The 162,654-nt window shown below is 63.3% G+C and carries 147 protein-coding genes, 1 tRNA gene and 1 riboswitch; of the genes, 80 read left to right on the forward strand and 68 right to left on the reverse strand.

From position 1 onward, the window contains the following. Positions 1 to 105: 105 nt before the first annotated feature. From NKI99_RS17880 to NKI99_RS17950, 15 genes are all read right to left on the reverse strand, one after another. Positions 106 to 591 (reverse strand): hypothetical protein, encoded by a 486-nt coding sequence (locus NKI99_RS17880; RefSeq protein ID WP_352611571.1) that lies wholly within the window; start codon positions 589 to 591, stop codon positions 106 to 108. Between the two features lie 116 nt (positions 592 to 707). Beyond that, on the reverse strand, positions 708 to 1,268 hold the full coding sequence (gene msuE, locus NKI99_RS17885) for an FMN reductase (protein ID WP_352611572.1): 561 nt from the start codon (positions 1,266 to 1,268) through the stop codon (positions 708 to 710). Positions 1,269 to 1,340: 72 nt separating this feature from the next. Then, a complete protein-coding gene (locus tag NKI99_RS17890; RefSeq protein WP_023811543.1) occupies positions 1,341 to 2,588 on the reverse strand; it encodes an SfnB family sulfur acquisition oxidoreductase in 1,248 nt (415 codons plus the stop codon). 24 nt (positions 2,589 to 2,612) lie between these two features. Then, positions 2,613 to 3,419 carry an ABC transporter ATP-binding protein gene (locus tag NKI99_RS17895; RefSeq protein WP_352611573.1) on the reverse strand — a complete coding sequence of 269 codons (807 nt, stop codon included), beginning with the start codon at positions 3,417 to 3,419 and terminating at the stop codon, positions 2,613 to 2,615. An 81-nt stretch (positions 3,420 to 3,500) separates the two neighbouring features. Continuing rightward, positions 3,501 to 4,838 (reverse strand): ABC transporter substrate-binding protein, encoded by a 1,338-nt coding sequence (locus NKI99_RS17900; RefSeq protein ID WP_352611574.1) that lies wholly within the window; start codon positions 4,836 to 4,838, stop codon positions 3,501 to 3,503. Between the two features lie 66 nt (positions 4,839 to 4,904). Beyond that, on the reverse strand, positions 4,905 to 5,945 hold the full coding sequence (locus tag NKI99_RS17905) for a branched-chain amino acid ABC transporter permease (RefSeq protein WP_352439782.1): 1,041 nt from the start codon (positions 5,943 to 5,945) through the stop codon (positions 4,905 to 4,907). 3 nt (positions 5,946 to 5,948) lie between these two features. Further along, positions 5,949 to 6,848, reverse strand: a complete 900-nt coding sequence (locus NKI99_RS17910; RefSeq protein ID WP_352439783.1) for a branched-chain amino acid ABC transporter permease — start codon at positions 6,846 to 6,848, stop codon at positions 5,949 to 5,951. Then, complete coding sequence (locus NKI99_RS17915; protein WP_352611575.1) at positions 6,845 to 7,777, reverse strand: ABC transporter ATP-binding protein; 933 nt, start codon at positions 7,775 to 7,777, stop codon at positions 6,845 to 6,847. The genes NKI99_RS17910 and NKI99_RS17915 overlap by 4 nt, the downstream gene beginning before the upstream one ends. Before the next feature lie 114 nt (positions 7,778 to 7,891). After that, positions 7,892 to 8,995: a dimethylsulfone monooxygenase SfnG gene (gene sfnG, locus NKI99_RS17920; RefSeq protein WP_352611576.1), complete on the reverse strand. Its 1,104-nt coding sequence runs from the start codon at positions 8,993 to 8,995 to the stop codon at positions 7,892 to 7,894. A 165-nt stretch (positions 8,996 to 9,160) separates the two neighbouring features. Beyond that, on the reverse strand, positions 9,161 to 10,621 hold the full coding sequence (locus NKI99_RS17925) for an FAD/NAD(P)-binding protein (RefSeq protein WP_352611577.1): 1,461 nt from the start codon (positions 10,619 to 10,621) through the stop codon (positions 9,161 to 9,163). Continuing rightward, complete coding sequence (gene ssuD / locus NKI99_RS17930) at positions 10,618 to 11,790, reverse strand: FMNH2-dependent alkanesulfonate monooxygenase (protein ID WP_352611578.1); 1,173 nt, start codon at positions 11,788 to 11,790, stop codon at positions 10,618 to 10,620. Before ssuD ends, NKI99_RS17925 begins: the two co-directional genes overlap by 4 nt. Before the next feature lie 241 nt (positions 11,791 to 12,031). Beyond that, positions 12,032 to 12,970 carry a sugar ABC transporter substrate-binding protein gene (locus NKI99_RS17935; RefSeq protein ID WP_128302819.1) on the reverse strand — a complete coding sequence of 313 codons (939 nt, stop codon included), beginning with the start codon at positions 12,968 to 12,970 and terminating at the stop codon, positions 12,032 to 12,034. A 14-nt stretch (positions 12,971 to 12,984) separates the two neighbouring features. Beyond that, positions 12,985 to 13,980, reverse strand: coding sequence for an ABC transporter permease (locus NKI99_RS17940; protein WP_127322263.1), 996 nt, complete (start codon positions 13,978 to 13,980; stop codon positions 12,985 to 12,987). Next, positions 13,980 to 14,978: an ABC transporter permease gene (locus tag NKI99_RS17945; protein ID WP_352439787.1), complete on the reverse strand. Its 999-nt coding sequence runs from the start codon at positions 14,976 to 14,978 to the stop codon at positions 13,980 to 13,982. The genes NKI99_RS17940 and NKI99_RS17945 overlap by 1 nt, the downstream gene beginning before the upstream one ends. Next, positions 14,975 to 16,477: a sugar ABC transporter ATP-binding protein gene (locus NKI99_RS17950; RefSeq protein WP_352439788.1), complete on the reverse strand. Its 1,503-nt coding sequence runs from the start codon at positions 16,475 to 16,477 to the stop codon at positions 14,975 to 14,977. The genes NKI99_RS17945 and NKI99_RS17950 overlap by 4 nt, the downstream gene beginning before the upstream one ends. 337 nt (positions 16,478 to 16,814) lie before the next feature. On the opposite strand from NKI99_RS17950, the gene NKI99_RS17955 reads away from it, so the two are divergent. The 4 genes from NKI99_RS17955 (at position 16,815) to NKI99_RS17970 (ending at position 20,401) form a co-directional block, all read left to right on the forward strand. Beyond that, positions 16,815 to 17,489, forward strand: coding sequence for a GntR family transcriptional regulator (locus NKI99_RS17955; RefSeq protein WP_128287601.1), 675 nt, complete (start codon positions 16,815 to 16,817; stop codon positions 17,487 to 17,489). Positions 17,490 to 17,508: 19 nt separating this feature from the next. Next, the gene (locus NKI99_RS17960; RefSeq protein WP_352461279.1) at positions 17,509 to 17,838 is read left to right on the forward strand and encodes an L-rhamnose mutarotase; all 330 of its coding nucleotides are present in this window, start codon (positions 17,509 to 17,511) and stop codon (positions 17,836 to 17,838) included. A 236-nt stretch (positions 17,839 to 18,074) separates the two neighbouring features. Next, entirely contained in the window at positions 18,075 to 19,586 is a 1,512-nt protein-coding gene (locus NKI99_RS17965; protein ID WP_352439790.1) for a UxaA family hydrolase, read from the forward strand. Positions 19,587 to 19,654: 68 nt separating this feature from the next. Further along, entirely contained in the window at positions 19,655 to 20,401 is a 747-nt protein-coding gene (locus NKI99_RS17970) for an SDR family NAD(P)-dependent oxidoreductase (protein ID WP_128302814.1), read from the forward strand. A 14-nt stretch (positions 20,402 to 20,415) separates the two neighbouring features. Here the strand turns inward: NKI99_RS17970 and NKI99_RS17975 are convergent, their stop codons facing one another. From NKI99_RS17975 to NKI99_RS18000, 6 genes are all read right to left on the reverse strand, one after another. After that, on the reverse strand, positions 20,416 to 21,321 hold the full coding sequence (locus tag NKI99_RS17975; RefSeq protein ID WP_128302813.1) for a dihydrodipicolinate synthase family protein: 906 nt from the start codon (positions 21,319 to 21,321) through the stop codon (positions 20,416 to 20,418). A 7-nt stretch (positions 21,322 to 21,328) separates the two neighbouring features. After that, positions 21,329 to 23,041 (reverse strand): L-arabinonate dehydratase, encoded by a 1,713-nt coding sequence (gene araD / locus NKI99_RS17980; RefSeq protein WP_128302812.1) that lies wholly within the window; start codon positions 23,039 to 23,041, stop codon positions 21,329 to 21,331. A 14-nt stretch (positions 23,042 to 23,055) separates the two neighbouring features. Beyond that, the gene (locus tag NKI99_RS17985; RefSeq protein WP_128302811.1) at positions 23,056 to 23,835 is read right to left on the reverse strand and encodes an SDR family oxidoreductase; all 780 of its coding nucleotides are present in this window, start codon (positions 23,833 to 23,835) and stop codon (positions 23,056 to 23,058) included. Between the two features lie 15 nt (positions 23,836 to 23,850). Further along, positions 23,851 to 24,801, reverse strand: coding sequence for an L-arabinose ABC transporter permease AraH (gene araH / locus NKI99_RS17990; RefSeq protein WP_023811524.1), 951 nt, complete (start codon positions 24,799 to 24,801; stop codon positions 23,851 to 23,853). A 10-nt stretch (positions 24,802 to 24,811) separates the two neighbouring features. Next, positions 24,812 to 26,323, reverse strand: a complete 1,512-nt coding sequence (araG, locus tag NKI99_RS17995) for an L-arabinose ABC transporter ATP-binding protein AraG (protein ID WP_352439793.1) — start codon at positions 26,321 to 26,323, stop codon at positions 24,812 to 24,814. A gap of 70 nt (positions 26,324 to 26,393) precedes the next feature. After that, on the reverse strand, positions 26,394 to 27,383 hold the full coding sequence (locus NKI99_RS18000) for an arabinose ABC transporter substrate-binding protein (protein WP_023811522.1): 990 nt from the start codon (positions 27,381 to 27,383) through the stop codon (positions 26,394 to 26,396). A gap of 200 nt (positions 27,384 to 27,583) precedes the next feature. Here NKI99_RS18000 and NKI99_RS18005 point away from each other — a divergent pair, with 200 nt between their 5' ends. Together NKI99_RS18005 and dgoD are read left to right on the forward strand one after the other, a co-directional pair. Continuing rightward, positions 27,584 to 28,330: a FadR/GntR family transcriptional regulator gene (locus NKI99_RS18005; protein WP_128302809.1), complete on the forward strand. Its 747-nt coding sequence runs from the start codon at positions 27,584 to 27,586 to the stop codon at positions 28,328 to 28,330. An 8-nt stretch (positions 28,331 to 28,338) separates the two neighbouring features. Then, positions 28,339 to 29,487: a galactonate dehydratase gene (gene dgoD / locus NKI99_RS18010; RefSeq protein WP_128302808.1), complete on the forward strand. Its 1,149-nt coding sequence runs from the start codon at positions 28,339 to 28,341 to the stop codon at positions 29,485 to 29,487. A 192-nt stretch (positions 29,488 to 29,679) separates the two neighbouring features. Here the strand turns inward: dgoD and NKI99_RS18015 are convergent. Both NKI99_RS18015 and NKI99_RS18020 read right to left on the reverse strand, forming a co-directional pair. After that, positions 29,680 to 29,755 (reverse strand) — tRNA-Ala (locus tag NKI99_RS18015). A gap of 172 nt (positions 29,756 to 29,927) precedes the next feature. After that, the gene (locus NKI99_RS18020) at positions 29,928 to 30,317 is read right to left on the reverse strand and encodes a TIGR02300 family protein (protein ID WP_023811519.1); all 390 of its coding nucleotides are present in this window, start codon (positions 30,315 to 30,317) and stop codon (positions 29,928 to 29,930) included. 206 nt (positions 30,318 to 30,523) lie between these two features. On the opposite strand from NKI99_RS18020, the gene aroA reads away from it, so the two are divergent. The 3 genes from aroA (at position 30,524) to rpsA (ending at position 34,692) form a co-directional block, all read left to right on the forward strand. Then, positions 30,524 to 31,882: a 3-phosphoshikimate 1-carboxyvinyltransferase gene (aroA, locus tag NKI99_RS18025; RefSeq protein ID WP_352439794.1), complete on the forward strand. Its 1,359-nt coding sequence runs from the start codon at positions 30,524 to 30,526 to the stop codon at positions 31,880 to 31,882. Positions 31,883 to 32,136: 254 nt separating this feature from the next. After that, positions 32,137 to 32,787: a (d)CMP kinase gene (gene cmk, locus NKI99_RS18030; protein ID WP_352439795.1), complete on the forward strand. Its 651-nt coding sequence runs from the start codon at positions 32,137 to 32,139 to the stop codon at positions 32,785 to 32,787. Positions 32,788 to 32,994: 207 nt separating this feature from the next. Further along, positions 32,995 to 34,692: a 30S ribosomal protein S1 gene (gene rpsA / locus NKI99_RS18035; RefSeq protein WP_023811516.1), complete on the forward strand. Its 1,698-nt coding sequence runs from the start codon at positions 32,995 to 32,997 to the stop codon at positions 34,690 to 34,692. 114 nt (positions 34,693 to 34,806) lie between these two features. Here the strand turns inward: rpsA and NKI99_RS18040 are convergent, their stop codons facing one another. From NKI99_RS18040 to NKI99_RS18050, 3 genes are all read right to left on the reverse strand, one after another. After that, complete coding sequence (locus NKI99_RS18040; RefSeq protein WP_352611579.1) at positions 34,807 to 35,514, reverse strand: SDR family NAD(P)-dependent oxidoreductase; 708 nt, start codon at positions 35,512 to 35,514, stop codon at positions 34,807 to 34,809. 186 nt (positions 35,515 to 35,700) lie between these two features. After that, positions 35,701 to 37,302 carry a 5-guanidino-2-oxopentanoate decarboxylase gene (locus tag NKI99_RS18045; RefSeq protein WP_352611580.1) on the reverse strand — a complete coding sequence of 534 codons (1,602 nt, stop codon included), beginning with the start codon at positions 37,300 to 37,302 and terminating at the stop codon, positions 35,701 to 35,703. Then, on the reverse strand, positions 37,299 to 38,147 hold the full coding sequence (locus tag NKI99_RS18050; protein WP_352611581.1) for a dimethylarginine dimethylaminohydrolase family protein: 849 nt from the start codon (positions 38,145 to 38,147) through the stop codon (positions 37,299 to 37,301). The genes NKI99_RS18045 and NKI99_RS18050 overlap by 4 nt, the downstream gene beginning before the upstream one ends. A gap of 244 nt (positions 38,148 to 38,391) precedes the next feature. Here NKI99_RS18050 and NKI99_RS18055 point away from each other — a divergent pair, with 244 nt between their 5' ends. The 8 genes from NKI99_RS18055 to NKI99_RS18090 all read left to right on the forward strand — a co-directional run bounded on the left by NKI99_RS18055 (position 38,392) and on the right by NKI99_RS18090 (position 45,123). Then, entirely contained in the window at positions 38,392 to 39,207 is an 816-nt protein-coding gene (locus tag NKI99_RS18055; protein ID WP_352611636.1) for an ABC transporter ATP-binding protein, read from the forward strand. A gap of 53 nt (positions 39,208 to 39,260) precedes the next feature. Further along, positions 39,261 to 40,061, forward strand: coding sequence for a transporter substrate-binding domain-containing protein (locus NKI99_RS18060; protein ID WP_023811511.1), 801 nt, complete (start codon positions 39,261 to 39,263; stop codon positions 40,059 to 40,061). A gap of 156 nt (positions 40,062 to 40,217) precedes the next feature. Further along, positions 40,218 to 40,931: an ABC transporter permease gene (locus NKI99_RS18065; protein WP_197031624.1), complete on the forward strand. Its 714-nt coding sequence runs from the start codon at positions 40,218 to 40,220 to the stop codon at positions 40,929 to 40,931. Continuing rightward, entirely contained in the window at positions 40,931 to 41,740 is an 810-nt protein-coding gene (locus tag NKI99_RS18070; protein WP_023811509.1) for an ABC transporter permease, read from the forward strand. Before NKI99_RS18065 ends, NKI99_RS18070 begins: the two co-directional genes overlap by 1 nt. Before the next feature lie 139 nt (positions 41,741 to 41,879). Next, complete coding sequence (locus NKI99_RS18075; protein WP_164892839.1) at positions 41,880 to 42,881, forward strand: Ldh family oxidoreductase; 1,002 nt, start codon at positions 41,880 to 41,882, stop codon at positions 42,879 to 42,881. A gap of 240 nt (positions 42,882 to 43,121) precedes the next feature. Beyond that, positions 43,122 to 43,403, forward strand: coding sequence for a hypothetical protein (locus tag NKI99_RS18080; protein ID WP_023811506.1), 282 nt, complete (start codon positions 43,122 to 43,124; stop codon positions 43,401 to 43,403). A gap of 196 nt (positions 43,404 to 43,599) precedes the next feature. After that, a complete protein-coding gene (locus tag NKI99_RS18085) occupies positions 43,600 to 44,052 on the forward strand; it encodes a DoxX family protein (protein WP_352611582.1) in 453 nt (150 codons plus the stop codon). Between the two features lie 93 nt (positions 44,053 to 44,145). Then, on the forward strand, positions 44,146 to 45,123 hold the full coding sequence (locus tag NKI99_RS18090) for a complex I NDUFA9 subunit family protein (protein WP_352611583.1): 978 nt from the start codon (positions 44,146 to 44,148) through the stop codon (positions 45,121 to 45,123). A 33-nt stretch (positions 45,124 to 45,156) separates the two neighbouring features. On the opposite strand, the gene NKI99_RS18095 is transcribed toward NKI99_RS18090, so the two are convergent. Further along, positions 45,157 to 46,524 (reverse strand): cytochrome P450, encoded by a 1,368-nt coding sequence (locus NKI99_RS18095; RefSeq protein ID WP_352611584.1) that lies wholly within the window; start codon positions 46,522 to 46,524, stop codon positions 45,157 to 45,159. Between the two features lie 177 nt (positions 46,525 to 46,701). Here NKI99_RS18095 and NKI99_RS18100 point away from each other — a divergent pair, with 177 nt between their 5' ends. From NKI99_RS18100 to NKI99_RS18115, 4 genes are all read left to right on the forward strand, one after another. Then, positions 46,702 to 47,271, forward strand: a complete 570-nt coding sequence (locus tag NKI99_RS18100) for an NADPH-dependent FMN reductase (protein ID WP_023811502.1) — start codon at positions 46,702 to 46,704, stop codon at positions 47,269 to 47,271. A 91-nt stretch (positions 47,272 to 47,362) separates the two neighbouring features. Beyond that, the gene (locus NKI99_RS18105) at positions 47,363 to 49,981 is read left to right on the forward strand and encodes a caspase family protein (protein ID WP_352611585.1); all 2,619 of its coding nucleotides are present in this window, start codon (positions 47,363 to 47,365) and stop codon (positions 49,979 to 49,981) included. Between the two features lie 161 nt (positions 49,982 to 50,142). Then, positions 50,143 to 52,614 carry a DNA topoisomerase (ATP-hydrolyzing) subunit B gene (gene gyrB, locus NKI99_RS18110; RefSeq protein ID WP_023811500.1) on the forward strand — a complete coding sequence of 824 codons (2,472 nt, stop codon included), beginning with the start codon at positions 50,143 to 50,145 and terminating at the stop codon, positions 52,612 to 52,614. A 232-nt stretch (positions 52,615 to 52,846) separates the two neighbouring features. After that, positions 52,847 to 53,764 carry a hypothetical protein gene (locus tag NKI99_RS18115; protein WP_352611586.1) on the forward strand — a complete coding sequence of 306 codons (918 nt, stop codon included), beginning with the start codon at positions 52,847 to 52,849 and terminating at the stop codon, positions 53,762 to 53,764. Between the two features lie 97 nt (positions 53,765 to 53,861). Here the strand turns inward: NKI99_RS18115 and NKI99_RS18120 are convergent, their stop codons facing one another. The 11 genes from NKI99_RS18120 to NKI99_RS18170 all read right to left on the reverse strand — a co-directional run bounded on the left by NKI99_RS18120 (position 53,862) and on the right by NKI99_RS18170 (position 67,742). Next, positions 53,862 to 55,337, reverse strand: coding sequence for a hypothetical protein (locus NKI99_RS18120; RefSeq protein WP_128302796.1), 1,476 nt, complete (start codon positions 55,335 to 55,337; stop codon positions 53,862 to 53,864). A gap of 131 nt (positions 55,338 to 55,468) precedes the next feature. Then, positions 55,469 to 56,866 carry an NAD(P)(+) transhydrogenase (Re/Si-specific) subunit beta gene (locus NKI99_RS18125; protein ID WP_352611587.1) on the reverse strand — a complete coding sequence of 466 codons (1,398 nt, stop codon included), beginning with the start codon at positions 56,864 to 56,866 and terminating at the stop codon, positions 55,469 to 55,471. Positions 56,867 to 56,872: 6 nt separating this feature from the next. Continuing rightward, positions 56,873 to 57,298 carry a proton-translocating transhydrogenase family protein gene (locus NKI99_RS18130; protein WP_006339983.1) on the reverse strand — a complete coding sequence of 142 codons (426 nt, stop codon included), beginning with the start codon at positions 57,296 to 57,298 and terminating at the stop codon, positions 56,873 to 56,875. Further along, on the reverse strand, positions 57,298 to 58,566 hold the full coding sequence (locus NKI99_RS18135) for a Re/Si-specific NAD(P)(+) transhydrogenase subunit alpha (protein WP_352611588.1): 1,269 nt from the start codon (positions 58,564 to 58,566) through the stop codon (positions 57,298 to 57,300). The genes NKI99_RS18130 and NKI99_RS18135 overlap by 1 nt, the downstream gene beginning before the upstream one ends. An 85-nt stretch (positions 58,567 to 58,651) precedes the next feature. Then, positions 58,652 to 58,876: an aa3-type cytochrome c oxidase subunit IV gene (locus NKI99_RS18140; protein WP_013528204.1), complete on the reverse strand. Its 225-nt coding sequence runs from the start codon at positions 58,874 to 58,876 to the stop codon at positions 58,652 to 58,654. Positions 58,877 to 59,080: 204 nt separating this feature from the next. Further along, positions 59,081 to 59,230 carry a DUF3096 domain-containing protein gene (locus tag NKI99_RS18145; RefSeq protein WP_013528205.1) on the reverse strand — a complete coding sequence of 50 codons (150 nt, stop codon included), beginning with the start codon at positions 59,228 to 59,230 and terminating at the stop codon, positions 59,081 to 59,083. Positions 59,231 to 59,350: 120 nt separating this feature from the next. After that, the gene (locus NKI99_RS18150; RefSeq protein WP_013528206.1) at positions 59,351 to 60,130 is read right to left on the reverse strand and encodes an N-acyl amino acid synthase FeeM domain-containing protein; all 780 of its coding nucleotides are present in this window, start codon (positions 60,128 to 60,130) and stop codon (positions 59,351 to 59,353) included. A 301-nt stretch (positions 60,131 to 60,431) separates the two neighbouring features. Beyond that, positions 60,432 to 62,744, reverse strand: coding sequence for a putative bifunctional diguanylate cyclase/phosphodiesterase (locus NKI99_RS18155; RefSeq protein WP_352611589.1), 2,313 nt, complete (start codon positions 62,742 to 62,744; stop codon positions 60,432 to 60,434). A 144-nt stretch (positions 62,745 to 62,888) separates the two neighbouring features. Continuing rightward, the gene (locus NKI99_RS18160; RefSeq protein WP_352611590.1) at positions 62,889 to 66,383 is read right to left on the reverse strand and encodes an indolepyruvate ferredoxin oxidoreductase family protein; all 3,495 of its coding nucleotides are present in this window, start codon (positions 66,381 to 66,383) and stop codon (positions 62,889 to 62,891) included. A gap of 218 nt (positions 66,384 to 66,601) precedes the next feature. Beyond that, positions 66,602 to 67,138: a hypothetical protein gene (locus NKI99_RS18165; RefSeq protein ID WP_352611591.1), complete on the reverse strand. Its 537-nt coding sequence runs from the start codon at positions 67,136 to 67,138 to the stop codon at positions 66,602 to 66,604. Continuing rightward, entirely contained in the window at positions 67,131 to 67,742 is a 612-nt protein-coding gene (locus NKI99_RS18170; RefSeq protein ID WP_352611592.1) for a CGNR zinc finger domain-containing protein, read from the reverse strand. Before NKI99_RS18170 ends, NKI99_RS18165 begins: the two co-directional genes overlap by 8 nt. Positions 67,743 to 67,890: 148 nt before the next feature. On the opposite strand from NKI99_RS18170, the gene NKI99_RS18175 reads away from it, so the two are divergent. From NKI99_RS18175 to NKI99_RS18190, 4 genes are all read left to right on the forward strand, one after another. Next, positions 67,891 to 68,796 carry a branched-chain amino acid ABC transporter permease gene (locus tag NKI99_RS18175; RefSeq protein WP_352611593.1) on the forward strand — a complete coding sequence of 302 codons (906 nt, stop codon included), beginning with the start codon at positions 67,891 to 67,893 and terminating at the stop codon, positions 68,794 to 68,796. Positions 68,797 to 68,986: 190 nt separating this feature from the next. Then, positions 68,987 to 69,571 carry a TRAP transporter small permease subunit gene (locus tag NKI99_RS18180; RefSeq protein ID WP_127412900.1) on the forward strand — a complete coding sequence of 195 codons (585 nt, stop codon included), beginning with the start codon at positions 68,987 to 68,989 and terminating at the stop codon, positions 69,569 to 69,571. Beyond that, entirely contained in the window at positions 69,571 to 71,352 is a 1,782-nt protein-coding gene (locus NKI99_RS18185) for a TRAP transporter large permease (RefSeq protein ID WP_027039851.1), read from the forward strand. Before NKI99_RS18180 ends, NKI99_RS18185 begins: the two co-directional genes overlap by 1 nt. An 18-nt stretch (positions 71,353 to 71,370) precedes the next feature. Then, on the forward strand, positions 71,371 to 72,399 hold the full coding sequence (locus NKI99_RS18190; RefSeq protein ID WP_352611637.1) for a zinc-dependent alcohol dehydrogenase family protein: 1,029 nt from the start codon (positions 71,371 to 71,373) through the stop codon (positions 72,397 to 72,399). A gap of 80 nt (positions 72,400 to 72,479) precedes the next feature. Here NKI99_RS18190 and NKI99_RS18195 read toward each other — a convergent pair whose 3' ends face one another. Next, positions 72,480 to 73,589 (reverse strand): TRAP transporter substrate-binding protein, encoded by a 1,110-nt coding sequence (locus NKI99_RS18195; RefSeq protein ID WP_013528215.1) that lies wholly within the window; start codon positions 73,587 to 73,589, stop codon positions 72,480 to 72,482. A gap of 263 nt (positions 73,590 to 73,852) precedes the next feature. Between NKI99_RS18195 and NKI99_RS18200 the strand changes: the two genes are divergently transcribed. Beyond that, positions 73,853 to 74,626, forward strand: a complete 774-nt coding sequence (locus NKI99_RS18200; protein ID WP_128302787.1) for a gamma-glutamyl-gamma-aminobutyrate hydrolase family protein — start codon at positions 73,853 to 73,855, stop codon at positions 74,624 to 74,626. Here the strand turns inward: NKI99_RS18200 and NKI99_RS18205 are convergent, their stop codons facing one another. From NKI99_RS18205 to NKI99_RS18225, 5 genes are all read right to left on the reverse strand, one after another. Continuing rightward, positions 74,627 to 75,031 (reverse strand): hypothetical protein, encoded by a 405-nt coding sequence (locus NKI99_RS18205; RefSeq protein ID WP_352611638.1) that lies wholly within the window; start codon positions 75,029 to 75,031, stop codon positions 74,627 to 74,629. It abuts the gene before it with no gap. A 77-nt stretch (positions 75,032 to 75,108) separates the two neighbouring features. Then, positions 75,109 to 76,092, reverse strand: a complete 984-nt coding sequence (locus NKI99_RS18210; RefSeq protein ID WP_023813607.1) for a 2-hydroxyacid dehydrogenase — start codon at positions 76,090 to 76,092, stop codon at positions 75,109 to 75,111. Then, a complete protein-coding gene (locus NKI99_RS18215; RefSeq protein ID WP_128302785.1) occupies positions 76,089 to 77,111 on the reverse strand; it encodes a LacI family DNA-binding transcriptional regulator in 1,023 nt (340 codons plus the stop codon). The genes NKI99_RS18210 and NKI99_RS18215 overlap by 4 nt, the downstream gene beginning before the upstream one ends. A 77-nt stretch (positions 77,112 to 77,188) precedes the next feature. Continuing rightward, the gene (locus NKI99_RS18220) at positions 77,189 to 78,073 is read right to left on the reverse strand and encodes a DMT family transporter (protein WP_032909476.1); all 885 of its coding nucleotides are present in this window, start codon (positions 78,071 to 78,073) and stop codon (positions 77,189 to 77,191) included. 200 nt (positions 78,074 to 78,273) lie between these two features. Continuing rightward, positions 78,274 to 78,681 (reverse strand): DUF2000 family protein, encoded by a 408-nt coding sequence (locus NKI99_RS18225; RefSeq protein WP_127289754.1) that lies wholly within the window; start codon positions 78,679 to 78,681, stop codon positions 78,274 to 78,276. Between the two features lie 48 nt (positions 78,682 to 78,729). On the opposite strand from NKI99_RS18225, the gene NKI99_RS18230 reads away from it, so the two are divergent. Further along, on the forward strand, positions 78,730 to 79,599 hold the full coding sequence (locus NKI99_RS18230) for an AraC family transcriptional regulator (protein WP_352611594.1): 870 nt from the start codon (positions 78,730 to 78,732) through the stop codon (positions 79,597 to 79,599). Positions 79,600 to 79,623: 24 nt separating this feature from the next. Here the strand turns inward: NKI99_RS18230 and NKI99_RS18235 are convergent, their stop codons facing one another. Continuing rightward, positions 79,624 to 80,094, reverse strand: coding sequence for a MarR family winged helix-turn-helix transcriptional regulator (locus tag NKI99_RS18235; protein WP_352442660.1), 471 nt, complete (start codon positions 80,092 to 80,094; stop codon positions 79,624 to 79,626). 148 nt (positions 80,095 to 80,242) lie between these two features. Then, complete coding sequence (locus NKI99_RS18240) at positions 80,243 to 81,040, reverse strand: intradiol ring-cleavage dioxygenase (protein ID WP_352611595.1); 798 nt, start codon at positions 81,038 to 81,040, stop codon at positions 80,243 to 80,245. 201 nt (positions 81,041 to 81,241) lie between these two features. On the opposite strand from NKI99_RS18240, the gene NKI99_RS18245 reads away from it, so the two are divergent. The 3 genes from NKI99_RS18245 (at position 81,242) to NKI99_RS18255 (ending at position 83,615) form a co-directional block, all read left to right on the forward strand. Continuing rightward, positions 81,242 to 82,294: a CobW family GTP-binding protein gene (locus tag NKI99_RS18245; RefSeq protein WP_352611596.1), complete on the forward strand. Its 1,053-nt coding sequence runs from the start codon at positions 81,242 to 81,244 to the stop codon at positions 82,292 to 82,294. Positions 82,295 to 82,338: 44 nt separating this feature from the next. After that, entirely contained in the window at positions 82,339 to 82,494 is a 156-nt protein-coding gene (locus tag NKI99_RS18250) for a type II toxin -antitoxin system TacA 1-like antitoxin (protein WP_502895800.1), read from the forward strand. A 146-nt stretch (positions 82,495 to 82,640) separates the two neighbouring features. Then, positions 82,641 to 83,615 carry a WD40 repeat domain-containing protein gene (locus tag NKI99_RS18255; protein ID WP_352611597.1) on the forward strand — a complete coding sequence of 325 codons (975 nt, stop codon included), beginning with the start codon at positions 82,641 to 82,643 and terminating at the stop codon, positions 83,613 to 83,615. A gap of 6 nt (positions 83,616 to 83,621) precedes the next feature. On the opposite strand, the gene NKI99_RS18260 is transcribed toward NKI99_RS18255, so the two are convergent. Further along, positions 83,622 to 84,074 carry a hypothetical protein gene (locus tag NKI99_RS18260; RefSeq protein ID WP_352611598.1) on the reverse strand — a complete coding sequence of 151 codons (453 nt, stop codon included), beginning with the start codon at positions 84,072 to 84,074 and terminating at the stop codon, positions 83,622 to 83,624. A gap of 156 nt (positions 84,075 to 84,230) precedes the next feature. Here NKI99_RS18260 and NKI99_RS18265 point away from each other — a divergent pair, with 156 nt between their 5' ends. From NKI99_RS18265 to NKI99_RS18280, 4 genes are all read left to right on the forward strand, one after another. After that, positions 84,231 to 85,610 (forward strand): aspartate aminotransferase family protein, encoded by a 1,380-nt coding sequence (locus NKI99_RS18265; RefSeq protein ID WP_352611599.1) that lies wholly within the window; start codon positions 84,231 to 84,233, stop codon positions 85,608 to 85,610. Then, positions 85,607 to 87,028 carry a glutamine synthetase family protein gene (locus NKI99_RS18270; RefSeq protein ID WP_502895369.1) on the forward strand — a complete coding sequence of 474 codons (1,422 nt, stop codon included), beginning with the start codon at positions 85,607 to 85,609 and terminating at the stop codon, positions 87,026 to 87,028. The genes NKI99_RS18265 and NKI99_RS18270 overlap by 4 nt, the downstream gene beginning before the upstream one ends. Before the next feature lie 86 nt (positions 87,029 to 87,114). Continuing rightward, on the forward strand, positions 87,115 to 88,350 hold the full coding sequence (locus NKI99_RS18275; protein ID WP_023813618.1) for a putative DNA modification/repair radical SAM protein: 1,236 nt from the start codon (positions 87,115 to 87,117) through the stop codon (positions 88,348 to 88,350). 2 nt (positions 88,351 to 88,352) lie between these two features. Further along, positions 88,353 to 89,816, forward strand: coding sequence for a UdgX family uracil-DNA binding protein (locus NKI99_RS18280; protein ID WP_352442655.1), 1,464 nt, complete (start codon positions 88,353 to 88,355; stop codon positions 89,814 to 89,816). A gap of 63 nt (positions 89,817 to 89,879) precedes the next feature. Here NKI99_RS18280 and NKI99_RS18285 read toward each other — a convergent pair whose 3' ends face one another. The 4 genes from NKI99_RS18285 to NKI99_RS18300 form a co-directional block, all read right to left on the reverse strand. Further along, a complete protein-coding gene (locus NKI99_RS18285; protein WP_352442654.1) occupies positions 89,880 to 91,145 on the reverse strand; it encodes a glycerate kinase type-2 family protein in 1,266 nt (421 codons plus the stop codon). Next, positions 91,142 to 91,645 carry a heme-degrading domain-containing protein gene (locus NKI99_RS18290; protein ID WP_352551286.1) on the reverse strand — a complete coding sequence of 168 codons (504 nt, stop codon included), beginning with the start codon at positions 91,643 to 91,645 and terminating at the stop codon, positions 91,142 to 91,144. The genes NKI99_RS18285 and NKI99_RS18290 overlap by 4 nt, the downstream gene beginning before the upstream one ends. A gap of 217 nt (positions 91,646 to 91,862) precedes the next feature. After that, complete coding sequence (gene guaD / locus NKI99_RS18295) at positions 91,863 to 93,179, reverse strand: guanine deaminase (RefSeq protein ID WP_352551288.1); 1,317 nt, start codon at positions 93,177 to 93,179, stop codon at positions 91,863 to 91,865. 1 nt (position 93,180) lies between these two features. Continuing rightward, complete coding sequence (locus tag NKI99_RS18300) at positions 93,181 to 94,398, reverse strand: urate hydroxylase PuuD (RefSeq protein ID WP_352551289.1); 1,218 nt, start codon at positions 94,396 to 94,398, stop codon at positions 93,181 to 93,183. 162 nt (positions 94,399 to 94,560) lie between these two features. On the opposite strand from NKI99_RS18300, the gene NKI99_RS18305 reads away from it, so the two are divergent. From NKI99_RS18305 to NKI99_RS18315, 3 genes are all read left to right on the forward strand, one after another. Further along, positions 94,561 to 95,481 (forward strand): LysR family transcriptional regulator, encoded by a 921-nt coding sequence (locus tag NKI99_RS18305; protein WP_128302775.1) that lies wholly within the window; start codon positions 94,561 to 94,563, stop codon positions 95,479 to 95,481. Between the two features lie 103 nt (positions 95,482 to 95,584). Next, entirely contained in the window at positions 95,585 to 96,598 is a 1,014-nt protein-coding gene (locus NKI99_RS18310) for an LLM class flavin-dependent oxidoreductase (RefSeq protein WP_352611600.1), read from the forward strand. Beyond that, the gene (locus NKI99_RS18315; RefSeq protein ID WP_352611601.1) at positions 96,595 to 97,851 is read left to right on the forward strand and encodes an LLM class flavin-dependent oxidoreductase; all 1,257 of its coding nucleotides are present in this window, start codon (positions 96,595 to 96,597) and stop codon (positions 97,849 to 97,851) included. The genes NKI99_RS18310 and NKI99_RS18315 overlap by 4 nt, the downstream gene beginning before the upstream one ends. Before the next feature lie 12 nt (positions 97,852 to 97,863). Here the strand turns inward: NKI99_RS18315 and xdhC are convergent, their stop codons facing one another. The 4 genes from xdhC to uraH form a co-directional block, all read right to left on the reverse strand. Next, entirely contained in the window at positions 97,864 to 98,802 is a 939-nt protein-coding gene (gene xdhC, locus NKI99_RS18320; protein ID WP_352611602.1) for a xanthine dehydrogenase accessory protein XdhC, read from the reverse strand. Positions 98,803 to 98,863: 61 nt separating this feature from the next. Further along, on the reverse strand, positions 98,864 to 101,215 hold the full coding sequence (gene xdhB, locus NKI99_RS18325; RefSeq protein WP_352611639.1) for a xanthine dehydrogenase molybdopterin binding subunit: 2,352 nt from the start codon (positions 101,213 to 101,215) through the stop codon (positions 98,864 to 98,866). Continuing rightward, positions 101,215 to 102,696 (reverse strand): xanthine dehydrogenase small subunit, encoded by a 1,482-nt coding sequence (xdhA, locus tag NKI99_RS18330; RefSeq protein WP_023813629.1) that lies wholly within the window; start codon positions 102,694 to 102,696, stop codon positions 101,215 to 101,217. The genes xdhB and xdhA overlap by 1 nt, the downstream gene beginning before the upstream one ends. Before the next feature lie 3 nt (positions 102,697 to 102,699). Next, positions 102,700 to 103,074 carry a hydroxyisourate hydrolase gene (gene uraH, locus NKI99_RS18335; RefSeq protein ID WP_023813630.1) on the reverse strand — a complete coding sequence of 125 codons (375 nt, stop codon included), beginning with the start codon at positions 103,072 to 103,074 and terminating at the stop codon, positions 102,700 to 102,702. A 203-nt stretch (positions 103,075 to 103,277) separates the two neighbouring features. Here uraH and puuE point away from each other — a divergent pair, with 203 nt between their 5' ends. The 16 genes from puuE (at position 103,278) to NKI99_RS18415 (ending at position 120,350) form a co-directional block, all read left to right on the forward strand. Next, positions 103,278 to 104,696: an allantoinase PuuE gene (puuE, locus tag NKI99_RS18340; protein WP_023813631.1), complete on the forward strand. Its 1,419-nt coding sequence runs from the start codon at positions 103,278 to 103,280 to the stop codon at positions 104,694 to 104,696. Positions 104,697 to 104,706: 10 nt separating this feature from the next. Then, complete coding sequence (locus tag NKI99_RS18345) at positions 104,707 to 105,570, forward strand: bifunctional allantoicase/(S)-ureidoglycine aminohydrolase (protein ID WP_128302771.1); 864 nt, start codon at positions 104,707 to 104,709, stop codon at positions 105,568 to 105,570. Beyond that, on the forward strand, positions 105,567 to 106,058 hold the full coding sequence (locus NKI99_RS18350; RefSeq protein ID WP_128302770.1) for an ureidoglycolate lyase: 492 nt from the start codon (positions 105,567 to 105,569) through the stop codon (positions 106,056 to 106,058). Before NKI99_RS18345 ends, NKI99_RS18350 begins: the two co-directional genes overlap by 4 nt. 67 nt (positions 106,059 to 106,125) lie before the next feature. After that, positions 106,126 to 106,719: a nucleoside deaminase gene (locus NKI99_RS18355; RefSeq protein WP_128302769.1), complete on the forward strand. Its 594-nt coding sequence runs from the start codon at positions 106,126 to 106,128 to the stop codon at positions 106,717 to 106,719. A 60-nt stretch (positions 106,720 to 106,779) separates the two neighbouring features. Next, on the forward strand, positions 106,780 to 107,085 hold the full coding sequence (locus NKI99_RS18360; protein WP_128302768.1) for a type II toxin-antitoxin system MqsR family toxin: 306 nt from the start codon (positions 106,780 to 106,782) through the stop codon (positions 107,083 to 107,085). Next, the gene (locus NKI99_RS18365) at positions 107,082 to 107,501 is read left to right on the forward strand and encodes a type II toxin-antitoxin system MqsA family antitoxin (protein ID WP_050592750.1); all 420 of its coding nucleotides are present in this window, start codon (positions 107,082 to 107,084) and stop codon (positions 107,499 to 107,501) included. The genes NKI99_RS18360 and NKI99_RS18365 overlap by 4 nt, the downstream gene beginning before the upstream one ends. Before the next feature lie 79 nt (positions 107,502 to 107,580). Beyond that, on the forward strand, positions 107,581 to 109,566 hold the full coding sequence (locus NKI99_RS18370) for a CocE/NonD family hydrolase (protein ID WP_352611603.1): 1,986 nt from the start codon (positions 107,581 to 107,583) through the stop codon (positions 109,564 to 109,566). 154 nt (positions 109,567 to 109,720) lie between these two features. Further along, positions 109,721 to 111,307, forward strand: a complete 1,587-nt coding sequence (locus NKI99_RS18375) for an ABC transporter substrate-binding protein (protein ID WP_352611604.1) — start codon at positions 109,721 to 109,723, stop codon at positions 111,305 to 111,307. A 16-nt stretch (positions 111,308 to 111,323) separates the two neighbouring features. Continuing rightward, positions 111,324 to 112,283 carry an ABC transporter permease gene (locus tag NKI99_RS18380; RefSeq protein ID WP_127289704.1) on the forward strand — a complete coding sequence of 320 codons (960 nt, stop codon included), beginning with the start codon at positions 111,324 to 111,326 and terminating at the stop codon, positions 112,281 to 112,283. Positions 112,284 to 112,292: 9 nt separating this feature from the next. Further along, positions 112,293 to 113,117, forward strand: coding sequence for an ABC transporter permease (locus NKI99_RS18385; RefSeq protein ID WP_352611605.1), 825 nt, complete (start codon positions 112,293 to 112,295; stop codon positions 113,115 to 113,117). Then, positions 113,117 to 114,772, forward strand: coding sequence for an ABC transporter ATP-binding protein (locus NKI99_RS18390; protein WP_352611606.1), 1,656 nt, complete (start codon positions 113,117 to 113,119; stop codon positions 114,770 to 114,772). The genes NKI99_RS18385 and NKI99_RS18390 overlap by 1 nt, the downstream gene beginning before the upstream one ends. Before the next feature lie 119 nt (positions 114,773 to 114,891). Continuing rightward, the gene (locus NKI99_RS18395) at positions 114,892 to 116,481 is read left to right on the forward strand and encodes an ABC transporter substrate-binding protein (RefSeq protein WP_352611607.1); all 1,590 of its coding nucleotides are present in this window, start codon (positions 114,892 to 114,894) and stop codon (positions 116,479 to 116,481) included. A gap of 98 nt (positions 116,482 to 116,579) precedes the next feature. Next, the gene (locus NKI99_RS18400) at positions 116,580 to 117,419 is read left to right on the forward strand and encodes an alkaline phosphatase family protein (protein WP_023813643.1); all 840 of its coding nucleotides are present in this window, start codon (positions 116,580 to 116,582) and stop codon (positions 117,417 to 117,419) included. Between the two features lie 270 nt (positions 117,420 to 117,689). Further along, complete coding sequence (locus NKI99_RS18405; RefSeq protein WP_127268161.1) at positions 117,690 to 118,256, forward strand: sigma-70 family RNA polymerase sigma factor; 567 nt, start codon at positions 117,690 to 117,692, stop codon at positions 118,254 to 118,256. Next, positions 118,253 to 118,921, forward strand: coding sequence for an anti-sigma factor (locus NKI99_RS18410; RefSeq protein WP_352611608.1), 669 nt, complete (start codon positions 118,253 to 118,255; stop codon positions 118,919 to 118,921). Before NKI99_RS18405 ends, NKI99_RS18410 begins: the two co-directional genes overlap by 4 nt. After that, on the forward strand, positions 118,911 to 120,350 hold the full coding sequence (locus NKI99_RS18415; RefSeq protein ID WP_352611609.1) for a S8 family serine peptidase: 1,440 nt from the start codon (positions 118,911 to 118,913) through the stop codon (positions 120,348 to 120,350). The genes NKI99_RS18410 and NKI99_RS18415 overlap by 11 nt, the downstream gene beginning before the upstream one ends. Before the next feature lie 32 nt (positions 120,351 to 120,382). Here NKI99_RS18415 and NKI99_RS18420 read toward each other — a convergent pair whose 3' ends face one another. Then, positions 120,383 to 121,405 (reverse strand): LacI family DNA-binding transcriptional regulator, encoded by a 1,023-nt coding sequence (locus NKI99_RS18420; RefSeq protein ID WP_352611610.1) that lies wholly within the window; start codon positions 121,403 to 121,405, stop codon positions 120,383 to 120,385. A 362-nt stretch (positions 121,406 to 121,767) separates the two neighbouring features. On the opposite strand from NKI99_RS18420, the gene NKI99_RS18425 reads away from it, so the two are divergent. The 5 genes from NKI99_RS18425 to NKI99_RS18445 all read left to right on the forward strand — a co-directional run bounded on the left by NKI99_RS18425 (position 121,768) and on the right by NKI99_RS18445 (position 128,327). After that, positions 121,768 to 123,123, forward strand: coding sequence for an ABC transporter substrate-binding protein (locus tag NKI99_RS18425; RefSeq protein ID WP_127267791.1), 1,356 nt, complete (start codon positions 121,768 to 121,770; stop codon positions 123,121 to 123,123). A 227-nt stretch (positions 123,124 to 123,350) separates the two neighbouring features. Beyond that, positions 123,351 to 124,364 carry a carbohydrate ABC transporter permease gene (locus NKI99_RS18430; protein ID WP_352611611.1) on the forward strand — a complete coding sequence of 338 codons (1,014 nt, stop codon included), beginning with the start codon at positions 123,351 to 123,353 and terminating at the stop codon, positions 124,362 to 124,364. Position 124,365: 1 nt separating this feature from the next. After that, the gene (locus NKI99_RS18435) at positions 124,366 to 125,520 is read left to right on the forward strand and encodes a carbohydrate ABC transporter permease (protein WP_352611612.1); all 1,155 of its coding nucleotides are present in this window, start codon (positions 124,366 to 124,368) and stop codon (positions 125,518 to 125,520) included. Positions 125,521 to 125,524: 4 nt separating this feature from the next. Further along, positions 125,525 to 127,189 (forward strand): beta-galactosidase BglA, encoded by a 1,665-nt coding sequence (gene bglA, locus NKI99_RS18440; RefSeq protein WP_352611613.1) that lies wholly within the window; start codon positions 125,525 to 125,527, stop codon positions 127,187 to 127,189. A 25-nt stretch (positions 127,190 to 127,214) separates the two neighbouring features. Next, entirely contained in the window at positions 127,215 to 128,327 is a 1,113-nt protein-coding gene (locus NKI99_RS18445; RefSeq protein ID WP_352611614.1) for an ABC transporter ATP-binding protein, read from the forward strand. A gap of 77 nt (positions 128,328 to 128,404) precedes the next feature. On the opposite strand, the gene NKI99_RS18450 is transcribed toward NKI99_RS18445, so the two are convergent. From NKI99_RS18450 to NKI99_RS18460, 3 genes are all read right to left on the reverse strand, one after another. After that, positions 128,405 to 128,641, reverse strand: a complete 237-nt coding sequence (locus NKI99_RS18450) for a DUF680 domain-containing protein (protein ID WP_023813652.1) — start codon at positions 128,639 to 128,641, stop codon at positions 128,405 to 128,407. A 69-nt stretch (positions 128,642 to 128,710) separates the two neighbouring features. Then, entirely contained in the window at positions 128,711 to 128,911 is a 201-nt protein-coding gene (locus NKI99_RS18455; protein WP_352611615.1) for a DUF680 domain-containing protein, read from the reverse strand. A 71-nt stretch (positions 128,912 to 128,982) separates the two neighbouring features. After that, positions 128,983 to 129,180, reverse strand: a complete 198-nt coding sequence (locus NKI99_RS18460) for a DUF680 domain-containing protein (protein WP_013528268.1) — start codon at positions 129,178 to 129,180, stop codon at positions 128,983 to 128,985. Between the two features lie 507 nt (positions 129,181 to 129,687). Continuing rightward, positions 129,688 to 129,889, forward strand: a riboswitch (cobalamin riboswitch). A 114-nt stretch (positions 129,890 to 130,003) separates the two neighbouring features. Between NKI99_RS18460 and NKI99_RS18465 the strand changes: the two genes are divergently transcribed. The 8 genes from NKI99_RS18465 (at position 130,004) to NKI99_RS18500 (ending at position 137,743) form a co-directional block, all read left to right on the forward strand. Continuing rightward, on the forward strand, positions 130,004 to 131,251 hold the full coding sequence (locus tag NKI99_RS18465) for an aromatic ring-hydroxylating oxygenase subunit alpha (RefSeq protein WP_352611616.1): 1,248 nt from the start codon (positions 130,004 to 130,006) through the stop codon (positions 131,249 to 131,251). A gap of 25 nt (positions 131,252 to 131,276) precedes the next feature. Continuing rightward, positions 131,277 to 132,377, forward strand: coding sequence for an FAD-binding oxidoreductase (locus NKI99_RS18470; protein WP_352611617.1), 1,101 nt, complete (start codon positions 131,277 to 131,279; stop codon positions 132,375 to 132,377). 129 nt (positions 132,378 to 132,506) lie between these two features. Next, positions 132,507 to 132,938, forward strand: a complete 432-nt coding sequence (locus NKI99_RS18475) for a PqqD family protein (RefSeq protein WP_128302761.1) — start codon at positions 132,507 to 132,509, stop codon at positions 132,936 to 132,938. A gap of 49 nt (positions 132,939 to 132,987) precedes the next feature. Then, positions 132,988 to 134,037, forward strand: a complete 1,050-nt coding sequence (locus NKI99_RS18480) for a serine kinase (protein WP_352611618.1) — start codon at positions 132,988 to 132,990, stop codon at positions 134,035 to 134,037. 14 nt (positions 134,038 to 134,051) lie between these two features. Continuing rightward, positions 134,052 to 134,786, forward strand: a complete 735-nt coding sequence (locus NKI99_RS18485; protein WP_352554606.1) for a glycosyltransferase family 2 protein — start codon at positions 134,052 to 134,054, stop codon at positions 134,784 to 134,786. 55 nt (positions 134,787 to 134,841) lie between these two features. Continuing rightward, the gene (locus NKI99_RS18490) at positions 134,842 to 135,594 is read left to right on the forward strand and encodes a glycosyltransferase family 2 protein (protein ID WP_352554607.1); all 753 of its coding nucleotides are present in this window, start codon (positions 134,842 to 134,844) and stop codon (positions 135,592 to 135,594) included. After that, positions 135,594 to 136,271, forward strand: a complete 678-nt coding sequence (locus NKI99_RS18495) for a glycosyltransferase family 2 protein (protein ID WP_352554608.1) — start codon at positions 135,594 to 135,596, stop codon at positions 136,269 to 136,271. The genes NKI99_RS18490 and NKI99_RS18495 overlap by 1 nt, the downstream gene beginning before the upstream one ends. After that, a complete protein-coding gene (locus NKI99_RS18500) occupies positions 136,268 to 137,743 on the forward strand; it encodes a nucleotidyltransferase family protein (protein WP_352611619.1) in 1,476 nt (491 codons plus the stop codon). Before NKI99_RS18495 ends, NKI99_RS18500 begins: the two co-directional genes overlap by 4 nt. A 40-nt stretch (positions 137,744 to 137,783) precedes the next feature. Here NKI99_RS18500 and NKI99_RS18505 read toward each other — a convergent pair whose 3' ends face one another. The 6 genes from NKI99_RS18505 to NKI99_RS18530 form a co-directional block, all read right to left on the reverse strand. Continuing rightward, positions 137,784 to 138,530 carry an FAD-binding oxidoreductase gene (locus tag NKI99_RS18505; RefSeq protein WP_352611620.1) on the reverse strand — a complete coding sequence of 249 codons (747 nt, stop codon included), beginning with the start codon at positions 138,528 to 138,530 and terminating at the stop codon, positions 137,784 to 137,786. Continuing rightward, positions 138,527 to 139,138 (reverse strand): sulfite oxidase-like oxidoreductase, encoded by a 612-nt coding sequence (locus NKI99_RS18510; RefSeq protein WP_023813663.1) that lies wholly within the window; start codon positions 139,136 to 139,138, stop codon positions 138,527 to 138,529. The genes NKI99_RS18505 and NKI99_RS18510 overlap by 4 nt, the downstream gene beginning before the upstream one ends. A gap of 149 nt (positions 139,139 to 139,287) precedes the next feature. Then, a complete protein-coding gene (locus tag NKI99_RS18515; RefSeq protein ID WP_023813664.1) occupies positions 139,288 to 140,808 on the reverse strand; it encodes a DegQ family serine endoprotease in 1,521 nt (506 codons plus the stop codon). 249 nt (positions 140,809 to 141,057) lie between these two features. Continuing rightward, positions 141,058 to 141,777 carry an MBL fold metallo-hydrolase gene (locus NKI99_RS18520; protein ID WP_352611640.1) on the reverse strand — a complete coding sequence of 240 codons (720 nt, stop codon included), beginning with the start codon at positions 141,775 to 141,777 and terminating at the stop codon, positions 141,058 to 141,060. A 53-nt stretch (positions 141,778 to 141,830) separates the two neighbouring features. After that, positions 141,831 to 142,997, reverse strand: a complete 1,167-nt coding sequence (locus NKI99_RS18525; RefSeq protein ID WP_352611621.1) for a diphosphate--fructose-6-phosphate 1-phosphotransferase — start codon at positions 142,995 to 142,997, stop codon at positions 141,831 to 141,833. A gap of 100 nt (positions 142,998 to 143,097) precedes the next feature. Next, complete coding sequence (locus NKI99_RS18530; protein WP_352611622.1) at positions 143,098 to 143,865, reverse strand: L,D-transpeptidase; 768 nt, start codon at positions 143,863 to 143,865, stop codon at positions 143,098 to 143,100. Positions 143,866 to 144,103: 238 nt separating this feature from the next. Here NKI99_RS18530 and NKI99_RS18535 point away from each other — a divergent pair, with 238 nt between their 5' ends. Further along, on the forward strand, positions 144,104 to 144,226 hold the full coding sequence (locus NKI99_RS18535; protein WP_013528283.1) for a hypothetical protein: 123 nt from the start codon (positions 144,104 to 144,106) through the stop codon (positions 144,224 to 144,226). Between the two features lie 96 nt (positions 144,227 to 144,322). Then, complete coding sequence (locus NKI99_RS18540; protein ID WP_352611623.1) at positions 144,323 to 144,946, forward strand: LysE family translocator; 624 nt, start codon at positions 144,323 to 144,325, stop codon at positions 144,944 to 144,946. Between the two features lie 52 nt (positions 144,947 to 144,998). Here the strand turns inward: NKI99_RS18540 and NKI99_RS18545 are convergent, their stop codons facing one another. After that, the gene (locus tag NKI99_RS18545) at positions 144,999 to 147,788 is read right to left on the reverse strand and encodes an autotransporter family protein (protein ID WP_352611624.1); all 2,790 of its coding nucleotides are present in this window, start codon (positions 147,786 to 147,788) and stop codon (positions 144,999 to 145,001) included. Positions 147,789 to 148,014: 226 nt separating this feature from the next. Between NKI99_RS18545 and NKI99_RS18550 the strand changes: the two genes are divergently transcribed. After that, positions 148,015 to 149,337 (forward strand): tetratricopeptide repeat protein, encoded by a 1,323-nt coding sequence (locus tag NKI99_RS18550; RefSeq protein ID WP_352611625.1) that lies wholly within the window; start codon positions 148,015 to 148,017, stop codon positions 149,335 to 149,337. Positions 149,338 to 149,419: 82 nt separating this feature from the next. Then, complete coding sequence (gene xylB, locus NKI99_RS18555) at positions 149,420 to 150,874, forward strand: xylulokinase (protein ID WP_352611626.1); 1,455 nt, start codon at positions 149,420 to 149,422, stop codon at positions 150,872 to 150,874. 197 nt (positions 150,875 to 151,071) lie between these two features. Here xylB and NKI99_RS18560 read toward each other — a convergent pair whose 3' ends face one another. Then, on the reverse strand, positions 151,072 to 151,434 hold the full coding sequence (locus NKI99_RS18560) for a nuclear transport factor 2 family protein (RefSeq protein WP_063169801.1): 363 nt from the start codon (positions 151,432 to 151,434) through the stop codon (positions 151,072 to 151,074). 112 nt (positions 151,435 to 151,546) lie between these two features. On the opposite strand from NKI99_RS18560, the gene xylA reads away from it, so the two are divergent. The 3 genes from xylA (at position 151,547) to NKI99_RS18575 (ending at position 153,982) form a co-directional block, all read left to right on the forward strand. Next, the gene (gene xylA / locus NKI99_RS18565; protein ID WP_352611627.1) at positions 151,547 to 152,872 is read left to right on the forward strand and encodes a xylose isomerase; all 1,326 of its coding nucleotides are present in this window, start codon (positions 151,547 to 151,549) and stop codon (positions 152,870 to 152,872) included. A 252-nt stretch (positions 152,873 to 153,124) separates the two neighbouring features. Further along, entirely contained in the window at positions 153,125 to 153,601 is a 477-nt protein-coding gene (locus NKI99_RS18570; protein WP_352611628.1) for a GNAT family N-acetyltransferase, read from the forward strand. 177 nt (positions 153,602 to 153,778) lie between these two features. After that, positions 153,779 to 153,982 carry a hypothetical protein gene (locus NKI99_RS18575; RefSeq protein WP_352611629.1) on the forward strand — a complete coding sequence of 68 codons (204 nt, stop codon included), beginning with the start codon at positions 153,779 to 153,781 and terminating at the stop codon, positions 153,980 to 153,982. A 13-nt stretch (positions 153,983 to 153,995) separates the two neighbouring features. Here NKI99_RS18575 and NKI99_RS18580 read toward each other — a convergent pair whose 3' ends face one another. After that, a complete protein-coding gene (locus NKI99_RS18580) occupies positions 153,996 to 154,976 on the reverse strand; it encodes a GlxA family transcriptional regulator (protein ID WP_352611630.1) in 981 nt (326 codons plus the stop codon). A gap of 77 nt (positions 154,977 to 155,053) precedes the next feature. On the opposite strand from NKI99_RS18580, the gene bcoG reads away from it, so the two are divergent. The 7 genes from bcoG to NKI99_RS18615 form a co-directional block, all read left to right on the forward strand. Beyond that, a complete protein-coding gene (bcoG, locus tag NKI99_RS18585) occupies positions 155,054 to 155,971 on the forward strand; it encodes a 3-dehydrocarnitine:acetyl-CoA trimethylamine transferase BcoG (protein ID WP_352554620.1) in 918 nt (305 codons plus the stop codon). 21 nt (positions 155,972 to 155,992) lie between these two features. Next, positions 155,993 to 156,622 (forward strand): HD domain-containing protein, encoded by a 630-nt coding sequence (locus NKI99_RS18590; protein ID WP_352611631.1) that lies wholly within the window; start codon positions 155,993 to 155,995, stop codon positions 156,620 to 156,622. Further along, complete coding sequence (locus NKI99_RS18595; RefSeq protein WP_127322329.1) at positions 156,619 to 157,722, forward strand: carnitine 3-dehydrogenase; 1,104 nt, start codon at positions 156,619 to 156,621, stop codon at positions 157,720 to 157,722. The genes NKI99_RS18590 and NKI99_RS18595 overlap by 4 nt, the downstream gene beginning before the upstream one ends. 3 nt (positions 157,723 to 157,725) lie before the next feature. Beyond that, complete coding sequence (locus tag NKI99_RS18600) at positions 157,726 to 158,889, forward strand: acyl-CoA dehydrogenase family protein (RefSeq protein WP_352611632.1); 1,164 nt, start codon at positions 157,726 to 157,728, stop codon at positions 158,887 to 158,889. 3 nt (positions 158,890 to 158,892) lie between these two features. Next, the gene (locus NKI99_RS18605) at positions 158,893 to 160,971 is read left to right on the forward strand and encodes an acetate--CoA ligase family protein (RefSeq protein WP_352611633.1); all 2,079 of its coding nucleotides are present in this window, start codon (positions 158,893 to 158,895) and stop codon (positions 160,969 to 160,971) included. Continuing rightward, a complete protein-coding gene (locus tag NKI99_RS18610) occupies positions 160,964 to 161,746 on the forward strand; it encodes a carnitinyl-CoA dehydratase (RefSeq protein ID WP_352611634.1) in 783 nt (260 codons plus the stop codon). The genes NKI99_RS18605 and NKI99_RS18610 overlap by 8 nt, the downstream gene beginning before the upstream one ends. 173 nt (positions 161,747 to 161,919) lie before the next feature. Further along, the coding region (locus tag NKI99_RS18615; protein ID WP_352611635.1) for a helix-turn-helix domain-containing protein at positions 161,920 to 162,654 on the forward strand (735 nt) is incomplete at its 3' end.

Consider the following 162,654-nt stretch of genomic DNA (forward strand, 5'->3'; position numbering starts at 1 on the left):
CTCGTCGAAACCATCGAGGCAGCCGAATGCAAGAACTACTTCGAAAACGCAGGCTACGCTTCCGTCAAAATATGAAACGCTCTAGCCGGCGGCAGTGCGATCCGGTCAGAGCGTGAACGACCAGAACAGGCAGGCCAGCGTCGCGGCGGCAAAGACCACGAAGAACAGGCTGCGCAGCAGCACGTTGCGGCGCAGCTCGTTCATGACGAAGTGACAACCGACGATCGCCGCCGCAAACAGGAACCGCCAGTTCAGCAATGCCCACACGGCGCTGCCCTGCCCGAACGCCCATCTGGCGACAAGACAGCCGACGATGGTCGCAAACAGGGCGATCACGGTCCAGAAGAGGGCGTCGGCGGCATGGGTCAGGACGATGCCGGCCGCCCTGATCGGCAGGATCATCATCAGCATTGCGCTGAAGAAATAGACAGCGGCAATCGGGATGAACACGCCGGCGTCGGCGATGCTGTCAAGGCGCCTGACGCCGATGGCACCATAGGGATAGCCGTGCCTGGCGACAGCCAGGCTCAACGCCATGAGCAAGGCGGTCAGCACGGCGACCAATGCGAAGGATGTGAGGGCTTTGCTCATGACGTTCCTGTCCCAGACGAATCAGACAGGAACGTTTTTAGCGGGCAGTCGTAAATTGCGTAAGCGAGATCAATCACTACGCGAATTTCGATTGCGGCGTAATCCGCCGACGGCGTCTATTCGGCGGCGATCCTGCCTGCCGAGCGGTTGGCCAGCACGAAGCCGACCTCGTCGACCGCCTGCGCGGCACGCTTAAGGATCGCCTCGGAGTGTAGCACGCCGTCGGTGAAATCCTTGTCGGTGGCGTAGACGGCGGTGGGCAGCGCAAAGGCCTCGAAGAAGCCGAACAGCGGCCGCAGCTGATGTTCGACAATCAAGGCGTGGCGCTCGCCACCGCCGGTCGCCGTCAACACGATGGGCTTCCCCCGCAGCGCTGCCGGATCGATCAGGTCGAAGAAGTGCTTGAACAGGCCGGTATAGCTGCCCTTGTAGGTCGGCGAGCCGACGACGAGCACGTCGGCGGCGAGGATTTCCTCCAGGATCACGCGCGCCTGGCCGTCGAGATCGCGGGCCCATTTCGCCGTTCCCAGCGACGGACCGAGGTCCTCGATATCATAGGTGCTCGCCGACAGGCTGTGGCTGGCGGCGATGTCCCTGGTGACCAGATCGACGAAGGCGCGCGTCTTTGACGGCCGGGTGATGTTGCCGGAAAAGCCGACGACTGTTGGATTTGACATGGCAGTGAACCTCTTGGGGTATAGTGGCCGAAAAATTTTGCTGTGGCGAGCCTCTCGCCCGCCGGTGAGAAATCAGCTCCAGGCGTGCAGCGGCGGGTTTTCGCCGTTGAGGAAATATTTGCCGAGGATCGAATATTTCCAGCGCACCGGATCGTGCAGCGTGTGCGTGCGCGCGTTGCGCCAATGCCGGTCGAGATTGTGTTCGGCCAGCGTTGAGCGGGTCCCCGCAAGTTCGAACAGCTTGTTGGTGGCGGCAATGGCGATCTCGGTCGACAGGATTTTTGCCTCGGCGGTGACGATCTGGGCGTGCGCCACCGTGTCGGCGGTCGGCTCGATCACCGCCCGGTCGATTGCCAGGCCGGCCTTTTCCAGCAGCGCCTGCGCCGCGTGCAGGCGCAGCGTCAGGTCGCCGATGGCCTGGATGGTGTAGGGATCGTCCCAGGCATTGTCGACGCCACTGTCGATCCAGGCTCGGCTCTTGGTCCTGACGAAATTGACCGTCTCGTCGATCGCTGCCTGGGCGATGCCGGTGTCGACCGCCACTTGGATGATCTGGAAGATGGCGCCGTCGGCGGTTGGCCTGTCAAAACCCTTGTAGCCTGGCACCAGATGCGTCTTCGGCACCTTGACGTTGTCGATGATGACGGTGCCGGACAGCGTCGTGCGCTGGCCGAAGCTCGACCAATCGTCGATGACGGTCAGGCCGGGCGCGCCGCGGTCGGCGATCGCATACCAGGCACGGCCTTGGTCATCGAGCGCGACGATCGGCACGAGATGAGCGAGCAGCGCGCCGGACGAATAGAATTTGCGGCCATTGACGACGACATGGTCGCCGGCATCGGTGAAGCGGGTTTCGAAATCGGCGGCGCGTTTGGAGCCGAACTCGGAAAAGGCGTTGCCGAACCGCGTGCCTTTCAACGCTTCGGCAAACAGCAGCTTCTGCTGGTCCGCGTCGGACACGGTGCGGATGGCGGCGACCACGCCGAGATGGTTCTGGGCAATCTGGCCGATCGAGGAATCGGCCGCCGAGATGATCTCGATCACCTTCGCCAGCGTCGCATAGGACAATTCCGGCCCGCCGAATGCCTTGGGCACGTTGATCGACCACAGGCCGCTTTGCGAAAAGGCATCGAGTTCGGCAACCGGCCAGATCCGCTCGCGGTCGCGCCTTGAGGAGTCCTTGACGAATTCGGCGGCGAGCGCGTGGGCGATAGCAATCGCCTCGGCGGCGTCCTTGATGATGTGCGCCGGCGCGGTCGGTCTTGCGACTGCCGGCACGGCGGCGGAAGCCTGGTCGGTCTTGACGGTCGAAACGGTCATTTCACTGCTCCTTGGGATTTCATTTCAGGCAACGGCATGGAGATGGGCTGGTTTGACGGCGGGCGAAGGCTGTTGCCCGGCGGTCGATTGACCGAGGTAGAAGGCCCTGATGTCCTCGCGCTGGCGAAGCTCGGCGGCCGCACCAGTGAGAACGGAGACGCCGTTTTCGAGCACAGTGGCGTGGTCGGCATAACGGAGCGCCACCGCCGAATTCTGCTCGGCGACCAGGATCGACAGGCCGGTCTCGCGGTTCAGCTTTCTGAGCGTCTGGAAGATGTCCTGGACGATGAGCGGGGCGAGACCCATCGACGGTTCGTCGAGGACCAGCAGGCGCGGCCGCGACATCAGCGCCCGGCCGATGGCGGTCATCTGCTGTTCGCCGCCAGAAGTCAGGCCGGACGATGTCCGGCGCTTTTCCCTGAGCCTCGGGAAATAGCCGTAGATCCGCTCGAGATCTTCGTTGATCTCGGCGCGGCGGCCACTGCGGCCAATGCCGCCGGCAACCAGATTTTCCTCGACGGTGAGGCTCTTGAAGCAATGCCGGCCTTCCAGCACCTGGACCAGGCCGGCGCGCACGAGATCGCCCGGCTTGCGGCGCGAGACATCCGAGCCTTCATAGCGGATGGTGCCTGCATTGACCTGGCCACGCTCGGCCGGCAGCAAATTGGAGACGGCCTTGAGCGTCGTGGTCTTGCCGGCGCCATTGGCGCCAAGCAATGCCAGGATCTGGCCGCGCCGAAGTTCGAAGCTGACGCCGTGCAGCGCCGTGATGGCGTGGTTGTAGGTGGCATGAACCGTATCCACGGCAAGAATGACGTCATCGTCCGGCATGGGGCTCTCATTTTGTGGTTCGATGAACCGAACAGGCCGGGCGCTGCGGAACCCTATCCGCTGCGCCCGGCTCTGCCCTGATCAGTTGGTGGTCACTGCGTTGGCATCATCCGCGGTGCGCAGCTTGATGCCCTTCTCGGCGGCGTAGGCCTCGGCGGACTTCTCGATGATTGGCCGCAGCAGCGCCCAGTCCGGCGCGATCCAGTCGGAGACGACGTTCCACTTCTTGCCGTCCCACTGCTGGAAGGTCACGTAGCCCTCGCCTTCGTGATTGTCCCAGCTGACATTGATCGAGTGGAACAGGTCCTTGGCGCCAAGCGCCTCGACTTTGGCCGGATCAAGCTTGAGGTGCTCGAAGCCCCAGCGGACCTCGTCGCCGGTCAGCGTGCGGTGGCCGAACTTCTCCTGCGCGACGCGGATCGCCTCGACATTGAGGATGCCGTTGACGATGCCGAGATTGTGGTAGACCGAGCCGATACGCGCCTTGTCTTCGAGGTTACCCTTGCCGGCGCCGTAGACCGTCTTCACGATCTCCTGAACCACCGGGTAGGAGTTGCCGGAAGCCTGGGTGGTGATGGCGGTGTAACCCTTGGCGGCGTCGCCGGCCGGGATGACATCCTCTTCCGAGTTCGACCAGACATTGCCGACGATGTGATCGACGGGAAAGCCGACCTTGACCGCCGTTTTCAACGCCACCGGGTTCATCACGCCCCACCCGCGCAGGACGACGAAGTCCGGCTTGGCGCGGCGGATCGTCAGCCACTGCGACTGCTGCTCGTTACCGGGATGCGGCACCTCGATCTGCTGCACGGTGAAGCCGTATTTCTGCGCCAGCAATTCATAGATCGGGATGGTTTCCTTGCCGTAAGGCGAGCCGTGATAGAGCACGACGATCTTCTTGCCCTTCAGTCTGTCGATGCTGCCTTCCTTGGAGGCGATGTAGTTCACGATGCCTGATGTCTCGCTGTAAGGATTGAGCAGCAGCGGGAAGACGTAGGGGAAAACGCGTCCATCTGTGGAATCGGTGCGGCCGTGGTTGACGGTGATCAGCGGCACCTTGTCGGCGGTGATGCGGTCGATCATGGCGTAGGCGATGCCGACCGAGAGCGGGTTCCAGGCGGCGGCACCGGCATGGCTCTTCTGCCGCTCGTAGCATTCGACGCCGCGCTCGACCTCGTACTGGGTCTCGCATTCGTCCCAGGTCAGCTTGACGCCGTTGACGCCGCCGTCGCGGATGTTGATGAGGTTGAGATAATCGATGAAGCCGCCGAAGAAGCCGGTGCCGCCGGCCGCATACGGCCCGACACGATAGCTCTGCAGCGGGAAATACTGTTCGTCGGCGTGCGCGGCGGGCAAGGCCACCGACACGATCATCGCCGCGGACAGCGCCGCCGCCTTGATTGTGTTCAGGAAATTCATGGTTGAGGTACTCCCGGTATGGGCCGTCTTGGGTTCGGCCTCTGGTTCATTTTCGGATGCGTCAGCTCAAGTCGACTGCCAGGCGGACAGGAGCCGTCTTCGGACCCTGTCCCACAGCGCCACCAGCCCGTCGGGTTCAAGGATCAGAAACAGGATGATGAGCGCGCCCAGCACGATGCGCTGGCTCATGTCGAGCACGCCCGAATCGAAAAGATCGCCAAGCAGGAAGCCGCCGAGGCGCGAAAGAGCGAGCGGGAAGACCACGATGAGGGCGGCGCCGAAAAATGCGCCGCGGATCGAAGCCAGGCCACCGATGATGATGATGAACAGTATCTGGAACGACCGGTCGAGGTCGAAGCCATCCGGCTCGACGGTCCGCAGATACGCGAAGGCCCAGATGACGCCGGCGACGCCGATGATGAAGGACGAGATGGCGAAGGCCAGCAGCTTGGTCTTCAGCACCGGGATGCCGATGATGCGGGCAGCGGTTTCATTGTCGCGGATGGCGATGAAGTTGCGCCCGGTCTGCGACGAGACCAGCCGATGGGCGAGGAAGGTCAGCACGGTGACGATGGTTAGCGCGAAGAGATAGCGGCCGATGGCGCCGTCGAGCGCGAAGCCTGAAATCGACAATCTCGGCGCGTCGATGACGCCGGAAGCCGAGTTGTTGGAGAACCAGCTGAACTTGGTCAGCGCCCATTGCACGAAGAACTGCGCGGCGAGCGTCGAAACCGCGAGGTAGAAGCCTTTGAGCCGCAGGCTAGGCAGGCCGAAGACGATGCCGATCGCGGCGGCGACGATGCCGGCCAGGAAAATGCTGCCGATCAGCGGCAGGCCTTCGACGCGCAGGTTGAAATTATAGGCGGCGAAGGCGCCCGCCGCCATGAAGGCAGCACTACCCAGCGAAACCTGGCCGGCATAGCCGGTCAGGATGTTCAAGCCCACGCCGGCGAGGCTGAGCGCCAGGAACGGCAGCAGGATGGCCTCGAACAGATAGCTCGAGCCGATCAGCGGCACGACGCCATAGGCGAAGGCGAGCAGCAACACGGGCACGACCCATTTCGGCAGCACCGGCGCGGACGAGAAATCGCTTGTTATGGCCGTCATGGCTCAGATCCTCTCGACGAGCTTCTGGCCGAACAGGCCGGAAGGACGGATCAGCAGGAAGACCAGCGCGACGACATAGGCGAACCAGCTCTCGATGCCGCCGCCGAAATAGTCGCCGATATAGACCTCGGCGAGCTTCTCGCTGGCGCCGATCAGCAACCCGCCGACGATGGCACCGAGGATGGAATCGAAGCCGCCGAGCACCAGCACCGGCAGCGCCTTGAGCACCACCAGCGACAGCGAGAACTGCACACCGAGGCGCGCACCCCAGAGCAATCCCGCCACCAGTGCGACAAGACCGGCAGCAGCCCAGACGGTGGCCCAGATCAGCGGCAGCCTGAGACCGACCGCGAGGGCCGCGAACTGATCGTCGGCGACGGCGCGAAAGGAGAGGCCGATGCGGGTGTAGCGGAAAAACAGCGACAGCAAGAGGACCATGCCGGCGGCAACCACTGCGGCAAAAATGTCGAACTGGCTGATCAGCACGCCGCCGATTTCCAGCGGCACGTCCTCGATGCCGAGATCGAGGCCGTGGACCTGCGTGCCCCAGATCAGCTGGGCGGCGCCCTCGATGATGTAGGACAGGCCGAGCGTCGCCATGAACAGTGTGATCGGCGGCTTGTTGGTCAGCGGCCGCAGCACCGTGCGCTCGATGGCGACACCCATGGCGACCATGATGGCGAAAGTGATCACCAGCGCCAGCGCGAACGGGATGCCGCGCTCGATAAGGCTGACGAAGGTGAGTGCCGCGAACAACAGCATCGCGCCTTGCGCGAAATTGAGCACGCCCGAGGTCTTGTAGATCAGCACGAAGCCGATCGCGACCAGCGAGTACATGACGCCGGAGAGCAGGCCGCCGACGAGCACTTCGATGAAGAACTGGTAGTCAAAATCGGCGATCATATGCCTGCCCCGTCCTCATTGTCCGAGGCGACGCCGAGGTAGGCATCGATGACGCGCTGGTCGTTCCTGACCTCGTCTGGCGTGGCGTCGGCGATCTTGCGGCCGTAGTCGAGAACGGCAATGCGGTCGGACAGGCCCATGACGACGCCGACATCGTGCTCGATCAACACCACGGTGGTGGCGAAACGATCGCGCGCGGCACGGACGAAAGCCGCCATCTCGCTCTTTTCGCTCGCGGTCATGCCGGCCATCGGCTCGTCGAGCAAAAGCAGGCGCGGCTGGGCGACCAGTGCGCGGGCCAGTTCGACACGCTTCTGCAGTCCGTAAGGCAAGGTGCCGACAAGACGGTCGCGAATGGCGGTGAGGTCGAGAAATTCGAGGATCTGTTCCGCGCGGCTGCGTGTTTCGCGCTGCTCGCCGCGCGAGCGGCCGATGCCGAGCACCTGGCCGGCAAAGTTGGAGCGAACCTTGTAGGCGAGGCCGGAAGCGACATTGTCGAGGACGCTGAGACCCTTGAACAGTGCAAGGTTCTGGAAGGTTCTGGCGACACCGAGGTGAGCCAACTGCTGCGTCGGCACCTGGGCATAGAAGGTGCCGTCGAGCCGGACGTGGCCGCGATCCGGCCGATAGACGCCGCTGATGACGTTGATCAGCGAGCTTTTGCCGGCGCCGTTCGGGCCGATGATGGCGCGAATTTCGCCTGGGTGAACCGACAGGTCGATATCGGCCAGTGCGACGACGCCGCCGAACGACAGGCCGATGCCCTGGAGCGAAAGCAGCGGAGCGGCGACACCAGTAACGGAGCCGATCGCCTCGCTGCCGGCTTCGGACTGCTGCTCCCGCGGGCTTGACGGCAGGCCGCGCGCAAAGACTTCCGGCGCATAGACCGAAGCGTCCATCACTCCGAGAGTATAACTGGGCAACGGCATTCCAATCGTCCTTGATTAGGCGCGCAAAACCTCATTGCCGCTCGACGGATCGAGCGCGCCGGCAACCTTCATGCGTGTGCTGGCCGGACCGTGGCGGGCCAGGCTGCGGGATGGCTACTCCGCCGCCAGCGACGCCGCCGCCTCGGCGTTTTCCAGTTCGCGGACCAGCGGGATGACATGCTTGCCGAAATACTCGACCTCTTCCTGGAAGTGCAGGAAGCCGAGCAGGATGAGATCGGCGCCGGCGCGCTTCAGGTCGGCGATGCGCTCGGCGACTTGCCTTGGCGTGCCGATCAGGTTCGAGCGGAAGCCGTCATTGTACTGGACCAGATCGTCGAAGGAGGATTTCGCCCAATTGCCCTCGCCTTCCGGCGAAGCCTTGCCGGCATTTTTCACCTCATGGCCAAAGGCGTTGACCGCCTCGGGGTTGGCCTTGGCAATGATTTCGGCGAGCACCGCCCTGGCCTCATCCTCTGTCTCGCGGACGACCGCGAAGGCGTTGACGCCAACCTTGACGGAATGGTTATTGGCCTTCGCCTTGGTCCTGAGGTCGTCGACCTGCTTGGCGATCTCGGCCGGCGTGTTGCCATTGGTGAAGTACCAGTCCGAGACCCGCGATGCCATGTCGCGCGCGGCGCGCGACGAGCCGCCCTGGAAGATTTCGGGCAGCGGCTGCGGCGGTTTCGGCTTCAGCGAATATTCGTTGAAGCGGTAGAAATCGCCACGGAAGGTGAAGCTGTCCTCGGTCCATATTCCGCGCAGCGCACGAATGAATTCCTCCGAGCGGCGATAGCGCTCGTCATGGTCGAGCCAATGCTCGCCGATGGCATGGAACTCGCCACGGAACCAGCCGGAGACGAGGTTGATCGCGACGCGGCCATTGGTGAGATAGCTGATGGTGGCGATCTGCTTGGCCGCCAGCGCCGGGTTCCACGGTCCGGGCAGGATCGCCGCGATGACCTTGAGCGTTGTGGTCGCCGCCAGCAGATCATGGCTGAACGCCACCGATTCATGCTGCTCGTCGGCGCCGTAGCCGGCGGTGAAGCGGATCTGGCTGAGTGCGTAATCAAAGCCGGACTTCTCGGCGATCTGCGCCAGCTTGCGATTGTACTCGGCCGAATGGTTGGTGCGCTGCTCGATGTTGGAGATCACAAGGCCGCCCGAAACATTCGGCACCCAGTAAGCAAACTTGATCGAGTCGGTCTCTGCGTGTGCCATGAACTGTCTCCCATTCAGGCCATCTCGTTGATCGATCCGACCGCAGCCGGTTTCGTCGGTATTTATTATGTTTATAGAATCTATATACAAAGAAGGATTTTCCGTTTTTGAGCCCCTCTTGGGACGGAAATACCAATTTTGCTCGGCCAACCCGGTTTGCCGGTGTCAGCTCATGACCGGACCCTGCGCGGCATTGGCGCCGATGGCCTGCGCTGACGGCAGCGTTACCAGCAGCTTGGCAATTTCAACCGCGACCGCCTGGGCATGGCGAGCGACTTCCGGCAGACCCATGAGCTCGCCGAAAGTCCCTCGTGCCAGCGGGCCGGCGACCAGGAGTGTCGCGACCGCCTCACCGTCCCGGCCGATCGCGCGGCTGTCGAGACCTGTCTCGATGCCAAGCCCATATTGGTCCGTCCTGATCAAGCCGGTTTCCGCCAGCGAGCTCAGCGCCGGGTTCAGCTGCAGCGCCTGCCCATGAGCCGGACCGGTGGTGTTGATGACGGCAGCGAAGCGCGCCGCCTCGATCCGGGTCTGCCCGCGCCGTTGAAAGCTGACAGCCAGGCTGCCGTCCTCATCGTTCGACGCGACAAGCCTGGCGGCAATGGTGTCGACTGTACCGGCGGCATGGCGCCGGTCGAGCACGGCGGCGACCTGCGGGGCGATCCTGAAACGATGCACGTCCCAGAACACGCGCAGCTGGCGGACCAGCCTTGCCCGCTCCGGCGGGGCAAGTGCGGCCCACAGCACCGGCCCCTGCAGGCGCAACTGGTCGAAGACCGACTGCCAGTTGACATTGGCCGCTCTTGCCGCTGCCAGCGTCGCGCGAATGGTCCTGAGCAGGCCGAGCGCCGTCGTCGCCGGCGCGGATGCAAAATCGCCAAAAGGCTCGCCCCTGACATCGGGGTGTCCGCGCGAGCGTAAGCCGCGGCGCGACAGCGTGAGGATGCGGCCACGATGGCCACGACGGTCAAGTTCGGCGACCATGTCGGCCGAGGTCAGCCCGGAGCCGACGATCAGCACCGAGGCGTCCGGCCCGATCCCGGCAAGCGCCGCGGCTGCGTATGGGTCGGCGATGAAACCCGGCGCTTCCGTCAGGTGGATCAACGCGGCTGGAATTGCAGGCTGCGGATGCGTTGCTGCTAGAACGACGATGTCGGAGGCGACCGGTCCGGCAGAGGTGTGCACGGTCCAGCCCGCGCCACTGGCATCGCGTGTCACGCGTGTGGCGGAACCTTCAACATGATGGACAAGGCCGGAATTGAGATGCTGCGCCAGATGCTCGGCAACATAGCGACCGAACACGCGCCGGCGCGGAAAAGCGTCGCCGTTCATCCAGATCGCATCCGGGTCGTGTTCGAGTTCTCCGCTGCCAGTCAACCAGCGTGCAAAATGCTGCGGGTCGTCGGGAGCCATGCTCATCCTGACCGCGGGAACATTGACCCGATGAGAGGGTTCCTCGCTGGAATAGGCAAGGCCACCGCCAATCCAGGGTCGCGGCTCGATCACGGAAATGGAAATGCGCTCCGGTCGAGGCATTTGCGCCAGGTGCCACGCCACCGCCGCACCGGAAAAGCCGCCGCCAATAATGGCGACGCGCAACCGCGAGGACGCAGGAAGCAAGTTCACGAGGCGCTGGCGAGCGACTTCGGCCGGTGGTCGCCGGCGATGGTTTCGCCGAACGGACCGGTGTTTACGGACGAGCCGGCTGCCTTGACCGGATGGTCGGTCGGCAGTTTCGGCAGCACCAGCTCGCCGAAGCGATAGGCTTCTTCGAGATGTGGATAGCCGGAAAGGATGAAGGTATCGATGCCGAGGCGCCGGTACTCGTCGATGCGCTCGGCGATCGTGTCGGGATCGCCGACAAGTGCGGTACCTGCGCCGCCGCGCACCAGGCCGACGCCGGCCCAGAGGTTGGGGGCGATCTCGAGCTTGGCGCGATTGCCGCCATGCAATGCGCTCATCCGCGCCTGGCCGACCGAATCCATGCGGGCAAAGACCTTCTGCGCCGAGGCGATCGTCGCGTCGTCGAGCCGGCTGATCAGCCTGTCGGCAGCGGCCCAGGCCTCCTCGGTGGTTTCGCGGGCGATGACATGCAGCCTAATGCCGAAGGAGAGCTTGCGGCCAGCCTTCTGCGCCAGTTCACGCATGCCGTCCAGCTTGCGCTCGACATCGGCTGGCGGCTCTCCCCAGGTCAAATATTTGTCGATCTCCTGCGCCGCCACCACGGACCCAGCGTCGGACGAGCCCCCGAAATACAATGGCGGATATGGCGTCTGCACCGGCGGAAACAGCAGCCGGCCGTCCTCGATGTGGAAATGCTTGCCCTCGTGCCCCACCGTCTCGCCGCTCAGCACCCGCTTGTAGATCTGCAAGAACTCCTGCGTCACCTCATAGCGTTCGGCATGCGACAGGAAGATGCCGTCGCCCTTGTTCTCCAGCGGATCGCCGCCGGTGACGACGTTGATCAGCAGGCGGCCATTGGAGATGCGATCCAGCGTCGCAGTCATGCGCGCGGCCAGCGTCGGCGACTGCAAACCGGGCCGCACGGCGACAAGGAAACGCAAGCGCTCGGTCATCGGTACGAGGGCCGATGCGATCACCCAGGAATCCTCGCAAGAGCGGCCGGTCGGCAACAGCACGCCATAGTAGCCGAGCGTGTCGGCCGCCTTCGCCACTTGCGTCAGATACGGCAGATCGACCGATCTGCCGCCCTCGGCCGTGCCGAGGTAGCGGCTGTCGCCATGCGTAGGCAGAAACCAGAGCACCTTGATGCGGTCTGGCACGACCCGGCTCATGGCCTTTCTCCCGCTGCCTGGCGAAGGCGGCCGGATATGCCTGCTTTGGTGAGTAGCTGATGCGAAAGAGTGGGCATGGCGTGGTCCTGTCCGGGTGGAAACCAGATCGCCAGTGCAGATTGCTTATTCCACAAACTCTGTAGAGTTAGTTTATTCCAATTCTGTCGCCGCTATTAGAATTTCTCTCTCCAACGCGTCGGCGGTGAGGCCGACCCGAGTGCACCGGGCCGGCCTTCCTGAATCAGAACGCGGGTTCGACCGCGTTGACGTTGTCCTTGGTGACGACGGTCAGCGGGATGGGCAGCCGGTCCTTGACCTGCTTCCCGTCGATGATCTCGGCCATCGTGTTGATCGCCAGGCGGCCATCCTCGACGGGCGACTGGACGATGGTCGAGTACATCTCATTGGTGCGGATGGATTCGAACGCATCCTTCTGGCCATTGATGCCGACAATCGGCGGTGCGGCCTTGGAGGGGTTGGCCTCCTTCCATGCGTCGATGAAGCCGCGGGCCATCGTGTCGTCATTGGCGTAGACACCGCTGATCTGGTCGCCGAAGCGTGTGATCAGATCGCGGCTGACCACCAGTGCCTTTTGCTGGTCGAAGTCGGCATTGACCGTGTCGAGCACCTTGATGTCGGCATTGGTTTCCTTGAGACGGTCGGTGAAGCCGCTGACACGTCCGATCGTGGTGCCGTTGCCGGCCTGGCCGGCGATGATGACGACGGAGCCCTTGCCGCCGAGCGCCTTGCTCAGCGAGTCCGCCGCCAGCTTGCCTTCCTCATAGACATCAGGCCCGGTGAACGACTTGATGAACGGCTTGGCATCGTCGCTCATCGGCGAATTGATGAGGATCGCCGGAATGTTCGCCTGCTGCGCGCGCGCCAGTCCCGGTATGTAGGCCTGCGGGTCGAGCGGCCACAGGATGATGCCGTCGACCTTGCGCGCAACGCAGGTGTTGAGCTGCTCGGTGCCTTTCTGGACATCAAAATCCTGGCTGAGGCTCAGGATCTCGATGCCGAGTTCCGCGGCGCGCGCCTGAAGCGCCTTGTTGGCCGGCGTCGCATAGGCATGCGAATCCGCTGCCGTCACGTAGCAGACCGTCTTGGCGCTGGCCCAGCCCGTCGATGCCAGCACAGCCGCCATGGCGGCGACGTGAAGCATGCTTTTCTTGCCAATCATGTGTTTCCTCCCAATCATGTGGTTCCTCCTTGAGTGATTGGATTGTCGCGAACGAGCGCCGGGCGCGTGCCCGGAGCCCTCCCCTTGGTGGTAACGGCCCGATCGAGCACGACGAGCAGGATCAGGATAAGCCCGGACACGACCTGCTGGACGTATGCGGGAACGGACTGGAACTCCATCGCGATGGTCAGCGAGCCGATTGTCAGCACGCCGCCGAGCGTGCCGAGCGCGGATCCCCTGCCGCCTTCGAGACGAGTTCCGCCGACAACGACCGCGGCAATGACGGCGACCGTCAGTTCCGAGCCGAAGACGGGTGAGCCGGTGTTGGTGACGAGGCTCTGGAGAACCCCCGCCAGGCCGGCAAGCGTGCCGGCAAAGACAAAGCCGAGAAAGACGATACGGTCCGAGGCGATACCGCTTTCCTTGGCAGCCGCCGGGTTGGATCCCACCGCAAAGACGTTACGCCCAGGTATGGTGCGCGTCAGCCAGAAATGCAGCAGCACGATCAGGGCGATGAACAGCGCGCTGCGGAGGGTGAAGACATCGAGATAGATCTTGGCCAGCGCCAGGGAAAGCATGATGTCGGTTCCGGTCACCGGCTGGCTGTTGGTGATCCAGTGCGCGAGCGAGCGGAAGATGAGCATCGTCGCGAGCGTCAGCACGAGCGAATTCACCTTCAGGCCGACGACCAGCATGCCGTTGACGGCGCCTGCCAGGGTACCGACCAGGATGCCGACGATCGCGGCAGGGAGGATGCCGATCTCTCGCTGCAGGATGACCGATACGATGCCGGCCAGGGCAAACACCGCGCCACCGGAGAGGTCGATCTGGCCCGATATCAAAAGCACCGTCAGGCCGATCGCGATCAGGCCGATCGTCGCCGCCCGGTCGAGGCCGAGGCCGAGGGTCGATGCCGAGAGGTAGCCGGGGACCACCAGCGCGGAAATGACGAGCGTCAGACCGAGAATGACGATGACGCGATACTGCGAGACAAGCGAAAGAAAACGCATCACGACACGCCCCGCTTGCGCAGCGCCGCATCCATGCCGACGGCGCCGACGATCAGGATGCCGAGCACGAAACCCTGGATCGGCGTGCGCACACCGTCGAGCACCATGACGTTGGTCAGCAGTTGCACGAAGATGAGGCCGGCAATGGCCCGTGGCACCGATCCGAAGCCGCCGACGATCGACACGCCGCCGACCACCACCGCCGTGATGGCACTGAATTCGTAGCCGCCGCCGATGAGCGGCCGCGCGCTCTGCAGCGTCAGCCCGAGCAGGCCGCCGCTGATGCCGGAAGCGAGTGCTGTGATCACGAAGGCGCCAGCCTTCACGGCCTGCACCGGAACCGCACTTGCCTCGGCGGCGCTGTAATTGCCGCCGGTGGCAAGCGTCCATCTGCCCCAGAAGGAGCGGGACAGGACGAAATGGCCGACAAGAGCAATGACCAGGAAGATCAGCACCACGACGGGAATGCCGAACAGCCGGCCCTTGGCGAGTTCGGCGGAGGCGGGATTGCTGCCATAGACGATGACCCCGCCGACAGCCGCCTGGACGATGCCCAGTCCGATCGTGCCAATGCCGAGCGTGGCAATGATTGGATTGATGCCGACATATCCGACCAGGACCCCGTTGAGCAGGCCTATGAGGCCCGCGAGACCAACCGCCAGCACGAAGGCCGGCAGCGGCCCGATCATCGGCTGCAGCCCGAGCGACAGGATGGCGCCGCAGGCGATGGTGGCCGGCACCGACAGGTCGGCCAGGCCGCCGACCACGAGCACGAAGGTCATGCCGACTACGACGATGCCGACGATGGACATCGAGGTCAGGACGTTGAGCAAATTGCCTGATGTGAAGAAGGCGGGGCTGACGAAGGAGCCGTAGAGCATCACGGCGAGGATAGCGAAGGCCAGCCCCGCCTTCGACAGGACATCGACAAGCCTGCTGCCACGCGTAAAGCGGTCGTTGCGGTTCACGCCGCCGATCTCCATGGCAGCTTCGGTCACGCCGTCTCCTCCCCCGTGGCTAGCGCCATGATGCGCTCCTCGCTCAATTCGCTGCGCAGGAGAGGCTCGGAGGCATAGCCATCGCGCATCACCACCACGCGGTCGCAGACGCCGAGGATTTCGGGCAGCTCCGACGAGATCATCACGACCGCCATGCCGCCGGCGACGAGTTGGCCGATGATGTGGTGGATCTCGGCCTTGGCGCCGACGTCGACGCCCCGCGTCGGCTCGTCGAGGATCAAGGCCGAAGGTTTGGCGGCAAGCCATTTGGCGATGACCGCCTTCTGCTGGTTACCGCCCGACAGAAGGCTGATGCGCCGTTCGCCGTCGGGCGGTGAAATCGAAAACTGCTTGACCGAGTCCGCGGCAAGCGAGTGATCGGCGCTGCGGCTGATGCGCCCGAAACGGCTCAGGCGGCGCAGTATGGGCAGGCTGATGTTTTCCCGGATCGACATTCCAGGCACGACGCCGTCGCCCTTGCGATCTTCCGGAACATAGGCAATGCCTGCCCTGACCGCCTGGGATGGCGAGTTGATCGAGACCTCGCGTCCGTTGACGCTGACCGAGCCCTCGACAAGCCGCGACAGGCCGAAGATTGCGCGGGCGACCTCGGTGCGGCCAGCGCCCACCAGCCCCGTCAAGCCCAGTATCTCGCCGGCGCGTACATCGAAGCTGACATTGCGGAAGCGCGTGCCGTCGCTGATGCGTTCGACGCGCAGCACCGACTTGCCGATCTCGGCCGGGCTTTTCGGGAAGACATTGCTGACTTCGCGACCGACCATCAGCCTGATCATGTGAGCGGCATTTATGCCTTCGATCGGACGCGTCTCGATCATTGAGCCGTCGCGCAGCACAGTCACCTCGTCGGCGATTTCGAGCACCTCCTTCAGTCGGTGGCTGATGTAGATGATGGCGATGCCGTCATCGCGCATCTTGCGCAGGATCCGGAACAACGCCGCCGTCTCATGCTCGCTGAGGCTGGATGTCGGTTCGTCCAGGACGATGATCCTGGGCTGCGCCGCGTAGGCCTTGGCGATCTCGACGAGCTGCTGCTGGCTGATAGAAAGGTTGCCGAGCCGTTCACGCGGGTTGATGGCCGCTCCAAGTTCGTCGAGGACGGCAGCGGCCGCCCGGATCATCTCGCCCTTGCGCAGAAAGGACCATTTGCCGGGCATGCGGCCGAGATAGACGTTCTCGGCGACGGTCAGGTCGGGGACCAGATTGATCTCCTGGTGCACCATGCGAATGCCGAGCGCCTGGGCGTCGGCGGGCTGGCGCATGCGCACCTCGGCGCCGCCGACCCTGATTGTGCCGCTGGTGGGCGCGTAGGATCCGTTGAGGACCTTCATGAGCGTCGATTTGCCGGCGCCGTTCTCACCCACGACCGCATGAACGGTACCGAATTTTACGGCGAAATTGACGTTGGACAGAGCCTTCACGCCCGGGAACGTCTTGCTGATGCCTCGCATGTCCAAGGCGCAATCGTCGGCGACAGTCATATCTGGCTAGGTTCCTCCTGGCGGCTGGCCGATCATCCTCTGTATCGGCCATCGATATGTTAGTATAATAGTTTCTTCAACGCAGCTCGACCCCTCTTCGAACTGGCTTGAACATCCGGGCTTTTGAACACGCGGCTCAGTCCAGGCTCTCGGTTGCGGATTGAATTTCTCACCGCGGATGATGACTATTGCACTAATATAACAGTTCTGGCAAGCTGGATTCCGGCGGTCGTTATGGACATCGTGTCACCGACACCCGACGCTTCCATTGGATGCGTTCCAATTGACATTCTAGTATTATCTAGCCATTTCTGGTGAACGAAGACACGGATTTACAATGGACCTGGATCCTTCGACGCTCAATCGGGCTCTTCCGCTCCGCGATCAGATCTACCACAAGATCCGCAACCTGATCGTCGTCGGGCAGCTGAAGCCGGGAGAGGTGATCAACGAAGTCGCCATCGCGGAGGCCCTGGGGGTGTCTCGCACCCCCGTTCGCGAAGCGGTCAAGCGCATCAGCGACGAGGGCCTGGTCAAAATCCTGGCACAGACCGGCACCTATGTCGCTCCGATCAGCCGGGCTGACCTGGAAGAAGCCTATGTCATCCGGCGGGCCCTGGAGATGGAAAGCGCCCGACGCGCGGCCGCCAAGTTCACAGCGGCAGCCAGCGAATTGCTGGAAGACAACATGGCGGCGCACCGGCTTGCCATATCGCGCGGCAGATATGCCACCGCGATACAACTCGACGATGTCTTCCACCGCACCATAGCCGAGATCTGCGGCCTGCCGATGATCTGGAGAGCCGTCGACATCTCGAAGGCACAGATGGACCGCGGACGCTATCTCGCCATCCCAAGACCGGGTTATGGCGAACAGACGATCGAGCAGCACGAGGCCATTTTCGACGCGCTGAAGCGCCACGACGCCGAGGGGGCGGCAAGGGCCATGGAACATCATCTCGAGACGTCGTTCCGCAACACGCTCGAAGTCGCCGCCGACCTTCTCGACTGAAGCCTCGCGAGCAACCGGCATGCAAAGAATGGGGCTTTGTATCGGCGTGAAAGCCGAGGCGATCGCGGACTACAAGCGCGTCCACGCCGCCGTCTGGCCGGAAGTGCTCGACGTCATCAGTCGCGCCGACATCCGCAACTATTCGATCTTCCTGCGCGAACCGGAGAACCTTCTGTTCGCCTGCTGGGAGTATCACGGCAGCGACTTCGCCAGGGATGCGGCGCGGATGAGCGAGTCGCCGGCCATGCGCAAATGGTGGGAACTGTGCGACCCCATGCAGACGCCGCTACCGACGCGCGCCGACGGCGAATGGTGGGCGGCCATGCAAGAGGTCTTCCATCTCGATTGACCGTGTCCCGGGCGTGCGGCGGTCCGTTGTTTCATCCAGCCGTTTGCCGCCCTCAAACTCCGCCGCAAGGCGCACTCATTGCAAGCCACTCACCTAACCGATCCGCCGCAACGCCCTGCAGTCCAAGCCTTTCGCAACCGCACCTTGACCGCTGACATTCTGTTATATTAGTATTCTAAATCACTTTTGTCTCTCGACGCTCCTTGTCGGGGAGGCCTTCTTCAGAGTTTGGGTTCATGGCACGGTTCATCAAGCTGTCGGATATCGACAACATTCTTCTGGCGGTCGATCCGTTGAAGATCGGCGAAAAAGCCGGGGACGTGGCGGCCAGGGCACGCATACCGCGCGGGCACAAAATGGCCTTCCGCGACATCGGCTCGGACGAGCCGATCGTGAAATACGGCCAGACCATTGGTTTTGCGCGGGGATCCATCGTCGCCGGCGACTGGGTTCACGAGCACAATGTGTATCTGCGCAATTTCGAACGCGACTACGTCTTCGGCACCAATACCAGGCAAACCGAGGTCGTTGCCGAGGCCGAGCGCGCTACTTTCATGGGTTACCGCCGGCCGAGCGGCAAGGTGGGCACGCGCAACTTCATTGCCGTCCTGACCTCGGTGAACTGCTCTGCCAGCGTCGCCCGGTTCATCGTCGACGAGGTCAACCGGTCTGGCATCCTGCGCGACTATCCCAATGTCGACGGCATCATCGCACTCGTCCACGGCACTGGCTGCGGCATCGACACCAAGGGCCCCGCTTACGACCTGTTGAAACGGACGCAATGGGGCTTTGCCACCAACCCCAATGTCGGCGGCGTGCTGATGGTCGGACTCGGCTGCGAAGCGTTCCAGATCCCACGCTGGATGCAGTCGTACAACATCGAGGAGAGCACGATTTTCCGCACGATGACCATCCAGGAAACCGGCGGCACGCGAAAGACAGTCGAGGCCGGCGTCAAGGCGATCGTCGACATGCTGCCTACGGTGAACGCCGCCGAAAGGACTCCGCAGCCGGCCTCCGAACTGGTGCTTGCGCTGCAATGCGGCGGATCGGACGGCTATTCCGGCATCAGCGCCAATCCGGCACTGGGTGCTGCGGTGGACCTGCTTGTCGGGCAAGGCGGCACGGCCGTGCTCTCGGAGACGCCCGAGATCTATGGCGCCGAACATCTTCTCGCCTTGCGCGCCGAGAGCCGCGCGGTGGGTGAAAAGCTGATCGAGCGCATCCGCTGGTGGGAGGATTATACCGCCAGGCACGACATGGAGATGAACAACAACCCTTCGCCCGGCAACAAGCTGGGTGGGCTGACGACCATCCTGGAGAAATCGCTCGGCGCCTCCGCCAAGGGCGGCACCACCAATCTGCGCGCGGTGCTGGAATATGCCGAGCCGATCAACGAGCGCGGCCTCGTCTTCATGGATACGCCTGGCTACGATCCGGTCTCGGCCACCGGGCAGGTCGCCGGCGGAGCCAACATATTGTGCTTCACCACCGGCCGCGGTTCGGCCTTCGGCTGCAAGCCGACGCCCTCGATCAAGCTCGCCTCCAACAGCTTCATCTTCGAGCAGATGCGCGAGGACATGGACATCAATTGCGGAGACATACTGGACGGCGTCTCGCTGGCCGAGAAGGGCGAGGAGATCTTCGCCGAGATCCTGCGCGTCGCTTCCGGCGGGCGCACCAGGTCGGAAGCGCTCGGCTATGGCGACAACGAGTTCGTGCCATGGAGCCTCGGCGCGACGATGTAGCGATATCGCCCGCCTGCACAGGCCGGCCTTTATCCCGGAAGTAGCTCAAACGGAAAGAACCGCTCGACATGAACAGGATTGATCTTGACGGCCAGCACGCTGTGGTCACCGGCGGCGCCCAAGGCCTCGGCTTTGCGATGGCCAGACGCTTCGTCGCCTCCGGCGCGACGGTAACCTTGTGGGATCTCGATGAGGCTCGCCTCGAAACCGCCAAGAAGGAACTCGGCAACGCCGCCACGACAGAGATCGTGGACGTCGCCGATTGGGTGTCGGTGGACGCGGCGCGCGCCAGGACCGAAGAGCTGGCCGGCAACATTTCCATTCTGGTCAATTCCGCCGGAATCGCCGGCCCGGCCGTCCCGCTCGACGTCTACGACATCGAGACGTGGAAAAAGGTCATCGACGTCAACGTCAACGGTACGTTCTACGTCAATCGCGCCGTGGTTCCCGGGATGAAGGAGCGCAATTACGGGCGGATCGTCAACATCGCTTCGGTCGCCGGCAAGGAGGGCAACCCCAACGCCTCCGCCTATTCAGCCTCGAAGGCGGCGGTCATCGGCTTGACCAAGTCGCTCGGCAAAGAACTGGCGCAGTACGACATCGCCGTGAACTGCATCTCGCCGGCCACGGCACAGACGCGCATCCTTGAACAACTGACGCCGGAGCATATCGAATATATGCGCTCGCGCATTCCGCGCGGCCGCCTGTTGGAGGTCGATGAGGCCGCTGCCATGGTCGCCTGGCTCGTCTCCAAGGAGAACAGTTTTACAACCGCCTCCACGTTCGACCTGTCGGGTGGGCGGACGACCTATTGAAAGGCAGTTGACGTTCAGCCAGGCAACCGACCGAGACCAATCGCAAAGCGCTCCACCATCGCGAGGCCAGGCTCGCTGGGCCGCATCGCCGGAGCCCGGGCGTGTATCGGGATGCCTGCGCGGGCGCCGAACAGCCGCTTGCCATAGCAGATCAAGTTTTCGATGCCTTGCATGACGAAGACCGCTGCCGGCAACATTCTTGCATATTCAGCCTCGGCCGTGGCTTCGCCTCCGGCGCGGAACGCATGATAGGCGCGCACGGCATAGTCGGCGCAATCCGGCGCCAGGATCATGCCGCGGCAACCGATGCGGAAATTGTCGATCAGTTCCAGGCCGCCACGCCCGTTGAAAACCGGTATCCGGCCATCGGTGCGCTCGATCAGCCCGGCGATGTCGGTAACCGGACCCTCGCCCTTGATCAGCCTAACGTTGGGATACAGCGTGACGAGGTCGCGGATTTCGTCTGATGAAAGGCCGCGCCCGAAAAACGCCGGCGCGTTCTGGATCGCCACCGGCAGATCGGTCGCCTCGGCAACGCGGCCGAAGAACTTGATGTATTCCGGCGCACCATAGGACCCAACCGGCGGCGGCTGCAGGATCACCCAATCCGCTCCCACGCTTTCAGCATGGCGAACCTGTGCGACCTGCTCGGCCACCGAAGCGCCGAAGATGGTGAAAGCGAGTGGCACTTTTCCGTCGGTGTCTTCCGCCGTCCAGTCCATGATCGTCCGGCGCTCGGCCTCGGACAGCTTGGCGACTTCCGTCGCCAAGCCGAGCGCCGCCATGCCGTGCACGCCGCTCGCCAGGCAGATCTCGACCTGCCTGCGCATCGCCGCGCGGTCGAGTTTTTCGTTCTCATCAAAGAGCGCGTAGAGAATGGCGTGAATGCCGTGGAAATCATAAGGTTTGAATTTTGTCACGCGGACCTCAATGGCTTTCGCGTTGAATGGCGTGGCCACGGCATCCGACGAGAAAATCGAGGTCGGCGCCGCGATCCGCCTGCAGCACATGGTCGACGTAAAGACCCTGATAGCCGCCGCGCATAGCCGGCTGCGGCGGAGCCCAGGATGTCCGCCGCTTTGCGAGTTCCTGTTCTGACACGTCGAGATGCAGCTTCCTTGCTTCGACATCGAGCTCGATCATGTCGCCGCTCCTCACCAGCGCCAGCGGGCCGCCGACAGCGGCTTCGGGTGCGGCATGCAGCACGACGGTGCCGAAGGCGGTGCCCGACATGCGGGCATCGGAGATACGGATCATGTCGCGGACGCCTTGCTTCAACAGCTTCTGAGGCAGCGCCATGTTGCCGACCTCGGCCATTCCCGGATAGCCCTTGGGGCCGCAATTCTTCAGCACCATGATCGAGCCCTCGTCGATGTCCAGCAAGGGATCGTCGATGCGCGCCTTGTAGTCGTCAATGTCCTCGAAGACGACGGCGCGGCCGCGATGCTTCATGAGAGCTGGCGACGCGGCTGACGGTTTGATGATGGCGCCGTCGGGCGCCAGATTGCCGCGCAGCACCGCGATGCCGCCGTGCGATGTCAGCGCCTTGTCGCGCGGGCGGATCACCTCCGGATTGTAGTTTTGGGCGTCAGTGATGTTCTCGCGCACGCTCTTGCCGGTGACGGTCAGCGCATCGAGATCGAGCATGTCGGCGATCTCTTTCATGACGGCCGGAATACCGCCGGCGTAGCAGAAATCCTCCATCAGGAAACGGCCTGACGGCATCAGGTCGAGGATGGTCGGCACGTCGCGGCCATATCGATCCCAATCATCCAGGGTCAGCTCGGTGCCGACGCGGCCGGCGATGGCCAGGAGATGCACGACCGCATTGGTGGAGCCGCCGATCGCGCCATTGACGCGGATGGCGTTGGCGAAAGCTTTTCTCGTGAGGATAGCCGACGGGCGCAGATCCTCATTGACCATCACGACGATGCGCCGCCCCGTCATGCGGGCGATGCGGCTGCGGCGCGCGTCGACCGCCGGATAGGCAGCGTTACCGGGCAGCGCCAGGCCGAGCGACTCGACCATGGAAGCCATGGTCGAGGCCGTGCCCATGGTCATGCAGTGACCGGGCGAGCGCGACATGGCGCTCTCGGCATTGGCGAAATCCTGCTCGCTCATCACACCGGCGCGAACGTCTTCCGAAAATTTCCACACATCGGTGCCGGAACCGATTTCGTGGCCCTGGAAGCGGCCATTAAGCATCGGCCCGCCGGAGATGGCGATCGACGGCAGGTCGCAGGAGGCCGCGCCCATGACCAGCGACGGTGTGGTCTTGTCACAGCCGGCCATCAGCACGACGCCGTCCATCGGGTTGCCGCGGATCGCCTCCTCGACATCCATCGAGGCGAGGTTGCGAAACAGCATCGCCGTCGGCCGCAGATTGGACTCGCCGCAAGAGAAGACCGGGAATTCGAGCGGCAGGCCGCCGGCTTCCAGCACGCCGGCCTTGATGTGCTCGATCAGAGCACGGAAATGCACGTGGCAAGGCGTGAATTCGGAGAATGTGTTGCAGATGCCGATCACCGGACGGCCGTCGAAGGCATCGTCGGGCAGGCCGTTGTTCTTCATCCAGCTGCGGTGGATGAAGGCATCCTTGCCCAGCCCGCCGAACCAATGCTGCGATCGTCTCTTGGTCATGGTCTTTCCGGCGTTCAGGCGGGATGCTGCAGCTGGCTCAGCCCGCCATCGACGACGAGCGTCGCCGCGTTCATGAACGGGCATTCGTCGGAGATCATGAACACCGCAGCCCGCGCGATCTCGCGCGCCGTGGCGATGCGGCCGCCGGGATGCAGCGCCATGGTGTTGGCGCGTGCTGCGGCCGGATCGGCAAAGCTGTTCCAGTAGTCGATCGCCTTCTGCGTCTCGACATAGCCCGGCGCCAGCGCGTTCACGCGCACGCCTTGCGCCGCATATTCGAGCGCCAGCGATTTGGTCAGGCCGAGCAGCGCGTGCTTGGCGACGGGATAGGGGAAGGTGTGCGGAATGATGGTGAAGCTGTGCGTCGAGGCGATGTTGAGGATGGCGCCGCCGCCGCTTGTAATCATGCCCGGCAGCACAGCCTTGCTGCAATTCCAGGCGCCCTTGACGTTGACGTCGAAATTGCGGTTCCACTCTTCCTCGGTCGCCTTGAGCGGCGTCGAGAACACATTGACCCCGGCATTGTTGATCAGCGCGTTGATGTGGCCGATTTCGTCGGTCGCTTGGCCGACGGCAGTGGCAATCGCGGCTCCGTCGCTGATGTCGGCTGCCGCATGCCCGACATGGCCGTGCGGCGCGGCAAGGCCGGCGACGGCCTTGTCCAGCAGTGCGCCGTCGCGGTCGACGAGGAACAGTCTTGCACCTTCGGCAAGGCAGGCCTCGGCGATGGCCAGCCCGATGCCTTGCGCGGCGCCGGTCAGGAAGATGCGTTTGCCGGAAAGGCGCTCAGCCATTTTTGTCCCTCCAGCTTAGCGCCGGCCCAGTGCCGACGAGCGCAGATTGTCGAGCAGCACGGCCAGCAGCAGGATCACGCCACGTACGATGTACTGGTAGAAGGCCGGGATGTTGAGCAGGTTCATGGCGTTTTCGGCGATGCCCATGATCAGCACGCCGACGATGACGCCCGACATGGTGGCGCGGCCGCCGGCAAGCGAAACACCGCCGAGCACGCAGGCCGAGATGACCGAGAGTTCGAGCCCGACCGCCGCGTTGGGCTGGCCGGAGGTGATGCGCGACGCCAGCAGGATGCCGGCGATGCCGCAGACGACGCCCTGCAGCGCAAAAATCCAGATGCGCGTCCGGTCGACATTGACGCCGGCAAGACGCGAGGCCTCCGGATTGCCGCCGATGGCCAGCGTGTTCTTGCCGAAGACGGTGCGGTTGAGGACGAAGCCGAAGATGCAAAACAGGATAGCGAGCACCCAGACCGGCGTCGGTATGCCGAGCAGTTTCGAGAGCGCCAGCTGATAGAAATCCGAGCTGTTGATGCCGACGGCACGGCCGTCGGACGCGATCAGCGCAAAGCCGCGCACGATCTGCATGGTGGCCAGCGTCGTGATCAGCGCGTTGATGCGGAATTTGGCGATGACGACGCCGTTGATGAAGCCGACGAAAGCGCCGCAGGCGATTGCCGCCAGCAGGCCAAGCAGGATCGAGCCGGTGTAATTCGACGCCATCACAGCGACCATGCCGGCAAAGGCGACGATCGAACCGACCGACAGGTCGAAGTCGCGCGCGGCGAGGCAGAACATCATGGTGCAGGCGACGATGCCGACGGTGACCACCGACTGCAGCAGGCCGAGCATGTTGCGGTCCGTAAGGAAGTTCGGCACCAGAGCCGACACCAGCGCGAAGGCGACGACGAAGATGACGACGAGGCCCTGTTCGCCGAGCAGGATTTTTTTCAACTGGTCGGTCATGCCAAAGTCCTCAGGATGCGATCGCGTCGGGAGTTTTCTGATCGGGGAGAGCGGCGGCCAGGATCGCCCTTTCGGCGAACTGGTCGCGGGTGAGTTCAGCGCTGACGCGGCCACCGCACATCACCAGAATACGGTCGCAGATGCCCATCACTTCCGGCAGTTCGGACGAGACCACGACGATCGCCATGCCGTCCTGCGCAAGCTGGTAGAGCAATTCGTAGATTTCCGATTTGGCCCCTACGTCGATGCCGCGCGTCGGTTCGTCGACAATGAGAACCCGCACCCCTTGTTCGGACAGCCAGCGGCCAAGGATGACCTTCTGCTGGTTGCCGCCGGAGAGATTGATGATGTCCTGCTTGCGCGACGGCGTGCGCACCTTGAGCTTCTTGATGAAGGTTTCGGCGGTGGCGATCTCGCTGGCGCGGTTGAGCACGCCGAAGCGCGTGTGATGGCGCCGCGACGAGATGTTGATGTTCTCCTCGACCGAGCGGCCCTGGATGATGCCGTCATGCTTGCGATCCTCCGAGCACAGCACGATGCCGGCCCGGATCGTGCCACGCGGATCGGCGGCACGGACCAGCTTGCCGTCGACGGTGATGCTACCGCCCGAGCGCGGATCGGCGCCATAGACCAGCCGCATCAGTTCCGAGCGCCCGGCGCCGATCAGGCCGAAGAAGCCGACGATCTCGCCTGCCCTCGCCTCGAAACTGGCCGGCGTCTTCAGTTTGGGGCCGCTGAGAGCGTCGACCTTCAGGCGGACATCGCCCGTTTTTCGTGCGCGAAAACCCCAGATATCCGAAATCTCGCGGCCGACCATCTCGGCGACGACCTGGTCGCGGGTGACGCCTTTCAGCGACGCATGGTGCGCCGCGAGCTTGCCGTCGCGCAGCACGGTCAGGCTGTCGCAGAGCCGGAACACTTCGTCGAGCCTGTGCGAGACATAGATGATGACCTTGCCTTCGCCGCGCAGGCGGTCGATCAGGGCAAACAGGATTTCGCTTTCGCGCGAGGAAAGCGACGAGGTCGGTTCGTCCAGCGCGATAACGCGTGCGTCGAGCATGACCGCCTTGGCGATCTCGACCATCTGGCGTTCGCCGATCGACAGCGTCTTGACCTTGCGGCGCATGTCGATGTCGATACCGGCCGATTTCAGCTTGGCGCCGACGTCGTCCAGCATCCGGCGGCCGGCGATGATGCCGGCGTTGGCGGGGAAACGACCGAGGCTGAGGTTTTCGGCAACGGTGAGTTCAGGAACGAGTTGCAGTTCCTGATGAATGACAATGACGCCATTGTCGAAGGCATCCCGGGTCGAGGTATAGGCCTGAACCCTACCGTCAATGCGGATCTCGCCCTGATCGGCATGCTGGTCACCGGACAGTATCTTGATCAGGGTGGATTTGCCGGCGCCGTTCTCGCCCATCAAACCATGCACGGCGCCTTTGTCGACACCGAACGAGACGTCCGACAGCGCCTTGACGCCCGGATAGGTCTTGGTGATGTGCGAGAAGTCGAGAAAGGACACGGGCAGCGATCCTCTTATGGAATGGCAAACAGGCGGCGGGATGAGCCGCCGCCTGTTTGTACAGGGAGGATTATTCGATGCCGAGACCCTGGCGGACCTTCTGGTAGTCGTCGCGCTTGGCGAGTGCACCCGAGGTCAGGATCAGCTTCTCCGGCTCCTTGTTGTTGGCAACCCAGTCATACATGTTGAGCGCCGTCTCGTAGCCATGACGCTTCGGCGAGATGATCACGGTGCCGACGAAGCCGGTGGCCGTCGGCTTCTTAAACTCGTTGATCGCCGAATCCGCGCCGCCAATGCCAACACCGATCATGCCGTCCGCCGGAATGCCAACGCTTTCGGCTGCACGCACGGCGCCGAGCACCGCTTCGTCGTTGAGGCCGAAGGAAACCCACTTCTTGATGTCGGCATGGGCGTTGAGCACGACCGTCGCCGCATTGAGGGCAGCTTCCGTGTCGGTCTTGGCCTGCGGGGCGTCAAAAATGTTCTCGGCCTTGAAGCCGTTTGCCTTCAGCACCGAGATGGCACCTTCGACGCGATCGACCGCCGTCGGCAGCTGGTCGTAGGAGACGCGGATGGCGCCAACCTCGTCGGCTTTCCAGCCGCGCGCCTTCATTTCGTCGACGATCGCCTGGCCGACGGCTTCGCCGATCTTGGTGGCCGAAATGCCCATATGCGGGACGTCTTCCAGCGCCTTGCCGTCGGCGCCGACCAGACGGTCGTCGACAGTCATCAGCTTGAGATTGTTGGCGGCGGCCTTGGCGACGATGCCGGGGCCAAGCTTCACGTCCGGTGTGCAGACGATGAAGCCCTGGGCGCCCTGGGCGCCGAGATTGTCGATCGCCGACATCAGCTTCTCACCGTCCTCGGCGCCGATCTTGACCAGGGTAAAGCCCTTCTCCTTGGCGGCCTGGTCGGCGAACTTCCATTCGTCCTGGAACCACGGCTCCTCGGGCTGCTTGACGATGAAACCGATCTTGGTGTCCTGAGCATATGCAGCGATGGTCGTGACGGACAGCACGGCAAGCGCGCCCGCGACGAGCGCGGTCTTCAAAAGTCGCATGATTACCTCCCAGCGATAGACCGGGCGCTCAGCCCGGATGCCGGAGTGTCTAATCGTTTTTATCATACTCGTCAATTGATCTGGTATGATAATTAATGTACATGCTCTGACCAGCAATCGCTGGCGCAATCAGTCCGCATCCGTTAATGGCGGATCGGTTGTGCGAAACCAGCGGTTCGCCGCCTTGGAGGAGGGCTGAGGTGACCGGGACTTTGAAGAAACCGCAAGGCGACACAGCCACTCGCCGCCCGCGCGTCATGCCCGATGTGACCAAGGCAATGGCCTCAGACATCTTTTCCGGGCGCTACCCGGCCGGATCCTCCTTGCCGACCGAAAACGAACTCGGCGTCGAATATGGTGTCAGCCGCACTGTCATCCGCGAGGCCCTGAAAGTGTTGGCGGCAAAGGGGCTGGTGCTGTCGCGGCCGCGCGTCGGCACGATCGTCTGCAACGAGGACGACTGGAACATCATCGACCCACAGGTGCTGGCCTGGCACGCGCCGCATGCACTGGACGACAAGCTGTTCGACGCCATCCTCGAAACGCGCCGCGCCATCGAACCGCTGGTCGCCGAACTGGCGGCCACGCGCGCAACGCTGCAGGAAATAGCCGATCTCGAAGCGGCATGGCGCGGCATGGCCGGCGCCGGCGAGGATCTCGCCGCCTTCTCGCGCAGCGACATCGCTTTCCACCAGATCGTCTATGCCGCGAGCCATAACCCGATCTTTCGCCAGATCGGCAATCTCATCGACACCGGGCTGAAATTCTCGCTCGAGGCGACGGCGGTGATTTCGCTCGACCGGCGCATGGAGGCCGTGGCGGCGCACCGCGAGGTGGTCGAGGCGCTGCGCATGCGCGACGCCGAGGCGGCGCGTGGGGCCGCAAACAAGATCCTCGACCTTGCGGCGCGCGACCTCGTCAGCGCCAAGAAACTCAAGAGCAACTGAGATTGCGCATGAAAATCATCTCGCTCACCACCTACATCGTTCCGCCGCGCTGGCTGTTCCTGAAGATCGAGACCGATGCCGGCGTCACCGGCTGGGGCGAGCCGGTCGTCGAGGGCCGGGCTCTGACCGTCGAGGCAGCGGTCAAGGAGCTTGGCGATTACCTCATCGGCAAGGATCCCCGCCTGATCGAGGACCACTGGACGGTGATGCACCGCGGCGGCTTCTACCGTGGCGGGCCGATCCTGATGAGCGCCATTGCGGGGATCGACCAGGCACTGTGGGATATCAAGGGCAAGGCGCTCGGCGTTCCCGTGCATGAGTTGCTCGGTGGCAAGCTGCGCGACACGATCAAGGTCTATTCTTGGATCGGCGGCGACCGGCCGGCCGAAGTGGCCGCTGGTGCCCGGGAAATGGTTGCGCGCGGCTTCCTGGCGCTCAAGATGAACGGCACTGAAGAACTGCAGATCGTCGACAGCCACGACAAGATCGACGCCGCTGTCGAACGCGTCGCCATGGTGCGCGAGGCCGTCGGACCCAACATCGGCATCGCCGTCGATTTTCATGGCCGCGTGCACCGGCCGATGGCGCGTGCCCTGGTCAAGGAACTCGAACCCTATAGGCTGATGTTCATCGAGGAGCCGGTGCTCAGCGAAAACCGCGAGGCGCTGAAGGAGATCGCCGCGCTCGGCTCGACGCCGATCGCGCTCGGCGAGCGGCTCTACAGCCGCTGGGACTTCAAATCCGTGTTCAAGGAAGGCGTCGTCGACATCATCCAGCCTGATCTGTCGCATGCCGGTGGCATCACCGAATGCCGCAAGATCGCGGCGATGGCGGAAGCCTATGACGTCGCGGTGGCGCCGCACTGCCCGCTCGGGCCGATCGCGCTTGCCGCGTGCCTGCAGCTCGACGCGGTCAGCTACAACTGCTTCATCCAGGAGCAGAGCCTCGGCATCCACTACAACGCCGCCAACGACCTGCTCGACTATGCCGCCAACAAGGATGTCTTCCGCTACGAGGATGGTTATGTCGCCATTCCCGACGGCCCGGGCCTGGGTGTCGAGATCGACGAGGAGTATGTCAAGGAACGCGCCAAGGAAGGCCACCGCTGGCGCAACCCTGTCTGGCGCCACAAAGACGGCTCCTTCGCCGAGTGGTGATCGGGCCGGCTTCCAGTCTCTAAGCGCTCCATGAACAGTGAAGACTTTGTCCGGCGAACAGTTGCTCTCGAGAAATGGCTGGTTCGTTCCGTTTGATGGGGGCGCTTTCAGCGGCGTTGCCTGAACTGACCATCAAACGCAGATGACCGCAGTACCACACATTCATCGGCTGCGAATTGCAGAGGGACTGTTTGGTGGAGCCAATCGGGATCGAACCGACGACCTCTTGAATGCCATTCAAGCGCTCTCCCAACTGAGCTATGGCCCCACTTCCGGCAGTCAACCGGCGCCGTTTCCGGCGAAGAGATCCGGCGCGGGTTGGAGACCGCGCCGTTAGTGCAGGCGGCTTCTAACCCCGCCTTTCGTCAATATCAAGCCTTCAAGAGCCGCTTTTTCTTCGCAGGCTACGAAAGCCTGCAAACGCCCGCTTTCAAGGCCGATCAGACCTCGTCGTCGTCGTCGCCGACGCCGATCATGTCGGCAACGTCGTCATCTTCTTCCTCTTCGTCGGCGAGGAAGGTGTCATCCTCGTCGTCGCCGAGGTCGACGTCATCCTCGTCGTCGCCGAGATCCGGCAGGTCGTCGCCCTTGGCGTCCTCGTCGGCCTCTTCAAGCGAGACGACCTCGACGCCCTCTTCTTCCTCGGCGTCCACTTCCTTCTCGGCCACTTCCTCTTCCTCCTCGAGGGCGGCAATCTTGCCTTCCTCGAAATAGGAACGCGGATAGGTCTTGCCGGTGTAGGGCGAGACGATCGGGTCCTTGTTCAGGTCGTAGAATTTTCGGCCCGTCTCCGGGTCGATACGTTTTGTGCCAAGTTCGGTTTTTGCCACGGCAAGCCTCGTCAATAAAAGAGTGGTCCCCTTAACCACAGTTTGCAGCGCTGTCAAAGCGAAAAGCCGGCGTCACAAAACCATACGTTGAAAGGCGTCGCGTCAGTGACGACCATGGGGGATGACCATTTCGGCCCGCCGTGATACGAGACCGCCGCAACAAATGAAAAGCGCCGGCCTGCCGGCATTCCGTCCAGGGAATTTCCATGTCTCACGCCGCCGCGCCCAAGCCGGCCACCGCCCGCCAATCCCCAGCCCTTTCCGGTATCGCGCGCGTGCCGGGCGACAAGTCGATCTCGCACCGCTCCTTCATGTTCGGCGGCCTCGCCTCCGGGGAGACCCGCATCACCGGCCTGCTCGAAGGCGAGGACGTGATGCGCACAGGTGCTGCCATGAAGGCTATGGGCGCACATATCGAGAAGAACGGCGACGAGTGGGTGATCCGCGGCACCGGCAACGGCGCGCTGCTGCAACCGGAAGGGCCGCTCGATTTCGGCAATGCCGGCACCGGCTCGCGGCTCACCATGGGCCTCGTCGGCACCTATGATATGGAAACGACCTTCATCGGCGACGCCTCGCTGTCCGGCCGGCCGATGGGCCGCGTACTCGAACCCTTGCGCCAGATGGGCGTGCAGGTGTTGAAGGCGACGCCGGGCGACCGCATGCCGATTACGCTGCATGGGCCAAAGCATGCCGCCCCGATCACCTATCGTGTGCCGATGGCCTCGGCGCAGGTAAAGTCGGCGGTGCTGCTCGCCGGCCTCAACACGCCCGGCATTACCACGGTGATCGAGCCGGTAATGACACGCGACCACACGGAAAAGATGCTAAAGGGTTTTGGCGCCAATCTGTCGGTCGAAACCGACGAACGCGGCGTGCGCCACATCTTCATCGAAGGCCAGGGCAGACTGACCGGCCAGACCATCGCGGTGCCGGGTGACCCCTCCTCAGCCGGCTTCCCGCTGGTGGCCGCGCTGATCGTGCCGGGATCGGACATTGTGATCGAAAACGTGCTGATGAACCCGACCCGCACCGGCCTGCTTTTGACGCTCCAGGAAATGGGCGGCAAGATCGACATTTTGAACCCGCGCAACGCCGGTGGCGAAGATGTCGCCGATTTGCGCGTGCGCTACTCCGAACTGAAGGGCGTCACCGTGCCGCCCGAGCGGGCGCCGTCGATGATCGACGAGTACCCCGTGCTTGCGGTCGCTGCCAGCTTCGCCGAGGGCGAAACGCTGATGCAGGGACTGGAAGAGCTGCGCGTCAAGGAATCCGACCGGCTGTCGGCCGTCGCCAACGGGCTGAAGCTCAACGGCGTCGACTGCACCGAGGGCGAGGCCTCGCTCGCCGTGCGCGGAAAACCGGGCGGCAAGGGGCTGGGTGGCCATCCGAACGGCCAGGACACGACCGTGCAGACCCATCTCGACCACCGCATCGCCATGAGTTTCTTGGTCATGGGGCTGGCGACGGAAAAGCCGGTGACGATCGATGACGCCGCGATGATTGCGACGAGCTTTCCGGAGTTCATGGGGCTGATGACGGGGCTGGGCGCGGAGATCGGCTAGTCGATGGCTTGGGACCAGACTGCAACGCTGGCGGGACAGCCCCCCCCTCTGTCCTGCCGGACATCTCCCCCGCAAGGGGGGAGATTGGCGGCTTTGGCGCTCCATTCAATCCTGCAATATTGGCGATTGGCTAAGTCAGCGGTGATGGCTGATCTCCCCCCTTGCGGGGGAGATGTCCGGCAGGACAGAGGGGGGTGTGAAGAATCTCGGCGCCCGTCTTCTTCATCGCACCTGTCAATCGCGGCGGCCCGCCAATGACTCACACCTTCACCATCGCTATCGACGGCCCGGCCGGCGCCGGCAAAGGCACCCTCGCCCGCCGACTCGCCGACCATTACCGGCTGAACCTGCTCGACACCGGCCTCACCTATCGCGCCGTCGCCTATGCGCTGATCCAGCACGCGCTGCCGCTCGACAATGTCTCGGCGGCCGAAACCGCTGCCCGCCAGGTCGATCTGGCGAAGCTCGACCGCGCGGTGCTGTCGGCGCATGCCGTCGGCGAGGCTGCCTCCAAGGTCGCGGTGTACCCGACGGTGCGGCGCATCCTCGTCGAAAAGCAGCGCGACTTCGCCAAGACGCCGCCGGGTGCGGTGCTCGATGGGCGCGACATCGGCACCGTCGTGTGCCCCGACGCCGACATCAAACTCTATGTGACAGCGAGCGCGGAGGTGCGGGCACAGCGCCGGCTGTCGGAGATCGAAAGCATCGGCGGCACCGCTGATTTCACCGAGATCCTCGCCGATATCGTGCGCCGCGACGAGCGCGACATGGGTCGAGCGGACTCACCGTTGAAGCCGGCGGCCGACGCGCACTTGCTTGATACCAGCGAAATGGCTATAGAAGCCGCGTTTCTTGCAGCCATGGCGATCATAGACGACGTGCTGGCCAAAAGAGACAAGGCCTGATCCGGGTTTTCCCTCGTATTCCGTTGTCGGAGGCGAAGAAAATACCCATATCGGGCACGAACCAGCCTGCCAGCATTCTTCATGCGCCGGAATTGCCGCTTAAAGAGCGGCCCAGGGTTTTTGTAGCCCGGAACGCCGGCAGGCCAACGCAACGCTAACCCACGGCGCCCGTCCCGCTTTTAGATGCGGGGCACTCCAGGAGAAACAATGTCAGCTGCAAATCCCACTCGCGACGATTTCGCGAGCCTGCTCGAAGAATCTTTTACCGCCGGCCATTCCGGCGAAGGTCAGGTCGTCAAGGGCATCATCACCGCCATTGAAAAAGACATGGCTATCATCGACGTCGGCCTCAAGGTCGAAGGCCGCGTGCCGCTGAAGGAATTCGGCGTCAAGGGCAAGGACACCACCCTCAAGGTCGGTGACACCGTCGAAGTCTATGTCGAGCGCATCGAAAACGCGCTTGGCGAAGCGATGCTTTCACGTGAAAAGGCCCGCCGCGAAGAGAGCTGGGTCCGTCTCGAAGAGAAGTTCACCAAGGGTGAGCGCGTCGAAGGCGTCATCTTCAACCAGGTCAAGGGCGGCTTCACCGTCGACCTCGACGGCGCCGTGGCCTTCCTGCCGCGCAGCCAGGTCGATATCCGCCCGATCCGCGACGTCTCCCCGCTGATGCACAACCCGCAGCCCTTCGAGATCCTCAAGATGGATCGCCGCCGCGGCAACATCGTGGTGTCGCGCCGTACCGTGCTTGAGGAGAGCCGCGCCGAACAGCGTTCGGAAATCGTGCAGAACCTCGAAGAAGGCCAGGTTGTCGAAGGCGTCGTCAAGAACATCACCGATTATGGTGCGTTCGTCGACCTCGGCGGCATCGACGGCCTGCTGCATGTCACCGACATGGCATGGCGCCGCGTCAACCATCCGACCGAAATCCTCAACATCGGTCAGACGGTCAAGGTGCAGATCATCCGCATCAACCAGGAAACCCACCGCATCTCGCTCGGCATGAAGCAGCTCGAGAGCGATCCGTGGTCCGAGATCGGCACCAAGTTCCCGATCGGCAAGAAGATCAAGGGTACCGTCACCAACATCACCGACTACGGCGCGTTCGTCGAGCTGGAGCCGGGCATCGAGGGTCTCATCCACGTTTCGGAAATGTCGTGGACGAAGAAGAACGTGCATCCCGGCAAGATCCTGTCGACGACCCAGGAAGTCGACGTGGTGGTGCTCGAGGTCGATCCGGCCAAGCGCCGCATCTCGCTCGGCCTCAAGCAGACGCTCGAGAATCCGTGGCAGGCTTTCGCCTCGAGCCATCCAGTCGGCAGCCAGGTCGAGGGCGAGGTCAAGAACAAGACCGAGTTCGGCCTGTTCATCGGCCTCGAAGGCGACGTGGACGGCATGGTGCACCTTTCCGACCTCGACTGGACGCGTCCGGGCGAGCAGGTCATCGAAGAGTACAATCGCGGCGACATGGTCAAGGCGCAGGTGCTCGACGTCGACATCGACAAGGAGCGCATCTCGCTCGGCATCAAGCAGCTGGCCAAGGATACGGTCGGCGAAGCGGCGACTTCAGGCGAACTGCGCAAGAACGCGGTCGTCACCTGTGAGGTCATCGGCGTCAAGGATGGCGGTCTGGAAGTGCGGCTGGTCGACAGCGGCATCGAGACCTTCATCAAGCGCTCCGATCTGAGCCGTGACCGCGACGAGCAGCGCCCCGAGCGCTTCACCGTCGGCCAGAAGGTCGACGCCCGCGTCATCGCCTTCGACAAGAAGACCCGCAAGCTGCAGGTCTCGATCAAGGCGCTGGAAATCGCTGAAGAGAAGGAAGCGGTCGCTCAGTACGGCTCGACCGACTCCGGCGCTTCGCTGGGCGACATCCTGGGTGCCGCGCTGAAGAAGCAGGGCAGCTAAGCCCTTCGCATCGCGAAGTCCTTCGCGAAGCGAAGTTCTTCACAGGCTCGAAAACAAAACCCCGCCGGAGCGATCCGGCGGGGTTTTTCTTTGACCGAGGTAAAGGTTGGAAGGTTACGCCCTGCCGTAAAGCGGCACCAGCGTACCACTCATCGCCTGGTTGGCCGGCGAGGCAAGGTAGGCGATGGCCTCGGCGGCGGCTTCGAGGCTGACCCATCTGGTGACGTCGGCATCCGGCATGTCGGCACGGTTGGCCGGCGTATCGAGCGTCGACGGCGCCACCGCATTGACCAGGATACCCCTGTGCTTCAGCTCTTCGGCCACCGCCACCGTCATGGCTGCCACTGCCGCCTTGCTGGCGGCGTAAGCGACCATGCCGGCGCCGCGCCGCGGGTCGAGCCCGGCGCGCGCCGTGACGTTGACGATGCGGCCCGCCGTGTCCGACGACAGCATCGAGCGGATCGCGGCGCGGCAGCACAGGAAGGCGGTGCGCGCATTGGTGTCCATCATCTCGGCAAAGGACGCCGACTCGATCTTTTCCACCGGTGCGGCGGTGAAGCCGCCGGCCAGGTGGATCGAGCCCCACAGGCCTGGAACCTGGCTGTAGAACGCTTCGACCTTGGCAGGGTCCGAGAGATCGACGTTGTGCACCAGCTGGACACGGTCATGCGTGGTAAAGGGGAAATGCGTAGGGGCGGCAGCATGAGCGTTGGGCACATGGCAGATCGCGCCGTCACTCAGCAGTTTGCCGACAACCGCACCGCCGAGCGCACCGGTCCCACCGGTCACGACGATATGCTTGCCTTCAAGTGTTTCCGTCATCTTGGACGCTCCTGTCATTTTTTTATCGTTAGGTCGTTTCTGTGCCGCCGACGCGAAGCGTCGCGCCTTTTGCGCCATCACTCAATTGACATCTCGACATGGCAGTTGTCGCGTCTTTGCATGCGTCCGCCCACCGGCCGGCCGTGGTTCAGGGCCGTTGAGACGGGAAATACGTAGCACCGTCCTTCAGTCAACCGTGATTTCGATGACGCGCGGCAGTCCGGTGGCCCGGGCGCGTTTCAGCGCGTCCGCCAGAGCGTCGATATCGGCAAGCCGTTCGGCGCCGATGCCATAGGCCTCGGCCAGCTTGCAGAAATCCGGCGGCGCCGGCGATACGCCGACGGGCTCGACACCGACATCGAGCATGGAGGTTTCGATCTCGCGGTAGCCCCTGTTATTCCAGACGATGAAGATGACCGGCGCCCGCGCATCGAGCGCGGCGCCCAACTCCGGCAACGTGAACTGGAAGCCGCCGTCGCCGGTCACGCAGACAACCGGCGCATCGGGTATCGCAAGGGCCGCGCCAATCGCTGCCGGCGGGCCATAGCCGAGCGCGCCGAAGCCGGTGGCGGCGTTGAACCAGCCGCCGGGGCGATCATGGTCGTAATAGAGGTTGGCGGCATAGATCGGCTGTGTCGAATCGCCGACGATGAGTGCCCCCGGCAAAGCGTCGCGGATCATCTCGACGGCACGCACTTGCGCCTGCAGGGTCGGATTGAGCTCGGCAAAGGCCGCTTTTCGTGTAGCAGCGGCGCGCAACGAACCGCCCTCGCTTGCCCGGACATGGCCCGTTTCCAGAAGCAGCGCTTCGAGCGCCTCGCTGCAATCGGCCTGGATCGAAACGGTTGCCGGGCGGCGGGCAAGCTGGTCGGCGCCGATATCGATGCGGATCAGATTGGCGGGCAGGACGAAGCCGCCATCGCTGTAGCCGTCATAGTCGGTCGGGCCGAATTCGGTGCCGGCGGCAATGACCAGGTCGGCATCGGCCATCAGCGCCCGCACTGTCTTCAGGCTGGGACTGGCCGGCACGCAAAGCGGATGACCATGCAGCAGGCCGCGCGCATTGGTGGTCTGGACGACCGGCGCTCCCAGCCGCTCGGCCAGACGCCGCAATGGCGCCCCGGCGCGTTTGGCGCCGCCGCCGACCAGGATCAGCGGGCGGCGCGCGGCAGCGATGAGTTTGGCCGCGCTGGCAATTGCGGCACCTTCCGGCGCGGGTGGCGTCACATTGCTCAGCATGGCAGCGATGCCATCCGCCGGCTTGACCATGACGTCGGTCGGGATCTCGATATGCACCGGGCCGGGCCGGGCCAATGAAAACAGGGCGAAGGCCTGCGCCAGAGCAGCGGGCAATTCGCTGGCCTCGGTGACGCGCTTCGAAAACAGCGCCACCTTCTCCATAATGCCGCGCTGATCCGGCAGTTCATGCAGATGGCCGAGGCCCTTGCCCAGCGTCGGCATGGCGTTGACGCCGGATATGACCAGCATCGGCACCGAATCAGCGCGTGCCTGCCCCATGGCGGTGATGGTGTTGGTCAGCCCCGGTCCGGTGATGACGAAGGCGACGCCCGGCCTGCCGCTGGCGCGCGCATAGCCATCGGCCATGAAGCCGGCGCCCTGTTCGTGACGCGGCGTGACGTGGCGGATCTTCGAGCGCGCCAGCCCGCGGTAGAGCTCGACCGTGTGGACGCCCGGAATCCCGAACACCGTGTCGACGCCATGCGCTTCGAGCAGCGAAATCAACGCCTCCCCGACCGTCGTCCCAGTGGTGGCCCCAGTGGCGATCATTGGCGCAGCACCGGGCGCGTCAGGCAGGTCGGACCGCCCTCGCAGGCGATGCAGAGCGCATCCGCATCGAAGGTGGCGACCGTGCAGCCGGCCGCTTCCATGGCGGCCGCCGTCCTGGGAAAGCCGGCAACGGCAATGATCTGGCGCGGCGCGGTCGGCAGCACATTGAGACTGAGCCCGCTGGAGGCGAAGAACTCGTCGGCATCGCCCTCGACCAGCTTGATGCCGCGCGCCCGCAGCATCTGGTAGAAGGCGGCCGGCACCAAGGGCGCATAGACCAGCGCCAGATCGTCGGCGAGCGGGCTGATCACCGACATCAGATGCAGGCAGGCTTCCTCGCCGTGCCAGAGCGGCAGATCGAAACCGAAGACCGAAATGCCCTTAGGCGAGAGCAGGTTCGAAAGCTGCTGGATGCCGTCCTGGTTGGTGCGTACGCCACGACCGACGGCCAGCGTGGTTGCGTCGACCCAGACACAGTCGCCGCCTTCCACCTGGCCCGGATCGTCGATCCGGCCGAGAATGGGGATCCCCATGCGCTTGTAAGCTGCCTCGTGCAGACCGGGCTCGGCACGGCGCAGCGCCTTGCCCATCGAAAGGATAATCGCGCCATGATCGGTCATCAGCGACGGATCATGGGTGAAGACGGAATCGGCCAGCCCGTCATCGGCGTCCGTCAACCATTCGATCTCGGCGCCGGAGGCCGCGACCATGCTGGTCAACTGCTCATGCTGGGCCGCGGCCTTCTGTGGATCGAACCCCGGACCATAGTGCCATTCCTGTGCCCTGGCATGACGCATGGCGCTCGTGGCGGACCGCATCAACACGCGTTTCAGGGGTCCGGCCATGGACTGCGACCCGTATGATTTGCCCACTAAATTCTCCCTGAACGTCGGTTGGCGCCACTAACCACTACAGCAAGCTGTGATCAATAGTCCAAAAACCATGGTTGACGGAGGCAAGCGGAACGGTCCATCCTGAGCATGGGAACTCTGTCCAGTGACGGGTAATGGGTAAAAGATACCAGCAGCGACGAGCTCGAACGCTCCGCGGAGCGTGGAAGGAATGACGGCCATAAGCGCCGCATCCGGGATGACAGCGCAAAGCGCCGCACCCGCATTGAAACATACGGCGCAGGACGGCGCCGCCGAAGCCATCCATGTCGAGAACCTGCACAAGAGATTCGGTGAGCTGCATGTGCTGAAGGGCGTCTCGCTGTCGGCGCGCGACGGCGAGGTCATCGCCATAATCGGCGGCTCGGGCTCGGGCAAATCGACCCTGCTGCGCTGCATCAACTGCCTGGAAAACCCGACGAGCGGCATCATTCGCGTCAATGGCGAGGAGATCAAGCTCAAGGCCGACAGCCATGGGCACACGGTTCCGGCCGACCGCAAGCAGATCGAGCGCATCCGCTCCAAGCTTGGCATGGTGTTCCAGAACTTCAACCTTTGGAGCCACATGACGCTGATCGAAAACGTCATCGAGGTTCCCGTACATGTGCTTGGCATCAAGCGCGATGTTGCGATCGACGAGGCCGAAAAGCTGCTCGCCCGCGTCGGTCTGGCCGAAAAGCGCGACGTCTATCCGGCCTATCTGTCAGGCGGCCAGCAGCAGCGCGCGGCGATCGCCCGGGCGCTGGCCATCAATCCGCGCGTCATGCTGTTTGACGAACCGACCTCGGCGCTCGATCCCGAGCTGGTCGGTGAGGTGCTGAAGGTGATCGGCGACCTTGCGCGCGAAGGCCGCACCATGGTGCTGGTCACCCACGAGATGAAGTTCGCCCGCGAGGTCGCGACGCATGTCGTCTATCTCTACAATGGATTGGTCGAGGAAGAAGGCCCGCCGGAGCAGATCTTCGGCGCGCCCAACTCCGAAAGGCTGAAGCAGTTCATCCGCAACATCGGCTAGGAAAGCCGGGACGGAAGAAAACCGGGAACCAACAACAAACTGGGAGTCGTGACATGAAGACTGTTCTGAAAACATTCGCCGCAGCGCTGCTGCTGGGCGTCGCCGCCATGGGCGTGGCCAAGGCCGATCCGGTCAAGATCGGCGTCGCCGCCGAGCCTTATCCGCCCTTCACCTCGCCCGATGCTTCGGGCAAGTGGGTTGGCTGGGAGATCGACTTCATCGACGCCGTCTGCGCCGAGGAGAAGCTCGATTGCGTCATCACCCCGGTTGCCTGGGACGGCATCATCCCGGCACTGACGACCAAGAAGATCGACCTCATCGTCTCCTCGATGTCGATCACCGCCGAACGCGCGAAGACGATCGATTTCTCGGACAAGTACTATAACACGCCGACCGCGATCATCGGCCCCAAGGACCAGAAATTCGGCTCCGCCCCGGACGACCTCAAGGGCAAGATCGTCGGCGTGCAGGTTTCGACGGTGCACGCTGTCTACGCCAAGAAGCACTTTGGCAGCACAGCCTCGGAGATCAAGGAATACCAGACCCAGGACGAGGCCAACAACGATCTGGCCGCCGGCCGCCTCGATGCGGTTCAGGCCGATTCCATCGCGCTTGGCGAGTTCCTGAAATCCGACCAGGGCAAGGCCTGCTGCGACTTGAAGGGGATGGTCGCTCCTGACGACGAAGTGCTCGGACCGGGCGTCGGGGCCGGTGTGCGCAAGGAAGACACCGAACTGAAGGGCAAAATCAACGCCGGCATCAAGGCGATCCGCGCCAACGGCAAATATGACGAGATCTCGAAGAAATACTTCGATTTCGACATTTATGGCGGCGGCGGCGCGCAGTCGAACTGACGATCCTCGTATGAGCGGTGGGGCATGGCGTCAGCGCCAGGCCCCACCTGCCCGATCTTTCCCAGGCATGTTTGCCGCCGACTTAGCCGTCGGCGGTTATCCAGCACTTCGGGGGCGACGCTGATCGACGCACTTCTTTCGGCCTCCGCGGCCGGCATCACCGAGCTTCTCTCGCCCTACCCGCCAGGCTGGGGCGGGACGCTTCTGGTCGGGCTGCTGCATTCGATCGAGATCGCGCTGGGCGCCACGTGCCTCGGCCTTCTGATCGGCACCGGCGGCGCCTATGGCAAGCTTTATGGCGGGCCGGTGGTGCGCGATCTCCTGGCGGTCTACACCACCATCGTGCGCGCGGTGCCCGAACTGGTGCTGATCCTGCTGCTCTATTACGCCGGAACCGACCTGATCAATCAGGCGCTGACGGCCATGGGCTATCAGCGCGTCGACGTGAGTGGCCTTGCCGCCGGCATCGCCGTGCTCGGCTTCGTCCAGGGCGCCTATTCGACAGAGGTGATACGCGGCGCGATTCTGGCCATTCCGCAGGGCCAGATCGAGGCCGCGCGCGCCTATGGAATGTCTCCGGGCCTGATGTTGCGGCGCATCACCTTGCCGTCAATGCTGCCCTTCGCCATACCGGGCCTCGCCAATCTCTGGCTGATCGCCACCAAGGACACCGCGCTATTGGCGGTCGTCGGTTTTTACGAACTGGCGCTGGCGACGCGGCAGGCGGCGGGTGTCACCAAAGCCTATTTCACCTTCTTTTTCGCGGCGGGCGTGCTTTATCTGCTTTTGTCGCTGTTCTCCAACCTCGTCATCGGCCGTGTCGAGACCTGGTCGCGGCGCGGCATGCCTTCGCTCAAGGAGGCGCGCTGATGGCCAACGAGGCTGCCATCATCAACGTCGTCGCGCGAACGTCGCTGTGGCTGCAGCCGCACCGCATCGTGCTGATCCTGATCGCACTCGGCCTGGTTCTGTCGGCCGCCTTTTTCATGCGCTGGGACTGGCTGCCGCAATATTATGAAATGGGCTTGATCGGCATCTGGCGGTCGCTGTGGATCCTGGCCGTCACCTGCGTCCTGGGCTTCCTGCTGGCCGTGCCGCTAGGGCTGGCGCAAGCCGCCGGCTCATTCTGGTTCGCCGCGCCCGCCAAGGTGTTCTGCACGGTGATCCGGGGCACGCCGCTGCTGATCCAGCTATGGCTGCTTTATTACGGCCTGGGCTCGCTGTTCCCGCAATATCCTTGGATCCGCGAATCCTGGATGTGGCCATATCTGCGGCAAGCCTGGCCCTATGGCGTGCTGGCGTTGACCCTGTCGTTCGCCGGCTATGAGGGCGAGGTGATGCGCGGCGCCTTTGCGGGCGTGCCGAAGGGGCAACTCGAAGCCGCCCGCGCGTTCGGCATGAGCCGCTGGAAGGCGTTCCGGCGCATCTGGCTGCCGCAAGCCATCTATCGGGCGTTGCCGACGCTGACCGGGGAGACCGTGCTGCAGTTGAAATCGACGCCGCTGGTGGCGACGATCAGCGTCATCGACATCTTCGCCGTTTCGTCCAAGGTGCGGCAGGACACCTATCTCACCTATGAACCCCTGCTGCTGCTGGCGCTGATCTACATGATGATCACCGGTATTCTGGTCTTTGCGTTCAGCAGGATAGAAGCGCGGATCCCCAACAAGATTGGTTAGAGGGGAGTAGGGGAGTAGGGGAGTAGGGGAGTATCCGGCTACTATCCACATTCACATTTCCATCCCCATTCGCTATTCACTGCTCACTGTCCCCTACTCCCGTACTCCCCTATTCCCTTACTCCCCTAGGACGGCCATGATGCAACTCAGTCTCGACCAGGCAAAAGGACTGTGCCGGATGGCGGCACTTGGCGCCGGCGCCAATGAGGAAGCGGCACAATCGCTCGCTGCTTCGATCATATCAGCCGAGGCCGAAGGGCTTTCCTCGGTCGGTCTGTCGCATTTCATCGACTATCTTGAGGCGCTGGAAGCCGGACGCATCGACGGCAATGCCGATCCGGTGATCACCCGGCCGGCGCTTGCGGTCTATCTCTCCGATGCACGCGGCGGGCTGGCGCATACCGGCTTCGACCGCACCATCGACGACCTCGCCAAGGCGGCAAAGCTGTTCGGTGTCGCCATCTTCTCGCAGAAGAACGCCTATACATGCGGCGCGCTCGGCTATTTCACCGGAAGGCTGGCAGCACTTGGACTGGTGTCGTTCGCCGCCACCAACGGCCCGGCCGTGCTTGCCGGCTCGGGCTCGGTCAAGCCGGTCTATTGCACCAACCCGATGTCGTTTGCCGCACCCGCCGCCGACGGCGCGCCGCTGGTCATCGACCAGTCGTCAAGCGCCACCGCCTTCGTCAACATCCGCAAAGCGGCCGAAGAGGGCAAGACAATCCCGGAAGGCTGGGCGCTGGACGCCAGCGGCAACCCGACCACCGATCCGGCCGCCGCCATGAAGGGCGCCATGCTTGCCTTCGGCGGCCAGCGCGGTGCCAACATCGCGTTGATGGTCGAAGTGCTGGCAGCCGGCCTGTCAGGCGCCAACTGGTCGCTCGACGCGCCATGGTTCAGCGGCGGGCCGGACAGTCCCGGCACCGGCCTGTTCGTGCTTGCCGTCGAGCCCAAGCTGCTCGATCCGGATTTCGAGCAGCGAATGAAGGACCAACTCGACCGGCTGCGGCGGCGCTTCGGCGTGCACGTGCCGGGCCGCGCCCGTGCAGAGGCGGCAGAGAAGGCGCAAGCGCGGGGCATCACCGCATCCAAGGCGGTGGTGCAGCGCATTTCCGAATTCGCCGCACGCTACTCTTCCTGAATAATAATTAAATATCAATTGGTTATCTGAAATCAGCCCGCCCCAGGCGCGGTGCGGTGCGATTTTCTTTGCGCGCCGCTGAACCTTTCCGCGCCTTGCTGCGACACAGCTTTGTCCAGGGCAAGGCGAGCTTGCCCGATCCACACCGGGGGAAGCAGCAAACCGAAATCGAAAGCCTGCATCACGCGATGGCCGGTCCTTCGCGCCTCGGAAACTCAACCCAAATCAAAGGAAATTGTCATGACCAACACCAAGATCACCATGCTGACCGCCGTCCTTCTGCTCGGCTCGTTCATGGGTGCCACACAGGCAGCCACCTTGAAGGCCGCGCCGGCCAAGCCGTCCAGCCCGGGTGTCATCACTGCCCCGAGCGGCGGGGCCACCGAAGATCACTACTGCAAGAACGGCCATGCAAAATTCGCCAATTGCAGCGCCGATTTCGTCGCCGCCTGCAAGAAGGTTGGTGGCACCATGTCGGATGTTCAGGGCTGGGGTGGGCGTACTTGCTTCACGCCCTCCTGATACCGTCTCAGGTCAGGCCGCTCCGTCGGCCCCTGACTTCACATGGACGTCGCCCGGAAAACCCCGCTTCTGCGGGGTTTTCTGCGTTTTGATCGAACAATGGTAAAACATTCTTATTCTGGTCAACTTTTGTTTATTTGACTTCGGCCGACCCGATCGGCCGTTTGCGCTGATTGAGCAAAACAGAGGAGTTATAATGTCGGCAAGCACGGACAATCCCCGCAACGCCCTTGTCATCCCGGTCCTTGGCAGGTTTTACGCGGCTCTGCACGATGGTGCCGAAACCGTTCTTCGCCTCGTCGCCGGTGGGTTTCTCGCCATCCACGGTTCGCAGAAGATCACCAATCCCTTCGGCGCTGCCGAGATGGTCGAGGGTCTCGGCTTCTATCCGGGTGCGTTGTGGTCCTTGCTTTTGGCCTGCACTGAATTCTTCGGCGGCATCTTCATCGCCATCGGGTTTTTGACGCGGCCGGCCGCCTTTGCCGGCCTGTTCGTGCTGCTGGTCACGGTCTGGTTCCACTGGGTTACGATGGACCAGGGTTATTCGGGCGCGGAGAAGTCGCTGCTGTGGGCGGCGATCCTGCTCTTCTTCGTCATTCGCGGCGGCAACCGCCATTCGGTCGACGCCCGTATCGGCAAAGCGTTCTGACAGGCTGATAGCGACGACGCGTCGCCCTTTGCCTTTGGCACGAAACGGATTATGAAACGGCTTCAGCCAAGCTTGCGAGCGCCGGAGCCAGCCATGACCGAAATCCTGCAGACCCCAAAGCTCGTCGTCGTCTTTGGCGGGTCAGGCTTTGTCGGGCGCCATGTCGTGCGTGCGCTGGCCAAGCGCGGCTATCGCATCCGGGTCGCCTGCCGGCGGCCCGATCTTGCCGGCCATTTGCAGCCGCTTGGCAATGTCGGCCAGATCCAGCCGGTCCAGGCCAATGTGCGCGTGCGTTGGTCGGTAGACCGCGCCGTGCAAGGCGCCGACCATGTCGTCAATCTGGTCGCCATCCTGCATGAGAGCGGCCGGCAGAAATTCTCCGCCGTGCACGAATTCGGCGCCCGCGCAGTGGCCGAGGCCGCGCGCTCGGTCGGCGCCGGCCTGACCCACATTTCTGCGCTTGGCGCCGATCTGGACTCCGAATCGGACTACGCGCGCACCAAGGCGCTTGGCGAAAAGGCTGTGCTGGAGACGATCAAGGACGCCGTGATCTTCCGGCCGTCGATCAATTTCGGACCCGAAGACGGCTTCTTCAACCGCTTCGCCAACATGGCGCGCTATTCGCCGGTGCTGCCGCTGATCGGCGGCGGCCAGACCAAGTTTCAGCCGGTCTATGTCGGCGACGTGGCCGAAGCGGTGGCGCGCTCGGTCGACGGCAAGGTGGATGGCGGCCAAATCTATGAACTCGGCGGACCGAAGGTGCTCACCTTCAAGCAGTGTATGGAAGAGCTGCTCGACGTGATCGAGCGCAAGCGGCTGCTGGTGCCGGTGCCGTGGTGGGTGGCCAACATCCAGGCCTCGATCCTCGGCCTGTTGCCCAATCCGCTGCTGACCAAGGACCAGGTGATGCAGTTGCGCGAGCACAATGTCGTTTCGGACGCCGCCACCAAGACCAACAGGACGCTTGCGGGGCTCGGCATCCAGCCGCAATCGATCGCGACGATCCTGCCCAGCTATCTCTGGCGCTACCGCGCCGCCGGCCAGTTCCAGCAACGCAAGCCTGCGGCTTGATTTATCACAACCGTCTGAAGCTGTGTCTCATGCCTATCGCGGCGTGACCCGCATTGGCAGACCGCCTTGTGGCTGCGTGGTGAGTTTCTGCACCGGCCAAGGCTTGGTTTCGGCGGTGGTGTCGAAGCGGAAGCGCGACAGCATGATCGCCAGCGCGATGATCGCCTCCTGCATGGCGAAGCTGGCGCCGATGCAGACGCGAGGACCGGCGCCAAACGGCAGATACTGGAAGCGGTCGATCTTTTCGCGATTTCCCGGGTGGAAGCGCTCCGGCAGGAAGGCATCCGGCCGGTCCCAAAGCTTCCTGTGGCGATGCACGACCCATGGCATCACCAGCACGGCGGCATGCTTGGGGATATGAAGATCCTTCCACATTTCCGGTTCGATCGGCTCGCGGTTGATCGACGGCGCCGGCGGATAGAGCCGGAGCGCCTCGTCGAAGGCGGCGCGGGTGAACGGCATGGCATCGAGCCATTTCGTCGGATCGGGCTCGCGCGCCAGCACCTGGTCAATCTCCTGCTCGACCCGGTTGCGCTCCCACGGTGATTCCGCCAGGCAATACAGCGTCCAGCCCAAAGCCCGCGCGGTCGTCTCATGGCCGGCGCCGATGAAGGTGATGATGTTGTCCTCGACCTCGGCCCGCGTCAGTCCGTCGGGGCCCTCGGCCTTGAGCAACAGCGTCAGGAAATCCTGCGGCACGGCACCTGGATCGCGCTTGAATTTCCCTTCGCGCATCTTGACCGTGTCGGTGACGATCTTGCGGAAATAGGCCATGGTCTTGCGGCCACGGATGCGGGTCAGCCTCGGCAGCCAGTCGGGCGCGCGCAACAGATCGAGCGGGTCGACGCGTCCCATGGTCTCGAACAGGCGGTCGATCTCGTTGGCGAAACTGCCGGGCTCGCCAGCGATCTCGCCGGAAAACAGCGTCTCGGCCAGGATGTCGTAAGTGAGCAGCGTCATGTCATGAGCGATGTCGGACGTGCCGCCGTCTTCATAGCGGGTGACGAAGTCCAGCGTGCGTCTCAGCATCGGCTGGGCGAAGCCGAAGATGTGGCGCGGCGTGAACACCGGCGCCATCGCCTTGCGCGACCGCTTCCAGACCTCGCCCTCGGCGGTCAGCAGGCCGTCGCGCAGGATCGGCCGCAGGATCTTCTGGCGCACCGTCGCCATCTTGTAGTTCCTGGCGTTGTCGACCAGCACATGGCGGATCAGGCCGGGATCGTTGGCGACGATCAGATGTCCGCCAACGCCATTGGCCGAAATCCAAGGCTCGTTGTAGGTGTGTTCACCCCACAATTCGAGCGGGTTGCGGTAGACGATGCGGATCATCTCCAGCGTCGAGGGCGGCGTCGTGCGCGGCTTCGGCGCCGGGGGAATGAAGGGGGCGGGCTGGATGTCCATGCTGTGCTCCGCTGATGACCCAATGTAGTGGGCCGCAAAGCAGGCGTCCATGTGACCGTACGGCAAGGCCCTGCTCTCCGGAACGTGACCGGTTACCGTGAGGTGCCTTCTTGTTGCCCCGAGCGGCATGCCCTAGGTGGCAGTCACCAATGGATACCGCTACCGCAGGAGCCCAGCTTGAAGCACCAGTTGAACATCATCATCGGCAGCACGCGGCCAGGCCGCGCAGGACCGGTTTTTGCCAAGTGGCTGGAGACGTTCGCGCGCGAGCATGGAAAATTCGAGCCGGTACTGACCGACATCGACACGTTCAAGCTTCCGGTGCTGGACGAACCGCACCATCCAAGACTCGGCAATTACCAGAACGACCATACCAAGGCCTGGTCGAAAGCGATCGATGCCGCCGATGCCTTCGTCTTCGTGGCGCCGGAATACAATTATTTCGTGGCGCCGGCGATCGTCAACGCGATCGATTATCTCTCGCGTGAATGGAAGTACAAGCCTGCCGCCATTTTCAGCTATGGCGGCGTCTCCGGCGGCCTGCGCGCGGCGCAAGCGCTGAAGCCGCTGCTGACCTCGGTGGGTGTCATGCCGATCTCGGAAGGCGTCGCCCTGCCGATGTATCAGAAACTGCTCGACGAGAACGGCGCTTTCAACGCCGGCGAACAGGTGCAGGGCGGAGCCAAAACCATGCTCGACGAGCTGTTGCGCTGGAGCGAGGCTTTGAAGCCTATGCGGGCTGCCTGAAAACGCTGGTCTTCCGCAAAAAGCCCGGCTTGCTCATGGCATAAAGAGGTGGAATGTTTGCGCAAATGGACAAGCCGGGGGGCGGTTCGACTTGCGTTTGCTTTTTGCCTTGCTGCTGATGCTCATGACCACCGCCACCGCGGCGGCTGAGCGGCGCGTGGCCTTGATCATCGCCGACGACGACTACCGCCTGATCCGGCCGCTTGCCAATCCGGTCCATGACGGCGAGGCGATGGCAGCGGCGCTGAAGAAGCTCGGCTTCGAGGTCGTCCTCGAAACCAATCGCGACCTCAGGCGCATGCGCCGCGCGCTCGACGATTTTCGCCAGGATGCCAAAGGCGCCGACGTGGCGCTGGTCTATTTCTCCGGCCACGGTGTCGAAATCTCGGGCGACAACCGGCTGCTGCCGGTCGATGCCGACGCCTCCTCGCTTGATGCGCTGGAGAAGACCAGCCTGCCGCTAGAGGAGGTGCGCGACAGCGTGGCCGCCACTGCCAAGGTCGGCCTGATCATGCTCGACGCCTGCCGGAGCGATCCGTTTTCGGGCACGGTGGGTGACGGGCGCGGCGCGACGTCGCTGGTCAAGGATGTCGTGGAAAATGTCCGGCCGGGGCTTGGTCGGACTGGCCGCGCCGAAAACATCCTGTTCGCTTTCTCGGCAGCACCCGGCGAGACGGCGGCCGACGGAACCGGCCAGAACTCGCCATTCACCACGGCGCTGACCAAATATCTCGGCACCAGCGGGCTCGAAATCCGCTCGGTGCTGACGCTGGTGCAGCAGGAGGTCTACGATTTGTCGCGGGGCAAACAGCTGCCTTACGTCGAGAGCGGCCTGCCGAAGCTGTTCTTTGCCGCGGCCGCCAAGGAACAATTGCCGGAGCGCGAGCGCCTGCTGCTTGCCATGGCCGACGTAACGCCGGAAATGCGCGGTGAGGTCGAGCAGGTTGCCAGCGATGCCGGCATGCCGCTGGCGCCTCTCTACGGCGTGCTGATCAGTTCCGACGCCAGCCACCTTTCGGCGGACAGCCTGAATGCCCGGTTGCGCGAGGCGGCGGACGCCTTCGTCAAGGTGCGCGGCGAAATGAGGACGCTGGCCTCCGATGATCCGCAGGTGACGGAGCTGCGCCGGCAGTCCGAGGAGCAGCTTTCGCTCGGCGCCTTCGATGGGGCTCGCGCCATCCTCGCAAAGGCCGCCGACATCGACAATGTTTCGCGCAACGCCTTGAAGGCCAATTTCGTCGGCCGCACGCTGTCCGAGGCGGCGACGCGTTTCCTGTCCGGCGGTGCGGCGCGCGCCGACCTCGACTACGCCACGGCCATCAACGATTATGAATCGGTCCTGGCTCTTTACCGCGAGGCCGGGCAGACCGATCTGACCCTGGACCAGGCCGACCGCCAGATCCGCACGCTGGACGAACTCGGCAAGCTCTACACCCTTGTCGGCAACACCGATGCGGCAGGCCGCGCCTTTGCAGCGCTGGTATCCAATCTCGAGCTGCGTTCGGCCCGGGAAACCGACCCGAGCGTCAAGCGCGATTTTGCCGTCAGCCACATCAAGCTCGGCAACGTCAAGCTGGCGCAAGGGGACCTGCCGGAAGCGCTGGAAAACTATCGGACCGCCAGAACCATGCTCAGGGATTTGACCGCTGCCGAACCCGATCGGCTGCCATGGTTCGGGGACTTCGCCATGGTCGACGACAAGATCGGCAACGTGCTGGTGACGCAAGGCGATCTGGCCAGCGCCGCACAAGTCTACCAGGAAAGCCTGTCGATCAAGAAGCAACTTGCCGATAATGAACCGGAGCGCGCCGAGCTGCAGCGCGACCTGACCATCACCTATGACGAGATCGGCGGCCTTGCCCGGGTCATGGGGCGACTGGACAACGCCCAGATGGCCTACGAGGAGAGCCTGAAGGTCCGATTGGCGCTGGCCGAGAAGAAGCCGCGGGACGCCGAGCGGCAACGCGATGTCTCCGTCAGCCATGATACGATCGGCGACCTCAAGCGCGAGCGCGGCGACGCGGCGGGCGCACTCGCGTCCTATAAAGCGGGCCATGCGATCGTCGAACAATTGGTGGGCCGCGACCCCGACAACAGTGAGCTGAAGCGCGACCTGTCGGTCGGCAACGCAAAGATCGGCAATGCGCTGAGCGATCAAGAGGACTGGCCGGCAGCCCTCGCCGCCTACAGGCAAGCCCTCTCGATAGCCCGCATGCTGGCGGCCAGTGACCCTGCCAACGCCGACTGGCAACGCGACCTCTCGGTCAGCTTGGAAAAAGTAGCGGGCATTCTGGCGATTCAGGGCGACCGCGCCGGAGCGCTCAACGCCTATACAGACAGTTTCGCTATCGCCGACCGACTGGCCAAGCTCGATCCAGCCAATGCCGACTGGCAACGCGACCTGTCGATCACGCTGTCAGAGATCGGCATGCTCAAGGCCAAGCAGCGCGACGTCAAAGGCGCGCGGCAGGCTTTCCAGGACAGCCTGGACATCCGCCAGCGGCTTGCCGAGGCAGATCCGGACAACGCTACCTGGCAGCGCGACCTGGTGGTTGCCATGATCGACTACGCTCAGGTCGCCAAGAACCCCAAGACGGTGCTTTCGCAAGCGCTCGACATGACGCTGGAGCTCGACCGTAGCGGGCGGCTGGCGCCACGATACAAGTTCATGATCAAGTTTCTCAAGGACCGGCTGGCCAAGGTGAAATAGGGCTTGGCGAGAGCCTGTCGTGGACAGCCGGCTGATTCCCCGTGAAATGCCTGCAAACCTTGGAAAAACCGCCTTTTGCGCCTATATCTAGTCGATATCAGAGGCGCGATTCGGCGCGGATTTTTTGCGCTGTGCAAGCGGCATCCAGACAACAGGTTTTCATGAGCGATCAGATCGACAACAACAACGGCGCTGAAGCCGAATACGGCGCCGATTCCATCAAGGTTTTGAAGGGGTTGGATGCTGTCCGCAAACGCCCCGGAATGTATATCGGCGATACCGACGACGGTTCGGGCCTGCATCACATGGTCTATGAGGTGGTCGACAACGCCATCGACGAGGCGCTGGCCGGTCACGCCGACCTCGTCACCGTGACGCTCAACCCCGACGGTTCGGTCACTGTGATCGACAATGGCCGCGGAATTCCGACCGATATCCACACCGGAGAAGGCATTTCGGCGGCCGAAGTGATCATGACGCAGCTGCATGCCGGCGGCAAGTTCGACCAGAATTCCTACAAGGTCTCGGGCGGCCTGCATGGCGTCGGCGTGTCGGTGGTCAACGCGCTGTCGGCGTGGCTGAAGCTGAAAATCCGCCGCAACGGCCAGATCTTCGAGATGAGTTTCACGCATGGCAATGCCGACGCACCGCTGAAGGCGACCGGCAGCTATGAGCAGGACAAGCAGCCGGGCACCTATGAGGGCCGCAGCGGCAGCCAGATCACCTTCTTCCCGTCGGCCGAGACCTTCACCATGGTCGAGTTCGACTTCGGCACGCTGGAACACCGGCTGCGCGAGCTTGCCTTCCTCAATTCCGGCGTGCGCATCATTTTGACCGATGCCCGTCACGCCGATGTCGTGCGCCATGAACTGCACTATGACGGAGGCCTCGAAGAATTCGTCAAATATCTCGATCGGGTCAAGAAACCGCTGATCGACAAGCCGATCGCCATCAAGGCGGAGCGCGACGGGATCACCGTCGAAGTGGCGATGTGGTGGAACGACAGCTACCACGAGAACGTGCTGGCCTTCACCAACAACATCCCGCAGCGCGATGGCGGCACGCATCTGGCCGGCTTTCGCGGCGCGCTGACGCGCCAGATCACCGGCTATGGCGAATCGTCGGGCCTGACCAAGAAGGAAAAGGTCTCGCTGATCGGCGACGATTGCCGCGAAGGCCTGACGGCGGTGCTTTCAGTCAAGGTTCCAGATCCGAAATTCTCCTCGCAGACCAAGGACAAGCTGGTCTCGTCGGAGGTCCGTCCTGTCGTCGAAGGCCTGGTCAACGAAGCGCTCGGCACCTGGCTTGAAGAACATCCGAGCGAAGGCAAGGTGGTCGTCGACAAGGTGATCCAGGCCGCGGCGGCGCGTGAAGCGGCGCGCAAGGCGCGCGATATCACCCGCAAGAGCTCGCTCGGCGTCACTTCCCTGCCCGGCAAACTGGCCGACTGCCAGGAACGCGACCCGGCGAAGTCCGAAATTTTCATCGTCGAGGGCGACTCCGCCGGCGGCTCGGCCAAGGGTGGGCGTTCGCGCCAGAACCAGGCGATCCTGCCGTTGCGCGGCAAGATCCTCAATGTCGAGCGGGCGCGCTTCGACCGCATGCTCGGCTCCGACATGATCGGCACGTTGATCACGGCGCTCGGCACCTCGATCGGCAAGGACGAGTTCAACGCCGACAAGCTGCGCTACCACAAGATCATCCTGATGACCGACGCCGACGTCGACGGCGCCCATATCAGAACCTTGCTGCTCACCTTCTTCTTCCGGCAGATGCCGGAGCTGATCGAGCGCGGCCATCTCTACATCGCCCAGCCGCCGCTCTACAAAGTGACGCGCGGCAAGAGCTCGCAATACATCAAGGACGAGAGCGCGTTCGAGGAGTTCCTGATCGGCTCGGGACTGGAGGAAGCATCGCTTACCCTCGGCTCGGGCGAGGTTCGCATCGGACAGGACCTGCGCGGAGCCATCGACGACGCGCTGGCGGTGCGCCAGCTGATCAACGGCCTGCACACGCGCTACAACAGAGGCGTGGTCGAGCAGGCGGCGATCGCCGGCGGGCTCAACCCGGACGTGTTCACCGATCTCGGCCGCGCCAACGACATGGCGGAGCGGATTGCAAAACGCCTCGACATCATCGCCGAGGACACCGAGCGCGGCTGGACCGGCCGCATGTCGACCTCGAATGAAGGCGTCGGCGGCTATGTGTTCGAGCGCACGGTGCGCAGCGTCAAGGAATACGCGCATCTCGACCTGGCGCTGATCAATTCGGCCGACGCACGCCAGCTCGACCGCTACGCACAGCGCCTCAGCGAGGTCTACGGGTCGCCGCCGGTGCTGCGCCGCAAGGATGTCTCCGAAACCATCTCGGGGCCGCTGGCGATGCTCAACGCGGTCTTTGCGACCGGCCGCAAGGGCCTGACGATGCAACGCTACAAGGGTCTCGGCGAGATGAACGCCGAACAGCTGTGGGAAACCACGCTCGATCCGAACGTGCGCTCGCTGCTGCAAGTCAAGGTCAATGACGCGACCGATGCGGATTCGCTGTTTTCGCGGCTGATGGGCGATGAGGTCGAACCCAGGCGCGAGTTCATCCAGGACAACGCGCTGTCGGTCGCCAATCTGGACATCTGATCTGGACATCAAATCTGAATTGGCGCGCTGCGGCGCGCCAATGTTCCGCTGGCGGCAAGAAAATCATTTTACAACGCGCCGGAACGGAAGTTCCCTTGGAACATTGTGACAACATCGATTCACAATATTCTAACAGGAGGCCTCCATGGGACGTGGCATTTTGCTCTGGTTGCTCGGCATTCCGATTCCGATCATCATTCTGATCATGCTGTTCGTACGATAGGGGGCTTCCATGCAGTCCACCCTGTCGGCGGCCGATGTTTCCGCCTCAACCGAGTCCTCCTCCACCGCCGTCAGCTGGGGACCGATCATCGCCGGAGCCTTCGCGGCCTCGACATTGACGCTCATTCTCATGCTGCTCGGCTCAGGGCTGGGGTTGACCATGGTGTCGCCATGGTCGGGATCGGGCGCATCTGTCACCACTTTCGCGGCGTCCACCGCGGTCTGGCTTGTCATCGTGCAATGGCTGTCCTCCGGCGTCGGCGGCTATCTTGCCGGACGCCTGCGCACCAAATGGGTCGGCATCCACACCGATGAAGTCTATTTCCGGGACACCGCACACGGCTTTCTTGCCTGGGCGCTGGCCACGTTGCTCGTCGTCGGCGTGCTTGGCTCCGCGCTTTCCGCTGCGATAGGCTCAGGCGTGCAGGCGGTGTCCACCATCGCGTCTGGCGCGGCCATGGGCGCATCGGCGGGAGCTTCGGCCAATGCCGACAGCACATCGGCAGACAATGCGACCTCCTACCTGGTGGATTGGCTGTTCCGTCCGGCTGATCCGGGCAGGCTGGCTGCCGCCAATCCGGACAGCGATGCGGCTGCGGTCGGTCAGGCTTCGCGCATCCTGATCGCCGGTGCAGCGGCAGGCGAGGTTTCCGCAGACGACAAAACGTATCTGTCGCAGCTGGTCGCCGTCCGCACAGGGCTTTCTGAAGCAGACGCCAGGACCCGGGTGGATGCCGTCCTCGCCAAGGCTCAGGACGCCAAAGTCAAGGCGCAGCAGGCCGCCGACACCGCCAGGAAGGCCAGTGCGACGTTTGCCCTGCTTGGTGCGCTCTCGCTGGCCATCGGCGCCTTTATCGCCAGTGCCGCCGCGGCCCTCGGAGGCAGGCAGCGCGACGATGAGGAAGCGGTTTTTATCGCCAACCGCTGAACTGCACTTGCAACAAAGCCACTCCGGCCCGCCCGGAGTGGCTTTGCTTTGAATTGTCGCACAGCGTTGCCTCGACCCCGTTCGCTGAAGTCCGTTCCTATTTTCGGGGAGGAATCGTCGGTGCTTCGGCTTGGCTCGGCTCCAGTTTGCGACCGAGGTCGACCGCGTCGCGCAGCACGGCTAGATGCGAGCGCGGCCGATCGCCGACCTCGACACCGGTCGCCGTCAACGACCAGTACAGCGTGTGGGTGAAGACACGGCCGAGGCAACCGCGTAGCTCGACCTGGATGTTCTCCACGCCCGGGCCGAAATTCTCCGCCATCGGCCCGGAGATCGGATCCCCCGTCAGCCAACCGTTGCCGCGGTCGAAGATATTGGTCCAGCGCGTCGCAGCAAACACCGCGCCATGATGCACCGCGCGCTGCGGCTTGCCCGAAGAACGGTTGCGCCCTTCCTGATAAAGCAATGTGCCACCGGCCGCCGCTCCCTCGGCGACCGGCGGACATGCCGAGAACAGACGCTCGGCGATGCCGCGTCTGAATTCGGCGAGATTGTGCGTCACCAGAAATTCGCTGTGGGTCAGCGGGCTGCCAAGCGTGACGAAATCGCTGATCTTCCAAGGCCCATGGTTGTCGTCCTTGGTGCGCAGTTGGCGATAGAGTTCCCACTGATGGCGCCTGAAGCCGGCAAGATCGTCCAGGCTGCCGGGCCATGCCGAGCCGGCGACGAGCGTCGCCTTGTCGATGGCGTGGATCGCCTTCAGTTTCGCCTTGTCGCGGATGGCCTCCAGTTTTCGGGGCCTGAAATCGGCCCACAAGATCTGCAGCAGGTCATAGGCGATCATCGACCCGAGGCTGTGCGAGACCAGCACGATGCGATCGTAGGTATCGTCCATCATCAGACACTTCAGCAGCTTCAGACCACGGCTGCGGATCAGAGCCCGCTTCTCGACGGTTGCAGCTTCAGCGCGCACATAGGCCGCGACATCGCCGAAATAGGGAAGGCCAAAACGATCCACTGACCAGATGACGAACGAGGCCAGGATGGTGACGAGCGCGCCGACGGTCCACGAAATTTGCTGCTGCCAAACCGACGTCGCAAGCGCGAGAGCCGCGACCAGAACGATGATGACGGCCAGAAGCGTGACCAGATAGAGCTTTCGGGCGTCGGGTGGTATATCGGCGGGCTTGCGCCACAGCAGGTTTGTCACCCAGGCGGCAAGTCGGCCCCGCGTCGTGCCCTGCGTGATGTCGGCCCAGTAGAGCTCGTAGAAATCGGTGCGGCGGCCATCGACATCGTAAGGCGTGGTGATCCGGCGAAGTTCGTATGAATTGGTCCGGCTGTCGGGTGTGATCCAGCTCTGGTTGATCTTCGCGCCGGCGGGGTCGGCCGGATCGGCGACATGGGCATAAAACGGCGCGCGACTGGGGTCATGGCTCCAGACGGCGCTGACAAAGCCGCGCAGCGTATCCATCGGCCGCTGTTCGCCCATGCCATGCACGATCACCACCGCCTGGCCAGGCTTGCGCGGCGGTTTTCCGACGGGCGGCGGTGCGATGATGGGGTCGGGCACCAACGTCTCCGTTGACGACAATCCCGCCAGCGAGACGGGAATTCTTCATCGTAGCCTGGAAATCGCCATCAAGCCAAGAAAAAGCCCGACGCGAGCCGGGCGTTCCTTGGCGTGTCTCAAGTGATCGCCGATCAGTGGTCCATCGCCTTGACGATCTCTTCGGTCATTTTCTTGGCATCGCCGAGCAACATCATGGTGCCGTCCTTGTAGAACAGCGTGTTGTCGATGCCGGCATAGCCGGAGCCGAGCGAGCGCTTGACGAACAGGCAGGTGCGGGCCTTGTCGACATCGAGGATCGGCATGCCGTAGATGGGTGAGGACTTGTCGTCGCGCGCGGACGGGTTGGTGACGTCGTTGGCGCCGATGACATAGGCAACGTCGGCCTGCGCGAACTCGGAGTTGATGTCCTCGAGCTCGAACACTTCGTCGTAGGGCACATTGGCTTCGGCGAGCAGCACGTTCATGTGGCCGGGCATGCGGCCGGCGACCGGGTGAATGGCGTACTTCACGTCGACGCCATTGGCCTTGAGCTTGTCGGCCATTTCGCGCAGCGCGTGCTGCGCCTGGGCAACCGCCATGCCGTAGCCCGGCACGATGATGACTTTCTGGGCGTTCATCATGAGATAGGCGGCGTCGTCGGCCGAGCCCTGCTTGACCGTGCGCTCGATGCCGTCGTCGGCCTGAGCTGCCGTCTCGCCGCCGAAGCCGCCGAGGATGACGGAGATGAAGCTTCGGTTCATGCCCTTGCACATGATGTAGGACAGGATCGCGCCGGATGAGCCGACCAGCGCGCCGGTGATGATCAGCGCCAGATTGCCGAGCGTGAAGCCGAGGGCGGCAGCTGCCCAGCCCGAATAGGAGTTGAGCATCGAGACGACGACCGGCATGTCGGCGCCGCCGATCGGAATGATCAGCAGGATACCGAGCACCAGCGAGGCGGCAACGATCAGCCAGAAGACCAGCTTCGATTCCGTGGTGACCAGCAGCACGATCAGCACGACGAGCGCGATGGCAAGTGCCGCGTTGATGAAGTGGCGTCCGCCGATCATGATCGGCTTGCCCGACATGCGGCCATCGAGCTTGAGGAAGGCGATGACCGAGCCGGTGAAGGTGATAGCGCCGATGGCGACGCCAAGGCTCATCTCGATCAGCGCCTGGGCGTGGATGTCACCATCCGTGCCGATGCCAAAACTTTCCGGCGCATAGATGGCGGCGGCCGCCACCATGACGGCGGCGAGGCCGACCAGCGAGTGGAAGGCGGCGACCAGTTGCGGCATCGAGGTCATGGCGATGCGCCGCGCGGTGACGGCGCCGACGCCGCCGCCAATGGCAAGGCCGAGCACGATGAGGCCGAAGCGGCCCGCTGACGGGGTTGCCAGCGCCAGCGTGGTGGCGATGGCGATGCCCATGCCGATCATGCCATAGAGATTGCCCTGGCGACTGGTGGTCGGATGCGACAGGCCGCGCAGCGCCATGATGAACAGAACGCCGGAGACCAGATAGAGGAAGGACGCGAAGTTGGCGTTCATGGCGCTCTACTTGTCCTTCTTCTTGTACATGGCCAGCATGCGCTGGGTGACGAGGAAGCCGCCGAAGATGTTGACCGAGACCAGCATCAGCGCGACGAAGCCGAAGCCCGCGGCAATGCCGGAGGCGGCGATGCCGACGGCAAGCAGCGCGCCGACGACGATGACCGAGGAGATGGCGTTGGTGACGGCCATCAGCGGCGTGTGCAGTGCGGGGGTCACCGACCAGACGACGTAGTAGCCGACGAAGATCGCCAGGACGAAGATGGCGAAGCGGAAGACGAAGGGATCGATGGCGCCCCCGGAGAGCGCATGCGCAGCATCACCCGCAGCGTCGGCACCACCAGGCGCGGTCGCCATGTTTTGCACCGCCAGCCGGACGGCGGCGGAAGCCTGGTCGAGCTGGTCCAGGGCTTTCTGCAGGGTCTGGTCCATCACGCGATCCCTTTCGGCTTCGACGAGGGCGACTTGGAGGCGGCCGCCTTCTTGGGCGCGGCTTTCTTGGGCGAAGCGTCGGCGACCATGGTCTTGGCCGGGATTGCGGCCGGCTCGACATGGGGCTGCTGGTCGGCCTTTATGAAAGCCGGATGCACGATCTTGCCGCCATCGGTCAGCATCGTCGCCTTGACCAGATCGTCGTCGCGATTGATGGCAAGCGTCTTGGTCGTCTTGTCGACCAGCGTCTCAACGAAGGCAAACAGGTTCCGGGCGTAGAGCAGCGATGCCGACGCCGCGATGCGGCCGGGCACATTGAGATGGCCGACGATTTTCACCCCATTGGCCGTTGTCACCACCTGGCCCGGTACAGCGCCCTCGACATTGCCGCCGCGCTCGACCGCCAGATCGACGAGCACCGAGCCCGGCTTCATCCAGGCGACCATCGCCGCCGACACCAGCTTTGGCGCCGGCCGGCCGGGAATAAGCGCCGTGGTGATGACGATATCCTGCTTGGCGATGTGCTCTGATGTGAGTGCCGCCTGCTTGGCCTGATATTCCTTCGACATTTCCTTGGCGTAGCCGCCGGCCGTTTCCGCAGCCTTGAATTCCTCGTCCTCGACCGCGAGGAACTTGGCGCCGAGCGAGGCGACCTGTTCCTTGGCGGCGGGGCGAACGTCGGTGGCGGTGACGACCGCACCCAGACGCCGCGCGGTGGCGATCGCCTGCAGGCCGGCAACGCCGACGCCCATGATGAAGACCTTCGCCGCCGGCACCGTGCCGGCAGCCGTCATCATCATCGGCAGCGCGCGATCATATTCCGAAGCCCCGTCGATCACCGCCTGATAGCCGGCCAAATTGGCCTGCGAGGACAAGACGTCCATCGACTGCGCGCGGGTGATGCGCGGCATGAATTCCATCGAGAAAGCGGTGACGCCGGCCTTGGCAAAGGCTGCCACGGCGGCATCGTTGCCATAGGGATCCATGATGGCAATAACCGCTGTACCGGGTTTGTAGCTCTTCAGTTCGGCATCGCCGGGCCGACGCACCTTCAGCACGACATCGGCCTTGGCGACATCGGAAGCCTTGCCTATGGCGGCGCCGGCGCTCGCATAGTCGGCATCGACGATGCGCGAATTCAGACCGGCACCGGCCTCGACGACGACGTCGAAGCCCAACGCCGCCAGCCGTTTCACCGTATCGGGCGAGGCCGCGACGCGCGGCTCGTTGGCATCGAGTTCACGAGGGATGAAAACCGTCTGTCCCACCGCATGATCCTTTCGGCCGGAAGCTATTTCCCGCAAGACGCCGGCCGGCCTCGCGGCGGCGCCATGGACAAGGTGTCGGAAAAATCTATCGGAGGATAAAGGCGCCGACAGCCAGAATCAGCACGAACAGAATGGTCGCCGAGAAGAAGCCGCCCGCGAAGAAGCCGAAGGCCATCGCCAGAAGCAGGGCTCCGCAAAACAGCGAGCCGTACTTGGCCAGCGCGAGGAAGCCCGCATAGGTGCGGTCATGCTCGGCATAGTCCATCTTCGCGCCCAGTTCGACAGGACCGGTCGGCGAGTGATCAGCCATAGGAATACCCCTTCGAAGACATCTTTCAGGCACATAGCGAAAAGCCGGGCCGAGAGCAATGGCGCTATTGCCGCACAACAACCGACAACTGCCTCAAAGAAAGGTTGAAGCCGGCTGCCGACGCGCGACGGAGTCCAATCGCTGGATCCGGTGCTTGATGCGGAAAGATGCTCCGAAAGCGGACGCCTGCGTGCAGCCGGCGCCTCAGCCGGCTAGATGCGGAAATAGCCCGAGCAACCCGACGACGATCAAATAAAGCGCGACGATGTAGTTCAACAGCCTTGGCATGACCAGGATCAGCACGCCGGCGATCAGCGAGATGAGCGGGGTGAGCGCAAGTGTGGAAATGGTCATGACGGGTTCCCTCAAAAACTTCAGAATCGACCCGGAGCGCTGCTCGTGGCCGCACCCAGAACGCCGAAGTCGCCAAAAGGCTCCCTGTCGGCCCTGCAAAATCGTGTGAATCCTGCCGTATCAGGCGGCTTCGTGATAGTACTTTGCCGTGGGCAGGATGGTCAGCGGCGCGAGTTCTCCGACATGCGGCGTATCGAACAGCATGCGCTGTTCCATTGGCGTCGAGCGGAAGAACGGGAACCGTGAGAAGGACCGCTCGCGGATGGCGTTGACGTCGGCGCGGTAGAGCACGACCTTGTTGAAAACGCCCGGATAGGCGCGCGACTCGCTGATCTTCTCCGAGTAGTAGATACGCTTGTAGAAGCCGGCGTGATCCTCACGAATGGTCGACAGGCAGTAGGGCGCGTTGAAATGGAAGCACGCCATGCCGGCCAGCCGCAGGGTCAGGTAAGGAATCTGCGGGTAGACGCGCGACCATTCGGGATCGGACGCAAAACGGCTGGGGCAGATGAAGCTCAGCCCGTCACGAAGCATCGGCATGACGATGTCGCCAAAGGCCTTGGTGGAAGGCGACATCGGCGTTGCCAAGGTGACGTGATGGATACGCAGCGTGCTGACGAGTTCCTGGTCGATATAGACCCCGAAGCGGTAGACATTCGGTGCCTCGTCGAGCTCATCGTGAATGGTATGGTTTTCGTTGTCGGGAACCATATCGTTCGAGCGATATGACTTGTAGCGCAGGCGGTAGATGTCCTCGAGATCTTCGCCCTTGTCGCAGCGGCGGTACTCTGTCCGCTCAAGCATCGCCGAGACGTTGCGGGCGAAGCTGGACATGGTGTCGGCGGCGTCCTTGCCGTCCTCGCCCGTCACGGGACGAAGCGAACTCAACTGCACAATCATCAACTCAATCCCCGTACGTTGCCGCCGCGATCCGACACTACGACAGGGTCCTGGGATGTAAAAGATGAAAATGGGAAGCAGCCCGTTTACCAGTCGTTAAGGTTAACGATTGCTAAAATAAGACTAAAATAGTGCTTTTCTTGATTTTCTGCGTCGCGACGGGGAAAGAGCATATCTCGGACATGACGGGAAGCGGCGGAAATTTTGGCATGGCCCGCGACGTGCAGGGAAACCTCGAGCCTCTTGAAGGAAACAGGGATGGGCTCTCGGTGCCTGGGCACCATGCGCCATACGCCGCAAATCAGCGACGTACCGCCTTTTTGGCGGTCCTGATATCCTTGGCGAAGGGCCATACGGTGTTCGACATCGTCTCGATGCCGGAAGCGCTGAGCGCCGAACCGAACAGGAACCCCTGGACAAGATCAGGCTTGACCTGCAGCGCCAGGATCTTGAGCTGCTCGAAGGTCTCGACCCCTTCGACGGTCACCGAAAGCCCCAGCGGCCGCGACAGGTTGACGATGCCCTTGAGCAGCTCGAGCGAACGGGGATTCTGGGTAACGTCCATCAGGAACGAGCGGTCGATCTTGATCTTGTCGAGCGGCAGCTTGTGCAGGTAGCTCAGGCTCGAATAGCCGGTGCCGAAATCGTCGAGCGCGATGCGCACGCCAAGTTGCTTCAGCTCCTCGATATACTGGCGCGTCAGCGACTTGTCGTCGAGCAGCGCCGTTTCGGTGACCTCGATCTCGAGCCGGCTGGCGGCGAGGCCGGTGCCGGCCAACGCATCGCGAACCTTCTGGATGACATCGCGGCTGCGGAAATCCTTGGCGGAGAGATTGACCGAGACGCTGGTCTGGTCGGGCCATTTGGCGCATTCGGCGCAGGCTGCCTGCAGCACGAAGGTGCTGATCTCGGAAATGATGCCCATTTCCTCGGCCAGTGGAATGAAGATGCTGGGCGAGATCGGCCCGAGATCGGGATGATCCCACCGGCACAGCGCCTCGCAGCTGGCGATGCGCATGGTGCTCATCGCCACGATCGGCTGATAGACCACCCGCAGGCTCTTGCTTTCCACGGCTGTGCGCAGATCCGCCTTCATCAGCTGACGGTTACGGAAAGCGGCATCCATCGAGGCTTCGAACAGCCGCCAGCTGTTCTTGCCGAGCTCCTTGGCCTTGTAGAGCGCCAGGTCCGCCTTGACGATCATGGCGTCGACATCGGTATCCTTGACCCGCGACAGTACCGCGCCGCCGCTGGCCTGGATGCGCAGCCCGTGACCGGCAACGTCGACTTCCCCTTGCAGGCCGGCGAAAATCTCGTCGAGCTGGCTGGTCAGATGGCTCTCATCCTCGACGCGGTCGAAGAAGATCATGAACTCGTCGCCACCGAAACGGCTGACCGTGATATCTTGCCTGGCAATGGCGGCAAGCCGCTCGGCAACGGCATAGATCAAGCCGTCGCCGATAGGATGGCCAAGCGTGTCGTTGACGCTCTTGAAATCGTCGAGGTCGAGCACCGCCAGGCCGCAGAGACGATCGCGATCGCCGGATACCATGGCCTCGCCGACCAGTTCATGGAAATAGGCGCGGTTGGGCAGGCCGGTGAGGTTGTCGTAACGTGCCATGAAGCGGATCTTGTCTTCCGCCTCGACACGGGCGGTGACGTCCTCGAAGGTGATGACGCCCAGTTCCTGGCTGCCTTCGCGAGCCGAGAACTCATAATGCTGGCCGTTGGCGAGGGAAACCAGCACCTTGCGGTCGCGGCCCTCGCGCAGGGCACGCGTCAGCTGGGCCTCGATGTAGCGGCAATCCTTGGGCGCCAGCATGCCGCCGGCGACACCGCGCATCAACAGACCATGGATCGACCGGCCGAGCAGCGCATCGGGCGACTTGAGCGACATCAGATGCGCGGCCTCGGCATTGGCCACCGCGACGCGGCCGTCCGGGCCGAGCATGACAAGGCCGTGCGACATGGTGTTGAGCGCCCGGTTGAAGCGCTGAGCGATGCGGTTGGCCTTCTTTTCTTCCGAGACGGCCGCAAAAAGCACATCGCGTACGGTGTTGGCGAATTTCCGGATGGCGAACAGGAACGGCGCCGACAGGAGCCCGAGGAGGACATGGTAGATGTCGCCGCGCAGCAGGAAGCCCAGCGAGATCGGCCAGGTCAAGGCAATGGTCAGGATGGTGACCATGCGTGGCGAGCCGTAGTTGCGGCCGGCGATGGAGGTCGCCGTCGCAAGCGTCAGGCAAACGGAGGCGATTTCGGCGAAACCGTCGCGCGCGAAATAGATGCCGAGCAGGCAGAAGGCGCCAAGCGTCAAGCCATGCAGGGAGCCATAGAGAATGTAGTCATTCTCACGCTTGTGCGCTTCTTCCCAGGTCGTCGGCGAAGGCATGCTGTTGTATTTTCGAAAGTTTCTCATGCGGAACACACCGACGAGAACCATCGAGATGGCGACCAGCAAATACCGCGGATCGCCGTTCTTCCACCAGACAAGGCCGATCAGGAAAGTCTGCGCGAGAATGCCGATCGAAAGCGTCAGCCCGTCGCGAAACAAGGTTTCCACGAACGGAATGTAGACGTCGACCGGGATCTCGTTCTTCTTTATCAGATTCAACGCCTGAATCCCAACCCTGGGGAGCCAAGCAGTGCCACATCCGCCTTAAGAAAGATTTAGAGAGGCCCCGCCGCTCCTGCCGTCAAGCCGGGTGACGTAACGGAAAGCAAGGAAACTGTCGTTCAGGTAAACAAGGCGTATCGATCATTCCGCGGCCTGAAGTTCGGGCCGCGCCGGCGTACTCGACAGGCGTTCGAGCAGCCTTTGGCGTTCGCTCGAAGCCTTGTCGGCGCTGGCTCGACGGACGTGGCCGTAGCCGCGAATGAGGGCAGGCACCGAAGCCAATGCAGCAGCCGCATCGACCCTGGCCGGGGCCAGCGATCCGGCGATGAGCTCCAGATCCGCCTCGTACCGCGCCAGCAGCTGCCGCTCCATGCGCCGTTCGGCGGTGTAGCCGAACAGGTCGAAGGCGGTGCCGCGCAGGCCCTTCATCGCCGCCAGAACCCGAAAGCCCTTCATCATCCACGGACCGAAGCTTGATTTCCTCGGGCTGCCGTCATTGCCACGACGGCCCATGATCGGCGGAGCGAGGTGGAATTCGAGCTTTTCATAGCTCTGGAACTGTTTTCCAAGTTCGGCGACGAAAGAGCCGTCCGTGTAAAGACGCGCCACCTCGTATTCGTCCTTGATCGCCATCAGCTTGAACAGGTTCCTGGCGGCTGCCTGCGCCACCGCAGTCGAACCCGGCACGGCCTTCGCTTCGGCGGCGCGCAAAACGGCCAGCTTTTCGGCATAACGCTTGCCGTAGGCCGTATTCTGATAGGCGGTTAGGAAGGCGACGCGGCGGGCAATGATGTCGTCCAGCGTCTCGGCGATATCCGTGGCCTGGTCGGCCTTTCCAGCCACGGCCGGACCCGGCTGGGCAACGAGCCGGCGCACGAAATCCGGCTGATAGGCAGCACGACGTCCCCAGCGGAAAGCGGCGAGGTTCATCGCCACGGCTTCGCCGTTGAGCTCGATCGCCTTTTCGACGGCCTCGGCCGACAATGGCAGGCCGCCGTGCTGGAAGGCAAAGCCGAGCATGAACATGTTGGCGCCGAGCGAATTGCCGAAAAGTGCCGTGGCGGTGCGGGTGGCGTCGAAGAAATGCGCCTTGTCGTCGCCCGCTGCCGCGCGGATCGCCTTTTTCAGCCGCTCTGTCGGCAACGAAAAATCGGCCGAGCGGGCGAATTCGCCGGGCATGATCTCGGCGGTGTTGGCGACGAAGATGGTGTGGCCCTCGCGCACAGCGGTCAGCACCTTCTTGGCGCCCGACACGACGAGATCGCAGCCAAGCACCAGATCGGCCTTGCCGGCCGAAACGCGGATGGCATGGATGTCGTCCGGGGTGCGGGCGATGCGGACATGCGTGAACACCGAGCCACCCTTCTGGGCGAGGCCGGCCATGTCGATCATGCCGCAGCCCTTGTCCTCGAGATGCGCCGCCATGCCAAGCACCGCACCGACGGTGACGACGCCGGTGCCGCCGACGCCATCGATGATCGCCGCCCAGCCCTGCTCGCCAAGCGGGAATTGCGCCGGCACGGGCACGCCTTCCAGCGGATCGGCCTTGCCGGCAAGGCCCTCGGCCTTGCGGATCTTAGCGCCGTGCACGGTGACGAAGGACGGGCAGAAGCCGTTGACGCAGGAGAAATCCTTGTTGCAGCTCGACTGGTCGATCTTGCGCTTGCGGCCAAATTCGGTCTCGACCGGCTGGATCGAGACGCAGTTCGACTGCACGCCGCAATCGCCGCAGCCTTCGCAGACCAGTTCGTTGATGAAGACCCGCTTGTCGGGATCGGGGAAGGTGCCGCGCTTGCGGCGGCGGCGCTTTTCGGCGGCGCAGGTCTGGTCGTAGAGCAGCACCGAAACGCCCTTGACGTCGCGCAGCTCGCGCTGGACGAGATCGAGGTCGTCGCGGTGATGGATGGTGGCGCCGGCCGGGAATTCGGCCTTCCCGGCATATTTGCCGGGCTCATCGGTGACGATGGCGATGCGGTCGACGCCTTCGGCGCGCACCTGCCTGGCGATCATGTCGACGGTTAGGCCGCCTTCGTGCGGCTGGCCGCCGGTCATGGCGACGGCGTCGTTGTAGAGGATCTTGTAGGTGATGTTGGCGTCGCTCGACAGCGCGAAGCGGATCGCCAGCGTACCGGAATGGTTGTAGGTGCCGTCGCCAAGATTCTGGAAGATGTGCTCGCGCTTGGAGAACGGCGCCTGGCCGACCCATTGCGCGCCCTCGCCGCCCATGGCCGTGAAGCCGACGGTGTTGCGGTCCATCCACAGCGCCATGAAGTGACAACCGATGCCGGCCGCGGCGATAGAGCCGTCCGGCACCTTGGTGGACGAATTGTGCGGGCATCCGGAGCAGAAGAACGGCGTGCGCGAGCCGATGTCGGTGGCCTCGGTGAGCATTGCCTGGAACTGGCGCAGTTTTGCCACCCGCGCCGAAATCTCTGCGGACGGACCGATGGTCCTGACGATCCTCTCGCCAAGCGCGATGGCGATCTCGTTGGGATCGAGCGCGCCCTTGGCCGGAAACAGCCAGTCGCCGCGCTCGTCCTTCTTGCCGATAATGACCGGTTGGGTGGCAGTGCCATAAAGGCTTTCGCGCAACTGCACTTCGATCAGCGAGCGCTTCTCCTCGACGACGACAATGGTGTCGAGGCCGCGGGCGAAATCGGCGATGTGATGCAGGTCGAGCGGCCAGGGGCAGCCGACCTTGAACAGCCGCACGCCGATGCGGTTGGCGGCCGCCTCGTCGATGCCGATGTCGTCCAGCGCCTGGCGGACATCGAGATAGCTCTTGCCCAGCGTGATGATGCCGATCTTCGGATTGCGGCCGCCCGAATAGACGATGCGGTTCAGCCCGTTGGCATGGATGAAGGCGGAAGCCGCGGCGCGCTTATGCTCATGCAGCCGCTCCTCCTGGCCGAGCATGTCGATCTCGTGGCGGATGTTGAGACCGCCAGGCGGCATGTCGAACTCCGGCACGACGATGTTCAGCCGCTCGAGCGCGGCATCGACCGAGGCGGTCGATTCGATGTTGTCCTTGACGCATTTGATCGCCGCCCACGTGCCGGCAAAGCGCGACATGGCGAAGCCGTAGAGCCCGTAGTCGATGATCTCCTGGACGCCGGCCGGGTTGAGGATCGGCACCATCGTGTCGACGAACAGGAATTCGGTGGCGTGCGCATTGGTCGAGGATTCGGCCATATGGTCGTCGCCCATCAGAGCGAGCACGCCGCCATGCTTCGACGAGCCGGCGAGATTGGCATGGCGGAACACGTCGCCTGAGCGGTCAACGCCCGGCCCCTTGCCGTACCAGACCGAAAAGACACCGTCATGGGTGCCCTCGCCCAGCAGTTCCGTCTGCTGCGCGCCCCAGCAAGCGGTGGCGGCAAGCTCCTCGTTGAGACCCGGCTGGAAGACGATGTCAGCCTGGGCGAGCTGTTTCTTCGCCTTCCACAGCTGCATGTCGAGGCCGCCGAGCGGCGAACCGCGATAGCCGGAGACGAAGCCGGCCGTGTTCAAGCCCGCGCGACGGTCGCGCTCGCGCTGCATCAGCAGCATGCGAATGACCGCCTGCGCGCCAGACAGGAAGATGCGCTCCTTTGCGAGATCGAACTTGTCGTCGAGCGCGACGTCGTGCAGCGTCATCAGGCATTTCCTCTGCGGAGGCCACGCGGGGCAGGCAGCCAACGTCGGGGTCGGATGACGCATCCTTTCTCCCCTTGCAAGGCAGGTCAAACAAAATCGCAGATGCCAGGCAACGCGCAACGAACAGTCCGCGGCCATCCTGAATAGGGTATGAAACGATCCGCGGACATTGCCCGGCGCACGGAAATTTCAGCTGCGGCCCGGATAGCCGCGACGCGTCAGCCGCCCTTCGAGCAATCCGGCTTCGGTTCGCCCGGCAGCTTGCCGTCGGGATGGCCGACGAGATCGGGATTGGCGGTGTAGAGCTGATCGATGACCAGCGGCCGGTCGGGCAGGATCGACTGGTCTTCCGTCGACATCAGCGTGGTATCGATCTTCTGCAGGACCGCGCCGTCGGCGCCCTTGATGCTGATGGCAATCGCATAGGGCTTGTTCTTGACGACGCAGGTCAGTGCCGGGCTCTCCAGCGTCACCTTGTCGAGCTTCGGCCAGACCTTCTGCTCGACCACCAGAGGCACGCCGCCGGCGGGATCCTGGAAGCTGGCGACCGCGACCTGGCCCTCTCCCATCGGCTTCAGCGGCCGCAGGGTCACGACATAGGTCGCCCTTGCGAGGCGGTAGTTGAAGACGAATATCTTGCCGGAAATCTCGAACAGCTTCCCTTCGTCGCTGCCGGTATCGCGGCAGGCGCCGAGCGCAACGGCCGCGATGAGTGCCGCGCCGACAAGGATCGAACGGGAAAGGCCGCTACGCATTCCTGACCTCATTTTCCGCCATGCGACGGCGACGATAGTGACGGCTTGCCTTCTGCCTGTTGCCGCACACCGCCATGTCGCACCAAAGGCGGCTGGAATTGCGGCTTCTGTCGACGAACAGCCAGGTGCAGTTGGGACAGATCCTGAGCCTCGCGACGGTGTCGTCGCGCAGAAGGGACAGCGCCGAAACCGCCAGTGCCGCCTCGAAGGCGATCGGAGTCAGGGGATCACCGAAGGGCCTCCCCGGCGCACCGATCTCGGTCCGGCTGCCGGCAAGGCCATCGCCGCAGGCTCTCAGGAATCCGGGCAGATCAGTGGTGGCAACCGCGCCCTTCGACGCCGCACCACGAAACAGCCGGTCCGTCGCCTCGCGGATCGACAGCACGACGGGCGCGATCGCCACCGCCGAGGATACCGCCAGCGGCCTTTCGCCAAGTTCGGCGGCGCGAAAGCGGCTCGCCGCATCGGCGAAGCGGGCAATCTCGGCCGGGTCGTCGAAGCGATCGAACGTCCGCTCCGGATCGCCGCGCAGCACGACGGTGTTCGCCGTGTCGAGCGCAAGCAAGCCGCCGGTGAAGCGGTGCGGGGTCCAGGATACCGTCATGCCTAGAATCTAACCGATAAATCGCATTTGACAAGTTAGATTTAGCGATGCACCCTCACTCCGGGATGCGGTGATCTCCGCAGCCTTTTGAGCATGTCGTTGGCCAGAACCGCTTCGCACTTTTGGGCGGCATGCTTCGAGGTTTTGCATGCTCTATTTCTTCCAGCAGGTGTTGAACGGGCTGCATTCGGGCGCGCTCTATGCGCTGCTCGCCTTTGGCTATGTGCTGACCAACGGCATCCTGCACCGCACCAATCTCGCCTATGGCGCGTTGTTCGCCTTTTGCGGCCAGACGATGATCCTGACCGCGGCCTTCGGCTATCAGGTGCTGTGGCTGACGCTGCCTGCGGCGGTGGCGCTCGGCGTCGTCGCGGCTTTCCTCTATGCCGCGCTCGTCAGCCAGGTCCTGTCGCGCAGCGTCTTCGAGCCCCTGGCCGAACGCACACCCAACGCGGTCGTGGTGACGACGCTCGGTATCCTGCTGCTGTTGTCGGAAGCAAGCCGCATCGCCGCCGACACGCATGATCTGTGGCTCCCGCCGATGCTGGCGCAGCCTATCGTTTTCGCGCAGGGCGCGACCTTCAAGGCGACGCTGACGCTCATCCAGCTCATCGACTGTGCGGTGGTGCTGACGGCAATCGTGCTGGCCAGCTGGGCGTTTGCCCGGTCGAGCTTCGGCCGGCGCTGGCGTGCCGTCTCCGACGACCCCAAGGCAGCCGCGATGTGCGGCGTCGACGTACGCGCGGTGTTCCGGCACGCGGTGCTGTTCGGCGGCTTCTGCGCCGCGCTGGCCGGTGTGATGGCCGGGCTCTATTACGGCAATGTCAGCTTCGGCTCAGGCCTCGTCTACGGGCTGAAAATCCTATTCGTGACGGCGGTCGGCGGCTATCTCTCGCCACCGCGCGCAGCACTCGGCGCGGCCGCCTTCGGCATGGCCGAATCGCTGTGGGCCGGCTATTTCCCGGTCGAATGGCGCGACGCGTGGATGTATCTGTTCCTGGTCACGACGCTGATCCTGATCGGCGCCGGCCGCGACACCGGCAAAATCGCCTGAAAAGGTCAGACTTTGGTTGCATGACGCGAGGGCAGATCGCCGGTATCGGGCACTGTCTGCCATGCGATGATATTTGCTGCCTCTATGCTTGTTGACCCGTCAGTCCACGCGCGGCATACCGTTGGACCACGCGGCGTGACGGACAAAAAAGGGGGGAGCCGGCACGCCTCCGGTACAAGGGAGGAAATGCATGGCAGGGCTTCTTGCTCTATCCAGGACTATTGATCGCGCCAACGAATTCATCGGCAAATGGATATCGTGGCTGATCCTGCTGGCGATCCTGGTGAGCGCCGCCAACGCCATTATCCGCAAGGTGTTCGACATATCCTCGAACGCCTGGCTCGAGCTGCAATGGTACCTGTTCGGCGCCGCCTTCATGTTAGCCGCCGCCTATACGCTGAAGCAGAACGAACATATCCGCATCGACATCGTCTACGGCCTGTTTTCACGCCGCGTACAGCACTGGATCGACCTGCTCGGGCATCTCTTCTTCCTGATGCCGTTCGTGACGCTGATGGTGATCTATTTCGTGCCCTATGTGTCGCTGTCGTTTCGCAGCGGCGAGATGTCCAACAATTCCGGCGGGCTGATCATCTGGCCGGCCAAGGCCATCCTGCTCATCGGTTTTTTCCTGCTCGCGCTGCAGGGCATCTCCGAAATCATCAAGAAGATCGCCATCATGCGCGGAGACATGGACGACCCCAATCCCTTCATATCGGTGCATGAGCAGGCCGAACTCGAAGCCAAGGCGCTGGCCGACGAGGTGCGCTCGTGATGGAGTTCATCGCGCAGAACATGGCGCCGATCATGTTCGCCTCGCTGATCATCTTCCTGCTGATCGGCTACCCCGTCGCCTTTTCGCTGGCCGCCAACGGCTTGATGTTCTTCTTCATCGGCGTGCTGCTATCCCCCTATTCCGGAGGATCGATCAACCTCGCCTGGCCGCTCCTGCACGCATTGCCGGATAATTTCTACGGCAGCCGGGTGATGTCGAACGACACGCTGCTGGCCATCCCGTTCTTTACCTTCATGGGCATCGTGCTCGAGCGGTCGGGTATGGCCGAAGACCTGCTCGACACGATCGGCCAGCTGTTCGGGCCCATCCGAGGCGGCCTCGCCTATGCGGTGATCTTCGTCGGCGCGCTTTTGGCGGCGACCACCGGCGTGGTGGCGGCTTCCGTCATCGCCATGGGCCTGATCTCGCTGCCGATCATGCTGCGCTATGGCTACGACCGCCGGCTCGCATCCGGTGTCATTGCCGCCTCCGGCACGCTTGCCCAGATCATCCCGCCGTCGCTGGTGCTGATCGTGCTTGCCGACCAGCTCGGCCGCTCGGTCGGCGATATGTACGCGGGCGCGTTGATCCCGGGCCTCGTGCTCACCGGCCTCTATATGTCCTACATCCTGATCATGTCGATCATCCGGCCGAACTCGATGCCGGCGCTGCCGCTCGAGGCTCGTACACTCGGCCATGGCGTGATGTCGCTGCTGGTGGCTTTGCTGGTCACATCAGCGGTTTCCTACGCGGCGTATCGTTATCTGGCGCCGGCGCATGGCGACAATGCCGACATTCTCGGCGCGACGGCCGGAGTGCTGTTCATCTACATCGTCGCCATTGCCGACAAACGCCTGAACTTCAACATGATGTCCAGGCTCGCGCAGCAGGTGATCATCGTGCTGATCCCGCCACTGGCGCTGATCTTTCTGGTGCTGGGCACCATCTTCCTGGGCATCGCCACGCCGACCGAAGGCGGCGCCATGGGCTCGGTCGGCGCCTTGTTCATGGCGGCGGCCAAGGGGCGCTTGTCGCTTGACGTCGTCAAGCAGGCGCTGGCCTCGACGACAAGGCTGTCGTCCTTCGTGCTGTTCATCCTGATCGGCGCACGGGTGTTCTCACTGACCTTTTACGGCGTCAACGGCCATATCTGGGTCGAGCACCTTTTGACGTCGCTGCCGGGCGGCGAGGTCGGCTTCCTGATCGGCGTCAACATGCTCGTCTTCTTCCTCGCCTTCTTCCTCGACTTCTTCGAATTGGCGTTCATCATCGTACCACTGCTGGCGCCCGCCGCCGACAAGCTCGGCATCGACCTGATCTGGTTCGGCGTGCTTCTGGGCGTCAACATGCAGACCAGCTTCATGCACCCACCCTTCGGCTTCGCGCTGTTCTACCTGCGTTCGGTGGCTGCGCGCGTGCCCTATCTCGATCGTCTCACCGGCAAACAAATCGCGCCGGTGACCACCGGACAGATCTATTGGGGCGCGGTGCCCTTCGTCTGCATCCAGGTGATCATGATCGGGTTGACCATCGCCTTCCCGCAAATGGTGATGCACTACAAGGGAACGACCGTCGATCCGGGAACCATCGATTACAAGGTGCCGGAGGTGCCCGGCCTGTCACCGCTCGGCACGCCGCCGGCGGATGGAGCGGCGCCCGCTGGTGGCGGCACGGCGCCGGCAGCTCCCGACCTTTCGCAACCGCCCAGTTTCGGCGATCCGGCACCGGCAAAGCCGGCAGCGCCACAGCCCGACCTGTCGCAACCGCCAAGCTTCAACTGAACCGGCATGGTCAAAACCATGAAAGCGGTGCGGCTGGAAGCAGTGGGCGGCATCACGCTGCGCGAAGTCGACATGCCTGACATCGGTGCGGATGAGCTACTGGTGCGCATCGAAGCCTGCGGCGTCTGCGGCACGGATCGGCATCTGTTTCACGGCGAGTTTCCGTGCACGCCGCCGGTGACGCCCGGCCATGAGTTCTCCGGCATCGTCGAGGCGGTCGGAAAATCCGTCTCCGGCTTTGCCGTCGGCGACCGCGTCACCGGCGATCCCAACATCGCCTGCGGGCGTTGCGTGCATTGTCATGCCGGGCGGGTCAACCTCTGCAGCAATCTGCGCGCCATCGGCATTCATCGCGACGGCGGCTTTGCCGAATATCTTGCCTTGCCGCAGAAGCAGGCTTTCGTCCTGCCTGCGGGCCTCGATCCGATGCACGGTGCCTTCTGCGAGCCGCTCGGCTGTTGCCTGCATGGCGTCGACCTTGCCGGGATCAAACCAGGCAGCTCGGTGGTCGTGCTTGGCGGCGGCGTGATCGGCCTGCTCACCGTGCAGCTGGCAAGATTGGCGGGAGCCACGACCATCATCCTGTCGACCAGGCAAGCCTCGAGGCGCGCGCTCGCCAGGGATTTCGGCGCGACAGCGACGGTCGATCCGACTGCCGCCGATGTCGTCGACGCCATCGCCGGGCCAGCCGGCCTGGTGCCGGGCGGAGCCGACGTGGTGTTCGAATGCGCGGGCGTGCGAGAGACCGTCGAGCAGTCGATGCGGCTGGCCCGCGCCGGTGGCACGATCGTCATCGTCGGCGTGACGCCGCAAGGCATGAAAGCGGAATTCGAGCCGTTCGACCTGCTGTTTCGGGAACTGAAGGTGCTCGGTTCCTTCCTCAACCCCTACACCCATCGCCGCGCCGCCGAACTCATCGCTTCCGGTGCGATCGAGATCGACAGGCTGATCTCTAGCCAGGTGCCTCTCGAGGAAGCGGCAGCGGTTATCGCCAATCCGCCAGCGCCGGGCGAGGTCAAGGTGCTGGTGGTGCCAGACCGAAGCTAAGTCACCGGCTTCGCCTCCCGGTACCTGACAGAAAAGCTCCCTGAGCGGGTCCGCTCAGGGAGCTTTTGAAGTCCGAAGGTCTACAGCTTGCCGTTGCGCTGCTGCACCATCATGAAGGTGTCGTAATTGTATTCGGCCACCTGCGCCCAGAGATAATGCTCCTTGCGGAAGCCCTTGATCGATTCCCAGATCTTCTTGAACGGGGCGTTGGAGGCTTCCATTTCGGTATAGACCTCGTTGGCCTTTTCGAAGCAGGCAGCCATGATCTCCTGGCTGAACGGGCGCAGTTTCGCGCCGCCGGCCACCAGTCGCTTCACCGCCGCAGGGTTCAGATAATCGTATTTCTGCAGCATGTTGGCGTCGGCCGCCTGCGCGGCAGTGTGCAGCAGCGACTTGTACGTCGGCGAAAGTTCTTCGTACTTCGCCTTGTTGAACATCAGGTGGACGGTCGGGCCGCCCTCCCACCAGCCGGGATAGTAATAATAGGGCGCGACCTTGTAGAAGCCGAGCTTCTCGTCGTCATAGGGACCAACCCATTCGGCCGCGTCGATGGTGCCCTTCTCCAGCGCGGGATAGATATCACCGCCGGCGATCTGCTGCGGCACGACGCCGAGTTTCTGCACCACCTTGCCGGCAAAACCGCCGATTCGCATCTTGAGGCCGGAAAGGTCGGCCACCGTGTTGATTTCCTTGCGGAACCAGCCACCCATCTGGACGCCGGTGTTGCCGCCCGGCAGGCCGAAAAGGCCCTGCGTGGCGAGAAACTCGTTGAACAGGTCGATGCCGCCGCCATGGTAATGCCAGGCATTCATGCCGCGTGCGTTGAGCGAAAAGGGAACCGCCGCACCGAGCGCCCATGTGGGGTCCTTGCCCCAGTAATAATATGCCACCGTATGGCAGGCCTCGACCGTGCCGGCCGTGGTGGCGTCGGCGGCCTGCAGGCCAGGCACCAGCTCGCCGGCAGCAAAAACCTGGATCTGGAAATTGCCGTCGGTGGCTTCCGACAGCATCTTCGAGAACACCTCGGCGCCGCCATAGATGGTATCGAGCGACTTCGGGAAGGACGATGCCAGCCGCCATGTCACCTTGGGATTGGACTGGGCGATGGCAGGCGCCGCCAGCGTGGCCGCCGCCGCCGCGGCACCGACGCCGGTGACACCGGCCTTGCGAATGAATGAACGACGATCCATGAACTTCCTCCCTTTTGGATCAACAGGCCGACGTCAGGAAATCCTCGGTTTCCCTGTCGGTTCGTTCGAGACAATACACGGGCAAGAAGTCGAGTCCAGCAGGCCGACCCGATTTGACGGCGAAGCCCAGCTACCCTGCAACTATAGTCTAACAGGCCATTTCGTGGCCCATGCGACACGTTGAAACTTGGCATGGAAAAATGCCCGGCGATAGCCTATTTTGCAGGCAGGACATCCTTGCCCAGATGGAACATAGAGCCAAAATGCACCAGCCGCTCGTCGCCATATCGACCGACGTCCGTCAGTTCGACAACTACACCTGGCATGCAGCCCCACAACAATATCTGGAAGCGGCGATCACCGGCGCCGGCGTGTTTCCGGTGCTGGTGCCATCGTTCGGCGACCGGCTCGATTTCGACGAACTTCTGTCGTCGGTCGACGGCGTCATGGTCACCGGCTCGAAATCCAATGTGCACCCCTCGCTTTATGGCGGCGACGCCAGCGAAGCCAATGGCCCCTATGATCCGGCGCGCGACGCCACGACGCTGCCGCTCATCCGGCGGGCGATCGAACGCGGCGTGCCGCTGCTCGCCATCTGCCGCGGCATCCAGGAATTGAACGTGGCGCTGGGCGGCACGCTTGGCACCGAGATCCAGGAGCGCGAGGGTTCGCTCGACCACCGCGCGCCGGTGAGCGACAAGCAGGACGAACGCTTCGCCATCCACCAGACCATTTCGATCAAACCTGACAGTTGCCTGGCCGGCGTGTTCGGTGCCGGCGACATCAAGGTCAATTCGTTGCACCGCCAGGCGATCGACCGGCTCGGCTCGAAGCTGCAGGTCGAGGCCGTCGCCAGCGACGGCACGGTCGAGGCGGTTTCGGTGCGCGACGCCCGCGCCTTCGCCGTCGGCGTGCAATGGCACCCGGAATACTGGGTCAAGTCGGACAGCAATTCGGTGAAGATATTCCGTGCCTTCGGCGATGCGGTTCGGCTGCACGCCGCAGCGAAGGCTGGCGCACGGGCCGCAGCGGAATAATCAGTCGCCAGATTTCTTATCGCCTATGGCCGCCAGCGACAGCAGCGGCAGCGCTGGGGCATAGGATTCGTAGCCGTCGCCGTCGGCAGCCGCGAAGGTGACGATCGGATCGACGCCGTTGGCGCTGAAGGCGACCGTGCCGTCGTTTTGCTCGCGCCAGAACTTCGCCTGCTCTATGCCCGGCAAGAGCCGGCGGCATTTCGGAGCAACGGTGAGCAGCGACAAACCGTCCGAAATTTCAGCCCCGCGGCTGACTGCACAGACCGCCTCATCGCCATTGGCGACCGGCCTGTAGCTGTTGGACAGGGCGGCCTCGTTGGCCACGCTTTCCACGCTGCCGCCATGAAACAGCTGAATGCCACCAAACAGCGCTGCGGCAGCGATCAATGCGGAAAGTGCTTTCATCATTCTTCATCCACGTACACGGATAGGTTGAAGAATGATTCCAAAGGGTTAAGCTGACGTTAATAAGTGAGGCAGCCTCAAGCTCGCGCCTTGACTTCCGCCGTCTCGGGCACCGGGGTCAGCGGACGGCGCTCGGTGAACCAGGAGACCAGATTGTCGACGCAGAGATCCGCCATGGCGCGGCGGGTATGGTCCGAGGCCGAGCCGACATGCGGCAGTAGCGAGGTGTTGGGCGCATCGAGCAGCGCCTTGGGCACGTTCGGTTCGTCGGCAAAGACGTCGAGGCCGGCGGCGGCGATGGTGCCGGTGACAAGGGCTGCCGCAAGCGCTGCTTCGTCGACAGTGCTGCCACGGCCGATGTTGACGAAGACGCCGTTGGCGCCAAGCGCCGACAGGATCTCGGCATTGACCGCCTTCTCCGTCGAGGCGCCCCCCGGCGCCACCGAAATCAGCGTATCGACGGCTTCTGCAAGCCCTTTCAGGGTCGCATGATACTGGTAGGAAAGACCTTCGACACGGCGCCGGTTGTGGTAGGCGACCGGCAAGCCAAAAGCTTCCAGACGCCGGGCGATGGCCTGCCCGATGCGGCCCATGCCGAAAATACCCACACTGCGCCCGCGCAAGGTCAGCCGGCTCAGCGGATAGTTGCCCTTGCGCACCCAGCTGCCGTCGCGCAGCCAGGTTTCGGCGCGCGGCAAGTCGCGGATGGTGTTGATCAGCAGCCCGATCGTGGTGTCGGCGACCTCCTCGGTCAACACGTCGGGCGTGTTGGTGACCATGATGTTCTTCGCTCGGGCATGGACGACATCGACCGAATCATAGCCGACGCCGAAGGAGGCGATGAGTTCGAGGTTGGGCAATGCATCCATCATCGCCGCGTCGATGCCGGCAAACGAAGCGATGCCGCGCACATCACTGCGCATCTCGTCGGTGACGAGCGCCGGATCGGCGCGTTCGATTCTGACACGCCTGAACGTGCGGTTGATGCGGTCGACCGCATGGTCGTTGAAATCGCCCGGCACCAGGATGGCGACGGATTGCAGCTGTTCGGCCTTGGTCATACACGCTCCACCGGCTTGCCGGTCGACTGACGCACATGCAGTTCCGGCTTGATCAATTCCTGCGAGGGCCGCACCGTCTGGCCGTTGAGCTTGTCGAGCAGCGCGCTGGCGGCGCGGCGGCCAACCTCGCGCTGGCCGTTCCAGACAGTGGTCAGCGCCGGCGTCGCGATCGCCGCTTCCTCAAGGTCATCATAGCCGGTAACGGAGATGTCTACGCCGGGCACAAGGCCGGCACGGGCAATGCCGTTCATCAGGCCGATGGCGACAAGGTCGTTCCAGCAGCAGGCAGCCGTCGGTCTGTCCTTCAGCGCCAGGAACTGTCCGGCGGCCTCGAAGCCGGCCTGCTTGGTGCGTGGGCCGGCGATGCGCCATGACGGCCTGACTTCCAGCCCGGCCGCCTCCATCGCATTGACATAGCCCTGGTAGCGGTCACGGCCGGTCGAGGTCTGGTCGGTGCCGCCGATCATGGCGATGCGCTTGTGGCCGAGCGAGATCAGATGGTTGGTGGCGAGGCCTGTCCCATAAGAGTCGTCGCCGCGAAACACCGGCACGTCGGCACCCTCGACGGTGCGCGCGATCAGCACAGCGGGGAGGCCGTTCTCCTCGGCCATCAGGATGTCGGAAGCCGGCGTGCCTATCGCCGGCGACATGATGACGCCGTCGGCGCCGAGCTGCAAAAGCGTATCGATAAAGGTGCGCTGCTTTTCGAGCTGATCATAATGATTGGACAGGATGAAGGTCTGCCGGCTGCGGTCGAGCTCGCTTTCGATCGAGCGCAGGATCTCGGCGAAGAATGGGTTCATGATGTCGTGGACGACGACGCCGACAATGCCGGAACGCGAGGTGCGCAGGCTGGCGGCGCGTCGGTTGTAGATATAGCCGATGGCGCGGGCATGTTCCTTGATGCGGTCACGGGTGGTCCCGGCAACCAGAGGGCTGTCGCGCAGCGCCAGCGAGACCGTGGCCGTGGACACGCCGAGCGCATCCGCGATCGTCGAAAGCTTGATTTTTTGTGCCAGCGACGTGTGCTCCCCGGACCTGAACTTCCAGACCTAAACTGTTTAAAGGCGGCGTTATGCCACCGATCGGGGGCAAGTCAAAGTTTTTTTGCCAACGCTTCGGCCTCGACATCCGAGGCCGCGCGGCTCCGCAGCCGAAGCCTATGCTCGCGATGGACGATGTAGAGACCGCTGGCGACGATGATGGCGGCGCCGACCAATGTCCAGCGGTCGGGAAACTGCTTGAAGACGATCCAGCCGGAAATGATCATCCACACCATCTGCGAATAGGGATAGGGCGCCAAAGCCGTGGTTGTCGCCAGCCGGTAGGCCTGGACCAGCAGCCAGTGACCGACGCCGCCGAACACGCCGAGCATCAGCAGCACGAACCAGTGCCAGCCATCATGCGGCAGGGAAAACGAAAACGGCAGCAGGGGCAACAGCAGCAGCGCCGGCGCCAGCGCCGAAAACAGGATGAGGCTCTCCGATGTCTCGGTCGCCGACATGCGGCGCGTCATGATGACGTAGAAGCAGTTCGACAGCATCGAGCCGAGCGCGAAGAGATGTCCGATGCCGAAAACGCCGACGCCCGGCCGGGTGATGATGAGGACGCCGGCAAAGGCCGCCAGGATCGCCAGCCAGCGCCGCCAGCCGGCCCACTCGCCAAGCAGCGGACCGGCCAGCGCCGTGATCACCATCGGCCCGAAGAAATAGATCGAGGTTGTCTCGGCCAATTGCAGGGATTTGAGCGCCAGGACATTGAATATGGTCGATCCGAACAGGAACGCGCCACGCAAGATATGCGCCGGCAGATTGACCGGACGAAACCGCACCGGTTCGCGCCAGCCGCGCAGCAGCGCGCCGACCAGCACCACATGCACGGCAAAGCGCACCCAGGCAACGACCAGCACGGAAACGCCGGCAAGGACGAGGTATTTGCTTGATGTGTCGAGGAAGGTGAAGCAGACATAGGTGGAAAGCATGCACAGGATCGCCACCGGGGGCGTCGCGCTTTCTACATGTCTTTGGGGAGCACTCACTTGCAGGCCGGGTGGGAAGCTGGGCTGAAGCCCACCTTTGCGGGAATTGCCGGCTCCCGGCAAGGCAATTGTCGGCTGTCGCCACGCCAAAGCCGGCTGGCACAACAAGTGTCGGCGGCAGGCTTAGTCGATACCTTTGAAAGCTACGGGTGCATACGGGTGCCCTTGGTGATCTTGTCGACCAGCTTCTTCTCGGCGCGAAGCGCGATCCCGACCACCTTGGCGTCTTCAGGCGCGAATTCGGCGAAGACGGCGCGGTTGGCCGCGTCAAAGCCGGTCGAAAACATCTCCTCGACATAGAGCGAGGTGGTCACGCCGCGCTCCAGCGTGCGCCGGTGGATCGTGCCCAGCGTCGTCTGGTCGGCGGACAAAACGATGACCGGCTGGATCGACAGCGGGTTGTAGAGATTGCCGGCGCGGTCGTGATAGGGCTCGCCGATGATGTCGGGAAACTGGGCGACGATGCCGCTGGTCAGGAAAGCGGTGACGTTGAGTTTCTGCCAGACCGGCAGATCCTCCCGGAGCACGATTGCAAATTTCGTATCGAACATGAGACATTGGCCATTCGGTTGTGCCCCAGTGCGAGGCTGAAGGAGACGATGTCGCACGATCTAGACAGCCAGGCTTTCAAGGGTCTTGGACGTTTGTGCGTCGATGCGGCGGAAAACCGTATCATCTCCGCCCCCGATCCCGCAGGCATGGAGCGGATCGAGGCGCGCTTCCATGGCAGCGCGTTCGACCTGCATCGCCACGACACCTATGCGATCGGGGTGACGCTGCACGGTGTGCAGACGTTTCGCTATCTCGGCGCTGCGCGCCACAGCCTTCCGGGCCAGATCATCGTGCTGCATCCCGACGAGTTGCATGACGGCGGCGCCGGCACCGAGGACGGCCTGCGCTACCGAATGCTCTATCTGGAGCCGTCGCTGATGCTCGCCTGCCTAGGCGGCGCTTCGCTGCCTTTTGTCAGGGATGGCGTGGTGACGGACGCCGCCTTTTGCGCAACGCTGCTTTCGGCGCTGGGTCCGCTGGAGCAGGAACTCGACGAGTTGTTCGTCGACGACTTCCTGACGCAACTGATGCAAAGCCTGATCCGGCATGGCGGCCAGTCGGCGAAGCCAATGACCAGGACGGCGTGGCGGGCGGCTGCGCTGGCGCGCGACTATCTCACGGAAAACCTGAACCGGCCGGTGCGCTCCGGTGAACTGGAAGCGGTAACCGGGCTTGATCGCTATGCCTTGTCACGGCATTTCCGTGCCGCTTTCTCCACCAGTCCACATCGCTTCCTGGTGATGCGCCGGCTTCAGCGCGCGCGGCGGATGATCGCCGCCGGCGAACCATTAGCACAGATCGCGGTCGAAGCCGGCTTCAGCGACCAGAGCCATTTCATCAGGCAATTCAAGAAGGCGTTCGGCATGACACCGGGACGCTGGTCGTCGCTGATCCAGGGCTCTGCCGCGGCGGCCTGATCGCCTGCCGCGACAATCCGCCGGTCAGCCGTCCGATTCGGCGTCGTCGTCGATGAGCACCAGTTCCTCGTTCGAGAGGTTGGCCTCGATGCGGGCAAGCAGTTTGAACAGCGACTTCTGGTCCTTCTTGTCGAGGCCCTTCAGCGCCTGCTTTTCGGTCTTCTTCACCGATTTCTCGATGGCGTGGATGATGTCGCGACCGGTGTCGGTGAGGAAGATATGCGCCTGACGGGCATCGGCCGACGAAGCGCGCTTCTCCAGAAAACCCTGCGCCTGCAGCCGGTTGATAGTCTTGGTGATGGTCGGCGGGCGCACGCCGAGGCGTCCGGCCAGATTGCCAGGCGTCTGGCCGTCCTCACGGTCGAGCGACAGCATGATCTGGTCCTGGCCGGCATAGAAGCCGTGCGCCAGAAGCCGCGCCGCCAGCGCCGTTCTTGCCAGCCTTGCCGCCGAATGCAGCCGGCTCATTGTCGCAGTCTTGTCCGCCTTGGCCATGGTCTTCCCTCTTCGGCCGTACCGGTGCGGGCAGCATAGAGGCAGCCGGCCGGTTGGCAATCGACGATCAAAAAGATTCCGGTGCTTCAAACAGCTTTGCCGGCAAGCATTGTGGTCCGCCGTGGCTAATGCCAGATGTTTATTTCAGTTAGATGACAAACGAATTCCCCGTCGGAGTTTTCGTCGCCAGCAGGGTGGTGGCGTGACCGCCGCTCAGCCAGGCTTCACCGCTACGATCATCAGCGCCTGATTGGCATCCTCCAGCTCGCGCAGCGCGGCCTGCGATTGCGGTCCGGCCTGCCTGGCTATGCCGTCCGCGGCATTCGAGGTGTCGCGCTTGCCCGGCCGGTCGTTGTAAGGGTGCGACCGTGGTGAAAATCTGCTCGCTGAGGCTGTCGGGGAAGAACAACTGTCCGGTCATCACCGAACTGTCGTTAGGGAAGATCTTGAAATGGATATGGGTGGTGCGGCCGCGATACCAGCCGGGATAGATGGTGGCGAAGGAAACGATGCCGCTCGCGTCGGTCCTTTGCCAACCACGCAGGAAGGTCCGGCCCGACGTGTCGACGTCGCGGTCGTCACCCTGTCTGGGATAGCCGGAATAGGCGCCTTGCGCGTCGCAATGCCAGATGTCGACGCGGGCGCCGGCAAGTGGGCGGCAGTCCGCGTCGACAACCTGCAGCCGAACGCCAAGGGCTATGCCCTTCTTGCCTTCGGTGACGTCCGCACGTTCGAGTTTCGGGTCGAAATAGAACGGCCCCTCGGTCACTTCAGGCGTAATGGTGCAGACACCGGCGCCGTTTTCGAACAAGGCCAGTCCGGCATAGGGTAAAGTCTGGTCTGCAATCGCGGCGGCGGGCAGGAAGGCACCACCGCCGGCGGTGACCGCGATCAAACCGAGCGCCTGGCGCCGGCTCATTGAGAAGGAGGATGGCTTGCCGGACATATCTTGCCTCTCGAATTGGCCTCTCGTATCCTGATCTAAGCGGTCACAGCGGCTCTCGCCAATGAAAATTCAGCAATGTCGGCAAGCCGGTTTGGCCCATCGGTTTGCCCCGTGCAAAAGCCCGACACACACCCTATATGGAGCCGACATTCCCTTTTTCTCAGGCCGAATTTTCGAGGCCCAGCACTTTCGAGGCAAGCCATGAGCGACGCACAGACGCAGATCCCCGTAACCGTTCTCACCGGCTATCTCGGCGCCGGCAAGACGACGCTGCTCAACCGCATCCTGTCGGAAAACCACGGCAAGCGCTACGCCGTTATCGTCAACGAATTCGGCGAAATCGGCATCGACAATGATCTGATCGTGGAATCCGACGAGGAAATCTACGAGATGAACAATGGCTGCATCTGCTGCACGGTGCGCGGCGACCTGATCCGTGTCGTCGAGGGCCTGATGCGCCGGCCAGGCCGCTTCGACGCCATCGTGGTCGAGACCACCGGGCTCGCCGATCCGGTGCCGGTGGCGCAGACCTTCTTCATGGACGACGACGTGCGCTCCAAGACCAGGCTTGACGCGGTGGTGGCGCTGGTCGACGCCAAGCACCTGCCGTTGCGGCTCAAGGATTCCAGGGAAGCCGAGGACCAGATCGCCTTCGCCGACGTCGTCGTGCTCAACAAGACCGACCTCGTCACATCAGAAGAGCTCGCCAAGGTCGAGGCGACGATCCGCGCCATCAATCCGGCGGCGAAGATCCATCGCACGACGCGAGCCGGCGTCGACCTGACCGAAGTGCTCGACCGCGGGGCCTTCGACCTGTCGAGGGCACTGGAAAACGATCCGCACTTCCTCGAGGCGCATGAGGATCACCACCATCACGACCACGATCATGACGGCCACGATCATCACCATCATGATCATGACGGGCACCACCATCACGACCATGCGTCCGACATCCATGACGTGACAGTGCAGTCGGTGTCGCTGCGCGGTGGCGAGATGGACCCGAAGAAATTCTTCCCGTGGATCGAGAAGATCACCCAGATGGAAGGTCCCAACATCCTGCGGCTGAAAGGCATCATCGCGCTCAAGGGCGACGACGAGCGCTATGTCATCCAGGGTGTCCACATGATCATCGAGGGCGACCACCAGCGCGCCTGGAAGGACGGCGAGAAACATGAGAGCCGGCTAGTGTTCATCGGCCGTGAACTCGACGCCGAGCGGCTGAAGAAGAGCTTTGACGCCTGCCAGGCGTAATTTTGCTCGGGTAGGAACAAGTGATGCCTAGATCGACCGATAGCATGACTGAGCATGAAGCCCAGCCCGCGATCGATGCCGCCGAGGTAGTGAGGGTGTCCGCCACCGATTTCGTGCGTATCCTCGATCTGCTGGAACGCCCGCCGAAGCCCAACGCCAAGCTACGCAAAGTGATAGCGGCGTTGCCAAACACACTGTAACGGCACCCGCTTAACGCGAGGAGTCGATCGCGAAACAGCGCGATCGAACATCCTTCGATGGCAACCCTTATGGTTGCCGGAACCGCAAACGTCGAGTAAGCCGCCGGGTTGTCTCTGCAATCTCGTCTAGGTGAATAAAGATAACCATGCCAACCGTCGCCCCGCTTGATCTCCAGGGACATTGCATCGCCGCCGTCTTTCTCGGCGACGTGCCGCATTTTGCGATGGCCGACGGCGCCGTCCATCGGCTCGACCATGGCCACAAGACAGTTCAGGCCAATGACGGGGTGCTTGCCGCCTTCCATGATGCAGCCAATGACCGGCTGATCACCGGCGGCGAGGACGGCAAGGTGTTTGCCGTGAAGGCGGGCGGCGAGGTCACCGAATTGGCAAGCGCGGCCAAGAAGTGGATCACCAGCGTTGCCGCCGGGCCGCAAGGCGCCATCGCCTATGCCTCAGGCAAGACCGCCTTCGTGCGCTTCGCCGACGGCAAGACCAGGGAATTCGTCCATCCGCGTTCGGTGGAGGGGCTGGCCTTCTCGCCCAAGGGCATGCGCTTCGGCGTTGCCCGCTACAATGGCGCGACGCTGCATTTCCCCGCGGTCGAGGGCAAGCCGGTGGAACTCGAATGGGCCGGTGCCCACACCGGCGTCACCTTCTCTCCCGATGGCGCCTTCCTCGTCACCACCATGCAGGAAAACGCGCTGCACGGCTGGAAGCTCGCCGACGGCAAGCACATGCGCATGACCGGCTATCCCGGCAAGGTCAAAAGCCTGTCGTGGAGTGTGAAGGGCAAGTGGCTGGCGAGTTCCGGCGCGCCGGCGGCGATCGTCTGGCCGTTTTCCGGCAAGGACGGCCCGATGGGCAAGGCGCCGCTGGAGCTCGGCACGCGCGGCAACGCCATGGTGACGGCTGTCGCCTGCCACCCGAGCCAGGATGTCGTTGCCGTCGGCTATGATGACGGCATGGTGATGGCGGTGCGTTTTGCCGACGCCAAGGAAGTGCTGTTGCGACGGCCGGGCAAGGGCGCCGTCACCTCGATGATGTGGGACAAGGAAGAACGCCGGGTCGCCTTCGGTAGTGCCGCCGGCGATTGCGGCGTCATCGATATCACGGCCTGACCCCGCTCACTCCGCTCCGCACGACACTTTGCCGCTGATTTCAACCGGTTTGCCGTCCTGGTCCGTATCCGCCGCGGCGTCGTAGACGGCGAGCGTATAGTTCCCGTCGTAGACGCCTTCGTCGCTGGTCTTGGTCAGGATCGTCAGTTCAACTGAGTTGATCTTTTGCGCGGCCTCGTGCTCACGATAGATGTTCAGCCGCAATTCCTTGCCGTCGAGCCAGTACTGCGTCAGGTTGGAATCCTCGAACACGGTCTTGCGCAGGCTGTCGCCGGCAGGCCGGCTCAGAATTTCGAGGTTGCCGCGAAAGTTGAAGGTCGGCCCGCCCATGCCTCTGGTGACGCCTGCCTCGACCTCGAATATCGCCGCCGTGTCCTCGGTGGAGCACCAGATGCCACCCGACGCGAAGGCAGCGCCAGCCGACGACAGAAGCATTGCCACACACATGATCGTTCTCATTTTGCCCCTCCACCTCAAATCCCGCTCATATTGGCGCTGACTTCGGCAGCACGGTCAAGCGCCGCTGCCAAAGGCTGAGCCAACGCAGGACAGATGCGCGGCCAATTGCGGATGCGGACACGGATTGGCTAAGAGGGATCGACCAGAGGGGTTTTCATGCACAGCGATATGTCCAAGACGTCCATCGGCGGCATCGGCCGCGACCGCATTGCCGATTTGCGCGAAACCGAGGGGGCAGCCTTCCGCAAGGCGCGGCCAAAATCGCAAGCCAAGATCGGCAACGGCCTGCCCGGCTTCTTCGGCGGCGTGCCTATGCACTGGATGAACGATTGGCCGACGCCGTTCCCGATCCTGGTCGACAGCGCCAGGGGTGCCACGATCACCGATATCGACGGAAACAAGCTCGACGATTTCTGCCTTGGAGACACCGGCTCGATGTTCGGCCATTCGCCGCCACCGGTGGCACGCGCCATCCGCCGCCAGGCTGGACGCGGCCTGACCTATATGCTGCCTTCGGAAGATGCGCTGGCCATAGGGTCGCTGCTGCAGCAGCGCTTCGGCATGCCGTTCTGGCAGATCGCGACGACGGCGACCGACGCCAACCGCTTTGCATTGCGCGTCGCCCGCGCAATCACCGGCCGCGAAAAAATCCTGGTCTTCAACGGTTGCTATCATGGCTCGGTCGACGAGACGATGGTGCGGCTGATCGACGGCAAGCCCGTCAACCGGCCGGGATTGGCCGGCGAGTTCCGCGACCTGACCCGCACGGCCAAGGTCATCGAGTTCAACGATGTTTCAGCACTCGAAGCCGCGCTCAGGGATAAGGATGTGGCCTGCGTCATTGCCGAACCGGTGCTGACCAACTCCTGTATGGTGCTGGCCGATCCGGGTTACCATGACGCCCTGCGCAAACTGACACGCCAAGCCGGCACGCTGCTTCTGATCGACGAGACGCACACGATCTCGACCGGCCCCGGCGGCTATACGAGGAAGTATGGCCTCGACCCGGACCTCTTCGTGCTGGGCAAGCCGATTGCCGGAGGTGTGCCGGCCAGTGTCTGGGGCATGAGCGACGACGTTGCCTCACGCTACGCGGATTACAACAGGACCAAGGAGCCGGGCTATTCCGGCATGGGCACGACGCTGTCGGCCAACCCGCTGCAGTTCGCGGCGATGCGCGCCACGCTCGAAGAGGTGATGACCGAGGGGAATTACGACCGGATGGATCATCTGGCGCGGCGGCTCGATGCCGGGCTGATCGGCGTGATCGATCGCTATCGTCTGCCCTGGCATGTTTCCCGCGTCGGCGCCCGCGTCGAGTTCATCTGTGCGCCCGGTCCGCTGCGCAATGGCGCCGAGGCGGAAATGGCGCATGCACCGGAACTGGAGGCCGCCATCCATGTCGCGCTGGTCAATCGCGGCGTGCTGATCGCACCCTTCCACAACATGATGCTGATCTCGCCGGCGACCTCGGCTGCCCAGGTCAACCGGCTGATCACCGCCTTCGGCGCGGTTGCGGCGAAGCTTGCGGCATGAGACAAGCGGCGATGGACCACCCCAATGCCATGATAACCTCACCTTCGGGCTCGACACCTGCCGAGGCGCAAGCCTTTCTCGACGCCCATCCCGAGATCGAGGCCTTCGATATCGTCCTGACCGATGCCAATGGCGTCGGCCGTGGCAAGATCGTGCGCCGGCATGAGCTGAAGAGCATCTTCGAGGGCGGCCGCCACATGCCGATCTCGATCCTCGGCCTCGATATCACAGGCGAGGATGTACACGAGACCGGGCTGATCTGGACCACCGGCGACGGCGACCTCAGGGCCTGGCCGATCCCCGGCACGCTGGTGCCGCTCTATGGCACGAGCCCGCCGCGCGGCCAGTTGCTGATGGCGATGTACATGCTCGACGGCCGGCCGATGTCGTCGGATCCGCGGCTGGCGCTGGCTCGGCAGGTGGAGATCCTGGCGGCCAAGGGTCTCTATCCGGCCGGCGCCTTCGAACTTGAATTCTTCCTGCTGGCCAACGAACGCGACGCCGACGGCAAGGTGCAGCCCGCGCGCGCCGTGCTCGACGGCCGCGTCTCGGGCAAGACTGAAGTCTATTCGGTCGATCATCTGCACGGCATGGAGCCGCTGTTCTCCGACATCTATGCCGCGGCCAAGGCGCAAGGCATTCCGGCCGAGACGGTGATTTCCGAATATGCGCCCGGCCAGTACGAACTGACGCTGAACTACCGCAAGGATGTGATGCGGGCGGCCGACGATCTGGTCATGCTGAAGCGGCTTGTGCGGGCGCAGGCGCGCCGCCATGGCGTCACCGCCTGTTTCATGGCCAAGCCGATCGAGAAATATGCCGGCTCGGGCATGCATTTCCACGTCTCGCTGCAGGACAAGGCCGGCCGAAACGTCTTTGCCGAAGCCGGCGGCGAGAGCTGGTCGCTGCCGCTGCTGCAGGGGCTTGGTGGCCTCATCCAGACGATGGCGGAATCGATGCTGGTGTTTGCGCCGCACGCCAATTCCTGGCGGCGTTTCGTCTCGCAATCCTATGCGCCGGTGGCGCCGACCTGGGGCGTCAACAACCGCTCGGTGGCGCTACGCGTGCCGGCAGGCGACGCGAAGAACCGGCGCATCGAGCACCGCCCGTCCGGCGTCGACGCCAACCCTTATCTGATCGCCGCGACCGTGCTCGCCGGCATCATCAAGGGCATGGATGAAGGCCTCGATCCGGGCCCCGAAACGACCGGCAACGGCTATGAGGCAGCGGTCACGCGCACGACCATGCCTGTCGACTGGCGCGCCGCGATCGAAGCGGCGCGGACGTCCAGCTTCCTGAAGAACGCGCTCGGCGAGGACCTGCACCGGACGTTCGTGGCGATCAAACAGTCCGAGTATCTGCGGGTGGCACGCACGGTCAGCGAACTGGATTACCACCTCTATCTGCACGAGGTTTGATGGATTCATGATGGGCGGCGATCACTTTTTCGCCGCCTCCATCAAATGAGGTAGCGGATCTCCTGTTCAGAACATATCATGAACATATGAGCGCACTTACCGTCCGTGAAAAGCTGGCGATCCTCTCCGACGCCGCCAAATACGATGCCTCCTGCGCCTCTTCCGGTGCTGCAAAAAAGGATTCCTTGAAATCCGGCGGCATCGGCTCCACCGAAGGCATGGGCATCTGTCATTCCTACGCGCCGGATGGCCGCTGCATTTCCCTTCTCAAGATCCTGCTGACCAATTTCTGCATCTACGATTGCAGCTATTGCATCAACCGCTCGTCGTCCAATGTGCGGCGCGCCCGTTTCACCATCGAAGAGGTGGTGAAACTGACCATGGATTTCTACAGGCGCAACTATATCGAAGGCCTGTTCCTGTCCTCCGGCGTCGTCCGCTCACCGGACGAGACCATGGGCGAGATGGTCGAGGTGGCACGCCGGCTGCGCTTGGAGGAGAAGTTCTCCGGCTACATCCATCTGAAGACGATCCCGGAAAGTTCGGCGGAACTGGTCGAGAAGGCAGGGCTTTATGCCGACCGGCTGTCGATCAACGTTGAACTGCCGACCGATGAGGGCGTGAAGCGGCTGGCGCCCGAGAAGAAGCCGGAGACAATCCGGCTTTCCATGGCCAGGCTGCGCCAGAAGATGGAGGAGAAGGCTGAGCCGACTTTGAAGACCAAGAAGCGCGAACGCTTTGTGCCGGGCGGTCAGTCGACGCAGATGATCATCGGCGCCGACAAGACATCCGACGACGGCATCCTTCACACCAGCGCGCGGCTCTATGGCAGCTATCATCTGCGGCGCGTCTATTACTCGGCTTTCAGCCCCATTCCGGATTCGTCATCGTCGCTGCCCTTGCTGAAACCACCGCTGATGCGCGAGCACCGGCTCTATCAGGCCGACTGGCTGATGCGGTTCTATGGGTTTTCACAGCCGGAAATCCTTGCCGGGAGCAGCGACGGCATGCTCGATCTCGCCATAGACCCGAAGCTCGCCTGGGCGCTGCGCAACCGGGGACAGTTTCCGGTCGACATCAACCGCGCCGACCGCGAAGCGCTGCTGCGGGTGCCGGGTCTCGGCACCAAGGTGGTGGCGAAGATTTTGGAGACGCGCCGGCACCGGCGCATGCGGCTCGAGGACGTCGGACGGATCTGCCAGTCGGTCGCCAAGCTCAGGCCCTTCATCATCGCCGAAGGCTGGTCACCTGGTGCGCTGACCGACAAGGCCGGCCTGCGCGACAGGATCGCCTACTCCTGCGAACAATTATCGTTGTTTTGATCATGCGGCCGGCGCAACTCGATCTCGCCAGATACAGAGTTCGGCTCGACAGCGAGACGGATTTTGCCGGCTGGCGTGACGCGGCACGGCGGCTCGCCCTGAATGAGGTCAGGCCCGAGGACGTCGGCTGGCATGTCGCGCCGGGCTCTGATCAGGCAGAATTGCCTGAAGTGCCTGCGGGCGCGCAGCTCGTCGTGCCGCGCGACTTCATCGGGCATGCCGAAACGGCGTTCTGCCATTCCGATTCCGGCCGGTTTGCCTTTATCTACAGAGTGCTTTGGCGATTGCGCGACGAGCCTAAACTGCTGGAAATCGCGTCGGATCCCGACACCAGGCGGCTTGAGACCATGGAAAAGGCGGTGCGGCGCGACAGCCACAAGATGCACGCCTTCGTGCGCTTCCGAAAAATCGGCGACGGTGCCGATGAGCGCTATGTCGCCTGGTTCGAGCCGGATCATTTCATCGTCGAGCGCAACGCCGATTTCTTCGTCAGGCGTTTCACCGGCATGCGCTGGACGATCCTGACGCCCTATGCCTCCGCCGATTGGGATGGCGAAAGGCTGGCGATGGGGCCGGGTGCTGCCAAGGGCGATGCGCCTGATCAAGACGACACCGAGGCGCTCTGGCGGACTTATTTCGAGAACATCTTCAACCCGGCGCGGCTGAAGGTGAAGGCGATGCAAAGGGAGATGCCAAAGAAATATTGGCGGAACCTTCCCGAGGCCTCGCTCATTCCAGACATGATCGCAGGAGCGGACAAGGCCGCCAAGGACATGATTGCGAAGATGCCGACAACACCCGCGCCGCACCACGCAAAGGTGCAGGCACGGCATTGGCCGAAGCAACAGCCTGCCGAGACGGCGGAGGACGATGCCGCAAGCACGATTTCCGAGTTGCGTGAGGTAGCGAAAGGCTGCCGTCGCTGCCCGCTTTGGCGCGACGCGACGCAGACCGTCTTCGGTGAGGGCCCCGACAATGCCAAAGTGATCTTCGTCGGCGAACAGCCGGGGGATCAGGAGGATCTCGCCGGCAAACCTTTCGTTGGTCCGGCCGGCAAGGTGTTCGATGCGATCCTGGACGATGCCGGTGTCGATCGGCAAAAGGTCTATGTCACTAACGCAGTCAAGCACTTCAAGTTCGAGCCGCGCGGCAAGCGCCGCATCCACTCCAAGCCGAATTCCGGTGAGATTCAGGCCTGCCGCTGGTGGATCGACCAAGAATTCGAGCTGATCAAGCCTAACCTCGCCGTGGCACTCGGCGCGACAGCGGCGATGTCGCTGCTCGGCAAGGCGATCCCGGTGACAAAGATGCGCGGACAAGTGATCGAGCGCGAGGACGGATTGCGCGTGTTCATCACCATCCATCCCTCCTTCATCCTGCGCATCCACGATCGGGCGGACAAGGAAGCCGAACGCGAACGGTTCCTGCAGGATATGAAGCTGGTGAAGCGGCTGATGGCCGCCTGATCAGTTTTGTTTTTGCGCGATTCCAGACGGAAAACCGCTTCACACTTCCTGGAATTGCTTCAGCTACCTGATCAGAATTGCCCTGAGATCGTTGACATTCGTACCGGTCGGGCCGGGTACGAAAAGATCGCCAACCGCGTTGAAGGCCGTCCAGGCATTGTTGCCGGCAAGCATAGCCTTGGCGTCCACCCCGGCTGCGCGCATGCGCGATACGGTCGAGCCATCGGCGAAGGCGCCGGCATTGTCTTCCGAACCGTCGATGCCGTCGGTGTCGGCGGCCAGCGCGTGAATGCCGTCGACGCCATTGATGCCGATGGCGAAGGCCAGCAGGAATTCCGAATTGCGGCCGCCCTTGCCTTTTGCGCGCAGCGTCACGGTTGTCTCGCCGCCCGACAGGATCAGCACCGGCTTTTGAAATGGCCGGTTGCGCGTCGCCACTTCGCGCGCGATCGCGGCATGGACGCCGCCGACTTCGCGCGCTTCGCCCTCGATCGCATCGGAGAGGATGATGGCTTCAACGCCTTGCCGTTTCGCTTCCGCAACAGCCGCTTCGAGCGACACCCCGGCCGAAGCGATCAAATGCACCTCGTTGCGCGAAAAGCGCTCGTCATCCGGGCTTGGCGCATCGGCGGCCGGCGAATTGATATGCGCCATCACCGAGGCCGGCAGTTTCATGCCATAGGCCGATATCGAGGCCAGCGCGTCTGCGCGGCTGCCTGTATCCGGTACGGTTGGGCCGGAGGCGACCATTGCCGGATTGTCGCCGGGAATATCGGAGACGATCAGCGACACCACCCTGGCCGGCCATGCGGCCGCTGCCAGCCTGCCGCCCTTGATGGTGGAAAGGTGCTTGCGGATGGTGTTCATCGCCGCGATCGGCGCACCCGAGGCGAGCAGCGCCTCATTGACGGCGATCTCGTCGGCCAGCGTCAAGCCGCCGGCGGGCGACGGCAACAGCGCCGATCCGCCGCCGGAAATCAGCGCCACCACTAGGTCATCCTCAGTCAGCCCCTGGACCTTGGCGAGCAGGCGCCGCGAGGCTTCCAGACCGGCAGCGTCCGGCACCGGATGAGCCGCCTCGATGATCTCGATGCGCTCGCAGGTCGCGCCATAGCCATAGCGGGTGACGACCAGCCCTTCGATCGGGCCGGCCCACACTTTCTCGAACGCTGCCGCCATCTGCGCCGAGCCTTTGCCCGCGCCGATGACGATGGTACGGCCCTTTGGCTTGGCCGGCAGATGATCCCGGATGGTTCGTTCCGGATCGGCGGCGGCAACGGCGGCGTTGAAGATGGAGGTCAGGAAGGCCTTGGGATCGAGCACGGTCATTCGGCGTCCCGAGGCAATGCCAGCCCGCGCTTATCGACGCCCAAATGATCGCACAGCGCATCGACGACGACGCCATGATCCTCCCGCTCCGGCAGTCCGGAGACGGCGATCACACCAATGACGCCGGCGCCCTTGACGGTCACCGGAAAGCCACCGCCGGCCAGCACGTAGTCGGCAATATCCAGCCCTTCGCCGATCTTGAAGCTGCGGTCCGGGCGCTGCTGTTCCAGCACCATGCGGTAGGTGCTTCTCAGGAACCGCTTGACCACATTGGTCTTGCGCCGCGCCCAGTCGGGGTTCGAGGCGTTCGAACCCGGCATCGCGGCGTAGAACAGCGGCCGGTCCCACAGCCTGATGTCGACTATGATGGGCAGGTTCTCGGCAATTGCACGATCGCGAATGGCGGAGCCGATTTTGAAAGCGACGGCCTCGTCGAAGGTGGCGAAGACAAGGGTCTCTTCCTGTCTCTTGATCAGAGCGATGTCGTCAGCAACGGCCATTTTCTTTCTCCGAAATCGTCACACGTCGTGTGTACGACAAGCTCCGCTCGGTCAAGCTTCCGTGGAGCGGCCCCTCATCCGGCCGCTTCGCGGCCACCTTCTCCCCGGTGGGGAGAAGAGGAAAGCGTCGGCACTGGCGATCTCCTCTCCCCTCGGGGAGAGGTCGGATTGCCCCGAATTGCCCTTGCAATTTGGTTGGCAATCCGGGTGAGGGTTCTTACCCCGCGATCATATCCGCCTTGGCTGGCCGCCCCGCCACATAAACCTCGCGGACAGTGCGGTCGTCACCCAGCGTTTGCAGGAGAAACAGTTCCTGCGCCAGCGTCTCGACCGTTTCCATCCTGAGCCGCATCGCCGGCGTTGCCCTGGCGTCCAGCACGACGATGTCGGCATCGCTGCCTTCATCCAGCGTGCCGATCTTGTCAGCCACCGACAGCGCCTCGGCATTGCCGCGCGTCATCTGCCAGAAGGACTGGAGCGGGTTGAGCTTCTCTCCGTTCAGCGCGATCACCTTGTAGCCCTCGTCCATGGTGCGCAGCATGGAGTAGTTGGTGCCGCCGCCGACATCGGTGGCAGCGGCGATCCGGACCGGCTTGTCGCGGCGCCGGAAGCGCTGGTAGTCGAACAGGCCGGAACCGAGGAACAGGTTGGAGGTCGGGCAGAACACCGCTACCGAGCCCGAGTCCGAAAGCGCATCCGCTTCGCGCTCCGACAGATGGATGCAATGTCCAAACAGGCTCTTTTTGCCCAACAGCCCGTAGTGCTCGTAAACGTCGGTATAGTCGCGCGACCACGGGTAGAGTTCCTGCGTGAAAGCGATTTCGGCGTGGTTTTCCGACAGATGCGTCTGCATGTGCAGGTCGGGATATTCCCGACACAGCGCGCCCGCCATCTCCATCTGCTCCGGCGACGAGGTGATGGCGAAGCGCGGCGTGATGGCGTAGTGCTGCCGTCCCTTGCCATGCCATTCCTTGATCAGCGCCTTCGTGTCGTCGTAACCCGATTGCGGTGTGTCGAGCACGCCGTCGGGCGCATTGCGATCCATCATCACCTTGCCGGCAATGTTGAGCATGTTGCGGTCATGCGACTCGGCGAAAAAGGCTTCGGCTGAAGCCTTGTGCACCGAGCAGTAGGCGGCGACCGTCGTTGTACCGTGGCGCACCATTTCGTCGAGGAACAGCCGCACGATGCGGCGGCCGTGCTGGGCGTTGGCGAACTTCGTTTCCTCCGGAAAGGTGTAGGTTTTCAACCAGTCGAGCAGTTCTGCGCCATAGGAGGCGATGACCTGCATCTGCGGAAAATGCACATGGGCATCTATAAAGCCGGGCAGCAGCAGATGCGGCCGGTGGTCGATTTTCTTCGCCGTCTCGCCGGCCTGCTTTTCAACATCGGCATAGGTGCCCGCAGCGACGATCCGGCGGTCGCGGATCAGCAGGCCGCCATCCTCCTCGTAGCGCCAGGCGGAATGATCGTCGATGGTCTGCGGCCAGCGCACGAAGGACAGCGTGCGGCCGCGCAGAAGTGTCGAGTTCATGCTATCTCCCTGCGCCTTCGAACCAAGCCACCAGCAGTGCCCTTTCCTTGTCGGTAATCTGGCTGACGTTGGCGGGCGGCATGGCGTGGCTGCGACCGGCCTGCAGATAGATCTCGCGGGCGTGGTTGGCGATATCCGCATCGGTGTCGAGCATCACGCCCTTCGGTGCATGATAGATGCCCTCATAGACCGGCTCCGCCGCATGGCACATCGAGCAGCGGCCGAGCACGGTGTCGCGCACGGCCGGGAAATGCGCTGAAGCGACATAGATTTGCGCCGACGCGGATTCCTTGGGTTCGCCGGTCAGCACTTTCGGCGCAGTCGACAGCCAGATGATGACGATGAACAGGACGAGTGCCGCCATCCAGGTCCAGGTCGGATTGCCTTTGCGGGCATGGATCGAGTTGAAATAGTGCCGGATCAGCACGCCGATGATGAACACCAGCGAGGCGATGACCCAGTTGAACTCAGTGCCGAACGCCAGGGGATAATGGTTCGACAGCATCAGAAACAGCACCGGCAGCGTCAAATAGTTGTTGTGCAGCGAGCGCTGCTTGGCGATCTTGCCGTATTTCGGATCGGGCTTGCGGCCAGCGATGAGGTCGGCGACAACGATCTTCTGGTTGGGGATGATAACCATGAAGACGTTGGCCGACATGATCGTGGCGGTGATGGCGCCCAGATGCAGGAAGGCGGCGCGGCCGGTGAAGAGATGCGTCAGCCCCCAGGCGATGAACACCAGCACACAGTAGAGCACCAGCATCAGGCCGGTGTCGCTTTTGCCGAGCGGCGAGCGGCACAGCAGATCATAGACCACCCAGCCGACGCCGATCGTTGCCAACGACAGCAGGATGCCGACCGGGACGGACATTGGGAGCACGTTGGGATCGATCAGGAACAGATCGGCCCCGGCATAATAGACGACGCACAGCATGGCGAAGCCGGACAGCCAGGTGGCGTAGGATTCCCATTTGAACCAGGTCAGATGCTCGGGCATTTCGGCCGGCGCCACCAGATATTTCTGGATGTGGTAAAAGCCGCCGCCATGCACCTGCCATTCCTCGCCGAAGGCGCCGACGGGCATGCCGGGACGCTGGCGCAGGCCGAGGTCGAGCGCGACGAAGTAGAAGGACGAGCCGATCCAGGCGATGCCGGTGATGACGTGCAGCCAGCGCACGGCAAAACTTAGCCAGTCCCAGAAAATCGCGAAATCCATCATTGAAATCGTCCCTGCCGATTGGGCGACTTTACGGGTTGGAGCGCAAACGGAAAGAGGCGAGGCGCACGATGACTTTCAAAAAAAAATGGAAAATACTAGGGTAGTCACACGCAGCAGGATGGGAGCCGCCCGAAGGCGGCCTCAGGAAAGCCACGAAACCGCATGGCCTATCTGGACAACATTGCCGTCTTCGTTCGCGTGGTCGAACTCGGCAATCTGTCGGCGGCCGGTCGCGACATGCGGATTTCGCCGGCGGTCGCCTCCAACCGCATCAAGGAGTTGGAGAAGCACCTGGGCGTGCGTCTGTTCAACCGCACGACGCGGCAATTGATGCCGACCGAGCATGGCACGGTTTTTTACGGGGGCGCCAAGCAGGTCTTGGAGGCGATCACCGAGGCGGAAGCCGCGGTCTCGGCGCTTTCCGGCCAGCCGCGCGGCACCATCCGCGTTACGGCACCCTTGGGCCTCGGCCGCCGGCTGGTCGCCTCGGGCATTCCCGATTTTCACGACAAATACCCAGACATCGAGGTGAGGCTGAGGCTTTCGGACCACAATGTCGACATCATGAAGGAAGGCATCGATGTCGCCTTCCGGCTCGGCATCATCGAAGATTCCAGCCTCAGGATGCGCGGCATCATGGAATGCGAGCGCGTGCTGGTGGCGGCGCCGAAATATCTCGAGGCCCGCGGCGAACCGTTGGAGCCGCAGGAGCTGATCGGCAAGAAGCACGACTGCCTGATGCTGCGTTATTCCGGCGCGCGCGAATATGTGTGGACGCTGCAGACCCCCACAGGCCCGCAGAAATTCGAGGTGCACGGGCCCTACGACACCGACGATGGCGACGTGCTGACCGGCTGGGCGCTTTCGGGGCGCGGCATCATCAACAAGCCGCGCTTCGAGGTCGAGCCATTCATCCGCGACCGGCGGCTGAAGGTGATCCTGAGCAGCACGCCACCGACACCGGTGCAGTTCGCCGCCGTCTATCCGCACAAGAAGCTGCAGGATCCAAAAGTACGGCTGCTGCTCGACTTCATGGCCGAGCGCTGCCAGCGACTGATCAACGATCTGCTAGCTGGGAAATAATGCTGGCCGGCACGTGACCGGCGCTTGGCCCAGCGCCAGCGGTTGCCATCCCTGGATGTGGCGAACATAGTTCGGGTGGTATTTCGTCTCGCAGGGACCATCGATGGACAACGGCGCCACAATGCATCTTGCCGTTTCGCTGTTTCCGGGAACCATCGATCCATCACCGGGGCGGGAATTCAGCCGCCTGGCCGGTTTAGTGCAAAAGGCCGAAGCAGCGGGCCTGGACATGGTGCTGCTTGCCGATTCAGCGCCGGCTTCCGGCGGCGGTGCCGCGAACAGTCCGATGCCCTTCGAAGCGACCACTTTGCTGGCCGCATTGGCAACAGTCACAAGCAGGATCGGCCTGGTTGCCGCTGCCTCGACAATTGCCCACCAACCTTACAATCTGGCGCGCCGTTTCGCTTCGCTCGACATCATCAGCCATGGCCGCAGTGGCTGGAACGCGACCATGGCGCAGGCGCCACGGGAAGCAGCCAATTACAGCCGGCCCGAAGGATTTTCGCCTGACGATTTCCGCCGTCGCAGTGAGGAATATATCGGCATCGTGCAAGGTCTGTGGCAGGGCTGGGATGCGGACGCGCTGCTGTTCGACCAGAGCGGCGGCCGCTTCCACGACCCCGAAAAAATGCATCTGCTCGAGCACAGAGGCGCGTTCTTTTCCGTGCGCGGACCGCTGAACGTCGCGCGGTCGCAGCAGGATACACCGGTGCTCGTCTTGTCGGGACTGTCGGTATCAGACCTGGATATTGCCGCCCGCACCGCCGATGTCATCCTGCTGGATAACGGACCGGTGGAGGGCGCGACAGCACGCTATGACGATATCAGGCGCCGTGTCACGGCGTGCGGACGCGATCCGGATGCCGTGAAGCTGCTGACGAACGTCGCGCTTATCGCCGATAGCAAGCCGGCTGCCGTCGCCGACAGCATGGAAAAAGGCTTCCGGGCGAAAAGCTGCGACGGGTTCACCATCCAGATGCCGGCACAGCTTTCAGCGCTAGGCGATTTCGTCGGCTTGATTCTGCCGGAACTGCGGCGGCGTGGCTTGGTTCGAGAAAGCAATCGCGGAAAAACGCTGCGCTCGCATCTCGGGCTTGCCGGCGGAGGTGACCAATGACCGCTCGCCAGATGAAGCTCGGCGCCTTTCTGTGGGCGACAGGCCACCACATCGCCGCCTGGCGCCATCCCAAGGCGCACATCACCGCCGGCACTGACATCGACCATTACATCGCGCTGGCGCGCACGGCGGAGGCGGCGAAGTTCGACATGATCTTCTGCGAGGACGCCGCCGGCCTGCGCGAGGCCAATATCGGCATCGCCAGCCAGACGTCGCGCTCGATCGGCTTCGAGCCGATCAGTCTGCTTTCGGCGCTTGCCGTCCAGACCAGCCGCATCGGCCTCGTCTCGACAGCCTCGACGAGCTACAACGAGCCCTATGGGCTCGCACGAACCTTCCTGTCGCTCGATCATCTGAGTGGCGGCAGGGCCGGCTGGAACCTGGTCACCTCGGCCAGCCCCATCGAGGCCGCCAATTTCGGCTCGACCGGCCTCAAGCCCCATGCCGATCGCTATGAGCGCGCGCGTGAATTCGCCGAAGTCGTCACCGGGCTCTGGAACGGCAAGCTCGGCGCCTCCGGTCACGACGGCCAGAGCTTTTCGGTTCGCGACCCGCTCGATCTGCCACGCTCGCCGCAGGGCGCCCCGGTCATGGTTCAGGCCGGCGCCTCGGATGTCGGCCGCGACCTTGCCGCCCGCACCGCCGATGTGGTGTTCACCGCGGCGCAGACCTTCGAGGAAGCGAAGGCCTTTTACGACGATCTCAAGGGACGTCTGGCGGCCTATGGGCGCGAGCCTGACGACATCAAGATCATGCCCGGCGTCGCGCCGGTGGTGGCGGAGACCGAAGCGGAGGCCCTTGAAAAATATGAGGAATTGCAGGCGCTGATCCCCGACGATGTCGGCGTTGCGCTGCTGTCCAGCTATCTCAGCATCTCCGATCTGTGGCGCTACCCGATCGACGGGCCGCTGCCGGATCTGCCGGAGAGCGAGGGGATGAAAAGCCGGCAGGCGCTGGTCATCGAGCAATCGCGCCGCGACGGCCTCTCCATCCGCCAGCTTGCCCGGCATTTCGCCGGCGCGCGTGGCCATTGGCGCATCGTCGGCACTGCGGCCCAAGTCGCCGACGAACTGCAGGCTCGGTTCGAGGGTGGCGCGGCCGACGGTTTTAACGTCATGCCCTCATATTTCCCAGGCGAACTGGATGCCTTTGCCACGCTCGTCGTGCCGGAACTGCAGCGACGCGGCCTGTTTCGCAAGGAGTACGACGGCCGCACACTGCGCGACCATCTGGGGCTGAAGCGGCCGGTTTAGCTGCGGCGCAGCTTAGCCCGCCATCACCCTGCCATGCGGAATTTGCTGGTCGGCACTTAAGGCTGCGCTGTGACTGACCAGCGCCGTCATGATCTCAGCTGCCGCCAGCGCCGCGATGACCTGTGGGCGCTTGTCTTTGACCGTATCGCCGCCGATCGGCGAGACGAGGCGGGCAAACTCGGCCTCGCTGCCTGCCGCCGATTTCAGGAACCAGTTCCTGAACGTCGCTTTCTTGGTCTTCGAGCCGATCATGCCGACATAGGCGGCATCGCCGCGCTTCAGCGCCTCGGCGACGATCAGGAAATCCAGCGCATGATCGTGGGTCAGGATGGCGAAGGCGGTGCCGGCGGGAGCGTTTCGCACCTCGGCCTCGGGCATCGGCGTCAGCCGGGTCTCGACGGTCTCCGGCATGCCTTCCAGTGCTTCGGCCCGCGTCTCGATGACGATGCCGTGCACGGGAAGAAGTGCGATCGTCGACGCCAGCGCCTGGCCGACATGGCCGCCGCCGAAGATGTAGACACGCGGCAGGTGCGCCTCCTCGGCTTCCGCAGCCGCAACCAGATCGGCGGCAAGGGCTGCATCGACGAGCCGGATCAGCACTTCGACGCGCCCGCCGCAGCATTGGCCGATTTCCGGGCCTAGCGGCACATCGAGGGTCGCGCGGCTTTCCCTGCCCCTTGAGGGGAGGGTGGCGGCGAAGCCGCCGGGTAAGATCGGATCGGCGCGGGTTCTCTCCCCCCTTGAGGGGGAGAAAAGCATCTGCCGGGCTTTGTCGATCGCCATGTATTCGAGTTGACCGCCGCCGATGGTGCCAAAGATCGCCGCCTGCGAGACGAGCATGAAGGCGCCCTTCTCGCGTGGCGTCGAGCCTTTTGTTCCGGTCACTTCGACCAGGGCAACCTGGCCGGCGCTGGTGAGAAAGGCTTTCAGGCTTTGCACTTTCGAGTTCATGGTTCACATTCCCGAATGGGAAATATAGGTTTTTCGGCCCAGATTGCACATTCTGCCAGATTCAGGCGCCGGCCTTCGTCTCTTTCTTCAGCCTCTCGATCGCCATCAGCACCCGCTCCGGCGTTGCAGGAGCATCGAGGCGCGGACAGATCTTGTGGTCGGCGACGCTGGCCACTGCATCCGACAGGGCGTGCAGCACCGACATGCCGAGCGGGAACGGCGGCTCGCCGACTGCCTTGGAGCGGTGGATGGTCGGCTCGCTCGCTTCCGGCCAGTCGGCCAAGGTGACGTTGAATATCTTCGGCCGGTCGGAGGCGAGCGGGATCTTGTAGGTCGATGGCGCGTGCGTGCGCAGCCGGCCCTTGGCGTCCCACCACAGTTCTTCCGTCGTCAGCCAGCCCATGCCTTGGATGAAGCCGCCCTCGATCTGGCCGATGTCGATGGCGCTATTCAGAGATCGGCCGCAGTCATGCAGAATATCGGTGCGCTCGACCATGTATTCGCCGGTCAGCGTGTCGACCGAGACCTCCGAGCACGACGCGCCATAGGCGAAATAATAGAAGGGGCGGCCCTCGCCCTTGTCGCGGTTCCAGTGGATTTTCGGCGTCTTGTAGAAACCCGCCGCCGACAGCTGGATGCGAGCCATATAGGCCTGCTTGATGAGGTCGGCGAAGGCGATTTCCTGGTTGCCGATGCGCACCCGGTTGGGCAGGAACAGCACCTGATCGCGCGGCACCTGATATTTTTCAGCGGCGAAATCGATCAGCCGGTCCTTGATCTGGCGAGCGCCATTTTGCGCCGCCATGCCGTTGAGATCGGAGCCGGACGACGCTGCCGTGGCCGAAGTGTTCGGCACCTTGCCGGTCGTGGTCGCGGTGATCTTGACCTGGTCGAGGTCGATCTGGAACTCTTCCGCCACCACTTGCGCAACCTTGACGTAGAGGCCCTGCCCCATCTCGGTGCCGCCATGGTTCAGATGCACCGAACCGTCGGTATAGACATGCACCAGCGCGCCGGCCTGGTTATAATGCGTGGCGGTGAACGAGATGCCGAACTTGACCGGCGTCAGCGCCAGGCCGCGCTTGATGAAACGGCTGTTGGCGTTGAAGGCCGATATCTCACGCCGGCGCCGCGCATAGCTGGCGCTTTGCTCGAGCTCGGCGACGATGCGCTGGATGATGTTATCCTCGACCGTCTGGTGGTAGGGCGTGATGTTGCGGTCTGACGTACCATAAAAATTCTTCTTGCGGATTTCGAGTGGATCCTTGCCGACGGCGAAGGCCACCTCGTCGATGACGCGCTCGGCGCCGACCATGCCTTGCGGGCCGCCGAAACCACGAAAGGCGGTGTTCGACACGGTGTTGGTGTAGAGCGGCGCCGATTGCGCATGCACCGCCGGCCAGAAATAGGTGTTGTCGCAGTGGAACAGTGCGCGATCGGTCACCGGGCCGGAAAGGTCCGACGAAAAACCGCAGCGCGCCGCGAACATGAAATCGACGCCGAGGATGTTGCCCTCGTCATCGAAGCCGACTTCGTAGTCGACGAGGAAATCGTGACGCTTGCCGGTGGCGATCATGTCGTCGTCGCGGTCGGGCCGGATCTTCACGGCGCGATGGTGTTTCTTCGCGGCGATCGCCGCCAATGCGGCAAACTGGTTGCCTTGCGTCTCCTTGCCGCCGAAGCCGCCGCCCATCCGGCGGATCTCCACCGTGATGGCATTGCTCGGCACGCCGAGTGCATGGCTCACCATGTGCTGGACTTCGCTCGGATGCTGGGTCGAGGAATAGATGGTGACGTCCTGATCCTCGCCCGGAATGGCCATGGCGATATGGCCTTCGAGATAGAAGTGTTCCTGGCCGCCGATGCGCATTTTTCCCTTTAGCCGGCGCGGCGCCTGACGGATCGCTGTAGCGGCATCGCCGCGCTTCAGCGTCAGTGGCGGCGTGACGACCTTGTCCTTCTTCGGATCGAGCGCGCCAATGTCGGTGACGAAGGGCAATTCCTTGTATTCGACCTTGGCCAATCTGGTGGCGCGACGCGCCTGCTCGCGCGTCTGCGCAATGACGCAAAAGATTGGCTGGCCATAGAATTGCACCTTGCCGTCGGCCAGCACCGGCTCGTCGTGGCGGCCTGTCGGCGAAATGTCGTTCTCGCCCGGCACATCCTTGGCCGTCAGCACGTCGACAACACCGGGCGCTGTACGCACCGCCGAGAGATCCATGCTGGTAATCGTGGCATGCGTGGCGGCAGAAAGCCCGAGGCAGCCATGCAGCGTGCCGGCCGGTTCCGGCATGTCGTCGATATAGACGGCCGTGCCGCTGACATGCTTGTGGGCGGAGTCATGGCGTTGATCGGTGGCAACGCCGCCGGCGATCTTTTCAGCCTTCAGATTGGGGGGAGCGTGCTTGTTCATCATGCCGCCTCGTGCCTCGAAACCTGGATCGGCTCCCTGGTACCGCTGGTCTCGGCGAAGAAGCGCAGCAAGAGATTGCGCGCCGCGAGCGCACGATACTCGGCCGAGGCCCGCATGTCGGTGAGCGGGGTGAAATCCCTGGCATATTCGACCATCGCCGCGTCAACCGTGGTCTCCGTCCATGGCTTGCCGAGCAGCGCTTTTTCGACAGAAGACGCCCGCTTCGGCGTCGCCGCCATGCCGCCATAGGCAATGCGCACCTCCGCGACCGTGCCATCGCTGGCCAGCGTCAGGAAGAAGGCGCCGAGGGCCGCGGTGATGTCCTCATCGCGGCGCTTGGTGATTTTGTGGACGGCGAATTTCGTGCCCTTGACCGGAACCGGAACGTGCACGGCCTCGACGAATTCGCCCGGCTGCCGGTCCTGTTTGCCATAGGCAATGAAGAAGGTTTCCAGTGGAATCGAGCGCCGCTTCTTGCCCTTGCGCAGGGTGAGACTTGCGCCAAGAGCGATCAAGGGCGGCGGCGTGTCGCCGATCGGCGAGCCGTTGGCGATATTGCCGCCGATGGTCCCCATGTTGCGCACCTGTTCGCCGCCGATGCGATCGAACAACGGCCCCAGCGCCGGGATACGCTTCGCCAATATCGCGAAGGCATCAGTGTAGGTGACGCCCGCGCCGATCGAAATGATGCCGTTGTCTTCCGAGATGGTGCAAAGTCCGTCGAGATTGCCGATGAAAATGGCCGGCGAAATATCGCGCATGTGCTTGGTCACCCAGAGGCCGACATCGGTCGAGCCGGCAACGATGGTGGCGCCGGGTTCCTTGTCCAGCACGGCGGCGAAATCATCGACATCGGCCGGCACGACCAGCCGCGTCTTGGCCGAACCGATCTCAATCCGGGCGCCGTCATGCATGGCCTCGAGCCTCGCGGTGATCGCCTTGCGCTCCGTGGCCAGCGGATCCTTTACCGCCTTGCCGTAGCTGGAGATGGCATGCGCAGCGCGCATGATCGCCTCGTAGCCGGTGCAGCGGCAGAGATTGCCTTGCAAGGCCTTTTCGATATCCGCGTTCGACGGATTCGACGACTTCATCCACAGGCCATAGAGCGACATGACGAAGCCCGGTGTGCAGAAGCCGCATTGCGAGCCGTGGAAATCGACCATCGCCTGCTGCACCGGATGCAGTTGGCCTGATACGCCGCGCAGATGCTCGACGGTCACGACATGGGTGGCGTCCAACGAGCCGAGGAAACGGATGCAGGCATTGACGCTTTCATAGACCAGCCCGCCGGCCGAGAGCTTGCCGACCAACACGGTGCAGGCGCCGCAATCGCCCTCGGCGCAGCCTTCCTTGGTGCCGCGCAGCGACCGGTCGAGCCGCAGCCAGTCGAGCAGGGTCGCGTCGGGTGCCACCGACGAAAGCGCGACGTCCCTGCCGTTGAGGATGAAGCGGATTTCATTGCGGATGCTAATTTTGGCCATGCCTCAGCTCCCCCTGTAGGTCGAATAGCCATAGGGCGAGACGAGCAGCGGCACATGGTAGTGCAGCGGTTCGGCCATGCCGAAGCGGATCGGTATCACATCGAGAAAGGCGGGGTTCGGCAGGCTCGACCCCTGCTGGCGCAAATAGTCGCCTGCGGCGAAGACCAGTTCGTATTCTCCGGGGCGGAACTCCGCGCCGGCGAGCAGCGGCTTGTCACAACGGCCGTCGGCATTGGTGACAACGGTCTTCAAATGTGTCCGCGCCTTGCCCTCGAGGTGATAAAGCGCGATCGACAATCCCGCCGCCGGCTTGCCTGTCGCCGTGTCGAGGACATGGGTCGTCAGACGCCCGCCATCGGCATTCGACGTTTCTGCCATTGGCCGCCTCCCATTTCCGGTACGAGCGAATTGGCCCGGTACGATCAAGTATCAACAGTGAATTGTGCGCCAATTAAAGGCGATGCATAAGTCCCGGTCGAGCGGAGTGCGACAAAAACACTTTCAAAAATTTTCGGGGGAATGCGAGAAGCACCCTTTCGATATTCTGATCATACTTCGGGCCATGCCCGGCGGGAGGGACGATGCGTTACAGCAGAGACATGCGCGGCTACGGAGTCAATCCGCCGGACCCGAAATGGCCTGGCGGCGCGCATGTCGCCGTGCAGTTCGTCGTCAACTACGAGGAAGGCGGCGAGAACTGCGTGCTGCATGGCGACAAGGCGTCCGAAGCCTTCCTGTCGGAAATCGTCGGCGCGGCACCCTGGGTGGGCCAGCGCCACTGGAACATGGAATCCATCTACGAATACGGTGCCCGCGCCGGTTTCTGGCGGTTGCTGCGGCTGTTCAGCGAGGCCGAGGTGCCGATCACCTGCTATGGCGTCGCCACCGCGCTCGCCCGTTCGCCGGATCAAGTCACGGCCATGCAGGAAGCCGGCTGGGAGATCGCCTCGCACGGGTTGAGATGGATCGACTACCGCGACCACAGCGCCGAGGATGAGCGCCGCGACCTCGAGGCGGCGATCAAGCTGCACTACGAAGTGACCGGCGCGCGCCCGACCGGCTGGTATACGGGTCGCACATCGATCAACACAGTGCGGATTGTGGCGGAAGAAGGCGGTTTCGACTATGTGTCGGACACCTATGACGACGAGCTGCCCTACTGGTTCGAGCATGATGGCGGCGCGCAGCTCATCATTCCCTATACGCTCGACGCCAACGACATGCGGTTCGCAACGCCGCAGGGCTTCAACTCCGGCGACCAGTTCTTTGCCTATTTGAAGGACAGCTTCGACACGCTCTATGCCGAGGGCAAGGCAGGCCGGCCACGCATGATGAACATCGGCCTGCACTGCCGCCTCGTCGGGCGGCCGGGCCGGGTGGCGGCGCTGAAGCGCTTCGTCGACTATGTGAAGTCGCACGACAGGGTCTGGCTGGCGCGGCGCATCGACATCGCCCGCCACTGGCAAGAGGTCAATCCTTATCAACCGGCGGCACTCCGCCCCTCGAAGATGGAATTCGAGACCTTCGTCCACACTTTCGGCGGCGTGTTCGAGCATTCGCCCTGGATCGCCGAACGCGCCTACGAACTGGAACTGGGCCCGGCGCATGACACTTCAGGCGGCCTGCACAATGCGCTTTGCCGTGTCTTCCGGTCCGCCAGCGAAACCGAGCGGCTTTCCGTGCTCAACGCTCATCCCGACCTTGCCGGCAAACTTGCCAAGGCCAAACGGCTGACGGCGGAATCGACCAGGGAACAGGCTTCGGCCGGCCTCGACGCGCTGACCGACAAGGAGCGCGAACTGTTTTCCAAGCTCAACGCCGCCTACGTCACCACTTTCGGTTTCCCCTTCATCATCGCGGTGAAGGGCAAGACGAGGCAAGAGATTCTGGCGGAATTCGAGGCGCGCATCGGCAACAGCCGCGGCGTCGAATTCGAAACCGCCTGCAAACAGGTCGAGCGCATCGCGCTGCTCCGCCTCAAAGACATGCTTCCGCAATAGGTTTGAACCCATGGATACGATCAGGATGCCCGAGCGAACCTATTACGCACCACATGGCGGCCACCCCGGCCAGAGCGAGCTTCTGACCGGCCGCGCCGTCTTCACCGAGGCCTATGCCGTCATTCCCCGGGGTGTGATGCAGGACATCGTGACCAGTGCGTTGCCGTTCTGGGACAAGACCCGCGCCTGGATCTTGTCGCGACCGCTATCCGGTTTTGCCGAGACGTTCTCGCAATACATTGTCGAGGTCGCGCCGAGCGGCGGCAGCGAGCGGCCGGAACCCGATGCCGGCGCCGAGGGCGCCCTGTTCGTGGTCGAGGGCGAGTTGACGGTTCTGCTTGCCGGCAAGAAGCATGTCTTGCGGCCCGGCGGCTTTGCCTTCCTGCCGCCGGCCAGCGGCTGGACGGTTCGCAACGAAAGCAAGGCCGACGTGCGCTTCCACTGGATTCGCAAGGCTTACGAGGTGGTTGACGGTCTCGATGTGCCGGAAGCCTTCTTCACCAACGAGCAGGAGATCGCGCCAACCCCTATGCCCGGCACCGAAGGCCGCTGGGCGACGACGCGGTTCGTCGATCCGGCCGATTTGCGCCACGACATGCACATGACCATTGTCACGCTGGAACCCGGCGCGGTCATTCCCTTCGCCGAGACCCATGTCATGGAGCATGGGCTCTATGTGCTGGAGGGCAAAGCGGTCTATCGCCTCAACCAGGACTGGGTCGAGGTCGAGGCCGGCGACTATATGTGGCTGCGCGCCTTCTGTCCGCAGGCCTGCTACGCGGGCGGCCCGGGAAAATTCCGCTATCTGCTCTACAAGGACGTGAACCGGCACGCCAAGCTCGGCGGCGCCGGTGTCCCCGGGCGGACGCCGTGACGCGGATCATTGCGCGGCCACTGACCCGCGAGAGCTTTGCTCCGTTCGGCGACGTCATCGATATGGGCGGCGACAACCACTACCCGATCAATGGCGGCCGCGCGGAACGCTATCACGATCTGGCGACCGCCGAGGCGATCGGACCGAATGCCCGCGTGCTGATCTCGATGGTGCGCGGCACGCCTTACGAACTGCCGCTGAAGCTGAGCATGGTCGAGCGCCACCCCTTCGGCAGCCAGGCCTTCATCCCGCTGTCGCCGCGCCCATTCCTGGTCGTCGTCTGCCATGATGGCGATGAGGGGCCGGGCGAGCCGCATGCCTTCACCACCGCACCCGGACAAGGTATCAACTATTCCCGCAATCTCTGGCATGGCGTGCTGACGCCGCTCGGCGAGCCTCAGGACTTCCTGATCGTCGACCGGGGCGGCGACGGCTCCAATCTCGAAGAATTCCATTTCTCGCATGCTTACGAGATCCATCTCCCTTAATTTTTTGTGCATGTCGTTACCCCAAAACCGGGGCACTTTTGGGCGACATGCAGCAGGAGAGCCTGAAATGACCGACATTTCTTTGATCGACCGCCTGCTCGACGTGATCGAACACGACATCGTGCCGAAGACGGCCGACGGTGTTGTCCATGGCAACAAGCTGTTCGGCGCGGCGATCCTGCGCAAGGACGACCGTTCGCTGGTGCTGGCCGAGACCAACAACGAGAGGGAAAACCCGCTCTGGCATGGCGAGGTGCACTGCCTGAAACGTTTCTACGAAATGCCGAAGGCGGAGCGCGTCGATACAAGAGACGCCATTTTCCTCGCCACGCATGAGCCCTGCTCGCTCTGCCTGTCGGCGATCACCTGGACTGGCTTCGACAATTTCTACTATCTGTTCAGCCACGAGGATTCGCGCGACAGTTTTGCCATCCCGCACGATCTGAAGATCCTGAAAGAGGTCTTCACCCTCGACCCCGGCGGCTACAATGCCGAGAATGCCTACTGGAAGAGCTTTTCTATCCGCAGGCTGGTGCGAGCGTTGCCCGAGGTAGAGCGGCAACGGCTGGAAATACGCATCGGCGCGATTTCGGCGCGCTACGATGATCTGTCCGGCGTCTATCAGGCGAACAAGGACGATAACGACATCCCGCTGAATTAGGGCTCTCGGCCTACCGGGGGGCACCCTTGAATTGCCACCTTTATGGTGGCATATTGCGTCATGGAGAAACGAAGGCCCACCTACGATCTTGATGCCATCAAGACGACGTTCGGGTCTGTCGATACGCTGGCGATCACGACGTCCGCTCTGCGGGATGCCACAGGCCTTGGCTTCGACCGTGCCGGCGTCGTCGAGGTAATCGGCGGCATGACGAGGAAAATGTTCGTGAAATCCATGACGACCTTTGCGGATCACCGGGTCTGGCAGGATGCCTATCACGTGCCCGTGCGCGACCTGATCCTCTACGTGAAATTCCAAGCGGATGTCGTGACCGAGTTCACGGTCATGTCGTTCAAGGAGAAATGACCATGGCGACAAGAGAAGAAAATCGGACCATGATTTCCCCCGAAACCGGGGAAACGCTCACGCGTGACGTGCGTCCATTCACAGTGGCGTACAAGGGCGAGAGCATAATTGTCGACCTTCCGGGTTACTATCCAGCATCCGGTGACGAGGGTGTGCATATCGGAGGCGACATGGCTGCCGTCGATGCCGCACTACGCGCCCTCAAGGAGAGGATCGATGGCGTGCCGGCCCCGGCAACCATCCGCCGCATGCGCACAAAGCTCAATCTGTCGCAGCGCGAGGCAGGATCCCTGTTCAAGGTCGGCGAGAATGCTTTCGACAAGTATGAAAGGGGCCTGATCGAGCCGAGTGGCCCGACCATTCAATTGATGACGCTGCTGGAAAAACATCCCGAACTGCTGGATGAATTGCGGTAGCGGCACAGGTCGCATTTTTCGCTGCTCCAGTCGCGAATGGTGATTGAAAGTCGTCGCGCCGCGGGGCGTTATGCGGGCCATGAAAACAGTCACCGAATTTCCCCGCAAGGTCGTCGAGTTCCCGGATATGGGCATCGTCATGCCGGATGGCTGCCGGCTGTCGGCGCGGGTCTGGATGCCGGAGGATGCCGGCGACGATCCAGTGCCGGCGATCCTGGAGCATCTGCCCTACCGCAAGCGCGACGGCACCATCTTTCGCGATCAGCTGACGCATCCCTATTTCGCCGGCCACGGCTACGCCTCGATCCGGGTCGATATGCGCGGCAATGGCGATTCCGAAGGGCTGATGGACGACGAATATTCCGAGCAGGAATTGCAGGACGCCTGCGACATCATCGCCTGGGCGGCAAGCCAGCCCTGGTGCAACGGCAATGTCGGCATGATGGGCATTTCCTGGGGCGGCTTCAACTGCCTGCAGGTGGCGGCCAAGCAGCCGCCGGCGCTCAAAGCGGTGATCAGCTTGTGCTCGACCGTCGACCGCTACGCCGACGACATTCACTACAAGGGCGGCTGCCTGCTGATCGAGAACTTCGGCTGGGCCTCGACCATGCTGTCCTACTCATCGCGGCCGCCGGACCCGCTGCTGGCCGGCGACAACAGATGGCGCGATCTGTGGCTGACCCGGCTGGAGAACCAATCCTTCCTGGCGCCGCTGTGGCTGAAGCACCAGCACCGTGATGCCTACTGGAAGCGCGGCTCGATCTGTGAGGATTTTTCCGCCGTCAAAGCCGCGGTTCTGTCGATCGGCGGCTGGCATGACGGCTACCGCAACACGGTCTCGCATCTGGCCAGCAACATCGAAGCCCCGGTCAAGGGCATTATCGGGCCATGGATCCACAAATACCCGCATTACGCAGGACCAAAACCCGCCATCGGCTTCCTGCAGGAGGCCTTGCGCTGGTGGGACCGCTGGCTCAAGAGTGTCGAAACCGGTGTCGAGTCCGACCCGGCCTACCGCGCCTATGTCATGGACAGCGTGCGTCCGGCGCGCTGGCACCCCGAGCGTCCCGGCCGCTGGATTGCCGAGCAGCAATGGCCCTCGCCAACCATCAAGACGCAGACGGTCGATCTGATCCCCGCAACAGAAAAACCGGCCATCGTTGCCTCGCCGCAAAGCTGCGGCTTGGCCGGCGGCGAGTATTTTCCCTTCACCTTCGGCCCCGAACTGCCAGGCGATCAGCGCCCCGACGATGCGCTGTCGGTGTGTTTCGACCAGCCGGAACTCAGTCAGGCCATCGACATCGTCGGCGCCCCGGAAGTCGAATTGCGGCTGTCCTCCGACCGCCCGCAGGCCAACATTGCGATCCGACTCTGTGACGTGCATCCCGATGGCGCGTCGGAGCTGATTTCCTACGGCGTGCTCAACCTGACGCATCGCAACTCGCACGAGTTCCCGGAAGCCCTGGTGCCGGGCGAAACCGTCTCAGTACGCGTCGTGCTCGATCAATGCGGCTATCGCGTTCCGCCCGGCCACCACCTGCGTGTTGCCGTTTCGAACGCCTATTGGCCTGCCATCTGGCCGTCGCCGGAGCCGGTCCGGCTGACCTTGTCGGCGGCGACGCTCCGCTTGCCGCTGCGGCCGCTGGCGACAGACGACGAAGCGGCGTTCGCCGAGCCGGAAGGTGCCACTCCCTGGGCAACGGAGACGATCCGCGCCAGCAATTCCGAGCGCCATATCGATCGTGACGAAAAGACAGGAATCGTGACGCTTTCCATCGTTGATGATTTCGGCGAGGTGCGCGATCTCGCTCATGGCCTCGCCAATGGCAGCATCGCCCGCGAGACCTGGACGATCCATCCCGAAGACCCGCTGTCGGCCTCGGGGAAGACGCACTGGACGCAGACCCTGTCGCGAAACGGATGGTCGGTACGCACCGAAACGACAGCCGAAATGCGATCGGACGCGCAAAACTTCATCGTCAGCGCCAGAATCGAGGCCTATGAGGACGAAACGCTCGTCTTCGAGCGTAATTTCGAGGAGAAGGTGCCGCGCGCGCTTCTTTGAGCACCGAGTTCATTGGTCCAATTGCGACGTACGATTTACGCCACGGCATGTCGCATTCGGTCTTGCTTACCGCTTTCCCTTGCGGTCATTATTCTCCTCACAAGAAACAAGAAAAACGACCGCAGAGTCGAACCAACAGAGTGAGGAACTCAAAATGTCGAACGAACTGGAATTTCTTAGCCGGCGTGTCGCGTCGGGCAAACTGAGCCGTCGTGATTTTCTCGGCCGGGCGGCGGCGCTCGGTATCTCCGCGCCCTTCGCCAACTCGCTGCTTTCAAGCGCGGCACGCGCGGCAGGTCCGGTCAAAGGCGGCACTCTGAAGGCCGGACTTGTCGGCGGCGAGTCCACCAACAGCCTTGATCCGGCACTGTTCATGACTCAGGTGCCGTTCGCCTTCGGCAAGATGTGGGGCGAATTGATCGTCGAGCTTTCGCCGGAAGGCAAGCTCGAGAACCGCATCGCCGAGGAGATCGGCTCGTCGGACGACGCCAAGGTATGGACGCTGAAGATCCGCGACGGCGTCGAATTCCACAACGGCAAGACGGTGACCGCCGAGGACGTGGCCGCCACACTTGAGCGCCATTCCGACGAGAAGTCGAAATCCGGCGCGCTCGGCTACATGAAGGGCATCGAGACCATCAAGGCCAGCGGCAAGGAAGTCGTGCTGACCCTGAAGGAAGCCAATGCCGATCTGCCCTATTTGCTCAGCGACTATCACCTGATCGTCCAACCGAATGGCGGCAAGGATAAGGCCGACGCAGGCATCTCGGCCGGTCCTTACAAGGTCACGACCAATGAGCCCGGCGTGCGCCATGGCGGCGAGCGTTTCGCCAATTATTGGCAGGGCGACAAGATGGGCCATGCCGACCAGATCGAGATCATCGTCATCAACGATGCGACGGCGCGCACCGCCGCCCTGCAAGGCGGCCAGGTCAACATGATCAACCGCGTCGAGCCGAAGATCGTCGACCTGATCAAGCGCCTGCCTGGCGTGACCATCCGCAACCATGCGGGTCCTGGCCACTATGTCTTCATCGCGCATTGCAACACCGCCCCCTTCGACAACAACGATCTGCGCATGGCCCTGAAGCTGGCCATCGACCGCGAAGAAATGCTCGACAAGATCCTGCGTGGCTACGGTTCGATCGGCAACGATTTCCCGATCAACGCTTCCTACCCGCTGTTCACTGATATCGAGCAGCGCAAGTACGATCCCGACAAGGCCAAGTTCCACTTCAAGAAGTCGGGCCATGACGGCGCCGTGCTGCTGCGGACTTCGGACGTCGCTTTCCCGGGCGCTGTCGATGCATCGCAGTTGTTCCAGCAGAGCGCGGCCAAGGCCGGCATCCAGATCGAGTTGAAGCGTGAGCCTGGCGACGGCTATTGGAACGAAGTCTGGAACAAGCAGCCCTTCTGCGCTTCCTACTGGGGCGGCCGCTCGACCCAGGACCAGATGTACTCCACCGCTTATCTGTCGAACGCCGACTGGAACGACACGCGTTTCAAGCGTCCGGACTTCGACAAAATGGTGCTGGCCGCGCGCGCCGAGCTCGACGAGACCAAGCGCAAGCAGATGTACCATGACATGGCTGTCCTGGTACGAGACGAGGGCGGCCTGATCCTGCCGATGTTCAACCAGTTCATCGACGCTACCGGCGCCAAGGTCGGCGGCTGGGTCGACGATCCGCATCAGGAGCTGATGAACGGTTACGCGCTGGCGAAGTGCTGGCTCGAAGCCTGAGCTTGGCCTTGCGGATATGTCCTCACCCATCTTGAAACTGGTGGCCCAGCGCGTTGCGCTGGGCATTCTCCTCTTGTTGGCCGTTTCGGTCCTGATCTTCGCCGGCACCCAGATCCTGCCCGGCGATGTCGCGCAAGCCATTCTCGGGCAATCGGCGACACCGGAGTCGCTCGCCAATCTGCGCGAGCAGCTCGGCCTCAACGATCCGGCCTATATCAGGTATTTCCGCTGGCTCGGCGGTGTGCTGACCGGCGATCTCGGCACGGCCATGTCGAGCGGGCAGGATATCGCCACGTCGATCAAGGGGCGGCTGTGGAACACGCTGTTCCTCGCCTTCTGGGCGGCGATCGTCGCCGTGCCGCTGGCGATCATTCTCGGCCTGATCGCGGTGCGCTACCGCAATGGCTGGGTCGACAAGCTGATCTCCGGGCTGGCGCTGGCCTCGACCTCCTTTCCCGAGTTCTTCATCGGCTATGTGCTGGTCTATTTCTTCGCCGTGAAATGGCAAATCTTCCCGGGCATCTCGACCGTCTATGACGGCATGCCTTTTGGCGAGCGCATGCAGGCGATCGCCCTGCCGGCGGCAGCGCTGACGCTGGTCGTGCTCGCCCACATGATGCGCATGACACGCGCGGCGATCCTCAATGTCATGCAGTCGGCCTATGTCGAGACAGCGGAACTGAAGGGCCTGTCGGCCTTCAACGTCATCCGCAAGCACGCCTTCCCCAACGCCATCGCGCCGATCATCAACGTCGTCATGCTCAACCTCGCTTACCTCATCGTCGGCGTCGTCGTGGTCGAGGTGATCTTCGTCTACCCAGGCATGGGACAGTATCTGGTCGACCACGTCACCAAGCGAGACGTGCCGGTGGTGCAGGCGGTCGGCCTGATCTTCGCCGCCGTCTATATCAGCCTGAACATCATTGCGGACATAGCGGCCATCGTCGCCAATCCGCGTCTCAGACACCCGAAATAGGGGGCGGATATGCTCGATATCAAACGCATCCCCATCCCCGCTCTGATCGGCATCGTGCTGACGGCATTGTTCGTCCTGGCGGCGGTCTTCGCCCCCTGGATCGCGCCGCACGGCAATGGCGAAATCGTCGGCGATGTCTGGGAACCGATGTCGGCTGCTCATTTTCTAGGCACCGACAATCTCGGCCGCGACCTGCTTTCGCGCATGATCTACGGCGCCCGCATCACTTTGTTCATCGCGGTGCTGGCCACCGCGCTGTCATTCTCGCTCGGCGCCATCCTCGGCTTCTCGGCGGCCGTCTTCGGCGGCTGGTTCGATACGCTGCTGTCGCGCCTCGTCGATCTCTTGATGTCTATCCCGACGCTGATCATGGGTCTCGTCGTGCTGTCCGTGCTACCGACCAACCTGGTGACGCTGATCCTGGTGATGGGCATTCTGGATTCGACCCGCGTCTATCGCCTGTCGCGCGCGGTCGCCGTCGACATCAACGTCATGGACTATGTCGAGGCGGCGAAACTGCGTGGTGAGGGCAGCGGTTGGATCATCTTCCGCGAAATCCTGCCCAACGCATTGTCGCCACTGGTTTCGGAACTCGGCCTGCGCTTCATCTATGCCGTGCTGTTCCTGTCGACGCTGTCGTTCCTCGGCCTTGGCGTGCAGCCACCGGACGCCGACTGGGGCGGCATGGTCAAGGAAAACAAGGACGGCATCGTCTTCGGCATCGCGGCAGCGCTTATCCCGGCGGCGGCGATCGCCTTGCTGGCGATTTCCGTCAACCTGGTTGCCGACTGGGTGCTCAACCGGACGACAAGCCTCAAGGGAGGACGCGGGTGATGGCCGACAGCAAAGCGAAACCTGGCCTGCTGCTCGACATCCGCAATCTGCGCATCGAGGCCACCGTCTTCCCGCCCGGAGAGCCGCCGAAGAACATCGTGTTGGTGCACGATGTCTCGCTGACGCTTGAAAAAGGCAAGGTGCTCGGCCTGATCGGCGAATCCGGGGCCGGCAAGTCGACCATCGGCCTGTCGTCGATGGGCTATGGCCGCGGTGGCGTGCGCATCACCGGCGGCGAGGTCATCCTCAACGGCCGCGACATCCTCAAGGGCGGCAAGGACGGCTTCCGCAAATTACGCGGCCGCGAAGTCTGCTATGTCGCGCAGTCGGCGGCAGCGGCCTTCAACCCGGCGCACCGGCTCATGGACCAGGTGGTGGAAGCCACGTTGCTGCACGGTACGGCGACACGCGCCGAGGCCGAGAAGCGCGCGGTTGCGCTTTTCAAGAAGCTCAGCCTGCCCAACCCGGAAACCATCGGCGAGCGCTTTCCGCACCAGGTTTCGGGCGGCCAGCTGCAACGCGTGATGACGGCGATGGCGCTGTGCTCCGAGCCGGACCTGATCGTCTTCGACGAGCCGACAACGGCGCTCGACGTGACGACGCAGATCGACGTGCTGGCGGCGATAAAGGACGCCATCCGCGACACCCATGTAGCTGCGCTCTACATCACGCACGACCTTGCCGTCGTCGCCCAGGTTTCGGACGAGATCATGGTGCTGCGCCATGGAAGGCTGGTCGAATGGGGCGGCACAAGGCAGATCATCAAGGAGCCGCGCCAGGAATACACCAACGCGCTTGTCTCGGTGCATGAGATCGAACACCAGGAGCAGAAGCCCGGCACGGCACCGTTCCTGTCGGTGAAGAACATCACCGCCGCCTATGGCGGCAGCCATATCAAGGTGCTGAAAAACGTCTCCGTCGACATCTATCCGGGACAGACGCTTGCCGTGGTCGGCGAGTCCGGCTCTGGCAAGTCGACGCTGGCGCGCGCCATCACCGGTCTGCTGCCGCCCGAACAGGGCACCGTCACCTTCGACGGGCGCCCGCTGGCCAACCGGCTGGCCGACCGGCCGAAGGAGGATCTGCGCCAGCTGCAGATGATCTATCAGATGGCCGACGTGGCGATGAATCCCCGCCAGACCGTCGCCACCATCATCGGCCGGCCGCTGGAGTTCTATTTCGGCATGCGCGGCCGCGAGCGCGACAGGCGCGTTACCGAACTGCTCGACAAGATCGAGATGGGCAAGGGCTTTTCCGATCGCTACCCGGCCGAGCTTTCCGGCGGCCAGAAGCAACGCGTCTGCATCGCCCGGTCACTTGCCGCCAAGCCCAAGTTGATTATCTGCGACGAGGTCACCTCGGCACTCGATCCGCTGGTGGCACACGGCATTCTCGAGCTGCTGCTCGAGCTGCAGAAGGAAGAGAACGTCGCCTATCTGTTCATCACGCATGACCTCGCCACTGTGAAGTCGATCGCCGATTCGATCGCGGTGATGTATCGCGGCGAGGTGGTGCGCTACGGCCCCAAGAGCAAGGTGCTGAGCCCGCCCTTCGACGCCTACACCGACCTGCTGCTCTCCTCGGTTCCAGAGATGGAAATCGGCTGGCTGGAAAAGGCAATCAAGGGACGGCGCATGGCCAGCGCGGGGAACTAGATAGCAAGCCAGCGGTCCGCCAGGTCAGAGAAGCCGGCGCCCGTCATGCGGATGCAATATTAGAGCGCCACACGTCTCGCGGAGGGCGCCGCTCGCAGACTTTTAAACAGGGGTAGGACATGAAGACTGAACTCGATTATCTCGCCGAACTCGCCGGTCAAGGCCGGATATCGCGCCGCGCCTTTCTTGGGCGCGCCGCCGCGCTCGGCGTATCGGCGGCCCTGATGCCGGCGCTGGCCGGCAAGGCATTTGCCCAGACGGCGGTGAAGGGCGGTATCATCAAGGCCGGCCTGCAGGGCGGTGAATCCACCAACAGCCTCGATCCGGCGTTGAACCTCAGCCAGGTCACCTTCAGCTTCGGCAAGCTTTGGGGCGAGTATCTCGTGCGCCTCACACCGGACAACAAGCTGGTCAACCTGATTGCCGAGGAGATTGGCGCCTCGGCCGACGCCAAGACATGGACAATCAAGATCCGCGACGGCATCGAGTTCCACAATGGCAAGACGGTCGGCGCGGAGGATGTTGCCGCCACCATCGAGCGCCATGCGGACGAGAAGTCCAAGTCCGGAGCACTCGGCATCCTCAAGAACATCAAGGGGATCAAGGCGAGCGGCAAGGAGGTCATCGTCACGCTCGGCGACGCCGATGCCGACTTCCCCTATCTGATGGCCGACTATCATCTCACCATCCAGCCGAATGGCGGCAAGGACGATCCGAATGCCGGTATCAGCGCCGGACCCTACAAGGTTAGCGTCAACCAGCCAGGCGTTCGCCATGGCGGCGAGCGTTTCGCCAATTACTGGCTAGGCGACAAGGCCGGCCATGCCGATCAGGTCGAGATCATCGTCATCAATGATGCGACCGCACGGCTTGCAGCCTTGCAGGGCGGCCAGGTGCACATGATCAACCGCGTCGAACCCAAGGTCGTCGATCTGGTCAAGCGCATCGCCGGCGTTTCCATCGAGAACGTCTCGGGCAAAGGCTACTATCCGTTCAACATGTTCTGCGACACCGCACCTTTCGACAGCAACGACCTGCGCATGGCGCTGAAGCTAGCCATGGACCGCGACGAGATGCTGGAAAAGATCCTGCGCGGCTATGGCTCGGTGGGTAACGACTTCCCGATCAACGAGGCCTATCCGCTGTTTTCCGCCGACATCGAACAGCGCAAGTTCGATCCCGACAAGGCGGCGGCAGCCTACAAGAAATCAGGCCACAACGGCTCGATCGTGCTGCGCACCTCGGACGTCGCTTTTCCGGGCGCCGTCGATGCCGCACAGCTCTATCAGCAGTCCTGCGCCAAAGCCGGCATCAAGATCGAGATCAAGCGCGAACCCGGCGACGGCTACTGGTCTGAGGTCTGGAACAAGCAGCCTTTCTCGCTCTCCTACTGGGGCGGACGCGCCACGCAGGACCAGATGTATTCCACCGGCTATGTCTCGACCGCCGACTGGAACGACACGCGCTTCAAGCGGCCGGAATTCGACAAGATGCTGTTTACCGCGCGCGGCGAGCTCGACCAGGCCAAGCGCCAGGCGATCTACCACGATATGGCGGTGATGATGCGTGACGAAGGCGGGCTGATCGTGCCCTTCTTCAACCAGTTCATCGACGCGGCCGCCATCAACAAGATCGGCGGCTATGCCAAGAGCCCTATCGGCGAAATGATGGACGGCTACGCGCTTGCCGAGTGCTGGCTCAACGCTTGAGCGGACTCTGATCGTCCGATTTCATCTATCAAGAACGCCGTGTGCCCGGGACGGCACACGGCGTTCCCGTTCCAACCGCCAACCGCATGGAGCAGCCCATGGCGCTCAAATCCAAGCTTCTGCTGATCATCCTCGATGGCGTGCCTTACCGGAACTGGCGCCGGCTGATGGGCAATCTCGAAGGTTGGGTGCAATCGGGGGAGGCGCGCGTCTGGAAGATGCGCTCGGTGCTGCCGTCGACCTCGGCCTGCTGCTATGCGTCGATCCACACCGGGGTTTCACCGCAGGTGCACGGGATTCTCTCCAACGAGAACCGGTTCCGCGTCGAGCAGCCCGATATCTTCTCCGAGGTCAGCAAGGCGGGCGGCAAGACGGGGGCGGTGACCCACTCCTACTGGTCGGAATTCTTCCGCGCCTATCCGTTCGACCTGGTCGAGGACATGGAATTCGACGAGCCAAGCGGGCCGATCACGCATGGCCGCTTCCACACCATGACCGGTTACAATCTTCGCAACCAGATGACGCCGAGCGATGTCGACCTGTTCGCCACGCTGACGATGCTGACGAAACGCCATGGCATCGACTATGGCATCCTGCACACCTGCACGCTGGACTCGATGGGACACCGCTTCGGCCACGACTGCCACGAGATGGACCATGCCGTCTATGCGATGGACGGCATGCTGGCGGCCTTCCTGCCGCGCTGGATCGAAGCCGGCTATGAGGTGATCGTCACCGCCGATCACGGCCAGACCGATCGTGGCCATCATGGCGGCCATGACGACGAGATGCAGGATTTCGCGCTGTACTATTTTGGACAAGATAAGGGTCCGCAGGCCGACACGCTGCTCGACCAGCTGCAGCTGGCGCCGACAGTGCTGAGCCGGCTGGGTGTGGCAATACCGGAGACGATGAAGGCGAAGCCGTTTTTGGGGTGACAAGCGCTCCGTTGGCGTCCCCCTCTCCCCGTCCTTTACGGGAAGAGGGTAAGGATGAGGGCAGCGCCAACATCGCATATCAACAGCGAACGCCGGCGCCGCCCCTCATCCGCCTGCCGGCACCTTCTCCCCGTATAGTGACGGGGAGAAGGGATGCTCTGGCAACCGCCCCGCTCTTCGGTTAGCCTCCTAAAAATTCCTTGGCGGAGGATGAACCTTTTTGGACCGATCAGCGACAGAGCAGACAGGAGCCAGGCGGCTCGACCGGCCATGACGGCAGCGACGGAGACCGATCGCGCTCTCGTCGACCGGGTCGCGAAGGGCGACCGTGCCGCCGTGCGGCTCCTGTTCATGCGTCACCACGCGCGGGTCTACCGCTTCGTGGCGCGCCAGACGGGATCGGAAATGATGGCCGACGATATCGCCAACGAAGTCTTCCTCGAGCTGTGGCGCCAGGCGCCCGGCTTCGAAGGGCGTTCCGAAGTCTCGACATGGCTGCTCGGCATCGCCCGTTTCAAGGCACTGTCCTTTCTGCGCAAGAAGAAGGAAGACTGGATCGACGACGAGGCCGCCGCCGCGGTGCCCGACGGCGCCGACACGCCGGAAGTCGTCACCATGAAGGAAGACAAGGCCGCCGCCCTGCGGCGCTTCGTCGACACCTTGCCCGAAGAGCATCGCGTCGTCATCGATCTTGCCTATTATCACGGACAATCGGTGAGCGAGATCGGCGAGGTGCTCGACATTCCGGTCGCCACCGTCAAGACCCGGATGTTCTACGCCCGCAAGAAACTCGGAGAGGCCCTCAAGGCCGCCGGTTACGACAGGGGGTGGCCATGAGTGCCGCTGAAAAAATGTCGCGCCGCGACGAAATGGAAACGCTTCTGCCGTTCTACCTGAACGGCTCGCTGGAAGGTTCCGACCTGGAAGCGGTCGAGGAATGGCTGGCCAGCGACCCGGCCGCACTTGCCGCCCTTGGTGAGGCTGAAGCCGAATTCTCCGGCGCCACGGCCGCCAACGAAGCAATCCGGCCGCCGGCCGATGCGCTCAGCCGCTTTGCAAAGGCACTCGACGCCGAGGCCGGGCCGGCGCGCAAGCCGGCAGGATCGTCTTGGCTGGCGCAGGCCTGGGGCCGCTTCATGGCGGTGCCGGTCGGTGTCGCCTGGGCGGCAGCCGCGGTTCTGCTAGCCCTGGTCATGGTGCAGTCGTTTGTCGAACCCGGCGGCAAAGGCAATGATTTCGAGATTGCCGGCGCGGAAAACGATCCGGCGAAAATGCCGTTCGCCCTGGTTAAGTTCATGCCGGATGCCAACATGTCGGACATATCCGCCTTCCTCGGCAGCAACGGGCTGAAGATCGTCGGCGGACCGACCGCCGACGGCGTGTTCCGGCTTGGCGTCCCGGCTGCCAACGCAGCCGACTACACCAGGCAAATCGGCCTTATTGCCGCCCAGCCCTTCGCGGAAACTGTGATCGAGGGAAGGAAACCGGTTGATGGCGGCTGAGGCAGTCATTCGATTTGCGGCAATCCTTGCGGCGGCGATGACAATCGTCGCCGTGCCCGCGTCGGCGCAGACCAACGACCCCAATCCAGACCAGACAAAAGTCGACTGCCGCGACGGGACCAATGCGGCGGGAGCCGACTGCGCCAAGAACGGCAATGACACAAAGGGCGGATCGGACGCAGGCCAATCCGGCGCCGTCTTCCTGCCGGCGCTGATTGTCGACCTTTTCCCCAATCCGGCGGCACCTCCAGCACCGCTGCCGACCCCACGGCCGGCGCCCGCGACTCCGCCAGCCGACAGTCAAGCCGGCCCCCCGCCTGGCGGCCCGATCGTCTCGCCGACCGATCTCATCGCCGTTCAGCCGCGGCGCGCCGTGGTCGGCGATTTTGTGCCCGACGAGGTGCTGGTGACCGTCGACGGCGATGCCGGTGCCGTGCAGCAGATCGCCGCCTCCTTCGGCCTGCAGGTGCGCTCGCAGCGCCAGTCGCGGCTGCTTGGCACCACGCTGGTGCGCTTCGGCATTCCCGACGGCCGGCCCGTCGGCGTCGTGCTGGCGCAACTGGCCGCCGACGGCCGCACACAGCGGCGCGAGCCCAATCATGTGTATTCGCTGCAGCAGGCCGCCGGCATCGTCAACTATGCGTTCGATCGTATCGTGCTCGATTCCAAACAGGCCAGCGGCGAAAACGTTCGCATCGCGGTGATCGACACCGGCATCGACGACACCAACCCGGCGCTGTCGGGCGTCATTGCCGGGCAGTTCGACGCCATGCCCGACGTGCCGATTGAAAAGCGCGATCACGGCACGTCGATCGACGGGCTGATCGCCGGCGTCGGCGCGCTGGAGGGCATGGCGCCGGGCGCCAGGATCTATCATGCCCGCGCCTTCGAGGGCGGCAAGTCGACCATGGACGTCATCCTGTCGGCGCTCGACTGGGCGGCGGAACAGGACGTGCGCATCATCAATATGAGCTTCGTCGGGCCGAAGAACGATTTGCTCGGCGTCGCCTGCCGCAATGCCCGCGCACTCGGCATGATGCTGGTCGCCGCAGCCGGCAACAACGGGCCGAAGGCGCCCTATGGCTATCCGGCGGCCTTCGATGGTGTCATCGCAGTCACCGCCACCGATGCCAAGGATGGGCTGATGCCGCAGGCCAATCGCGGCGCCTATGTCTTCATCTCGGCGCCCGGCGTCGAGATGGTGGCGCCGAGCGGCGGCGGTTCGGACGTGGTCACAGGCACCTCGTTTGCGGCGGCGATCGTGAGTGGCGCCATCGCCAATCTCATCCATGCCGCGCCTGATCGTTCGGCCGACGACATCGAGAAAGCGCTCGCGGCGACGGCCAGGGATCTCGGCCCAAAGGGACGCGACAATGATTTCGGCTACGGGCTGCTGGACATCAAGGCGGCAGGGGCTGCGAAGGAGTAAGGTCGGCGCTTGCAGCGCTTCGGGAGACAGTTCTAAACAGGCGCCCCCGCCACCGATCCCCTAACCACCAGGTCGACCGGCCAGACCTCGCCGCGAGCGCCCTCCTCCAGGCCGGAAATCCGTGCCGCCAGCCGCTCGGCGACACGGGCGCCGGCCAGACGGATCGATGAACGCGTCGTTGACAGCGGCACCGAAAAATTCTCCGGCCTCAGCCAGGGGAAGACATCGTCATGGGCGATCAGCGACACGTCGCCCGGAATGCTCAGGCCGAGGTCGCGCACCGCACGCACGACGCCCAGCGCCATGATCAGGCTGGAGCAGGCGATCGCGGTCGGCGCGTCGTCCTCTTCCAGCAAGCGCCTGGTGGCGCGATAGCCGTTCTCCTCGGTCATATCGACCGAGCAGACATGGCGTTCGCTCAATGTCAGTCCGCTCGCGGCAAGCGCCCGGCGCACGCCGCGTTCTCGATGGATGGCGAAGGTCTCGCGGTCGTCACCATTGATCAGCGCCAGCCGCCGATGACCGAGCTGGATCAGCAGCCTGGCCGCTTCGTGGAAGGCGCCCTCATTGTCGATGTCGGTAAAAGCATAGTCGAAGTCGAAGCCCTCACTGCGGCCATGGACGATGAAGGGAATGCCGAGCGCGTTGACCAGCGCCACGCGCCGGTCAGCGGGCCTCGGCGAGGAGATGTAGACGGCGTCGACCTGCCGGTTGGCGACGATGCGCCGGTAAGTGGTTTCCTGGTCGTCGGCGTCGGACGGCGACAGCACAAGGTCGAGCTCGTGCGAGCGGGCATAGTCGCCAAGACCGGACAGGAACTCGACGAAATGCGGATCGATGTCGACGGACGCACCGGTCGGCAGGACATAGCCGATCATGCCGGTCTTGCCGGTCGCCAGCCGGCGCGCGCTCGGGTTGGGACGATAGCCATGGCGCTTGGCGGCATCCATGACACGCCTGCGCGTCTCCTCGTTGACCTCGGGATAGCCGTTCAGCGCACGGCTTACCGTGGTTTGCGAAAGTGCCAGCATATGGGCGAGCTGCTTGAGGTTCACGAAAGGTCTCCATTCCCTCAAAGCGCTTTTAAATTGAATCGACCCAAGTGCCACCGGGGCCGAGCCATACCAAGCCGAACCATAGACGCGGTTCGGGCGTGTTTGAAACAAAAACTGCTGCTGCATCGCCATAATAGTATGTTGCAGCGCACTTTTAGGGGTGCAAATGCGCAACCTAAATCGATTAATCCGCCAGCCTCTTGACTTCCTGGCAATTCAATGGCGTGATCGAAAAAGCCAAAGCGCTTTGGAAGACTCTTCGAAAGGTTGCGGTTCCTTTCCGACTGAGTCACAGTCCTGCGGCGTCGGCGGGCGGAATGGAGGTTCCGTCCGGTGTGTGAGACCCACTGGGAGGAATACCGATGAAGAAAATGCTTTTGCTGGGTGCTGCCTTTGCCACGTTCGCCCTGAACGCGCCCGCGCAGGCCGAACTGAAGTTCAAGCCCGGCGAAGACAAGCGCTTCAACTGGGCGAACTACGAAGAGCTCAAGAAAGTCGACCTCAAGGGTGAGACGCTGTCGATCTTCGGACCGTGGCGCGGCGAGGACGAAGGCCTGGTGCGTGGCGTTCTCGACTATTTCTCGGAAGCCACCGGCGTCGAGATCAAATACTCCTCCTCGGAGAATTACGAGCAGCAGATCGTCATCGACACGCAGGCCGGCAGCCCGCCGAACATCGCCGTGCTGCCGCAGCCGGGCCTCATCCAGGACCTGGCGTCGAAGGGCCTTTTGACGCCGCTCGGTGACGACACCGCCAAATGGGTCAAGGACAATTACGGTGCCGGCCAGTCATGGGTCGATCTCGGCACCTTCAAGGACAAGGACGGCAAGCCGGGCTTCTTCGCCTTCCCTTACAAGGCCGACGTGAAGTCGCTGGTCTGGTATTCGCCGGATAATTTCGAGGAAGCCGGCTACAAGGTGCCGAAGACGCAGGAAGAACTCGCCGATCTCGAAAAGAAGATCATCGCCGATGGCGGCAAGCCGTGGTGCATCGGCCTCGGCTCCGGCGGCGCCACCGGCTGGCCGGCGACCGACTGGGTCGAAGACCTGATGCTGCGCACCCAGCCTCCGGAGGTCTACGACAAATGGGTGAAGAACGAGATCCCGTTCAACGACCCCGCAGTGGTCAACGCCATCGACATTTTCGGCAAGATCGCCACCGACGACAAGATGGTGGACGGCGGCGCCAAGGCGGTTGCGGCGACCGATTTCCGCGACAGCCCGAAGGGCCTCTTTTCGGTGCCGCCGAAATGCTACCTGCACCACCAGGCATCGTTCATCCCGACCTTCTTCCCGGAAGGCACCAAGGTCGGCCAGGACGCGGACTTCTTCTACTTCCCGCCCTATGCCTCCAAGCCTGAACTGGGCACGCCCGTGCTCGGCGCCGGTACGCTGGCGATGATCACCAAGGACAGCAAGAGCGCGCGCGCATTCATCGAATTCCTGAAGATGCCGCTCGCCCACGAGATCTGGATGGCCGAAGGCGGCTTCGTGACGCCGCTCAAGTCGGTCAACAAGGATGCCTATGCCAGCGACGCGCTGAAGAAGCAGGGCGAAATCCTCGCCAATGCCTCGACTTTCCGCTTCGACGGTTCCGACCTGATGCCGGGCAAGATCGGCGCCGGCGCCTTCTGGACCGGCATGATCGACCTGGTCGGCGGCAAGTCGGCGCAGGACGTCGCCACCGACATCCAGAAGAGCTGGGACGCGATCAAGTAGCGGCCGGCACGTAAGCGACCAACCATTCTCGCACTGGATCCGGGCCCTACTGGCCCGGATCCGACGGCGGCCCGTGCCGCAGCCTTTCGTCATGAGCGCATTGACATGAAGCGCGATCGGCAATGTGCGCAAGCCGCCGATGACGCGCTCCAAACAACTGAATCGGCGCCTGGTCCCCGTCACCAAGGTCATTCCTTGTCGGATCATGCGCAGGGGGAGAGGGACCCATGGCGGCTCAGATTTTCTCGGCCATATTCGTCATCATCGTCGGGGTCGGCGGTTGCGTCGCCTATTTCTGGGGCGCCAACAAACTGGTCGACCTGATATTCCCGTCACGCGGCGTCGCCGGTGCCGCGGCCATCGACAATCTGCGTCGGCAAGGGCTGGTACGGCCATGGCTGTTCGTCGGTCCGGCGATGATCATCCTCACCATTTACCTGATCTATCCGGTGGTCGAGACGCTGCGGCTGTCGTTCCTCGATCGCAGCGGCATCAATTTCGTCGGCCTGGCGAACTATGAATGGGCGTTCGGCGATCGCGAGTTCCGCAACTCGATCCTCAACAACATCATCTGGCTGGCGGTGGTGCCGGCCGCCTGCACCTTTCTCGGGCTGATCATCGCTGTGCTCACCGACAAGATCTGGTGGGGCACGATCGCCAAGAGCCTGATCTTCCTGCCACTGGCGATCTCCTTCGTCGGCGCCAGCGTGATCTGGAAATTCATCTACGAGTATCGCGGCGAGGGCCAGACGCAGATCGGCATCCTCAACGCCATCATCCAGCATTTCGGCGGCCAGCCGCAGGTCTGGATATCGCTGCCGTTCTGGAACAATTTCTTCCTGATGGTGATCCTGATCTGGATCCAGACCGGGTTCGCCATGGTCATCCTGTCCTCCGCCTTGCGCGGCATTCCCGAGGAAACGCTGGAAGCCGCCGTCATCGACGGCGCCAATCCGTTCCAGATCTTCTGGAAGATCATGGTGCCGCAGATCTGGGGCACCATCGCCGTCGTCTGGACCACGATCACCATCCTGGTGCTCAAAGTGTTCGACATCGTGCTGACCATGACCAACGGCCAGTGGAACAGCCAGGTGCTGGCCAATCTGATGTTCGACTGGATGTTCCGAGGCGGCGGCGATTTCGGCCGCGGCGCCACCATCGCCATCATCATCATGATCGCGGTCATCCCGATCATGGTCTGGAACATCCGCCAGGCGAACAAAGAGACGGGAGGACATTGAGATGGCCGTCGCGACCGGAAAATCCTTCGCCAGCCGCTTTGGCGTCCACATCGCAGTGCTCGTCTTCGTCGCCATCTGGACCATCCCGACGCTCGGCATCCTGGTCTCGTCGCTGCGCGACAAGAACCAGATCATCGCCTCGGGCTGGTGGAATTCGTTCTCCAACTCCACCCAGACCGAAGCCGGCCGGCTGCCAGCCGCCTCGACGCAAGTCGAAAAGGACGGCAAGTTCGTTCTCGAGGGCAACATCTTCGGCGACGGTGCTGCCCGCGACATCAGCGCCTTCGGCGTCAAATCGGCGGCACCGACGCAATATCCCGCCGGCACGACGGCCGATCTCGGCGACGGCGTGACCCTGCAGCTCAACGCCGACGGCAGCTTCGTCATGGCCTCGCCCAAGGCATTCGAAGGCGATCGCGGCCAGCGGGTCTACTATGCCTCGTCGGCGCCACCGAAATTCACCACCGACAATTACAAGACGGTGTTGTTTTCAGAGGGCATCGGGCGGTCGTTCATGAACTCGCTGACCGTCACCATTCCGGCGACCGTGATCCCGATCCTGATTGCGGCCTTTGCCGCCTATGCGCTGGCCTGGATGCGGTTTCCCGGCCGGGCGCTGCTGATCGCGGTCATCATCGGCCTGCTGGTGGTGCCATTGCAGATGTCGCTGATCCCGTTGTTGAAACTCTATAATGGCGTCGGCGCTTTCTTCGGCATGCCGTCGAAGACCTATCTCGGCATCTGGCTGGCGCATACCGGCTTCGGCCTGCCCTTCGCCATCTACCTGCTGCGCAGCTACATTGCCGGCCTGCCGCGCGAAATCATGGAATCGGCGCGCATCGACGGCGCCAGCGATTTCGAGATCTTCGTCAAGATCGTCTTGCCGCTGTCGTTCCCGGTGCTGGCTTCGTTTGCCATCTTCCAGTTCCTGTGGGTATGGAACGATCTGCTGGTGGCGATGGTTTTCCTCGGTACAGAGGCGGACCAGATCGTGCTGACCGCCAAGCTCAACGCGCTGTTGGGCTCACGCGGCGGCGACTGGGAGATTCTGACGACATCGGCTTTCGTGACCATAATCGTGCCGCTGATCGTGTTCTTCTCGCTGCAGCGCTATTTTGTCCGCGGGCTGCTTGCCGGCTCGGTGAAAGGAGGCTGAGACGATGCAATCCGCTTTGAAGGCCAGCTCGAAGCCTGACCTCGCCATCGATCGCGACTGGTGGCGGGGCGCGGTGATCTACCAGATCTATCCGCGCAGCTATCAGGACTCGAATGGCGACGGCATCGGAGATCTCAAGGGCATCATAGGCCGCCTCCCCTACATCGCCGCACTCGGCGCGGATGCCATCTGGATTTCGCCGTTCTTCAAGTCGCCGATGAAAGATTTCGGCTATGACGTATCGGATTACTGCGATGTCGATCCGATGTTCGGCACGCTGGCCGATTTCGACGCGCTGACCGCCGAGGCGCACAGGCTGGGCTTGAAGGTGATGATCGACGAGGTGCTGTCGCACACCGCCGACAACCACCCATGGTTCAAGGAAAGCCGGTCGAGCCGCAGCAACCCGAAAGCCGACTGGTACGTCTGGGCAGACGCCAGGCCGGACGGCACGCCGCCCAACAACTGGCTGTCGATCTTCGGCGGCTCGGCCTGGCAATGGGACACCAGCCGCCAGCAATATTACATGCACAATTTCCTGGCCGAACAGCCCGACCTCAACTTCCACAACCACGAAGTCCAGGACGCATTGCTCGACGTCACCCGCTTCTGGCTGGAGCGCGGCGTCGATGGTTTCCGGCTCGACACCATCAATTTCTACTTCCACAGCCAGGGCCTGGAAAACAATCCGCCGCTGCCGCCGGAAGAGCGCAACGACCAGACCGCGCCGGCGGTCAACCCCTACAACTACCAGGACCATCTCTACGACAAGAGCCGGCCCGAGAACCTCGGCTTCCTCGAACGGTTCCGTGCCCTGCTTGATGAATATCCGGCAACCGCAGCGGTCGGCGAGGTCGGCGATTCGCAGCGCGGGCTTGAAGTGGTTGCCGCCTACACCGCCGGCGGCAAGCGCGTGCATATGTGCTACTCCTTCGATTTCCTGGCGCCGGAAAAGATCAGCGCGGGCAAGGTTCGCTCGGTGCTGGAATCCTTCGGCAAGGTCGCCAGCGACGGCTGGTCGTGCTGGGCCTTTTCCAACCATGACGTGATGCGCCCGGCCTCGCGCTGGGCGGCCAATGAGGCCGACCCGACAGCCTATCTCAAGGTCATCTCGGCGCTGCTGATGTCCCTGCGCGGTTCGGTCTGCATCTATCAGGGCGAGGAGCTTGGGCTCGGTGAAGCAGAGCTGCGATTCGAGGATTTGCAGGATCCCTATGGCATCCGCTTCTGGCCGGAATTCAAGGGCCGCGACGGCTGCCGCACACCGATGGTGTGGGATGGCGGCGCCAAGAATGGCGGCTTCTCCCCAGCAAAGCCCTGGCTGCCGGTGCCGGCCAAGCATCTAGCGCAAGCGGTCAATGTCCAACAGGGCGACGAGGCTTCGCTGCTTGAGCACTACCGACGCTTTCTCACCTTCCGGCGTGCCCATCCGGCGCTCGCCAAGGGCGACATCAATTTCATCGAAAGTGAGGGAGATACCGTCGCCTTCACGCGCCGCGCAGGCAACGAGCAGATCGTCTGCGTCTTCAATCTGGGAGCCGGGCCGGCCAAGGTTGACCTTGGCGGCCGATCGCTGCAACCTCTGCCCGGGCACGGATTTTCGGGGCAGGCGAACAGCGGTTCCATCGAGCTTGGCGGCTACGGCGCCTGGTTCGGGCGTCTCGACTGAATTTCCAATCACTGGAGGAAACCAAATGGCCGATGTCACGCTAAGACAAGTGAAGAAGTCCTACGGCAATCTGAACATTCTCCACGGCATCGACCTCGATATTAAGTCGGGCGAGTTCATCGTCTTCGTCGGCCCGTCGGGCTGCGGCAAGTCGACATTGCTGAGATCGATCGCCGGGCTCGAGGAAATCACCTCCGGCGAGCTTAGAATAGCCGGCGAAGTGGTGAACGACGTGCCGCCGTCGAAGCGCGGCATCGCCATGGTGTTCCAGTCCTACGCGCTCTACCCGCACATGACCGTCTACGACAACATGGCGTTCTCGATGAAGATCGGCAAAGAGAACAAGGCCGAGATCGACCGCCGTGTGCGTCAGGCCGCCGAGATCCTGCAATTGACCAAATATCTCGACCGCCTGCCCAAGGCGATGTCAGGCGGCCAGCGCCAGCGCGTCGCCATCGGCCGCGCCATCGTGCGCAATCCGAAGGTGTTCCTGTTCGACGAGCCGCTTTCGAACCTCGACGCCGCGCTGCGCGTCGCCACCCGCATCGAAATCGCCAAGCTCAAGGAATCGATGCCCAACACGACCATGATCTACGTCACCCACGATCAGGTCGAGGCGATGACGCTGGCCGACCGCATCGTGGTGCTCAAGGACGGCCATATCGAGCAGGTCGGCACGCCGATGGATCTCTACAAGAAGCCCGGCAATCTGTTCGTTGCCCAGTTCATTGGCTCGCCGGCCATGAACATCCTGCCCGCGACCATCGACAAGTCAGGCAATCCGACCGTCGTCAGCCATGTCGGCGGACGCAAGGCAACCGTGCCGATCGCAACGCCGGCTTCGGCGAAGGGTGCTGCGGTGAGCTTTGGCGTGCGGCCGGAGGACCTGATCATCGCCAGCGGCGCGGACTATCTGTTCGAGGGGACGGTCGACTATGTCGAGCAGCTCGGCGAGGTGCAGCTGGTCTATGTCGACATCGGTCGCGCCGACCTGCCGCTGGTGACCAAGCTGCCCGGCAATGTCGAGGTCAAGCGTGGTTCGACGTTGCGGCTGAGCGCCAATGGCGAGGACCTGCATATCTTCGACGCTGACGGACGGTCGTTTGCCCTTCATGAGGCTGAAGCGAAGGCGGCCTGAGGCAGGACCGCGTCTTGGACGCAAAAAGAGCGGCGGGCTAGGCCCGCCGCTCTTTTGTTGAAGATCAGCTTCGGCTGTTAACGGCCGAAGAGATTCCGGTCGCTGCCCTGAGGGGCGGACTTCTCCACGTCGCCCGACGAATTGAGCAGCTTCTCGACGAGGCCACCGCTGTTGCGGACCGAGCTCGTATGCGCGCTGTCAACCGAAGTAACCGCAGGCTGATTGGCGCCATTGGAGCCAAAGTTGTCGCTGCCGGCGAACGCGCTGCCGGTGATGGCCAGAACGGCGGCGGCAGCAATAAGGATCTTGTTCATTTTAATCTCCTGAATTCTGGATTTCGCCAGGACGGCAGACACAGCTGCCGTCGCTTGCGAAATTGGCTGTTAGCGACCGAAGAGGTTACGGTCGCTGCCCTGAGCGGGCGTCTGGGCAGCCGGTTCCGAGGTCTTGGTGGAAGCCGTGTACGACTGGTCCACTGCGGCGGCAGGCTGGTTAGAGCCGTTCGAACCGTAGTTGTCGCTGCCGGCGAAAGCGCTGCCGGAGATGGCCAGAACGGCGGCGGCGGCAATGAAGATCTTGTTCATCTTAAATACTCCTGAATGTCTGAATTTCGCCAGGGCGGCGGGCGAGCCCGCCGTCGACTGGGAATCGGCTGTTAGTTGTTGCCGAAGAGGTTGCGGTCAGCACCCTGGGCAGGCGCCTGAGCAGCCGGTTCCGACTTCTTGGTCGAAGCGGTGTACGAGCTGTCGACAGCAGTGGCTGCCGCGGCGTTCGAACCGTAGTGGTCGCTACCAGCGAAGGCGCTGCCGGAAATGGCCAAAAGGGCTGCGGCAGTGAGAATGATCTTTTTCATTTTTGTACTCCAGTATCGTCTTTTTCCGTCCGTCTAGCGGCGTGTCTTGGAAATGAAATCGCGTCGTTCGGACAGCTCCGATGTGGGAGGGCAACCCCGCCTTTTCCAATCACGAAGTTGTTCCGTGTGGACCATGAATCCACACCTTGAAATTGTGCCAAGGGAATCTACGGGTATATTTTTCTTCTTTATATCAGCATGTTAGATGTAACCACTGGATGGATCACCGACTGTTTCAGAGGCCCAGCGTTCACACCGTCCTGCACGCACCGTCAACAGAAACGAACCGTTCGGTTCGATTTTAGATCGAGCTAATAGTCACTTTTCGAAACCGTTAACCTTTTTTGACCCCGCCAAGGGATCCGATTCGGGGATATCGCTGCCGGCAAAATGGCCATCCGGGAGGTGGATTTCAGCCCGCGACGGTCTGCGGGAACGTTCGCATGCCGTGTCGCGCCGCATGGATACGATGTCGTTTTCATGCCGACGGCGCGCCCCCGATCGTGGTTAGATCATACCATCTCAGGTGCCGCTTCGTGACGACGAGGCGGAGAATTGGGAAGCCGGTCAGAATCCGGCGCTGCCCCCGCAACGGTGGTGGAGTTCAAGTCGCAACGGGAGACCACTGGGCAACTGCCTGGGAAGGTGTCGCGATGGTCCGCAAGGACAACTCCAGAGCCCGGAAACCAGCCCGAGATTGTTAGACTCGACTGATCGCGGTGGGCGGTCAAGAGGTGGATAGCGCATGTCGGCACCTAGCCGGCCTGCGTTTCAATCCTTCCTCCATCACCACCAGTTCAGTCCTTAGAAACGAGGACAGGACATGGATACCCGCAACGAGATGCTGAGGCTCCTGAAGGGGCGCCGGCAAGGCTTTTCGCTGGAGCAGCCCTTCTACACCGATCCGGACTACTTCAAGCTCGACATGGAGCTGATCTGGTATCGCGACTGGCTGTTCATCGGCCATGATTGCGAACTGCCGAAGCCGGGCAGCTACATCACCGTGCAGATCGGCGACTATCCGGTGGTCCTTGTCCGCGACCAGCACGGCAAGATCAACGCCTTCCACAATTCCTGCCGCCATCGCGGCAGCCGTGTATGCAACACGGAGAAGGGCACGGCGGCAAAGCTCGTCTGCCCCTATCACCAGTGGACCTATGAGCTGGACGGCCGCCTGCTGTTTGCCCGCCAGATGGCCGACGGTTTCGACAAGAGTGATTTCAGCCTGAAGCCGGTCGCCTGCGAGAGCGTCGGCGGCTACATCTTCATCTGCCTGGCCAAGGAACCGGCGGATTTCGCGCCGATGCGGGCGATGATCGAACCCTATCTTTTGCCGCACCGGTTGCGTGAAGCAAAGATCGCCTTCGAGAGCACGATCGTCGAGAAGGGCAACTGGAAGCTGGTCTGGGAAAACAACCGCGAGTGCTATCACTGCGCCGCCAATCACCCGGAGCTGTGCAAGACCTTCCCCGAGGCTCCGACCGTGACCGGCGTCAACGGCGCCGACAGCGACCCTGAAATGGTCGCGCACTGGGCTAGATGCGAGGCATCAGGCCTGCCGAGCAAATTCCGCATCGATCCGGCAGGGCAGTACCGCGCCACCCGCGCGCCTCTGCTGCGCGATGCCGTCAGCTACACTATGACGGGAAAACGAGCGGTCCAGAAGAACCTGTCCGACAGCGTTTCAACCGACCGCATCGGCTCCTTGCTGCTCTATCACTATCCGACGACCTGGAACCATATCCTCGGCGACCACGCCGTCACCTTCCGCGTGCTGCCGATCAGTGCCACGGAAACCGCGGTGACGACGAAATGGCTCGTCCACAAGGATGCGGTCGAAGGGGTCGACTACGACCTCGCTGAGCTCACCCATGTCTGGACCGAGACCAACGACCAGGACCGCCGCATCGTCGAGGAAAACGCCTTCGGCATCCTGTCGCCGGCCTATGAACCAGGCCCCTATTCGGAGCTGCATGAGGGCGGCGTGATCCAGTTCGTCGAATGGTACGCGTCGTTCATCGGGCCGCGCCTCGCAGAAGGCGACCGGCCAGCCTTGCGCAGCGTCGCCTAGCCCAGGGGACAAGAGGATGAATGCGATGACGGACCTTGGCCTCTATCGCCATCTCGACCAGATGACGCCCTGGAACGACAGGCTGCAGGTGCTGGAAGTGATCGGCGTCAGTGACGAAGCGCCTGACGTGAAGACCTTCACCTTCCGCTCCGACAACCAGACCTGGTTCCGCTACAAGCCGGGCCAATTCGTGACTCTGGAACTGCCGACATCGGACGGGCCGCTGATGCGCACCTATACGCTGTCCTCCTCGCCATCGCGGCCGTTCTCGATCGCGGTGACGGTGAAGGCGCAGGCGGGCAGCACCGGTACGCGCTGGATGTTCGACCATCTGACGCCGGGCTCGCACGTCAAGGCCTATGGGCCGACCGGCGACTTCTCGCTGCACAGCCACCCGGCGGCCAAATATCTGTTCATTTCGGCCGGCTCCGGCGTGACGCCGATGATGTCGATGCTGCGCTGGTTGAACGACTGCGCGCCATGGACAGATGTCGGCTTCGTCAACTGTGCGCGCCGCCCGGAAGAGATCATTTTCCGCAAGGAACTTGAGCTGCTCGGCAGCCGCATGCCCGGCCTGTCGCTCGGCTTCATGATCGAGGAGCGGTCGAGCCGCGAGGGCTGGTTCGGCCATATGGGCCGCATCGACGCGATCCGGCTGCCATTGCTGGCGCCCGATTTCCGTGAGCGCGAGATCTTCTGCTGCGGCCCCGATCCCTTCATGCGCGCCGTGCGCGGCATGCTGGACGCCGCCGGCTTCGACATGGCGAAATACCATCAGGAAAGCTTTGCGGCGCCTACCGTGGAGGAGATCCCGGCGCCGTTCTCGCCGCCGGCGGAAGACGGCGCCGCTGCTGCTGTCGAGGCCGTGACACCAATCCGGTTCTCGCTTTCCGATGTCGATGCCGAATGCGTCGCCGGCCAGACCGTGCTGCAGACGGCACGCGCCTCTGGGGTGCGGATTCCCGCCGCCTGCGAGTTCGGCCTGTGCGGCACCTGCAAGGTGAGGAAGGTCGCGGGCGATGTCGAGATGAGCCACAATGGCGGCATCCTCGATCACGAAATCGAGGACGGCTTTATCCTCGCCTGTTGCTCGAAGCCGCTTTCTGCGCTTGAAATCGAAGCGTGATCGGCTGCGCTCGCCCCGAGCCTGCGCCATCTTGCCAAAAACCCTGCAAATGGTTAGACGCCTGCAACGGTGGGGTTGACCGTAAGGCCCGAAGATCATCTCCGCGGCCTGCTCGGCGGGGGAGCAAACATGCGACAATCCGGCATCTATGCCATTGCCAGCAAGGATATCGTCTTTGAATCCTTCGACGGCGAAGCCGTCGTTCTTGACCTGACCACGGGCAAATATTTCGGCTTCTCTGATTCAGGCAGCAGACTTTGGGATGCACTGTCGTCCGGCGTGCCTGCCTCCGAACTTGTCGGCGCCGCGACCGGAATTGGCGCCCTCGATGCCGCCGCGATTGACGGCTTTGTTTCACAATTGCTCGAATTCGGTTTGCTGGCGGCCGTAACCGATGGCGTGGCAAGACCGGTTCCAAGCGAATTGCTGGCTCAGCTCGCCGCTGCCAGAGAGCCCCTCAAGGTCGACATCCATGACGATCTCGCCGATCTCATTGTCGTCGATCCCATCCACGAGGTCGAGGAGCCCCTCGGCTGGCCCGCGGTGAAGCAAGCCAACTGAAGCGCCCATCAGGTTCTCGTTGCCGGACAGCTCCGGAACAGGCAAACCCATGCCGAACATCACTCTCGAAAACTTGGTTGACTACGCACGTCATGTCCTGGCGCAAGCAGAGAGCAGCGCCGCGCATTATCCACTGACCCGCAAGGCGAGCTTGCCGCATCTGGATCTGACCGCGCATGTCAGCGCCGGCGCGTTGGCGGCTGCCGTCGCTCATGGCTTTGTCACTGCTCCGGGCAACCGAACGCCTGCCGACATCTGCCGCGTCTTCGTCGCGCATCCCGGCATAGACGGCATCGCGGCACCGGCCAGGTGGGGCCAGGGAGCCTTCACGCAGCATGGCTTCGCCACCCAACTGGCGGAAGCCGGTTTGCGTGGCAACCATTTCCACGACCTGGATTTCTGGCAGTTCTATGATCCGCAACGTCGCGTTGGCGTGCAATTGATGGCTTCGGCCGACGCCTTTCCGCCGTGGGAGCCGGGAGCGCCGCTGCGGGCTTTCCTGCATTGGGAATATGGGGCGCGCGGCATGCGCCTTGCCCATGCCGGCACGCTCGGCGCCAATGGCAAGGGCGTCCTGCTGGCCGGCGCGGGCGGCGCCGGGAAATCCGGAACCGTCGCCGCCGGCCTCCTCAACGGACTGGACAGCGTCGGCGACGACTATGTGCTGGTCGACCTTGCCAACGGCGTGACTGTCCGCCCACTGTTTTCAACACTCAAGCAGGATCCCCAAGGGTTCGCGCGGCTTGGGCTGAAGCATCGGCTGCCGGCGCATGGTCCGCTCAACTGGCAAGGCAAGCATGCTTTTCACATTGATGACATCGCGCCCCGACCGGTGCCCGAAACTCTGGACATCGTCGCGCTGTTGGCGCCACATATCGACGGTGGCGGGGCAAGTTCGATCGTGCCGGTGTCGCGCAGGGATGCCATGATCGCCTTGGCGCCGTCGGGCATAGCGCAGATGCCGGGCGAGCGGGAGAGCGGCTTTCGCTTCTTCAGCGACCTGACCCGCCTGCTGCCGTGCTATCGTCTGTCGCTGGGGACGCAGCCCCAGGAGATAGCCGGCACGATTGCGGACTTTCTCGCGCGGGGCGATTCGTGAAACTGAGCGTGATAATGCCCGTCTACAACCGTGAACGCTATGTCGTTTCGGCATTGCGCTCGCTGGTGCGGCAGCGGGACGCCGCCGATCTCGACATCATCGTCATCGACGACGGCTCGACCGACGGCTCTGCTGAGGCCGTGCGCTCGATGATGCGCGAAAACCCCTGTATCCGACTGTTCCAGCAATCCAACATGGGCGTGGCCAGGGCGCGCAACGCCGGGCTGCGGCAACTGCCGCCGGATGCGGAGTTCGTTTCGTTTCTGGATTCTGACGACATCTCGCCGGCCGGACGGTTCAAGGCCGATCTCGCCCGCTTCGAGGCTACCCCCGGGCTTGAGCTGACCTATTCGCTGATGACGCTGGTCGACCGGATCGACGACGAGCGGCTGGAGCCTACAGTGGATAGCCGTACGATGACGCTTCGGGGAATTTCGCTGAGCACCGCCGTGTTCAGAAGGGCGCTTGTAGACCGGATGGGCCAGTTCGATGATGATTTCGAGCAGGCGGAGGACACCGACTATCTGCTGCGCGTTTTCGAAACGGGACCGAACTATGAGTTGATGGACACCGTCGCGATTTACTACCGACGCCACGCCGGGAATGTTACCAAGGAGCGTAGCGGCAGGGTCCGCAACCATCTGCGTGCAATCCACAAGTCGATGCGGCGACGCAAGGCCGATCCGTCTCTGCTGGAGGTCCAGGGTATTTTCGAACTGAAGAGCCCCGCTGATTGGCAGATGCTATGATGCTCGACACAATCGGGTCGGATCAGCCAAGCCCGGAACGCTGCTGGAGACTCCGATGAGGCTGAGCGTCATCATGCCGGTCTACAATCGCGAACAGTTCGTTGGCCTGGCGCTGCGCTCGTTGCTCAGGCAGCGCGAAGACATCGATCTCGACATCATCGTCATCGACGATGGGTCGACCGATGGCTCTGCGGCCGTCGTGCGGTCATTGATCGACGAGGCCCCGTGCATTCGTCTTTTCCAGCAGAGCAATGGCGGGGTCACCAAAGCGCGCAATGCCGGGCTGAAGCAGTTGCTGCCGCAGACTCGTCTGGTGTCGTTTCTCGATTCGGACGACATCTCCCCGATAGGGCGGTTCAAGGCGGATCTCGCCTGCTTCGAAGAGGATCCGGGCCTCGACCTGACCTATTCGCGCATGACGCTGATAGACAAGATAGATGGCGAGACGCTGGAACCGGCCGCCGACAGCCACTCCATCACCGTGCGAGGGATCCACCTGTCCGCCGGGATCTTTGCGCGAGACCTCATCGAGCGCACCGGTGGTTTCGACGAGGATTTCAAACAGGCCGAGGACACCGACTATCTGTTGCGTATCTTTGAGAGCCAGGCAAAATACGTTATGCCCGATACGGTGGCTCTCTATTACAGGCGTCATCCCGGCAACATGACCAAGGAAGCCGATGTGCCCTTTCGCGAGTTCATGCGCGCCATTCACAAGTCGATGAAGCGTCGCAAGGCCGATCCCAGCTTGCGCCGGGTGGAGGGGATCTTCGACTTCAAGGATCTCGCGCAGTGGCGGTTCCTTTGATGGCAGGCTACGGCGTCGTCATTCCGGCTTTCAACGCGGCCGCCACCATAGGCGCGGCCCTGAACTCCGTTCTGGCCCAGACGGCAAAGGCGGAGGCCATCGTCGTGGTCGATGACGGTTCAACCGACGATACGGCTGCGGTGATCGATGCGATGAACCTGCCGGTGACGGTGCTGCGACAGGACAATGCCGGACCTGGCAGCGCAACGACCCGTGGCATTGCGGCACTCTCGACGCCGCTCATCGCGACGCTCGATGCCGACGATTTGTGGCTGCCGGACAAGGTCGAAAAGCAGCTGACCTATCTCGGCCGTCATCCCGGGACAGCGGGCGTCTTTACGCATTGGCGGACGTTTCGCGGCGACAGCCCCGATTTGCCCGATGCGACCAGTGGAGCTGGCTGGTCGCGCACGACGATGATGATCCGCCAGGAGGTGGTGCCGCGCATCGGTCCCATCATCGACCCACCAGGCGGTCGCGGCGAGATGATCGACTGGATCGCCCGGGTTCGTGAGGCAGGCCTTGCCCTTGCCATGCTCGACGACGTGCTTGCATTGCGCCGCATCCGTCCGGGCAGCCTTTCCTACGGCCGCGATCCGGCACGCGACCGGGGCTATCTCCAGGTCGCAAGGCTCGCCATGCAGCGGCGAGCCCGGAACAAGGCAGGCTCCAATTGAACGCCAGGCCCGTTCGCCGCATCGGCCGCCGCTTCCCGGACTATGGCTGGTCGTGGCCCACCGGCCAGCTGGACCTGTTGCTAAAGGCGGCGCTGCTCTCCGACGAGGACGCAGCCGCCGGCTGCGCCGCGCGCTGGCTGGACGAGAACGACATCGATCTCGTCTCGTTTCGAGAACATCGCCTGCTCGCCGCCATCTCCGACAGGTTCGGCAGGAAGCTGGCCGGGCATACCGCGCACCCGCGCCTCGTCGGCCTGCAGAAGATGCTGTGGACGAAGTCGCGCATGGCGATGCGCGAGGCCGAACCGGCGCTGAAGGCGATGGCAGACGGCGGCGCCGACATCATGCTGATAAAGGGCGCCAGCCGCATTGCCTTGAACGCGTCGGCGCAGCGTGGCCGGGTGGCGCACGACATCGACATACTGGTGCGCCCGCGCGACATGGCTGCCGTCTTCGACATCTTGCGCGATCGCGACTGGCAGATCGCCTCGGGCGTCAGCGCGCAATATCTGCGAACCCGGTTGGCGTCACTGCGGTCGATGAACTTCTTCAAGGGCCGTTTCGGCGACATCGACCTGCACCAGCTCGGCTATGACGGGTCGCAGACGAGCGCGGAAGACGACCTGGCGATCTGGCAACGGGCGGTCCCGGCACAATTCAGCGGCGTCGCGGTCTTCGTGCCGTCGCCGGCCGATCGCATGGCCCTGGCCATCGCCCATGGCGGCCTCGACGCCCACACCCACAGCGACTGGCTTGTCGACTGCGCGGTCGCCATCCATGGCGAAGACGTCGATTGGGACATGTTCCTCGACATCGTCGGCAGACGCGGCCTGGCGGTTCCAGCGGCGGTGGCGCTATCCTATCTGGCGTTCGAGATCGGCATTCCGGTGCCGGAACCGACAATGGTCAGAATCTTGGAGATGGCCGACGGAGCTGGCCTGTCGCGTTGGTCGTCGGTTCTGCAAGCCAAGCCGCGCACGGATTTCGGCGGCCTGGTCTGGCTGTCGCGCGGGCTTGCCAAGCAGTTGCGCCTGAAGCGGAAGAAGGGCCGGTTGCAACAGGAGCCACCCGCCAAACCTTGGCGCGGCAAACCGGCCGCGCGCAAGCCGCAGGCCGTACCGGCGCTATTGGTGTTTTCGCAGGCCATCGCCTGTCCGCAAACGACCGGCGACATGATGCTCGATATCACCGTCAGGATCGGCGTTCCGCCGGTCCGGCGCCGCATCGAAATGGAGATCAATGCCGGCGACGACCATGTCGCCCGCCTGCGCGCCATGGCCATCAGCCGATCCGGCAGGGAACGCGTGCTGCATTTTCGCGGCAAGGTGACGCTCGACGGCGCGCGAGCTGCCTGGACGCTAGAGGCGCGACCGTCGCGGCAGTTTCGTGAATGGAACGACGAAGCCACAGTGGCTGCTTATGGCGCCTTGCCCTTCGAGCTGCTGTCGGCGGATTTCTCGCCGGTTGGCTAAAGGCGAATCCGACGAACCTTTCTCGAAAGGCGGCGTCGGTTCACACTCCGTAGCGTTCGGTGCGAATGATTTCGGCTGCAACGCCGGCATCGATCAGCGCCTGGGCGGCCGCGGAAACGAAGGCATTGGAGCCGCAGACGAAGGCGATGCCAGGCGGCTCCGGCAGCCGCGCCAATGCTTGAACCATCATCGCAACGTCCACCCGCCGCGCATAGTCGGCTGGACGGCGTGCGGCTTCGCGGGTCAGTGTCAGCACCAGGTCGAAGCCGTCCTGGCGCTCGTCGAGAACGATCAGCTCGTCACGAAAGATCACTTCGTCCCAGACCCGGACCGAAAAGACCAGGACGACGGGCACCGCTGAATTACGTGCGGCGCGGTGGCGGAGCATCGACATCAAGGGCACGACGCCCGAACCGCCGCCGACCAGAACAAGCGGCCCACTCTCATCCTCCGGCCAGACGAAATGCCCGCCAAGCGGCCCGCGCAGTTCGATTTCATCGCCCACTGCCGCGACCTCGTGAAAGAAGGGCGAGACCTCGCCATCGTCGAGTTTTTCGATCGCCAGTTCAATTACGCCATGCGTTTCGGGCGCGGAGGCGATGGAATAGGAGCGGCGCGCCTGATAGCCGTCCGGCGCCGTCAGCCTGACGTCGACATGCTGCCCTGCGCGATAGGCGAAGGGCCGAGACGGCTGGAAAAAGAAGCTGGCGACACGCGGCGTGCGCTTTTCGATGCGGACGATGCTGGCTGTTTGCCAGGGCGATTGCACTGCTGCCGCATCGCTCATGGATCGTCCGTGTAGCGCTGCTCGCGCCATGGGTCGCCATAGATGTGGTAGCCGCGCAATTCCCAGAAACCGGGCTCGTCGCGCGTGGTGAATTGCAGGCCGTTCAACCATTTGGCCGATTTCCAGAAATAAAGATGCGGCACCAGCAGCCTTGCCGGGCCGCCATGGTCCGGTGTGATCGGCTTGCCTTCGTAGAGCAGCGCCACCATGGCCTTGCCGGCGGTGAGATCCGTGACCGGCACGTTGGTGGTGTAGCCGTCGAACGCGTGCGCCAACGTGAAGCCGGTCGGCGGCTCGACCCCCGCATCCGCAAGGATATCGTCGACCAGCACACCCTGCCACGGCGTGTCGAATTTGGTCCATGCTGTCACGCAATGGATATCGCGTGTCATTTTGGTCATCGGCAGCGCGTTGAACTCGGTCCAGTTCCATTTCTTGATCGGGCGTGGCCCGTGTTTCAGCGTGAAAGACCAATCCTCGGTACGCACGCGCGGCGTCGGACCGGCCGACAGCACCGGGAAACCCTGTTCTAGATACTGGCCTGGCGGGATGCGGGCATCGCCATCGGTTGGCGGGCGCCGTCCTGAAGAGAAACCTCGGGTGACCATAGCGGCAATCCCCATGCGATCAGGCCACTATCGGCCTGACGCAATGTTCTCGAAGATGTCGTGACGGGCAACCTAAATCTTGACGGGCGGAGACCGGCGGGACCGTCACCGATGGACCTGCCGCTCCGCGTGCACGTCAACGCCATTTCTCAGCCATTGGCGAAAGGCACCGCGATGTACATTTGAGCGTCGCCACGCTCGACCAGCAACAGCACCGATTTCCTGCCGGACTTGCCGGCCAAGGCGATCGCCTGGGTTACCTGCCTGGCATTCTTGACCGGCACCTGATTGACGGCAACGATGATGTCGCCGGCCTGTATTCCGGAAGCGGCGGCCGCTTTGTCGGGGTTGACGCTGGCAACCACCGCGCCGTGCTGCTTGCCGGCAAGGTTCATCTGCTGGCGAATGTCGGGTGTTATATCCATCAAGCCGAGCCCTATCGCCGGAGCGCGCCCGGCGCTCGGCGCGTCGGACCCGTCGTCCAGCGACGCGGTCCTCGCATCGGCGCTGTTTTGGCCGACATCGACGGAAATCCGAATCGGCTTGCCTTTGCGCCAGACATCGACCGTTTCCCGGGCGCCCGGCGCGACATCTGCGACCGCCCGCGACAGGTCCTTGGGATCCTTCACGTCCTGCCCGGCAAAGCTGGTGATGACGTCACCCGTCTCGATGCCGGCCTTGGCCGCCGGCGAACCGTCGTTGACCTCTGAAACCAGCGCACCGCCGGAATGGTCGAGCCCGATGGCGCTCGCGACATCCGGCGTCACCTCCTGGATCTGAACGCCGATATAGCCGTACTGGATGGAGCCGCCCTTCATCAGCTTGGCGACCACCTTCTGGGCCTGGCCCGACGGAATGGCAAAACCGACGCCGACGCTGCCGCCATTGGGTGAATAGATCGCCGTGTTGATGCCGACGACATTGCCGGCGACATCCACCAGCGGGCCGCCGGAATTGCCGTGGTTGATCGGCGCGTCGATCTGGATGAAATCGTCGAAAGGCCCACTATGCAGGTCACGGCCGCGCGCCGAGACGATGCCTGCCGTGACGGTGGTGCCGATGCCGAACGGGTTGCCGAAGGCCAGCACCTGGTCGCCTGGCATGAGCTTGTCGGAATCGCCCCATTTGACTGTCGGCAGGGGTTTGTCCGACTTGATCTTGAGTACGGCGAGATCGTTCTTGGCATCGCGGCCGACAAGCTTGGCCGGAAGTTCGGTGCCGTCGTCGAGCGTAACCTTGATCGAAGAGGCGCCATCGATGACGTGATTGTTGGTGACGATGGTACCATCCGCGCCGACGATGAAGCCGGAACCCAGCGCCTCGGCGCGCTGCGGTTGCTGTTGTGGCGGCGTCTTGGGCGTCGGCATGCCCTGGTCACCGAAGAACTGGCGGAAATAGTCATCGAAAGGCGAGCCGCCGTCGAAAGGAGAGGCATCGCTCATCGTTTCAGGCTGTGCCTTCATGACGGTGGTGACCGTCACCACCGCCGGCTTGTCGGCGGCAACGATGGGTGCGAACGAGCCATTGGGCGCGGTGATGCCGGCGACAGGCGTCTGGGTCGTCGGAATAGTGTTGCCCTCGCCTTGGGCGAAAGACATGACGAAGGGGGATATGATCAGCGCAGCGCCCAGCAAGGCCGCGACGCGATGCCTACGAAGGATATCTGACATGGTCGTTTGTCCGGGCGAGAGTTGATCCAGCGCCGTGGCCTCTCCCGTGCGGGGAAAATCGGTCATCGGCGTGTCGAGGTCGCAATAGCCCGTCTCGCCTACATGGCAGCCAACCGGATCGACGGCCTTGCATCTAGGGCGCGGATTCGCCCGATTTAGGGTTTTAGGGCGACCTTACGAAGATTTAATATCCGCACGGCGGCAGCGTCGCAAAGTCGTCGGGCCCCGCCTTGCTGCCTCGCTGGAGCCTCAGCCACCGGCGGTTCGCTCGAGATAGGCCGTGGCAATCTCGCGCATGCGCTTGCCGTCGAAGCTCGGTCCGTGTCCTCCGTGACCGATGCGGATCGGCAAGTCGAGCAGGCGCTGCATCGTGCTGACATAGGCGGCTCGGTCGGAATCCGGCAGGTCGTCGATCAGCATGGCGTCGTAGATGGCATCGCCGCTGAAGAACAGGCCGTCGACCTCGTCGAACAGCGCGATCGAATCCGGTGAATGGCCCGGCAGATGCAGCACGCGAAATTGCCGGTCGCCAAGATCGACGACATCGCCCTCGTCCAGGGTTCGCGTCAACGGCGCGGGCGGGATCCTGTAGTCGGCCGACTTCCATCCGGGCGCCGGCAGTTTCGAGACGGCGCCCACGAGGTCATGGAACATGTAGGCGTAGGTCGCGGCCTCATCCATGGTCTCGAACTGCGCCGCGCTCATCCTTGGCCCTGCCCGCAACGGGAATTCATGCAGCGAGCCGACGTGGTCGAGATGGATGTGGGTGGCAACGACCAGCAGCGGCTTGCCCTCCGCCGTCTCGATCTGCGGCGCCAGCGGACAGATGCCCATGCCGGTGTCGACGAGCAGGTCGGCATCGCGACCGCGCAGATGCCAGATATTGGCCCGAACATAGGCATGGACGAAGGGCTCGGTCAGCATCGTCGTCTTGTCGTCGACGACGTTCCTGCTGAACCAGCCCGGCATCAAGTGTGAGTCCGGCATGAGAAGTGAGCCGGGCATCAAGTGTGAGCCCGGCATCAGACGAAGGGCTTCCCGACCTTGTACTTTTCCGGCACCAGCCGCTTGAGATAGGCCATGCCGGCATCCGACAGCTGATTGACATCGGGCTTCATGAAATCGTCCGGCATGTGGCGTGTCTTGCCGGCGACGTTCTTGAGCGGCACTTTCTTCAGCACCGTTCTGGTGCCGTCATATTGCAGCGCCACCGAGCCGCCGCCCTGTTCGGCGACGGTGACGGCGAAAGCGCCGGCATCGAACGCCTCCTGCGCGTCGACCGCGCTGATGGCGCCAATATAACCGCGCGGCATGTAGCCGAGCGCATCGACGCGGGCCCGCTTGCCCGGCAGGCCTTCGGCCAACGCGCGCTCGAGTGCGGCCGGGAGGTCGCTGCCCGACAGCTTGACGTTGCCGTGCGCGTCGCGCTCAAGCTTGTCCGGCGGCACCAGGCTTTCGACCAGGGCCTTGCCGTCGGCGGTGCTGACGCCTTCCGAAACAGCGACGATGCAGCGCTTGTGGCGATCGAGCGTGGCACGGACGTCGTCGATGAAGCCGGCGGCCGAGAATGGGCGCTCGGGCACGTAGACGAGGTGCGGGCCGCTGTCGGCGTCGAGCTGCCAGGCAGCGGCGGCCGCGGTCAGGAAGCCGGCATGCCGGCCCATGACGATGCCGACATAGATACCGGGCAGCGCGCGGAAATCGAGATCGACGGAGAGGAAGGCGCCAGCGACGAACTCGGCCGCCGAAATGAAGCCCGGCGTATGGTCGTTTTCCTCGAGATCATTGTCGATGGTCTTTGGCGCGTGGACGAAGGCGATCTTGCCGCCGGCGGCATCGGTCAGGATCTGCTGCGTGCCCGACGTGTCGTTACCGCCGATATAGATGAAGGCGTCGGCGCCGGCCTTCTTCAGGCCGTTGAGGATGACATCGCAATAGGCGGCGTCGGGCTTGTCGCGGGTCGAGCCGAGGGCGGCGCTCGGCGTGCCGGCAATCAGCCGCAGCCGGTCCTCGGGGATGGCGGAAAGGTCGACATAATTGCCGTCACGGATGCCGCGCACACCATGGATGGAGCCCAGCACCTTGGCACCGGGATGCCGCTTGCGGATCTCCAGCGTCGCTCCGACAACCGTCTGGTTGATGACGGCGGTTGGGCCGCCGCCCTGCGCGATAACAAACGTTCCAGCCATGCTTGATTTCTCCCGGCGCGATGGTTTTCAAGGCACCTTGGCCTGTCTTGCCGTATCGCGCAACGGGAGTTTCGAGCGGCGCCAACACGCCGCATAAGCGTCAGACGACGACGACCGGATTTTTCTTGGAGACGCGGCTGTAGAGGTCGATGATGTCCTGGTTGATCAGGCGCACGCAGCCCGACGACATCGCCTGGCCGATGCTCCACCATTCGGGCGAGCCATGGATGCGATAGCCGGTGTCCTTGCCGTCCTGGTAGATGTAGAGGGCACGCGCGCCGAGCGGATTGGTGAGGCCGCCGGGCTGTCCGGCTTGCCATTTCACCAGTTCAGGCTTGCGGGCAATCATCTCCGGCGGCGGCGTCCAGGTCGGCCATTCCCTGCCGTACTGGATGTTGGCGCGACCCGACCAGCGGAAACCATCCTTGCCGATGCCGACGCCGTAGCGAATGGCGTCGCCACCCGGCTGGACGAGATAGAGCATGCGCTCCTTGAGATGGACGACGATGGTGCCGGGTGCCTCGCCTGTCGTGTCGACGACGATCTGGCGGCGGAATTCCGGCTTGACCTTCAGATATGGCACTTCCGGCACGTTGAAGCCGCCGTCGGTCAGCCCGGCATACATGACGCCGGGGCTGGTGATGTTCTTGTCGACGCTGATGCTTGGCCGGATCGGCCGCACGGAACCCGTGGTGACGTCGTCGAGCTCGAGCGCCGGCAACACCCCGTCCGAGGTCGAACAACCGGCGGCGCTCAGCAGCGCGAGCGCCCCTGCCCCGGACAGGATGGCACGGCGGGAAAGATGATGATCGGTTTCGATTTCGTCGCCATTTCGCGGCGGCGTCAGACCTTGCGGCAACTCACGCATATACCCAGACCCTACGCTGTCGGCGGGAAGCACGGTCCGGCCGGATAGCGGGCATTTTCATCATTCATGGTTGATAAAGCGTGAAGACCTTGCACAGCCTGCATTTGCGCATGGCCTTGACGATGTCCGACCTTCTTGCCTGGGCTTGAACGAAGGCTGCTGCACAAAAAGACCTCGGTCGGGTCATATTCCCGGTACTGGTGTTTCCTACTTCTCAAGCGATCAGCGAGGGGCCTCCATGTGCAAGACCTTAAAAACCGACATCAAGCTTTTTGCCGCTGCCATTGTCGCGGCGGCAACGGTTCTCGGCGCAAACGTCAGCCTGGCCGATATCGTGAGCACGCTGAGCGGCGCGAACTGACATCGATCTGCCGCTGGCGCAGTTAGGGAAATCGCCTCTTTACATTCTCCCGGGCCTCAGGATTTATCCTCTTCTTTAAGCTCAAAGGAGATGAGCATGTCCTTCGAAAACTGGGCCGCCTTCGCTGCCGCATCGACGATCCTTCTCATCATTCCGGGTCCGACCATCCTTCTCGTCGTGTCCTACGCGCTGGGCCAGGGCTGGCGCACCGCCTTGCCGATGGCGATCGGCGTGGCGCTGGGCGACTTCACGGCGATGACCTTGTCGATGCTGGGTATCGGCGCGCTGCTGGCGGCTTCGGCGACCGTCTTCACCATCCTGAAGCTGATCGGCGCCGGCTATCTGATCTATCTCGGCGTGAAACTGTTTCGCGCCGGCGGCGCACTGAAGGCCGAACCGCGCACCGACGCGGTCTCATCGGCCAAGATGATGGGGCATGCCTGGCTGGTCACCGCGCTCAACCCGAAAAGCATCACCTTCTTCGTCGCCTTCCTGCCGCAGTTCCTCGACCGACACGCCGATTTCTGGACGCAGATGCTGATCTTCGAGACGACCTTCCTGGCGCTCGCCTTCGCCAATGCTTTCGGCTATGCGCTGATCGCCTCACGCGCACGCAACGTGGTGCGCAATCCCAAGGCGATCCGCATCTTCAACCGCACCGGCGGCACGCTGCTGGTTGGCGCCGGCATCGCCACGGTGGCGATGCGTTCCAGCAATTAGGCTCTCTGTCTGACCATGACCCCGAAACTGTTTTTCGGGGTCATGACCGGCCTTACCATTTGACGCTGAACCCCAGATTGCCTTCGAGGATCCGACGCTCGTCGCCGCCGAGATTGGTGGTGTAGTCGCCGGTGGCGAAGATGCTGACCTTGTCCGTCACCTTGGCGATCACACCGCCACCGAATTCGAACGAGGTCGATCTGCCCTCGGTGGAGATATCGGTGGTGTCGAAATTGACATGGCTCGTGCCGCCGAAATCGTGCCAGATGTTGGCCTTGAGGTACGGCTGCAGCGCCATGCCATTGATCGTTGTTTCGCCTTGCAGCCGTGCGCCGAGCCGGCCGGTCACGCTGCCGTCCGTATCAAAGGAAACCGAAGCAAAGCGGTCCAACGCATCGTCGAGCGACAGTTGCTGCCAGACCAGTTGCGCCTGCGGTTCAAGCGTCCAGCCTTGCCCCAGCGCGATGGGATAGCCGCCTTCCAGCGAAGCGGTGATGCCGGTCCCGCCGACATCGATGCCGATGTCGCGCGACGATGTTGCGTTTCCACCGAAGAAGGTAGCCATGAGGACGCCGTCCAGGTACCAGCCACCCTGGCCGATCCGGGTCCAGTAGCCGCCGACGCTGGTGCCGTTGATATCCATGCTGCCGACGGACAGATCGTTCCAGCCCAGCGCCTGGCCGCGCACGTCGCCATTCATGCTGGCATAGGCGACGACCAGGCCGGCGCGATCGGTCTGGCCCGACGCGGTTTCGCGGCCGAACAGATCGAAGCCCGCCTGAAGGCCGAACAGGGTGCCGTCGAAGGACGGCGATACCGTTCCTGAATATGCCATCTTGCTGTCCTGACCGAAGATGCGGCCCCAGACCGGCGACAACTCGGTGTTCGACAACAGGCTCTGCTCGCCGCGCCGTTCGTGGAAGGTGCCGAGCGTCGTCATCGCCAGATGTTCGGCGACCGGCGGCAAGGCCGAATAGACCGGAACCTCGATGCGATAGAGCAGGATCTCCTCGCCCGCCGCTGGTGTCGGTAGGTCGGGCACCTCCGTTGGCACCACCGGCGGCGGCGGGGGCGGATCTGCCACTGGTGCCGGCGGTGGTGCCGGTGGTGTCGCGGGCGGCGGATCGGTCGGCACGACCGGCGGCGCCGGATCAACCGGATCGGGGTCGCCGGGGGTGGACTCCGGCGGCGGCGGCGGCGCAGGGTCGATGGGCGGCGGCGGCGGCGGTTCGGCCGCCGGCGGCTCAGGTTCCGGCGGCGGAGCAGGTTCCAGCACCGGCGGGGCTGCGGCCGGCGGGGCCGGCGTGTTCAGCGTCGAGCGCAGGTACCAGTTCTCCTCGCTGCCGGCGCTGACGCCGCCCTTGAACAGGTAATATTCGAAGGCACCGGCGGCGACCGGGGCGTCGAGCGCAAATGTCGTGGCGCCCGAGGTGGCCCCGTTGATTGCCTGGACGACCATGATGCCGTCCTGCGTGGTCGCAGCCCCCGCGCCGCCGAGATTGACCACGGAGATGCCGGTCGAACCGGAAGCCGTTCCGCTCGACAGGACCAACTTGTCGGATGCGGAGGAATCGTCACCGAGCTCGGTCTGGATAAGCAGCAGGCCACCCAGGCCGACATAATTGCCCGAAATCGTCAGGCTGTCGGTGGCACCGGTGCTGCCATTGGTCAGGTCGATGCGTCCGGCATTGGTGACCTGCGCCAACTGACCCGCCGTAAACGCCTGGATCGCCGCGTTGAAACCGCCGCCATAGAGCGTGCTTGCGGCATCGACACTGAGCGAACCTGTGCCGGTGCCGCTGTCGCCGAGCACCAGATTGCCGTCGAGCGTCAGCTCGGTGTCATTGGTGGCGTCGATGCTTTCCCAGTTCTGGAGCCGGCTGATCCCATCCAGTTTGACGTTGTCCAGGGTCAGCGCGTCGGTGCCGAGACCACCCGATATGGTATTCGTGGCACCGAGATTGGCGTTGGTGAGGTTGCTGAGTTCGGCGGTGTCGTTGTCGCCGCCGAGGTCGACGGCGCCATAGATGATGCCGCCGCCATTCCAGACGAAGTTATCGGCGCCAACACTCATCAGTATATCGCCACCGACCGTACCGCCGGTGACCGTGACGCTGTCGTTGCCACCGCTGACGCTGATGTTGCCGCCGATGGTGCCGCCCGACAGGATGATCGTGTCCTTGTCCAAGCCGGTGACGAGGTTGCGGTCGATGGTGCCGCCGGACATGTTGAAGTAATTCTGATCGAGCTTCATGTTGACGCGGCCGATGCGGCCACCGGTCATCACGGCACGGTCGCCATCGTCGAAGAAATCGACGATGCGCCCGCCGGTCATGGTGAAGGTGTCCAGGCCATCGCCCTGGTTGAGCGAACCGATCTGGCCGCCGCTCATGTTGAAGTCGTCGATGCCGGCGCCCTGCTGGACATTGCCGGCGACGGTACCCGCGCCGATGGTGAAGAAATCCGTGCCGCCACCCTGATCGACGGCGCCGGTGATGGTGCCTGACTGCATATCGATGCGGTCCGTGCCTACACCAAAGGTCACGTTGCCTGATATCTGCCCGGTGCCGCCGGCGGGAAAATTCAGCGTGTTGTCGCCATCGGGATCGGCGAGGCTGCCGCCTGAGTCGCCGCTATCACAGGTGTAGACGGTGTTTCCGGCGGATGGACCCAGCACGCATGCGGCAAACGCGGCGGAGTTGGGCAGCAACGCAAAAGCCGTAGTTGAGAGGATGCTAATAAGCCACGGGTGTAGCGGATGCGGCTTTCGCCGTAGCGAAGCAACTGCCACCTGCACATCCTCCGAATGACTGTTCGGAAGTGAGTTCTTCATATGCCGCATCGCGTCCCCTCTCGATTCGCGATTTCCAGCCCCCGCCAGTCGCCGTAATGAAGACACAATTCATTCGCTTTTACAAAGCCTAATCTGCCCCGCATGGTTGCTAAACTGCAAAGACTACTCAAATGACCTGGCGTAGCGCGCGGTTGGCGTTGCCGTGGCCCATGCTTTAGGATCGGTTTGGGCCGAAGGATCGAGGGCCTGTCACGGGTCGATAAAAGGACATCGCATGGCAACCAGGGACGCATTCGGCCTGGCACTTTCGGGCGCCACGGAGGCGGGATTCACCCCCTACAGCCAGGCAGTGCGTGAACTGCAGTGCTTCGTCGGCGATCCCGTAGCCTCCGTCGACCGCGCCATCGCGGAAAATCCCGGCTTCGTCATGGCGCATGTCTTCAAGGGTTATCTGTTCGGCCTCGCCACCGAGCGGGAGGCGACGGCCGTGGCCAAGGCCTGCCATGAGACCGCACTGCCGCTTGCCGCGACCACGCGCGAGCGGGCGCATGTCTCGGCCCTTGGGCATCTCGCCAGCGGACGATGGCATCAAGCCAGCCGCGTTCTCGAGGACGTCGCCATCGAGACCCCCCGCGACGGGCTGGCGCTGCAGGTCGGCCACCAGATCGATTTCTTCACCGGCAATGCCCGCATGCTGCGCGACCGCATCGCGCGGGCCCTGCCGTCATGGCAAAGCGGCATGCCCGGCTACCACGCCATGCTCGGCATGCAGGCCTTCGGGCTGGAGGAAATGGGTGACTATGTCAGGGCCGAGCAGCTTGGCCGCGCGGCGATCGACATGGAGCCGCGCGATGGCTGGGCGCAGCACGCCGTCGCCCATGTCATGGAAATGCAGAGCCGGCAAAGGGATGGCATCGCCTGGATGCAGGCCAACCCGGAAGCGTGGACAAGGGAGAGCTTCCTGCAGGTGCACAATTGGTGGCACCTGGCGCTGTTCCACTATGATCTCGGCGAGACCGACGCGGTGCTGGCCCTCTATGACGGCCCTATCTACAGCGTGCAATCGACGATGGCGCTCAACATGGTCGATGCCTCGGCAGTCTTGTGGCGGCTCGCCCTCGGCGGCGTCAATGTCGGCGACCGCTGGGCGGCGCTCGCCGCCAATTGGCACAAGGCCGGCGCCGGCAATTATGCCTTCAACGATGCCCACGCGATGATGGCCTTTGTCGGTGCAGGGTTCGATGCGCCGGCCCTCGCTTTGCTCGAGGCGCAGCGCGAGGCCATGCGTGGCAGCGACGACAATGCGGCTTTCACGCGGGATGTCGGCCATCCGCTGACGCTCGCCATCAAGGCATTCGGCGAGGGCAGCTACACCGAGGCCGTGCGCCTGATCCGGCCGATCCGCTCGATCGCTCATCGTTTCGGCGGCAGCCACGCCCAACGCGATGTTATCGACCTGACGCTGATCGAGGCAGCGTTGCGCACCGGTGACGGTGCGCTGGCCAGGGCGCTCACGGCCGAGCGTTCGATGGCGCGGCCCGACAGTCCGCTGTCAGCGCTGTTTGTGCGACGCGCCGCCGATTTGTCGGAGAATTGACCCGAAGCGGATCTTGTTTTAAAAACTGGCCAAGCCAGATTTTTTCGAGACCCGAAAAAATTAACTGGCGTGGGAGGAAGACATGTATCTGGGCCTCGATCTCGGGACGTCGGGCGTCAAGGCGCTGCTGATCGATGCCGGGCAAACCGTCATCGGTTCCGGTCATGGTTCGCTTGATGTTTCACGGCCGCATCCCGGCTGGTCGGAACAGAATCCCGAGCACTGGATCCGGGCCTGCGAAGACGCAATCGCCGAGCTCAGATCCTCCAATCCGGATGAACTCGCGGCAGTCAAGGGCATTGGCCTGTCCGGGCAGATGCATGGCGCCACGCTGCTCGACGCCGCCGACAAGGTGCTGCGTCCCTGCATCCTGTGGAACGACACGCGCAGCCATGCCGAGGCGGCTGTCCTCGATGCCGATCCGCGCTTCCGCGCCCTGACCGGCAACATCGTCTTTCCCGGTTTCACCGCGCCGAAACTTGCCTGGGTGAAAAACAACGAGCCCGCTGTCTTCGCCAAGGTCGCAAAAGTGCTGCTGCCCAAGGACTTCCTGCGGCTCTGGCTTTCGGGCGAACACATTTCGGAAATGTCGGATTCTGCCGGTACCTCCTGGCTCGATGTCGGCAAGCGGCGCTGGAGTACGGACCTGCTCGCAGCGACGTCGCTCGACGAGAGGCAGATGCCGTCGCTGGTTGAGGGTACGCACAAGGCAGGCGCACTGCGCAGCGAATTGGCATCGAAATGGGGCGTCCAGGCCGGCATTCCGATCGCCGGCGGCGCCGGCGACAATGCGGCCTCGGCCTGCGGCATGGGCACGGTCGGCGCCGGCCACGCTTTCGTCTCGCTCGGCACATCGGGCGTGCTGTTTGCCGCCAACGCTTCCTACCTGCCCAACCCGGCTAGCGCGGTTCACACCTTCTGCCACGCCCTGCCGAACACCTGGCATCAGATGGGGGTCATCCTGTCGGCGACGGATTCGCTCAACTGGCTGTCCGAAATCACCGGGAAGAGCGCCGGCGAATTGACCGCAGAGCTCGGCGACACATTGAAGGCGCCCAGCGGCGTGTCCTTCCTGCCTTATCTCTCGGGTGAGCGCACACCCTACAATGATGCCGCCATTCGCGGCGCGTTCACCGGGCTGGCGCATGAATCGAGCCGTGCCGTGCTGACCCAGGGCGTGCTGGAGGGTGTGGCCTTTGCCTTCCGCGACAGCCTCGAAGCCCTGGCCACGGCCGGCACGACCTTGACGCGGGTGACGGCGATCGGCGGCGGCTCGCGCTCGCACTACTGGTTGAAGGCGATTGCCACCGCGCTTCAACTGCCTGTCGACATTCCCGCCGACGGCGATTTCGGCGCCGCCTTTGGTGCCGCACGGCTCGGTCTGATTGCTGCGACGGGTGCCGATCCGCTTGAAGTCTGTACGGCACCGAGAACGGATGCGACGATCGAACCGGACGCGGCGCTTGGCGGGGGCTATGCCGACGCCTATCAGCGCTACCGGGCGCTGTACCCGGCGATTCGGGGCGTGACCGCGTGAGTGAGCGCGAGGCACCCCCCTCTGCCCTGCCGGGCATCTCCCCCGCAAGGGGGGAGATTAGCAGCGTTGACGGATATGCCAGTCCTGCACGGTGGGTGATTGGCGAAGGCGCGGATGCCAACCCATCTCCCCCCTTGCGGGGGAGATGGCCGGCAGGCCAGAGGGGGGCGCTTCACGCCCGCCTCCCCCAGAAGTCCTCACTGCGCCGGCACCTTGTCGAGAAAGCCGGTGACGCTCTTCAGGCGGCCGTTCTCGATGATTCCGATGTCGGTACCTTCGATCACCGAAGGCGTCCCCTCAGGTCCGAGATTCCACGAGAAGCGGATCTTGTCGGCAAAACCGTCCGGCGTGCCCTTCAGCGAGAACCGGAAGCCGGCAAAGCGCTGCTGCACGCCGTCGATCAGAGCCGCGACGCCTTCATGGCCGTCGCCCTGCATGAGCGGATCACGATAGCTGACGTCTTCCGTGAAGGTCGCCTTGAGCAATTCGGCCCGGCGGCCGGCATCGCTTTCGTTCCAGGCGGTGATGTAGTTTTCAGCGATCTTAGTGAGGTCGGTCATGGTCTGTCTCCTTCGTTTGGTGGCTTTGACATGGCCCTTTTCGACCAGCGCTGGCCTGAAACCAATTACGCCTGAGGTAATGGCGGCAGCACTTTGTGAGAGGACGAAAATCATGAGCAGCGGATTCTTCGGCGACATCAAGAAAATCAAATATGAAGGGCCGGATTCGACCAATCCGCTGGCCTATAGGTTCTACAATCCCGACGAGGTCGTCGCCGGCAAACGGCTGGAAGACCATCTGCGCTTCGCCGTCGCCTACTGGCACTCCTTTGCCTGGCCGGGCGGCGATCCGTTCGGCGGCCAGACCTTCGACCGGCCGTGGTTTCCCAAGGCAGGCAGCACCGACACGATGGAGCTGGCAAAACTGAAAGCGGACGTCGCCTTCGAGATGTTCTCGCTGCTTGGCGCGCCCTATTTCTGCTTCCATGACGCCGATGTGCGGCCGGAGGGCAAGGACTTTTCCGAAAGTGCCGCGCGCCTCGACGAGATCGCCGATTACTTCGCGGGGAAGATGAAGCAGACCGGCGTCAAGCTGCTTTGGGGCACCGCCAATCTGTTCTCCAATCGCCGCTTCATGTCGGGTGCGGCCACCAATCCCGATCCGGACGTCTTTGCCTACGCGGCGGCGACAGTAAAAAGCTGCATCGACGTCACCAAGCGGCTGAAGGGCGAAAACTACGTGCTGTGGGGCGGGCGCGAAGGCTATGAGACGCTGCTCAACACCGACCTCGCGCGCGAGCAGGAACAGGCCGGCCGGTTCCTCAGCATGGTCGTCGACTACAAGCACAAGATCGGTTTCAAGGGCACGATCCTGATCGAGCCGAAGCCGCAGGAGCCGACCAAGCATCAGTACGATTACGATGTCGCCACGGTCTACGGCTTCCTCAAGCGCTTCGGGCTGGAGAAGGAGGTCAAGGTCAATATCGAGCAGGGCCACGCTATCCTGGCCGGCCACTCCTTCGAGCACGAACTGGCTCTGGCCAATGCGCTCGGCATTTTCGGTTCGATCGATATGAACCGCAACGATTATCAGTCGGGCTGGGACACCGACCAGTTCCCCAACAACGTGCCGGAAATGGCGCTGGCCTATTACCAGGTCCTGCAGGCCGGCGGGTTCAAGACCGGCGGCACCAATTTCGACGCCAAGCTGCGCCGCCAGTCGCTCGATCCGCAGGACCTGCTGATCGGCCATATCGGCGGCATGGATTCTTGCGCACGCGGCCTGAAAGCCGCGGCCCGCATGGTCGAGGACAAGGCGCTGTCCGCGCCGCTGGCCGAACGTTATGCCGGCTGGAACACGGCCGAGGGCAAGGCCATGCTTTCCGGCAAGCGCACGCTTGAGGATATCGCCGAGCGTGTCGTCAAGAAGAAGATCGAGCCGCAGCCGAGGTCCGGCCGCCAGGAACTGCTGGAAAATATCGTCAACCGCTACGTGTAAGGCGAGCGCCGCTCCATCTCTGGACCGACATCCGACACCACTGGCTGAAAGCCGCTGTCATCGCCATCTGCTAGTCAGCCCACTTCGCACGAGGCTGCCGAGGATCGCACAGATCTTCGGCAGCCAGCGTGTAATCAAGATGCCACGCGTGTCGCCGAAAGAGGGCCGCGCGGCAGCCTTTCTTTTTATGCATGTCGCCATCCCAAAATCGCTGTGCGCTTTTGGGCGACATGCATTGGCGGGAGACGGAAAATGGCAGAGGATCGAATCATCGTGCGCCCGGCGCAGGCGAGCGATATTCCGGCGTTGAAGCAGGTGCTGCAGGAAACCTTCGAAGGCACATGGCTGCCGAACATCACCGAAGCAGCGGCGCGGCGCTATGTCGAGACGGATATTGGCGGGCGCTATGTCGACCAGAGTTGGCCTGAATTCGCCGTTGCCGAGATCGATGGCGAGGTCGCCGGCCTGATCCATTGGCGCGCGGATTTTATCGAGGCCCTGCACGTCATGGCGTCCCGTCAAGGCCAAGGTGTCGGCCGCAAGCTGCTTTCCCATGCCGAACAGGCGATCGGCGCCGCCGGATTGGCGCAGGCGCGGCTGGAAACCGACACGTTCAACCTGCCCGCACAAGCACTCTACAAGGCGGTCGGCTATATCGAGAAAAACCGCTATCCAGACGACGAATGGGACAGTGGCTTCACCACGGTGCTGTTCGAAAAGCGGCTGTAGATCTCTCCTTGACCTGACCTGCCAAGGCGCAGGAACAGCTTTGCGCATGGCCCGGTCCCGCGACATGGTTTTGCCCTTCGACGCCCTTCAATGACCTCGCTCTTGCCTTCAAACTGCCGTCACGAATCTCGTATAAGACTGGCTCGTGGCGGGAGAGGAAGAAGGAGGCGAACCGATATGCAGAACGAACGTGAAATCGACGCCCTGCTCTCACCTGGCGAGGCCGGATCGATCATCGACAGGCTGATGGCGATGCCGAGGAAATCCGACGACGCCAAGATTGCGAACGAATGGGATCGCGCTGTCGCCAGCCGCTTCGAGACCCGTCTGGCCAGGCAGATGCGCTCGCAGATCGACGGCGACCGTCAGAACGCGGTCTGATCGCCGTTGAAACCTACCCCCTTCGCAATCTGACCGGCGCTTCGCCGAAAGTCCTTGAAAACGCCCTCGAAAATGCGGCGGCGGACGAGAACCCGGTCCGCCCGGCAATATCGGCCATGGCAACCCTCGTATCGACCACCAGCCGGCGCGCGGCGCCGAGGCGCAGCCTGAGGTAATAGGCGCCCGGTGTCTCGCCGATAGATTTGCGAAAGATGCTTTCCAGCGTCCGTGCCGTCACTCCGGCACGCTTTGCCACCGCCTCTATGGTCAGAGGCTGGTCGACATGCGCTTCCATCAGCCGGATGGCATGCGCCAGCCGCGGATCGTAGCCGTCGAGCCGGCCGAGCGAGACCAGCGGTTGTGCGTCGGTGGCGGCGCGAGCCTGGTCGTAGATGAAGACGCTGGCGACATCGAGCGCGACGGCCATGCCGAGCCGCGTGCGGATCAGATGCAGCATCAGGTCGAAGGTCGGCGACGCGCCACCCGACGTGAACACCGGTCCGTCAATGACATAGCGATCCGGGCGGACATCGACGCCAGGGAAGGCCGAGGAAAAATCCTCCATGTCCTCCCAATGGGTGGTGGCACTGCGCCCTTCCAGCAGGCCGGCACGCGCCACCAGCCAGGTGCCCGCCTCGACGCCGCCGCACGCGCGGGCCGTACGCGCCGCCCGCCGCAGGCCGGAAAGCAAGGCCGACGTCGCATAGTTCTGGGTGCCGAAACCGGCGACGACGACGAGAACGTCAGTCGGCTCGGCCGCGTCGAAACGGCCACTGACCGCCACCGGCAGGCCGCATGTGGTGACCGGAGCCTCGCCGGTCACCGAGACCAGCCGAAAATCGAACAGGGTCTCGCCGGAGATACGGTTGGCGGCGCGTAGCGGATCGACGGCCGAGGCCACGCACATGATCGACGAGCCGGAAAACACCAGCAGCGTCACCTTGAGCGGCAGACGCTCGGCGCGAAAGATCGTCGGTTTTTCGCTTTTTGTCATGGAAGCTTCGTAAAACGCAAAACAGTTTCCGGCAAGTCGGGCATTGTTGTGTTCTGTTTCTATCGGAGGAGAGTTCCATGCCGCTTGCGATGAACCGTGAGGTCTTCATTACCTGTGCCGTGACCGGGTCCGGCGGCTCGCAGGACCGCAGCCCGCATGTGCCGCGCTCGCCCAGGCAGATCGCCGATTCGGCTATCGATGCGGCCAAGGCGGGTGCGGCGATCGTGCACTGCCATGTGCGCGATCCCGAAACCGGCAAGCCGAGGCGCGATGTGCATCTCTACCGCGAAGTGACCGAGCGCATCCGCGCGGCGGAAGTCGACGTCATCCTGAACCTGACCGCCGGCATGGGCGGCGACATGGTGTTCGGATCGCCGGAAGCGCCGCTGCCGCTCAACGAAAAAGGCACCGACATGGGCGGCGCCACCAACCGCATGGAACATGTGCGCCAGTGCCTGCCGGAAATCTGCACGCTCGACTGCGGCACCATGAACTTCGCCGAAGCCGATTATGTCATGACCAACACGCCCGGTATGCTGCGCGCCATGGGCGGCATGATGACGGCGCTTGGCGTCAAGCCGGAGATCGAGGCCTTCGACACCGGCCATCTGTGGTTCGCCAAGCAACTGGTCGAGGAAAAGGTGCTGAACCCGGATGCGCTGGTGCAGCTTTGCATGGGCGTACCGTGGGGGGCGCCTGACGACCTCAACACCTTCATGGCCATGGTCAACAATGTGCCGTCGACCTGGAACTGGTCGGCCTTCGCCATCGGCCGCAACCAGATGGCCTATGCCGCGGCAGCGGTGCTGGCCGGCGGCAATGTCCGCGTTGGCCTGGAAGACAATCTGTGGCTCGACAAGGGCGTGCTGGCGACCAACGCACAGCTGGTCGAACGCGCAGCCAGCATCGTCACCAATCTCGGTGCCAGGATTCTTGGGCCGGAAGAGGTGCGGCAGAAGCTCAACCTCACCAAGCGGGCGCCGATCGCGGCATAAATTATTCCTTGGGAGGTCGACATGACTACCGTCAAATTCACCGCGATGAAGGATGGCGACCGGGACGACTACGAGTTCCTGACCGCGCATGAAATCGACTATGCGGCCAGGACCGGCGAACGGCTGCTCGATGCGCTGGTGCAGCTCGACGCGGGCCTGTCCGGCTACAAGATCACAAGGCTCGGCCATTCGCTGCAGGCGGCGACGCGTGCCTGGCGCGACGGCGCCGATACCGACTGGATCGCCTGCGCGCTGCTGCACGACATCGGCGACATCTATGCGCCTTACAATCACGACGAATATGCCGCTTCGATCCTGAAACCCTTCGTGCGCGAACAATGCACCTGGGTGGTGGAAAAGCATGGCGACTTCCAGCGGCTCTACTATGCCCATCATCTGGGCGGCAACCGCCATGCGCGCGACCGCTTTGCCGGCCACGCCTATTTCGACGATTGCGACCAGTTTTGCGAGCGCTGGGACCAGTCCAGCTTCGACCCCGACTATGACACGCTGCCGATCGAATTCTTCCGGCCCTTCGTGCTCGAAGTCTTTGCCCGCAAGGCCTACGATCCCTCGGTGGTCCGCGCCGGCGAGCGCGTGCCCCTCATCGATCCCGCAACAGCCGCGACAAGAACCGGAGCTTCCGCATGAGCATCATCAACAAGGCAGCCGCCATCGGCGGCGGCGTCATCGGCGCCGGCTGGGTGGCGCGCCTGCTGCTCAACGGCATCGACGTGTCGATCTTCGATCCCGATCCCGAGGCATCGCGCAAGGTCGGCGAAGTGATGAAGGGCGCGCGCCGCGCCTACAAGCAAATGGTGCCCGGCGGCCTGCCGAAAGAGGGCAAGCTGACCTTTGCCAAGACCATCGCCGAGGCGGTCGCCGATGCCGATTTCATCCAGGAAAGCGTGCCGGAGCGGCTTGACCTCAAGCACCGCGTGCTGGCCGAGATCGATACCCACGCGCCGGCCAATGCGATTGTCGGCTCCTCGACCTCCGGCATCAAGCCGACCGACATGCAGGTGGCGATGAAGAAGCACCCGGAGCGGCTGGTCGTTGGCCATCCGTTCAACCCGGTCTATCTCCTGCCGCTGGTCGAGATCGTCGGCGGCGAACAGACCTTTCCCGAGGCGATCGAGGTCGCCAAGGAGATGTATGCCTCGATCGGCATGAAGCCGGTGGTCATCCGCAAGGAGATCGAGGCCTTCGTCGGCGACCGCCTGCTCGAAGCGGCATGGCGCGAGGCGCTGTGGCTGATCAAGGACGGCATCTGCACGGTCGAGGAACTCGACGACATCATGCGCTACGGCTTCGGCCTGCGCTGGGCGCAGATGGGCATGTTCCAGGTCTATCGCGTCGCCGGCGGCGAGGCCGGCATGCGCCACTTCATGGCGCAGTTCGGGCCGTGCCTGAAATGGCCATGGACCAAGCTCATGGATGTGCCGGAGTTCAACGACGAGTTGGTCGACCTGATCGCCACGCAGTCGGACGACCAGGCGCATGGCCTGTCGATCCGCGAACTGGAAAAGATCCGCGACGATAATCTGGTCGCCATCATGGACGCGCTGTCGAAGCAGAACAAAGGCAAGGGCTGGGGCGCTGGCGCCCTGCACAAGGACTATACTAGGCAGTTGGCCAAACTGGCGGCGAAGAAGCCCACGGCCTCCAAGGCGGCCGAGAAGGCCAAGGCGTTGAAGCCGGTGAAAAAAGCCGAGAAGCCGAAGAAAAAGACCGGCAAGAAGAAGGGCTGAAGCATGGATTTCGGGCTGTCGGAAGAACAGAGGCTCATCGTCGAGACGACGAAGGCGTTCGTCGAGAACGAGCTATACCCGCATGAGCGCGAGGTCGAGCGCACCGGCGTGCTGCGCCGCGACCTGATCGAGGAGATCAAGGTCAAGGCGATCGAAGCCGGGCTCTATGCCGCCAACATGCCGGCCGATGTCGGCGGCGCTGGCCTGGATACGGTGACCTGGCTGCTCTACGAAAAGGAACTCGGCCGCGCCAACTATGCGCTGCACTGGACCTGCGTGGCGCGGCCCTCCAACATCCTCTTGGCCGGCACGCCCGAGCAGCGCGAGAAGTATCTGTTCCCCTGCATCCGCGGCGAGAAATGGGACTGCCTGGCGATGACCGAGCCGGGCGCCGGCTCCGACCTGCGCGGCATGAAGGCGACGGCCGTGCAGGATGGCGACGACTGGGTGCTCAACGGCACCAAGCATTTTATCTCCCACGCCGACCTCGCCGACTTTGCTATCGTGTTCATGGCTTCCGGCGAAGAGGATTCGCCGCGCGGCAAGCGCAAGAAGATCACCGCCTTTTTTGTCGATAAGGGCACCAAAGGCTTCACCGTTCGCGATGGCTACCGCAACGTCTCGCATCGCGGCTACACCAACGCCATCCTCGAATTCGACGATTGCCGGCTTCCCGCCGCCCAAGTGTTGGGCGAAGTCCATAAAGGGTTCGACGTCGCCAATTCATGGCTCGGCGCCACCCGGCTGCAGGTCGGCGCCACTTGCCTCGGCCGCGCCGAGCGGGCGCTTGGCCATGCCGTGGAATACGCCGCGCAGCGCCAGCAGTTCGGCCAGCAGATCGGCAAGTTCCAGGGCGTGTCGTTCAAGCTGGCCGATATGGCGACCGAATTGAAGGCCGCCGACCTGATGGTGTTCGAAGCCGGCTGGAAGTACGATCAGGGCACGGTCACCGACCAGGACATGGCCATGGCCAAGCTGAAGGCCACCGAAATGCTCGCTTTCGTCGCCGATGAGGCGATCCAGATCCATGGCGGCATGGGGCTGATGGACGATCTGCCGCTGGAGCGCATCTGGCGCGACGCCCGCGTCGAGCGCATCTGGGAGGGCACGTCGGAAATCCAGCGCCACATCATTTCACGGGCGCTGCTGCGTCCGTTTGGGGCATAACATATGCATAAACTTGAGCGTCTCCTGCGGCCGAAATCGGTTGCCGTGTTCGGCGGTGCGCAGGCCGCGGCCGTCGTCGCCCAATCGATCAAGATGGGCTTTGCCGGCGAGATCTGGCCGGTGCATCCGACCAAGGACGAGGTCGCCGGCCGCAAGGCCTATCGCTCGGTCGCCGACCTGCCGGCCGCGCCGGACGCCGCCTTTGTCGGCGTCAACCGGCATTTGACCATAGAGGTGGTCAAGGCGCTGGCCGAACGCGGCGCCGGCGGCGCCGTCTGCTTTGCCGCCGGCTTCCTCGAAACCGAGGCCTATGACGACGACGGCGAGCGGCTGCAGGCCGAGCTGGTCGGGGCGGCCGGCTCGATGCCGATCATCGGGCCGAATTGCTACGGCCTGATCAATTATGCCGACGGCGCGCTTCTGTGGCCCGACCAGCATGGCGGGATAAGACTGGCCGAGGGCGGCAAGGGCGTCGCCATCATCACCCAGTCCTCCAACATCGCCATCAACATGACGATGCAAAGGCGCGGCCTGCCGATCGCCTTCCTGATGACCGCCGGCAACCAGGCGCAGACCGGCCTGTCCGAAATGGCGCTCGGCCTGATCGAGGACGAGCGGGTCACGTCGCTCGGCCTGCATATCGAGGCTTTCGATTCGGTAGCCGGCTTCGAGCGGCTGGCGGCACGGGCGCGCGAGCTGAAGAAGCCGATCATCGCCATGAAGGTCGGCCGTTCCGAACAGGCCAGGCAGGCGACTGTCTCGCATACCGCCTCGCTGGCCGGCTCGGACGCGGCCTCGGGTGCGTTCCTGCGGCGGCTCGGCATTGCGAGAGTCGATTCGATCCCCGCCTTCATCGAGGCGCTGAAGCTGCTGCACATCACCGGCCCGCTGCCAGGCTATAGGCTGTCGTCGATGAGCTGCTCCGGCGGCGAGGCCTCCGTCATGGCCGACAGCGCCGAAGGGCGCTGGGTCAATTTCCCTGTGCTGATCGACAGCCACCGCGCCCATGTCAAATCGACGCTCGGGCCGCTGGTCGCGGTCGCCAATCCCTTGGACTATCACACCTTCATCTGGAACAACGAGCCGGCGATGACCGCCACCTTCACCGCCATGGTGTCGGGCGGCTTCGACCTCAACATGCTGGTGCTCGATTTTCCGCGCCCCGACCGCTGCTCGGTCACCGACTGGTGGACGACGCTGCGCGCCTTCGAATCGGCGCTGAAGACCAACAAGGCGCATGGCGCGATCGTCTCCTCGTTGCCGGAGAACCTGCCGGAGGAATACACGGCCGAGTTGATGGCGCGCGGCATGGTGCCGTTGTTCGGCATTTCGGAAGCCATGGATGCCGCCGGGGCGGCGGCCTTCATCGGCTGGGCTTGGGCTGAACCGCAGGCGCAGCCGATCGACACGTCCGCATCCGGTGCGCCTGGCGGCGACCACGTCACGCCCGATGAGGCCGAGGCGAAGTCACGGCTGATCAAGGCCGGCCTGCCGGTGCCGAAGGGCGAACGCGCCGCCAATGCGGTCGAGGCGGTGATCTCTTCCATGGCGCTTGGCTTCCCGGTGGCGCTGAAGGCGCTCGGCGTCAGCCACAAATCCGAAGTTGGCGCCGTCAGGCTCAATCTCAGGGATGCCGAATCCGTCAGCACCGCAGCGCATGACCTCTTGCCACTCGGCACCGGGCTCTATGTCGAGCGCATGGTGCGCGACGGCGTCGCCGAACTCATCGTCGGCTTCACCCGCGACCCTATGTTCGGCGCGGTGATGACGCTCGGCACCGGCGGCGTGCTGGTCGAGCTATTGCGCGACAGCGTTACGCTCATGCTGCCGGCGACCCGCGACGATATCGAGGCGGCGCTGCGCGGCCTGAAACTGTTCCCGCTGCTCGAAGGCTATCGCGGCCGGCCGAAAGCCGATGTCGCGGCTGCCATCGATGCCATTTCGGGCATTGCCGCCTTCGTGCAGCAGAATGCCGGTGAGATCGAGGAACTCGACATCAACCCGCTGATCGTCTGTGCAGAGGGCAAGGGCGCCTGGATCGCCGACGCGCTGCTGGTGCTGGGAGAGAACACGAATGTCTGACGTCATTTCGACCCGCCGCGAGGGCACCATCCTCGAAGTCACCCTCGACCGGCCCAAGGCCAACGCCATCGACCTGAAGACCTCTCGGCTGATGGGCGAGACCTTCAAGGCATTCCGAGACGATCCGGAATTGCGCGTCGCCATCGTCAAGACCGCAGGCGACAAGTTCTTCTGCGCCGGCTGGGATTTGAAGGCCGCTGCAGGCGGCGATGCGGTCGACGGCGACTATGGCGTCGGCGGTTTTGCCGGGCTACAGGAATTGCGCGACCTCAACAAGCCGGTCATCGCTTGCGTCAACGGCATGGCGGTCGGAGGCGGCTTCGAGCTGGCGCTGTCCTGCGACCTCATCTACGCCTCCGATCATTCCTCCTTCGCGCTGCCCGAGATCCGCGCCGGTACGCTGGCCGACGCGGCGACGATCAAACTGCCGAAGCGCATCCCCTACCATGTCGCCATGGACCTTCTGCTCACCGGCCGCTGGATGGATGTCGCCGAGGCGCATCGCTGGGGCCTGGTCAACGAGGTGCTGCCCAAGGAAAGGCTGGAAGATCGCGTCTGGGAGATCGCCCGGCTGCTGGCTGGCGGCCCGCCGCTGGTGTTTGCCGCGATCAAGGAGACGGCGCGCGTGGCCGAGGCGCTGACCTTCCAGGATGCGATGAACAGGGTGACGCGGCGCCAGTTGGCGACGGTCGATGCACTCTATGGCTCCGAAGACGGCATGGAAGGTTTTCGCGCTTTTGCGGAGAAGCGTGAGCCGGTTTGGAAGGGGAAGTAGTAGGAACGATGGCGTTCCGTCACACCCCCCTCTGCCCTGCCGGGCATCTCCCCCGCAAGGGGGGAGATCGGACGTCGTTTCTGCTTTCGCCAATAGTCGACGCTGCAAGAAGAGCACCGCGATCGAAACTGCCAATCTCCCCCCTGTTTGGACCGGAGACATCGCGAACAGGTGTGCGAGGACATCGCGAACAGTTTGGCGTGCTTTGCGCCGGGAGGTTCGCGATGCCATTTGGGAACACCAGCGTGATGGATGGGAAGTTGGAGTTTGTGCGTTTTGCGGTGCAGGATGGCAGCAATGTCAGTGCGCTTTGTCGTCGTTTCGGGATTGGCCGAACCTGTGGTCACAAGTTGATCGCGCGGTATCGCGCCCATGGCGAGGCCGGGCTTGCGGAGCAATCGCGCCGTCCAGCGACGAGCCCGGCGCGCAGCCCGGATGCAGTCGAGGCGGCGGTTCTTGGCATGCGCCGGGCGCACCCGGCCTGGGGCGGACGCAAGATCTCCAAGGTCCTGCGGCGCGAGGGAACCGGTTCGCCTGCACCTTCCACGGTGACCGGGATCCTGCACCGCAATGGCGTCGAGCTGGGTTTGCTCGGGGGTGGAGCCAAGCCGTTCGGGCGCTTCGAGCATGCCGCCCCCAACGATCTGTGGCAGATGGACTTCAAGGGCCATGTCGCATTGCGGCAGGGCGGCCGGCTGCATCCGCTGACCGCGCTCGACGACCATTCGCGCTTCTCCGTCGTGCTGCAGGCTTGCATCAACGAGACCGGCGAAACGGTCAAACCCCACCTGATTGCCGCCTTTCGCCGCTATGGGCTGCCGCAGCGCATGGCTTTCGACAACGGCCCACCGTGGGGAGATGGCGGACGAAGCAACTTCACACGCTTCACCGTCTGGCTGATCGAGCAC

Source organism: Mesorhizobium sp. M0239, assembly GCF_040321815.1.
Lineage (GTDB): Bacteria > Pseudomonadota > Alphaproteobacteria > Rhizobiales > Rhizobiaceae > Mesorhizobium.

What these genes read in the sequence shown, in the direction of transcription:
- NKI99_RS18595 (WP_127322329.1), top strand. Translation starts at nt 156,619, where the DNA reads ATGAGCATCATCAACAAGGCAGCCGCCATCGGCGGCGGCGTCATCGGC.
- NKI99_RS18540 (WP_352611623.1), top strand. Translation starts at nt 144,323, where the DNA reads ATGTCCTTCGAAAACTGGGCCGCCTTCGCTGCCGCATCGACGATCCTT.
- NKI99_RS18090 (WP_352611583.1), top strand. Translation starts at nt 44,146, where the DNA reads ATGACCGAAATCCTGCAGACCCCAAAGCTCGTCGTCGTCTTTGGCGGG.
- NKI99_RS17950 (WP_352439788.1), bottom strand. Translation starts at nt 16,477, where the DNA reads ATGACTGTCGCCGACGATTGCGCCTTGGACATGCGAGGCATCAGCAAG.
- NKI99_RS18045 (WP_352611580.1), bottom strand. Translation starts at nt 37,302, where the DNA reads ATGATCGCCACTGGGGCCACCACTGGGACGACGGTCGGGGAGGCGTTG.
- NKI99_RS18260 (WP_352611598.1), bottom strand. Translation starts at nt 84,074, where the DNA reads ATGAGAACGATCATGTGTGTGGCAATGCTTCTGTCGTCGGCTGGCGCT.
- bcoG (WP_352554620.1), top strand. Translation starts at nt 155,054, where the DNA reads ATGCCGCTTGCGATGAACCGTGAGGTCTTCATTACCTGTGCCGTGACC.
- NKI99_RS17890 (WP_023811543.1), bottom strand. Translation starts at nt 2,588, where the DNA reads ATGACCGTTTCGACCGTCAAGACCGACCAGGCTTCCGCCGCCGTGCCG.
- NKI99_RS17955 (WP_128287601.1), top strand. Translation starts at nt 16,815, where the DNA reads ATGGACCTGGATCCTTCGACGCTCAATCGGGCTCTTCCGCTCCGCGAT.
- NKI99_RS18475 (WP_128302761.1), top strand. Translation starts at nt 132,507, where the DNA reads ATGCGACAATCCGGCATCTATGCCATTGCCAGCAAGGATATCGTCTTT.
- rpsA (WP_023811516.1), top strand. Translation starts at nt 32,995, where the DNA reads ATGTCAGCTGCAAATCCCACTCGCGACGATTTCGCGAGCCTGCTCGAA.
- NKI99_RS18315 (WP_352611601.1), top strand. Translation starts at nt 96,595, where the DNA reads ATGACCGCTCGCCAGATGAAGCTCGGCGCCTTTCTGTGGGCGACAGGC.
- NKI99_RS18560 (WP_063169801.1), bottom strand. Translation starts at nt 151,434, where the DNA reads ATGACCGACCTCACTAAGATCGCTGAAAACTACATCACCGCCTGGAAC.
- NKI99_RS17895 (WP_352611573.1), bottom strand. Translation starts at nt 3,419, where the DNA reads ATGCCGGACGATGACGTCATTCTTGCCGTGGATACGGTTCATGCCACC.
- NKI99_RS18210 (WP_023813607.1), bottom strand. Translation starts at nt 76,092, where the DNA reads ATGACCAAGGCCGAACAGCTGCAATCCGTCGCCATCCTGGTGCCGGGC.
- cmk (WP_352439795.1), top strand. Translation starts at nt 32,137, where the DNA reads ATGACTCACACCTTCACCATCGCTATCGACGGCCCGGCCGGCGCCGGC.
- NKI99_RS18505 (WP_352611620.1), bottom strand. Translation starts at nt 138,530, where the DNA reads ATGAGCGATGCGGCAGCAGTGCAATCGCCCTGGCAAACAGCCAGCATC.
- gyrB (WP_023811500.1), top strand. Translation starts at nt 50,143, where the DNA reads ATGAGCGATCAGATCGACAACAACAACGGCGCTGAAGCCGAATACGGC.
- NKI99_RS18125 (WP_352611587.1), bottom strand. Translation starts at nt 56,866, where the DNA reads ATGAACGCCAACTTCGCGTCCTTCCTCTATCTGGTCTCCGGCGTTCTG.
- xdhC (WP_352611602.1), bottom strand. Translation starts at nt 98,802, where the DNA reads ATGAACTCGAAAGTGCAAAGCCTGAAAGCCTTTCTCACCAGCGCCGGC.
- NKI99_RS18435 (WP_352611612.1), top strand. Translation starts at nt 124,366, where the DNA reads ATGGCCGTCGCGACCGGAAAATCCTTCGCCAGCCGCTTTGGCGTCCAC.
- NKI99_RS18040 (WP_352611579.1), bottom strand. Translation starts at nt 35,514, where the DNA reads ATGACGGAAACACTTGAAGGCAAGCATATCGTCGTGACCGGTGGGACC.
- NKI99_RS18515 (WP_023813664.1), bottom strand. Translation starts at nt 140,808, where the DNA reads ATGTCAGATATCCTTCGTAGGCATCGCGTCGCGGCCTTGCTGGGCGCT.
- NKI99_RS18080 (WP_023811506.1), top strand. Translation starts at nt 43,122, where the DNA reads ATGACCAACACCAAGATCACCATGCTGACCGCCGTCCTTCTGCTCGGC.
- NKI99_RS18545 (WP_352611624.1), bottom strand. Translation starts at nt 147,788, where the DNA reads ATGCGGCATATGAAGAACTCACTTCCGAACAGTCATTCGGAGGATGTG.
- NKI99_RS18445 (WP_352611614.1), top strand. Translation starts at nt 127,215, where the DNA reads ATGGCCGATGTCACGCTAAGACAAGTGAAGAAGTCCTACGGCAATCTG.
- NKI99_RS18575 (WP_352611629.1), top strand. Translation starts at nt 153,779, where the DNA reads ATGCAGAACGAACGTGAAATCGACGCCCTGCTCTCACCTGGCGAGGCC.
- NKI99_RS18465 (WP_352611616.1), top strand. Translation starts at nt 130,004, where the DNA reads ATGGATACCCGCAACGAGATGCTGAGGCTCCTGAAGGGGCGCCGGCAA.
- NKI99_RS18490 (WP_352554607.1), top strand. Translation starts at nt 134,842, where the DNA reads ATGAGGCTGAGCGTCATCATGCCGGTCTACAATCGCGAACAGTTCGTT.
- msuE (WP_352611572.1), bottom strand. Translation starts at nt 1,268, where the DNA reads ATGTCAAATCCAACAGTCGTCGGCTTTTCCGGCAACATCACCCGGCCG.
- NKI99_RS18205 (WP_352611638.1), bottom strand. Translation starts at nt 75,031, where the DNA reads ATGAAAGCACTTTCCGCATTGATCGCTGCCGCAGCGCTGTTTGGTGGC.
- NKI99_RS18360 (WP_128302768.1), top strand. Translation starts at nt 106,780, where the DNA reads ATGGAGAAACGAAGGCCCACCTACGATCTTGATGCCATCAAGACGACG.
- NKI99_RS18075 (WP_164892839.1), top strand. Translation starts at nt 41,880, where the DNA reads ATGCAACTCAGTCTCGACCAGGCAAAAGGACTGTGCCGGATGGCGGCA.
- NKI99_RS18590 (WP_352611631.1), top strand. Translation starts at nt 155,993, where the DNA reads ATGACTACCGTCAAATTCACCGCGATGAAGGATGGCGACCGGGACGAC.
- NKI99_RS18605 (WP_352611633.1), top strand. Translation starts at nt 158,893, where the DNA reads ATGCATAAACTTGAGCGTCTCCTGCGGCCGAAATCGGTTGCCGTGTTC.
- ssuD (WP_352611578.1), bottom strand. Translation starts at nt 11,790, where the DNA reads ATGAGCCGGGTCGTGCCAGACCGCATCAAGGTGCTCTGGTTTCTGCCT.
- NKI99_RS18290 (WP_352551286.1), bottom strand. Translation starts at nt 91,645, where the DNA reads ATGGCCGTTGCTGACGACATCGCTCTGATCAAGAGACAGGAAGAGACC.
- NKI99_RS18550 (WP_352611625.1), top strand. Translation starts at nt 148,015, where the DNA reads ATGGCAACCAGGGACGCATTCGGCCTGGCACTTTCGGGCGCCACGGAG.
- NKI99_RS18415 (WP_352611609.1), top strand. Translation starts at nt 118,911, where the DNA reads ATGGCGGCTGAGGCAGTCATTCGATTTGCGGCAATCCTTGCGGCGGCG.
- NKI99_RS17915 (WP_352611575.1), bottom strand. Translation starts at nt 7,777, where the DNA reads ATGCCGTTGCCCAGTTATACTCTCGGAGTGATGGACGCTTCGGTCTAT.
- NKI99_RS18180 (WP_127412900.1), top strand. Translation starts at nt 68,987, where the DNA reads ATGGCAGGGCTTCTTGCTCTATCCAGGACTATTGATCGCGCCAACGAA.
- NKI99_RS17965 (WP_352439790.1), top strand. Translation starts at nt 18,075, where the DNA reads ATGGCACGGTTCATCAAGCTGTCGGATATCGACAACATTCTTCTGGCG.
- dgoD (WP_128302808.1), top strand. Translation starts at nt 28,339, where the DNA reads ATGAAAATCATCTCGCTCACCACCTACATCGTTCCGCCGCGCTGGCTG.
- NKI99_RS18285 (WP_352442654.1), bottom strand. Translation starts at nt 91,145, where the DNA reads ATGACCGTGCTCGATCCCAAGGCCTTCCTGACCTCCATCTTCAACGCC.
- araD (WP_128302812.1), bottom strand. Translation starts at nt 23,041, where the DNA reads ATGACCAAGAGACGATCGCAGCATTGGTTCGGCGGGCTGGGCAAGGAT.
- araH (WP_023811524.1), bottom strand. Translation starts at nt 24,801, where the DNA reads ATGACCGACCAGTTGAAAAAAATCCTGCTCGGCGAACAGGGCCTCGTC.
- NKI99_RS18150 (WP_013528206.1), bottom strand. Translation starts at nt 60,130, where the DNA reads ATGATTGTGCAGTTGAGTTCGCTTCGTCCCGTGACGGGCGAGGACGGC.
- NKI99_RS18530 (WP_352611622.1), bottom strand. Translation starts at nt 143,865, where the DNA reads ATGCGTGAGTTGCCGCAAGGTCTGACGCCGCCGCGAAATGGCGACGAA.
- NKI99_RS17900 (WP_352611574.1), bottom strand. Translation starts at nt 4,838, where the DNA reads ATGAATTTCCTGAACACAATCAAGGCGGCGGCGCTGTCCGCGGCGATG.
- NKI99_RS18185 (WP_027039851.1), top strand. Translation starts at nt 69,571, where the DNA reads ATGGAGTTCATCGCGCAGAACATGGCGCCGATCATGTTCGCCTCGCTG.
- NKI99_RS18190 (WP_352611637.1), top strand. Translation starts at nt 71,371, where the DNA reads ATGAAAGCGGTGCGGCTGGAAGCAGTGGGCGGCATCACGCTGCGCGAA.
- sfnG (WP_352611576.1), bottom strand. Translation starts at nt 8,995, where the DNA reads ATGGCACACGCAGAGACCGACTCGATCAAGTTTGCTTACTGGGTGCCG.
- NKI99_RS18600 (WP_352611632.1), top strand. Translation starts at nt 157,726, where the DNA reads ATGGATTTCGGGCTGTCGGAAGAACAGAGGCTCATCGTCGAGACGACG.
- NKI99_RS18140 (WP_013528204.1), bottom strand. Translation starts at nt 58,876, where the DNA reads ATGGCTGATCACTCGCCGACCGGTCCTGTCGAACTGGGCGCGAAGATG.
- NKI99_RS18300 (WP_352551289.1), bottom strand. Translation starts at nt 94,398, where the DNA reads ATGATGGATTTCGCGATTTTCTGGGACTGGCTAAGTTTTGCCGTGCGC.
- NKI99_RS18275 (WP_023813618.1), top strand. Translation starts at nt 87,115, where the DNA reads ATGAGCGCACTTACCGTCCGTGAAAAGCTGGCGATCCTCTCCGACGCC.
- NKI99_RS18160 (WP_352611590.1), bottom strand. Translation starts at nt 66,383, where the DNA reads ATGACGCTGCACGACGTCGCGCTCGACGACAAGTTCGATCTCGCAAAG.
- NKI99_RS18000 (WP_023811522.1), bottom strand. Translation starts at nt 27,383, where the DNA reads ATGCGACTTTTGAAGACCGCGCTCGTCGCGGGCGCGCTTGCCGTGCTG.
- NKI99_RS18520 (WP_352611640.1), bottom strand. Translation starts at nt 141,777, where the DNA reads ATGCCGGGCTGGTTCAGCAGGAACGTCGTCGACGACAAGACGACGATG.
- NKI99_RS18345 (WP_128302771.1), top strand. Translation starts at nt 104,707, where the DNA reads ATGGATACGATCAGGATGCCCGAGCGAACCTATTACGCACCACATGGC.
- NKI99_RS18430 (WP_352611611.1), top strand. Translation starts at nt 123,351, where the DNA reads ATGGCGGCTCAGATTTTCTCGGCCATATTCGTCATCATCGTCGGGGTC.
- NKI99_RS18060 (WP_023811511.1), top strand. Translation starts at nt 39,261, where the DNA reads ATGAAGACTGTTCTGAAAACATTCGCCGCAGCGCTGCTGCTGGGCGTC.
- NKI99_RS18375 (WP_352611604.1), top strand. Translation starts at nt 109,721, where the DNA reads ATGTCGAACGAACTGGAATTTCTTAGCCGGCGTGTCGCGTCGGGCAAA.
- NKI99_RS18370 (WP_352611603.1), top strand. Translation starts at nt 107,581, where the DNA reads ATGAAAACAGTCACCGAATTTCCCCGCAAGGTCGTCGAGTTCCCGGAT.
- NKI99_RS18365 (WP_050592750.1), top strand. Translation starts at nt 107,082, where the DNA reads ATGACCATGGCGACAAGAGAAGAAAATCGGACCATGATTTCCCCCGAA.
- NKI99_RS17910 (WP_352439783.1), bottom strand. Translation starts at nt 6,848, where the DNA reads ATGATCGCCGATTTTGACTACCAGTTCTTCATCGAAGTGCTCGTCGGC.
- NKI99_RS18250 (WP_502895800.1), top strand. Translation starts at nt 82,339, where the DNA reads ATGACTGAGCATGAAGCCCAGCCCGCGATCGATGCCGCCGAGGTAGTG.
- aroA (WP_352439794.1), top strand. Translation starts at nt 30,524, where the DNA reads ATGTCTCACGCCGCCGCGCCCAAGCCGGCCACCGCCCGCCAATCCCCA.
- NKI99_RS18195 (WP_013528215.1), bottom strand. Translation starts at nt 73,589, where the DNA reads ATGGATCGTCGTTCATTCATTCGCAAGGCCGGTGTCACCGGCGTCGGT.
- NKI99_RS18460 (WP_013528268.1), bottom strand. Translation starts at nt 129,180, where the DNA reads ATGAAAAAGATCATTCTCACTGCCGCAGCCCTTTTGGCCATTTCCGGC.
- NKI99_RS18570 (WP_352611628.1), top strand. Translation starts at nt 153,125, where the DNA reads ATGGCAGAGGATCGAATCATCGTGCGCCCGGCGCAGGCGAGCGATATT.
- NKI99_RS17905 (WP_352439782.1), bottom strand. Translation starts at nt 5,945, where the DNA reads ATGACGGCCATAACAAGCGATTTCTCGTCCGCGCCGGTGCTGCCGAAA.
- NKI99_RS18235 (WP_352442660.1), bottom strand. Translation starts at nt 80,094, where the DNA reads ATGGCCAAGGCGGACAAGACTGCGACAATGAGCCGGCTGCATTCGGCG.
- NKI99_RS18070 (WP_023811509.1), top strand. Translation starts at nt 40,931, where the DNA reads ATGGCCAACGAGGCTGCCATCATCAACGTCGTCGCGCGAACGTCGCTG.
- NKI99_RS18610 (WP_352611634.1), top strand. Translation starts at nt 160,964, where the DNA reads ATGTCTGACGTCATTTCGACCCGCCGCGAGGGCACCATCCTCGAAGTC.
- NKI99_RS18425 (WP_127267791.1), top strand. Translation starts at nt 121,768, where the DNA reads ATGAAGAAAATGCTTTTGCTGGGTGCTGCCTTTGCCACGTTCGCCCTG.
- NKI99_RS17935 (WP_128302819.1), bottom strand. Translation starts at nt 12,970, where the DNA reads ATGATTGGCAAGAAAAGCATGCTTCACGTCGCCGCCATGGCGGCTGTG.
- NKI99_RS18255 (WP_352611597.1), top strand. Translation starts at nt 82,641, where the DNA reads ATGCCAACCGTCGCCCCGCTTGATCTCCAGGGACATTGCATCGCCGCC.
- xdhB (WP_352611639.1), bottom strand. Translation starts at nt 101,215, where the DNA reads ATGAACAAGCACGCTCCCCCCAATCTGAAGGCTGAAAAGATCGCCGGC.
- xylB (WP_352611626.1), top strand. Translation starts at nt 149,420, where the DNA reads ATGTATCTGGGCCTCGATCTCGGGACGTCGGGCGTCAAGGCGCTGCTG.
- NKI99_RS18390 (WP_352611606.1), top strand. Translation starts at nt 113,117, where the DNA reads ATGGCCGACAGCAAAGCGAAACCTGGCCTGCTGCTCGACATCCGCAAT.
- NKI99_RS17985 (WP_128302811.1), bottom strand. Translation starts at nt 23,835, where the DNA reads ATGGCTGAGCGCCTTTCCGGCAAACGCATCTTCCTGACCGGCGCCGCG.
- NKI99_RS18200 (WP_128302787.1), top strand. Translation starts at nt 73,853, where the DNA reads ATGCACCAGCCGCTCGTCGCCATATCGACCGACGTCCGTCAGTTCGAC.
- NKI99_RS18220 (WP_032909476.1), bottom strand. Translation starts at nt 78,073, where the DNA reads ATGCTTTCCACCTATGTCTGCTTCACCTTCCTCGACACATCAAGCAAA.
- NKI99_RS18400 (WP_023813643.1), top strand. Translation starts at nt 116,580, where the DNA reads ATGGCGCTCAAATCCAAGCTTCTGCTGATCATCCTCGATGGCGTGCCT.
- NKI99_RS18410 (WP_352611608.1), top strand. Translation starts at nt 118,253, where the DNA reads ATGAGTGCCGCTGAAAAAATGTCGCGCCGCGACGAAATGGAAACGCTT.
- NKI99_RS18270 (WP_502895369.1), top strand. Translation starts at nt 85,607, where the DNA reads ATGAGACAAGCGGCGATGGACCACCCCAATGCCATGATAACCTCACCT.
- xdhA (WP_023813629.1), bottom strand. Translation starts at nt 102,696, where the DNA reads ATGGCCAAAATTAGCATCCGCAATGAAATCCGCTTCATCCTCAACGGC.
- uraH (WP_023813630.1), bottom strand. Translation starts at nt 103,074, where the DNA reads ATGGCAGAAACGTCGAATGCCGATGGCGGGCGTCTGACGACCCATGTC.
- NKI99_RS18455 (WP_352611615.1), bottom strand. Translation starts at nt 128,911, where the DNA reads ATGAACAAGATCTTCATTGCCGCCGCCGCCGTTCTGGCCATCTCCGGC.
- NKI99_RS18085 (WP_352611582.1), top strand. Translation starts at nt 43,600, where the DNA reads ATGTCGGCAAGCACGGACAATCCCCGCAACGCCCTTGTCATCCCGGTC.
- NKI99_RS18470 (WP_352611617.1), top strand. Translation starts at nt 131,277, where the DNA reads ATGACGGACCTTGGCCTCTATCGCCATCTCGACCAGATGACGCCCTGG.
- NKI99_RS18385 (WP_352611605.1), top strand. Translation starts at nt 112,293, where the DNA reads ATGCTCGATATCAAACGCATCCCCATCCCCGCTCTGATCGGCATCGTG.
- NKI99_RS17940 (WP_127322263.1), bottom strand. Translation starts at nt 13,980, where the DNA reads ATGCGTTTTCTTTCGCTTGTCTCGCAGTATCGCGTCATCGTCATTCTC.
- NKI99_RS18130 (WP_006339983.1), bottom strand. Translation starts at nt 57,298, where the DNA reads ATGGACCAGACCCTGCAGAAAGCCCTGGACCAGCTCGACCAGGCTTCC.
- NKI99_RS18170 (WP_352611592.1), bottom strand. Translation starts at nt 67,742, where the DNA reads ATGACGGTATCCTGGACCCCGCACCGCTTCACCGGCGGCTTGCTTGCG.
- NKI99_RS18580 (WP_352611630.1), bottom strand. Translation starts at nt 154,976, where the DNA reads ATGACAAAAAGCGAAAAACCGACGATCTTTCGCGCCGAGCGTCTGCCG.
- NKI99_RS18230 (WP_352611594.1), top strand. Translation starts at nt 78,730, where the DNA reads ATGTCGCACGATCTAGACAGCCAGGCTTTCAAGGGTCTTGGACGTTTG.
- NKI99_RS18265 (WP_352611599.1), top strand. Translation starts at nt 84,231, where the DNA reads ATGCACAGCGATATGTCCAAGACGTCCATCGGCGGCATCGGCCGCGAC.
- NKI99_RS18145 (WP_013528205.1), bottom strand. Translation starts at nt 59,230, where the DNA reads ATGACCATTTCCACACTTGCGCTCACCCCGCTCATCTCGCTGATCGCC.
- NKI99_RS18310 (WP_352611600.1), top strand. Translation starts at nt 95,585, where the DNA reads ATGGACAACGGCGCCACAATGCATCTTGCCGTTTCGCTGTTTCCGGGA.
- NKI99_RS18050 (WP_352611581.1), bottom strand. Translation starts at nt 38,147, where the DNA reads ATGGCCGGACCCCTGAAACGCGTGTTGATGCGGTCCGCCACGAGCGCC.
- NKI99_RS18305 (WP_128302775.1), top strand. Translation starts at nt 94,561, where the DNA reads ATGGCCTATCTGGACAACATTGCCGTCTTCGTTCGCGTGGTCGAACTC.
- bglA (WP_352611613.1), top strand. Translation starts at nt 125,525, where the DNA reads ATGCAATCCGCTTTGAAGGCCAGCTCGAAGCCTGACCTCGCCATCGAT.
- NKI99_RS18405 (WP_127268161.1), top strand. Translation starts at nt 117,690, where the DNA reads ATGACGGCAGCGACGGAGACCGATCGCGCTCTCGTCGACCGGGTCGCG.
- NKI99_RS17970 (WP_128302814.1), top strand. Translation starts at nt 19,655, where the DNA reads ATGAACAGGATTGATCTTGACGGCCAGCACGCTGTGGTCACCGGCGGC.
- guaD (WP_352551288.1), bottom strand. Translation starts at nt 93,179, where the DNA reads ATGAACTCGACACTTCTGCGCGGCCGCACGCTGTCCTTCGTGCGCTGG.
- NKI99_RS18480 (WP_352611618.1), top strand. Translation starts at nt 132,988, where the DNA reads ATGCCGAACATCACTCTCGAAAACTTGGTTGACTACGCACGTCATGTC.
- NKI99_RS18525 (WP_352611621.1), bottom strand. Translation starts at nt 142,997, where the DNA reads ATGGCTGGAACGTTTGTTATCGCGCAGGGCGGCGGCCCAACCGCCGTC.
- NKI99_RS18535 (WP_013528283.1), top strand. Translation starts at nt 144,104, where the DNA reads ATGTGCAAGACCTTAAAAACCGACATCAAGCTTTTTGCCGCTGCCATT.
- NKI99_RS18380 (WP_127289704.1), top strand. Translation starts at nt 111,324, where the DNA reads ATGTCCTCACCCATCTTGAAACTGGTGGCCCAGCGCGTTGCGCTGGGC.
- NKI99_RS17960 (WP_352461279.1), top strand. Translation starts at nt 17,509, where the DNA reads ATGCAAAGAATGGGGCTTTGTATCGGCGTGAAAGCCGAGGCGATCGCG.
- NKI99_RS18450 (WP_023813652.1), bottom strand. Translation starts at nt 128,641, where the DNA reads ATGAACAAGATCCTTATTGCTGCCGCCGCCGTTCTGGCCATCACCGGC.
- NKI99_RS18355 (WP_128302769.1), top strand. Translation starts at nt 106,126, where the DNA reads ATGACCGACATTTCTTTGATCGACCGCCTGCTCGACGTGATCGAACAC.
- xylA (WP_352611627.1), top strand. Translation starts at nt 151,547, where the DNA reads ATGAGCAGCGGATTCTTCGGCGACATCAAGAAAATCAAATATGAAGGG.
- puuE (WP_023813631.1), top strand. Translation starts at nt 103,278, where the DNA reads ATGCGTTACAGCAGAGACATGCGCGGCTACGGAGTCAATCCGCCGGAC.
- NKI99_RS18225 (WP_127289754.1), bottom strand. Translation starts at nt 78,681, where the DNA reads ATGTTCGATACGAAATTTGCAATCGTGCTCCGGGAGGATCTGCCGGTC.
- NKI99_RS18280 (WP_352442655.1), top strand. Translation starts at nt 88,353, where the DNA reads ATGCGGCCGGCGCAACTCGATCTCGCCAGATACAGAGTTCGGCTCGAC.
- NKI99_RS18485 (WP_352554606.1), top strand. Translation starts at nt 134,052, where the DNA reads ATGCCCGTCTACAACCGTGAACGCTATGTCGTTTCGGCATTGCGCTCG.
- NKI99_RS18510 (WP_023813663.1), bottom strand. Translation starts at nt 139,138, where the DNA reads ATGGTCACCCGAGGTTTCTCTTCAGGACGGCGCCCGCCAACCGATGGC.
- NKI99_RS18175 (WP_352611593.1), top strand. Translation starts at nt 67,891, where the DNA reads ATGCTCTATTTCTTCCAGCAGGTGTTGAACGGGCTGCATTCGGGCGCG.
- NKI99_RS18165 (WP_352611591.1), bottom strand. Translation starts at nt 67,138, where the DNA reads ATGCGTAGCGGCCTTTCCCGTTCGATCCTTGTCGGCGCGGCACTCATC.
- NKI99_RS17880 (WP_352611571.1), bottom strand. Translation starts at nt 591, where the DNA reads ATGAGCAAAGCCCTCACATCCTTCGCATTGGTCGCCGTGCTGACCGCC.
- NKI99_RS18240 (WP_352611595.1), bottom strand. Translation starts at nt 81,040, where the DNA reads ATGTCCGGCAAGCCATCCTCCTTCTCAATGAGCCGGCGCCAGGCGCTC.
- NKI99_RS18495 (WP_352554608.1), top strand. Translation starts at nt 135,594, where the DNA reads ATGGCAGGCTACGGCGTCGTCATTCCGGCTTTCAACGCGGCCGCCACC.
- NKI99_RS18115 (WP_352611586.1), top strand. Translation starts at nt 52,847, where the DNA reads ATGCAGTCCACCCTGTCGGCGGCCGATGTTTCCGCCTCAACCGAGTCC.
- NKI99_RS18095 (WP_352611584.1), bottom strand. Translation starts at nt 46,524, where the DNA reads ATGGACATCCAGCCCGCCCCCTTCATTCCCCCGGCGCCGAAGCCGCGC.
- NKI99_RS18245 (WP_352611596.1), top strand. Translation starts at nt 81,242, where the DNA reads ATGAGCGACGCACAGACGCAGATCCCCGTAACCGTTCTCACCGGCTAT.
- NKI99_RS18055 (WP_352611636.1), top strand. Translation starts at nt 38,392, where the DNA reads ATGACAGCGCAAAGCGCCGCACCCGCATTGAAACATACGGCGCAGGAC.
- NKI99_RS18395 (WP_352611607.1), top strand. Translation starts at nt 114,892, where the DNA reads ATGAAGACTGAACTCGATTATCTCGCCGAACTCGCCGGTCAAGGCCGG.